This window comes from Lysinibacillus sp. BPa_S21 (genome assembly GCF_023337795.1).
GTDB lineage: Bacteria > Bacillota > Bacilli > Bacillales_A > Planococcaceae > Lysinibacillus.
Genome location: NZ_JALIRS010000005.1, coordinates 1 through 230,686, shown reverse-complemented (window position 1 = coordinate 230,686; position 230,686 = coordinate 1). Strand labels below are relative to the sequence as shown.

The following is a 230,686-nucleotide window of genomic DNA, read 5'->3' as shown; positions in this document are numbered from 1 at the left end:
GCAAAGATGTGCATTACTCGTCCATATTTTTTGACCGTTGACGATCCATCCTCCCTCTACTTTTTCAGCACGTGTGCTAACTGAAGCGAGGTCAGATCCACTATTTGGTTCACTTAAACCGATGCCGAAGTAGCATTCACCTTTCACAATTTTCGGTAAGAAATATTCGCGCTGCTCTTCTGTTCCATATCGTAAAAGAAGTGGTCCTGTTTGGCGATCGGCAAACCAATGTGCAGCAACCGGTGCACCAACGGCTAAAAATTCCTCTGTTAAAATGTATCGATCAATGGTGCTCCTCTCCTGGCCGCCATATTGTTTAGGCCAAGTTAAGCCAATCCAGCCTTTTTGACCGATTAATTTAGAGAATTCAGGGTCATCTCCGCTTAGCCAAGAGTCACATTTAGGCGTGAAAGTTCCTTTTGCTAATTCATCCTGTAGAAACGTTCGAACATCTAAACGAAATTGCTCTTGCTCTTGTGTAAATTGCACAGTTGGTAATTGAAACATTTGATCACTCCTTTAAATTTTACCGTAATGTGGTAACCATTATTGTATATGTGTATTTTATGACCACTTTATAGCTGTAGTCAATTACTTTTTTGGAATTATTAGAAAATTTTATGAAGCGTGTAGTTGATTTCCGTTCCGACTTTTGGCGTTGTCTTCCACTGTTCTAAGGAATTTAGTAATGAGCTATGTATAAAATAAATTTTGTTGAAAAAATGGAAAAACACAGCATAAAAATGTTACTATGTAGAAAATTCTGTATTGGAGGTAGGGGATATGCAATTAGCTATCAAAACTTCCCAAAAATTAATGCAAGTTTTATCACCACAATTAGTACAGCATTTAGAAATACTGCAATATTCAACAAATGAGTTAGAACAGTATATTTATGATAAGGGGAATGAAAACCCACTATTAGTTGTTACCGATGCGTCAGTAAAGACGCAATATGAGGACATTATGCAATTAGCAAGTTATTCCGATAAAAGTTATTCTGCGAGATATAATGCACCACAACAGCATTCATTTAACGCTATTGAGATGAAGTTTGCTGTGAAAGAAAGCTATGAGCAGTTTTTGATGGAACAAGTCCCTATGCATAAAAATCTATCTTCTTTAGATTTGAAAATTTTAACGTTTTTAATTCAATCCTTAGATGAGCGTCTATTTTTAGATGTGGATTTAGCAATTGTTGCAAAGAAATGTCATACAAATGTTTTGCATGTAGAAGTACTATTGGACTTACTTCAAACTTTCGAGCCAATAGGGGTAGGGGCACGTAATTATAAGGAGTATTTACTCATTCAGGTAGACAATGATGAGCTTGCACCGAAATTAGCTTCTCGATTTATTGAAGCGGATTTAGAGCTAGTGGCTGCACAAGCTATTAAACAGTTAAGTAAAAAGTATAAAACATCTCTACATGACGTAAAGAAAACTGTCGACTATATAAAAAATTTAAAACCAGTGACGACAGGAGATAAATTCGAAACGATTCCATATGTCATGCCAGAAATCGAAGTGGAAAGACAGGGAGAGGAATGGCTGATTCAATTAAATCGTGGATATTTGCCGATTGTTACTATCGATAAGCATTATGTTGAAATGCTAAAAAACGATCCGAATTGTAAAACGTATTTTAAAGATACAATGAAAGATGCTCTGTTATTATTACAAGGAATAGAGCAGCGTGAGAAAACATTGTATGAATTAGCTAGATTGCTAGTGGAATTGCAAGAGGATTTTTTCCATAAAGGCATTGAGACATTGAAGCCTATGCGGTTAAAAGATGTAGCGGACATGTTAAATCTACATGTATCAACGATTAGTCGAGCTGTTCGTGGAAAATATATGAAAACCCCCCATGGTGTGTATGCTTTACAAACGCTATTTACAAAAGGCGTTATGAATATTTCTGGAAAAATGGATTCGATTATGTATATTAAAAAGCGACTCAAAGAGTTAATTGAAACAGAGGATAAACAAAAGCCTTTAACGGATCAGCAGCTTACAAACACGTTAAGTGCTGAGGGTATCCAAATATCCAGACGGACAGTAGCAAAGTATAGGGAAGAGATGAATATTATGAGCTCATATAATCGAGTATTTGGATAGTTTAGGTGATGTAAATAAACAGTTAATGATGTGTTTTTGCATCAAATTTTGAAAATCGCATATGAAGAGATTCGTAGATTTTCCTAACAAAGTAAATTAAAGCTCATCAGCATAGCGTGAGGTTGATTTCCGTTCCGGCTGGGCGCTTTGTTGTTGCTGTCGCTTCGCTTTCGCACAGATAAAACAATTGTTGCTGTCGCTCCGCTTTCGCTACAGAGCAGAGCTTCCTGGGGGCGTCGGGGCAACAGATGTTTTTTGCGCGAAAGCGTAGTGTTAACCAGCGACAGCAGCACGAGGTTGGTCACGAAGGCGTTATCACAGGACTGATGCCTTTAGCCTTCGTTCCCCTCCCCGTTTCACTCGCGTTGCTCGGACCAACAGATGTAAAAGGTTTTCATATGTGTGAAAGCGAAACGTCAGCAGTAGCACCGAGGTTGGTCACGAAGGCGTTATCACAGGGTGTGATGTTCTTAGCCTTCGTTCCCCTATCGCTGATCCCCGGGGAGTCGCCCAGCCTTCACTCCAATCATCTTATACATGGAATACGTATTAACTTCTTTTGGCGTCCAAACATCCTTATCCTTGCATTTTAAGACAATTTTTAGTGACAATAATCGACGTGGTAAAAATTTTGAATTTTTCTGTAATTCTGTAAGTTTGGCATCAAATTTGCTAATTAAACGGTAGACATTGAATTAGAGGAAGGGGCTAGCAGTAAATGTCTACATAACACTAAAGGGGTGGTTTAATGGGGGCTTTGCAAAAATCATTGAAAACACGGCATATTACAATGATCTCCATTGGGGGGGTTATTGGCACAGGACTCTTTGTTGGGACAGGGAAAAATATTTTAAGTACCGGTCCGGCAGCGGTAATTTCGTATGCAATTGCATGCTTACTCATAGTGCTGATCATGCAAATGGTTGGAGAAATGGCAGCAGGAGAAATTGTATTAGGAAAGAAATCAGGAGGGAATGCAGAGCTAGGCTCATTTGCTTCCTATGCAGGGAAGTATATTGGTCCATGGGCAGGGTTTACAGTAGGTTGGCTTTATTGGGCAAGCTGGGTATTTATTGTAGGATTAGAAGCAGCACTCATAGGGGGAATGCTGCATAATTGGTTTCCGATGATCCCAACATGGCTTGGAAGCGTGGGCATAACATTATTAATGACAATTGTTAACATTTATTCAGTAAAATCATTTGGTGAATTTGAATATTGGCTGTCCTTCGTTAAGGTTACTGCTATTGTTGTATTTTTAGTAGTTGGTATAGCCATGATTTTAGGAATCTGGCCAAATTATGAAACGAAGGGATTAGGTATTTTAACAGAATTCGGTGGATTTGCACCGAATGGGATTGTTCCTATTTTTACGGCCATTGTCTTTGTTATTTTCTCGATTTGTGGTGCTGAGGTTGCAGCCATCGCGGCAGCAGAGTCTGAAAATCCAGCGAAAAACATTGTCCGTGCCATTCGTAATGTTGTCTTTCGATTAGGTTTATTTTTTGTAGGTTCAGTAGCCATTATGGTTTTAATTATACCTTGGAATGATACAAAAACATTGGCAGCGCCTTATGCGAATATTTTATCAATGGCGGGGCTTCCAATTGCTGCTCAACTTATACAAATAGTCATTTTTATTTCACTAATTTCTGTTTTGAATTCTGCTCTTTATACAAGCTCGCGGATGTTACTTGAAATGTCACGGCAAGGCGATGCACCAAAAGTATTCTCGCAAATAAAAAATAGCCGAGGTGTTCCTGTTCCGGCTGTTATTGGTAGTACAGCGGTAGCGTATATTTGTGCGATGTTATACTTTATTTCACCTGAAGTTATTTTTTACTTTTTAGGGAATTGTGTTGGGGGATTAATGATTGCCGTTTATATTTTTATTGCTATTTCTCAAATTCGTTTCCGACGTTACTATGACAAAGTTTCAGTTGAGCCATTATCGATTAGAATGTGGCTATTCCCATATCTATCGTATGTCACAATTGGTATTTTAACAGTCGTTTATTTGTGCCAAGCGCTCATTGAATCTTTACGTCCACAATTCTATTTAAGTACATTAGTATTAATTGGCTCAATTGTGTTGTTTATGATTATGAGAAAGTTGTCGACAAGATCAGCAAAGCAAATAGAGGAAAAGCTAGCCTCGGAGTAGAATAACTATAAAATACAAAAAATTCGCGATATTTCTGCGAGATATCAGACCGTGAAAGAATGTAAAGGATGTTTTAAGTTCTTTTGCGACGTACAAGATGCCCCGTAGAAAGAGCGGATTTTTTTGTATTTACGGATGAAGAATGTTTAAAGTTCGAAAGGGAGTGAACTATATGTCGATAACTCAACTACATAAAGATGAGCATTTTTTTATTGTGAAAAATGGTGAGGTCATGATGAAAAGTGATATTCAAATAGAGCTGCTTGAAAAAATTATCAGTACATATAGTAAAGGAACTGAAACCTTTGAGTTAGAAGGAAATTTTATTCATGTAGTCGAAACTTCACAAGGTTGTTTATTTCATGTTAAACCATTTATGCAGTATAGCTATATTGACTTTATGAACCCATTGTCAATGAAAGTGTTAAACTCTATTTCCGACGGTGTGACAGTATGTGATCGTGATGGCAAGATTTTATTTCAAAATGATATTGATATTGAAATTGTTGGCATTGATTTAATGGGGAGATATGCAAAAGACGTAATCGCTGAAGGATTGATGAGTGATTCCATCTCGATGAAAGTAATTGAATCAAAAGAAAAAGTAACGATTTTGCAGACGTTCATTAATGGCAAATGCTTTTTAGTTTCTGGTAAGCCAATATTTGATGAGTACGGTGATTTACAATACGTAGTGGCCATTACTCGTGATATGACACAATTAAAACGGTTAGAGAAAGAAATAAAAAAATTAGAAGTTCAAAACGAGAATTTTAAAAATAAGCTACAGGTCTTACATAATAAAGAAATAACAAAAAGTAGTTTAATAGCTGTGTCTTCAGAGATGATGCAGGTTGTAAAGCGTGTTATGAGAGTCGCAGAGGTAGACTCGACTGTCTTAATTGGTGGTGAATCGGGTGTAGGGAAAGAAGAAATAACAAAGCTCATTCATGGAAATAGCAGACGTCATGATAAGCAAATACTAACAATTAACTGTAGTGCAATCCCTGAGAATTTATTAGAGTCTGAACTTTTTGGCTATGAGGCAGGAGCATTTACGGGGGCGTCAAGAGGTGGTAAGGCAGGGTTATTTGAGATTGCATCGGGTGGTACAGTGTTTTTAGATGAAATTGGAGAGATGCCCTTACAGCTGCAAGCGAAATTATTACGTGTACTCCAAGAATCAGAGGTTCAGCGTCTAGGAAGTGGAAAACCTATCCCTATCGATGTACGCATAATTGCTGCGACAAATCGAAATTTAGCAGAGATGGTGAGGCAAGGTCATTTCCGTGAGGATTTATATTATCGTTTAAATATTATACCGATTGATATTCCTCCATTAAGACAACGTCGTCAAGATATCATCCCACTAGTCAACCACTTTTTAGCCGTTGTTGAAGAAAAGTATGGCATCCATCGAACGATTGAGTCATCTGCAATGAAAATATTAGAGTCTTATGATTGGCCAGGAAATGTACGTCAACTTAAAAATATGGTGGAGCGCATTTGCTTGCTGGCAACGCAGCCAGAAATAACAGCCTATATTGTGCAACAAGAGTTAGATAGTAACCCTACTATTACACGTAGTCTAGAAAGTCCTGTAGAAATTCAAAACCATCAGGAACAAGTTGTAACGCCAAAATTTAGTGGTTCTTTAAAGGAGCAAGTAGCCTCGTTCGAAAAGCAAATTATTAAAGAAGCATTATCCAACTATCCAAGTATCAGGCAGGCTGCTAAATCACTTGGTTGTGATCAGTCAACGTTAGTACGTAAAATACAAAAATTCCAATTAACGAAACAAATTTCATATAAGGACTAGTGATGTATTTTTGCATCAAAATTTCATTCATACTCCATAAATTGTAATATCGCAATACTTGCGAATTAATACAAGAGAAATGATGAAATGCATTATTAATATGTTAATAGAAATCGAAGAAAAGAGGCATTTTCAACAAAGAAAGTGCCTCTTTTTCATTTTTGCAGTTTTGTGAAGTAACAATAAGATCCGTTTGATTTTTTCACTAATTACCAAAAGAAAGGAATGATTTTGTTGAAATGTATACCCATAATATAAGTTGATTGGAGTGGAGGCTGGGCGACTCCTTGGGGATCAGCGATAGGGGAACGAAGGCTAAGAACATCACATCCTGTGATAACGCCTTCGTGACCAACCTCGTGTTGGCCCGAGACCCTGCAGCGAAGCGAAGCGGCTCATCGGACGCCCCCAGGAAGCTCTGCTCTGCGCGAAAGCGAAGCGTCAGCGGCAATGTTTTATCTGTAGCGAAAGCAAAGCGGCAGCTACAAAGCGCCCAGCCGGAACGGAAATCAACCACACGTTTTGAAAATGTTGCAATATTTTTTCGTTAAAATAAATTTTTTTCATCAGTTGGCATGAGAATTGCTACTAAAAATATGTATGAAATTTTAAACGAAAAGAGGATGGCATTTATGACAATTCAACTAAAAGAAGAGTTAAAAACGTTAGATCAAAAACATTTTCTGCATCCAACAACGTCGATCGAGCAACAGCAAACACAAGGTCCAGCTGCCATTTTTACAGAGGGCAATGGCATTTATTTAAAAGATATAGAAGGAAATATTTACATTGATGGGATGTCTTCTTTATGGAATGTAAATATAGGGCATGGTCGTAAAGAAATTGCCGAAGTGGCAAAGGAGCAAATATCTACCTTAGCATTTAGTTCCTGCTTTGCATCCTTTAGCAATGAGCCAGCTATTCGTTTATCGACAAAAATTGCTTCATTAACGCCGGGAGACTTAAACACTGTATTCTTCACTTCAGGTGGCTCAGAGTCGAACGATACAGCGATTAAATTAGCGCGTCATTACTGGTTACTAAAAGGACAGCCAGCACGCCAAAAAATTATTTCACGTACTCATTCATACCATGGTGTAGCTATGGGGGCAACCAATGCGACAGGCTTACAGGCATTTCGTGACTTTACCAATTCACACGCCCCAGATTTCCATTATGTATACAGCGAATCCGCACGTAATTTACGTGAAACGATTGAAGCGTTAGGCCCTGAGACTGTGGCAGCATTTATTTCTGAGCCTGTACAAGGTGCTGGTGGCGTTAATATTCCGCAAAAAGACTACTTTAAAGAAGTGCGAAAAATATGTGATGAGTACGGTATTTTATTCATTGCAGATGAGGTTATTACCGGCTTTGGTCGTACAGGCAAATTCTTTGGTATGGAGCATTATGGGGTAGTGCCAGATATGATGTCATTCGCTAAAGGCGTATCAAGTGGCTATGTTCAACTTGGTGGTGTAGCGATCTCCGAAAAGCTTCATCAAGATTTATGCGAGCTTTCTAAAGGAACGTTAATGCACGGATATACTTACAGCGGTCATGCACTCGCTTGTCAAGTTGGGTTGAAAAATATAGAAATTATTGAACGTGAAAATCTCGTCGAAAATGCTGAAAAGATGGGGAATGCCCTGTTAGAGGGATTCCGAGCATTGCAAGAAAAATATAGCTTTATCGGCCGTGTCCGTACTTTAGGATTGCTCGGAGCCATTGAACTAGTGAAGAGCCGTGAGACAGGTGAATTGTTTGAGTCTCCTCTTAGTCCGATTTTTGTACAAGAAACGATGAAACGAGGGTTAATCCTTCGAACAGTCACTTATGATCAAGATACAGTTGTATTTTCTCCGCCTCTCATTCTATCAAAAGTAGAGCTAGATGAAATGCTACGTATTTTAGATGAAACATTTGAGCATATACGTAAAACAATCGTTGAAAAGCAGTAAAGGTAACATAAACAATCACTATTTGAAGGAGGAATTTGATGACAACAATCGTTAGAGAAATACGAGAACAATTTAATCCAGCGAAACCATCACAATGTGTAGGCCAAGTAGAGCTTCTGACAATTGATGAAACAAAAGACGTTATCGTTGCAGCTCAGGAAGCATTTGAAGGTTGGAAAAATACGTCTTCTGTTGCACGTGGAGAAATTTTACGCGTGACAGCAGACTTGCTTGAGAAAAATATGGATAAAGTTGCCGAAATAGCTTCGAGTGAAATGGGTAAAACGAAAAATGAAATGCTTGGAGAAGTGAAACGTGGTGCTTCCATTTTACGTTATTTTGCACAAGAAGGGATGCGGGCAAAAGGAGAAGTTTTACCTTCTGCCAATGAAGCGAAACTTTTGTACACAATGCGGGTACCGCTTGGTGTCGTTGCTGCCATAACGCCTTGGAATTTCCCTGTCGCTATTCCTATATGGAAAATTGCACCTGCATTAGTGTATGGCAATACAGTCGTTTGGAAGCCTTCTATTGAAAGCGCTTTAACCGGTAAATTAATAGGAGAATTATTTGAACAGGCAGGCTTACCGAAAAATGTGTTAAATGTCGTGCAAGGGCGCGGTTCAAAGGTGGGGCAGGTATTATTGGAGGCACCTGAAGTAAAGGCGATTACATTTACAGGGTCAAATAGTGTAGGGCAAAGCATTTTAGATACTGCTGGATCTACTAATAAAAAAATTCAGCTTGAACTAGGCGGTAAAAATGCAGCAATCATTTTAGCTGATGCCACTATACATCAGGCTGCAAAATTAACGATTGAAGGTGCGATGAAGCAAACTGGACAGCGCTGTACAGCGACTAGTCGAGTTTACATCGAGGAAGCGGTTTATGAACAAGTTGTAGAGCAGTTAATAGAAGAAGCTAAGAAAATTGAAGTTGGTGTTACGATGGGGCCTGTGTCATCTAAAGGGCAATATGATGCTATTTTATCCGCCATCGAAAAAGCAAAAGTTGATGGTGCAGAGCTTGCATTTGGCGGTGGTCCTACAAAAGGTATGGTAGAAGGATACTATATTGATCCAACAATCTTTACAAATGTAACACACGAGATGTCGATTGCCCATGAAGAGATTTTTGGACCCGTTTTAGCGGTCATCAAAGTAAAGGATTATGAAGAAGCAATCCGACTTTCAAATGATTCTAATTTTGGATTGAGTGCTTCTATTTATACAAATAACATTCCGAAAGCATTTGATTTTATTAGCCGTAGTGAAGTTGGACTTGTACAGGTTAACGATGAAACGGGTGGAGCTGAGCCACAAGCGCCGTTTGGAGGAATGAAAAACTCAAGTACTGGTGCCCGTGAACAGGGGCAGGCGGCAAAAGAGTTCTTCACAACATTTAAAACAATTACGATTAGTACCAAAAGTGAGTAAATGAAAGAAATTTAGAATAGAAAACCAAAAATAGATGTCACTTATGCCTCGGTGAAATGGCCCAGATTTTTTCAAATTGTACGCAACTACTTAAAAAATCTGGGGTTTCGCTTGAGGCATTAACTATATAAAAAAATTGGGGTTTAAATTTTATGAAAAGAAAGAAGGTAGAGCTATGGCACATAGTCGTTTAGCAATTGATGTCGGGGGAACGTTTACAGATGTATTTGTTTTTAATGAAGAGACGGGGGAAGTATTCGTCACGAAAACGTCGTCTACGCCTTCAAATCCGGAGCAAGGAATTTTAAATGGAGTAGCAAAAGCAAAACTAAATGGCAAGGATATTAAAATTTTTTCTCATGGCACAACAGTTGGAACGAATGCATTAATTGAACGCAAGCTGCCAAAAACAGCTCTTATTACGACAAAGGGCTTTAGAGATGTCATCGAAATCCGCCGTGGGACGAAAGAAGATATTTGGGATACCTACAAAGATACTGCGAGACCTTACATTCAACGACGAGATCGATTTGAAGTGACAGAACGAATAGATTATGAAGGAAATATTCTTCAGGCTATTGATGAAGATGAAATTCGGATATTAGCGAAAAAATTAAAAAGACGAGGAACAGAATCCATTGCCGTGTGTTTCATCAATTCCTATGTGAACGGGGAAAATGAGGCGAAAGTCAAAGAAATTTTAAAAGAGGAAATACCAGATGTTTATGTTTGTATTTCGAGTGAAGTGCTTCCAGAAATTTTTGAGCATGAGCGCATGAGTACTACGATTATCAATGCAGTTCTTGGGCCAATTATGAGTAACTACATTAGTAAGTTAAGTGATGAAATGCAGAAAAAGGGCTATGAAGATGAAATTTTAGTTTTACACTCTGGTGGCGGTGTCATGACATCAAGCACAGTTCCACGCTATGCTGCTAGATTGGCGAGTTCGGGGATAGCTGCTGGAGCAATTGCGAGTAAGCATATCGCAAAGTTGTGCGGGTTTGACAATGCAATCGGCTTAGATATGGGCGGTACAAGTACTGATATTTCACTGATGTATAAAGGAGATATACGAATTACAAAGGATTGGTCTATAGAATATGGCTATCCAATCGGTTTTCCGAGTATTGAAATATTAACAATAGGAGCCGGTGGAGGTAGCCTCGCTTGGCAAGATGAAGGCGGTTCTTTACGTAATGGACCACAAAGTGCAGGGGCGGTGCCAGGGCCAGCTTGCTATGGACGAGGAGGAACGGAGCCCACTAACTCCGATGCAAATTTAGTGTTAGGACGTTTAGGTGTAGATTTGTTGGATGGCACGATGCAATTAAACAAAGAGGCGGCTAGAGAGGCTGTAGGGAAAATCGCCAATGTCTTCGATCAATCAGTTGAGGAAGCGGCAAGTGCCATTATCGAAGTTGCCAATGCCAATATGAGTGATGCAGTTCGATTGATATCCGTCCGAAGAGGCTACGATCCCCGTGATTTTGCGCTTGTAGCCTTTGGTGGTGCAGGCCCATTACACGGCGCCTATTTGGCAAAAGATTTAAATATCCCAAAGGTCATTATTCCTACGCATCCAGGTGTAGCAGCGGCAATGGGATGTTTACTTGTAGATGTTCGTCATGATATTTCTAAAACATATGTGAAAAAACTAGATGAAGTAAGTGCGGAGGAACTAACACATCAATTTAGTGATCTTCGACAAGAGGCAAGAGAGTTATTGGAAGAGGAGGGGATAACAGAAAATACATCGACATTAACGAATTTTATTGATCTTCGTTATAAGGGCCAATGGCGATCTCTAGCTGTTCCCGTCTCGGATCAAATAACATCCTTAGATGCTATTTTGGAAGCATTCCATAAAGAACATGAACGAGAATTCGCATTTTCTGATAAGGAACAAACCGTAGAAATATTTGGTCTACGTGTAACGGCTATAGGCACCGTACCAAAGCCTAATTTCCCACAATATGTTTCTGAAGGCTCGTTAGAAGATGCTTTTAAAGAAACACGTCCTGTTTATTTTGAGGGGAAATATATTGAAACAAATGTATATAATCGCGATCAAATACCTGTTCACACACAATTTGCTGGTCCAGCCATTATCGATCAGCTGGATACGACGACTGTTATACCACCAGGATTTACTGCGGAAGTAGACGCCTATAAAAATATTATTATTACGGTGAACTAATACATGATAAGGAGGAATGGACAATGAGTACAACGAAATTGGAGACCAATCATAAGGTCCAACATCTGGACCCAGTAACATTTGAAGTGTTAAAAAACGGCTTTGTAAATTTAGTCGATCAAATGGCTGAACAAATGCTGCGAACATGCTACTCATTTGTTATTTATAATCGAGACTTCAGCTGTGCATTATGCGATGCACAGGGGAATACCGTTATGCAAGGAACACAAGATATTTCCGTACATGTAGGGACATTGCACTTAACGGCAAAAGCTGTCTTAGAGGACTTCGCTGATGATATTCATCCAGGTGATGTATTTTTAGTCAATGATCCTTATCGGGGAGGCACACATTTCAGTGACGTACGCGTAGTTTTACCGGTATTCCATGATGACAAACTAATTGCACTCATGCAAACAAATGGACATTGGGCAGATGTCGGTGGCTCAAATCCAGGTTCCTTTGATATTACAGCTAAGGAGCATTACGGGGAAGGTCTACGTATCCCGCCTGTCCGAATTTATAGTAAAGGTCAATATTTAACAGATGTTGTGAAGATTATTGTCATGAATATGCGTATCCCGGAGGAACGTATTGGAGATTTACGTTCTCAAGTGGAAGCGGCGAAAGTTGGAGAGAAGCAGCTCAAGGAAATGATTGATAAGTACGGTATAAATACGGTGCTAGTGGCTTTTGAGGAAGTCCAAAATTATGTAGAACGATTAATGAAAGCGAAAATTAAAGCTTTACCAAAGGGTCAATGGGAAACGGTGGATTATATCGATATGGATCCACAATTAGGGGATGGTCTCATTCCGATTCGTGTGAAAATGACCATTACGGAGGATGAAATAGCTTATGATTTAAGTGATTCACATCCTTATATTAGCTGTTTTTTAAATGCAGGCTTTGGCTCGGCACTTTCTGGTACTTATGCAGGAACTAAAACATTTTTCCCAGAGATTCCGCTGAACTCAGGGTTTTATCGTGTCGTAAAAATATTCCTCCCTGAAAACTCTGTTGTTAACGCACCTAGCCCAGTAGCTGTATCTGGTTATTGTTCAGGAGCGTTTGAAAAAATAATGAATGCCTGCTTTGAGTTATGGTCGAATATTATGCCTGAACGCGCTATCGCCTGTTCATTTAATTTAGAGTATTTATTAATAGGTGGGTATGATCAGCGGAGAGATAGTAGTGAATATTTTATGTGGTATGACTGGATGGCTGGTGGCCATGGTGGACGTATTGACCGTGATGGTGCGAATACAACTTCACCAGTTTTCGGGGTAGGGTTAAGTGTTCAACCATGTGAAGGGCAAGAGCGTTTATCGCCGGTTGTTACAACGAAGCATGAAATTATTATAGACTCCGCTGGTCCAGGTAAATACCGTGGTGGCTGTGGTGTAGAAAAGGGCGGCGTTTTAACGAATGTAAACCAAACAGTGATGTCTTATTGCTGTGATCGTTCTCGCTCGATTACATGGGGGATTATGGGCGGCTTACCTTCTATTGCACAGGGGGCTATGTTAAATCCCAACAAAGAGGATGAAAAATTTTTAGGCACGATTTTCTCCAATGTTGAGTTGAAGACAGGAGATTCCTTTACGCGTCCCTCAGCAGGAGGTGGTGGTTTAGGTGACCCATTAGCAAGAGATGTAAACGCTGTTTTAGAGGACGTGATTGATGAATATGTTTCGATTGAGCGTGCCAAAATTGATTATGGCGTAGTCATCCATGAAATTGACCGCGATATGGATGCCTTCGAAATTGATATGGCTGCTACATTAAAGGAACGCGATCATATTCGTAAAAATCGCCATCAATGGCTAGAGACAGATCCAATAGAAGTGGAGCAGATGTACAACAAAGGTGAAATTAATCAAATGGATGTTGTTCGAAAATATGGTGTCATTATGGATTATGAAACAAATAAAGCATTGCCAATCTCAACAGAGCAATACCGGGAAGCGATGAAGAAACGTTCTTTGGCCTATTGGGGATAGATATAGCGTTCTAGCATGATTTGATCAAGTGTCAATTAAAACTTTAATCATAAATAAGAGAGTAGTGTGCACTGTACATTACTCTCTCCGCTAAATAGGGTAAACAATTTTTTTGAAAAGCAATGCAAATACCATGGAAAATATTACTACATAATTTTAACAAATCTAAAGTTAAAGATTTGCCCAATCAAACATGATCAGCAAGCATATCTTATATCAAATCGGTATGGATAACGAAAAGTGGTTGAATGACAACACTGTTGGTGTAAAGTTACACTAATGGTGTTGTTTTGGTTGGATGAGCAAGTTTTGAAGGACATCGATAAAAGTGTTACTTGATTTATGCATCTCAGGAGGGAATGAAATGACATTTTTACGTTCTTTGCATATCAAAATTATAACGGCATGTATTATTGCGTATATAGTGACGGTAATTGGCATTAATCTATTCGATCTTTATCAACTAGGGATACTTGGTGGGCTTGCTATTATTGTATTTCCGATTACGGTGATTTTAGCTGGAAGACGCTTTGCTCCAGCACCATTTAATAATTTCACTACGTGGATTGTGATCATTATGATTGGTATTTGCATCTTACATTGGATGGGTCAAGATGAGAAGGAACTTATAATGTCGTTTTTCACGGCTGATTTTGTTTATATGTGGCTGCTCTATCATGACCCAGTACGAGAGTATATGGTTGCTAATGATTTTACGTTCGTTCGCTATATCGTGCGCATTGGGCTAGGGTTAGTATACGGTGTGTTGTTGGATGTACTCGTCTATTTCGTAAAAAAGATCATGAAACGATAGAAGACTGCCTTTATGGCAGTCTTCTCGCTTTAATCCAACACAGTAGTAATGCATCAGTTTGTATTAAATCTACTAAGCTTAAAGAGTGATAAATCCTGCTTACTTTTTCCATGTAGCGTTAAATCCGCTAGTACTTCACCAACGGCACTACTAAATTTAAAGCCATGACCCGAAAAACCTGCTGCAATAACAATATTTTGATGCTCAGGTAAAAAGTCAATAATGAAATTTTCGTCCGGGGTCATTGAATATTTGCAAGTTTTGCCGTATTTTAATGCTCCATGCTGTGGCATAAATCGCTGAATGAAATTTTGTAAATCAACAGAATCCTGTTCATCAAACGGACATAAAGGTTCATTTGGATTGATAGCTTCACCGCCATCGTGCCTGCCAAGCTTCAGACCAGCTCCATCAATACTAGGAAAACCATAGTACATGGAATCAGCAAATTCAAAACAATAGGCCGGGAAAATATCTTCTCGATAAAGCTGCTCATCAGCCTCAAACCATGCAAATGTTTTTCGCGTTGGTGTTACAGGAATGGCGATGTCCATTGTTTGTAGTAACTCAGTTGTCCAAGCACCAGCTGTCACAATTAAATGTTTAGCTTCATATATATTAGTTGCTGTTTGGACGCGGACAATTGCTCCAGCGTTGATGGATTGCACTTTTTCGTTTGTATGTAAGGTTGCCCCTGCCTCAAGAGCTAATTTTTTATAAGCGCTAATACAGGCTTCCACACGGAGGACACCAGCAGTAGGCTCAAAACAAGCAACAAAGTTTTTGGGTAAGGATAATCCAGGCCATTTTTCCATTGCTTCAGCCGCAGAATACTGCTCTAATGCTAAATCATAGAGTTTAGCACTTGTTTTCACATTTTGAATAAAAGGATGGGTCTCTTCACCGACATTTATAACACCTGTTTGTAAAAATAAAGCTTCACTCGTTAACGTTTCAAGCTCTCTCCATAATTCACCTGCTCTTTTGACAAAAGGTACATAGCTAGCTCCTTCACCATACGCAAAGCGAATAATTCTTGTTTCTCCATGATGACTACCTTCTTCGTGAGGAGGATTAAAGGCATCAAGCATCAAGACATTTTTTCCGGCCTTCGCTAAATGATAGCCCGCTGCCATCCCCATCGATCCTGCACCGATTACAATCACATCATAAATCATTTCAATCCCTACTTTTTTACTCTAGTATAACAAAACAAAAGCGAATAGAGTAGAATTTTCAGAAAATAATCTAGAAGATGCATAATCTTCCACCAGTAGTAGGAGTATTGTGCTTTTGAATATACGTAATTTATGAAGTGTGGCTGTTATGAAATCGAATCATTGATGATGTTAATAAAAGTATTAAAGGTCGACGAGGTATTTTGTTCATTTTTTCGTGTGCAAAGGTAGATAGGGCGTTGAACATCGACATCTTTTATAAAAACGCGCGCTACTTGCTGACGTTGAATAAAGCTAGAGGCAGCTATAGATGGAGCTAGCATCGTACCATACCCAGCTGCAATAGCGTGAATGGATTCATTGATACCGTCAAGTTGTAGTCCTACTCTTGGCGGTGGGATTTTATGAACCTTACATAAAGCGTTTAAATATTCTTTCGTAGAGCTACCATCTTCTCGAGAAACAAATGGCTGCTGCATTAATTTCGCTAATGTCACTTTCTGATCTGCCAGCGGATGACCAAATGGAACGATAAACCAATAATCGAGATTCATGAGGAATTGATAATTTATATCTGGATGATGACCATCCTCTTTTACGATAAAAGCCATATCAGCCTTGTAGTGAAGTAATTCTTCAATAACCTGCTGGGAATTAGCAGTCTTTATATGGATATTAGTTGTCGGATAGGCTTGTTTATATTTTGCGAGCCATTTTGGTAATAAAAAATGGGATGGAACATGCGTAGAAGCAATTTGCAATTCTTCATTACCTGTGTTTTTTAATTGCTCTAGTTTGTTTTCGATATCCAATTCTAAATCAAATAAGCGCTGAGCCTGTTTAAATAAAAATTCGCCATTTTGTGTTAAAGTAATTCCTCTACCTTTTGACTCTAACAGTGTTAAATCAAGTTCTTTTTCCAAATTTCTTATTTGGATAGTAACGGCGGGTTGACTAATCATCAGCGCTTGTGCTGCCTTCGAAACACTGTTGAGCTCAGCTACTTTTGTAAATAATCTAAGAGCATGTAAATTCATTATGTATTCCACCTCTTATAAAAATTTTTTATCCTTTTATATAAATTATATATTAGATTTATTAATTTTCACTCTGTATCCTTTTAATTACAATAAGTTTTTGGGGGTGGGGGCATATTGAATCGACAGCACATCGGAATTTTATTTGGTGGGGTGCTATTACTTGTAGTAGCTATGGGGATTAGCAGGTTTGCATTTACGCCAATTTTGCCATTTATGCGTAATGATGTTGGGTTTTCGTTTGAAGTTGCAGGATTTTTAGCATCAAGTAATTATATTGGCTATTTCATTGGTGCATTGTGGGCAGGATTTATCAATCGCCAAAAGAAGAACTTTTTATTGTTAAGTGTTGTCTTAAATGTCCTTTCTGTTGTTTTGATGGGAATCATTGAAATATATAGTGTTTGGCTTGTGCTTCGTCTAATTGCGGGCATTACAGGGGGACTTATTTTTGTATTAACATGTAGTATTGTTATGGATTACTTAGCGAAGCATTCACTTACACGATGGTCAGGCTATTTATTTGGAGGTATTGGACTAGGAATTGCGATTTCAGGTTTATTGGTCCCTGCTATTGAAGCACGTTTTGCTTGGCAAGGTACATGGATTGGCTTAGGGATTTTATCGGCTGTTTTTTTAGTGACGACTTATATACTTTGGAAAGGTTTGGATGTACAGGATAGTGTGAAAACTGTCAAATCCTCTAATGGAAAAATGACAAAGGGCTTCATGCCATGGTTGATTGTCGCATATGGCTTAGAGGGGTTAGGCTATATTATCACAGGTACTTTTTTAGTGGATATTATTCACAATATTCCTTCACTACAAGCCTATTCTTCCTATAGCTGGGTCATTGTTGGGGTAGCCGCTATCCCATCAGCACCTGTTTGGACTGTATTATTAGAAAAATTTTCTGCCATCAAAATTTTGTTTGTCGCGTATGTATTGCAAGTACTAGGCATCTTATTACCAGTATTTTCACAAACGGTGTGGAGCGTCCTGTTATCGTCCTTTTTATTCGGCTTAACCTTTGTAGGCATTGTGACGTTAACGACTTCCTATGCACGTCAACTATTCCCAACACAAAGCGGCCCAGTAGTATCTTTGTTAACTACGTTTTATGCTTTTGGACAAATTATCGGACCGATTATCGCGGGTCAGCTTGTGGCGGTTTATAGTAGTTATAAGGCAGCGCTTGTTTTTGCAGGAGTTATTGTATTTTTTGCCTTAATGGTCATGTTATGTGGAAGATGGATTACTGTTAAACGGCAGGCCACTTTTGACAATGCATTGCCTATCAAAACTCAATCTAGTCCTTAAATTAGAAAAGCCAGAAATCCGATTGGGGGTTTCTGGTTTGTTTTTTACTTAAAGATGGCAGCCTCTATCTACATGATATAAAAAAGGGTGTCAGCCAACGTAGAAATTGTTCGACAGCTTGGACTGATTCGCAATGAAAATTGTCATGCGAAGGTTATTGCGGGTTCGTTGTATTACATCGGAGAGGGTATATATGGAAAATTATTTTGAGCAAAACGGACATTCCAATTGAGGAAATCATGTGATGTCACAACATTTCTGTGTCGATTTATTTAATAATTCTGTTTAAAGTGTAAAAAAGCTAAAAAAATACAAAATTAGCTAATGATATGACGTCTGTCTCTTATTTATAATTAAAATAACGTTATAAAGGGAGGAATTGAAATGTGGTTAAATCAGTCATGTTTAGAGGGCGAAGTTGAAATGTGGTTAAATCAATCATGTTTAAAAATTGACACAGCATCAGTTTTGGACGAAGATTGTTCGCTTTCGGAAACTTTCTTTAAAAGAACTGCCACAGATGAGCAATGTATCGAAATGTATAAACATATGGTACAGGGGAGAATCTTTGATGGAATTGCATTGAAATTTCAACGCCAAGGTAAAATAAAAACATATCCGCCAATTAGAGGGCAAGAAGCGGCACAAGTTGGAAGCGCTTACGCATTGAATTCGAATGATTGGATTTATCCTAGTTACCGAGATATTGCGGCTTCATTTGTTCACGGGATGCCTATCGATAAGTTCTTTTGTTACACAATGGGTAAGATGGCTGGGCAGCATTTAACTGATTTATCTATTTTTCCTATTCAAATCGTTATTGGAGCGCAATTTTTACATGCGGTAGGTGGGGCATGGGCTAGTAAATATAAAGGGGAAGACAGTGTTTCGGTTGCTTATATGGGTGATGGAGGTACCTCAGAGGGCGATTTCCATGAAGCATTAAATTTTGCGGGTGTATATAAATTACCAGTGGTTTTCTTTATTCAAAACAATCAATGGGCAATTAGTAATCCAATTCATAAACAAACCGCTAGCCAATCAATCGCACAAAAGGCGTTGGCTTATGGGATTACAGGAATTAGAGTAGACGGCAATGACGTATTAGCAGTTTATGAAGCAACGAAGCTTGCTATAGAAAAAGCTAAAAATGGAGAGCCTGTGCTGATTGAAGCTGTTACATTCCGCCAGGGGCCGCATACAACTGCAGACGATCCGACGAAGTATAGAGACCAAGCTGAAGTTGAGGAATGGCTGACAAATGATCCTATAGAAAGAATGAAGAAATTTATTATTACTACTGGGCTATGGGATGAGAGGCAAGAGGAGGAGCTGTTAAATGACTGCGAAGAAATCGTTTTAAAAGCGTATGAAAAGGCACTTACAATCGAAAAGACAACGATTCCAAAAGTACTAAGAGCAACATATGAAACAATGCCTCAAAACTTAGTAAGACAATTGCAACAAAGAGGAGAGGTGTAATGATGGAGATGACAATAGTACAGGCAATCAATACATGCTTAAGCCAAGCAATGGAAAATGATGAAACAATCCTTTGTCTCGGTGAGGATATCGGAAAAAATGGAGGAGTTTTCCGTGTGACGGATGGGCTCATGGAACGTTTTGGAGAAAGGCGTGTAGTGGATACACCGATTGCTGAGTCTGCCATTATTGGAGCTGCAGTAGGTTTAGCCACTAGAGGACTTAAACCAATAGCAGAAATACAGTTTTTAGGGTTTATTTATGAGGCGATGGATCAAATGGTAGGACAGGCCGCACGCCTTCGTTCTCGAACGGAAGGCACAGTTACCGTGCCACTGGTTGTTAGAGCACCATACGGAGGAGGGATTCATGCACCTGAATTACATTCCGATAGTTTAGAAGCATTGTTCTTACACTCACCAGGTTTAAAGGTAGTCATGCCAAGTACGCCTTCCGATGCTAAAGGGTTACTCGCAGCGGCGATTAAAGATCCAGACCCAGTATTGTTCTTAGAGCCTTTGAAGCTATACCGAACGATAAAAGAGGAAGTACAAGAAGAATACTATGAAGTGCCTATTGGTAAGGCGGCAATTGTTCAAGAAGGGGAGCATGTGACCATCGTAACATATGGTCCGTGTGTCGTAACGGTTAAACAGGCAGTAGCACAATTACAAGAGCAGGGTGTGTCTGTGGAAATCATTGATTTACGAACAATCGCACCTATTGACTATGGAACCATCATTCAGTCGGTAGATAAAACTGGCAGACTAGTCGTTGTTCATGAAGCGGCAAAAACAGGCGGTGTAGGGGCGGAAATCGCAGCAGTTATTGCCGAAAACTGTATGTATGCTATGCACGCACCGATTTTACGTGTCACAGGTTATGATACACCTTTCCCTGTATCGAGCATTGAGGCAGAATGGATGCCAACTGTAACGCGCATTGTAAGTGCAGTACAAAATGTCATGAAAGAATAGGGAGGGATAGTAATGTATGATTTTTTACTCCCTGATATAGGGGAAGGTTTACATGAAGCAGAAATTGTTGGCTGGTTTGTAAAGCAAGGGCAAAAAGTAGCGATTAATGAGCCGTTAGTAGAGGTTCAAACCGATAAAGCCGTTGTAGAAATTACAGCTCCCATTACAGGAGTGATTGAGAAACTTGGAGGCGAAGAGGGAAATACCATTACGGTAGGTAGTCTGCTTTGTCAATTTAGTAAAACCTCAGATTCGTCACCACCCAAGCCAACACAGCCACTTGGAGAGAAAAAAGAGGAGAGTATACCGAAAGAGAAGATTGAATTTTCAATATTAGGAAGGGTGATGGCAGCTCCTTCAGTTAGAAAAGCAGCGCGCACTATGGGCATTAATATTGAAGAAATACAGGGCAGTGGGCCAAACGGACGGGTGTTGCGATGTGATTTAGATAGACATGCTAAACAATCATCTTCCGCGATAGCAAAAGTGCAAAATAAGTCAAAACGTATTGAAGATGAAGCTAATGAAAATAAAATCGTCCCTATTCGTGGGTTGCGCAAAGCAATCTTTGAAAATATGCAAAAAGCCGTTTCCAAGGCAGTATTATGCACCGGAATGGAAAAAATTAATGTGACGAATTTAGTGGCTTTTAGGAAAAGTGTTCAACAGCTGCCGGAAATGAAGGACAAAAAACTAACTTACTTACCTTTTTTAATCAAGGCAGTTGCGACAGCTTTACAGGAACATGAGCACTTTAATGCCAAGGTAGATGAAGACCAAAAAGCACTTGTAATTTTACCTTATATTCATATTGGTGTTGCAGTTGCTACTTCAGACGGTCTACTTGTGCCAGTGATAAAACATGCAAATAAAAAAAGCATTTTTGAAATTACAGAAGAGCTAGAAAGTTTATTGGCAAAGGTTCATTCTAGAAAAGCAACGGTTGAAGATTTAACAGGTAGTACTTTCACAATTTCTAGTACAGGAAAGGACGGGGCAATATTTGCGACGCCGATTACTAACTATCCTGAAGTAGCAATTTTGGGCTTTCATAAAATTGTGAAAGAGCCAATCGTAGTAGAAGATACGATACAAATTGGCCATTCAATGACATTGTCTTGCACATTTGATCATCGTGTTATTGATGGCGAGCCAGTAGGTGCATTTATGCGTAGTGTGGCAGGCTATTTAGAGGAACCTGTACGTTTTTTACTATAGTTCAAAGTGATAGATGCTAACTTAAGCGATTACTTTTGTCTGTGGGTGTAATATGCAAGCGTTCTATTGGCGATTCAACAATAATCGGAACGATGGGTCGGTGCAGCAATCGTCCTGATGGATCACTGTTAAACGCCAGACCACATTAGACAATTCATTGCCTATCAAAACTCAATCCAGTCTTTAAATCAGAGAAGCCAGAAATCCAGTTAGGGATTTCTGGCTTTATTTCTTTTTTCGTTAATGAAAAATATGAATGTGCGCAAGAAAGGTAACGCTATAATGCTATACTGAAATGAGTGAATAGTATGCAAGAACAGTAACGACAAACGCAGGGATCCATATACAGAATTTCAAAGTCTTCAAATTAAGAAAATAAGGAGGGGAAACATTTGCGCATATATCATGTCAGTGAGGAAAGTGATATTACAGTATTTCACCCACGATTACCGGATCGACTAGATTTAGATCCCGAAAAAGGTCTAGTATGGGCAATCAACGATACATGCTTGCCTAATTTTTTAACTCCTAGAAATTGTCCGCGAGTTTGCTACCATATTGGTGCCAATACAAATGAATGGGATAAACAAGCCTATATAACATCCGCATCATGTGAACACGTTGTCGTAATTGAAAGCAAATGGTTTGAGACGATGAAAAATACGAAGCTTTACTTATATGAGTTTGACATCTGCGAATTTACATTGCAGGATCAAAATGCTGGTTATTATACGAGTGAAACAACACAATATCCTATTGCTAAATTTGAAGTAGATAATTTATTTGAGGAACTGTTTAAACGTAAGGTTGAAATACGGGTAGTCGATAGCCTGTGGAACATCTATGATGAAATTCAAAAAACAACATTGAATTGGTCGATGTGCAGAATGCGATTTGCGCAACCAAGAAAATAATAGTCAAGCCTCGTAAACGATAATATCGCGTTTACGAGGCTTTGTTCTATTTAGACAGTAACTAATGGGGTACTCCTTATATCAATCAGCTTATTATCTTCATATGTAAATATGTATTCATAGTTTATGGTTTCATCCAGCATTTTCGGTAAGTAATATTTTAAATCTGCTATTCCTACATTTTTAGGATGGAAAATCCATGATAGATCTTTCCAATCTAAAATGCCTTCTGCAACTTTAATCGGTGTCACATACTGATAGGACTCTGGTAATTCAGCAATAAAAGCATACATACAGCCAAAGTCAGTTATTCCATCCGTCCATGTTATTTTTCCTTTGTAGGTAATATCCTGCAGTACAATGCCCGTTTCTTCCTTAATTTCTCGTAATGCACCAACTAATGGTGTTTCATCATTCTCAATCTTTCCACCTACACCATTCCAAGCCCCCATCCATTCTGGGAAATCCCTATTTAATAATAATAGTTGCTCACCCTTCTTAAGAAAACAAATTGTAAATTCAACCAAGTCTTGATCCTCCTTTATAAAAGATAGAATGCGTTCATAGAAATTAGATAATAAAATAGTAGCACAAATCCGTGAAATGGTTGTCCTACAAATAATAAAAAATGGAGTTAATCAATCAATATAACTCATTAAAAAGAGAATAGAGTAGGTCAAGGAAGTAATTTAAGTTGTAGTAAGGTTGTTGACGGAATTTTCAAATGAGCTATAGTTGTGATTATACGAAACGGATAAAAATGAGGTGCACATATGATTTTAATAAGTTCTTGCTTAGCTGGATTAAAGGTACGTTATAACGGAACAGATAGTTTAGATGATAGAATTCATCGGCTTGTGTTAGAAAATAAGGCGGTAACTGTATGCCCTGAACTTATGGGAGGTTTTTCGACGCCTCGTGAGCCCGCTGAAATTGTCGGTGGAGATGGTGAAGACGTTCTTGATGGAAAAGCGAGAGTGGTTGAAAAATCTGGCCGTGATGTTACAGATCTTTATATTAAGGGCGCATATGCAACATTACAGAAAGCACTCGAACTAGGTGCGACTAAAGTTATTTTAAAAGAGTATAGTCCTTCCTGTGGAAGTGCAATGATTTACAATGGTGATTTCAATGGTACAACATTGGTTGGCGTAGGCGTAACAACTGCATTGCTAAGAAGAAATAATATTGGTGTCTTTTCTGAGGAAGATTTTACGGATTTATTAATGCAAATTTGATAGGGAAAAATGTGATTGTCTTAGTATATAATGCTGAATAATAGTAAGTATTTTTATATAAACTCAAGATAAAAATAAAGTTTTGTTGACTTTCAATTTGAATTTTAAATGCTATAACTGAGGTAAATCATTTGGAGTGATGGGTATGAGTGAAATGGCAACACGTAGAATTCCACTTGAAAAATTTGTAGATCTCAAAGTCGATTACGCTTTTAAGCGATTATTTGGAAATGAAAATAATAAAAGTCTAACGGTTTACTTTCTGAATGCAATTTTAAATCGTACAGGTAACAATGCTATTAAAGAAGTCTCTTTTATGAGTCAAGAATTTAGTGGTGAACACAGAGATGATAAGCAATCCCGGTTAGACGTTCTAGTGAAAACTCAGGAAAATATAGCGATTAATATTGAAATTCAATTAAGCAATCAGCATGATATGGTCAAGCGGACACTATACTATTGGTCAAAAATTTACACTTCAGAGCTTAAAAAAGGTTTTGGTTATCATACATTAAGACCAACAATTACTATTAATATTTGTAATTTTAGTTTGTTTAAGCAAACCGATGCGTATCATACTTCATTCCATTTGTATGAAGATGATGGGAAATTTAGAATTGACGATGTTCTTGAAATCCACTTTATAGAAATGAATAAATTTATTAGACAATGGTTTCATAATAAACTGAACCCGTTAGATAATGAACTTGCAGGATGGTTATTGTTCCTGGGTGTGGTTGATGGAAGAAAGAAAAAAATCTATAAAGAAATCTATTTGGCATTGGAGGAGCTTGCTATGAGCGACAAAAGAATAAAAGATGCTTTAACTATTTGGCAAGAATTAAGTCAATCTCCTGAAGAATATTATGCCTATGAATCCCGTTTGAAATATATATTAGATGAGGAGGCGAAGATAGAGGACGCAAAATATTATGCGGAGAAGGACGGGGTAGTAAAAGGGATAAAGCAAGGAATTGAGCAAGGTGAGAAAAAGAAGCAGCAAGAAATAGCCTTGAAAATGTTACAGAAAAAAATAGATTTAGAAACAGTAGCTGAATTTACAGAATTAACACTAGATGAAATAAATAAATTAAAAGAACAGCTTGATTAATGACAATCCTGATATGAAAATATCGCCCCACTACCTAGGTAGATGGGGGCATTTTTGTGATTTACTAAAAAAATCCTGTTAGAGAGGTCTATCATCTTAGTTAACTTATTGAAACTTATTGAAATTTTAGATATTGGGTTCCTCAGGATAGTATAGATCCTTGCGTAAGCAGACATCCCGATGTGTGAGAGTTTCGCCTTTAAATTGAATCCAAATTTCATCATCTGCCATTACACCATGGGTTTTCCGCACGATGCCCCAACGATTATAGGCTTGCATATCAAGTGAAGCCAGTAATTCTTTTGCGTTGGCCCGAGTAGGGGGGAAGGTTCGCCATTTTAGCCAACGTTCCAGTTCTTCTAGTGTTATATGCCCCTCCATCGTTGGTGAAAATTGCTTGTTAAAATCTTCGATATAGTTAATGACATAGGGTGTGCCACCATCAGTCGGTTTTAACTCAACATGTGCAATAATGTCATCCATCCACATCACGTCAAAAGTCATGTAATCAATCAACAGCTTCACATCCTTCTTTAGAAATTTACCTCCTTTTTCGATTCGAAAGGAGGAAGAACAACATGATGATGAAGCTTGCATAGACGAAAATCCAAGCAAATTGCCAATAAAAACTGTTAGGTATTGACGTTATTGAATCTTCCGAACCCATCATTTCCAATGATAGACGCACAGGAGGAAGCAGCCAAATGAGTCCCTTGACCTGAAGAATTGTCTCTTTTAAAGTGGCGATTACGACAGAAATAATTAAGATGCCAAGTACACCCCACCAAGTATTTTGCTTGTTTTTGACAAGTTCCCTCGTAAATATAGCTGAAAGTGCAATAGCTAGTACAGCTAAACTAAAATGAGAGAGGAATCCTAGTAATTGATGTAAAAATCTTGGTTTTTCTCCAAAGGCGCCAATTAGAGTAGGGTAGATGACTGATACACAGCTTAAGAAGAAACCAATCAGTACACAAATCATAAAAATTCCTAAATTATATTGTGTTCGACTTTTAGCATGGAGTGTTGTAATTACTTTTTGCTCTTCATCTTCTGCGTGAAATAGTGTAATTGTAAACCATCCCATTAGAAAAAAGAGAATGATAGCTGTAAACGAATAACTATCTAATATTGGGTTTGGAACAAAGGAATAATTAACGACCAGACATAAAATGAAAATTGAAAAAGGCGGAACATATTGGTAGGTTCTTAAATAATTGATAAATTGATAGCGTAATAAACTAGTCATGACAGCGTCTTTTCCTCCTTAAAAATGGGTGTAAAATTGTTCCTCCTTCTGATTGATAGGGGTTAATTGTCTAATAGAGGCTTTTTTCTGTAGGAGATCCAGTAATACTTGATCTGTATCTTCTGTCTTAATAATGGTAATGACCTCATGACAACCATTATTTAAAAGACTTTGATGTTGAATTTCAAGAAAAGGTAGTAGGTTGTCCAATAATTCATCATTTGATATTTCAAAAATTAATTTGTTTTTCGGTATTTCATTTTTATGGAATGAATCAGCTTGAACGACCTTATTATTTTGGATAACAAGAACTGTATCAACAAGATGTTGCAGTAATTTTGTTTCGTGGCATGTTAAAACGATACTGAATCCTTTATCCTTTAAAATAGAGAGAGTTTCTTCTAAGTCACTTTGGGCCTTAGGATCGAGTCCTGATAACGGTTCATCTAAGATTAGCAGATCTGTGTCTTCAAGCATGGCCTGCATAATCATAACCTTTTGCTTCATACCTTTAGAAAAGTTGGCAATCCGAATGTTCCGTGCTTCCTGTAAATGAAATAATTCAAATAACTCATTTATTTTGAGCTGTAGTTGTTTTTTAGTCATACCTCGAATGCTACCCATATGAAAAAGATATTCTTCGGGCGTAAACAAAATATGTGAAGGGGTCACTTCAGGCACATAGCCAATTTTTAATGATTGTCGATGTTTCACAATAGAACCACTGTCAGCATCAACTAATTCCGCAATGATTTTTAGAAGGGTACTCTTACCTGATCCATTTTTTCCTACTAGGGCTATAATTTGATTGGCACAAATAGAAAATGTAGCGTTCTCTAAGATTTTCTTACCTCTATACTGTTTAGAGATGTCCTGTATTTCCATAATTGTTTTCATCTTTACACACCTTTGTTTTTAGGCTAGTTAACTTACAATGCAAAATATTTAACCATTAACTGTAATTTTAGTATAGATGAATAATAGTTCTTTTGCTAACAGAATATTGGTTCGATTTTTTATTTTTAGATATTTGTGTTGTGTCTTCATAACGTGGGTTGATTTCCGTTCCAGGCTACTCGCTTTCCTGTGGGCGAGCGCCGAGCCGCTTCCTCCGCTTCGCTCCGTGCAGGGTCTCGCCTGTCTCGTATTCCCACGGGAGTCGAGTAGCCTTCCACTCCAATCAGCAATAGTGTAGAACTTTTATAAAACTTCTGCATTTCAAAAGTGAACGCTATGTTACATAGATGAATATTTTTAACAGTTGCGACGATTGTAATGCCCAAAAATACATGCTAAGTGAAGTGGTTGATTGAAAGTGGAGACTAGGCGACTTCATAGGGATCTGCGATAGGGGAACGAAGGCTAAGAATATCATATCTTTTGATACCGCCTTCGTGATCAACCTCGTGTTGGCCCGAAGCCTGCAGCGCAGCGTATTTTTTCTGTGCGAAAGCGAAGCGGCAGCAACAACAAAGCGCCCAGCCGGAACGGAAATCAACCCCACGTTATGCTAATGGGTCCTAATTTATAATCAAAAGGTTCTGCCCTATTTTTTAGAGCAGAACCTTTTGATTATAATGATCGGTATTTTTTTAAACTTATAATATTTAATGTAATAAATACTAGAGCGAAGCAAGCAAGAACCGCTAAGTCTGCTAGAATTTCACTAAAGGAATAGCCTTTATACATAACCCCATTCAACGCGTCAGCGGCATAGTATAGTGGCATAATACGCCCAATATTTTGCAGCCACTCCACCATATTATCCAGTGGGAAAATACCTGAAAAGAAAATTTGCGGTATAATGACTAGCGGAATAAATTGCATCATTTGAAACTCTGATGCAGCAAAACTTGATAACAAAGCCCCTAATGATAATGAAACAAGTGCGACGACAATATTGATTAGCAGCACAAGCCAAATGGAGCCAACGTGCACGATATCAAGGACATAAACCCCGAATAGCACAATAATAGTTGTTTGAAGAAGTGCAAACAATCCATAACCAATGATATAACCAGCAACAATTTCAGAACGTTTAATCGGTGTCGCTAATAAGCGCTCCAATGTACCTGAAGTTCGTTCTTTTAACAACGCTATCCCTGTAATTAAAAAGACGAAAAAGAACACAAAGAAGCCTGTTAGCATCGGGCTAAAAATATCAAAAATAGCGGTATTTTCATCGCCATATACATAATCAGTCGTCAGCTTCATCATGGCAGATTGTTCCGGCTGTAAAACTTGAGAAAGCTTCATCTTTAAAGCTTTAGCTGTAGATGGATCATCATTTAATAATATGAGCTTCAATTGAGTGGGATGAAAAGCTAACCAGCCATCATATTTGTCATCTTTTAAACTATCAATAGAAAAATCATTTTTTTCGATCACATGAAAATCTGCCCATTCAAGTTTTTCAATGATTGATGTAGGACCATTAGATACGACTAGTGTCATGTCAGGTTCGTTACTATTGAAAACAAAATACATTAATGACAGCACTAGAAGAGGGGCAAAAAATAATAAGGCGAGTGTACGTTTATCGCGGATCATTTGCTGCATAATTCTAGTCACAATTGCGCCGATTCTCACAGTGCTTCACCTCCAGCCTTTAAAAATACTTCATCAAAATCCTTTGCCTGATAATGAGCTTTCAAATCATCAGGTGTTCCATGCGCGATAATATGGCCATTGCGTAGCATTGCCAACTGGTCACAGCGCTCCGCTTCATCCATCGCATGTGTCGTTACTAAAATTGTTTTATGCTCCTCGTTTTTTAAACGAATTAACTCCTGCCAAATCTCTTTTTTTAATACGGGATCAATCCCAACCGTTGGCTCATCTAAAATCAACAACTTTGGATTTTGGATAAGGGCAATTGCAAGGGATAATCTCCGTTTCATCCCTCCAGAATAATTCAACACCTTACTAGTTAAATCATCCGTTAAATGAACGAGGCTTGCAGCATAATTGACACGCTCCGCACGTTCTTTTTTTGGTAATCGATAAAGCTTAGCAAAAAAGTGAAGGTTCTCCTCACCGGTTAAATCCAAATACAAAGCATCTGATTGTGCCATATAGCCGATATCCGTCAGTAATTGCTTATGGGGGACTGTATAATTTAACACTTGAATATGACCATTATCGGGTTTAATCATTCCCATAATCATTTTAATTAACGTCGTTTTCCCACAGCCTGAAGGACCAAGTAAGCCAATAAGCTGTCCCTTTGGAATTTCTAAGGAAAGCGGGGCAATTACTTGTTTTTGATGAAACCTTTTTTCTATGGAGTTTAATGAAATTGCATTGATTCCCATCTATCCATCTCTCCTTTACTGAACACAGTGTTGATACTTGAAATTTTAAGGCAGTATATGGGGGATTACAATAAACAGAAAACGAAAAAGTGTTAAGTGATTTTGGGTTTCAACATTTTCGAGCAAGGTACAGACATTTAAAGATTTTTAAAATTGCCATTTTACTAAATTCAATTAATGGAAATAACTAAGAAGAGTGCCGATAAATAAGGTAACGCTGTAATAACTAGCACTATTTGACCTTATTGTGATTATTGAGGTAACTATCTAACAACATGGCTAAATACGAACAGAATAAAGTGATCATACAATGGGGGATCTAAATGTCTATTCACGATATGATGAATTTTGAAACAAAACGAGCTATAAAAAATGCATTACTTAGACAAATAGAAGAAGTAGGTTTTGAAAGAGTAACAGTAAAAAACCTAGCTATTACTGCAAACATTAATCGAGGAACTTTTTATTTACATTATAAGGATAAATATGAAGTGATGGAGGATTTACAACAGGAGCTATTAAATGAGCTAGAAAGCTATGTGAGAAATGTTCAACCTCTAGATGCCTTCTACACGATAAAAACAGGTCAGCTGTATCAACCGTTTATCGAAGTGTTTCAATGCATTAAAAACCATGCAACAGCCTTTCGAGTAATTTTAGGGGAACAGGGGAGCCCAGTCTTTAGCAAGAGGATGAAGAAAGTTTTTAGTCATCATATTTTGGACAGAATCTCTGTGATTCAAGGGGAGGGGCTTGATAAAGAATTTCAACAATATTTTGAGGCTTTTTTAACGTCCGCGATTTTAGGTGTTATTCAAGAGTGGTTAGACAGCGACGATGAGAATTTAAACGTAGAGGAGCTAGCAATGATTCATTTTCGATTATTGCGCTTCATTGGTAATTTAGCATCTTTGCAGCAATGAGAGTTTTGTAAGGAGATACCATCTATATATCCTTACAAAATGTAGAATAAAATCAGGAACTAAGAGATGCGGAGTGTTTTGACCCAAGCTCAAGTACAAGGGCTATGAGATTAAATTCCTCTATGAGCTCGATTGGTGAAGACTTACTATCAGTGGAGAAGAAAACCACCACTGATTTATAAGAGGACACTGAAAAACTACAAAAATTCATTTTTCAATATTATAAATCTGTCTTTTGTTCGATTTAGAAACTTAAAAAAGTCGATTTGCATCACATTTTTTGTGGCAAATCGACTTTTTCAGTGCCCTCGATTTATAATGAACGGTATTTTTAAAACTTAAAGTATTTAATGTAATAAAGACAAGGGCGAAGCAGGTGAGAATTACTAAATCTAGCAGACCTCATACATATTCTGCCAGTTAATTTAATCGATAATCCGCTTAAAGCTTGTAGCCCAGATGGATTGATTAAATTAAATGCATATTTAGAAAATGAACATAAGGTAATTGTCGTTCAAGATAATGGAAAGGAATGTTAAAGAAGCATCTTAATCATATAACAGAGGCATTTTACCGAGTAGACCTTTCTCGAAGTCACTCTGCTGGAGGTGCAGGACTAGGTTTAACACTTTGTAAGAAAATTACAGTTAACCACCATGCAGAGTTAACTTTTCATCAGAAATAGGGAAGGGAACAACAGCCAAATTAACTTTTACAAGTTAATAACAAGTTCATGATAGTTTGATAACCTACCGTTTATACACTTATAACTGTGATCACACTTATTAAAAATGAAAAGGGGATTGATTAAGGTGAATATGACAAAAAAAGTGAAATGAAGCGGCTTGTACTTGGAACTATAGGAGCAATTGCAGTGACTACGGCAATATTTAGTGAGATTAGCCAAAAAGTTAAGGCTGTAGAAGTGAATAAAATACAATTGGTACCTGCTAGCTACAATATTCCTTATTCAGAAGCAGCCGATAACAGCGTAAAAGTTGAAAGGTGGATTAAAGAAGGGAGCGGCTCAGGACTTGGTGCTGATTATAAACCATGGTTAAAATAGGCAGCATTGAATTTTTATCAGATTTGGAACAAAATTCTTTAAACTACTCTACTTCGTAAATTCCTACATTTCCAAAGCTCTTTCGTTGTACTTTTCAAATTTTTATGGGTTAACTCTCTCGATTTCAGAACAATTAGGAAAACTTAATTTTTTCTGAATTGACCATTTTCCTGATTTTATTCAACTTTTGTTCAATTATAAACAAAAATTGATTTTGGGATTTTTTAAATCCAATGGTATATTATGAGCGAATCTAGATAAATATAATTAAAATTACTAATTTTGGTAAAGTAGAGAAAATCATTTGATTGCGAGATGGGTTTATCATAAGGAAGATATTCCAGAAGGTATGGATATAAGTCTATTAAAGAATATCAAATGTTAGCAAAAGAAGCAGTAAAAAAATATCAATTATTATCGGGTAAAGTGACTTCTGTTGAGTATAGCGGACAAGGGTATCAAGAAAATCAACTAGGAGATAAAAAAAATACGGAAATTTCCTTCCAAGTAAGATCGGATCAAGGTGAAGTAGTTCAAATTTCTTTCTCTAGATATAATAAAGAACTACTTATGTTAGGTTATAACAGCTGGGTAAAGGAAGTTGAGCTTCAAGAAAAGCGAATAGAGCAAGAGTTACAAGTGCTTAATAAAGATGTAATTATTACAGAAGAGCAACGGTAGTATTGCCTGTAGGATTTTACGAAAATGAAAGGGAGGAATGAAGAAATTGTATCTCAAAAAAATTAGTTTTATGCTATGCATCCTATTCATTTCTATGATTACTGTACATAATGCACAAGCGAGTGGCGGGTTTGTAGATATTCCAAAACAGGATGAAGCTTATGAAGAGATTAATTATTTATGGAATTTAGGTGTTATAAATGGATATCCGGAAAAGGGTAAAACGTATTTCAAACCTAATAATAATGTAACACGTGCACAGGCGGCCAAAATGGTAGTTATTGCTTCGGGCAACAAGCCGCTGGTTGTTAATAAATCAAGCTTCTCAGATATCAAAGCTGGCACAGAGTTTTCGGGCTATGTGGAACGTGCTGTACAGCTTGGCTTCTTTAAAACGAATATAAAAGGACAATTTTTACCGAACAAACCTTTAACTCGTGATGAAATGAGTTATGTGTTAACGAAAGCATTTAAGCTTGATACAAGTGAGCATGAAAATAGCGATTCTCCTTTTGTGGACGTAGGTATTAAACATCCGTACGTTATATACGTAAATACGATTTACTCTAACGGTATCACAAAGGGCAGTAATCAAAAGTATAATCCAAACGAACAAGTGACACGTAAACAATTTGCGTTATTTGTAGCGCGTGCAAAAAATGATAAGTATCGCTTAGATGTACCTGTAAAAAGTGTGGCAGCACCTGATGTATCAAAGGTTATAGGTCGAGTAACAGTGGATAATTTAAATATTCGCAAAGAGGCCAATTCCACTTCTACGATTGTAAGCAAGCTGAAAAAGGGCGAATATGTTCAAGTGAGTAATATTAACGGTTATTGGGCACAGGTTACCTACCAAGGTCAAAATGGGTATGTCCATAAATCTTATTTAAAGTTATTAAATCAAAGTGGCAACCCATTAAAGGGACGAATTATCATCATAGATCCAGGTCATGGTGGTAAGGATCCCGGAAATACTGTTGGTTCTCTTTTTGAAAAAGATGTTGTATTCAAGGTTAGTAAACTTGTGGAGCAAAAATTGGCTGCAGCAGGTGCGAATGTATTAATGACACGTACAGAAGATGTGTATCCAACGCTACAGGATCGTGTTGATTTTACAAATGCTAGCTACGGTGAAATTTTTGTTAGTATTCATGCGAACTCAGTAAAAAATAATACTACTGCAAATGGCACTGAAACATTTTACGCGATTACAACGGGGGATTTACATAAAGAGAGTATTGATCTTGCAACATTCGTAAACAATCAAATTGTTAGTGACTTACATATGAGAAACCGAGGGGTCAAAAATAAACAATTCTATGTGATTCGAAACACGATTATTCCAGCCATATTAGTAGAGCTGGGCTTCCTAACAAATAGTGAAGACCGAGCTAAGTTATCGGATGATCAATTTATTGCGTTATTTGCGGAATCTATTTACAAGGGAATTTTGGAATATTACTCAAAAAAATAATTTGTTTAAAAAGCGATGTAGCTTTTTAAAGAAATTTGTGCCTATGGGAAACAAAATTATGAAAATAATAGCATGATGGAATTCGATAATGGAGGAATTAAACGATTGTAGGAGATCGTTTAAGTATATTTAGCAAAATTCAAATGAAATGCTTGGATACAGGAGGAGCCTCCATTGTCACAAAAGGCTTGAACCTACGTATTATTATCTTTGAACCCAAATATGTATGTACTATTTCATTTAGAAGAATTTACGGTAGTAAATAATTAAAAAACAAGAAATTGTTTCATATCGACTAAGCATCAAATAACCGACTGTTATTTGGTGCTTTATTATGTCTAATTTGTTAAACTCGGCAGGGTGTTTTGCGACTTCGGTTGTATATTTAGGATGAGTAAATTATCATCAATTCTTTAATATAGACAGTTGGATTTTACATGAGCCTATATAATTTCAATGCGGAGGTAGAAATGTCTTTTCATAAAATAATGAACTTTGAAACTAAACAAGCTATCAAACAAGCATTAATTATTTGAATCGAGAAAGTAGGTTTTGAACGAGTTACAGTTAAAAAATCTGGCTTTGACTGCAAACATCAAAAGAGGAACTTTCTATTTACATTATAAAGATAAGTTTGAAGTAATGGAGGATTTGCAGTAGGAGCTATTAAGTGAACTGGGGAGTTATGTAAAAACGTTCAACCACTAGAAGCGTTCCAAACAGTTAAAACAGGATAGATTTATCAACCATTTGTCGAGGTGTTTACATGTATTAAAGTGCATGCTAGAGCCTTTCGAATTATTTTAGGGGAGCAGGGAAGTCCAACCTTTACTAATAAAATGAAAAAATTCTTTAGTAACCATCTTTTAAAAAGTCTATCTCTCATTCGGGAGGAGGTGCTTGATCCGGAGTTCCAGCAATATTTTCAGGCTTTTTTAAGCTCTGCGATTTTAGGGGTTATACAGGAATGGATGGATAAAGGGAATGAGGAGTTAAGTGTGGAAGAAATGGTAACTATTCATTTTCGTTTAATGCGACTTTTTGGTAATTTGGTATCTTTACAGCAATGAAGCCTTTAGTAAAGAGATAGCTTCTATATCTCTTTACTAAAGAAGTAAACCTTTCAAGTTAGTTTAAACCATTGACAAATATTGTATCAAACAATAAAATATCTTTATATTGACTGACTAGTCAATCAAAAAGGAGTGGTATTGATGCCAAGAAAAGAAGAACAAAATCAGGAGCTTAGAGATGCACGGAAAGAACAAATATTACAAGCTGCATTAATAGTCTTTGCTAGGAGAGGAATGGTGGCAACAAAAATCAGTGATATTGCTAAAGAGGCTGGTTTAAGTCATGGACTTGTCTATCATTATTTTGATTCAAAAGATGAAATTTTTTCAATGCTTGTAAAAAAAGCTTCTAATAGTTCTATTGAAATTATTCAGAAAGCAATTGAGCATAAGGGTTCACCTCTTGAGAAGTTAAAGTGGATGACAGAACAAATATTAAATAACTTAATAGATTCAGAACATACACTTTTATTTTGGATTATGATACAAGCAAGTACTTCAGACGCTATCCCAAATGAAGTAAAAGAGTTGCTAACAAGGGATAATGCACTATCACCTGTAGATTGTATATTACCTTTGATTGTGGCAGGACAGGAAAAGGGGGAGATCATTTCAGCGAATCCAGTAACACTAGCTGTTACTTATTTTGCCTTTATACAAGGTTTAGCAATTAACATAATTCAATGGACTGAATGCCCTATACCTGATGCAAATATGCTTATGAAGATTTTTACAAAATAATAAAATCAAAAAAGCGAGGGGTCTGCAATTAAAATGAGTAGTAAAAAAAGTATATTTCTTCTACTATCACCATTTGTGATCATCGGATTGGGATTTATTACGGCATCAATCTTTAGCCAGTACATACAAGGGTGGGCTTGGATTCCTTTGGCGATAGTTTACTGGAGTGCAATCGGAATCTGCATTTTTTATTTTAAAGGAGATAAGCCGATTAAAAGTTGGTTAGGAAAATCTGCGGTTTCTAAGGTTTGGATTACAATATCTTTACTATTGGGAATGTTTCCACTAACTATATTTTTTATGAACTATCAATTATTTAACTCTATTCTTCTTATTGTGCTTTGGTTATTATTTGCTTTAATAAATCCTTGGTTTGAAGAACTTTATTGGCGTGGGATATTACTTGATGGACTGGCAAACTTTTTTCCTAGATGGTTAAGTATAGTATATTCAACATTATTTTTTGTGCTTAGTCATCCATTAATGTGGGGAGTATTTTCTATAGCAAGCAAATCCTATCATTTGTATATTTATTTAAGTATCGCTGGTGTTGTTTGGGCAATTACATATTTGAAAACAAAGAGCTTAAGATGGGTAATATTTTCTCATTTTATTGTAGATATCGGTAACTTAACTGTTTTAACCTTTTTAAATATTTATTTACCACCTACAATGTAGATTTAACTTCATCCTATAAATAATCGGCTTGGCTTTTAAATAAACAAGCCAAGCTAATACTACATCTTATAAATACAAATCACGTTTAACAAAAACACGAATCGCCAGCATATAGCATAGCAGCCCGATTAAAAACAATGCTCCTAGCATCCAAATAGACGAGCTATCTTGCGTCATTAATTTTTCAGGTGCAAACAATGAGTAAATCGTGAAGTACTTAAGCTTTTCTAAAGAACCGCCCATATTACTAAGTGCTTGAATTAAATAAAAAAGAATAGGAATTCCTGCACTATATGCATAAGAAGTTCTTAAATCCTTGCTACTACAGGATACTAAAAAGCAGTAACCACTTATGGCAAAATGTAAGAAAAAAAGGCCGATATTTAATGTCAAAAAAGCACTTAAATCCAGTTCATTTGGAAATAAAACTCCCGAAAATATGATGGCTATTAAAGTTGTTACCGAGAGCAGTATGAAGATACTGGCAACCAAAAAAAATGCCTGTGTGAAGACAATTTTAAAACGTGTATTCGGTGTTGCAATTAAGTATGCCATGGAACCATTATCGATATAGCCCATCATTAGTTTATTGGCCAACATAATGATGAAGACTAACGGCAGAACAAGTAATAAAAATCCATATAAATAGGTAGATAAAAATTCAATTAATGAATTGCCCATGTTACTCATACCAAATGCTGACATCAATTCTGGCATGGTTTCGGTAAGCTTATTAAGTGTATTGCTCATTTCAGGGTTATACATATAGACAATACTAATGATATAGAGCATTAATACAGCGAGTATGATACAAAAAAGTTTAACAGTAGCTCGCACTTCATGTTTTAGCAAAGTAAAGTTCATGATTCTGTACCTCCTCTTTCGTAGTAATGCATGAATATATCTTCAAGTGATTGTGAAATGATATCGAGATCATTCATTTTATAGTTTGCTAATGTATGAAGCAATGTTTGGACATTACCCTGAACTTTAATAATGGCTTTTGTTGGCCCAATCTGTTCAATGTTAAGCGGCTCTTCTAAAAAACGAGATAGCTCTTGCTCGCTTTGAAATTCTATTAAAAACTTTTTCGATTTGCGCTTTTTTAAGTCAGCAATTGTTTCCGTTGCAACAATTTTTCCAGCATTAAGGATTGCTACACGGTCACAAGTTTTTTCAATTTCTTCAATCATATGAGAGGACATGAATATGGTCGTTCCTTTTTCTTTTTCAGCTAAAATAAAATCGATAAACTTCGTTTGTATAAGAGGGTCTAATCCACTTGTCGGTTCATCAAGAATGACGATCTCAGGGTTATGCATAAATGCGCAAATGAGACCAACTTTTTGCTTCATACCCTTTGACATTTTTTTAATAAACCCAGTAGCATTTAATTCAAAGTATTGCATGAGTTCATGTGCCCTGGTTAAATCTTTTAACCCCCTCATTTGGGCAATAAATTTGATAAATTGTAGTCCTGTCATTTTATCGATAAACGCAATTTCACCAGGTAAATAGCCAACAAATTTTTGGATTTCCGCTGTAGATTTTCGACAATCTAATCCTTTTATGAAGCACTGTCCTTCTGTGGGTTGTAAGAAGCCCAGTAAATGCCGAATTGTTGTTGATTTACCTGCACCATTTGGACCTAAAAATCCGAACACTTCACCTTTTTCGATTTGTAGGTCCACATTTTGTACGCTATAAAAATCTCCAAACTTTTTCGTTAAATTATTGACCTCAATCATTGCCATACAATTCACCTCTTGAACTGTTCTTTATACTGATTATAAGACTAATTTTCAAAAAATAAATGACAATAAAAAAGAACATGAACGGCTTCTTTAAACAGACTCCTTCATGTTCTTCATCTTACTTGTAAATAGTTATTCTCCATAATAATTATTCAGTGCTACTTCTAAACGTTCTTCTAAATGCTTCGAAATATAGCTCAACACAAATTGCTCCTTTTCCATCTCAATTTGAGAGGAACGAAAAGTTTTTTTGAAAAAGCCTGCCTTATTGTCCATAGAAAATTGCTGTAATGCTTCAGTCCGTAATGTCGACACAATTTCATTTTCAATATGACGTTCACGAATTTTTTGAACAATATCCTTTACGCTACGCTCTTGCAGTTCTGAAATTTGTTTTTGTAGATGTTCATTTTCAAGTTTAAGTTCAGTTGTTTCTTTTTGAATTTCTTCCACTTGAAGATCGGATTCCGAGGATACTAATTGTATTTTTTGTGCGAGAAAGTCGTGATTGATCGTTACTTGTAAGTCTCCATGGTCTTCGTTTGGAAAAATATTAAAAAGTCCTGTTTGCACCATTTGTTGCAGAACATTTCCAAGAACATCAACTTTATTGGCTAAATCATCAGTACCCATAGTTGTGGCAGTTATTTGGTGTTTAATAAATTGCCCATAGTCGTCAATTCCTAATAAATGTTTTAAGCCTTTGACGCGGTATTCATCTTTTAGTAGCAAAATCATACGAAGTCTTAAAATGGCAGGAAGGTTCAAACGAATATTGGTGTTTGGGCTATTCGTAGCATTATCAAAAATATATTGTTCAAATGGTCTAATGTAATAGCGAAGCATCGCATCCGTTATGTCAAACCAACCTGCGACTTCTGAAGTAGAATAATAATTTGCGTGCTCAATATTTGTTAAATAACCGTCATTGTAGAGTATTTCCTCTGAAGGTGTATTTTGTATTACTGCAAACAATGGGTCATGTTGCACAATTCCGAGTACCAATTCTTTTGTATCATTTACTTTAAGCATCCTTTCACACCCCACTTTATTTTTCCCCTTATCAATTATTCTCTATATAGGTTTCTATTCAATTGGAAGCAATTGTATGACTATTTTGTGTAGTAAATAATTATTAGAAAGAATGCCCTGAAGAGAAGTATTTATGAAAAGACTGCCAACAAAAAATGACAGCAAAGCCAGGGGTTATATTACTTAAAGTGGGGTAAAGCATGTATTGAAATGCTGTTATAGTGTCATGCGGGTGGTAAAAAACTTCAAGAACTAGTCAATCGTAGAAAAGATGAAGTTGCTTTATTTAAAAAGCCCAGAAGTTGATGTAAGTAAAAAATTGAATACCTAGAAATTGATAAAGAACCAAAGAAGTTTCGCATTCTAAGCGTTTCATTGACAGTGCCTAGTTTGTTAGTTCTGGAAATACACTCTTGTATATCTCCTTTTTCAATTATTCAAAAAAAGTTTGGAATGCTATTATAATCAAAATAAAACAAATGATTATAATAAGTGAGCGAAGAATTGGATAATATTTTTTTAAATATAATCGCAAACTAATCAAAAATAAGCTTAGAGAAAGTAAAATTAAAAAAAATGGGAATAGTAATATATTGTCACTAAGTGACATATAAAAACCAAATAAAACTAAAATAATAGTGGATGGTATTTGTAATTTTTTTATTTTTTCCTCAGTCATAAAATCTTTTCACTCCTAATGTGTCATCCAATTAACTACCAGTTTAATATATTTATGGTAATTAGTAAAATTGAATATTGCTGTTAGTCAGTATACATTACTATCCATTTTGTTAATCTGGGCTCACTTTAGAGCATCTGGTTTAATTATTGTTAAACTTTTAACATATTATGCTCTTTCTTTTTAGGTACCATTTTTATTACAGCAATTATTGCCTCATCGATTTTCTCCTCAAACATCAACTTTATGATACGCACTACTCTTTCTGCTTTCTCCATAGCATACAAAATGATTATTCCACTTTTAACGTATACCAACAAAATCAATGATGTCCATGAGTCATCTCCTTCCAATTTGAGTAAACGATAAATCTCACGAATCTTCATTTGATCTAAATGCAACAAAAACTTGGACAAGTACCATTGCATAAACCTCTTATTCCCAAGCATCACACGAATAAGTACAGCTGCAGTAGTAGTCGGTGTTATATCAAGAGCGAAGGCCAGCAGACTCAATTGGTTGAAATCTTGCTGAACTATTACCAGTTGCACATTTAAATACAGCTAAATAATGTAAATTCTTAAGAAAAATTTAAGAAATCTCCTCGGAAATCTTTAAGGAATGCTCTTTATATTAAAAGTATTCAAATAATACTCATGAACGGGGAGAAAACTTATGCAATTAATAACGTTTCTTACTGAATTTATAAAACATCCAAAAACGATAGGTGCGATTTCACCTAGTTCAAAAAAATTAGCCAAAAAAATGGTCGAAACCATTTGTTTTGAAAATGCCCAGTGCATTGTTGAACTTGGTCCGGGTACTGGTTCATTTACGAAAGAATTAATAAAAAGAAAAGAGCGATCAACAAAATTAATTCTTATTGAAAATAATGAGATTTTTTATGAAAAGCTGCATGAACAATTTGAACATGAGCCGAGTATAATCGTAATACATGGATCAGCTGAGGATTTATGCAAATATATGTCAGCATTGAATATCGAAAAAATTGATTATGTCGTATCTGGGTTACCTTTTACGTCTTTGGATCCTGCTATTTCCTCACGTATTTTACGAAATGTAAAGGAATGCTTAGCAGACGGGAAATTTATTACATTCCAATATTCACTTGTTAGGAAATCCTTTATCCAAAACTATTTTGAGGATATTACACATGAAAAAGTATGGATTAACCTTCCACCTGCCTATGTGCTGAGCTGTAAACTTGGAAATGTGAGGGCTATTTAATGGGATTACAGGATCTTGTATCATATATCGAGCAATATGGTTATTTTGCTTTATTTTTTAGCTTATGGTTAGGAATCGTGGGTATGCCCCTACCTGATGAGATGATCGTTATGAGCGGCGGCTTTATGTCTTCATTAGATAAAATGAGTGTATTGAAAGCTTTTGTCATAACTTATCTTGGTGCAGTTTCAGGACTTTCTTTAGGATTCATCCTAGGTAAAGTGTTTGGCTATAAAATACTTGATAAATTGGTAAAAAAGAACAAGGCTAAATATTTATTGAAATCAAAAGAACTAATAGATAGATACGGTCATTTTGCTTTAGTTATAAGCTATTTCATACCCGTTGTGAGACATATACTTCCATACTTAGTAGGTATGAACAACATGTCGTTTAAAAAATACGCTTTGTATTACTACTCAGCAGGTTTTGTTTGGACATCGATTTACTTTACACTTGGTTTGTACTTTGGAAAGTATATTGAAAGCATTTCAATGCTGGCAACGAAATACGGTATATATCTTGGCGTTTTCGTCGGTATTGTAGGGTGTTTTTATTATTTTTATAGACGAAAATTAAAGACGGTATTGTAAGATGTTTTTATTATTTTTATATACGAAAAATAAAAAAATAGTTAAAATTAGGAACTGTAAATATTAATAGGAAATATATAGCATGAAATAGGTTGATTAGCGTAAAGCTGGATATGCACTGGAAGCGGCTCAGTCGGAACATTAATCATCCGCACGTTATGGTACTAGGTCTGATTAACATACAACCAGATCAATATACTTCAATTGGTGGGATTAGATGACGAAAGAAACAATACTTATAGTGGATGATGAAAAAGAGATTAGAAATCTTATTGCTATTTATTTGAAAAATGAAGGCTACAATGTTCTAGAAGCAAGTGATGGAGAGGAGGGCTTAAGTCTTTTAAAGAAGCATCAAGTACATTTAATTGTCCTAGATATTATGATGCCGAACGTGGATGGCATTGAAATGTGTATGAAGGTAAGGGAAATAGCTGAGATGCCCATTATTATGCTGTCAGCAAAGTCTCAGGATATGGATAAAATCACCGGATTAACATTAGGGGCAGATGATTATGTTACAAAGCCCTTTAATCCTTTAGAGTTAATTGCCCGTATAAAGTCTCAGCTTCGTAGATATATCAAAATGAATCGTTCAGATAGGATGGACGAGAATGAGATAGAAATTGGTGATATGCGAATTAGTACCGACACACATGAAGTAATCGTCAACAATGAAAAGGTTAAGCTTACGCCAAGGGAGTTTTCAATTCTTGAGCTACTTGCAAGAAATCAAGGCATTGTCATGAGCGCTGAGCAAATTTATGAAAAGGTATGGAAGGAAGAGGCTATACAGTCTGAAAACACGGTAATGGTACATATTCGGAAAATTCGAGAAAGAATTGAGACAAATCCAAGAAATCCTCAATATATTAAAACCGTATGGGGAGTAGGTTATAAAATTGAGAAAGATCATTAAGCCACCATTCCAATACTTACTAAACAAATTGAAAGTACTGATTGTAAAAGCCGTTACAAAAGTTCGAGAAAGTATCAGAATTCAACTTTTAACAACATTTATTCTTTGTGCATTTCTCGGTTTACTTGCAGCACGAGCAAGTCTGCCAATTTTGGGAAATATCAATGCAACAGCTACCATAGACTATAGTGCAGGTATGCAGCAAATAAATTTTCAAGCGCAGCATGCAGCAGATTTGGCTGTTAGTGAAAATAGTATTGAAGCTTTACAGCAAATGATTGAAGATGAAAATTTAAAGATGGACATGAAACAAAGTGCGATGAAAGTGCTAGTTACCGATGAGCGCGGAAAGGTTTTGTATAAAACAAAACAAGCGGAAGAGGAACAAATCGATTTACATAATAAGATTCGTCATGTGATGGATTTTGCAATCAACAATCCTTTCTATAATTATGATATCCCGCAGGTCGAGGATTCGAGGCAAGAATTTATTGCCTTTTATCCATTAACGCTAGAAGATAAAGATTTATATTTGTTTGTCAGTGGTATTCCAAAAGGTGTAGTTATTACAGAAACAATAGAGGGTCCAATCCCTGCATTAATTGGAATTGCATTTTTCACCTTTTCATTTTTCTATATAACAAAACGGAAAATGAAACAAATTGAGGCGTTAGCAAAGGGGGTTAAGGAAATCGCAAAAGGAGATTTAACTTATCGGATTGAGAAAAAGGGTATAGATGAAATCGCTTTATTAACAGAGAATGTCAATCATATGGCCGAAGCAATTATGACCAATATAGAAATGGAACGAAGGATTGAAAAACAAAAAAATGAATTAATTACAAATGTTTCACACGACCTTCGGACACCTCTTACCTCCATTATGGGCTATTTACGATTGTTAAGAGATGGAAGATATGACACGAAGGAGCAATATGATGAGTATGTAAAGATTGCTTTCTCAAAATCCGAACAATTAAAGAATCTGATTGAAGATTTATTTGAATATACGAAGCTAACGAATGAAAGCATTGTCCTTGGGAAGCAAGAGGTATGTATGAATGAACTTCTCGATCAGTTAATGGAGGAGTTAATTCCGCAAGCGGAGGAAAACCATCGTACATTTATTAAAAATTTCTCAGAGGAGCGGATCTTTGCAACAGTAGATTCTGAAAAAATTGTCAGGGTCTTTGAGAATTTATTAGTGAATGCCATTAAATATAGTACAGGTGACGGGGAGATTTTTGTGTCTCTTGACAGAAAAGAAATGTATGTCCAAATCTGTGTTGCGAATGAAAGTAATGAATTTACATCTGCAGAGCTAACGAGTTTATTTGAGCGATTTTATAAAAAAGATCAATCTAGAACGAGTGTAGCAGAAGGTTCAGGACTTGGACTAGCTATTGCGAAGAGCATTGTAGAACTACATGGTGGTAAAATTGACGCGAAATATAAGGATGGTATGTTGCAGTTTATCATTGAGCTGCCAGTTATGGCTTTATAAAAATAGAAAGGTAGCATTTTATCAAACAATGCTACCTTTTTTTATGGGCGAATTTGTTGCTCAATAGTGAGAATATGATTGTCATTAGAGTGGGGAAGAAGCTCTTGCAAGTGCATTAAAATATGATTGTGCTTCGTAACAATTTGAATTTCTGTATAGCGATATTGTTGTTGGACTTCTTGAACATATTCTGTAATTTTCAATAAATGAAGTGGGTCTTTTATTTCTACTTCTACAAAAAAAGGTAGTGTTAATTGATGTAAACTTAAGCAACCGCGACGAATCCAAATCGCTTCATTGACGTAATAACGGATAGGTAGTTGGCGATTGCTTGCGATAAATAAGTCCATATATGTCTCCTTTTCTTGAAAGTGTGGATAGAACCATCAAAATGATGGATAGCCGCGCCAAAAGCGTGGATAGAACCGTCAAAGTGACGGATAGAATCCCAAATTACGGATAGCCACGCCAAAATCGTGGATAGAATCATCAAAATGATGGATAGCCGCGCCAAAAGCGTGGATAGAACCGTCAAAATGACGGATAGAATTCAAAGCGACGGATAGAATAGTCAAAGTGACGGATAGCCTCGTCAAAGCGACGGATAGCCTCGTCAAAGCGACGGATAGAACCGTCAAAGTGACGGATAGAATTCAAAGCGACGGATAGAATAGTCAAAATGACGGATAGCCTCGTCAAAACGATGGATAGAACCTTCAAAGTGACGGATAAAATTCAAAGCGACGGATAGAATGGTCAAAGTGACGGATAGCCTCGTCAAAGCGACGGATAGAACCGTCAAAGCGACGGATAGAACCGTCAAAGTGACGGATAGAATTTAAAGCGATGGATAGAATAGTCAAAATGACGGATAGCCTCGTCAAAACGATGGATAGAACTGTCAAAGTGACGGATAGAATTCAAAGCGACGGATAGAATGGTCAAAGTGACGGATAGCCTCGTCAAAACGATGGATAGAACCGTCAAACGACGGATAGAACCGTTAAAGTGACGGATAGAATTCAAAGCGACGGATAGCCTCGTCAAAGCGACGGATAGTCGTATGCATCAATCGTCTCGAGAAAATATTTTAGCACAGGTGATTGTACTTCGTCATTGCGATAAATAAACCAAGTTGGAATTTGAGCTTGTTTTGTTGGTAGTATGTGCAGCGACAGTGACTGTGTATCCATATATCTTTCAGCGATTGCACGGGGTAGTAATGTTACACCTAGTCCAGCAGCAACGCAGCCAATGATTCCGTCGAGGGTGCCAAATTCCATGCGTTTTTGTGGTTGTACACCGTCTTCACGCAACCACTGCTCTAATATAGCTCTATATGAGCAGCCATGTGGAAAAGTAATAAATGTATTGTCTTCTAAATCTAGTAGGCTTTCCATTCGTTTATGCTTGTTAGATGTGATGATAACAAGCTCCTCACAAACAAATTCTTTCGCGAGGATATTTTCTTTATAAACAGGTCCTGTTACAAAAGCACCATCTAATTCATAGTTTTCTAGCCGTTCGATATTACGTTGGGATGGACTTGTCAATATTGTGATTTCCACTTGTTCATGGGCTTTATGGAAAGTTGTTAACAGCGTTGGTAGGTGTAGTGCCGCAGTCGTTTCCATTGAACCGATACGTAAAAGTCCTCTATTTTCTTCTGTATCCTGGAGTATTTCAAAAGATTTTTCATAGAGATGTAACATTTTTAATACGATGTCATAAAAATGTTCTCCCTTTGGTGTCAATCGGATGCCTCGATGTCCTCGATAAAAAAAGGTTGTATCGTACATAGCCTCAAGATTTTGAATTTTCATTGAGATGTTGGATTGTGTGTAGTTAAGCTTTGTAGCGGCCTTGGAGAAGCTACCTGTTTGCACGACTGTCCGAAAAATTAAGAGATCATTACTATTCATATGTTCCCTCCAGTCATCAGTTTATTTGATATCTATTATAACGAATTCGTGCTATTTGTGATAACTGAATTTTCGTTATAGTGAGAAGAGGGAGGGGAAAGATATGCATAAGCAAACAGTTCGATATTTAGTAGGAGGCATTTTTGCATTAGTCATTGCCATGGGCATTGGTCGCTTTTCCTATACGGTTATTTTGCCGTATATGCAAGATACTTTTGCTTTTAGTCGTGCCACAGCAGGCTTTTTAGCAACGAGTAATTATTTAGGATACTTAGTAGGGGCATTGGTGGCGGGACGCTTACAAATGGTCAATAAACGTATACCTTTTTTACAAATATCACTCGTTATTAGTATTATGGTAACAGCTATGATGGGCTTTACAGATGCCATTTTCGCATGGTATATACTTCGTTTTATATCAGGGGTTATGAGTGCCTTAATCTTTGTAATTGCTGCTAGCCTTGTGCTCGATCAGCTAGCTCGAAATGGTCAATCACATGTATCAGGTCTTTTTTATAGTGGGGTAGGTATCGGAATTGCTCTAAGTGCAGTTATTGTATCACCCATACATGCAATATTTGATTGGAATGGAACATGGATTGCTTTGGCGTTGTTTAGTGTCATATTGCTGGTATTCATCATACTTTTTATCAAGCCAATTACTCCACAACATACACAACAGAAACCAGGTCAAACAAAATCGTCCCAAAAAGTCCCACCTAAGGCATGGATGAAGTGGTTAATTATAGCTTATAGCTTAGAGGGCCTTGGCTATATAGTTACTGGGACATTTATTGTGTCCATTGCAGAAGAATCAACAAGCTTTCATGGTGATGCTTCCTATGTTTGGTTTGTTGTTGGGATAGCAGCCATTCCATCTTGCATAGTTTGCTCTAAATTGGCACAACGTTACGGCTATGTGAGAACATTATTAATTTCTATGCTTTTTCAAGGGCTAGGCATTGTTTTGCCAGCATTTGCGACAAATACGATGACACTCTATATAAGTGCTTTTATTTTTGGCGCAACCTTTATGGGCATTACAACCGTCGCGACCACTTTAGCAAGACAAATATTGCCGGTGAACAGTCACCAAATATTAGGTTATCTAACAGCTGGTTATGCTTTGGGACAAATGTTAGGTCCTTCACTTGCAGGGACATTAGCAAATTATACAAACAGTTATCAATATGCATTATTGGGTGCAACAGCTGTTGTAGTAGTTGGAGCTTTTTGTCTAATTAGTGGATTAAACTATGAAAAAGAAAAAGTCGGAGAGCTGGATGCCATAAGTGAATAGAGAAGAAAGCCTAGCTAATTGGAGCAACACTTTATCAACACGTAATAACAAGTGAATGAAAGAATTACTTTTCAAATTACGTCAATACTAGAAGTGTTATCTGGCTGTCAAAAGGGGACTTATTGATGAAGAAAATAATGCTGCCTATATTATTACTATTCTTTGCAGTTAGTTTTCGTCCAATATTTGTTCACGCTAACGGGAATCAGAAAGAAGATTTACTGAAAATTGTTAGTAGGTTTATGCCAACCGATGCCTCACTTATAAGCCCAGAAAATCCTTCTTCCACACTGCCAATTCAACTCTATGACTTTGACCACGATGGACAGAAAGAAATGATTTTTACTTTTGAAGTGAAAGCAGAAAATCAACCTTCTCAGTTTGGATTCATTGTGCTAAAAAAACACAATTCGGATTGGCGAAATATTTGGGAAACTACAGTGCAAGGGGTCAATTTGGATTTTTCGGGTCTGGTAGATATAACCGGTGATGGTACAAAGGAATATTTATTTGGTGTGACAATTGGTGCAGCAGCAGGAAGCAAACTTGAAATTTATCAATGGATTGATAACTCGTTCAAAAAGATTGCGGATATTCCTTATCATAAAATGGATTTTGTGAATGGGAAACAAAAAGTTGGTCTAGCGGTTTGGGAAATGTATATTGGCGAAAGTTATTTAGTGGATGTACTGAAATGGAATGGTACTAAGCTGGTTTATGATGAGGAGCTGTATCACAAATATTATCCAATCATCGAAAAGTTTTATCAAGAAAAAATTTCAGAAATGGATGCCTGGTTTTATTGGTATTGCCTTGCAGATGCCCAAATTAAAGCGAATAAATTTGAAGAAGCATCTAAATCTATTCAAAAGGGTATGGCATTAGCTAAAAAATCATCAATGAAAGAGGTAATTCAAGACTTTAATGATTTAACTGAAAAGCTAAAAAATAAACGAAAGCATAGGCAATAAAACAAGTATTCACCAACAGAAAAACGCACACTACTAAATAATTTAGCAATGTGCGTTTTATAGTTGGATTGTGAATAGACTTTAGTGAATATCACGCTTTTTAAAGTTCCCGCCACGAACCTCTGAAACATCAGAAATAACGACGAAGGCACCTTCATCAATATCTTTAATAATTGACACAAGTTTATTTTCTTCCATACGGTTAATGACACAGTTTAATATATCAGTAGGTTCATTGGAGAAACCGCCACGCCCTTTAGTATATGTAACACCACGTCCTAAGCGAGCTTGAATAGCATCACCAATTTCATCTGATTTTGAACTAACAACACGTACATCTTTTGATTTTTCTAAACCTACTTGAATAATATCGATAACGTTTTTCGCAATATAGTATGTTAATGCTGAGTATAATGCACTTTCTAAGCCAAAAATAAAGCTTGCCCCTAAGAAAATAAAGGCATTAATAAATAATATAATATCCCCGACTGAAAACGGAATTTTACGTGACAGCAACACGGCTAAAACCTCAGAGCCATCTAAAGCACCACCGTTACGTAAGACAATCCCAATCCCAACACCCAGTAGCATACCACCAGATAAAACAATTAATAGTGGATCATTTGGACCTAAAATTGTTTTTACATCATGCATAAGCACTGTGGAAATAGATAGAGCTGCAATCCCAGCACTACTCATCAATGCAAAAGTTTTACCTACTTGTTTGTAGCCAATCCAAATAAAAGGAATGTTTAATACAAAGAGCAGTACGCCTAATGGAATACCGAAGAGGTGTGCGCCCATAATACTAATACCTGTCACGCCACCATCAATGACATCGTTCGGAATTAATACCGCTTCTAGTCCATATGCTGCGATGATGGCACCAATAATAATCATGATAAATTTTCGTGTGTTTTCAACTGACTTTCTTCTTTTCATAAATCTTCTCCATTTCTTTACGTAAAAATCATACTTAAGGTTTTGGGATAATATTTATAGCTATTGTTTTTGTCTCATTATTGTTTGAGTCGGCCATATTATAGTATTTAATGATTAAATCGTTTAATTCATTTTCAAAGCTCATAAATTGATCAGTCGTTAATGTTAAATCAATAAATGAAAAAGTTGATAAATCTGCAAGTCTTTCTTCTTCACCAAGTGAATGTAAATAATTTTGATATTGAGATAGTAAAGTTAATTGATAGTTAGAAACATAATTTAATTTTTGTTTGACCGTTAGTTGTGTCCAGTCCTCCTTACTAAGAATTTCTGCTCCTTCATTTAATGCATAAAATTTCTCTGTAACAGAACGGACTTTTCGCTCTTTCACAATTTTTATGATACTTTCATCTACTAAAATTTGGATGTGTCGATATAAAGTAGCCTGAGGCACATCCTTTATAATAGAATTCATCTCTAAAGTGCTTAAACCTTCTTCTTTATTGTGCATGAGAGCTTGTAAAATTTTCATTCTCACAGGGTGCATTAAAACTTCTGCTTTATTCCGCATAAAACGATCCTCCTGTCTAATGGAATCAAGGGAAGCAATCAAATATTATCAATATGAGAACATTCTCAAGAAATATACTATAGTTTTTTAAAAAGGATGTACAGTGAAAAGGTAATGAAATTTTTTACAGCTTATGTTATCATTATTGATAATGATAATGAATGGGGGTTTTAGGAATGAAATTGCACTATAGTTTTGATGATTTAGGCCAACTGGATTGGGCAAGCATACTCCCAATCATTTTGCCGTTTTTATTCGTAGGATTTGTTCTAATCATTGTTGCTTTATTCGATCTATACCGGCACCGAGATACGCGAGAAAACATACTGATGTGGACAATTATTATTTTGTTCTTTAACTCAATTGGTTCTGTCCTATACTTCGTTATTGGCAGGAGGGAGGTCAATAAACGTGCGCTTAGAAATTAAAAATATTACGAAAAGGTTTAAACAAAAAACAGCCGTGAATGATTTTTCAATGGTCATTGATGCGAATGAGTGTGTCGGGTTAATTGGACCAAATGGAGCGGGGAAATCCACGTTAATTCAAATCATTGCTGACATTCTAAATGCCGACAAAGGGGAAATTCTTCTTGATGGTCAAAAGATTTCATCTATAAAAAATCAAATTGGTTACTTACCTCAGTATCCTAATTTTTTCTCATGGATGACAGCATTTGAAACATTGTCCTTTATGGGAACACTTTCTGGCATAGCAAAAAGTGAATTGCAGAAAGAAATCCCATTACTTTTAGAAAAGGTCGGTTTAGGGAAGGAAGCAAATAGTCATGTCGGCACCTTTTCAGGTGGTATGAAACAACGCCTTGGCATCGCACAGGCATTATTGCATAAGCCAGCTTTAATGATTATGGATGAACCTGTATCAGCGCTAGATCCAATAGGGCGGAGGGAAGTGTTAAATCTATTAAAAGGGATCAAAAAAGAAACGACAGTTTTAATATCAACGCATATATTGAGCGATGCGGAGGAAATTTGTGAGCGTTTTGTGATGATTAAAAACGGTCACAAAATAGAAGATGCTACAAAATCAGAGCTACTTAAGCGCCATCAAGAATCAGCTATCTTTATAATGATTCGAAAAGCAGATTATCAATGGTTAACAATGCTTGAACATTTACCATATGTGAAAAAAATCGAAAGCTGTGGAAATGGCTTCAAAATCCATGTTGAAAATTTGGAAACAGATGCTAATCGATTAATACAGCATGGATTAGATTCAAAAGTGATGTTTACTAAATTTGAAGTGGGTATTCAAGACAATCTAGAAGAAATATTTTTAGAATTGGTGGTGTAAGAGAATGAATGCTTTTATGGCATTAAGCAAGAAAGAAGTACAGCAAATGGCAAGGGAATATAAAATACTCTGGCTCCCAATCGTATTTATCTTGTTGGGACTAACTCAGCCGATCATGATGTATTATTTACCTGTCATTTTACAATCTGCGGGTGGTATTGAAGGCATAACAATTGATCCTACGATGGCAAAGCCTGTGGGACAGGAGGTACTTGCCTCAACATTAAATTCTCAGTTTGATCAGTTAGGTATTATTATTCTGGTCGTAGCTACGATGAGTATTATTCAAGGGGAAAAAGCAAATGGCATGATGGCATTTATCCTAACAAGGCCAGTATCGATATCTTCTTATTTAAATAGTAAAATCATCATCCATTATATTTTGGCCGTTATCTGTATAGCTCTTGGTTATTGGGTATCTTACGGCTATTCAGCATATTTATTTACAACTGTTCCTGTGCCTCAAGCTATGTGGGCTTTAGCATTCTATTGTGTCTGGCTGTTATTCATCATAACGTTTGTTACGATGATGAGTACATTTTTTAATAGTCCTGCATTTATCGCACTAATAAGTATCGTTAGCCTATTAATTTGCCGTTTTGTCGCTGGACTACATCCATTCATAGACATTATTAATCCTGCTAGTAATAGTATGTATGCAACAAGTATGTTAATGTCGGGCGATGTGGATTCGTGGGTTGGCATTAATATTGTCGTAACGCTACTGTTAGTTGTATTGATGATGATTACTATGCAAAGTTTCATTGCGAAAAAGAAATTTTAAATGAAAGCAGGTGGGGAAACTTGTTATCGATACAAAATTTACAGAAATCGTATGGCCAGCATGAGGTTTTAAAAGGCGTAGAGTTAAAATTAGAAAAGGGAGAAATACTGGCGTTTGTTGGTGGAAATGGTGCTGGTAAAACAACGACGTTAAATTGTATTGCTGGATTAGTCGAACAAAATTGCGGAAAAATCACGATTAATAATGTTGTGAAATCACAGTCGCTCGACTATAAAAAGCAATTTTATTTTATACCTGATACGATTCATGTATTTAAAAATATAGCTGCATATGATTGGATACTTTTCGTTCTGAAACTATATGAAAAAACTGATGATGAAAAACTACAAAAATTTATTAACGTCTTTGGTATGGAAAAAAGTATTTATAAACCTATGGGAACGTATTCTTATGGAATGCTTCATAAAATGTCGTTGATCACTGCTTTTACAATTAGCCCACCAATCCTAATTATGGATGAGCCGTTAAATGGATTAGATCCACTTGCAGTCGTTGCTTTTAAAAATTGCATGAAAGAGTACGTTGAAAAGGGTGGGACTGTTCTTTTTTCCACGCATTTATTAGATGTTGCCGAGAAAATTTGTCAATCCATCTCGTTTTTAAAAGATGGAAAGATTGTCTTACATGAGCGTGTTGAGAAATTGCTAGTCGATGGGAGCTTAGAGACTATTTTTATGGAGAAACAAGCCAATGAAGGATAATATGCAATTAATCAAATTCTTTTTAACATCTTTTTATGCAAAGCCAAAGCAGCCAGTCATTCAAGTGCTTCTTATTATTGCATTTATTTATGTAGCGGTTCAGTACTTTGTGCTTACTCTCATTGTTTATTTTATAGCGACCCCAGCGGAGTATGTATTTTACAATGTACTTCTTTCAAATGGTGTGACATATATATTGACTTCATATTTTGCTATTTCGGTAGTGTTTAGTCAAAGTGATTTTTCTATGTTGGCTCATTTACCCATTTCTACGAAGAAGGTTGTCATGTCGAAAATTATAAGTGGGGTAACTTTACCGATCATGGCGGTAAGTATTTTATCAATACCTACATTTTTCATATTCCTGATTGAGTTTAAGCTAGGTGTTGCTATAAAATCACTGGCATTTTTACTTGTTGTCGACGTTTTAATTGTATTGTTCCTTCTATTTATATTGTCCATTTTGAATCATTTTCGCAGTAGGTTTAGTAACACATCCGTATATCTACTTGTTAGGCTGACGCTTATAGTAGGTATCGGAATCAGCCCAATACTGTACTTTCTCATAAAAAATTATCATGCAATCAGCACTGTTTTAGTGAAATTAGATGTTTCAACAATATCATCCTTAAGTGCTTCAATTTCTGATTTTCTAGCAATAGGTTATCGTTTTGCCATGCAACAGTCATTGGTGGATACATTTTTGTCATTCAATACGGCAATAAGTTTACTCTTATTATTCGTACTGTGTTATGTATTGTTTAAGGGAACTATAAAAATGATTGCATCTAAGTATTATGAACATGGCATGCTTGTAAGTAGAATAGAAAAAACGACAAAAGTTTGGGGGAGAGATACTCAAAGCAGCTTGGTCAATTATTTGCAGCGTGAATATTGGATTATTCAGTCTGAACCGTACTTTAAAATGCAAGCTATTTTAGGGATGATATTAACGCCTATTTGTACAATCATTTTCTTAATTCTTGTACAGACGAATATTTTAAAGGCTGAATGGATTGTGCACAATGAATCTTTTCTATTTGTCTATATGGTTTTGTTGATGAGTTGTGTGAACAATATTAGTGGGACTCCTTATTCAAGAGAGGGGAAATACTATGCATCCAGCATGACATTGCCATTTGATCAACAAAAGATTTATTTGGCAAAAGTTATGACTTCATCATGTATCGGGACAATATCGGTTGTAATAAGCTATATTATTTATATGCTATTTGGTAGAGGCAGTTTTATATCAGTACTGCATTTACTGATTTCATTACTATTAATCATTACTTATAATATATTGTCTCCGGTATATGATAGAAGGCATCCATTACTCGAATGGTCTAATCCATCGGAGGCCATAAAATCAAATCCTACAGTATTAATAAGCCTGCTATATGGTTTACCATTATTGATTATCGTTGGGCTCCTCCATTTTAGCTTGCTTACTATTAAAATTCCTCCAGCGATGACAGCCATCATTATTTTGGTCATTGTCACTTTATGTACAATTACAGTAATCTATAAAATGTTTTTTGAAAGAAAGAACTTGAAAGGATACGTAAACAATTGAATGTAAAAATAGATCCAAAAAGTAACATTCCTTTGTATCAGCAGTTAACCCAGCAACTACTTATTGAAATAGCGACGGGAAATTTGAAAAATGGTGACTCATTGCCCTCCATTCGTGATTTAGCGGCTCAAACAAATCTCAATCTTCATACGGTTCATAAAAGCTATAAGGAGCTTCAAATGAAGGGGATAATCGATATAAAACCTAACTCAAAAGCAATTGTTAATAAGTCTGCTGAAGCAAAGAGGGCTGACCTTCAACAAATTTCTATAAAGATTGAACAAATAATGTGTGAAGCTTTTGTTTTAGGTATTAGCGAGCACCAACTACAGCAGATGTTCCAAGAAAATTTGCTTAAATATTATAGTAAGCGTTAAGAAAGAGATGGCTTCTGCAATGTACAGAAGCCATCTCTTTTTAATGAGCATGTATTTTAGTAAACTCATCCTTTGTCATTCCAAAATAGACCTCGTCATAAAAGGTACCATTTGTATAAATCATATTTCTTAAGCGGCCTTCCTCCACAAATCGTAGTTTTTTATGTAGAGCTATCGATGATGCATTAAAGGAGTAAACACAAATAGTTGCTTTCTGATAGCGAAGTTCAAAGAAATAGTGCTTTAAAATCGTTAAGATCATATCTTTTGCATACCCTTTTCCTCTATGTGAGGGAAATACCGTTATAGCATAATCAAAAGTTCCATTCTTTGCATCACATCCTGAAACCTCAATGGTCCCCACGACATTGTTCGAAGCATCCTCTGCAATCCAGTAAAAATTATCACTCTCTGTAGATGCCCCTTGTGATATTTCGTTGATCCATTCTTCAATTTGCTGATTTGTCCGAGGAAAAGCGATGGAGTCAAGGTTTTTTAGTATATCATCATCTGAATTTTCTAACATACGAATGTCTTCTGATTTGGGCGCTCTTAACAGTATTTTATCCCCGCGCCAATAGGAGACTTTCATTGAAATCATCTACCTTTCTAATTTGCATAGTTAAATTATACCATTATCGTTGTGTGGAAAAGAAAAAAGTAAGAAACCACTAAAAGAGTTCCTTACTTTTACAATGTTATAGTAAAAACACCGCTACAATGGTTGTCACCACAAGACCAATCGCCATAGGCAATAAATTTCGCCTTGCAAGTTCGAAGGGGCTAACGTTACAAATTGCAGCAGCCGGGATCAAAGCCCAAGGAATTAATGTCCCACCGCCAACAAAAATTGCTGTTATTTGCCCTAAAGCTATCAAAGTTGCAGTACTTCCACCAATAGCTTTGTCAAACAAACTACCGATGGAACCTGCTAAGGAAATACCTGAGAAGCCAGAGCCGTCTAAGCCTGTAATGGCACCAACGACCGCTAAAGTGACGACGGCAATTCCCTTTGTTAATGGAACTACCGCAGCTAGACCCACACCGAGATCATTGACGATACCATGTGAAGCGGCTGGTAAGTAGTCGTCAATAATTTGTGTGAATCCGGAATCTCCTAGATAGAAAAAAGCTGCGATAGGAATAACCGGCCCAAACACTTTAAAGCCGAATTGGAATCCTTGAATGAAATAGCTTGTTGTTTTTTCAAGCCCCTGTTTTTTATGAGCTACAACGCAAAGCAAAAGGAGTATAAAGACAGATGTGCCCCCTATTAAAGCAGTTGCATCGCCACCTTGTAATTTTAAGATAGACATGGCGATGACATCGAGTACAAAGGCTATTGGAATAAGTACTGCGAAAAATCGTTTTTGTCCGAGTGTTAGGAGGTTTTAAGGGATGACTCTTTCTACGTCTTCATTTGTGTCGTTTGTAGCATATAATTCCGCTGAGCCACGCTTCATATCACGGCGTAATAAGAAATAGGCGACTACCGTAGTCACAACGCCCATTGTCATAACAAGAGGGATACTAGCAGACATGACCTCACTTACTGGAATTCCCGCAGCATCAGCAGTTAGCTTCGGAGCTCCCTGTATAACAAAATCACTAGAAAGTGCAATTCCGTGACCAAATAAATTCATCGCCATCACTACACCCAAGACATGTATCGAAGAACCTTTTTTAAGTTGCAGGAGAAGGTTTCGATAATAATTTTGAAGTTAAAAAGGAAACAAAAAATCCCCAGTGAAATACTGGGGAGACGGTTTGTCAGGTAAATCATTTTTACTTTTCTAGATAATCTGCATGTAATGGCGGTGGCACTAACCAACCTTAAAAAAGGTCACTGAGTGAAGTGATCTTAATGAGGGAGGCTGTGACGGTCAACTAACGCCACAACCGAGTTAAGTGCGTACGATACACTCAATTTTAATGTATGCAAATTAAGGTTACCTATACATTAAAAAAGCCGCATCATCACACCCTAAAGCTCAGAAAAATGTTTGGAAGGCTGATTATGTAATAGTGGGATAGCGTTCTGCAAAACAACTTGGGGCGATGCAATGCTACAGGTTGGCTATCAAATTTGATTGAATGGTAGAAATAAGAATAGCTACTATAAATGCTCGGAGTTATGTGGGTTTAGTCATGAGCAATTTATAGCGGCTGAAGGGAATTACATATTATTAAGTATGTTTGTATCAAATTTATTTTATACGTAGGGAGAATAGATCATTTTGAATACGTGGAGCAACTTCATTTTTTATGTAGGAACTATGTTGATACATAATAATAATCCCAAAAATGTTCAGGTATAGTATTAGCTTGATTTCCAATACTAAACGTGTTTAAATATTTTGCCTTAAGAAAGGAGGCTTTTATTAGTGAGATTTCTAACATGGGGTGTAATTGGAGCCGTTATTTTGGGAGTAGCTAGAGGATTTCAAAATGGGACTCTTCAACGGTTCACAAAAAATATTTCGAATAAATTAAATCTACAGAATGCTCAACAAATGATGCAGCCAATACAACAAATGGCACAACCATTGCAGCAAATGTCTCAGCCTTTACAACAGATGAACCAAACTTCACAACAGTCGAAGCAACCTCAACAACAAGCAAACCAATCTTCACAACAAATGAATCAATCATTACAAAATACAGCCATTAACTCTTCAAGTGGTAATTCATCAAAATAATAATGTTTACAAATAAACAATTGTTATGAATGGGAGAATTCTGATGGAAACAGTTTATTCATCAGAATGTATTCATAGCAATTGACTCTACATATTTTTTTAGTATTCACTCTAAAATTTGATGGCTTTCGGTACTCCGAAATTGTGCGTCAAAATACAGGAGAAGGTTAGTCAGATAAATCATTTTTACTTTTTAGATAATCATGTAATGGCGTAGTATTTTAGCGTCAAGTTGAGCTTTTGCTGTATGGATTTGACCATACATTAATCCAATATCTTCTCTAGTTGACACACCCATGACAACAATTATCAAATCATCAAGATACCCTAGAACAGGTATAAAATCTGGGATTAAGTCTATAGGGCTAAAAGCATATGCAACTACAAGCATAGCCAAAAGCTTTGCATACCAGGTGTTCTGGGATCTTTATAAGACAGATAAAGTAGGAATAAATTTTGTTTTAATTTTTTTGCAAATACTTTTAATTTTGATATTAAACTGTTGTTCATTGAAAACCTTCCCTTTCGTTACTATGATGTATAAGTTAGCTAAGTAAAAAGGGAAATAAAAACTAATGAACAATTTAAGAATCGTGTCAGAAAGAAGGTAAGAAAATATGTTTGCAGTATATGACGACAGCACAAATGAAAAGCTATATCAAAACAAGGGCAACATCGAGTGTGTTATTTGTAAACTGTGTACTGAAGTGTTAAACATGCGTAAATACCTTCAAAATAAAAAACAAGCAACCAATAAAATTGATCACTTGTTTTTGTACAGTTGTTTGGTAAATAAAAATATTATTGAAGGGATATATAACAATACCCGTCTAATTAATGAAATCTTGAGGAATACATTCACGAACACCAGAATTTCTCAAGGAGTTAAATAAAGCTGCACTGATTCTTAAAATAACATTGTTATCAGTGCCATTTTCTAAATCATAGATTACAAAGTATGAATTATCGACTGTAAAAATACATTTGCGTTCTAATTTAAATCCAGGTGGTATAGGAGGAAGGTTAAAACGTGGTACAACTACAGGAGTATCTCCTTCATCTTTGATAAAATTGAAAGTTTGTTGGTCAATCTCATAGATATTAACTGGATCAATCTCCACACCTTTATCTGGAATTGTAATTTCATCTTCAACTAATAGGAAAAAGCGTTCGTTTCGAAAATTGAAAAGACTTCTCGCTCCAATTTCAAATGATGCCAATTTATATTCACCTCCTATTCTATATAATATTTTATTCATATAGAATTCAATTGTTTGGACAATAAGGAGGGTGAGTGGAGAATATTGAATTTTATATTTTCAATACTTGTAATAAGCCATTCCATTTCTAGATCGAAGTCTATCCTATAGGGTACTTTTGAGTAAAGTAACTATAAAAGGGTCACCAGGCTGATTGGCGGCCCTTAAATCGGAAATGTTAATACCCTGTATTCATGAAAGTAGCACCGATAATAATTAGAAGTATAAATAGTACAACAATTAAGGCAAATGATGAACCGCTACCATAACCGCCGCCGTAATAGCCGCAGTTATTAATGCCACCAACATTTCCACCATAGTATCCCATAAATAACACCTCCTTTTTACATTCTATAATATGTTGTCTGCAAAGAAGAAGATGGGGGGGTAAACCATTCAGCTATAGGCATTACAAAATATATTTTTGTGAGATAAGACCATAAAAAAAGGGTCACTTGGGATAGGAGTGACCCTTAGTAAAAAGTTACGGAGGTGTAAGGCTAAATTAGCTTTACCTTACTATTATTATGATGTGATAGCTATGTTTGTATAGTGAACTGTCTGTGAAATAGAATTAAAATAAAAAAGCCGTAGCGTTGTCACACGCTACAGTAAACTAATGAACAATATGAATAAAGAAACTAAAAAAGGGTCACTCGGATGAAAGTGACCATGAGTAACAATTGAGGGAGGCTGTGAAGGTCAACCAACACAACAACCAAATAAGGAAAAACCTTATGTTTCCCATGCTTTTGACATTAACAAAATACATTCCCCCAAAAATAAGTTATGGTTCGAGTTTTTTATTGTGAATTTTTTAATGAATATCAAAATTAAAAGGATATATAAATAACAATAATATAATAAAAAACAATACAAATTTATCGCTAAACGATAAATAATATGTTAAATTTATAAATAAGTGAGGTGCTTAATATGAATGTTAAACGAGGTTCAACAATTTTCTTAAAGGTAATTATTTTTCTGGCTGGAATTGCAGTTCTTGCTTTATGTATATTTTTAGTACCCAATATGGCTAATTTCGCATCAAGATTATATCCACATTTTTCCCTAATGAAATATCTCATTTTCATCGTGATGTATGGATCGGCTGTGGCTTTTTACTTTGCTCTCTATCAGGCTTTTAATCTTTTACGGTACATTGACTGGAACACAGCGTTCTCGGAATTATCTGTAAAGGCGTTAAAGAACATAAAGTGCTGTGCGATTATAATCAGTGGCTTGTATATATTAGGTTTGCCACTCTTCCATTTTATAGCAAAGGAAGTTGACCCTCCTATTGGAATAATGGGACTCATCATCATTTTTGCTTCGTTAATTATCGCCGTTTTTGCTGCTATCCTCCAACGACTTCTACAAGAAGCGATTAATATAAAATCAGAAAACGATTTGACGGTCTGAGGTGGATGATATGGCAATTATTATTAATATTGATGTGATGTTAGCAAAACGAAAAATGAGCGTAACGGAGCTTTCGGAAAAGGTTGGAATTACTATGGCGAATCTTTCTATTCTGAAAAATGGGAAAGCAAAAGCGGTTCGTTTTTCAACTTTAGAAGCGATATGTAGGACTTTGCACTGTCAGCCAGGTGATATTTTGGAGTGCAAAGGTGATGAAGACACTCAATAAAAACAGACAACAAATTTATTTAACCTCTTTGGGTCTTATCCTTAAGAGTTTTTTTGCTTTTCTAGAAATCATCTAATAAATTGATAAATAAAGGTAATACCCTAAATTCTAAGAAACATAACAGAAGAAGGGTAAGGTCCAACGGTGAGATGGGGACCTTTTTGATGAACTTATGTCTAAGGATTTTGGTGAAAAAATGAATCACCTTTTTTAAGGTTTTAAATGAAAGAAATGTTATGAATATAGCATTGGTTTTTTATGTATTTAAAAATATTCCTTTGTTGACGTTTGGTACGGTACGTCGTCGTCATAAATATCACAGAGATCCATTTTGCATCAGATAGTGGATAAAAAAAGCTAATGATTTCCATTAGTTTTAGCAAAGCAAACCTAGCTGTTTTGAACTGACGGTGGAGTTTAGTTGAAGAAAAGAGTATTTTTAGGTGCATATTGAAGTTAATTTTAACATAGAAATTGTTTTCGAAATAGTTGATTTGATGGTTTTATTTCAACAAGAGGTAAGTAAACAAAATAGTTAAGATAGCATCATATTTTAAGTAAATAATTTAAGAAAAACTTAAGATTCATCCTACCTTTTTCTTAATTAGTTTTACTTATAATCTTTTAAGTAAAGAAGAATAAGGGAGAAGTTAAGAATGAAAAAGTGGGGCTTTTTATTAATTTTTTCAATATGTTTGGGTGTGACAGCCTTTAAGATAGTACCGTTTTTTCAAGAGGAAAAAGGTGTAATAGGAAATGCCAATAATGAGAATGGTGTAGTGGAGGGTAAGTTTTCTTCTGGAAATATAACAAAAGTAGAAATTCCAGTAGAACAAATTTTTCAAGGAAATTTACTTTTGGTCAACAATAAGTACCCAGTTCACAATGAAAGTATAAAATCAGATGTAATCAATTTAAATGCTCGCAAAGAATTGGTAAAAGGATACAGATTGTTTAATAGCGAAACATATTTATCAGAAGATATAGCAAGGAAATTTTCGGATATGGTTCTTGATGCGGAAGAAGATGAAGTTTCTAGTTTTTTAATTACGAGTGGTTTTCGAGGATTTAAAGAGCAATCTAAACTTTATAAAGAAATGGGTTCCATTCGTGCCTTGCCAGCAGGCTACAGCGAACACAATTTAGGTTTATCGCTTGATGTGGGAAGTACCCAAGGGAAGATGGAGGTAGCACCTGAGGGAGAGTGGATTGCAGAGAACGCTTGGAAATACGGGTTTACTCTACGTTATCCAAAGGATAAAACGGACATAACGGGAATTATGAATGAACCATGGCATATCCGCTATGTCGGTTTACCGCATAGTGCGATTATGAAAGAAAAGAATTATGTTTTAGAGGAATATTTAGACTATCTAAAAGAAGAAAAACATATTTCTGCTACTATAAATGGTCAAAAATATGAGGTCATATATTATCCTGTTACAGAAAATACCACTATTAATGTGCCAGCAAATCTTCGTTTTGAGGTATCGGGCAATAATACGGATGGTGTGGTTGTGACACTATTTCCTGATAACACGTATAAACTCAGGTGAGGGTGCGGAATAAACCGAACGAAATTGATGAACGGTATTACCACACGGCCAAAATAGGGATTAAATTAAGTAAATATTAATGTTTATAGGGGATTATAATAATATAGGCAGATATCTTATAAGAAAATAAATTAGAATTTGGAGAATACTCTATGAAGATTAATGAAAGTAAAAAAACAGAACACAGCTATATTTTGTTAATTATAGGATTAGGATTTTATATTTTTATTTTATTTGCATTTTTATTTTTTAAAACAAATTCATTTCAATCTGTAAATCTTATACCGTTTTATACTATAACGGATTACTTATCTAATGGTGGTATTATTTCATTAATTAATGTACTGGGTAATATTGTTTTATTTATACCATTAGGTATCTATTTGATTTTGTTCAATCACAATAAAAGGATATTCATTAACACTTTATGGAGCGTTCTTATTAGTGTGGCAGTTGAGATCTTCCAATACTCATTTAAAGTAGGTGCTACTGACATTGATGATATAATTTTGAATGGATTAGGAGGATTCTTTGGAGTTGTTTTTTATAAAATCTTATGCAAAATTTTTAAAGATAAAGTCGAATATGCTATTGGATTAATTTCAATTATAACAGGAATCACATTCTTGATTTTGAGTATTTGTTTTTCATCAGGTGTTTTCGGTATTAAACTTCGCATTCTTTAATATTCTTATACTCTTGCTTGATAGACCTTGCTCTGCACTCTTATTTGCACATTTGTGAATGGATACACTTAAGCTAACGGAGGCTTTAGTGAAATCAGGAGTACAAAAATAATAAAACTTTATTAAAAATTTAATACTAAATAAAAAAGGTTAAACTCCATTTTGATTAATATTTTTCAGAATGAGTTTATTTAAATTAGCTATTTAAAAAATCTGGTTTCGAATCAAGCATTACTCAATAATAGAAAGGCTTAGGAGTCGTTCCTAAGCTTTTTTTGAGATTTTAAATGGAAGAAATGTTATGAATATAGAATTGATTTTATGTATTTAGAAAGATTCTTTTATTGGCGTTCGGTACACCAAGGATATGTATCAAAAGAATCTTTTTTTTTGAAAACCCTATAAAAGTGAGTACCTAATTTTTTTGTTTTATATTAATTATCTTCACTATTCCATTATTTTAAATTCCAAATGTGACTCCTGAACATTGTAAGGATCAAACGAAACAAAGTGTTCAGTAAGGGATTTCATTCTGAGGGAAGAAATTAATAAAGGTTCACTCCGCTGGAAGGTGAACCTTTATATGAAATATAAAGTACTATTGGAACTTTTGAGGTTTCTTAACTTTCATTGAAGCTACTTCTCCGCAATTCGTACAAATAGTCAAAATTAGTGGTGAACTCGAAAAATGGAGCATATCGGAGCTTAACGGGTTTTACATTTGCCATAGATCCGCCTAATTCACCTTGTGCGAAGGAATCATTACCACAAACCTTACAAACTAATTTATCATTCCCCACATTGTCACCTCATTATGAAATTTATGTAAATTATATCATAAACAAGACGTAACGTCTTTACACGCTATAGCAAACTAATGAACACTTTGAGGAAAGTATGTACTTATTGAAATAACGGAGAGCTTTACTTGGAAATTATTTAGTTGCATATGCAGCTTCTTTATTGAACTAACCGGTGCAGGTTAATTCAATAAGAATAACGTTGTAACGTAATTGTAATATTCGTAACACAAGAAATAAAAAATTGAATTCCTTGTCCCCTTCTAACAATGTACAGGGTTATTATAAACGTTTTATTAAAGGGAAGTAGGATACTATTATTTGATATAAACAATTGAAAATTAACCACCTTAGAATACGCTTAAGGCGAAAAAAACCTATTTTTAGGAGTTTGTTTACGATGCGAAATAATATATTTTTAATATTGCTTTAACAAACGATTTTGTATAATTTTGTATAATTATAAAGAGGTCAATAATTATACAAAGGGGTATGTTATGAAAGAAACTATTTATGATTATAATGATTTATTGGAAATGTTAGACTCGTTATTGAGAGAACCTACGGAATTTTGGAATAATTTTTACTCCGACCGCAATAAAGGTGTTCCTTTTTTTATAGATTCTCCCGATGAAAATTTAGTTAGTTACTTTGAAAAAAACGTTTTTAAACCAGGGAAAGTATTGGAATTGGGAAGTGGTCCTGGTCGAAATGCTATTTATTTTGCTCAAAAAGGCTGTACGATTGATGCAGTGGATTTATCCGAAGAAACACTTAAATGGGCAGAAGAACGAGCAAACTATAAAAATGTCAGTATAAACTTTATTAATGAAAATATCTTTGATTTAAATATAGAAGAAGGCACTTACGATATTGTATATGATTCAGGTTGTTTTCACCATGTTGCTCCTCATAGAAGAATGAATTACATAGATATAGTGAAAAGGGCTTTAAAACCTAATGGCTTCTTTGCAATCACCTGTTTTATTGAAGGTGGGGAGTTAGGTGGAGCAGAAATATCGGATTGGGAAGTTTATAGATTACGAAGCCTTAATGGTGGTTTAGGATATACAGAGGAAAAATTGAGGCTTATATTTAGGGACTTTAAGGAAATTGAAATAAGAAAAATGAAGGTAATAGAACAGCCAAATGTTGTTTTCGGTGTACCTGACTTTTTGACTGCTCTATTTCAAAAAAATTAATAATTCTTCTTTGTCATGCCATTTTTTATGCGACCAATTTGTGAGATTGTGAAGCATTTCACTTAAACTAACGGAGCAGATTAGTACAATACGAACTTACATTAAAATAGTAATATATATCATACTCTTTTATAAAGTGAAATAAAATAATAGTAAAAAGAAATCGGAGGGATTCTATGAAGCTTGTAGGGGAACAAATATATCTTCGACTTTACAAAATTTCTGACGCTAGCGAGTTAGCTAGCTTGCATAGTAGAAATCGCGAATTTTTTCAACGAGTTAGCCCATTACTCCCGGAAACCTTTTATACAGAGAAATATCAAAAACAACGCCTTCAACAGGCATTGGAAAAAACAGATGATGGGCAATTATATCCTTTTGGAATCTTTTTAAAAGTGACTGATAAACTTATTGGAGACATTTCATTAACTCAAATTTCAAGGGGAGACCTGCAAAGCTGTTATACGGGATTTACTTTAGATAAGGAGTATAATGGAAAGGGCTATACAACGGAAGCTCTTAAACTTGTTGTAGACTTTGCTTTTAAAGAATTAAAACTACACAGAATTGAAGCAGGAGCTATGCCTGACAACATAGCATCTATTCGTGTATTAGAAAAAGCAGGGTTTGAAAAAGAAGGTATAGCTAAAGAAAATCTGAAGATTAATGGCAAATGGACAGATCATCAAATATTGGCTATCATCAACAGCTTGGATATGTAAGCTCTTTTCACTTCATTATGTAAACGAGATTTTGGTACTTATCTAAGGTGCTGCTGAGCAGCTCTCTTTTTTTATCGAAGATTTAGTAATGTTTCACTTAAATTAACGGAGTGCTTTAGTCAAGTGGAGCAAAGTCTTTTAAGACATTGCACCTTTTACATTTAAAAGTACTTCTGATAATATTCTTTCCTTAGCCTCCCGCTTAATTGAGCGTAGATCCTAGTTGTTTCGCTTTTCTAATGCCCCATAAGACTTTGTATGACTTCTATGGGGGTTCCATTGTTCAACAAATGAGTTGCATAGCTGTGTCTAAGTTGATGTGGATGAATTTCTTTATTGATTTCAGCACGATTTGATATCCGCTTGATGATGTATCGCATTTGGGCAACACTCATTTTATGTGGCTGCCTTACTGTCACAAAGATGGCAGGATTATTGTCAGTACGGCTTTCAATATATCGTTTAAGCCATATGTCACAACGCGTATTAAAATAAACCTCCCTTTCCTTATCATCTTTTCCTCTAACGATTGCGGATTGATTGGACCAATTAATATGGTTCTTTTCTAATGCAACTATTTCTCCAATTCGGCAACCAGTAGAAAACATGAATTCGAAAATTGCTTTTTCCATTGCGGAATGACAGGATTCACGGAGGTGTTCAATTTCCCGTTCGGTTAAATACTTGGGTATCCGCTTTCCTACTTTCGGTTCTTTAATTTTGGAAGTTGGATTCTTACTTAGGTATCCTTCTTCATGAGACCAACGAAAAAATGATTTCATAAAGCGAATACGGTGTGCAAGACTGGCTGATTTTAAGTGCTTGCCGGATATAGCAAGATATTCCTTCAGTTGATTGGTGTCAAGTAATTCCATCTCTATATCCTTAAAATAACCAATTAATAGAAAAGACTGCAACCGGTAGGCTTTCAGCGTTTGTGGCGAAAAGCCCTCTATTCGTTTATTAGCTTCAAACAAAGTCCATGCTTTTGACAGTAACAATTCCATTCCCCCTAAAATAGTAATATAAAAGGGATTATTGCCAATTTAATAGAATTCTGACATAAGGAGTGATTTTACTAACGGAGCAGGTTTTTTAAGACAGGAAAGCTAAGGGTTAAATGTACGGATATCATAGACAGGCATCACTTCATTCAACATTTACATTTTGATGATTAGAAATGGAAAGACAATACAGGAGAAAATCTGTCGGCAACAAATCGAAAACGACCTTTACAAAAAAACACTCCCGAAGGAGTGCTCACCGCTTTAGTTCAAAAAGGTAAAAGCCATAGTCTGTGGAAACACCGGAATAACCCATTTGTCGGAGCATTGCGGTAATATTACCACGGTGATATGTACCGTGATTAACCACGTGCCTAACGAGATCTTTGTAATTAGCCCGCAACTCACCGAATTTAAGCGGATACTCAGATATTTCCTCTAAATCATCTTGGTGGTTCAAGATAAACTCTTCATATCGAGCCGCAATTTTAGCAAAATAAGCCTCAAAAGAGTCGAGCGTGGCATCTTTAACCTCTTCAAGTGAACTCGTCATCGCAACATAGATGTCCTCAGGACTTTCATGGGACATTATGCTGAGCCAAGTATTATCCACAGAATAGATATGTGCTAATGCATCGCCAATGGTAGGAAATACACTATTTAGTGGTTTACGGTACAGATCATCAGGAAGTTTCCTTAAATGTTCAAAAACTCTTTTATTAGCCCAAACATGGTAACGAAATAGTTCAAGCGTATCTTTCATTATATACCTCCTGGATCCTGATGTTTTTTCCAATAGTATGGTGTTCCATACATCAAAATGAATCCTTTAACTATTATGCACGATAAAATGGATCTTTCAACCATTATGCACGAACGTTCTTTCAGACGAATTCCATGACCATCCTTCTGTCGCTAACGTAGTGCTTTACTTGAAAATCATTGAGTTGCATAATGCAGCTCTTTTTTTCTTTATTGAACTAACGAGGCAGTTTAGTGCAACAAGGAGTACCTTCAAAATTATAGGGATTTACAACGCTAAGTTATGACCAAACGACGCTTTGGGAAAGTTAATACTTAGCAAAAATTTCAATAAAATATATATGTTATTATAGGTGTGCCAGAAATTTATAATAGTCTACGTCTTGTAAAATTTACTAAATAGAAAGGGAGAATGGATTATGATTATTAAAGTCGGATTTGATTATGAAGATGATATAGAGTATATGATTTGTCCTGCAAAAGTAGGGAGAAATATTAATCGATTACAAGAGGAATTTTGGGATTGGCTATTTGATAGAAAGAACCAACATCCTTATTGGTTTGAAGAAGAGGAAGATGGAACTGTTACATATGGTGTTTTTTATCGAACAGATGCTTTTGTTTATTGGTTAAACAAGGTGAGATTTAATAAAGGCAAGAATGTAGCAAGGTTAATAGAAGTTCCAAAGACACTATCTAAAAAAACAATTTGGTTTTAAGGGTGGTGTAGTGTAGTAAAAATTTATAGAGTATGCAGTTTCATTCAAAATAAACGTTCCCAAATAAAAGTTTGGAAACACCAAAAAGGCACGAATGTTGTTAAATCAACGTTCGTGCCTCTTTACGAGAACTATTGTTTATACAGCTTTTTATGCAAAGCTATATAAACATAGCTACGATAGGACTTTTCGAGATTTTTCATAGTGTGTTATCTGAATAAAAACCTGTATATAGAGACAATTTATTAAGCTGTATACCAGCATTTTTTTATCGTTTCTATACTTCAATTACAGGGGCTATAGTTGAAAAACAATTTTCCACAATCGGGCGCGATTGCGGAAGAAGCGTCGCTGTTCTTATTAAACTAACGGGGGCTTTAATGGAGCAACGAAAAAAGCCTAATTATATTCATAGTGCAAAATAACTCCTAAAGTAACACCATTACAGGATCCCGGCCCCTAACTCTTTGGAAATTGTGAAGAAATGTACTTAAACTCCCATGAAAGAACTTAATCATTTTTCATTTTCTGTGGTGTAGCGCTGGCTCTTGCGCTACATGGATGGCTAACCAGGCAGGTTAGTTGAAGAAGAAGGGATATTTATAAGAATGTTGAAGTAGTACTATAAATATCGTTCATCTAAGAAGAATTTATCTATATTATTTAATAACAGGTAATGCCTAATTGATAAGGGGGAGAAATATGAGGAACAAAATGATTATGTTGATTTCTATGCTATTTTTAATGACACTTGTCGGTTGTAACAATATTGATAAGAAAGAAACACGTGAGGTAAGTTCTACTTTTTCATTGCCCATTACTTTGGGTGATGGGACTGAAGGAGAGTATTTGTTGATTGGCGAAGAAGGGAAAGTTGGTTTTTTGGTTGGTACGGGTAAAAAAGGTGAGGTAGTAGAAGAAAAGATTATTGCTAATAAAGTAAATAAGTATATGTGGTATTTTTGGGGAGATAAAGATAGTATCAGTGGTAATTTTAAAGTAGTTGGAACTGACAATGAAGGGAAAGAACATCCCGTGTTGGTATCTGGCGATGATACAGTATGGCAATATTCCAATACTTCCATTAGCCCTAATAATGGTGCCGATTCCCATATCCCATCGAATATGATGTTCCCTACAAGTGGATTATGGAAATTAGAAATATATTTTAATGAGAAATTATTTGGGGAAATTGTTATAAACGTCGAAGAAAGTTAAAATTATATTCAACTAATAGGTGATTTAATGAAATAAGGAGTACAAAAATAATCAAACAATATAAAAAATCTAATACTAAATAAAAAAGGTTAAACTCAATTTTGATTAATATTTTTCAGAATGGAGTTTGTTTAATTAGCTATTAAAAAAATCTGATTTCAAGCATTACTCAACCTCAAAAAAGCTTAGGAGTTGTTTTCCTAAGCTTTTTTGAGGTTGTAACTGAAAGAAAAGTTATGAATATTGCATTGGTTTTATGTATTCAAAAAGTTTCCTTTGTAGGCGTTCGCTACACCGAGTGCTGGTAATCCTGCACGAAGAGCAACTGGTAGTAAAACCGCCCCTTACAGTGCAACAGCCGGGGATGGCCAAAAAAACCAAGAGATGCACATCATTAACAGACCAATCGTCCAAAAAGCTAATGCAGGTGTTTTATGATTTTTGTAAAAGGAGCAATCATGACCTCATTAATACCCGAAGTCATCATGACCCGACTCATGGCTACGATAATAGAAATAATGAGAATAGTTGACAACAGCTCAGTGATGACATAAATAAAACTGTTAAAAACACTGCTAATGGACGAAGTTAAATCGCCTGTAGTAACAATTGCTAACATGAAAATGCCTAGTACACAAATGAGGGTGGTATCGCGACGTTTAACCATAAAGCCAATGATCAGGACAATAAAAATAACGTAAATCCAATGGAGAGCTGTGAATTCAATCCCCATACGTTTCCCCCTCAATTCGAAATCTGATTCTATAGAATATGAAGAGGGAAAAAGTTGGTGATGGTTTTGAAAAATTTCGCTTTAATCAGTAGTGAAAATAAAAACACAGGTTTTTATTACATTACTTAAGTTAATGATGAACATGTTATAGCATTCTTTTGAAACTCGTAGTTTCCGAATCTATACTGGATTTCAATAATTAGGTATAATTGCAATGAAGTATTGCATTTTGGAGGTATAAATGGCATTTAAATTAAGTTTTGAAAATAAAGTGAAAAATAATGATGTACAAACAATGATAGGGTTTCTACTCATTTTTTACTTTGTATGGACAATTAAAGAATTATGGTTAATCGAATACATCTATTCGTTCGGTGAAATAATCTCTCCTTTATTAGAGGCATTGGTTAAAAGTTTCGTTTGGATTGTTCCAACTTCGTTATACATAAAATATTATTTACATACTAATCCATTTGACTACTTAAAAATGAACGTAAATGTTAAGAAAGGTTTATTTTGGGGAGTAATTCTTTCACTGTTAGTTGGCTTATATTTTACTTCGGAAACTTATATAATTAATCAGCAATCATTTCAATTTTCATTATCCTTTGACGATTACCTTAATGGTATTCTTATGGCAGGGCTTGCCGAAGAAATTGTTTTTAGGGGATTGATTTTACAAGAGATTAATAAAAAAATGACTTTTTGGAAAGCAAATATTTTAACAGCTTTATTATTTTTAGTGGTTCACTATCCAATTTGGATTTACGATGAAAAAATCTTTCATTTTGGGTCGCATTTATATGTTCTTTTTCTCGGCTTACTCTTTGGGTTTGTGTACAAAAAGACCGGGTCAATATGGTCGGTTATTATATTGCACGCACTTCACAACTTTTTCGTAACCATTATTTAATGAATAAAACAGGTAATAAATTTAATTCACGTAAATGGACCCTTCTAAAAGTAAGTGAAGACGCTTCTTTTAATTGAGGGGCTTTAGTTAAATGTTTGATTGAATAAATATATGATCCACTCAAATAGTCAATTATTTGAGTGGATCTGTTTGTTTTTTTATTTATTTGCAGTAGTTTCTATGTGACGAAACGATAGATTTATTAAAACCCTTTACGCAACCAGGTTGTGGCAAGATCAATTGCTCCGCGTGCAGCTTCAGTATTAGCTAAGGCGTTGAGCATCACGAAATCGTGAATGATACCTTGGAAACGTACTGCAGTGACTGGAACGCCAGCTTCATGAAGTTTATTGGCAGTAGCGCCAACAATAATTAAAAGAACAAATAGAACTACAATTAGTTTTTTTTGATGGCGTTCATATGATCACTTCTAAATCGAAGTTACCAAGTATGAAAGCTTTATTATGGATAAAAAATATTTCCAAAAACATTTAGTTTATTCAAAGCGTACATTTTCAGAAATTTCTTTCATCTTAGACCAATCCAAAATTTCTATCGCATCATCTTCTCGACTGATAATTCCTTTTTCTGTCCAGTCTTTTAGGATACGATTTATATGTCTTTTTGTAGTACCAATTAATGAGGCAACATCATCTAAAGAATTTGTTTTTATGTATTGATTTACATGTGTTGGGGATTCGACAGTACATAAATAAGCTGCTAAACGTACATTTACTGGGGAAAGCGCATTAACTCTAGATGAAATTGTGCAAGTTAGGAGCTTATATGCTAACTCTTTCAATAATAATTGATTAAATTTACTATCAATTTTTAAATGAGTTTCGTACACTTCTAATGGAATAATTAAAACCTCACATGGCTCTACGGCGATGCAGTTTGATACAACTAAACAATCTGTAAATATTTCAATATCGCCCATAATCGATGGTTGTTGGCAGTACCTTAATAGTAACTCTTTACCAGTCACTTCTAAACTAGATACCATATACCTTCCTGAAAGTAAAAAATAAATTCCGTCTATTTGATCTCCAGCTTTTAGAATATATTCATTTGGTTGAAAAGGACGTACGATAAGGGATGAAGTTAGATCTTGTGTAAAAGTGTAGTCATAAATAGATTTAAATAGGCTTTGATTCATTTTTTCCTCCGAGACATCTGTCCTGTATTAATATTATTCATTTTAATATAGTTATAGTTAATTAATAAAGAGGTAGGGATTCAAATGAACTTTGTATTCGATTTAGATGGAACACTTTGCTTTGATGGTAAAAGTATTGATAAAGAAATTATTGAAGCACTTCAAGAATTAAAATTAGCAGGGCATCAAGTGATTTTTGCCTCAGCAAGACCTATTCGTGACTTAGTACCTATCATACCAAAGGATTTTCATGAAGGGCTATTGGTCGGAGGAAATGGTACATTTACATATGATAATGGACGAATAAAAGTGAAACATTTTGAACAACAACTTTTAGATAAACTCATTACACTGATTCATCAACATCAGTTAAAATATTTAGCAGATGGTCAGTGGGATTACTCCTATACTGGTGATATTACGCATCCTATTTATCACAATATCGATAAAAATAATTCAACAAATATTCCTTTGGAACAATTATTACCAGTATGCAAATTAGTTTTATTCCAAGCGAATGAGGAAGTGTTAAAAGAGCTTCAATCAATCTCAGTCGTAGTCACACACTACAAAACTGAGGATGCTGTCGACATTAGCCCTTTAGGAATTAATAAAGTTAGGGGACTACGTATGCTGAACATTCAACAGTTTGTTGCTTTTGGGAACGATAGCAACGACCAATGTTTGTTTGAAAAAGCTGTGCATAGTGTATGCGTGGGGAGTAATGATGTGAAAAGTTATGCGAATGAAAATATTGAACGTTTAGATGTAGCGAAGAAGATTCGTGAACTAATGAGTAAATATGATTAAAATAATAAAAATATCGTTTTATGTTATAAAATATTTTCTGATTCCTTTTTAGAATATAAGGGTTTATAAAAGTAATAGAAAATTTGAAAGGCTTAGGAGCTATTCCTAAGCCTTTTTGAATGCTTTCGTGAAAGAAAGAATTTTTTTATTACAGTAAAAAAGGTTACAAAAAACCCCAAGTGTAATACTGTAGAGACGGTTTATCAGTAAATCAGTGTATTTTCTGGATAAAGAGAAGCCAAAGAGGGATGTTTGATCTTGTCAATATTGAAACGACTGTCTTTAGTCTAATTCAAGCTGGTACTATGTTAGAAGTTTATTCTAACAGTTCTTTCTTTCATTCATATGAATCTTGTAGAGAACTAATTAAATATTTTCCAATTAATAAATAATTATGATATTATTTTAAGAAACAGTTTATTAAAAGCGGGGGATATATTTTAATATGAAAGTACTTGTAGTAGATGATTCCAAGTTTTCTCAAAAAACAACGATCCAAACATTAAAATCTATTTACCCGGATGCTGTCTATGAAACAGCAAATGATGGGGTTGAATGTATTGAAGTATTTGCAACCTTTCTCCCTGATTTTGTATTTATGGATTTATTAATGCCTAAGATGAGTGGACAAGAGGCAATTATACAATTACTAGAGAAATACCCAACGGCTAAAATTATCGTGCTTTCAGCTGATGTGCAATTGGCGGTTCGTGATGAGGTTTTATCTGCTGGAGCGTTAGCGTTTATTAATAAACCAATAAATGTTGCGAAGCTGAAGGAAATTGAATTATTGATAAAAGGGTGATTTAGTTGTTGACAACTACACAAGAGGATATTCTGAAAGAGTTGTATAATGTATTTGTGGGCGAGGCAGCTAACTTATTATCAGAAATTCTTCAAAAAAGAATTTTTTTGTCAGTTCCAGAGATAAAGTTACTAGGGTTACATGAATTAAAGTCTGGCGAGCAAGAAGTGCTGAATCCTGTCATAAATGGTACAGTACTATCTACCTCTTTAAGGTTTGGTAATGTCTTTTCTGGTAGAGCAGATTTTATTTTTCCAGCAGAGCAAATTAAATATTTGACTGCACTTTGCTTAGGGGAAGAGTATACAGAAGAGAATGAAGAGCTTTCATTTAATGATGAGGATTTTGATGTTGTAAAGGAAATAGGTAATATTATTCTAAATTCCATTATGGGCGGTATGGGAAGCCTGATGGAGATGAAGCTTGAGTATGATGTGCCGCAGGTGATTTTACATAATGCAGGAGAGTTTTATAAAACACTTACGAGCTCAGGGGATAGCAATGTATTATTACTTTATGTAAGTTTTGATATAGACAACTCGAAGGTGCTAGGCATCATTTTAATTAAGTTTTCATTAGAATCAATCGAATTTTTAATTCGAAAAGTGGATGAGATTAGTAGGGATTTGGATGAATGATTTATATATAGCGATCGTTAATCAGCTAGATAATGGCATTATATTATTGGATGAAAAATTGAACATTCAATTATGGAATAAATGGTTAGTCAAGTACACAGGTAAAAGTGAAGAAGAGGTTAAAGGGTTACCTATAACAACAGTTGTTCCACGCTTGGATAAAAAGATTTATGCCTATATGTTTGAAAAGGCTTTGCTAGATGAACAAAAAAGCTTTTGTTCAGCAGCAATGCATCAATATTTTGTTGAAAGAAAGTGTGCGAAGATGAAGCCGCCTCGTCAAAATATATTAATTCAACATATACAAGTAGAGCATACATCGTATTTAATGATAGAAGTATATGATGTATCGAATCACTTTAAGCGCATTCAAAACTTAAATAAGCATATAAAAAGTTCAGTTGATTTTTCCAAAAGCTTGGAGCACTTTGTTTATTATGATAGTTTAACGAATTTACCGAATCGAAAATTTGTATTGGACCGTTTGGAGCGTTTAATCGAAGAAGAGGCTAAGCTATTTTCGCTATTTTTCATAGATTTGAATGGCTTTAAAGCTGTAAATGACCAATATGGACATCTACAGGGGGATTTATTACTTCAAATGTTTGCAGAACGGTGCAAACATTTTACTCAAAAGCAGGAAGTCTTTGCACGACTTGGCGGAGATGAATTCGTGTTATTAGTTGAACATATGACCACTGCCAATGCGGTGGAACAGTATAAAGCCAAAATACATGAGTTATTACGAGAGCCGTTTATCATTGAGGAACATCAAATTGTCATTTCAGCAAGTATTGGCTGTGCATGTTTTCCACAAGATGGGACTACAGCGAGGCAATTATTAAGTGTTGCGGATTATCAAATGTATCTTCAAAAAGCAAAGAAATAACATTAATGAATATTGCCGAACTTCATTTTGGTGTAAAGCGGCACAAATTGACCTGTTTTTAGGGAACTCTCCCACTTTCGTAGTAAAATTGTAGCGATTTGATATAAAAATAGTATAAAGTGTTGGAGTAATCAAATAAATGGCACTCTTGTTTTGGATATAAGTATTGTACCAAAACAAGAGTGTTTTTTGTTTTGCTTGAGATCAGGGTTACGAAAAAAAGGGGAAAAGGTTGAATGATATAAGTATTTAAAATTCTATAATAGTTATCTAATTAATGAATGTGATAAAAATATAGGAAAATTACACAGAAATGTCACAAAAATAATAAAAATAGCAGTACATTTAGAAGATACTATTCCGATATTCAATAGTATCTAAGGCCATTTACGATAGATCCATTGGAATAAAAAGAATATAATCCTCTTTCTTTAGAAAGTAAAAGCTCTATTAAATCGGATGTTATTTGAATGGTAATTTCGAATAATATTAGGGATAAATATTATTGTAATAGAGCATTAAGAGATAGTAACAGGAGGAACAAAATGAGGGATTTTTTCGAAGATCAGTACAGATATATTGATCAGCAACTAATAAACTTAGTCAGTGAAATTAGTGAATATAAAGGGATGTTGACAGCTTATAAAGAGCAAAGGCCGGATATATTCACTAGCCTTGAAAACGCTATACCCCTACAATACATAAAAAACTATATTTCGGTTTATAAGGATATAAAAGTTTCAAATAAGCGATTAAAAGAACTTATTTTAGATGATAGGATACCCCAATCAATTTCGGAAGATGCGATATATTGTTATTATGAAACATTGACACTTGTACATAAAAAATCCTGTACTTTTTCTATAAGTCCAGAAACTATACAAGAATTGCATTTTCAATTAATTCATTATCATACCTCTGATAGTGCAAAATGGCGCCAAAAACCGTTTTCCATTCCAGAAATACCTGAAATCCCCGAAAATGGGATGCACACGATTTGTTATCATCCTCTTCCATCAGAAAATATTCCACAGGCTGTAGAACAATTATGCAACCAGTACAATTTATTAATCCGCAAAAAAGAGTTACCTACACTTATATTGATAGCTCGTTTTATATTGAATCTTTATTGCATAATCCCTTTTAATCAAGGTAATGGTAGATTAACACTAATGTTCATGCAATTACTTTTAGTAAAAAGCGGACATACATTTGTAAAATATGTATGTTTAGATGAATATATAAAAAAAAGAGAAATAGAATACTATGAAGCCATTTTTAAATCTTCGGTGCATTGGTATTGTAATGGGCATAATATTAACTTCTGGTTAAAAGAGTTCTTAATGATTATATTAGAGGCTTATAAAGATTTACATAGCAGAGTACTAGATTCAATATGTAAACAAACGAAGGTAGATCGAATTCAGAATTTCATTCATAATCAACAACAACCTTTTACAAAAGATTGTATTCGAAGCATTTATCCAGATATAGCCGAAAGCACAATTAGTAAAGCATTAACTGATTTGCAATTATTAGGTGAAATTAAACTTATTTCAAAAGGGAGAAATGCGCGCTGGATGAAAGTCCAATCTTAGTCTATACCTTTTCAGGTCGGGCTAAAAGTTTATACTAAACCTGCTGATGAATAAAAGAGCGAGAAGTTAGCCCCTTCTCGCTTGCTTTGCGTACCGAAACTTGTACAATAAAACGTTGAAGAAAACCCATTTAGCAACGATTTCTTGCATGATTGCGACATTTAACTATAAAACTTACAATAAGTGAGGCACAGATAGCGTGATTTATAATAGCAAATCTGATACGACCTGAATAATCAGTAAGAAAAAAATGATTGGTAATAAAATTTGAATCCATCTTGTTTTGATGTAAGGAATGACCTTTAAACCTAAGAACGAGCCAACAATAGAGCCAATTGAAACAGGAATGGCGATTCCCCAATTAACAATGCCCGTAAAGTAGTAAAAGAAAAAGGCACCTGTACAACTTGAAAACGTAATAATTCTTGTTAACTCAACTGCTTTTATATAGGTATATTGCTTTTTTAGATGATAGGTTACATTCATTAGAGCTGAGCCTGGTCCAAAACCACCGTCATATATTGAGACTGCAAACGGAATGAGTTTATTAATTGGTTGTTCATCTGTTTCTTTTATATCCTTTACCATAAATTTATTACTGCAAAGTACGATGAAAAATGAGAAAATTAAGAATATACAAGCTGCAATATTCATGATTTGTTCTGATAATCGAGTGGCTAAATATGCGCCAAATACACCACCAAAACTAGCAATCATCATTAAAGATGTGAATTTTTTTAACGATAAATGTCCTTTAATTACAAATGATACGACATTTGATAGAGCAGAAATTCCTGTCGCAAATTTATTAACTGCTACAGTTGTATGTACCGGAATGCCAATAAGTAACATGGCAGGCAACAAGATAAAACCTGCAGCGCCGAAAAGAACACCAATGATTGCTGCAAGTAAGCCAATTGTTAATAAGATAAATCCATTTATCGAAAACCATTCCTGTAGTAAAATTTCCATCAAATCACCTCTAAACTTAAATTACAGCTAAATAATACATAAAACAAATATATAATAATTGCTTATTCATAAATTTAATTTATGGATAGAAAGGTGTGAATAAAATGAATTTGCATGCGTTAAGGATTTTTACGAATGTAGCAAAACATGGGGGAATTACCGCAGCAGCCAATAAAATGCTGCTTAGTCAACCAGCTGTCACAATTCAAATACGGAAATTAGAGAGCGAAATAGGGACAAAATTGATTGAAGGAAAAGGACGAGGCATTCAATTAACCCCTGAGGGGAAGTTTTTGTATGAGCAAGGAATGCGTTTATTTTATTTAGAAGCACAAATTGATGAAAAGCTCGGAAAATTTTTAGCGAAAGAAGAAAAATTACATATTGCTTCTTCCTATATACCAATAAACTATATACTCCCGCCTATGATCGCAGCGTATAAGCTTGCTAATCCTCACATTGAATTTTTCGTGTCATTAGGCAATGTAAAATCTGTGGAAGAGCAAGTTCTGAGCTATGAAGTAGATCTTGGTTTTGTCGTGCAAAATAAAATGGGTCACCCTGATTTACAGTTTGAAAAAATACTAGATATCCCGTTTTGGTTTGTAGTTCACCCATTGCATTCTTTGGCAAATCAAACTGTCTCCATTTATGAATTATCGAATGAGGACTTTATTTATCGGGAACGTGGTAGCTCGACACTTGATTTATTGGAGGCCGTTTTTTATACGTTTAACAGTCCATTACCTAAATTAGGACTTCAAATGCAGGGCTTACATGAATCGATTAAAGTAGTGGAAGCAGGGTACGGTATGACTTTAGCACCGTCCTACAGTGTCACTGAAAGTATAACAAATGGGAAACTAGCTCGGGTGTATGTAGAACATGCAGATATTCAGCAAAGTTTATTTATATGTACACGCAAATCAGATATAGAAGAACATCCATTTATTCAGTATTTAAAAGATTATTTAAATGCTATAAATCCTCCAATTTAAAAGAAATAGAACCAAAATCGGGAACAAGCATTGGAATTTTTCATAGAATTTTTTTTTATTTCCATTCTTTGTAATAATAATATATAGTAATTGTACTCAAACACAGTGAGTAATTTAATTCTTTATTAGGAGGGTATTATGGGCAGATTAGTTCATTTTGAAATTCATGTAAGTGATATGGAACGAGCAAAGGAATTTTATGGAGAGGTATTCGGATGGTCATTTCAAGATTGGAGTGATTATGCAGGTATGCCTTACTTTGGTGCAGTGACTGGTAATGAAGAAGAACCTGGAGTAAATGGCGCTTTAATGCAACGTCAAGGTGCTTCTCCGGAACCAAATCAAGCTGTAAATGGATTTGCATGTACAATGGGTGTGGAAAATTATGATGTAACGGAAGCAAAAATTCTTGAGCATGGTGGCACGGTTGCAATGCCAAAATATGCTCTACCGGGAATGGCTTGGCAAGGATACTATATTGATACTGAGGGTAATCTATTCGGTATTCATCAACCAGACAAAAATGCAAAATAAAGTTCACGATAGGTAAAAAATATGCAGTCTTAGGAGCGGCAATTTTAAAAGCCTGACTAAGACTGCGAGAAGCTGTTTAACTGAAAATTAAACAGCTTTATTTATTATCACTCCGAGTTGGTTCTTCTCCGGGCTTAATAACCCTATATACGCTGATGCTCCGCAATTGTTTTTAAAAAACAGTCCATCGAGTTTGTCATATATGCATCTTTTCGTCGTATAAAGACGGTTGAAATTGTACCGTATTTTTTAGGAATTGGATGACAATAAACCTTGCCTGTAGTAGAAAGGTGTTCAGCAACTGATTGTGGTACAAGTGTCACGCCAAGACCGATGGCAACACTGTTTAAAATTGTCTCTAATATATTAAATTCCATGATTCTTTTTGGTAGTAAACCTTCATCTTGAAGCCAAAGTTCTAGCTTGGAACGATAGCCGCAACCTTTATTAGAAACAAGGATTGGTGTAGTCATAAATTCCTCTATACGAAAGGATTTGTTTTGTGAGATGAGAACGAGATTTTCAGTATATACATCATATTGTTCTAAAACTGGATGTTTAATGGGTCCAGTTATAAAAGCCCCATCTAATTGGTGATCTGCTACTTCTTTAATGAGTTCCTCAGTTAAACCTGCTTTCAGCGTTAAATCGACATTTGGATACCCTTTATAGTAAGAAGCTAGAATGGTTGGCAATATACTCACTGTTTCGACTGTACCGATTTTTAATGTACCAGTCGGCGTATCACTATCTAAAAATACTTGTTTCATTTCTTCAACATCTTGCAAAATCTTATTAACGTATGTAAGCATTTTGCGCCCTTCTGGATTCAAGGTCATCCCCTTTTTATGACGATAAAAAAGTGGCGTTTTGAGCTCCTTTTCTAATAGTTTAATGCGTGCAGTTACATTGGATTGTACATAATTTAATTCTTTTGCAGCATGGCTAACGCTTTGGTGATTTGCGACGCTTTTGAAAATCTGTAAATCTCGTAGTTCCATCGAGCACTCCCCCTTAAAAACTATCATTATAAATGATAGTTAATATCACTTTCAATCATTTTACGTGATGTATTTTCTTTTTTATAATTCTCATTGTGAATTTCATAGTAGTTATATAGAAACGAGGAAAAACAGTGAGAAAAAGTCAAATAATAATAGGCATGATGGCTTGTTTAATTGCAAGTATGTCATGGGGAGCCATGTTCCCAGTAGCAGATCATGCACTTGAATATATAAATCCGCTCTATTTTTCAACTATTCGATATGGCGCGGTATCGATTGTATTAGTCATTTTATTATGGATGAAGGAAGGTAAAAAAGCGTTTCGATTAGAAGGGAAAGGTAAACTACTCGTCTTTTTTGGGATCATGGCGTTTACTGTTTACAATGTGCTTGTTTTTCTAGGCCAGATGTTAATGGGGGAATCGGGTGTTATGGTAGCGTCGATTATGGAGGCACTCATGCCGATGATTTCGATCGCTATTCTATGGGGGTATAAACAAGTGAAACCGAAGAAGTATATGATTAATAGTATGATCATTGCTTTTATTGGCGCTATTTTTGTTATTACAAAAGGCGATATGAGTTTCTTTCTTACTCTGAAACACAATCTAGTTTCGCTAGCATTCGTTTTAATAGGTGTTGTCGGATGGGTGGTATATACAATGGGCGGTCAAACATTTAAAGATTGGTCTACTCTCCGCTACTCTACATTAACATGTGTTTTTGGTACAGCTGTCACAGGTATCATTACAATGATTACTACGATGCAAGGATATGTATCAGTCCCAAGTTCGGAAACGATTTTTGCGATAAAATATGATTTATTGTTTATGATGATACTGCCAGGTATTGTAGCATTGCTTAGTTGGAATTATGGTGTAAAAATCCTATCATCTATTAATGGCATTCTATTTATTAATTTCGTTCCAATTACTACATTTGTGATTATGATGTTACAAGGATATAACATAACAATCTTTGATATAGTAGGAACGCTACTTGTTATTTCGGCTCTTATTTGGAATAACATATGTCAGCGCAGAGAAGAAAACATGAATACGCAGGTTGTGCAATAATTGTTGCTAAAATAATTTGTAATAAAGGCATCCAATCTGGCGAAGCATTTTATTTTTTGGCTTAACAATATTGTAGATCGCCATGTAAGGACTTAAATTAAGGGTTTCTTGATTTAAATCATCAGGGGCATCACCTGCACAATTCTTTTAAAGGAAAGCGTGACTATAATAATAGTAGGATACATTGCGTTGTTTGTAGAAGCATCGCTCGCTCGCGGAAAGCGAGCGGAATGCTTCGGAAAACAACAAAAGATGTAAATTGCAATTTAATTCAAATAAAAGTTGCGAATTGGAGGAATGACATTTCGTCCATTGTCTAATTCTGTTCTTAACTCTTCTTATATTATCTCGTAATTTGCCATGTATGGACTTAAATTAAGGGTTTCTTGATTTAAATCATCAGGGGCATTTACCTGCACAATTCTTTTAAAGGAAAGCGTGATTAAAATAATAGTAGGATACATTGCGTTGTTTGTAGAAGCATCGCTCGACTCCTGCGGGAAAGCGAGACAGACGAGACCCCGCACGAAGCGAAGCGTAGGAGGAGGCTCGACGCTCGCCCGCGGAAAGCGAGCGAAATGCTTCGGAAAACAACAGTAGGGTCACAGTGGCAAATGAAAAAAGCGAGGTATTCAACGATTTCATCTTGAATACCCTGTGAAGTGAGAAGATCTGGACTTTTTCAGTGCCCTCAATTTAAAACATGCTCTTTCTTTATTTCATGTAAATGTTATAAAATATTATGAATAGTGGGAAAAAATGAAATAATCAGATATGTCAAGTGGGATAGTTTTGATCATGTACGATTAATTGTCTTTAATTATATATACAAGCCAATGATGGAACTAAAAAAGGAGAGTTTAATCATACTACGTAATCTATCCAGATTTTTTTGTCATGTTGTACCCATTTTACTTTTAGTTATAGTGTTTGGAAAACGCAGGGGGGACGCATATGATGTTGGGACTTTTAGATTTAGAACGAATGACAAGTTTATCAAACGAACAGTGTGAAATTATCGTTGATATGGCTAAAAATCTTCAAATAATAGCTGATCTTTCTCAAGCAGATATTTTTATTAATTGTCTGTTGAAAGAACAGAACGCATCTTTAGTTGTAGCTGAAGCAAAGCCCACTACTATAGCATCTTTATATAAAAAAAGTATGTTATGGCTGATAGCATATGAAGAAATGGAGCCGGGTGTTTTATTTAGTTTAAAAACGGGAAAACCCATTTTTGGATCAAGAGGCATTACGGAAGAGCGCGGAATCATGCAGCAAGATATTGTTCCGATAAAAGACTCGCAAGGGGACACTATAGCCGTACTAATTAAGGAAAGAGATATTTCACATGAAGTTCAGAATGAAAAAAATATAGAACACTTTATGAAAGCAACTAATAGTGAAGACAAGCAACGTGTATTCCAAGCTATTGTCGTTCGGGAAATGCATCATCGCGTTAAAAATAATTTACAGGTTATTTCTAGTTTGCTACGGTTACAAATGCTACGCACTCAATCAGAAGAAGTAGCTGAGGTATTTCACGATAGCATATCGCGTATATCTAGTATGGCGTTAGTACATGATTATTTGGCCCATCGGGGAATTGAGGAAGCGGATATTAAACTTTTAATACAACAAATTGCAACGTTGTTAATTTCTTCGTCAGTTATTCCAGGTCAACATATTACTGTTTCGGTTGAAGGGGAATCTGTATTCTGTCCTTCAGATAAAGCGACAGCTATCGTCCTGATTGTTAATGAGTTAGTTCAAAATAGCATTAAACATGCTTTTCCATCACAAAATGTCGGAAAAATTGATATAAATTTGAGGCGACGAAAACAAATGGTTACGATTACTGTAACGGATGATGGTTGTGGAATGGGTGATTCTTTTTCTATAGGCGATATTTCTTCTTTAGGATTTCAGCTTGTCAATATGTTAGTTGAAGAGAGTATGCAAGGGGTTCTTTCATTCCCTCTGTGCGACAAAGGGACAAAAGTTTCAGTAACCTTTCCGATAATCGCTACCCAAGAAAATGAATACTAGTTGGTAAAATAGATTACGGCTTATTACCAAAGGCCCCAAATAAAGTTTAAAACAAATGGTGATATTGTTTTCAAACTATTTACAAAATATTTGCGGGTAGTGTAGAATGAACTAAAATAATATCTTAGGCAAAGGCGCCTTTCACGCCCGAAGAATATTTTCTTCAGGGATAAGTGAAAGCGCTTTTTTTCATTTGGTAGGAATCTTAACCATATAAAAGGGGTGTGAAGTAATGAAATTGTCTTGTGTGGTAAAAGGAACTCATTATTCGTTTTCGTCGGTAAGGGAGGTACTTGCTAAAGCAAGTGAAGCAAAGTCGGGGGATGTGATGGCACGTATAGCTGCGGAATCGTCGCTGGAGCGCATGGCTGCGAAAGTAGTACTTAGTGAGATGCAGCTGAAAGATATTTATGAAAATCCGGTTATTCCGTATGAGATCGATGAAGTAACACGGTTGATTTATGATGATATTAGCGACACGATTTACAAGGATATTCAAAGTTGGACGGTCGGTGAGCTGAGAAATTATATTTTGTCATCTGATACAGGTAGAGATCAGTTATTAAAGCTTTCGAGGGGACTTACAAGTGAAATGATTTCAGCAGTTGCCAAGCTGATGTCAAGCATCGATCTTGTTCTTGCTTCACAGAAAATGAAATATCAAGCACATTGCAATACGACAATCGGAGAGCCTGGCCGTTTAGCATTTCGTTGTCAGCCCAATCATCCAAATGATGTTCCAGAAGGAATTTTGTATTCAATAAAGGAAGGGTTGTCCTATGGGGCAGGTGATGCAGTTATTGGTATCAATCCGAATGTGGATACGATTGAATCCGTCAAAAAGCTGTTGACCCTTTCACATGAATTTATTGAGAAATGGCAAATTCCAACACAAAATTGTGTTTTAGCCCATATAACAACACAAATGGAAGCATTAAAGCAGGGGGCGCCTATCGCGCTTATGTTTCAAAGTTTAGCAGGTACACAAAAAGGAAATGAGGCATTCGGTATATCTAAAAAAATTCTTGATGAGGGCTATGAGATGATGGCTCGATATGGTACATCTGCAGGTCCGAACTTTATGTATTTTGAAACAGGACAAGGTTCGGAAGTATCTTTAAATGCTGCCTATGGGGTAGATATGCAAACGCTTGAATCAAGAAGTTATGGTTTTGCACGACACTGGAAGCCATTCATGGTGAATACCGTTTCTGGCTTTATTGGACCGGAAACACTTTATGATGGGCGCCAATTAATTAGAGCGGATCTTGAAGATGGATTTATGGGGAAATTGCATGGCTTGCCAATGGGGATGGCTCCAACTTACACAAATCATATGGATGCCGATCAAAATGATCAGGAAGTTTCTGGTATCATAACAGCAGTTGCAGGAGCGAATTTTTACATGGGGGTACCGGGCGGAGATGATGTCATGCTGAATTATCAAGATACAAGCTATCACGATGATGCTAGTTTGCGTGAGATGCTTGGCTTACGACCGCTTCGAGAATTTGAAAAATGGTTGGAGAAAATGGGACTAATGGAAAATGGAAGGCTGACAAAACGTGCAGGCGATTTATCAATTTTTGATTGAGGAGGGTGGGGCAAAATGGATATTCAAGAAATTGTTCAACGAGTAGTAGAAGAAGTGAAGAAAAACATGAATTCGCCAAAAACTATTACCAATCAAAATAAAGAAGAACCTATATTATTTCCAGAGGATCGTATAAAAGGGGTAGATAAGCCACACAATGCTGCATCTATTGAACGAGCACAAAGTATTACACCCGCTCGTATTGGTATTGGTCGATCTGGAACCCGTATGTTAACGACAAGCTATTTACAATTTTTAATTGATCATGCAGCTGCACAGGATGCTGTATTAAGAGATGTAAGTGATGATTTTCTTCAGCGTATGGGTTTGCATAAGCTTGAGACGAAAGCTAGTGATATGAAATCTTACTTAATGGATTTAGATGCTGGTCGAAAGTTATCCGATGCATCTATTCAATATCTTGAGAACAACGGGGATAAAGGCAAAGATGTTCAAATTATAGTTTGTGATGGATTGAGTTCCTCTGCTGTAGAGGCCAATGTAGTGGATTTACTGCCTGCTTTAATACAAGGGTTAAAATTAAAAAATATAAGTGTCGCAAAGCCGTTTTTTATTAAGAGAGGGCGTGTATGGGTGCAAGACGAAGTAGCTGAAATTGTTAATTGTAACCTTGTCATTTCATTGATTGGTGAAAGGCCCGGTCTAAATACAGATGAAAGCTTGAGTGCCTACATGATATATAGGCCTACTGAAAAAACAGTTGAAGCTGATCGGACGGTCATTTCAAATATCCATAAAGATGGATTGACATCCGTTGAAGCGGGTGCCTATCTATCCGATTTAATTGAACAAATGCTTCTTGCTAAGTGTACAGGAGTGTCCTTTACGCAACAAAGGAATTTGCATATGTAGTATTCTTCCGTTTCAGAAAGGTTGTGATGTACTATGAAAAAAAGGATTCTGATTGCTGAGGACGAACCAATTATTAGACTGGACTTAAAAATGATGCTTCTGAATAACGGCTTTGAGGTGGTAGGGGTAGCAGGAGATGGGGATCGTGCGATTGAACTCGCTTTTAAGTTGAAACCGGATCTTGTGTTAATGGATATAGAAATGCCAAAACTAAATGGTTTAAAAGCAAGTGAGGTGATTGGTCGTCAGCTAGATATACCCGTATTGTTGATTACGGCATACAGCCAAAAAGAAATTATAGAAAAGTCTAGGCAAGATAATATTTTAGGATATCTCATTAAACCCGTTTCTGAAGCTAACTTAATCCCAGCAATGATGATTGCGCTTCAACAAGCTAAGAGGACACAGACGATAAAACAATCTTTACAACTCACTCAAGAACAGATTCAAAAGCGAAAGATGGTTAAATAAAAAAGCGTTCTACATCAAGGGCTTTAAGTTTATAGTAATAAATGTTCAAGCTTAATCTCACTTATAATAGAAAGATTAAATCTTTCTGTTATAAGTGAGATTTTTATATTCAAAAATCCTTATATATCGCTAAATAATAAACCTCTTTTTCCTAAATTAACACAACTGTAAGTTCAGTTTAGTAGAATAATATGAAACTAATTATAATTCGCAGTCGTATAGAGTATAAGGAGCTATGGATAAGAAGATCTACATACGATAGTTAGTTTTAGCCATTTAAATGGCGGTTCGAATAGCTATCAATATTTATAAAGGGAAGTGTGTTATGCATTTTGAAGGTGCAATGTTAGAATATCGTTTGCAAAAAGAGAAAGACATATTTGAACCAATCTATTATTATACTAATATTGATTTACCACAAATTTTAACTAGACGAGAATGTGAATTTTTTATTAAAGAAGGGAAGACTTATCAACAACTGTCTTCTGCTATTGAGGATGGATTATTTGTAATTTATGTGAAATTGTATGAAGAAACTCCAATGGACATGAATGAACCCTTTAATGAAGGTATTAAACTAGAATTTCGTGAATTAAATGCCTATAAAAATCATCCGCTTATAACATTTGAATATATGGCGAATCATTTAGATATTTTAAGTATTATCGGCAGTATATATACATATATCGAGGACAAGGAATGGGAGCGGGACTCAGCTGAAATTGATGAAGACCGAGGCGTATATGTTTTATATGTTAAGCCAACAGGATATACGCTTGTAACATAGGGAGAGGATTTTTAGAATGAATAAGACAAAGAAAATGATGACAGGTGCATTAGCAGCTGCGGCTTTAGTAACACTGTCAGCTTGTGGGGACGAAAGGGGATATGAAGAGCCAACTGGAACGGATTGCGATGATTGGGATTGGGATAGTGAGACGGGTACGTATTATTGCGATGATAGTCATTCAACACATGCCGGGGGTTACTATTATGGAGGAAATTATTATAAATCAAAAAATTCGTTACAAGAAAGTGCTGATTACAAAAGTTATGCATCGAATTACAAATCAGGTATAGGTAGTGGTTCAAAAGGCGGTTTTGGAGGGTAAAGATGAACAAATTCCGTGAGGATCGGCAACAGTTTTTTAGCCAGATAAAAGATTTTTGGCATGATATATATGGTATGGAATATGCCCTCTTTGATATTAAGAAAGAAAGTGCTGAAACGATCCAGAAGATCCGTCAAGCAACCGACGAGATTGGTCATATTTTTTATAAGTCTGCTGCTTTGTTGCGTATGGTAGATGATGACACACTTTTGGGGCTTGGATTTCCCACTGAAACTCACTCTTTCATCCGTTTACAAACACTTCCAGTAGAAAGTGTCATCGCTCGTTTAGATTTAGTAGTGACAGAGGAACAAGTAAAAGTGCTTGAAATAAACGCAGATACACCTACGTTTATAAAAGAAACTTTTTTTGTGAATGGGAAAGTGTGTAAACAGTTTGAGATGGAAAATCCAAACGACGGATACGAAGATCAATTAAAACAAGCAATTTTGAAAGCTGTAACGTCGTCGCTTCATTCGAGGGGAAGGAATGGAGCTAACAATATTGTTTTCGCTGCACACTCGGAGCATGAAGAAGATAAACTGACAACGATGTATTTAAAAGAACTCACTGGATTAAAAAGTCAGTATATGGACTTTCAACAATTACAACTTTTAGATAAGCCGATTTTAGAAAATGAAGAAGTTGTCTTACCACAAGGTCTGTATGATATATACGGAGAAAAAATCGATGTTTTATATAGACAAACGTATCCAATTGAACATTTAATATATGATGAAGATCCCTTGACGAAAGAAAAAGTAGGTCAATCGTTAATGAAGCTAGTTAAACAACAAGACTTAGCCATTGTAAATCCTCCTTCTGCTTTTTTACTACAATCGAAGGCAATAATGGCGCTTATTTGGGGGCTACACGAGGAACAGCATTCTTTTTATACACGTGAAGAACATAACGCGATACATAAATATTTTTTACCAACATATCTAGATCCAGATGTGTTTTTACAACAGGGACAAAGTTTTGTAAAAAAGCCTGCATTTGGCCGTGAAGGAGATACTGTCGAGATTTTTTCAAATACAGGTAAAAAAATTGCGGAAGATATTCATAAAACCTATAAAGATGAACTTCCTGTATATCAACAGTTTATAGAGCTACCTCAAACTACTATTCAAACAGAACGAGGCACCAAACGAGTACATTATATGTATGGTTGCTTTTATATAAATGGTAAGGCAAGTGCAATGGGCATTCGCGCAGGGGGACAAATTACAGATAACGAATCTTATTTTTTACCAATAGGTTATTAGAAAATTTTTAAGAGATTGGATCAAACTAAAGTTATCATAAAAGGAGTGTTTAAAGGAATGGGATTTTTCTCATTAGATAGTTTTTTAAATTTTTTATTATATATAGGAACCGGATTTATTCTCATTTTGATTGGTATTGTTGCATTTGCTTGTACAACAAAATTTTCAGAGTGGAAATTAATTAAAGAAGGAAATTTAGCGGTTGCATTAAAGCTATGGGGAAAAGTGATTGGATTAGGCATCACCTTATATACAGTGTGGTCTTCAAGTGTTCATATACTAGATGCATTTATTTGGGGGTTAATCGGAATTGCCACACAAATAGTTGTGTATTTGATTATTGAATACGTGTTAACACCAAAAACAAGCTTGGCGAAAAAAGTTGAAGAAGGAAATACTGCAGTGGGCTTCAGCTTATTTGCTGTGGGCATTACGGTAGGATTAATTATAGCAGGAAGTTTGTCATATTAAGTATTTAATAAATTTATAATAATACATTAAAAAGAGCATGTTTTTTATTAATGAAAAGACATGCTCTTTCTTTGTTTGAAGGTATCAGCCGGACAATGAGCAAGCAAAAAACGATATGCTAGCCATATATAGTTTTCATTAGAATCTCTATAAGAGTATTAAATATTGCGTAACTAATGATTACGTGGGATGTTCTCAAAGTCTACAAATGACGATAAGAACATCCCATTTTTTATTGATATAATTTTTGCACTTCCATTTTACCTCTTCACATTATCGTGTCGTTTCTTTATTTTTGTAATACATACTTGACTAAAAAATACAAAAAAACTAAATTAGTGCAACTTTTTCTATTTGTAAAACGAGGATAGATTGAAAGGTGGGAAGAGATGGACATTGAACAGCTTTATTTACGCTATATAAACGATATCTATCGGTATCTATATTCCTTATGCAAAAACCAAACATTAGCAGAGGATTTAACGCAAGATACTTTTTATAAAGCACACATTACATTACTTTCTAATACAGTCCAAGATATTAAGCCATGGTTATTTAAAGTAGCTTATTATACACATATCGATTACATAAGAAAAGAGCGCCGTGTGGACCTAACAAATAATCTTGAACAATCGACATGTATAACACCTGAAACCATTGCGGTAAATGAAGAATCCTTTCATTCGTTAATTTCTTTACTTGATCAATTATCGCCTTATGAAAAGCAGGCAATTATGTTGTGTGATGTGCATGACTGTACTTATGAGCAGGCGTCAAATATTTTAGATTTAAAAATAAATACGCTCAAAAGTCATTTATTACGTGGACGAAAAAAGATGAGAGCCTTAATAGAAAAGGAGAGACAACAATATGGATGATTATGAAAAATTAATAGCTAGCTCCAAAGCAGAAATTGCAAATATAAAAGATCAAAGTAAATATCAAAAAGCAATTAAAAGAACAATTTTCACGTCGAAATCGAAGCTGATTTTTGCAACTTTAACGGTGATATTATTGATTGCGCCAATTAGTTATATGTTGACATTAATGTATTACGCCTTTGGTACAAAATCTACAACATTAATGGATGTGGCAAGTCAAACGCTTTACGTTACAGAACCTAATACATCACTGGAAGAAATAGAGTTTGATATGTCCTTTTCGCCATTTTCAATGAAGCTTGCTTTTGATCAATACAAGCGTATAGGAGAGGAAGACTATAAAGCGAACACTTATGATTTACGTTTTTTCCTTGGTAGCTTATCTAAAAAAGAAGTGACAACATCTCTAGAAAGAGTAGCACCAAAACATCCAACAGAAACGAATCCTTGGTTAATACATCCTAAAAACAGGAATTCGGAACTGGATACGGGTCGAGAATGGAGGATCCTTGGCGGCTTACCTGATGAAACTGTTGTGGAAGCTTATATTTCTTTTAATGATCTTATGACAGTTAAAGAAGCTAAAGATACAATGCCTAATGTCGATGTTGTGTGGGCTGCTGTCGATACCGGTATTGATAAAACCAATTTAAGTAAAGATGGTAAAGTTGTTTCACCAATTGGCTATCCTGTGCAACCTGATAATTCCACTTGGTCACCATTTCGAGATGCAACGTCAAATGAAGAAGTGTTTAAAGCTATTTTGAAAACTATGGAAAAGCACGAAGAACTTGCGACAGCGGTTTCTAGCGCAAAAAATTTAGCATTGCCGGAGCGTATTGCTTACATGAATAAACATGGCATAAAGACTTATGGGGTTGTTGTAACAGGACCGAAAAAGGAAGTCCTTGCATTAGAAAAACTGGATATTGTACGGTCATTAAAAGTAGGTGAGGTGAAATTATGGAACTGGTCACGTTAAAACGATTTGAAAAAGGATTCGTCACAGCTGGATGGTTTGGGGTGATTGGTGGCTTATGTCTACTTTTATTACTTAATATTACGCTATTAACGAATATTGATTTAACGAATAATAACTTTTATTTGTTAATGTATCTGACAGCGCCTTTAAGCGTCATTGCTTTATTTTCTAAAAAAAGTCGCTCATTAGGGCTATGGGGATTAAGTGTTGTCTTATTTATCATGATATTTACAGGAATTATTTTCATCATAGGATGGATAGTAGTTCCGTTTCCTTAAAAAAACTTTCCAACAGCATGAAGTACAACTATAAATCTATGACAACATAAAAAAGTAGCATTTTACACAATCTAAAATGCTACTTGGAGAAAGTAAAACTATGCTGTTTTCTTTTGTCTGGATATAGGAACAGAACGATTTAAAATACTATTGGCTATCATTCCAATCATAATAATGATCATACCGATTAAAGATACTCCAACAGGCCAAGAACCATTTAATAAAAGGATTTCACCAAGAACAGTAAATATCATTGTTCCAGCTTGTGTTGCCTCCACTGCCCCTAATAAAGAAAGGTTATTTTTTGCTAAGTCAGTAGCGAAGAAAAATGTCATTGTGGCGATAACACCTGAACATAATGCCAATAGGAAACCTTGCATGATTTGCCCAGATGTTGGTATGCCAGTTGTAGTCCAACCATAAATCGCTAAAATAATACTGATAGGAAGGCTACCAATGGCCATGCCTAACACGCGTTGAAATGTATCTAGGCGACCAGCAACGACCTCCATCATTTTTCGATTACCGAATGGATATAAGAATGCAGCGATGACTACAGGGAGGAAGCCAGATAAAAATTGAGAAACAGTAATATCTCCAGCTTCTGTCAATTGCATACAAATGACACCCGTTAAAATAAATAAGGAAACAAGTAAGCTTCGCATTGGAATTTTACCGCGAACTCGTTTAACGCCTGACTTCGTCTCCAGTGTAATAAAAAATAACGGAGATAATAACAAACCCGCTAAAATGGTTATTTGCCATGTACCTGCTACGAGCCATGCAGGACTAAATACAGCAGCATAGCTTAATAAGGAATAAAATCCAACACCGGCTAATGTACCGTAACCAATCCATGCCAAAGGATGTTTACGCATTTCTACCCATAGCGGGCGAAGGTTTTTGCGAAATAGGACGATAAAGAATAAAATGGGTAAAGCGAATAAAAATCGGAAGGAAGCAGTCCAAGCCCAGCTTGTACCTGATACGTTCATAATTCGGTTTATAATAAATGTAGCTGAAAAAAACGCAGATGATAAAATACCTAATAAGATAGCGCGCATTTCGTTCGCTCCTTTCTGAATATATATATATATATATATCATAATATATTTATTTTATTAAAAAGTAAAGTATAGTATATCAAAGGTGGGGTTCATATGAAAGAACAAGAGGATATGCAAACAAAAGAAGTAATTCTGCAAGTTGGTCAACTGTTACGACAAATACGAAATGAACAGAAACTAAGTTTAGAAGAGTTAGCGAAAATAACGGGTGTTAGTAAATTAACGCTAGGAAAAATTGAGAGAGGAGAAACGAATCCTACATTAGGTGTCATTTGGAAGATTACAAAAGGATTATCTATTCCGTTGTCACGGCTAATGGCTATAGAAGATATAGTAAATGTTGTACGCTGTGGGGAAGGATTTACTATTGAAGAAAATCAAATGTGGCGATTAGAGACTATATTTCGTTACAAAAAAGAAACAGGATTGGAAATGCATCGTGCTTGTTTGCAACCGAATAGTATATATGAGGCAGAACCTCATCATGAAGGAGCTATCGAATATGTAACAGTGATGAAAGGGGAAATTTCGATTCAAGTTGGACAAGAAATATATGCATTAAACGAATTTGATTCTATTCAATTTGAAGCAAATCGAAAGCATAGCTATGAAAACACAGGAGATGAAGTTGCAGTCCTCCATTTAACAATGAAATACTTATCTTGAAATAAGTAATCACGCTAGTCTATGCGGAGGGCTTGAAACCAAGCTGGAGATCGAAGGCGGTATTGGCGGAGCAAACAGTGGACAAAAATCAATCGTTCTAGTTGACGGTGGTGTAACTTTATATTTATGAAAAATCCCGAATATGGAATGTTAATTCGGGATTTTTTTTCTTATCTTGTCTTTTTAATTTATCTTAAAATCTTCTAAGCTGGGAGTAGAATCAAATACTTGTTTTATGGTCATCAAAATGATTTAGCCACGGTATCCAATTACGCTTAAAACTAGCAATCTATTGTATAGCACGTAAAGTGGCTAACACGGTTTTAGTTAAGATATTGGTACCGATTTCAAGGGCATCTGTATTAAAGCTCATATATGGATGATGGAGACCTGGAGCTAGGTTGCAGCCTAGGCCAATCATCGTTGCTTTTAATTCTGGTTTCTTGATAGTGTAAAAATGAAAATCGTCTCCACCAGAGGTGATGAGCGCAGGCATAATATTTTGTTCGCCAATGACTTCAGCAATGCCTTTATGTGCAAATTGAATAGCTTGCTCGTTTTGAACAGCAGCAGGCATGGCTGTCACGATGTCATAATGAATGGTTGCACCCGTGGTTGTACGTACACCGTTTATGATTTGTTTAAATTTTTGTACCAGATCCTGCATAGCTTCATTCGTTTGTGCACGTAAATCTAGTCCAAATTGTCCATTCCCAGGGATGATATTACGACTGTCGCCTCCAGCTCGAATATAGGTCATTTTGATGGAATGTGGTATTTGTGGATCCATGCGAATTTGATTTAAATGTTCATTAATCATCGTCATAGCATCTATAGCATTGACTGTTAAATGAGGGCGTGCTCCATGACTATCGTCTCCTTTTACCTGTCCATCGATCATTTGCCCTGCGCCATGTATAATAACCGGTGACGCTACACCTAATGGGATCTCTTGGATTGGTCGCAAGTGGATGCCATATAGATATTCCACATCCCGTATAACACCTTTCTCAATCATTTTTAAAGCGCCATTGCCTTTTTCTTCTGCTGGTTGAAAAATGAGACGTAGCGTGCCTTTGAAATTTTCATGCTGCATACATTTTGCCACACCGATAACCATGCTCATATGGGCATCGTGACCACATGAGTGATTTGCTTTAAAACGGCCATCGACTTCCTGCCATAGTGCATCAATATCTGCACGGACCGCTACTATAGGCTGGCCTTGGCCAAGGTCTGCATAAAGCCCTGTACAATCATTAAAAGTAGTCACCTTATAGCCTAGCTCATTAAGAACGTCTTTCAAATATTGTGTTGTATTCACCTCTTGCCAGCTTACTTCTGCAATTTCATGTAAGTAACGAAAATGTTGTAATAGTTCTTGCTTAATTTTCATGATGTAATCCCTCATTCCAAAATAGGTCTTTATAAGTAGTCTCATATTGTTGCTTTTGTCTTTCATATTGCTCTGGATAGTCCTGAATCATTTGATTCAAGATTGTATTCAATAACGAGGAAATGACAGGACCAGAGTCAATGGTAGACATATGGGACATCTTAGTAACAAAGGTAGAATCAGCAATTTGAGTTATGGGAGCTATATCTGAATCTGTAATACCCACCACATAAACGCCACGTTCCTTTAATTCTTGCGTAATTTCAAGTGTATGTTTCATATAACGATTAAAAGAAAAGGTAACAACGACACTATTCTCATCTAAGTTATTAATGTAAGAAAAATCATCCATATATAAATTTAAAATCCGACTATTTCCTCTTATTGTATTTAATGTGAAGCTAAACCAATGTGCAAAACCATAAGAGGCTCCACTCCCTAATACAACAATCTCCCTTGCAAGAGCAATCCGCTTAACCACCGTTTTAAAAACTTCGGGGTCTATATTTTCAGCCGTTTTTTTTATATTGATTTGATCACGAATCATAACTTCTTCTATGCCTGTATGATTCGTTTGTTCTGTAAATGTTTGCGACAAGCTCATTAATGAATTTTTTAAATCAAAAATAGAATCCTGTACTTCATTTTGTAGGTCAGTAAAACTCCCATAATTGAGGGCATAAACAAATCGAATCACGCTCGTTTCACTGACTCCAATCATATTGGCGATTTTCGTCGCGGAATTTGAAGCAAAAAGTTTCGGGTTTTCTTTTAAAAATAATGCAACACGTTTTAATGTAGGGGATAAATCATCAAATTTTTCTTGGATTTTAGTTTCATATGCGTACAAGTTGATACCTCCGTTGAGTTTGAAGGAAACTCTTTTTTTTCTTAATAAAATAAGTGTTTACTTTATTATATCATATTCACAATAAATTTTATTTTCAATATTTTCTGAAAAAATAATTGAATTTTTAAAAAATATTTGTTAGCTTAATATATGTTGAAGTATTCGCTTTAAATTATTTGCAAATAAAGCAAATACTTTTAGATTGAAAATCACAAAGTTGTGGGGGGATCGACATGAAAAAAGCGAATTGGCTATTTTTAATGATTGTGGGTGTGCTTTTCGTCTTAGCAGCATGTTCTTCAGATGATAGTGCTGGTGGTAAAGGAGCAAAAAGTAATAAAGATTATTCAGAATTACAGATAGCTTATAATGCTCAGCCGCCAACATTAGATCCATTGATGACAACTGCGGTAGCTACACGTGATGTCGCTCGTAATATCTATGAATCGTTAGTGACACTAGATAAAGATTCGAAGGTTGTGCCAATGTTGGCGGAATCAGTGGAAGAAAGTGAAGATGGTAAAGTTATTACATTTAAATTGAGACAAGGTGTTAAATTCCATAATGATGATGATGTTACAGCCGAAGATGTTGTAGCATCTATGCACCGCTGGATGACAACAACAGGTTTGGGAAAAACTTATTTTGCGGATGCAACATTTGAAAAAGTGGATGATACTACCGTGCGATTAGTCACGCCTAAGCGACTATTTATTGCGCTCCATTTGTTGGCAGATCCAAGTCAAATCGCCATTATTACAACGGAAGAAGCAAATGCTTCAACGACAGCTGAGGGTTTAACAGAATTTATTGGGACAGGTCCATATAAATTCGTAGAGTGGAAAAATGACCAATATATTCATTTGGAAAAATTTAATGACTATGTAGCTGTGGATAGTCCTGCGAGTGGATTGTCAGGGAAAAAAGAGGCGCATTATGAAAATATTTATTTTAATATTGTAAGCGATGCTTCAACGCGCTTTGCTGGCATTCAAACAGGGGAATATCAAGTAGCCAATGCGATCCCATTCGATAATGTGGCGCAATTAAAAACGTCTGATACTGTTAAAACTTCTATCAATCATAATGGCTTTAATGCGGTTGTATTTAACAAGCGAGCAGGATTATTTGCCAAAAAGGAAGCGCGTCAAGCTGTAAATGCTGCGCTTGATCAAGAAGCAATTTTGAGGGCGGCGTTTTCGAGCCCAGAATTTTATGAATTAGAACATAATTTAATGATTAAAGATCAAACAGACTGGTATACAGATGCAGGTAGTGATCAATACAATCAAAAGGATACTGAAAAGGCAAAGGCTCTACTAAAACAAGCTGGCTATAATGGGGAAGAAATCGTTATTTTATCAACACGCGATTATGAAGACCATTACAATGCAGCCGTTGTAGTTCAACAACAATTAGAAAGTCTTGGCATGAAAGTGAAGCTTGATATTTATGATTGGCCAACTGTTCAGCAGCGACGTACAGATGAAAAGGCATATGATATTTTCATTACTGGTTTTCCAACAGAGCCTGTACCTAATAAATATGTGTTCTTGGATTCCAAAGGAGAATGGGCAGGTTGGACAAATAGCCCTAAAATTGATGATTTATTAGGTAAAATTGCAGGTGCTGCAACACAGGAAGAAGCGACAGGTTATTACAGTGACTTAATGGTTGAAGTATATGATTATGTACCAATTATTAAATTTGGGAACAAAACGACAGTAACAGCATACGATGCGTCCGTTGAGGGCGATGATTTCTTGCAAGGGATCATTTTATGGAATTTGAAGTAATTTCATTAGGGGGGAAGAGCTTGTGTTGAACTTTATATTGAAACGAATACTGTCACTTATACCTGTACTATTTGTTGTATCAGTTGTCGTCTTTTTATTAGTTCATATAACGCCTGGTGATCCAGCTTCAGTTATGCTAGGTCCTGAAGCCTCTCCTCAGGAGGTGGCTAAGCTTCAGGAGGAGCTTGGCCTCAACCGTCCTATTTTGGAACAATATGTGACTTGGGTAGGAGATATTTTTAAGGGCGATTTAGGAACATCACTGTTTATGAAACAACCCGTATTAACAGCTTTTTTGGAGCATTTAGGTCCAACGTTTTCATTGGCTATTATGGCTCAATTGTTTGCTATTGTACTAGCTATTCCACTTGGCGTGCTTTCAGCTAAGTTCAGAGGATCTTTATTAGATCAAACATTTATGGGCGTTTCACTTGTTGGAATATCAGTTCCAAGCTTTTTACTAGGATTATTTTTAATTTTATTATTTGGAGTGGAGTTACGCTGGTTGCCTGTTGCAGGCTATAAACCGGTAGCAGCGGGTTTAGATGTACATATCCGCTATTTAATTTTACCCGCCATTGCATTAGGTTCAATGCAGGCTGCGCTTATTGCCCGTATGACAAGATCTTCGATGCTAGATGTTTTATCAGCCAATTTCATTAAGACAGCACGTGCAAAAGGGGTAAAGGAATTTATCATTACAATAAAACATTCATTACGAAATGCATTTATTCCAATCTTAACGATTATCGGTCAAACTTTTGGAACTTTAGTAGCCGGTGCAGCTGTCGTTGAAACAGTATTCAATATTCCAGGTATTGGTCAATTGATTATTAACTCAGTGGAAAGACGTGACTTTGAAGTAATTCAAGGAGTTGTTTTGTTAATCGCCGTTAGCTATGTAACTATCAATTTAGTTATTGATCTACTATATGGGATTGTTGATCCACGCTTACGAGTTGGGAAGAGATAGGGGGGAGTAAATTGAGTCAAGAACATTTTATGAATGATCTGTCAATCATTAAGAAGCAGATGAAGCAAAGACAGCGAACGCTATTTAGGAAGAAGTTTTTTAGCAACAAATTGGCTTTGACAGGCACCATTATTATGTCCGTGATAATGATGTTTGCAATTTTGACCCCGTTTATCGTCTCGACTTCGCCATATACATTAGATACGGCGAATCGATTATTACCACCAAGTGCTGAACACTTTTTTGGCACAGATAACTACGGTCGGGATTTATTTAGTCGTGTTATGTATGGAGCGCGTGTTTCATTAGTCATTGGCTTTTCTGTCGCATTGTTAACTTCTATTTTCGGGACAATTATTGGATTATACGCAGCTTATTTTAAAAAGCTTGATAGTTTATTGATGCGAACTTCTGACGGTCTTATGGCATTTCCAGCCATCCTACTAGCGATTGCGATTATGGCATCACTTGGTGCAAATTTGATCAATGTAATTATTGCTTTAACGATTGTATTTACGCCACTCGTTGCAAGAACTATTCGCTCCTCTGCTTTAATCGTGAAGGAGCAAACATATGTGGAGGCATTGCGGGCACAGGGGGCAAATAGCACGCGTATCATCTGGTCGAATATTTTCCCGAATGTCATTTCACCATTAATTGTTCAAGCTACTTTTATTTTTGCAGATGCCATTATTGTAGAGGCTGCACTTAGCTTTTTAGGAGCCGGGATTCCTGCACCTGAACCGAGTTGGGGCAACTTATTATATGATGGCAAAACGGTTATTTTCAATGCATGGTGGATGACAATATTTCCAGGTATTGCAATTATGTTAACAGTTTTAGGACTAAATCTATTTGGTGATGGATTGCGAGACTTGCTAGATCCGCATAATAAATCGAAGAAGTAGTAAGGGGGTGTTAATACGATGACAGATACTTTACTTGAAATTGAGCATTTAAAAGTTCATTTTGATACAGAGGAAAAGAAAGTAACAGCGGTCGATGACGTTTCTTTCTCTGTTAAAAAAGGGCAAATCGTTGGTGTGGTGGGGGAATCTGGCTGTGGTAAAAGTGTTACAGCAGAGTCTATTTTACGACTTCTCGATGAAAAGCATACGAAGTATGAAGGTGAAATTCGTCTTGAAGGTCAAAATTTATTAGCGAAATCCGCAAAAGAGATGCGAGAAATTCGTGGTAATGATATTGCTATGATTTTTCAGGATCCAATGAGTTCATTAAATCCAGTTTACACGGTAGGAGATCAAATTATGGAGGCTCTCCTTCTTCATCAAAATGTTTCAAAAGAACAGGCGCGTGCGAAAGCGATTGACATGCTGAAATTGACTGGTATTCCAGCACCGGAGAAACGGGTTGATGAGTTTCCACATCAACTCTCAGGGGGAATGCGTCAACGGGTCATGATAGCGATGGCACTTAGCTGTCAGCCAGCACTTTTAATTGCTGATGAACCTACAACAGCTTTAGATGTGACAACGCAATCACAAATTTTAGACTTAATAAAAGACTTAAAAGAGCAATTTAATATGGGGACAATCATGATTACACATGATCTAGGAGTTGTGGCTGAAGTTTGTGAAAAAGTGGTTGTTATGTATTTAGGACAAGTCATTGAAGAAAGTGATGTATTATCGATTTTTGATCAGCCTCTTCATCCGTATACACAAGGCTTATTAAAATCAATTCCTACTATAGAAGGAAATCGTGAGGAAAAGCTATATGTGATTGAAGGAAAGGTGCCGACATTAAATCAAATTCCTGCAGGTTGTCGTTTTGCTCCACGCTGTGAATTCCAGACAGAAGAATGCCGCACATCTATACCAAAGCTTGAAAGCTACGGAGAGCGTAAAGTCCGGTGCTGGCACTTTGAAGAAATTCAAGGAAAGCGGGAGGCGACAATGTATGGATAACAAAGAAACGATTTTACAAATAAAGAACTTAAAAACCTACTTTCCTGTAAATGGTGGCGTTGGGCGAGAAAAAAGATATGTCAAAGCAGTAAATAATGTGTCCTTTGAGCTTACTAAAGGAGAGACATATAGCTTAGTTGGAGAATCTGGTTGCGGAAAAAGTACCACAGGGCGTTCTATTTTGCGACTCATTGAACCTACAGATGGCGAAATAATTTACCAAGGCCAGACAATTAATAAGCTAAACCAAAAAGAAATGCTGCAAATTCGACGTGGTTTACAAATGGTGTTTCAAGATCCTTATTCATCGTTAAATCCACGTAAACGTATCGGGACAATACTAGAAGAAACCTTGAAAATACACCATATTGGCACAAAGCAAGAGCGTACGCAAAGAGTGATGGATATTTTAAATAAAGTAGGGTTCCAAAATGAACATTATTTTCGATTTCCACATGAATTTTCAGGCGGGCAGCGTCAGCGTATAGGATTAGCACGTGCGCTCATCATGAATCCGGATATTATTATCTGTGATGAACCTGTATCAGCTTTAGATGTATCCATTCAATCACAAGTGCTGAATTTATTAGAGGATTTACAAAAAGAATTTAATTTAACATTATTGTTTATTTCACATGACTTAAGTGTTGTACGCCATATTTCCAACCGAATTGGCGTAATGTACTTAGGAAAGCTAGTAGAAGAAACAACGACAGATGAAATTTTTAGCAATCCGATGCATCCTTACACGAAAGCACTATTATCGGCAATTCCTGTACCTAATCCACGAATTAAACGTGAAAAGATTAAGTTGCAAGGTGAAATCCCTTCTCCTTTGAATCCACCGTCAGGCTGTGTTTTCCAGACGAGATGCCCTTTTGCAATGGAAAAATGCAGGACGGTGGAGCCAGAGTTGGTCGAACATTCACCCGACCATAAGACGGCCTGCCATTTATATTACAAATAGGGGAGTGTTGAGAAATGAAAATTGAAAAAATAATAGTCCGTAAAATGAAAATGACTATGAAATCACCATTTGAAACAAGTTTTATGACGCAGCAAGAACGTATTTTCTTAATTATTGAAGCGTATGGTGAGAAGCATGTTGGTTATGGAGAATGTGTAGTTAGTGCCTATCCTTATTATGGAGAAGAAACAGCTTCAACGGCATTCTCTATTATTGATGAATTTTTAATACCACTTGTTATTGGTCAGGAATTTAACCACCCAGATGAGGTAAATAAGAAATTTGCCCGTGTGCGACGTAATAATATGGCAAAATCTGCTGTGGAAGCGGCTATTTGGGATTTATATGCAAAAGAGCAGGGCATACCTTTAGCACAAGCACTTGGCGGAGAGAAAAAAGAAATTACAGTTGGCATTAGCATAGGCATTGAAGATGATACGAATTCGTTGCTGGAAAGCATTGAAGGTTATTTAAAACAAGGATTTAAAAAAATTAAAATTAAAATAAAGCCCGGAAAAGATATTGAAGTACTGCGAGTAATCCGTGAGCGCTTTGGTGATATTCCTTTAATGGCAGATGCCAATTCTGCCTACTCATTAGAAGATCTACCATTATTTAAAGAGATGGATCAATTAAACTTATTGATGATTGAGCAACCGCTTGAGCATGATGATATTGTCGATCATCGAAAATTACAAAGCGAACTCAATACACCGATTTGTTTAGATGAAAGTATTCATTCATATGATGATGCTAGACGTGCAATTGAACTTGGTAGCTGCAAAGTGATTAATATAAAGGTAGGGCGTGTTGGAGGCTTATCTGAGGCTAAAAAGATTCATGATTTATGTCAGCAGCATCAGATCCCGGTATGGTGTGGGGGAATGCTAGAATCAGGGATTGGTCGTGCTCATAATATTGCGATTACAACACTGCCGAACTTTATAATACCTGGTGATACAGCTCCTTCTGCCCGTTATTGGCATGAGGACATTGTCGAGCCAGAAATCGTCATGGATGACCAAGGACATATCCAAGTTTCCGACTTACCTGGTATTGGGTATAATGTAGTGCAAGATAAATTAGAAAAATACACGCTAGAAAAATTTATTTATGAAGCATAACAAAGGCCACCCAGCTATAAATATGGGTGGCTTTAGTAGATCTAAAAATAGTAAGGGTTTTATGAGCAAAAGTTTTTGTTACAATCACTTAATTCTAATCGGAATCCAAACTTGTTATTAATAAAAGGTGCTAATCAGTGCCCCTATTAGTCTGTAGTAATAGAGGCGCTGTTTTTTATAATTTGAATTTTTTAAGTTCTACAGACAATGTGTTTGTCATGTCTTGAAGTTCTGAAACCTTTTCACTAATTTTTTCGAATGATCCTAGCTGTTCTTGTGTAGATGCGGATATTTCTTCTGTTCCTGCTGCGGTTTCTTCCGTAATAGCGGAGATGTTTTCAATGGCACTGTTCATCTGCTGGCTCATTGCGCTAGTTTGCTCCATATCCCTCGTAAGGTGCTGTAACTGATCATTAATGTCTAAAACATGTGTGGCAATCGCCTCAAATGACTTTTCTGTATCGGTCATCGATTGTAATTGTTCTTTTGAAAGCTGATGTCCACGGTCAGCGGTAGAAAGGATGAGCGTAATGCCATCATGTATATGCGTCACCATCGAGGAGATTAAAGTAGTAGCTTTTTCTGTTTCATGAGATAGTTTTTTGACTTCCTTTGCTACGACGGCAAATCCTTTTCCGGCTTCTCCTGCACGTGCCGCTTCGATGGCAGCATTTAATGCTAGGAGGTTTGTTTGATCCGCAATAGCGTGGACTGCATTCGCGGCACCTTCAATTTCTGTTGTGAATTGAGAGAATTGCGTAACAGCCTCTTTGATACTAATCGAAGTGGATGAAACATCATTCGCGATAGAGGATTGCTTTTCTAATGAGCTACGACCATTTTGAACTGCAGTAAGTGCCTGGTTGCCGTTTATGGCAGATTGTTCACTCGCCCGTTGAACAGTCGTAAATTGATCTGCCATGGTATTCATAAGGATAGCAGTTGACTGGATATCCTCTGAAATTGTTAGGCTTCCCTTTGCTAATTCATCCGTTGATGTAGCAATCTGTTTATTGCCGTCGTTTACCGTTTCAATATAACTTGTGACATCTCTTGTAAATAGACCAACATTTTTACCTACATGATCAATAGATTGTACGGTGCTTTTTAAGCTAACAATCATTTTGGAAAAGTTCTCAGTCAGTTGATCCACTTCATTTCTACTATTTTTCTTATAGGATAGGGAAGAGGTGTCAATTGTCAAAATCCCTGCAGCCACCGATTGTGCAAAATCCACGATTCGATTAATCGGGGTTGTAATTCTTTTCGTTGCGACATACGAAAAGATGATAGTAGCAATAATTAAAAGGATACTGCCTATGATTGTTGTCGTGGTAATAAAAGAAATCTTTTGCTCTGCCAAATCATTCGTTTCTTTATACCATTCATTTGTTTCTTTTTTTAGTAGATACATGTCGTTTAAGATTCCGGATATTCTGATTGCTTGTTTTTTTATCTCAGGTCGATTGTGGGCAAGAAACCCCGCTTCTGTAGCTTTTGCTAACTCATCGTATTTACCCTCGATTTTTTTGATGATTGCCTTATGATCAGCTACTGTTGCAATCGTTGAGAGTTTGTCTACATTTACTTTCGTTTCTTTTAAAGTGGAGAGAGCTTCATTTTTATTGGCCTCACTATTTAAATAAGTGTAATTATTTAGTGATTGGCTCGCAATAACTAAACTTTGCTCAAGTTCTTTTACTGCTAGTAATAGTTCTGTATCATCTTGTGCAGTTGTTTGAATATCCAATGTTTGAACGATAATAAAACCAATCATAGCCATTGCGAGGACAATAGGTATAAGTATGTTCATAAATAATTTTTTTCGTAGTGTCACTGGCTATTCCCCTTTTCTGCAGTAACTTTTATTTTACCTGAAACAATATCTTCTTTTGCTCGTTCAATGGCAGTCTGTTGCTCAGGTGTAAGTTTAATAACACGTATATCCGCAAGTCCGACCCCGTTATCAGCTAAACCGAATGAAAATGATTTGTCGGAAATTTTCCCGTCTTCAACTAATGTTTTAGCCAATGTAAAAACAGCTTGGTCGACATTCTTTAACATGGATGTTACGACAGTCTTTTCTGCTATGTAAAATTGATCTGTATCAACTCCGGCCGCATATTTGCCCATTTCCTCTGCTTTCTTTATGGCACCGAAGCCTGTGAATCCCGCTGCATGATAAATAAAATCTACGCCGTTCTTTATGTAACGTTCTGCGATGGCGGCACCTGCCTTGGCATCATCAAATGAGCCAGAGTATTCACTAACGATTTCAATATTTGGATTAAAATATTTAGCGCCTTCAATAAAGCCGTTTTCAAAATGATGGATAACCGGAATATTTACACCACCAATAAATCCTATTTTTCCAGTTTTACTCGTCATTGCAGCAACCATTCCAAGTAAAAAGCTACCTTCCTGTTCTTTAAAGGTTATGGAAGTAATATTTGCAACATCTGATTGTCCATCAATAAGGACAAATTGCTGATCTGGATATTTCTTCGCCGTCTTTTCCAAAGCTTCCTGTGCAGAGAAGCCAAGACCAATAATGACGTTATACTTTTCTGTGACAAGTTCCTCTAGCTTCTGTTCGTAATTGCCATCAGGTGCCTCTTTATAATCAAACAAAATACCTAACTCATCTCGTGCTTTCTCAAGCCCTTTAAAAGCTGAGTCATTAAACGATTCATCACCAAGCCCTGCATCTGAGAGTAAGATGCCAATTTTATAGTCATCCTTCGCCTTTTCTTGCGGAGAAATTGTACAGCCTGCTAATAACAAAGCTATTAGACAAAAGCCAATCAAGAATTTTTTCAAAATGAGTACCTCCAATTATTATCGGTAAATAGTTATTATATGTCAGATGTCAGACGATATTTTTGTTTTACCATTAAATACTATCAGATTTTTTACAATTTACTACAGGGAAATCGGTTCAAATCATTCTCGATATTTTCTAAGCACTGAGTATTTAGTTTGTTTTGAAGTGGATTTTCTCTATGTATATAGTGAAAAAGGTAGGGGGATATTGTGAAAAACTTATATATTTTGCAAAATTAACCCTTTTCTTTGTCAATTAAAATAGCCCTACAAACATCTAAAGAGTTTGCGATGATTAAACTGCACCAAATAATTTTAAAATATTTTCGATTATATTTTACATAACCGCCTTTTAGCTAATGAATTTACGTAATTATCAGAATTAACACTGAGTTCTGATTTTGGTTATTATGAAAGTTAGCATAAAATGTTAATAACCATTAATCACTACGCTTGCAAGCAGTCTTGAAAATTACCCGCGGCAGGGTAATATCCGCGCGAAGAGGAAGAATACCCGCGGCATGGTAATATCGGCGCGAAGGGGATACCCGCGGAAGCAGGGTAAATACCCGCGGAAGCAAGGTGAATACCCGCGGAAGCAAGGTAAATACCCGCGGAAGCAGGGTGAATACCCGCGAAAGCAAGGTGAATACCCGCGGAGCAGGGTAAATACCCGCGAAAGCAAGTTGAATACCCGCGGAGCAGGGTAAATACCCGCGGCAGGGTAATATCCGCGGAAGCAAGGTGAATACCCGCGGAAGCAGGGTGAATACCCGCGGAAGCAAGGTAAATACCCGCGGAAGCAGGGTGAATACCGCGGCAAGGTAATACCCGAGGAAGCAAGGTGAATACCCGCGGAAGCAAGGTGAATACCCGAGGAAGCAAGGTGAATACCCGAGGAAGCAAGGTGAATACCCGCGGAAGCAAGGTGAATACCCGCGGAAGCAAGGTGAATACCCGCGGAAGCAAGGTGAATACCCGCGGAAGCAAGGTAAATACCCGCGGAAGCAAGGTAAATACCCGCGGAAGCAAGGTAAATACCCGCGGAAGCAGGGTGAATACCCGCGGAAGCAAGGTAAATACCCGCGGAAGCAGGGTGAATACCGCGGCAAGGTAATACCCGCGGAAGCAAGGTGAATACCCGCGGAGCAGGGTAAAACCGCGGCAGGGGTAATATCCGCGCGAAGAGGAAGAATACCCGCGGAAGCAGGGTAAATACCGCGGCAGGGTAATACCCGCGCGAAAAGGGTCATTTGGTGTGAAGTAGAATTGAAGGTAAATAAAACAAAGAAAAATTTGTTCTAACTTTTTCATTTTAGCTTACACTTACTATAGGACGAACTTAGTGTTGAACAAGGGAGGAAATGTCATAGCGAAAAAAATGGGAATTGTCGCGCTACTTATATTCGGTGTTTATGTGCTGTGTATGTATTGGTATATATTCCATAGCGGTGGTGGAACAATACCGCGAGCGATGCAGGGGACAGCTGCAGATCCAGTGATGTTTATGTCTGAAAAAGAACTATACTTAAGCGGTGAATATTCTAAAATACGGAACTTCCTTTTCTTTGTTGCTACACCTTTGGAATGGTTAATCTATTTCATGATTTTAATTATGGGCGTATCGCGTTATTTCGAAAAGGTAGCGACGTCACAAGCAAAATGGAAGCTGTTACAAAATGCAAGCTACTTATTTTTATTATCACTTTTACTATATGTTGTACTATTTCCACTCGATTATTATCGTTACAATTTAAGCAAAACTTATGGGATTAGTACACAAGCATTCTCCTCATGGATGCGAGATGGCATTCTTGATTTTTGGGTTAACTTTGGCATGAGTTTAATTATCGTGTCGGTCCTTTATTGGCTCATAAAAAAAAGTGCCAAAAGATGGTGGTTATATGCATGGATTCTAACGATTCCCTTTACAATATTTGTAATGTTTATTCAACCTGTAGTTATTGATCCTTTATATAATGATTTTTATCCGCTAAAAAATAAAGAGCTAGAGGAAAAAATTCTATCTCTTGCTACACAGGCAAATATACCAGCAGAGCACGTATATGAAGTTAATATGGCACAAAAAACAAATGCTTTAAATGCCTATGTCACGGGGATAGGTAGTAATTCGAGAATTGTGCTGTGGGATACAACGTTAAATCGTTTAACGGATAATGAAATACTCTTTATTATGGCACATGAAATGGGACACTATGTTGAAAAGCATATTTATTTTGGTATTGCTGGCTATCTTCTGTTGACGTTGCTAGGGTTATGGCTAACTGCAAAAGGTTTGAGGTGGTTGATTCGACGTCATGGACATGTATTAAACATTAAAAATGTTGGTGATATAGGTTCTTATCCTTTGTTTTTGCTCCTAACATCTGTTTTATTATTTGCGTCGAGCCCTCTGTCAAATTATGTTTCGAGGTATCAGGAAACGAGAGCTGATCAATATGCGATTTCACTAACGGGTGATCGGGAATCTGCCATTACTGCATTCCAGAAGCTAACGATTTCTGGATTGAGTGAGGTAAATCCACAGTTACTCGTAAAGTGGTTCCGTTATACGCATCCGCCAATGCTTGAACGTATTTATAAGGTAGCGGAGAAGGCTGAAGAGCATAAAGAGGAGCCGGTAAAAGAAGTGCCGATAAAAGAGGAGCAGAAAAAAGAACATCAGAAGAAATAAATGTCGGTGTTTTAACTGTAATAGTGCGTTTTTTGAATGAATAAGTTGGGTATTCTAAGGGAAAGTAGTTCAAAACTCGTACGTTCATGATAGGGGAATTGTTATGCGTAATATTGTTGTTATTACACTGTCATCGATAGTAGTCGCCTTTGCCTACAATTTTTTGTTAATTCCACATGAGATTTTAAGTGGGGGATTAAGCGGGATTGCTATCATGCTTGGGATTGTTACACCCTTGAATACAGGGGTTTTAAATTTACTATTGAATTTGCCGCTGCTTATTTTAGGAGTTCTAAAGCTAGGGAAGCGATTTATTGGATATACCATTCTTTCAGTAGTTGTCTTGTCAGTAAGTTTGTATATTATCCCCATTCATAAAGCTACACAAGATCCAATTCTTGCCTCATTATTCGGTGGGGTTATTGTGGGCTTAGGGATGGGTATGATTTTTCGTGCGGCAGGTTCCTCTGGAGGTTTTGATATTATAGCGATGCTGCTAAGTCGCAAACGTGATTTTCCACTGGGTACATTAATCTCAGCGATGAATGGGGTCGTTGTAGCTATCTCCGGATTTGTTTTTAGCTGGGATGCGGCATTACTGACGCTCGTATCGATTTATGCTACAGGAAAGGTAGTCGACACCATTCATACGAGTAATATTAAATTGACACTGATGATTATTACGAGCAAGGGCGAGGAAGTAAAACAGCAGCTACTGGAAAAGCTTCATCGAGGTGTAACCATTATGGATGCGAAGGGAGCTTATTCAGGCGAAGGGCGAAAAGTTTTAATTACCGTCATTACACGCTATCAGCTTGCTGAAGTTAAAGGTATGATCAAGGAAACAGATCCTAAATCATTTGTTAATATATTGCAAACTACTGAGGTCATCGGTATGTTTGATCGAGGCATAAAGTGAATAATATGTTTTGCCTGACGCTCCTACTCGCTAATTTGTCAGGTAATTCAAAATAAATATTCATTTATTTTGCACACGTTTATGATTATACTTAAAATAATCGAACGTGTGTTTTTTATGATTTTAGAGGAAAGGGGTTACATAATGAACAAAGAAACAATTCACTCTTATTGCTTAAAGCTTCATGGAACAACGCATGATTACAAAGAAGAATGGCAAGCAGATCGCTATCATATTGGGGGTAAAATGTATGGGATGATGGGCGGAGATGCTACAGGAAGACCGGTACTTACAGTAAAATGCGAACCTAAGCGAGCGGAAGAGCTGAGAGAAGCTTATGAAAGCATTATTCCAGGCTATTATATGAATAAAACACATTGGAATTCAATCTATATGGATGTAGATGATGTACCTATGGATGTAGTTGAAAAGTTAATCCAACACTCTTATGAGTTAGTGTTTGGAAAGCTAACAAAAAAAGCTCAGCAGGAAATTCTGAAATGAAGTGAGAGAACAAGCAGGAGAAATAGGGGATGCCAGCGAAGAAAAACTAAGGTGAAAGAGAAAACTGCTCAGGATAATCAAAGAATTGATCGGGTGCGAGTGAAAAGTGCTCGGGTTGCTCAAAGAACTGCTCAGGTGCAGGAGAAAAGTGCTCGGGTAGGTCAAAGAACTGCTCAGGTGCCAGGTGAAAGTGCTCGGGTAGGTCAAAGAACTGCTCAGGTGCAGGAGAAAAGTGCTCAGGCCAGCCAAAGAACTGCTCAGATCCAACTGGTATTTGCTCTACTAACGAAAAGAAATACCTGCAAGTAGTGATTCCCCATGCGAAACAACAAATATATGAAATTAAAAAAGAATCTGCAAGTTTCTCAAAGCTTAAAATCTCGGAGAAAACAGATTCTTTTTTGTGTTACCTAGTTATAGCCACGTTCACCAAATGGCTGAAGCTTGTCGAGCCATTTTTGTTCCAGCTTTTCTAGCTCTTTTTTGGGATCGAAATAGCCTTCTTCTTTTTTCTTCAAATATTCCACAACTTCAATATCAAAAGCATCATTGCCGAAGGTGTTGTAATCAGCTTGTAGTTCTTTATTCGTATGTGTATTTGTTTTTAACATAAATTGAAAACCGTTTAAGCGTTTTAAATTATTGAAGCTGCCAACAAACACTTTACCATTTTGTTTATTAGTCATGGTGAAAACACCAGCTTCGATTTTTATTTCTTTATACATTTCCTTTAATTCTTTTTTATGGTCCATTGCTAACCCTGCTTTCTTATTTTTTTATCCAGTACGCACTGCCATCCTCTTTTCGATCCATGAAGCCGTATTCGATTAAATAGCGACGTATTTGCACATAGTCCTCATATATCGGTTGGATTATTTCGTTTAATTCCTTTTCGGAATACTGTTTTGTTTCATCGAAAAGCTTTGTGATGGCACGGAGTATGACAATTTTATGTTTTTCACGCTTTGGGAATCGGACAAGCTCTTTGTCCAAACCATTTGGAAAGTACTTTTCGAGTAATTGCTGTTCTTCAGAAATCGTAATATTATAGCGATCATCGACCATCGTTGCCGTTTTGTGAATAGGTACAAAGCTGTCTTCCTTTTGATTTTGTTCTTTTAAAAGCTCCATCATTGCAAGAAACGTTTTCGCTTGTCGTTCCTTTTCTTTCAGTGCAAAACGATGGTGACGTATCGTTGCTGCACTACCAATTTCCAGCTCTTCTTTAATGTCTTGATCGCTTTTTCCTTCATAAAATAAGCGTAAAATATGACTTTGATGATCAGTTAGTCCTGTCATTTTTTTATGAAGGCCATTTAAATAATGAAATACAGATCGATGGACAGCGGTCATATGATGTTGCATAAATTTTTCTGCCTCGTAGAGAACACCTTCATGTGGATAAATAATACCCTTTTCAATTTTTTCTCCGCAAAGCAAACAAGTGAAGTGTGTTGCGTCATCATTGTAGCCTTTTTTTATGTCATGGATCGAAGCCTGCCAAAATAATTCATGTACATCCATTGGAAATCCTCCTAAAAAACAAACGAATATTTATTTTGTTTGCTTATTTATTATTAAAATAACAAATTGTTTGGATAAAATCAATAAAAACACATCGTTTTATAAACGATGTGCGAAAGTGTTTATTTATTTTTCTTTTTAAAAATAATAATCGATACGATGGCTAGCACAATAATTGTGACGACAATAATGATCATGCTTGTTGAGGTACTTAGTATGTTTCCATGAAGGTCATAGACAATGCCATACACTTTTTTGTATTCTTCTACCTGTGAAGCAGGCGCACCTTCGAAAACCTTGGAAATTGAGCTCTCCATAAACGCATTGCGTAATAGTAAAGTTGTGTGGCTAATAGGAAAATACATAATAATATTTTGAGCAAAGCTTGGAAGGGCACCAACAGGTACATAAACACCACATAAGAAACCGAGTGCTGTACCAATGATTGTACTGAGCGTTGAAAATGAATGTTCGCTATTGGCAAGTAACACAAGGAAGAGATTAAAAACACTGGCAAGTAACACAGATAAAACTAGTATGCCGACTACTTTCAAGAAATCCCCAAAGCTAAGTAGCTGACCGCCAGTTGATGCGATAAAAATTTCGCAGCCAATAAGGGCGATAAAGGAAAAGATACAGCCAATGATAAATGAATTTAATACATAGCTAAATTGGATGGTTGCCCGTGAGATGGGTGCTGTTAAAAAATCAGCTTGCGCTTTTGATTCAAGGTCCCTAACAGCAATGCCATATGCAGCAAGCGTAGTGGTAACGGCGATCATAGAGAGTAAACCAGCGACAATCCATTCATTGACCATTGTGACCAATTCTGGAGTTGTTTTTATCATTTCCTCAATGGCATTAATTTGTGATTTTTGAAGAAATACTGCGTAAAGGACAATGACAATAATGACAGAAAGCAGCGAGTAGAAGACTTGTGTTTTATTACGTCTGAAAACCTTGTTATTTCGTTTGACTAAGCTAAATAATGCTTCCATTAAGCTGCACCTCCCTCGGCCATAATATGAAGAAAGACATCATCCATCGTACCTTTGATGACTTCAAACGAAGCAATAAGCGGCTCCGCTTTTTTTAAGAGCGTTAAAGCATGAAGTGTCGAGTCGACTCGGATAGAGAAAATACCTAGTTTTTCTGTATAGGAAATAGCATTTTTCTCGAGCCACTGTATCCCGTCAGAACTATTATGAAAAACAATTGCCATTGAATCATAGGCGTATTTGGTTTTAAGTTCATCAGGTGTCCCTTCAGCAACAATTTCTCCTTCTTTTAAGACGATGACTTGATGAGCAACTGCCGCTTCCTCCATATAATGCGTTGTTAAAAAAACAGTCATATTTGTTTCAAGCTGAAGCTGCTTTATGGCTTGCCAAACGAATTGACGTGTTTGTGGATCAAGCCCAGTTGTCGGTTCATCTAAAAACAATATTTTTGGTCGATGGATAAGGGCTCGAGCAATATCAGCGCGCCTTTTTTGACCACCTGATAAAGTGCCATATTTGCGATTTTCTATATCAGCTAAATGAAGATATGTTGAAACAAATTGATAATTATCGGCCAATTGCTTTTTCGATAAGCCATATGTTTTACCACGATGTAGTATATTTTCCTGCACCGTTAATCGTGCATCAAGTAAACTTTGCTGGAATACGACACCAATGGATTTTCGAATTTCCCCATTGTCATTGCTTGCATCAAGTGTATAGCCATTAATATTTACTGTACCGCTTGATTTTTTTAATAATGTACAGAGTATTTCAATGGTCGTTGATTTCCCCGCACCATTCGCACCTAAAAAGGCGAAGAGGGAGCCATGTTCAACCGTGAACGAAATCCCCTTGACGGCCTGTTGTTCACCATATTGCTTACATAGATTTTCAACTTGTATAGCAAAGGTCATATTGTTTATTCCTTTCTTTTTTGAATTTCTTGATTGATTTTTGCAATATCACTTTTTTGAAGTACATAAATAATGCACCAAGCGATAATGAAAATAATAGCTTCACTTATAAAAATGTACGTAATGCTTGAATGTTCAAACCAACGTCCGAAATAGCCTGCAATCATGACACACAACGTAACCGCAATTACATGAAGAATAAATTGAGCGATAAAAGGTAATCGTTCAATATCATAGATAATGGACAGTAGACCTATTACAGCCCCTAGTATGGCAGCAATGATAATTTGCTCAAGTAATTCAGGCCCTGATACCACCGCGTTATTAGATATGACACTTAATGTTACTAAGGCGTAGGAAGAGCTTAGTGATATGAGTAAACCGATTGTCATCATACGTATAAATTTTTTCATATTAGGAGTCCCTCCCAATTCCTAAGTGTTGTTTTAGTTCTTTTAAATATTTGCGGCTAACATGGACGGACACATCGTTTTCTAAAATTAATTCTGTTGTTCCGATTTTACCCATTTGAATAGAGGCAATTTTGTTAATGTTAACGAGTGTTGATTTGCTGACTCGAGCGAAGTCTTTCGCTAATTGTGCTTCTAGCTCATATAATTTACGCTTCGTTTCGAATTCTTGTTCTTCCGTTTGCAAAAAGACTTTTGCACCCTCTGCGTAAATGGAGTAAATATCCGAAATTTTTAGCATATGAATTTCCTGCTGAAAATAGCCATCTAACATCGTTGTTTGTGAAGTTTGTAGCTGCTTCATCAGTCGTTCAATTTGCTCGTTGTATTCCTTTGCATGTATATGAACCTCAGTTTCTTCTAATGTACTATTGATTGTTAAATGAATTTTCATTGGAGGCCTCCTTTACATATCCCCGCTATGGAGAAACACTGAATCAGGTAATAATAATGTAGCATAGAAAATTTTGGCTTGGAGAAAATCTTGGATAAGAGGTTAAAATTTGCAGATAACAGGTTTAAATTTAACGATATATGACCTTGCGAAAAAGTGGTGAAGTAGAAAAATAGGCAGGTTCACGGCATAATAGAATGATACAGTCACGAGGGGTTGCTTCTATGTTTATTTTTGACAAGCACATGTTGATCACATTATGTATTGGTTTAACAGGTGCGATTTTATTTAATGTATTACATATTCCAATGCCGTGGTTACTTGGCGCTATAGCTGCGGTGCTAATTGTTCAGTTATCGACAAAGGTACAATTGAAATGGCCTAGATATTTTCGTAATTTTGGTTTAATCGTTGCGGGGTATTCCATTGGTTTTGCGTTTACACCAGAAGCGGTGCAGGATATTAAACAATTTTTAGGAAGTATGATTGTTTTAAACGTTTTATTTATTGTATTGTTTTTTGCTATTAGTTATTTAGTAGCAAAACGCACGGATTTAGATTTTGCGACTGCGTTGACATGTTGTGTACCCGGTGGCATGTCCCAAGTTGTTGCCTTTGCCGAGGAGCAAGAGAATATGGATATGGTCGTGATTACGTTTTTCCAAATTTTACGGGTTCTTTTGATAGTCGGCTTTGTGCCATTAATGGTGTCAGGCGCAGGGGGAACTAACTTAGTTGTCAATGGAGCGTATTCATGGAGCCTAGTAGGATTACTTGCTGTGTGTGGCGTAGCCGGTTGGCTAGCACAAAAGGCAAAAATTCCGACAGGCTATATGCTTGGCCCAGTGTTTTTATTGATGGGCATAAATATGATAGGAATTGATGTACCGAAATTGCCATTATCACTACTGCATATTGCACAGCTGATGATTGGCATTTACATCGGACTTTTATTGAAAAAAGAGGACTTACATTTATCGAAGAAGCATGTGTTTTACGCATTTGTATCGGCGGGTATCTTTGTTGGCGCAGCTTATGGCTTAACATTTGTCATGACGAGTTTTTACAGCCTTGATTTTCGAACGGGTTTTTTAAGTATCGTACCAGGTGGGCTTGATCAAATGGGGATTATCGCTGCTTCGGTTCATGCAAAGGTTACAATCGTTACCGCATTTCAGCTATTCCGAGTGCTGATCGTATCCGTTTTCCTCGTACCGTTTGTGAAGATGTTCGTGAAAAAAGTGAAAATCTAGAGGCTGATATGCTGAGAAAATACCAATTCTGTTAAATGGATATAGAGGATCAAAAGGTGGCCTTTTATCAAATTTATCTATTCAAATACAAAGTCCGGGGAATGTTACTGTTCGTAAATTTCCCCGGACTTTTTTGTAGTTAGGTCTTTGCCATCTTCTAAAACAATATCTTTTCTACTTAGGAACGTTCTTTAGAATTAGTAGAAGTTTTCAGCAAGGAAGGCACTGTCCAATAAGTACCCATGCGCCACAACCATTCAAATGGACCAAATTTAAAGAATTTTGCCCAGATCTTACTAAATAGTAATTGGAAAATGTATATACCTACGCAAATCCAAAGAGATTGGATGAGATGAATATTTTCCATAAGGTGAAAGGCATTACCGATTATTAAGATTAGCGCTGTTTGTCCTAAATAATTTGTTAATGCCATACGGCCGTAGTCCTTTAATGGTGAAAGTAAGACCTGGAAAAAAGGAAGTTGCAGTAAAAGCATTAATAAACCTACGTAAAAAGCCGAAACAAATGGGCTAAATTGAAGCCCGATAAGTGGAAATTGTTCAACATTTGTCACATGTTTTGTATATTCGTCTTCTGTGATATTGTCAAAGTCCACCATTCCGTCTGGGACATAGTGCCATTGATACAGCAATCCTCCTATACTAATAACGAACATAATAACTGTGAAAATTAATATATTTTTACGATTGTCGTTGATTTTTTCAAAAATCCGATACTGCCCAGCAGCTAATCCTAGTAAAATTAAAGGGAACGGCATTGCAATTTTTATGCCAAAATAAGCGGTTACCCCTAGTAGTATAAGCCCGATAGTTAAGTTTATTTCTTTACGAACTTTGTAAAATGGTAATGCGATTAGCCCAAATATTGCATAGAGGGTTAATGCTTCTCCAGGTTGGAAATAAAAGTGGATAAGTCCTATTAGCAATAAAATAATCATTCTTCTAATAAATAATTGATTTGCATGTTCATTTTTAGCTATTGCACGGGAAATAAAAATATAAAAACCTACACCAAATAAAAATGAAAAAATGGTGAAAAACTTACCTTCCACAAAAAGTGTTAAAAATCTATCATATGAAACATCTACAGATGTATTTGGTAGATTAATCCGCAGTAATCCTGGAATATTCACTAAAATAATTCCTAATAAAGCAAATCCTCTGAGATAATCTAGTGTATCAATTCGTTTGTTTAATTCAATTGGTTGCATTTTCTCACTCCTCATTGACAAAGTATACGGAAGTTGTCCATAAAGTAGTAACGATGAATGTTACGCCAATCTTACAAAATCGTCATATAACATCAATGATTTCCTGGAAAATGAGTGATTAATTTTTGTGGTTATGGCTGCATGAATATAACCGGTACCATCTTCTTTATGACGTTAAAATCCTAAGGTTCGGTTCGCTTCGGTTTTGGACCGAGGGAGACACACAATCTAACAATTAGAGACTTTACCCTTAGGGAAAATTACATAATGATCAATGATTTTATAATTACATTAAACTGGCCGTACTAAATTGTATGATTGAAAAAGATATATCTAAATGGCAACTACACCTTTGCATTACAAAGTAGTTAGAGTTGTATAAAATCTATTTTTGATAGTAATTTAAGTTAGCCACTTTATTTTCTCTTCACAATTTCTCATCAGATGATATTATATAATTTTCTCCATAGTAGCTTAAATACCACCAAAACTTCTTAATGGAGGAATACTGATACGGCAAAAGAAAGCAACAGAATTCAAGAAAATGAAGAGGTACAAGCTGAAGTAACTGTTTCGGTTAAATACCAGGGAAAAACATTCACCAATATCAAGTTGCTGTAAATAGGAGGGCAAGTAAATTGAGTAATCTCACACGTTTTCGTACACAAATTCTAATAAAAGAGGCGTTTATAGAGTTATTAAAAGAAAGACCATTTTCATCTATCACAATTAACCATATTTGTGATAAAGCAATGATTCATAGAAGCACTTTTTATCGTTATTATGATGATAAATTTGAACTCTTTCATGATGCTACAAACTCCATAGCGATAGATCTATTTAAACAAATGCAAGGTTATGATTTGGAACGTACATTATTTGAAGAAGTGATTGACTATATAGATGCTAATCGCGCACTATTCTTAAACATTACCATTAAAAATAATAACCATGAACTATATGACAAGTTGATTCAATTAGGTGCAGAAATTTTACTTGAAAACTCGAAAAAAAATAACGATTTACTTTCCAATAAAATTCGAAATTCTAAGTACCCTATTGTATTATGTGATTTTTATTGTAGTGGATACTTTGAGATTGTTAAAAGGTGGATTAACAATGACTATCCTTATTCAAAAGAAGAACTTCTTTATATCGCCAAGAATTTACAGATAAATGAACCATTTTAAGACAAACGTCTCATTTTGATACAAATATTCATTTTTACTCGTCGATTTCCTCCAATGCCTATGCTAGATTTATGTGCATAGATAAGGGAGGAGTAATGTATGAATAAAATTTTTGATAAGATTGGTCACTACATCCTAAAGAATTCAAAGATAAATATTATTTTTATAGCATGTTTAACAATCTTTTTTGCGTTTGGTGTAACAAAACTTGAGATGAAGATGGGAAACGATGTATTTATAAGTAACACATCAGATGTTTATAAATATACAGCTACGTATCAAAAGCATTTTGGTGGAGATGGTTTATACGTAGTATTGAGTGGGAATAGTGATCAATTACTTTCACAACAAACTAATAAAGCAATTATTGAGTTTACAAAAAAAGCACAAGAAATCGAGGATCTTACAGGATCCACTAATTATGTAGGATTGTTAAATGAAATGCTGTCATCCACTTCTCCTCCTCTTTCAATGTTTGGTACAAATGAAGCGAATAAAGAGCTTGAAACTGCCTTGAAAAATGCCATTCCAGATGAAAAAATGAAAGACATCAATAATGATGTGAATAATAGCTTAACTGATGAGCAACATGAGAAAATTGCGGTATTTACCCAACAACAACTTTCTGATGAACAGCTTCAAAAGATGCAAAAACAAATGTCTGCTCTTGGTCATATGCCTTCAACTGATGAACAAGGGCAATTAACGCAGGCTATTTTAACTAACAAGCAAAATGATGACATTACAAATTACACGCAGTCAATCTTAACGCAGCAACAAAAAGATAATGTGCAAAAAGCTATCATTAAAGCGCTGCCAAATGTTCAAAATATGAATGATGATTTACTGCATAAAATCGTCTTTTCTAACAAAGGGAAAGTTCCAGATCAACTCGAACAACTTATCCCTGGAAATGGGAAACATGTTGTCATTCAGTTGCATACGTCAAATAATACAGAAATGTCTACTTATGTACGTGTAAATAAAGAGTTAAAAAAACTCATAGAAAATACGAATTTCAATCCGAACTTATCCGTCAAAGTAGCAGGGATGCCAGCTATACTAGGTGATATACAGGAAGAAGTCATTGTAACTTTAGGCATCATGCTTGGTTTAGCTATAGTGTTGATGATTATTGTCCTATTTTTTGTATTCCCTGTAAGACGCCGAATTATCTCCTTAGCTTTCGTTTTAATTGGGCTACTATGGACATTTGGTTTCATGGGATGGACTGGAATTCCTATTACACTAGCAACTATGGCTACATTGCCAATTATTATTGGTCTTGGCACTGACTTTGGTGTTCAATTCCATAATAGGTACGAGGAAGAATTTAGGAATAATCAATTTGACGCAAAAATAGCCACAATAAACGCAGTTCGTCACATAGGGCCTGGTGTAGGGATTGCTGTTTTTATAATGGCCTTAAGCTTCCTCACAATGTTCTTATCGAAAGCACCGATGATGCAACAATTTGGTTTAACTTTAGCTATTGGTGTTTTATTCTGTTATGTTGTTGAATTAATCATGATGTTCTCAACATTCTATATGCTGGACAGTAAAAAATCGGCTAATGATTTTAAAAGTACTACAGATAAAAATACGTTGATATCACGTTTTTTAAATAAATATGCTACTGTGGCTATGAAACTTGCTATCCCGATCCTCATTGTTTCGGTTACGCTATCTGGTCTTGGATTTATGGCAGAAAAATCTATACCGACTGAAACAGATTTAACAAAAATGATTCCACAAAATATGGAGACATTAAAAAATACAAAACAGTTACAAAAGATAGTCGGTTCTACAACATATATTACTTATTTAGTGGAAGCAAAGGATGTCACGGAACCAAAGGTGATGTCTTGGATGCTAACTGAAAGTGAAAAGGTAGAAAACAACTATAAAGATGTTAGTGATGTCATATCACTTCCTACTGTTATTTTACAAATCAATGGTAAAGGTGATTTACCAAACTCTGCTTCGCAAGTAATGAATGACCTAGAAAATGTACCAAACTCACTAAGAGAAACTGTTATTAGTGATAATAAGAAATATGCAACCATTCAATTTCAAATAAATCCGGATCTTTCTTCAGTTGAACAATTGAAATTAATGGATAAAATAACGAATGATATGCAAGTAATAGACGGTGTAAACATAAATCCTGCGGGTGCACAAGTTATGATGCTTTATGGTATTGATAACATAGGTGCAAATAGTGAACTGATGATTGGTGCGGGGCTCTTCATTATTTTCCTTTCTTTACTTTTTGTCTATCGCCGAGTTAAGCATGCTCTTTATCCGTTGATACCAATTATTTTAGTATTAGGCTTTTCGCCTGGGGCTTTAAAAATGCTCGATATTTCATACAATCCGCTAACAACGGCGCTTAGCTGTCTTGTACTAGGGATTGGAACAGAGTTTACCATTCTGATTATGGAAAGGTTCCGTGAAGAAGAGGAGAAGGGATTATCTGCGCAAGAAGCGATTCGTGTTTCTCTTTCAAAAGTTGGGCAGGCGATTACTGCTTCTGGAATGACAGTTATTGTTGGCTTCTCGACATTAATCTTTGTTAACTTTTCTATTTTACGAGAATTTGGTATTACAACCGTTATAGATACAGCACTTTCCTTATTTTGTGCATTAACGATATTACCAGTATTAATTGTTCTATTTCGAAAACGTAATCAATAAAAACCACATGAAAAAGCGTTATCTTTCTTAATGATTTAAGAAAAATAACGCTTTTTTTAAGTGAGATGCTGAAGATGGACAAGTCTTGAAAATGTTATATGATGAAGGGATTGATTTCAATTTAGAGCATAATATTGTTTTTTTATTGCGTGTCCAAGTGAAATAGACACAATTTATATAATAAAATCACAGCGAGAGGAAAAGTGTACAATCAATATGCGTAACATAATGAAGTTATTGGGGAGAATGCCTGGTTGGAATGGAAATGCAATCACTTCGTTCTAAGTATTCCAGAATTTGTGAAACTGATTACTTATTGTAACGTCTTTAATATCAAAGCGTGAAGGGAGAAGAACATTGTTTAAATATGTGATACAACTGATTCTTGGTTTCTTGACTTTATTGATGTCAACAGCTATTTCTTGGTATGAGGGAAGTGAGATCATAGACAATTCACTGGAATGGAAATATTCCACACCGTTTTCTCGATTATTTAATATTGAGATAGTCAATGGACAGGATATTAGCCAGCTCGATTACTTTGTCTATGCGGCTAAATTTCAACCATTTTTCCCAATGATTATGACAGTAAGTGTTATTTACATTTTTACTGTACTAATTTTTTTCATTTATCAACTAAATCGTCTGTTAGCCATTATCTTGTCAGGAGTTATAAGTTGTGTATTTATGGCTATTAGCGGTATACTTTTCAATTCTTCAACTGTTGGAGGAAACGTATTCTTTTGGATGACAGTTGGCAGTGTATTAATTTTTTTCGGTATTACGATAGGCTTATGGTACAAGAAAAAAATACAATGTTTAAATTACTGTCATCATCATTAATTATTGCAACATAAAGCTTGCGAATCCTAGTACATAAGTATTTGTACAAGGATTCGTTTTTTTATAAAAGCAGTTTTCGAAAAGGTTGTTGCTAGTCAACTAACGAAGCAGGATAGTTTAACAATAATTAGTAATATGTGGTAACCTTGTTTAGGGGGATTTTAATTGTTAATGTTTTTGCAAATTATTTTATCAGTAACAGTTATTTCACTTGCAGGATATGGATTGATTACTGAAGATTTTAAGTTTCAACCATATATGATGTTGTTTTTAGGTTTAATGATGTTGGTAATGGGATTAAGAGAATTTCAAAAGGGACAAAAAGGTTACGGCTGGCTAAGTATAGTTGTATTTATATTTATTATATTTGTAGCAATCAAAAGCTTCTTATTAAAGTAACGGGGACTTGAGTTGAACAATTGTGTTGCTTGAGCAGCCTCATTTCTTATTCGACTAACGGACCAGATTAGTTGAATAAGGGAAAATTACATATATAAATCAAGGGAATATATTGTTACAGGCTTTACTTCAAGATGGGATTCCATAGAGATCCCATCTTTTTCTTAGGTTGATTTCAAAAAGAATTGTTGTTACTCAATTAATAGTCAGAATAGTTAAATGAATATTATGGTTAATTATGGTAAAATTAAGCTAGGGGGGATTGTGGAAAATTAAATTTTGATATTATATTTCTTGATTTTAATATCACCTAACGTTGTTTTCTTTATGTAGTTTAGAAAAGGAATATTAAACCTTATTGTATCGGGCATCATCTCCAGTGATTGGTTTTTCAAATGGTACTTTATTTCTTCAGTTTTTACGATTGGAGTTCTGGGGGAATAGGAAAAGGTTATTGGAAATGATAAAGAATTAAGTTATTTTCTTGTTAAACTAACGGAGTGCGTTAATTAGAGAACATTGAGTTACAGCATCGTTAAATTAAGGGAATTTTGTTAAGGTACGTTAATAAAATAAATCATAAACATCAGGGGGGGTTAGCTTTGTTTGCTACAGTTCTATTTATCTATTTGCCTATTTCCATTTCATTACTAAGTATTTTGGGGTTGTTTTGGGCAATCAAGAACAAGAGAAAGGTATATGTTCCTCCGTTAATTCTTGTAAATCTAAGTATCATAACGCATTTTGTTGGCTTGAAACTAATTAGGGGATTTGAAGGAATGGGAGTAAGTATGCTAGGGGCAATTATACTGGGAATATGCCTTATAATCTTAGTTTTAATATTAATTACAGATTCAATTAATAAAAGAAAACCGCAAAGTTCTATTTGATTGATTAAATATATTCTTATTAAACTAACTGGGTACTTTACTTGAAGATCATTGAGTTACAGGCTGTTTGAAGCGGGTAGGGGTACGAAGGCTAAAAGCATTATGTCCCCCTTCGTAATCAACCTCATTTCCGCCAGGCGCCACTAAGAAAGCAAACAGTCGGAACGAAAATTTGGTGTCCGTATAGAAAAAATGTGAAAGAATGTAATTTGCCCTTTTCAAAATTAACTGAATTATGGTAATATAAATCCAATGACAATGAACGGAGGTGAAAAGGAATGACTAAAAACGCTACGAAAACATGTGTAAAAGTGGATACAGCGATGTATTTTGCACGTGTGATTACTTTCGATTTTGCGAGCAACGGGATAGGTCTGTCCATTTTTAAGCAAAATCAATTATCAAACGTAGCGAATTAACCATTCTTTTTCACGGACTAATGAGGAAAAGACTGCTTGTTAATCGAGCAGTCTTTTTTGTGTCTAAAGATGTTTTTCGTACGTTTCATTGGAGGAAAAAACGATGCAAATTAAGGCTGAACAAATACAAAAAATTATTGGTGGAAATGTTATATTTGAAGGGCTTCAATTAGAAGTAAATACATCGGAGCACGTTGCTATTGTTGGTGTGAATGGTAGTGGGAAAACAACTTTATTACAGTTATTATCTGGTTTGGATACACCAGATAAGGGACGAATCATTAAAAGTAAGGAAGCGTCGATTGGTTATTTACATCAAATTCCACAATATCCTATGTTCTCAGTGAAGGAAGTGCTGGAGGAAGCATTTGCGGAAATTTATGCATTAAAGTCAAAAATGACAAAGCTAGAACAGGAAATGCAGGTAGAGGTTACAGATAAGGTACTTCAGCAATATGGCCATGTGCAAGAACAATTTATGCTGCAAGGTGGCTATGAAATAGATGCACAATTAGCGATGATTGCAAATGGTCTAGGGATCAGCCCGTTGCTTGAGCAGCCTTTTAGTAGCTTAAGTGGTGGGGAGAAAACGAAGGTGATGCTTGGGCAAATCCTTTTAAGTAACCCTTCTATTTTGCTATTAGATGAACCGACGAACCATTTAGATATGCAGGCAATAGAATGGCTTGAAAATTACGTTCGAAACTTTGCTGGAATTGTTATTGTCGTATCTCATGATCGTCATTTTATGAATCAAATGGCTCAAAAAATAATTGAAATTGAAGAGGGAGAGGCATTTACGTATGTTGGCAATTACGATGCATTTGTCGAACAAAAGGAAGCTAAGCTTGAGCAGCAATTTGCCCAATACGAAGAACAGCAAAAGAAAATAAAAAAAATGCAGGAAACAATAAAGCGCTTAAAGCAATGGGCAAATGAAGCGAATCCGCCAAATGCTGGCATGCATCGACGTGCTAAAAGTATGGAAAAAGCACTAGCTCGTATAGAGCGTGTAAAGAAGCCTTCAACGAAAAAACAAATGAATTTAGCCTTAATAATGGCGGAACGTAGTGGTAAAGAGGTTGTGCAAATGAAGGGTATAAGCCATGCATTTGAGAAACCATTATTTAAGGAAAGTAATTTAGCGGTTTATTTTGGAGAAAGACTTGCGATTGTTGGTGGCAATGGCAGTGGAAAATCAACATTATTAAAAATGATGTTAGGGGAAGTTAAACCAAATGAAGGTGTATGTCATGTCGGCAGTAGTGTGAAAATTGGCTATTTATCGCAGCAATTTGAGCATAAAAATCCTACTATTCGTTTAATAGATGCCTTTCGCGAGAGCGTCTCTGTGTCAGAGGCTGAGGCACGTCATATTCTTGCTAAGTTTTTATTTTATGGCTATGACGTCTTTAAAAAAGTAAAGGATTTAAGTGGCGGCGAAAAGATGCGTTTGCGTTTAGCGCAATTAATGCATGAGGATATTAATTTATTAATATTGGATGAGCCAACCAACCATTTAGATATTGAAGCGAGAGAGGTATTAGAGGATACATTGGAGTCCTTTGAAGGAACCATTATTGGCGTCTCACATGACCGTTATTTTTTGCAAAAGATTTTTACAAAAGTTGCATGGATTGAGCATGAAACGATTCAAGTATTTGAAGGTGATTATGAATGGGCAAGGAAAAAACGCTTAGAGGTAGTAAAAGAACCAGTCATAAAAGAAGTACCTGAAAAGTCCTATACTGCTAAAAAGGAAATACCAATTGAAGAACAAATTGAAAAGCTTGAAATGAAATTAAAAGAGCCCACACTTGCCAAGGAGCAACGTCAAAAGCTTGAACAGCAGGTAGAGGATTTATTTGAAAAATGGATGGGGGGAGGAACAGAGCATGCTTAACATTGAGCATATCATGCAGCTAGATATAAATTATATTAAAAGTTTTAGTAGGATGGAAACGTGGCATGAAGGGGTATTATTTTATAATCAGGAAATGCCGACTTATTACGACGCCAATCATGCACATATTTGGAAGAAGATTGCTGAGCCAGATATGTTTTTACAGGAAATTAAGAATTTCTATCAATCAAAATCCCTCATTCCAAGATTGTATTTATACAACTTGGAGGATAATCAGTCATGTATAGAAGCATTAGAGATTCATGGCTTTCGATATGAAAGTTTTACTGATGATGTACAGCTTTGGAATGGTGAACACTCGCAATTACCACATAATCCAGCCATACAAATTGAACGCGTAACAGATGCTAATATGGAGGATGCGTTAGCCGTTGAAATGAGCATTTCGACATTTGGAGAGCCTGCATTAATCAAAAAAGCCTTTGAGGAAACATATCATTCCCCGCATTTTACGTATTATTTATTAAGATTGGATGGCGAAGTTTGCTGTACTGCTAATATTTTTGTCTCGGGAAATCAAGGGAGAGTGGAGAGTGTCGCAACAATTGAAAGCCATCGGGGTAGAGGTTTGATTGGATATATTCTGCAGCATATTCAGCAAGAGTCCGTAAAGCAGGGGTTAAAATTTCTTTGGATTTTGCCTATCAATGAACAGGTTGCCAAGGTCTATGACAAGGCAAATTTCAAATCAGTAGGAACAATAGAATCCATTCATGCTTTTACTGAAGGAAAAAGTATCAATCAAATACGACAAGGTTCCTAATTGGGATGAAAGATAAAAAATTCCGCATACCCAAGAGGGAAAACAATCAAAATTTTTAGGGTAAAAAGATTTTGATTGTTTTCATCGTAGCGTATAGTGTAAGAGGAAGGTTTTGGTGAAAAAGTGATGAAATCTTTTATTTGATTATGTAACTTCCTGAACCGTATCGACTACTCGGAATTTTTTATTTTAATGTTCAAAAGAAGGATTTTTAATCTTTAAAAGTGTTTTACTTGAAAAAATAACGTATTCGATTTATTGTCTTTAGAGATACTTGTTTAATGGACTTGGAGGATATGAAATGCACGGAATTTATATACGCTATAATGTCTCAGAAGAAACCCCAGCAGCACAATGGCCAAAAAAAATGGATGCATTTGCGTATGTTCAACGAGGAAAGCCACAACAAGACAATGACAACTTGCTGTCGATGGAAGAGCTAAAAAGCCATGCAATTCGCTATATTAAAAGCTTAAAAGACAATGCAAGTGATCATTTAGTAGAGCAACGCAATGGTGAGATTGAGCACTTTGATCGACGTTATATGGAATCCTTAAAACTAAAGGAAAGCATCGATTCACAGCTTATTAATCTAGAAGAAATTCGTTTACTTTTACAGTTAATGAATGTATTAAATTTATCACATGGTTTCGGAGAAAATGCTGGTAAGCTACTACGTCAAATTACCCCATATGCAAAAGAGGTAGAGCACCCAACATTCAAAACAACACGTGTTGAGCGACATTTTTATTCAGAATTAATTGAACAAATTGAAGCAGTTTATACGCGAATTATGCGTCACCACAACCCATCAACGACTGAAATGCAGCAGTCAGAAAAGCTATGGACAGCAGTTTGTGAGCAAGCTATTGAAAAGGTAGAATTGCGAATTGAACGCTTGTCTTCAATCAAATTAAAACATGAGAAAAATTTACTAGAGTTTAGTCAATTAAAAAAGCAAAATATCGAGGCAAAAGAACGCTTAGATGTTGCTGTCAATGATCTGGATGCTATTTTAAATGTACTAGAATCTTAAAGGCATTGTTAATGCCTATATAATACGGTTTGAGGTGGGGTTAGCTATGAGCTAGCCCCATTTTTAGCCCCATTTCCAATAGCACGGTCAAATATGTCGATAATCTTATCTTCCATTTCTTTCAATACATGCCCGTATGTTGTATGGATTATTTCTGGCGTATTCCCTAAACGTTCGGCAATGGCTTTCACAGGAATATCATTATTCATCAAAATTGTAGCATGTGTGTGCCGTAAACCGTGTATAGTGGTAGCTGGTAACCCAACTGCTGCTAAAATACGGTTAAAAGTGGCATTTAATCCTGTAGAAGCAAAAGGTTCGATAGTATTAGGTGATATAAAAATAAAGGAATTATCTTTCGTAATATCGTCATGTAATTTCCGACCATGCGACAGCAACAGTGCTTTAACAGCTGTTCGATAACTCTTCAACTGCTGCAAAACAACTTCATCTATTTTTATGGTACGCTCACTATTCTTTGTTTTCGTGGAGTCCACACCGTTACTACCTCTATGACGCTCAATGGTAATCGTTTGATTGGTAAAGTCGATATTCCTCCATTGAAGCCCCAATGCCTCACCTTTACGCATACCCGTATAAGCAATCGTCAAAAATAAACTGTAATAGGCAATATCTTCGTGTTGCCTGATATGATTTAGTAATAAACTTAACTGCTCAGGTGTAAGATAATTTTTATCTGCTTCTTTTCCTCTTAGAGAAGGCAAGACAGTTCCATGGAATTTATTCCGTGTTAGGATTTCTTCTTCTACCGCTGCATTGATAGCAATTTTAAATAAATCGTGAAGTAATCTGACCGTGCTAGGTTTATATTTCTTTTCTAATTCATTAATGTAATGTTTTTGATAGATCGCTTTTGTTAGTTGTTGTAGTTTAAAATGACCGATTAATGGCTTCATTTGTATACGAATAGCCATTTCGCGTTGTTTCTGTGAAGCAATTTTCCATTTTTTTTGATTAGTTTCATACCACATATCTAGCCATTGTCCGACAGTTAGGTTATCATTTTCTATATGTTTAGTTTCACCTCGCAGCGTTGAAGCCTTCAATTCCAGTAGGGATTTCAATGCTGCTTTTTCTGTTTTAAAACCACTTTTCTTTTTCTCTTTCCGTTTTCCGGTAGCATCATAATACTTATGTCGAAACAACCATAATTTTTCTTTATTCGCATTGAAATAGTGATATATTTCAGGTTCTTTTGCTGATTTATATAACTTCACCTTGTCCATTCCTTTCAAGCTTGGCGAGCATGTGTACAGGAATAGGTGAGTAAAATAAAAGTGTCTGGATGATTAAAAGCGTTTTAATGCCTGTAAAGGCGATTTGGTGACTTCGGATAGAAAGGGGATGCTATTATTTGACAACACTAATCAAACTCATACCTTGAAAGAATGAACCGTATCTATTTATCATTATTTATCTTGTTAGTGAAGAAATCATCTAAATAAGCTGTTATAAGTTTTTTGTCGTTATCCGATATTGGGTTCTTCTTATAAAAAATATTAGGCTTATTTATAAAATCGTTTAGTTCTGATTCACCATAAATGTTTTCTTTTTCGGTGTTGATATTATGTTTCATTATAATCTGCTGTAATGAAACTAGGAAATCTTGTAATTTGTCTATGTGGATATATTTAGAATCCAATTTTTCCGTAATAGTCATAATATTGAACGCCTTATTAAATGCTTCTTCTATGTCTTCGTGTTCATATTTAGCATATTCATCAGGTGAATTAGAAAAATAGTCCTGAAAAAACTCCGACTTATCATATCCTTTTAATTCTCTGTAATCAATAACGTCACCAGGATCCATATTCAAAATTAAATTAATTGATTCGAAAATGTCTTTTCTTAAAAATGGTAGGAAATATCCCTTAATATTAGTTAGTTTTGTAAGTAAATGTTTTATTCTATTTTTAAGACCATTTTTCGAGGTAATCACATTATAAACATCCTCATCAATATATTTAGCAAGATACATAAGATGTTCATAATCGACACTATAATAATTTGCTAATTTTTCAAGCACATCTGGATTTGGCTTTCTTTCTTTTTTTGTTCTAGGGTCATACCCTTTTTCTAAGGTATCTAAATAGGTATGACTAATACCACATTTTTCAGCAACTTCTCTTAATGATCTTTCTCCTCTTAACCCCTTTAGGTAATAACCTAGTTCATTGTTCATTAAATAGATCACCTTTTTCATAAGTTAATTTCTTTGATTGTATATCATGGTTGACATCATTGTAAAGTGGGGTTTATAATAAAAATCAAGGAGGTGTAAATCATGATTAACAATATTCTTAAATATGTAAGAGAAGAAAGAGGAATGTCTAAATCTGAATTGTCAAGACGGTCAGGAATTAGCAGAATCACCATAACAAAAATTGAAGCAAATAATACTAATCCTAAAGCGACAACTATCAGTTCCATTTGCAAGGTATTAAATAAAAACCCTTCGGAAATTTTTTTTACACAAGATGTAAATCATGAATTACAAAACTGGGAGGAGCGCGACTTTAATGATTCCCGCACAGGTACAAGTAGATATTGATGAAAAGGCAATCAGAAATTATATCCAGCAGCAATTAGACGAATGTATTCGAGAAAAAATTTTATTTATCGATATTGAGGGATTAGTTAAAATCACTAATTTTAGTAAACGATTTTTAGAAGATGCAGTATTAAGTGATTCGAGAGTTAAAATGCATCAACGTCAAAAATCTAGAAAACGTTTCTGGTTTTATGAACCGACAATTGAAGCAATAAAAGAAATTGTGAACGAATGGTAATCAGATCTGCTTTGGCGAGCATGTGTATAGGAATAAGTGATTTTTCATGTGTAAAACTCAAGGTGGTGAAATAGATGAATGAAGAATATTTAATTGGACGTATAACTGTGTATTTTGGCATTGATATTGTTTCCTTAGTGCACAAAGTACATGGCCGTTTTTCGTACATGGATTTAGTAGAAGGTGATTATATCGAAGTAAAAGAGGATGACAAATTCAAGGTTATTACTATTAAAGATATATTAGATAAAATTGTTGGACACGATTCAAGTCAGGTATGGAATCGTGGTTCATCAATTTATGAAGGTGCTCAAGTTAGGGTGAAGCTAGACCCTCAAGGAAACAAACGAGCAGTTTTAACGGAAAAAAGTCTAAAAATAAATAAAGTAATGTTTGCCCTTAAACAAGGATTCATAACTCATGAGCAAGCTACACAAGCATTTTTGCAGCTTGAATTAGAAAATGATGAATAAAAGAGCACCTGCACAGTTTAAGCAACATAGGCATTGACAAGGTGGTGGTGACGATGTCTGATAATTTCTTTTTTCCAGTTTTCACTGGTCTACTCGAGCCAGAACATGTCGAAAAAATTGGTTCTGCTTTATGGGAGTTTTTGTGGTTAATATCTAAAGTTACAAAAGAAGTTGTCGAGAATGATGAAACTATCGGCATTGTTCTTGGCGGTAGACCTGTTAAAAATATTGAAATGTCCGAATCGTTAGGTTACAGTTTGGCGAAAGTTGAACGGAATATTTCAACTTTAAAAAAACACGGGTATATAACCACAAAACGAACACCCTATGGAAATATTTTTAAAGTGAAAAACTCAAAGAAATTCTATAAAAATAGAACCCTCAAAAATGACGGTTCTGATTGGAGAGAACCCTCAGATTTGGAGAGAGAACCCTCAAATTTGATGGAGAGAACCCTCAGATTTGAGGGATGTAATAAAGATATAAAAGATATAAAAGAAATAAATACTACTCGTCAATCAAAAAAATATGACGAGGACAACACCTATTTCAAAATGGCAATTTACTTTCATGAGAAAGTTTCTACAGTTGCAAATGAAGCTGGAATATCTCATTTAATCAAAAAGTCTAATATGCAAACTTGGGCTGATGATATGCGTAAATTAATCGAGCTTGATGGAGTAGATAAACATCTAGCGAAGAAAGTAATGGATTGGGTAACAGAAGACTCATTTTGGAAAACAAATGTACTATCAGCCAAAAAGCTTCGTGAGAGATTTATGGAATTAGCTATAAAAATGAATACTGATAAAAAACCATCTCAACCAAAACAAAAACCGCAATATGATCCGAGAGATAAAGAAATAGCATTCCAACGATGGATACAAGACGGAAATGATCCAGATAATTTTGATTGGAGTGATTGAAATATAGGTTATCTAAAGTAAGAAGCGAGGATGATACAAATGGAACTATTAAAACACTTAACTATAGCAGAGAAAGTGAAAATTCGTAAAGCTGTTGTAAAAGAATTGGCGCGATATCGAATTTCTAAATTTACAGTAGAGAATCCAGATAATGATAATCTTGCCTTTCACCAAATGATTGAACGAGCTATTGAGAGATTACCAACACCAGAACGCTTTCTAATTGAAGCAAGGTATTTGTCAGCTAATAGTGAATACTTGACAGATTATCATGTCTACAATTTAAAGTTTGATCCACCAATAAGTTCAGTGACTTACACAAAGATTAGAGATACAGCTATGATAAAGATTTCATTGTTTTTAAATCTTGATACAGGTGTGAAAATTGAAGATTTAATTCAAACAAACTATCCGGCTATGTTTAGTTGAAAGGAGGGTGTGCTGCATGAATCAAACTATTATTTCAGAAGCTTTCGGTGAACAATTGGCACTTATTACAGCTAACACACCTTATGCAATTGAAAGTGATTCAGATACTTTTGTTTCAGAACTAGAACATAAAGTAAGGAAGTATATGTATTCATTGTGGATGGATGCCCAGGCCAATAAACTAGCAAACTATTTGGAGAAAAGACAAGCAGCACACTTTGCTCAGCTGTATGAATTTAGTTATGGCGTGTCTATGTATGATAATGATCAATCTCTTTCGAGTAGGGCGGATATTCTATCATTTATGATTATTGACGAGAAAGCATCATATAAGAAACGCTTAGAACGCATACGACTTCAATACAAGCGTTTCGAGGAGATATGCGAACTAATTAGCGTGGAAGATAGAAAGTTGTTTATACGTTATTTTGAGCATTCTCAGAAGGTAGATTATGAAACCTTAAGGAAAGCTGTCATAAATAATCTAACATTAATTGGTGAACGTTATTAGCATGATGAAAAAATGAAAGAGGAACACACTCGTGATTCTCTCAATACTTAAAAGATAATGAGGTGAACTTATGAAAGAACTAAGATGCACCAAATGCGGAAAGCTATTACTTAAAGCGAATAAAGAGTATGAAGTAAGTACAAGTGATTGCGATTTAGAAGTACAATGCACACGCTGTAAAGCAATCAATCATTACAAAGTTAAATAATATTAGAGACTCTCGAAGTCCAGTAGCTGCACAGTGGTGTGTATGTTATTGGATTTTTTATTTTCTATTAAAAATATTATTTTGGAGAGTACCCCCCGGGTATTTGGTGGAAAATCGTTAAATTCCTGTACACCGACTGCCCCCATTTGCTCTAAAAAAATTCCCTAAATGAAAATTTTTAAGGAGGTGAGGAAATTGAATAAACTAGCAAGTTTAAAAAGTATCACATTAAAGGGGTATGTGAATTTAGTCGGCAGACCAAGTGAGGTGCTGCATAGCGAGGAATATGGGGATTTTATTGAAATTATTCTACCAGGTGCATTTGAAAAAGCTTTATTGTTGGCTGAAGATGTGGACTTGGTATTTAATCACAGGGAGTCGCGGAAAATGGGATCCATAAAACAAGGAAATGTTGAATTGTATGAAGATAATTTAGGATTGCGTATTAAATGTACAATAACAGATCAACTAGTTATTAAACAGGCCGAAAATGGCGAACTAAGGGGGTGGTCTTTTGAATTCAAGCCTTATAGACAGCATTGGATCACGGGAAACGACGGTATTAAAAGAAGATTTATTAGGGATTTATCTTTAAAGTCTGTGTCTCTTGCAGGGATGGGACAGACTCCAGCTTACAACGATACATCAGTTGAAATTAGTACTACACATTATAATTCGCTAGATATTATTGGGGAGAAATGGAATTTCTAAAATTGAAAGGGATGAAAGCAATATGAATTTAGAACAATTAAACTCTAAAACTATTAACAAAATTAATTTATACATCGAAAATAAGAAAAAATTAGCACTTAAACTTAACGAAAAGCGTAATGAAGTTAATGATTTACAGGTGGAATATGAACTTGAAGAACAGGCATACCTCGCTAATTTAAATGAGGGCGCTCTTAGTCGAATGAAAGAAATAAAACATGACATTTCTGGATTAGAAATCGAAATTAGAGGAATAAAAGTCATATTAGATAAAAACAGCAAAGCGAAATTTACTTTATCGGATGATGATCGACAAGAGTTATCCAAATCGTTTTCAAAAGTAAGTGAAAAAAGAGACAAACTTTTTAATGATTTTTTGAAGAAAAAAGGTGAAGTAATTGCAGCATATAACAAACTCAAAGAAGAGCATGAAGATGTTAATGATTTATTTTTAGACATTATTACTCTAGTGGAAGATAATCTGGAAAGAGCAGAATATCGTCAAACAAAAGCAGCACTTTCAAATATTCAAAATGGGGACATCATCCAAGAAGTGAAGGATATGTTTGAACAGTGTTCCACAATTAAATCCAATCCTGACTGGATCTTATAGATGTAATAATTACATTTTGGAAGGTGGTGTAAAACATGAAATTAAGAGCGTTGCAAAGTTTTAGTGGTGCTATGGGTAGTTTCCATAAGGGACAAGTTTTTGAGATTCAAGACCTTAATTTTGCCCAGAATCTAATCAGTTCTGGTTATGCGGTAGAGGTTGAGTATTGTCCATCTTGTGGAAGTACCATAGATAAATAGTTAATCTACCCAAAATAAAAGTACAAGATAAAAAACACTTACTTCGGTAGGTGTTTTTATTTTCTTATCGAAAAATCTAACTTATTTTCATTCATTGTTTTACTTTTCCAATAGTGACATATTATACAGTTTGTTTTAAGATAAAAGTGGAGATTTATTACAACAAATATGTATGATTAATGTGCTATTAGGGGGTGCGATAATTGTTTTTACCTACAATTTATTGGCAAGACGGTAAGAGAACAAAACAATATCTAGAAATGTTAGTTGATGATTTAATGACAGAGTACAATGTAACACAACAAACTAGTAATCAAGGCTCAATGGAGTTAGGCGGGAACGCTGGTAAAATACTAGCAAAATACCGTAGAGACAATGGCAGTCAGCATCAAATTGAGGGTCAGATTAAAAAGTCAGATGCTGCCCTATTTAAAGATTTATACACTATTTTAGATAGTCAAAATATGATTCAAACGTTAGTTGGCTTTGATGATGATATTTGGAATCAATTGAAGATGGGTGAGTTTTTGCTGATCACAGGAGAATTTAAACAATCTCCAGCCGAATTAGTTTTATCCTCCATGTTTGATGTTGTTGAACAATTTAAAGGATTTTTTGAAGTGGCTAGCACTCAAGACCAGATTCAAAAAATAGAATTAGCATCAAACATTTTTAAATATAAGAAAGTCACTATGCTAATAGAACCTTATATTGAAGGGGATCATAAATTCTTTACATCGTTAGACTCAAATAATTTCGTTGAAGATAAGTATGATCTTGAGGGTGAGTTTACTATCTTAGCGAAAATAAAAAGGGTATATCAACCACATCAAAAAGTAGATTTAATGAAATTATTACCTGGTAAGTTAAGTATGAAGAAGGAGCAATTACTGACGATTCTCCCTACTCTAGATAATGAAAATTTATCTTTTGATGTTGGTGAAATTAATGAAGAGTCATTTGAAATAAAAGGTCCTGCAATTGAATTAACTCCAATAGCAATCTATCAAGAATAATTATCTTAAAGATATCAGATATACATTAAATACTTGTACAGACAAATGTAAATAATACGTAAGAAGTCACATATCAACAAGGTGTGGCTTTTTATTATATACGATTGTTGTGGGTTATATAGAAAAAATGTTAATGACTTACATATTTCTGTAGAGCATAATAGAGTATAGGAAGGTGATAATATATGGGGAATCCATTAAAACAATTAGCGCGGGATACTGTAATACTAAAAAAACAAAATGGTAAGGTTTACTCTGACATTAAGGCAAATGTACAAAAGAACAAAATATTCATTCATGATAATACCTTACCAATTGAAGAAGGGGATCGTTTAGTACGAACGCTTTCTAATGGACTCGAAGAAAGTTATATCGTTGTAGACAGAGGGTATTACGAGAAATTTCATTCTATAGATGCCCACTACCAATGTGATGTCCAAAAAGAATCGTCTATGCAATATAAAGAATGGGCTTCAAGCATAACAAATCACTTTTATGGAGCTAACTCAAGGGTAAATATAGGATCTACAGATAATTCTTCAAATATTGTTAACATAAATAAGGATAATATATTTGATGAATTAAGGGCAGTTATTAATGAAAATATTTTATCTAAAAGTGATTCGATAATTCTTTTAGATTTAGTAAATAACATGGAAGAAACAAGAGGAACTCCATCTTTTATTGATAAATATAAAAATTTTATGGAATCTGCAGCAAATCATATGTCAGTGTTTTCACCATTACTCCCTGCTTTGGCACAAGTACTGGCTTAGTGGTTTGTAGGTAATATTTTATTTTCTAAAGCTTACTTAATTAAGTAGGCTTTTTATTATGCATTGTGTAGGACAATAATTTCCTTTCCTCAGGGAGGGAAATATAAAGAACTGAGAGTTTCTAGCTTTAAGGACTGTGTTCGTAGGGGCATTTAGTAGACTGTAGAGCGTTAAGTAATAAGACGACTAAATTATAAACTGTGAAGGATAAAGCGCGTCGAGGGCGTTCTGTGCCGTTTTACAACTGGTTAAATGAACGTTCGTTCAGAAATGTGTAATAGATCTAATATTGATAATTGAATGAATTAAAAAACAGCACTTCAGTTTTGTATAACAATGAAAATATTATTAATGTTACAATAGTTAGTAATAAAAGGGGGATTGTGGAATGAGTGCGGAGATGGACACAATTTACGACAAACATATTGCTGAGGAAAAACTAAAGCAAGGTACAAAGTATGAAAAACTTGCAGCAATAGTTTTTAAAATACTAAACCAAAATGATGTTGTTGTTCATGATTTAACACTTCGTGGAGATGGTAAGAAAACAGGACATCAAATAGATGTTACAGTTCAAAATGTAGGATCAAAAGTATTAAAGCGAATTCTAATTGAATGTAAGGACTATGATTCAAAAGTTGGTATAAGCATAGTAAGAGATTTCTTTGGAGCTGTTTCACAAATTAAACCTGATACAGCTTTCGTTGTTACTACTGAAGGATATACAAGGGGTGCAAGAACTTTTGCAGAAGATGAAGGCATAAAATTAGCTATCCTTAGAGGATTCAAAGAAGATGATTGGGAAGGTAGAATAAAAACAATCCATATAGAAATAACAGCAACCTTTATGAATCAACCTAAATTAACTTGGGTAGCAGCCAATGAACAAGAAAGAGAAAATTTTTTAGCCAAGGTTAATCCTGAAGAAATTAATACAACTCAAAATACAAGTACAAGAGAAACATACTTTTATGATCGAGCGGGGAATCCTCAAGAGAATCTACAAACGGTTTTAGAGCCAATATTCAATAGTCTACCTAGGAATCCGGATTCTCCAACTATGGGTCGTCATGAATTCGATGATATTAAATATGTTAGCATGGCAGGGGTATTTCTAGGAGTCAAAGGGTTTGATTATGAATTTACAAGCAGTCAAAGTGTAATGAATAGCGTCGTTGATCATGGGAGAAAAATAGCCTTATTGGTATTTAAAGTTCTTGATGATGAATTCGACAAAATTATTTTTGACCAAGACTTAGATAAATGGACTTTTAATGATAATGGTGAAGTGATTTCAAAGTAATTAGTTATAAACTAATAAAGAGTTTTGTTAAATAATAGCATATAAAAAGACCACTCATTGGTCTTTGATTTGTGATATTTTACCTTTCTATTATGATAGATGATAAGGGAGATGTAGAAAATGGAAGAATGGATGGAAAACTTGTATAAAAGTGCTTATGAAAAAAGTTTTGAGATAAGAACAGGAAGTGAAAAAGGATTAATTCTCTATTTTAAAAAAATGTTCTTAGATTTATGTAACCCTATACTAAATATTAACCCTATTTTTGTTTCGGCAATACCAAATGATTTACCGTCACAATATCGAATCGGTAAAAAAGCTATTAAAATTGAAACTATAGGAAATGAACTTGTATTTAAAAATGATGATGAGCTTGAAAATATTTTATTAAAAGTTCAATTTGAAGATGAAAAAGCTTATGTATTTGATATTATGCGCCGTCAATTAGTAGAAGAAGATTTGAAATTGTTGTTAAAAAATAGTTTTGAAGATAGTTTTTAATAATTTATGATTTAGTCACATCTAACCAGGTGTGGCTTTTTATAATGACAAAAACCAAGGTACTAGTAGCCCTGGTCTTTTCTCGTTTTTCAAGTATTAATTTAATACACAGGTTTTTTACTAAAATTTTTCTGAAATAAACTGTCCAATTGTTAATAGTGAACTAATCGAACCTAATGAGTTTAATAAGAAACTATGAAGTAATTTAGCCTTACCTTTATCTTTAGTTTGAATAGCCGTTTGTAATTCCTGTGCGTTGTAATTTGCTTGCTGCTTTTCATATGGACTAATTGAACTGTTTTCTATAATTTTGAATAGTTCTTCAAAAACTTCACTGAGAGAGTCGTTAACAGTTATAATTTTGTTTTGTTTTACATTATCACCTAAAAGATTAACATTGTCTCCAAATGATGAATCTGTAATATTTCCAAATTTTTTTGACATTAAATTTACCTCCTTGTTTCCTTGTAAAAGAAATACATTTTCAACCTCAAATACAGACTTTTTATTCTGGGAATTATCCCCTATTATTTTCTTTTCTATATCGGAAGGCATTAGGTCTGTGTATTCTTTCAAATCTATATGGAATTTTGATTCAATAAAAGAAATCGAGTGTGTTTCTAATAAGTTCATGTAGTTAGCTACATCTAAAAAATCATGATCTCTAAAGCAATTATTATAATAAAAAGTCATATCGGCTGTATCTGAAATGGTCCATTCTTCTTCGTTATATACCAAATTTTCTCTAGTTAAATGTTCAAAAAATAAACTTACATTATTTTCTTGTTTGTAATCTTCTTCAATTTCCCCGGCCCAATTTAATATTCCGTATAGTGCATGCTCGTGTAGTGGAGATAAATCTCTTTCGAAGTGATCTCGACTCCATAATTCAATATTCCTAGCGGCAGAATCACATGTTTCTTTTTTAGTGTAGTATACTGTTTCTGGAAATAAATCAGAAAAATCATCTCCTGAATCTCTTTTAACTATGAAATAGTGTTTAATAATCGATGCAAGAGTATCTCTAGCTACTGCTTTTACATCTGGTTTTACATCATGATATATTGGTAACATTCCATGCTCCTCTCAAACCTAATCTATTATATTTAATTTATATTATAGTTTCTTCCAACTCCTATTTTAGGGAATTATGTAATGGAAGTACATATAAAATAGACAATTGTAATTAGTTATCGATTTTCCACATTGTATTAAATGTCTCAACGCATTGTCCTACCGTTGAATTGCTGAAAACCATTGTGGGAGTAAGCATGAATTGGTGAAATTTGAAATTTAATCATTTATTCTTTTAATCTTTTAAAACATGCTCTTAATAATTAATATATTATAATCAAGCAGCTACAGAAATGTGGTTGCTTTTTATATTGGCCAAAAGAAAAACACTTTCAGCTGCATGATGAGCCGAGAGTGTTTTTTTGTTGTGTGGATGTTAAATTTTATCGTCGTTCTCCAAAATAAAGTTTATTTCGTATTTTATACCCAACACTTCACAATATTTTTTTAAATCATCCTCACTTAAATTATCTTTCGCTAACTTACTGTGTAAATTTTGGCGAGTAGTGCCTAATAAATCCGCAAATTCTTTTACTGTCATATCCTTGCGTTTAAGAATAACTTTCAATTTTTCTGTTGCAGTTAACATTTATAATTCCCCTTTCTATCTCAATGAGAGTATAACAAATGTTGGACAAAAGAAAAATAAAATATAGATTAGTAAAATTAATATTTGACAAAAGTAAAGTTTTTGTTTTACTATATTGTCAAAGAACAGCAAAACAAAAGACCAACAAAGGTTAGTCGGTGAATGGACAAGAAATATCTGACATTCAGAAAGGGGGGATATCAATGTGTGGACGTGGCCAATCAAAAACAACCCAACAACGTAATGAGTACATTCAAATGAAGATGAAACAACACGATGCAATTAAAGATGTCCGTAGGTATCAGAATCGGTTGAAGTGGATTATGAGATATCATCGTCTACTTACAGAATTAGAAGTAAAACAGATGCGTGAAATTTTACGTAAGGTATTTAAGTAGAGGAATACCGGTGATAGAAAGTGAGGTGAGAACAATGGCAGCGTTTGAATATTTAGCACAATATGAAACATTCAATTCAGTAAAGGAAATGGATCAGCACGTAGAGCAACATATCCAGCGACATTTCTACAATTTAACAGAATCAGAACGTGCCATTGTTTATAAGCTTGCTAGTCACAGCTTAGAGTATCCAGGGGCATGTCACTTAAAGGCTGCAACTATTGCTACATCATTGGAGATCAGTACAAAGACGGTTTATCGTACTATTTCAAAGCTCGAATCACTAGGGATTATTAAGAAACAGATCACAACGAAGGAAAAAGGCGGTCGTGGTGCAAACATCTATATTATTTTGTCGTATCAATTAGAAGAGTGTGGAAGCACTGACAAACCTTTTGAGCGAGAGACGGTTCAAAGTGAGTTTGTTCCATTACAAGAAGCTTTTAACCAAGCTAATACAGAAAAAGAGGCATGCAAAGAGTTTATGAAAGATTATCAGGTGATGCTGTATGAATTTATGCATTCATTACCTATTCCAGATAACTTTAAGGATGATCTGCATAAAGTGGTGCTAGCATCTAATGTAAGTAACATTCAGGAATTTATATTGGCCAAAAACATCATTTTTAAAATGGCTAACGATATTAAAGAAGGGGTGCTGACGGTTACTAAATCATTACGTGCCATATTCGTAGGGGCTCATAAGAAGGCATTGCAACGTAAAGATAAGCATCCAACAACAAACACCTCATATATGAAGAAAAAGCCTGAAAACGTACGTCCAGTACCTTTCTACAATTGGCTATCAGAACGTAATGGGCCAACATACATATTTTAATAAGAAAGGAAGTGAATGCGAATGAAAGTAACGGTTAAAGAATGGCGTATCATGTCTGATCGTAACAAACAATTACTTTTAAATGCAGTCGCAACTAAATAAAACATAGACGAAAAAGGAGAATGAAAACATGCAGCAACAAACACAACACTTATTAGAAACAGTAGTACTCGAAAATAGTAACGATGCTGTGGGGTTATCTGTACAAATGATTCAATTAAAAACTGTACAGAACGCAATTGCACAATTAATGGTCGAAATTGATGAAATAACGGAAAAAGGTTGGCATGAGGATCCTGGCATGGCGTATTTATCCATCTTAAAAATTCAAGATACTGTGCGTTTAATTGATATGGCTTTCTTTCCGTTATTCAAAGAAATATCAGAAGAAGTCAATGCCATTAACATGCATGCACAAGAATTGTATGAAACAGTAATTAAAAATGAGGCTCAACAAGAAGCAACATTGTCAAATTGTTAATTAGATCAAGGGCATCCACATAGGGTGGGTGCTTATTATGCTAAAAGGATGTCTTTAATCATCATTAGTTTGATGTATTCAAATAATCATGTAAAGTCTTCATATTAAATGACTTGAAATTTCCACGAAAATGAAAAATCCAATATAATTAAATAATAGAATATAGTAGAGTATCATTAGAAAAATAAGGAGAATATCATGAATAATTTTATAGAATTATTGAAAGTAGCAAAAAATCCGAAATATTTAGCACTGACATTAATGATTTTAACATTGGGCGGCAGTATTAATTTTTTCTATAAGTTTGTAAAGCTAGAGTCGTTTCAAATGATTATTGAAATAATAATGTCAAACTGGCTTTATATACTTTATGCTGTTGTTTTTACATTAGCTAATATCTTTGTTCTGCTATATTCAGATAAAAAATCTCAAGAAAAAATAGATGAATATAATAGTCAAGAAGAATCCCATATAGTTAACGTTGACAATTTAATAAGTGGTCATATAAAAATTAGCCAAAAATATTATGTTGGAAGAGAATTACTTATAAAATTAAATAACATTTCTAATGAAAAAATTTTAAAGATGAATGGCTTTATTTCCCTGTATAAGGGACAGGTGAGAGTAAAGAAACTTCAATTTGATATTAACATGCTTAAAGCTGGATATTCTGAATGTATTTATCAATCTGTTAATGAGGTAGAAATACTCAGATTTGAAGATTTTGATATCTATATAAATGAGATGGTAACTGAAAATGAGTCAATTAGTGAAATACATAAGATGGGTCCGAGATTTGCAAGAATCCCCTTTGTCTTGAATTATGATAAGTATTATGACAAAAAACTTTTTGGAATTAAAACAAGGTTTAACTTGGTTTGGATTAAAGAAAAAACACGAAAAGTTTATCTATATATAAGGTTCAAATACAGTAAAAAAAATTATGGAAAGCAAAAGCAATCTGAAATAATAATATCTTTTATTGGAAGAGGCTGTTTGTTTATAGTTGTTTACACCACTTTATTTTTGGTTTTCCTTATAACTGTTTTTGTAATGATAAAGATACTTTATATGTTTTGGGATTTGGTACCACTCTTTTGGGATCTTATTAAAGAGGATATAAACAATTGATTTTTATTCTAGTGATTTATGCGAAAGTTTTTTGTGCTAAAAAAAAGGACTGGTGTATTATTCCCAATCCACTCACACATTCCTGTACACACGCTCGCCGTATTTTATTAGCCCCAAACTAGCCCCACTTAGCCCCAAAACAATTCAATTGTATGCATTATTTTGCTTATTGTTAAATTACACAAATATCACAAAAGTATTGATATAACAATGTTTATAGATGTTTTTAGATATTACATGCATTCAATCCACATTAAATGTACTAGAATCCTAAAGGCTTTGTTAATGCCTATATAAAAGTGGGGTTAGCGATGAACTAGCCCCATTTTCAAGCGTGTAAAAAAATATGTAGTCACAAGCTTACACCAAATAACTCAAAGTAGACTAAGTTAAAAACTAAATCGAAAAGACATACTTCAATTGCCAAAAGGTCCTGTACCCCTAAAGTTAGGGTCAAAAATCTAACTTTAGGGGTCACTACCAAATGACAATAGGAGGTATGTCTTTTTTTTTTTTGCAGAAAGCTGCCTGTTTTATAGTACTCTAGAGCCCCGAAGTCATACAGATTGTCCCGGTTTTTATACCAGTTGGACCGTTGAACCCTGGAATTGTATCGATTACTGTATTTGTTGCTATATCTATGACAGACACAGTATTGTCAAGCTGATTTGTAACATAAGCAAGTGTTCCATCTGGCAAGATGGTTACTTGGTCAGGAGATAATCCTACAGGGATTGTAGCAATGACCGTATTTGTTGCTGTATTAATGACAGATACAGTATTAGAACCTTTATTGACAATGTAAACAAGTGTTCCATCTGGTGTAATGGCTGTTCCAACAGGTCCTATTCCAACCGGTATTGTCGCAACTACCGTATTTGTTGCTACATTAATGACAGATACAGTGTTACTACTTTCATTCGTAACGTAAGCAAATTGTCCGTTCGGTGTGAAAACGATTGATCTAGGGCGAATTCCTACAGGGATTGTAGCAACCACCGTATTTGTTGCTGTATTAATGACCGATACGGCATTTGAGTTTTCGTCTGCAACATAAGCAAATGCACCATTTGGAGTAAACGCTATACCTTGAGGTTGGAGCCCTACTGGAATAGTAGCGATTACGGTATTTGTAGCTGTACTTATGACAGATACCGTATTATCTCCAATTCCAGGTCCATGATTTGATACATAAGCAAGTGTTCCATCTGGTGAAATCGCTACACCAAGAGGATTAGCTCCTACTGGAATGGTAGCGACTACTGTATTTGTTGTAGTATCAAAAACTGTTACATTATTCGAGAAGAAAGCTGGAACATAGCCAAATGCACCATTTGGAGTAATTGCCACTTCTAGAGGAGCCGTTCCTACTGGAATGGTAGCGACTATCGTATTTGTCGCTGTATCAATGACTGATACCCTATTATCAGGAGTAGCTAGCTGACCAGCGTCTGTCACATACACTAAATAATGACAAACTGGGATTGGTGGTACAGGAATAAATGGTGGCTTACATTTACAACGACAACAAGGATGGCAACAATGACATCGGCAACTTGGATTTGATTTAAACTTGAACTTGAACCTTATTAAATTATTATTTTCTTTCTTCACAATGCACACCCTTCCTATAATATTTTGAAACTAATACATTGATACTATATGCAAATAGAATTATGTTGCTTATACGTTTTACCTGAAACAAGTTCTGAATTGTATAGGGTGGTTGTTGATATTTGATATTATTTCCAAGCATTGTTTGATTTCTAACTATAGTGTTTGTGGGTGATTCATGTCAAAACCTGTCCCTGACTCAATTTGCTAAGGAACTGTACCAAAGCGAAGCTACAAAGCTTTCGGTTGGAAAGGAAATTAATGTTGATAGGGATACATGTATGAGCGGTAAGCCACATGCAAGATGTCCTAAATTGCTATTATCTTTTTGGTATAATCTGGTTCGGTTTCCGGAGGACATTGATACTATAAGAGATTAACTATTTCAAAATCTAGCGACAGAAAATTGAGAAAACGCTAAAGATTACGAAACTTTTTGTGGGCTGCATCCGTATAGTAGGTAATACATTGAAAAGGGGTGAACAACTTGACGCTATTTGGCTATTCACTCGAGCACATCTTTTTAGTGGGATTAATATTTGGGGGGCTTGCTACTCTTTTATTCACGCTTTTTAGTGATGCTGTCGAGGGCATTGGAGAGGGGCTACCGATTTTTAATCCAAGTGTCATTCTATCTTTCATTACATTGATGTCAGCAACAGGGTTTATATTAGAGAAATTAGCCTTCTTCCCTAGCGTTTGGAATATTGTTGCTGCTTGTATCATCGGAGCTATTTTAAGTGCCCTATTTTATTTATTTGTTCTTGTTCCACTACGATCGGCCGATGTTTCTTTAGCTTATACGGAAGAATCGCTTGGTGGCCAGCTAGGAAAGGTTATTGTCCCAATCCCGACAGATGGTTTTGGAGAGGTAGTTATTGAAACGACTAGCGGTATGATATCGAAGCGAGCGACAGGTTATGACAATGAGGCTATCGATTACGATTCGACGGTACTTGTTGTAGAAGTAAAGGAAGGAACACTGTTTGTGAGATCTTATGATAAAAAATTTATCTAAAGGAGCGATATTTATATGTCAACGGAAATTTTAATTGTTATAGGAATTGTAGCATTTGTTTTAATCGCACTAGTTGGACTGTATGTGACGAAGTATCGTACAGCTGGTCCTGATGAAGCATTGATTGTGACAGGTAGCTATCTTGGCTCAAAAAATGTACATAAAGATGAGTCAGGAAATCGGATAAAAATTATACGTGGTGGCGGTACATTCGTATTCCCAATTTTCCAGCAAGCACAGCCATTAAGCTTATTGTCAAGTAAGCTTGATGTAACAACACCTGAAGTATATACGGAACAAGGTGTGCCGGTTATGGCCGATGGTACAGCAATCATTAAAATTGGTGGCTCCATATCTGAAATTGCAACGGCAGCAGAGCAATTTTTAGGGAAGCAAAAGGATGAGCGTGAAAATGAGGCACGCGAAGTATTAGAAGGTCATTTACGTTCCATTTTAGGTTCGATGACGGTTGAGGAAATTTATAAAAATCGTGATAAGTTCTCTCAGGAAGTGCAACGTGTTGCATCTCAGGATTTGGCGAAGATGGGTCTGACAATCGTTTCCTTTACGATTAAAGATGTCCGCGATAAAAACGGCTACTTAGAATCGCTTGGTAAGCCACGTATTGCACAGGTTAAACGTGATGCGGATATTGCAACTGCAGATGCTGAAAAGGAAACACGTATTAAGCGTGCTGAAGCATCGAAAGAAGCTCAAAAGGCTGAGCTTGAACGCGCGACAGAAATTGCAGAAGCTGAAAAAGAAAATCAATTAAAGGTAGCAGAATTCCGTCGTGAGCAAGACATCGCTAAGGCCCGTGCTGACCAAGCATATGAACTTGAAACGGCTCGTGCGAAGCAGGAAGTGACTGAACAAGAAATGCAAATTCGCATTATTGAACGTCAAAAGCAAATTGAGTTAGAAGAAAAAGAGATTTTACGTCGTGAGAAGCAATACGATTCAGAAGTTAAGAAAAAGGCTGATGCGGATCGTTACGCTGTTGAGCAAAATGCAGTGGCTGCCAAAATGCGTGAACTAGCGCAGGCAGATGCGGAGAAATACCGTATCGAATCATTAGCGCAGGCTGAAGCAGAGAAAATTCGTTTGGACGGTCTTGCGAAAGCGGATGCAGAGCGTGCAAAAGGGGAAACAGATGCTGATATTATTCGCCTTCGCGGTCTAGCAGAAGCCGAGGCAAAACGTAAAATTGCGGAAGCCTTTGAATACTACGGTCAAGCAGCTGTCCTTGATATGATTGTACGTATGATGCCAGAATATGCGAAAGAGCTTGCGAGTCCACTTGGCAATATTGATAAGATTACTGTTGTTGATACTGGAAGTGGGGAAGGAAGCGGCGGTGCCAATAAAGTAACTGCCTACGCAACTAACTTAATGTCAACGTTACAGGAATCATTAAAGGAAACTTCGGGGATTGACGTTAAAGAACTAATTGAAAGCTATGCAGGGAAACATACATTGCGCCCTGAGTTAGAGCAAATAGCAGTAGGCTTAGGAAAGCAAGTGCCAGCTACTACTAATGAAACACAAGACGAAATAAAAGAAACAGTTGAACAAAAGTAAAAAAAGAAGCCGCCTGATATTTCTGATATCGGGCGGCTGTTTTTAGAAGCTTCTATTTTTTCTTGATTTGATACCATTCATTAGCGAGTATACCGTAAGCAACATGGTCGACATAATGATCATAAAGCCATTCTGCTGCACGAATCGTTTCTTCTTTTGTAAAGCCAAGTCGCTCAGGGATTGCACAGCTTTTGGTATTACCCACAGCAGCACGAATTTCGACCTTATTGAGCTGTAAATCCTCAAAAGCATATTGTAACAATGCCTGTACTGTCTTTGTCATAATACCATGTCCTTGGGCTCCTTCACTAAGCCAATAGCCAATCGCTGCAATTTTATTGCTATGATTGATCGTATTAAAGCCAGCAATACCGACTATTTCATTTCGAAAAATGATGGCAAGAGAGAGGCTGCTTTTAGCTTCGTGTCCTTTTAGACAGCCTTCTATATATGTTGTTGTATCTGCTACTTCTTTTGTGAAGTCCAGCCAAGGCAACCATTCACGTAAATGTGCTCGTGATGCATCTGTTAAGGCAAAAATAGCATTAGCATCTTCTAATTCGATAGTACGTAAGGATAATTCAGGGTTAATAGGAATGTGCAATGTACTTCACCTCTTTATTATTTTAAGGCATCATGCATAAAGCCTTTCATTTCATGACTGAGAACTGTTAACTCCTCGATAATTTCACTGAAATCTTGAACTAGCTGGGCCTGTTCGTTTGTTGCATCATTAATTTGCCCCATATTTTGCTTAAGGTTTTCAAGGTTTCTATTGATATTTCGTAGGGATGCTTCAATGTTTTCAGTAGCGCTAGATGTTTCAAAAGAGAGCTTTCTAACTTCTTGCGCCACGATGTTAAAGCCAGCGCCATGCTGCCCCGCGCGAGCAGCCTCGATAGATGCATTTAAGCCAAGTAAATTTGTTTGGCGAGAAATGTTCTTTATTAAATCTGTTACGTCATTTGTTTTCTCTGAATCTTCAAGGGCGTGCTGTGCTTGTTTGTTAATTTCCTCACTCGTTGCTGCTAATTCCTCTGAATGAGAAGCAATCGTATGTACTTTATCCTGTAGGCTATTTACTATGTGATCCATTGTGCTCATATAATCCTCGAGTTTAAGCTCATTGTCGATTGGCAATCCAAAAGCTAGAGCACCTACAACTTTACCATTTTCACGGATTGGGAACGAAAATGCATTGATAGCAACTCCGTATATATCCTCTGGTATAACGACATCAGCGTTTTTCCCATTAAAGGCAATGAAAACATTTTGGTCATTAGCATTTACTTTTTGTCCATCTAGATAGCCTGAATCTACACGTTTTCCAGCTAAGTATTTTACAACTGTTTCACTTTCCTTCTCGACGACAGCCACGATGGCTTCTTCCTTTAATGCAAGGTGGATATAGGGTGCTGAAAGGGCTAAAGCTTCAATAATCTTCATAAAAATTCCTCCAAATCTATGCATTGAAAATAGTTTAGTCATCGGAGCTTATTTACCAATGATTGCTAGATGATTACTTTCACTGTAACACAATATTTGCCAACTCAAAATAGATAAAAACTAAGTTTTTATGAAGAATATATGGCTTTAGTCACGTGTAGAGTGTCAAATGAAATTATGCACAAAAGAAAAAACTAGAGATAAATTTGTCTATTTTTTGACAAACAATCGTGAGTTTTGAAGATTATTGTATTAGAATAATAGTAACATTGGAAGTACGTTAAGGAGAGAGACAAATGGATTACATTCAAAAAGGGACTAAGGCGTTTTATAAAGCAAATTGGGCTTTATTTTTAGCGGGTTTTATTACCTTCGCTAATTTATATGTGACACAGCCTTTATTACCAACCTATGCTAAGGAGTTTCATGTATCGCCTGCAATTGCGAGTTTAACGCTTTCTGTAACAACCTTTGCGTTATCTGTCAGTATGATTATTGTTGGCTCATTGTCGGAGGCGTGGGGCAGGAAATCCTTGATGACCATTTCTATTTTTTCGGCATCTATTATTACGCTTGCACTTGCCTTTTCTCCTAATTTTGAAACGATATTAGTGTTGCGTGTTATACAGGGCGTTGTTTTTGCGGGATTACCAGCCATTGCGATGGCTTATTTAGGGGAGGAAATGAATCCATCTAGTTTAGGTATTGCAATGGGCTTATACATAAGTGGAAATTCGGTAGGTGGACTAAGTGGTCGAGTTATTATAGGTACATTAACGGATGTTTACAATTGGCAAGTAGGGATGGTTGTACTAGGTATTATCAGTCTTATAATTAGTCTATTATTTATTTGGATGCTCCCTAACTCCAAGCATTTTACAGCACGTCCTTTACAGATTAAAGCCTTGGCAACATCTCTTTGGCAACATCTAAAGGATCCATCCATGCTTTGTCTCTTTGGCATTAGCTTTGTATTAATGGGCAGCTTTGTAACTCTTTATAACTACATTGGCTTCAAATTAATGGAACCACCTTATAATTTAAGTGCAACGATTGTTGGGTGGATTTTTGTGATTTACTTAGTAGGTACTTTTAGCTCCGCTTGGTTCGGGAGTCTGGCTGATCAATACGGTCGTCAAAAGATGCTGTTATTGTCCATTACAATCATGTTTGCAGGGGCAATTATTACATTAAATGGGTTACTTACTTTAAAAATTTTAGGGATTATCATTTTTACATTTGGCTTCTTTGCAGCACACTCGATTGCTAGTGGCTGGGTTAGTAAACGAGCCACTCATGATAAAGCACAAGCCTCTTCTCTCTATTTATTTTTCTATTATTTTGGTTCAAGCGTTGGAGGAACGGTTGGAGGGGTATTCTGGATGCATTATGGCTGGGGAGGCGTTATTGGTATGATTGCAGTATTTTTAGTCGTTGCATGTTTATTATCATTTTTATTAAAGGGGATTATTGCTAAACAACGCATTGCAGCGGGGTAAAAGCAATCTTGTTCGCATCCTTAAGAGGTCGTTTATTGAGGCACAGTTTTATCAACTTTCATAAAAATGATTTGTCGTAAACTATCTGATAATATAATGTGGAGGTAATTATCAAGAGGAGTTGAAAAAGTATGTTCGCACGTAATAAAGGATTTTCTTTTGTCTTCGCTTTGTTAGCGGTAGTTTTAATTTTGACAGGTTGTAAGGCCTCTAAAGAAAGTGAAAAAAATGAGGATTATTCATCAAAAGTGAAGGAAAATCCAATTGTGACGATTACGATGAACAATGATAAAAAAATCGTCATCGAATTAGAACCTTCTACAGCGCCAAATACGGTAGCTAATTTTATTTCCTTAGCTAAAAAAGGTTTTTATGATGGTCTTATTTTCCATCGAGTTATCCCTGATTTTATGATTCAAGGTGGAGATCCTTCAGGTAATGGTACAGGTGGGCCAGACTATTCGATAGAAGGTGAATTTTCGAAAAATGGTTTTAAAAATGATTTGAAGCATGAACGTGGCGTCATTTCGATGGCCCGTTCAGACGATCCAAATTCTGCTGGTTCTCAATTTTTCATTATGGTAAAGGAAGCATCACATCTTGATGGCGATTATGCTGCCTTCGGAAAAGTGATCGAGGGGATGGAAACAGTAGATGCTATCGCTGCTGCTGAACGTGATAGTGCAGATAAACCATTAAAAGATCAGCAAATGAAAAAGGTAGAAGTCGATACAAAGGGCTTTGATTATCCAGCCCCAAAGGTACTTAAATAACAGAATATGAAACAAAGAAGCATGAAAGATCATTTAATGATCCTCCATGCTTCTTTCTATTAACCCATAATATTGTAGCCAGCGTCGATGTAAATCGTTTCGCCTGTTACACCACGTGATAGGTGAGAAAGCATCACGATTGTCATATCTGCCACTTCATCTTGTTGAACATTACGTTTTAATGGAGCTGTTTCTTCGATTTTGTGTAAAATTGTATTGAAGGAAGGCACTCCTTTTGCAGCAAGTGTACGAATCGCTCCAGCTGAAATAGCATTAACACGAATATTATCTTTACCAACATCTGCAGCAAGATAGCGCATAGATGCCTCTAATGCTGCTTTCGCTACACCCATTACATTGTAGCCATCTAGCACACGCTCTGCTCCTAAGTAACTCATTGTTACGATAGAACCGCCCTCAGTCATATAAGGATGTGCAGCCTTTGCTGCCGAAATTAAGGAATAGGCGCTAGTATCTTGTGCAAATGCATAGCCGTCACGAGTTGTTTCTAAGAATCGATTGTGTAAGTCTTCTGCATTGGCGAAGGCTACTGAGTGCACGATTCCGTGGATAATGCCTACTTTTGTACCGATTTCATCGAAAGCTGCTTTTGTACTTTCGTCGCTGTTGACATCGCATTGTACGATAAGTGAATCAGATTGTCCGATATTTTCTAATTGCTTTTGTAATTTTTTTAATGAACGTTCTTGACGATATGTGAAAATAACATTTGCGCCTACGTCAAATAATCGTTTTGCGATACCCCATGCAATACTTCGATCGTTTGCCACGCCCATTACGACAATATTCTTATCTTTTAATTGTAATAAATTATCCATCATCTATAAGAACCCCTTTATGAAATAATATCTGTTATTAGTACCAACTACTAAAATCTTATCATACATAAAAAATGGTTGCAATAACAAGATGAAAAGAATGACCAACTTTAGGTTGGAAAGTACAAAAAAATTCATCTCTGCTATGTTAGAGACGAATCTGGTGGGGTTATTTACATTTTTGCTGCAAGATTATTTAATGGATTAATATGGTATAAGCAAGAATCTATACGAATCTATTAAACTAAATTATGGATCATCACCAAAACGTATGGTTGATTTCCGTTCCGACTGGGCGCTTTGTAGCTGCTGCTTTGCTTTCGCTACAGAAAACATTTGTAGCTGCCGCTTTGCTTTCGCTACAGAAAACATTTGTAGCTGCCGCTTTGCTTTCGCTACAGAAAACATTTGTAGCTGTCGCTTCGCTTTCGCACAGATAAAACATTGCCGCTGCCGCTTCGCTTTCGCGCAGAGCAGAGCTTCCTGGGGGCGTCGGGGCAACACGATGTTGGTCATGAAGGCGTTATCACAGGACGTGATGCCTTTAGCCTTCGTTCCCTTCCCGCTTCACTCGCTTTGCTCGCTCCAGAGTCTCGGGCCAACAGATGTCTTTTGCGCGAAAGCGAAGCGGCAGCAGCACCGAGGTTGGTCATGAAGGCGTTATCACAGGACGTGATGCCTTTAGCCTTCGTTCCCTTCCCGCTTCACTCGCTTTGCTCGCTCCAGAGTCTCGGGCCAACAGATGTCTTTTGCGCGAAAGCGAAGCGGCAGCAGCACCGAGGTTGGTCACGAAGGCGTTATCACAGGATGTGATGGTTTTAGCCTTCGTTCCCCTATCGCTAATCCCCAAGGAGTCGCCCAGTCTCCACTCCAATCAACTTTTTTCATAGTATACGTTTTAACAAAAGTCATCCACAACTTTTGATGATGAGCCCAAATTATATTTATCCTAGGGGTATTAACCATGTAATCTAATTTGGGCGTTTGTAACGAGGGGAAAAAATAAAGGCACCCAGTTATGGATGCCTTTAAAGATACTAAAACTATTCGAATTTTAATGAGTCGCCATCGAAAGTCTCATCCGCCACTTTGATTGAGTCAGTTGGGCATCCTTCGAAAGCGTCTTGCATGTCTTCTAGTAGATCTTCTGGAACTTCAGCAGTTCCCATGTTATCATCTAAAATAACGAAGGCAATACCTTCATCATCATAATCATAAATATCTGGTGCTGCGGCTCCGCAAGCGCCACAAGCGATGCATGTATCTTTATCAACTATTGTGAATTTAGCCATTTTTCATTCTCTCCTTTTACATGTTCCTATAAAGCTTCATACTCATTTTAAAGATGTTTATCTTACATTTCAACATAAATACTATTAAATTGGAGGAATTTGCGTCTATGTTTCATCAAATTTTATTGCAAATCTTTCAAAAACTAAATAACGAACGAACGATTTCTGCAGCTTATCATGTATTAAGAGGAAAGCGTTCTGGTCAGACTATACAAGACATAGGCCTATTTCAGTTACATAATTATTTCGGTCTTTTACCTAAATTGCCTAGAAAGACATTTGATGAAGCCGTTTCTACGTTTTTGCAGTATAGTTGGTTAATAATGCAAGAATCTGGTCACTATTCCATGAAAAAGCTAGGTTTACAACGAGCGGATCAGACTTCTGATTTTTTATTTGACGGATGGCACTATAGGGGAAATGAGCATGTGTTTTTTGCTAGGTTCTCTTTAATTGTCCAAAGTTTGTCCTATCAAAGCGCAGGAGTTCGTACTTTTTCTCCCATTAGTAGGGATACAGCTATTCAGTCTTGGGTCCGCACTTTTTTAGTAGAGCATAACTATCAAGATGGACATATACAGCAGCGATTATTGGAGGAATGTGAACGCGTGCTCGCTGTGTTACCCTTATCAGAGGCCAATAAACAGCTCGTTCTCTATCGACTGAGTGGTCATAGTTTACCGGGCTGGACTTGGCAGCAGCTTGCGAGTGAACGTAAGGAAACCGTTTTAGATTGTCAATTGGCGTTTATAGAATTGCTACATACGTTATTAAATGAAGTTCATCAGACAAATGATTACCCGTTACTTGGTGAAGTTGCGGAAGGATTAAGAGTAAAAGCATTACTAACTGATTCAGCGCAACAAACAGCACATTTATATGAGCAGGGCTATTCAATTGAACAGATTGTGCAAATAAGGAAACTAAAACAAAGTACAATAGAGGATCATTTGGTGGAATTAGCCATGAATGAACCGAACTTTTCGATTGGTCCATTCGTCTCTTATGAAGAAGCGGAAAAAGTTTGGCAGGCATCGAAACACTATCAAACTAAAAAATTGAAAACATTGCATGAAGTAGTTGAAGGTATGAGTTATTTCCAGCTAAGGCTTGTCCTTGCGAAAGGAGAAGTGTAGATGGAACTTGAACAAACGTTAGCAAAGTATTTTGGCTATACAACATTTCGTCCAGGCCAAAAAGAGGTCATCGAAGCAATTTTTGAAGAAAAAGATGTTATTGCTCTATTACCAACAGGAATGGGAAAATCACTTTGTTATCAGCTACCAGGATATATCTTGCAGAAACCAGTTTTAATTGTTTCTCCTTTGCTGTCTCTAATGCAGGATCAGGTTGAGGAGCTAAAACGCTTTGGTGAAAAGAGGGTAGTTGCCTTAAATTCATTTTTAACCGTAAGTGAAAAACGATATGTTTTACATTTTTTAGAGCAGTATCGTTTTATTTTTACGTCACCAGAGATGCTTTTACAGCAACAAGTTCAAGACAAGCTTTCACAAATGCAGCTAGGTCTTATCGTAGTGGATGAGGCACATTGTATTTCTCAGTGGGGCTTTGATTTTCGACCAGATTATTTACGAATTGGACAATGGTTTTCACAAGTAAATCGTCCACCAGTTTTAGCGTTATCAGCGACAGCGACGAATAAAGTAGTCAATGATATTCGAGATACATTGTCGCTAGATACACCATTTGAGTTTTTGTACAATGTGGATCGGCCGAATATTCATCTTGGGCGTGTCGTATTTGAGGATAAGGCAGATAAAGTTCACTGGATTTTGCAGCATGTTAAAGAGACGGCAGGACCGGGTATATTATATATGTCCTCGCGGAAACGTGCTGAACAATATAGTGAAGCGCTTATACAGGCTGGTATACGAACAGCAGCTTATCATGCAGGTTATGGTGCTGAGGACCGCCAGTTTATACAGCAACAGTTTATTGATGGGGAACTCGACTGGATTGTGGCCACGAATGCTTTTGGTATGGGCATCAATAAGCCAGATATTCGTCAGGTCATCCACGAAACGATGCCTGCTAATGTAGAAAATTATATGCAGGAACTTGGCCGTGCAGGTCGTGACGGTCAACCGGCTCTCGCAATTTTACTTTATAGTGATGGTGACGAAGAACTTGCGAAATTTGTTGTAACAGGCGATTTGCCAACAGCTGGGCATGTGGATCGTTATCAGGAACTACTAAATCAACAAGTGCATCCTTCACAAATGTTGAAAAATGGAGAGTTAAGTGAGACCGCTTTTCGTGTCCTTGATTACTGGCTGCAACAAGAAACGATGGAACAAGTTAAAGTGCGTTTAAATCATTTGGCACTGGAAAAATATCGTGCTGTCGATAAAATGTATAAAATGACTCAGACAAAAGACTGTATCCGCAAACAGCTAGTCGGGTATTTTGGGCAAAAATTGCTGAAAAAACCAGAAAACTGTTGTGAAAATTGTGGAATCCATTATGATGAAATCAATAAGGTACGCTTGAAGGAAGAGAAGAAAATAGAAATGATTCCATGGGAAAGTCGCCTAAAGCAACTCTTATTGGGTTGTTAGAGGTTCATCCACCGAAAGAGTTTTCATTGATTAGTTGATTAGCGTGGGAAAACTGAGGAGTTACTAGGGAAAAGTACTGACAAATGAAGTGTTTTCAAAAGAACGAAGTCTTTCGTTCTGAAGCAGCTCATCGATTACCCCAGAAAACAACCAGTTGGAATAGCAATCAACCCCACGTTATGGTGATGTGTCCTTTTTAGACTATAACTTACGGTCATTTACTTTTTTCGCAAAATTCGTCATAATAGAATCATAGAAAGCGTAGTAAGGTTGGAGGAACGGCGAATGAGTAAAGAAGATTATCGCGATAAAATCGAAGAACATCGTCAATCTTTTGAAGAAGAACAAAAAGAACAGGAAGCTTTATCTAGAGTTTCAAGAATGAAGAAAAATGGAAATGACAATAAAAAGTCCAAAAAAACAAAACGAAAACCGCCATTAATGACGATTCTCTTTGTCATTTTTATCTTAATTCCATTATCGATATTAGTTTATTTTTTAAATTTCTATGAACCTGGAACAACAATGGAAGATGCTGAAAAAAAATCTTCGGAGCAAATGGTAGAAATTGATAAGTCAGGGAATAAAGATAAGGTACCTGTGTCAGTTGACAAAAAGAAAGAAGACGATAAAGCAGACAAAACAAAGGAAAAATCTAAAAAAAATGCTGAGAAATTAGCAGCTGAGCAGAAGGCTTCTGAGGAAGCGAAAAAGGCAGAAGCAGCCAAGAAAGCAGAAGAAGCCAAGAAGGCCGAAGAAGCTAGAAAGGCCGAGGAAGCTAAAAAAGCTGAGCAAGCTAGAATAGCGCAAGCAGAAGCGAATAAAAAAGCGCAAGAGGCTAGAAATGCAGAACAAGCACGAAAGGCCGAGGAAGCGCGAAAAGCTGAGCAAGCACGCAAAGCTGAAGAAGCTCGTAAAGCAGAAGAAGCCAAACAAGCGGCAAAAGCGAGTTCCCATACTGTAAAAGCAAATGAAAATCTATATCGGATTGCATTGAACCACTACGGCGATGGCAGCGAAGCAACACTAGCGAAAATTCGTGCAGCAAACGGTATGTCTTCTAATACTGTACAGGTTGGGCAAGTAATTAAGTTACCGTAAGAAAAGCTTGTGTCATTCTTTGGTAATGATGTTTTTCTAGTATAAAATAAAGGACAAACGTCAACACCAAATATGGTCGAGGCGTACGTCTGATTTAGTGAAAAGGCGATTCTTCATTAGTATGAATCGCCTTTTTACTTTCGTAAGGAGATGTGAGGGAATGATTTATATTGGACTATTTATTTTAGTAGTCATCGCGTTCCTGCTTTATATGTTGAAGGTGGCACATGAAAATAATGTTTTACATCATCAATTGTTATTAAAGGGTGAACAGGAAAAGATCCGACTTTTTTTTATTTCGGATACACATTTACGCAGCATTAACCGCCAGATGATTGAGCAGTTAGATGGTCATTTTGATGCTGTTATTATCGGTGGAGATTTTGCTGATGGACGCACACCTATTCAACGTATTCATGACAACCTAAAATTATTAACTCCTCTAGGACCAACTTATTTTGTATGGGGTAATAATGACAGAGAAGTCGGTGAAGAGCGATTAAGAAATATTTTACAGGAACATGGTGTTCAAATTATCGCCAATGATGCTGTATTACTACCTAAAAAAAACCGTTTTTGGCTAAATGCAATTGAAGATACATCTACAAGGAAATATAGCTTTGATGAAGCGTTCGCAAAGGTAGGAGAGAAGGACTTAGTTGTTTTCATCTCACATAATCCAGGTGTTTTTGCAAGAGTCCGTGCGAAATATAGAGCAGATTTAATGATTGGTGGCCATTTACACGGTGGTCAAATTAGACTGGGTCCATATGGTGTGCATCCTAACGGCTCTTATCGGGAGCGTGAGGGTGTGATGACCTTAGTGAGTAATGGCTATGGTACAACATTATTACCTTTCCGACTTGGTGCGAGACCACAATGTCATATTATAGACATTGAAATTTCGGATAAATAAACAACCAAAACGCGGTAGAAGGCGTATAATGGAAGCGAGTCCGATTATTAAAAGTAAAGTATTAGCAAAATGCTGATTCAAAGTTGATAGGAGTGTCAAGAAATGCAGCAAGTAGATGCAATTATTGTTGGAGGAGGCCCATGTGGTTTAGCGGCAGCAATAGCCTTGCAAAATATTGGATTAAAGCCAATTGTCATTGAAAAAGGAAATATCGTAAATGCGATTTACAATTACCCTACACATCAAACTTTTTTTAGTACGAGTGAACGACTGGCTATAGGTGATGTGCCTTTTATTATTGAAGGTCGTAAACCGAAACGAAATCAAGCCCTAGTTTATTATCGAGAAGTTGTGCGATTAAATGATATTCAAGTAAACCGCTTCGAGAAAGTAAATAGCGTTGTAAAAAATGGAGCATTGTTTACAGTAACGACAGATAAAGAAGTCTATACAACACCTTATGTTGTGATTGCAACGGGTTACTATGACCATCCAAATTATTTAAACATCCCAGGTGAGAAATTACCGAAAGTATTCCATTACTTTAAAGAGGGGCATGAATTTTTTGATACTGATGTTCTTGTAATAGGTGGGAAAAATTCGGCAGTGGATGCGGCACTTGAATTGAATAAGGCTGGTGCTCGCGTTACGGTTGTCTATCGTGGGAGTGAGTATTCACCTAGCATCAAGCCATGGGTTTTACCAGAATTTGAAGGAGTAGTACGAAATGAAGAAGTCCAAATGCATTTCAATACAAATATATTGGAAATCCGTGAGCATGAGGCCGTAATCGAAATTGATGGTAGTAAGAAAACGATAAAAAATGATTTTGTTTTTGCAATGACAGGCTATCATCCAGATCATTCTTTTATTCGTGCAATGGGTGTTTCTATTGATTATGAAACGGGTCGTCCATTCTTTAATGCAGAAACGATGGAAACGAATGTAGAAGGATTATTCATTGCAGGAGTGATTGCAGCAGGGAATAATGCCAATGAAATATTTATTGAAAATGGCCGTTTCCATGGCGATTGTATTGCAAAGACAATTGCGGAAAGAGGAAAATAGCAAGAGGAGCTGTATAGGCATGTTGCTTATACAGCTTTTTTCTGGAAAGAAGAGTCAAAGTGGCGGATAGAGAGCGGAGCGACGGATGGAAGAGCCGAAGTGACGGAAAGAAGAGCTAGAACGACGGATGGAAGAGTTAAAGTGATGGAAAGAAGAGCCGAAGTGACGGATAAAGAGCGATGCGACGGAAAGAAGGGCCAGAGCGACGGATGAAAGAGTCAAAGTGACGGAAAAAAGAGCCAGAGCGACGGATGGAAGAGTCGAAGTGACGGATAAAGAGCGGAGCGACGGATGGAAGAGTCAAAGTGACGGAAAGAAGAGCCAGAGCGACGGATGGAAGAGTCGAAGTGAAGGATGAAAGAGTCAAAGTGGCGGATAGAGAGCGGAGCGATGGATGAAAGAGCCGAAGTGACGGAAAGAAGAGCTGAAGTGACGAAAAGAAAATCATATGTCTCATCCGACGCTCAAAATGAAAGACCCGCCCGGAACGGAAATTAACCTTACGTTAGGATAATCAGACATAATTTCTCTAATCGAAGCTGATAAAAAGGTGTGAAAGAAATGCTTGGTTTTTATTGGGTACTAAGTTACATGACAGGAAACTTTATGACGGCTTATGTCGTTGGAAAAGTTTATGGTGTTAATTTACAGGAAGAAAGAAGTAAAAACTTAGGGGCTAGAAATGCTGGTAGTGTGATTGGGAAAGATGCTTTTCTATGGACTTTTTTAGGGGATTCTTTAAAAGGTGCGCTCATTGTTGGTGCAGGGCGTTTTATGCATTTCGAAGAATGGGAAATTATTTTAGGCGCTAGTTTGTGCATCCTTGGTCATCTGTTTCCGTTTTGGTTAAAGTTTAATGGGGGAAAAGGGGTAGCAACTTTTATAGGTGTGGGTCTGGCATTATCCCCGAGCTTATTTTTAATGATGGTTGTAGGGACAGCTATTACACTAAGTATCACTAGAAGTTTAACACTTAGTATGCTAGGTGGCTTTCTATTATATGTTGGAGCGATTATGTATACAGATAAATTATCTTTATATATTCCGTTACTAGTAGCAATTATTTTTATGCTTATGAAGCATATGTCAAATATTAAAGAGTCATTAGAGAGAAGGAAGTGAAGAAATGTATTGGTGCAAAATTGCGCATACAGAAGCAGAGTTTGAGGAGATTGCGCGATTAAATTACGAAACCTTTGTCGAAGAAATTCCGCAGCATAAACCAAACTCCGAAAGAAAAAAAGTAGATCGTTTTCATCATGAGAATACATATATTGTTGTTTATAAAGGAATAGAACTTATAGGTATGCTGGCATTTAGAGATCAAAGGCCGTTTTCAATTGATGAAAAGATAGGAAAGGTTGAGCAGTATTTATCAAAAGAGATTGGAACTAAGCTATGTGAAGTTAGATTGCTTGCCGTTAAGAAGGCATATCGAACAGGAAGAGTATTGCTGAAATTGACTCAGGCCCTAACTGCTTTTGCATATGAAAAAGGTTATTCGGCAGCTGTTATTTCAGGTACTACCCGTGAAGAGAAACTATATAAGCAAATGGGGTTTACCCAATTTGCGCCTGCTACAGGGACAGAGGATGCTTTATTTTTACCAATGGTATTAACGAGACAGCAGTTTGAAAGGTCTTTGCAGCAAAGACTGGCGAAGGAGTGTCATACATTTTATCCTGGCCCGGTGAAACAGTGCGAACCAATTATGTTTTCTGAGCTTTCTCATCGTTCATTAGGCTTTCAATCATTACTTGAACAAATGAGAAATAAGTTACTTCAACTATCTGGAGCGGAGCATGTAGCTACCATTGTGGGAACTGGAACATTGGCGAATGAAGTTATGCTTGGGCAATTAAAGGCTCAACAATTAGGACGTGGACTACTATTAACAAATGGTGAATTCGGAGAGCGTCTTCGAAAGCAAGCAGAGAGATGGGCATTGGATTTTGATGTAATGGAGCAAGATTGGGGAAGACCGTTTGATTCAAATAAGTTAGACGCTTATTTACAAAAAAGAACGTATCAATGGCTTCTTGTCGTACATGGGGAAACATCGACTGGTACTTGTAATGATATAAAGGAAATTGTACAGCTTACTAAGCGATATAATATAAAGCTTTGCATGGATTGCATCAGTTCCTTTGGAGCAATGCCATTTTCTTTAAAAGATTGTTATTTAGCGACTGCGGTGAGTGGAAAAGCTATTGGTGCACTTAGTGGCTTGGCTTTTGTTTTTTCGCAAAATCTGGTGAAATCTTCTTCAACATTACCTGCGTATTTAGATTTAGGGAATTACCAGCAAGGATCGATTCCGTTTACATTACCAGCCGTACTTGTTGCAAATGTGACTACAGCTTTACAGGCATATCCAGAAAGATATGGTCAGCTACAACAACGTTTTGAAACATTGCTGCAGCTACCATTTATGGACTATCAAGTTTCAACTAGACAGTATCCGATGCTAATCACGTTACAACTGCCTGAGGCTTTGGCAAATCTACAGAGAGATTTAAATTTAAATGGTTATTATGTTCATGCGGATAGCCAATACTTACGTCAAAGAAATTTCATACAGCTATCTGTTATTCAGCCAGATTTTGAGATCGCAATCAAGCATTTACAGATAATCTTGAAATATTATAAGCAAATTATTGATGCATAACCTTAAGTGACTAATGAATACATTAGCCTTACATGAAAAATTCCTTTAAATCTAGAGGAGTACCGACTTTGTTGAGCCCAATTAATAATTTTAAACGCGCTTTTTGACCATTAATACCAGTGGCAAATATAGCGCCTAAGTCTTCGAGCATTTTGCCTCCGCCAACATAGCCGTAAACACCTTCTGCGATCCCATTAAAACAACGGGATACAAGTATAACAGGAATACCGCGCTCTATAAGACTTTCAATACCTTTAACAACTGATGGAGGGACGTTACCTTGTCCTAGACCTTCTAACACAACGCCATCATATTTACATGCGAGTACTACATCAAGTAAGTCAACTTCCATACCAGCATAGACTTTCAGCATGGCTACTCGTTTTGATAATCCATCAACATCTACATATTGACGGCGGATAGGGGCATGATGAAATAATATTCTAGATTTTGTAATAAGTCCGATTGGGCCATATTGAGGTGACTGGAAGGTGTTTACTGAACTAGTGCTTGTTTTTGTCGTGTTAACAGCAAGGTGGACCTCGTCATTCATAACAACAAGCACACCTTTTTCACGCGCTTCATCATCCACAGCTACACGGACGGCTTCTACTAAATTATAAACCCCGTCTGCACCAAGTTCGTTTGAGGAACGCATTGCACCTGTTAATACAATAGGAATTGATAAATCAGTTGTTAACTCTAAAAAATAAGCTGTTTCCTCTAATGTATCAGTACCATGGGTGATGACAACGCCATCTATTTTTTCCTCTGCAACCTTTTCAATAATAAGGTTTCGTAATGCAAGCATTTCTTTTTGAGTAATATGCGGTGATGGGAGATTAAAAGCCTCCATTTCCATAATTGTTGCCAGTGCATCAAGTTTGCTGCTCTCTTGCATTAGAGGATTTTCCTTGTTTGGCATAACGGCACCTTCATCACTCATCGCCATAGAAATGGTTCCACCTGTATGAATTAATAAAATTGTTTTTTTCATAAAAATATTATCTCCTTTTAAAAAGTTTTATGTCATATCATGGTATAATAATAGCAGTTTATCTTCGTATAACAGATATTTTTTTGTCGAAAACGAAAGTTTGATGTCACAGAAGTTTTCCACCTGAGATATTCGGAAATATATTATTATAGAAGTGTCCAATAATTGGTACAAAGAGATAAACTTAGCATAGAAAATTATACATCCTAAGAAAATGCCAACGATATGTGCTGACGTTTCGCTTACGTGCGAGAAAAGATTGTTGGATTAAGGCAGTAGAAGGATGTCACGAATTTTAAAATCTTAACATAATATTGTCAAGGTGAAAATGATTTTTGAAAGGAGCCGGCATCATGATCATTTTATTATCAGCTGCCATTGCTCCCGGTCTAGCGCTTTTTAGTTACTTTTATTTGCGCAATCAGATGGCAACGGAGCCAAGAAGAACCTTACTTCAAACGTTTTTGTATGGTGCATTTTTAACGTTCCCGATCTTGTTCTTACAATATGTACTAACGGAGGAAGGGGTCTTTCGATATCTTTATCTACAAGATGTAGTTTTTTCTAGTGTAGTTGAAGAGTTTTTTAAATGGTTTGTTCTTTTAATCGCAATCTACAATCATGTAGAATTCGATGATCCTTATGATGGCATACTATATGGTGCAAGTATATCTCTTGGTTTTGCTACGATAGAAAATGTGCTTTATTTATTTTCTTTCGGTTTGGATACTGCATTTATGCGTGCCTTATTACCTGTATCAAGTCATGCTTTGTTCGGAGTTGTAATGGGCTATTATTATGGACGTGCCAAGTTTTCAAAGCTTGCAAAGACGAAAGAAATGATTGCTATGGCGTTTTGTGCACCGGTAGTATTACACATTTTATATAACACAATTTTATCGTTTAAAGGCTATTGGGTCTATTTAATGATCCCTTTTATGCTATTTTTGTGGTGGTTTGGGCTACGAAAAGTAAAGCTTGCTCATTATCACCTTGTACAACATTTGCATATGCATAAAAAAATATAAAGCGTAGAAATCTAAAAAAGATTTCTGCGCTTTTTATTTTGTAGCGAAAGCAAAGAGTCAGCTACAGAAACCTTCAACCTCTATAGGTGTGAGATGAAAGGAGTTTACAGAGGATGTTAGCCTTTAAATCATCGCATCCTTGCGATAACAGCTAACTGACCTGCATCGGTAAAAACAAACGCCACGTCCTGTGGCATTACCGAAATGACCGACATCGTGTTGGCCCTCGTGCAGCATAAGCACAAAGCCGATTCTGGACGCAATTTTGCCGAGGTAAAATTGATATGTATAAAATGAGTCGTTTGTTTCAAGCTATGAAAAAAGGAGTGATGATAGTGCGTTTAGTAAGCATGATTTTTGCTTTGATGTTGGGGATTAGTATATTCGCTATTCCGCAAAATGACGCCATTGCATTTACCGAGCAACAAATTTCTCGGGGTGCTTATGGGGATGATGTAATTGAGCTTCAGGCAAGGCTACAATACTTAGGATTTTATAAAAGTAAAATTGATGGCAAATTTGGCTATAACACATATTGGGCTTTACGAAATTTCCAAGAGAAATATGGTTTACCCGTGGATGGAATAGCCGGTGCTAAAACGAAAAAAACGTTATCAGGTTATTCAGATTATGATGAAGGATGGGTAAAAGCCCAATTAAATGCAGGCAATCAATTTACCTATTATGGCGGCATGCCACTTGAACAGCAAGTGAAAACAAACACAGGCGGCGGTGGTGGCGGAGGTAAAAGTAGTGGAAGTAGTAATAATAATGGAACTAAAACTCAAGTACCTCCAAAGTATACTGACAGAGATGTACAACTAATGGCGAATGCGGTTTTTGGTGAAGCTAGGGGAGAGCCTTATGAAGGTCAAGTGGCTGTAGCGGCTGTTATTTTAAATCGTTTGGAAAGTCCTGAATTCCCTAACACTATTTCAGGTATTATCTTCCAACCGTTAGCATTTACTGCGGTGGCAGATGGACAAATTTGGCTTGAACCAAATGAACGTGCAAAAGAAGCAGTTCTTGATGCTATGAATGGATGGGATCCTTCAGAAAATGCACTTTATTATTTTAACCCGAAAACAGCTACAAGTAAGTGGATTTGGTCAAGACCTCAAATAAAACGAATTGGAGAACACATTTTCTGTTCATAAGAAAGGAGGAAAAAAATGAGAACGATGCTCGTTATACTCACTGCAGCAGTTATTGGTTTAGGAGCATATAGCATTAATATGCACGGAAAAAATACAAGTTTACAACGTACTGTACTCGCTCAGTACACAGATAACTTAACAGATGCATCTGAAAAATTATCGCATCTACAAAGAGCTGTTTCACAATCGCTATTGTTTCGGGATGACAACGCCATTCACAATGAGTTAGATTCTGTTTGGCGACTAAGCTCTGACGTTCGATCTTCTATGTCGAATATTCCTATCGGACAGGAAATGTCAAACGACTGGTTAAGCTACTTAGGGCGTTTAGGGGATGAGGCAAAGAAAACGTCTAAAACAGGTGATTACCAAGCTTGGCGAGAAAAAATGCCACAAGTCTCTACAAATTTACAAGCCCTATCAGATGAATGGTCAGCAGCAACAGTAGATTTTTATAAAAACAACGGTAAGATGGATGTCTGGTTAAGACAAGTTGATACTAAAAACCCAAATACAACTTTTGATCATGTACAAAAGACATTAAAGGATTACAGCGAAAAAGACTTCCCACTTACATTGAGTGAATCGGATTGGCAGAAAAAAATAGAACTTAAAGCATTACAAGATTCAGTTATTACTGAAAAAGAAGCATTGGAAAAAGTAAAACAATTATTCCCTATCATAAAAGATGCAACATTTACTGTTACGAAAAGTAGCGATACTGCACCATATCCGTTCTATCACATCCAATTCCACCAAGATATTCGTTTAGGATATGTCGATCTAACAGAAAAAGGCGGGCATTTAATATCCTATTTAGTAGAACGTCCAGTAGATGAAGCAAGATTATCACAAGATGAAATTATGAAAAAAGCTGAAGAATATGTAAAACGACTTGGCATGAATGATGTTGCATTTGTGGAATCACGTGAAAACCATCAAGCATGGCATGTGACATTTGCACGTGTTCACCCTGGCGATAATGCATTAATTTATGCAGATGGGGTGCAATTAAAGCTTGCTAAGGACACAGGCGAGTTACTTGGTGCAAATGCGATGGAATATATTCAAGCTGAGACGATTAAACCACAAACTGCAAAACCAATTGATTGGCAAACTTTCTTCGATGACGATGTGAAAGTACAAGAAGTAAAAAATATTTATACTGATAACGGACAATTTGAACAACGTCTTTGCTATGAAGTCATCGCAGTCCGTGATAAAAACACGCAAGAAACATTTAGAATTGTTATTGATGCTGAAAACCATAACGTTTTAAAGGTGGAATATTTAACTTAATATAAGAAGAAACTACCAATTTATCTAGCCAAAATGGGCATCTCGTGCGATAATAAATCTATATTTGTGTTCGGGGAGATGCTCATGGAAATAAAAATTGGTACGCAATTAGAACTTGAACCAGCTTATACGGAGCGTGTTGAAAAATTCCGCTGTAAAGTTGTAGAACAAAAAGAAAATATTCTTTACATCGATTACCCAATAAATGTTGCTACAAAGAAAACAGCTTTTTTAATAGATGGTTCTGAGTTTAGAGCGACTTTTCGCACGGAGGATAAGCAATCATTTGCTTTCAATACTGAAGTAATCGGACGTAAAGCTGGTAATATACCTATGATTATGTTGCATTGTCCAAAGGCAGATGACTTTATCAAAATTCAACGTCGTGAATATGTACGTGTGGAAACGCCTGTGGATGTCGCTGTTCAATTTAAGGATTTCAAATATCAGCTTGTAACATCGGACATTAGCGCAGGTGGTTTGGCAGTTATGTTGAACGGGACAGTTGCTTTTCAAGAAGGCAATGCGGTTCAGTTAACAATCGTTTTACCATTTGCCAATGGGGATGTAAAATACGTGGTCACGGATGCGATGGTTGTTCGTATATTTGAAAAAGATGACAAAAAAATGGCAACTATTCAATTAACTGATACTGATGATGTAGACCAACAGCATATTGTTCGTTTTTGCTTCGAACGTCAGTTAGTGAATCGTCGTAAAGAAATAAATCCTTTTGATGCTTGATACTTCTTTTACGGGTGTCCAAACACGCACCGAAATAATTGGGACTGATCGACCAACATCATGTTGGTCTAGCACATCTGGCAGATGCCTTCCCAACTGATTGGAAGATGCCATGGAATTTTGCGGGGAGTTTACACACCTTTAAATCGAGTAGTAATTTTCATTTGAGAAAGCCCTCTGCTTAAAGAGGGCTTTTTTATGATACAATATGGTGTGAAAGAAAGTAGGGGAAACTATGAAGAAAAATATTCAAATTGCAATCGATGGACCGGCTGGTGCTGGGAAAAGCACCATCGCGAAAATTGTTGCAGAGGCACTTGGATTTACTTATATCGACACAGGTGCTATGTATCGTGCTGTGACGTATAAAGCAATGCAACAAAACATACATTTAGATGATGAGACTAAATTAGCAGAAATGCTAGCATCTACCACAATTGAATTAAAGCCTTCTTCTGAGGGACAACTAGTCTTTTTAGAAGGGAAGAACGTGTCGGCAGAAATTCGATCTAATGAGGTAACTTCATCTGTTTCACAAGTAGCGGCACACGCTAAAGTACGTGAACTATTAGTAGCTCAGCAACAAAAGCTTGCGGCTAATGGTAGTGTTGTTATGGACGGGCGCGATATTGCTACGCATGTATTAAAGGATGCAGAACTAAAAATCTTTATGTCTGCAACTGTAGAAGAGAGAGCAAGACGTCGTTTTATGGACAATCAAAAACGAGGAATTGAATCGTCCATTGAAAAACTGCAAGAAGAAATTGCCCTGCGCGATAAAATGGATAGCGAGCGTGAAGCATCGCCACTAATTCAAGCTGAAGATGCCATCTTTTTAGACACAACAGCATTATCAATTGATGAAGCAGCACAGGCCATTTTAAAATTAGCGCAAGAAAAAATGGTATAAATCCGAAAATTTCAGACATTTTTTGAATTTAAAGGATTTATTTTTGTCTTTGTCTTCAATTTCGAATAAAATAGTAAGGGAAGATGCGAAGGAGGGTTACATATGTCTGAAGAAATGAACTATGCAGAACAAACATTTAACGAAGGTGATATCGTCAAAGGTATTGCTGAGCAAGTTGATGAAAAAGCGGTAACTGTTTCAATTCCAGGTGCACCGTATGATGGTATTGTGCCTATCAGTGAATTATCAAGCTTACACATTGAAAAAGCGTCTGACGTAATCTCTGTTGGAGATGAGTTGGAGTTGATGATTACAAAAGTTGAAGAAGAAAACTATGTATTATCAAAACGGAAAGTAGATGCTTTAAAAGCATGGGATTCACTTGAACAACAATTCAACGCTGAGGAAGTTTTTGAAGCTGAAGTAAAAGATATTGTTAAAGGTGGTCTTGTCGTTGATTTAGGAGTACGTGGCTTCGTTCCAGCATCCCTAGTAGAAGACTACTTTGTTGATGATTTTGAAGACTATAAAGGCAAATCACTTAGCTTTAAAATTGTTGAACTTGATAAAGAAAAAAATCGCTTAATTTTATCACATCGTGCTGTAGTGGAAGCTGAAAAAGCTTCTCAAAAGAAAGATGTGATTAACCATATTAAAACGGGTGATGTTTTAGATGGTAAAGTACAGCGTATCGCATCATTTGGTGCATTTATTGACCTTGGTGGTATTGATGGCCTTGTGCATATTTCGCAGGTGTCTCATGAGCATGTAAGTGATGTGAGCGAGGTTTTATCAGAGGGACAAGAGGTGAAGGTTAAAGTCCTTTCTGTAGACCCTGAAAATGAGCGTATTTCGCTATCCATTAAGGAAACGATTCCTGGTCCTTGGTCGCATATCGAAGAGCGTGCAGCTAAAGGTACAGTGCTAGATGGAAAAGTAAAACGTCTAACTTCATTTGGAGCATTTGTGGAAGTTTTCCCAGGTGTAGAAGGTTTAGTGCATATTTCGCAAATCGCGCATAAGCATATTAACACGCCGCACGAAGCTCTAAAAGAAGGGCAAGAGGTACAGGTAAAAGTACTTGACGTAAATGCTGAAGATGGCCGCTTAGCATTAAGCATTAAGGATTTACTTGAAAATCCTGAGGCTGAGGAAGTAGTTGACTATGAATTACCTGAAGAAAACACAGGTTTCTCATTCGGTGATGTTATTGGCGATAAACTGAAAAATTTTAAATAGACTAGACAAGCGAGGATACAGTTTGTGTCCTCGCTTTTTTATGGATTGAAGAAGAGTGTTAAAAGCGACGGATAGTGGAAAAAATCAAATAGAAGTGACGAAATGATATAAAAATTTCCAAGTGGATGGATAGAACAGTACATAGCGCGCTCCTTAATGGATATGATATGATATAATGGCATTTTTCGTGTATAATAGCGAAAGACAAGAAGTTGGAAGGATGAAGTACAGATGACGAAACCAGTAGTAGCCATCGTAGGTCGTCCGAACGTAGGTAAGTCGACGATTTTTAATCGTATCGTTGGAGAACGTGTATCGATTGTGGAAGATATTCCAGGCGTTACACGCGACCGTATTTATAGTTCGGCAGAGTGGTTAGCACATGATTTTAATATTATTGATACAGGCGGTATTGAGATTGGGGACGAGCCGTTTTTAGAGCAAATTCGTCAACAAGCAGAGATTGCCATTGATGAGGCGGACGTTATTATTTTTATGACAAATGGTCGTGAAGGTGTAACAGCTGCCGATGAGCAAGTAGCAAAAATTTTATACAAAACAAAAAAACCGGTCGTTTTAGCAGTGAATAAAATTGATAACCCGGACATGCGCGAGATGATTTATGATTTCTATGCGCTTGGCTTTGGTGAGCCTTGGCCAATTTCTGGTTCTCACGGTTTAGGCTTAGGGGATTTATTGGATGAATGTGCAAAGCATTTCCCTAAGGAGGATGAAGATCAATATGGTGACGAGGTCATTAAATTCTCGTTAATTGGTCGTCCAAATGTGGGGAAATCTTCGTTAGTAAATGCATTTTTAGGCCAAGACCGTGTTATTGTTAGTAATATCGCAGGTACTACTCGAGATGCGATTGACACGCCTTATGAGTATGATGATCAGGAATATGTCATTATTGATACTGCAGGTATGCGTAAAAAAGGGAAAGTGTACGAAACGACAGAGAAATATTCTGTATTGCGTGCGCTACGTGCAATCGAACGCTCTGATGTTGTTTTAGTCGTTCTAAACGCAGAAGAAGGCATCCAAGAGCAGGATAAAAAAATTGCGGGTTATGCACATGAAGCAGGAAAAGCGATTGTTATTGTAGTGAATAAATGGGATGCAATTGAAAAAGATGAAAAAACAATGAACGTCTTTACACAACAAATTCGTGAGCATTTCTTATTCTTAGACTACGCACCAATTATTTTTGTTTCAGCCAATACAAAGCAACGTGTTCATCAAATTTTACCGATTATACAGCGCGTAAGTGAAAACCATGCCATGCGAATTCAATCATCTATCCTTAATGAGGTTATTGAGGATGCTGTGGCACGTAACCCAGCACCAGCTGATAAAGGTCGTCGTCTTCGCATCTACTATGCTACTCAAGTTGCGATACAGCCACCGACGTTTGTGGTGTTTGTCAATGAACCAGAGCTAATGCATTTCTCTTATGAACGATTTTTAGAAAATCGAATTCGAGAAACATTTGATTTTGAAGGAACGCCAATTCGTTTAATTTCCCGTGCTCGTGCTTAGGAAAAATATACACATACAATACGCCAGCCCGACTATAATTGTTGGGTGGCGTCTTTTTACAAGAGAGGAAAGTATAATTTTCCAAATGTCTACTAGAAGATTGCTTTGAAAGGTTTTCTTATGTAAGCTTTTCTCTAGCGTTTTTTTCTTAACAAGGGAGGATTTTGAATGGAAAAGATTTGTGTGTTAGGGGCAGGTTCGTGGGGTACAGCGCTCGCGATGGTACTTGCAGAAAATGGACATGATACACTTTTATGGACTCATCGAACTGATCAAGCAGACGAAATTAACAACTTGCATACGAATAAGAAGTATTTACCTGAAACGGTACTACCGGCAAATTTGTATGCAACAAGTGATATTGCTGAGGCAGTTGCTCATTCGGAGACAATTGTCGTAGCCGTGCCTACAAAGGCTATTCGAGAAGTATGTGAAAAAATGATAGCATTACTCGATAAAAAAGTACTGTTTGTTCATGTATCGAAAGGGATTGAGCCCGATACATTAAAACGAATTTCAGAAATTTTAGAAGAAAGTTTACCAGCTGAATTTGTTGAAGAAATTGTAGTCCTTTCAGGCCCAAGTCATGCAGAGGAAGTTGTTTTACACCACCCGACAACTGTTACAGCCGCTTGTGCAAGCATTGAAGCCGCAGAAAAAGTTCAGGATTTATTTATGAATCAATTTTTCCGTGTTTATACAAGCAAAGATGTGATCGGCGTAGAAATAGGCGGGGCATTAAAAAACGTAATCGCATTAGCTGCAGGTATTTCAGACGGCTTAAATTATGGTGATAATGCCAAAGCGGCACTTATTACGCGAGGATTGGCTGAGATTTCACGTCTTGGTGTTAAAATGGGTGGGAATCCATTTACATTCTCTGGACTTACAGGCATGGGGGACTTAATTGTAACATGTACAAGTGTGCACTCTCGAAACTGGCGTGCAGGTAATTTACTGGGACAAGGAATGAAACTGCCAGAGGTATTAGACCAAATGGGCATGGTTGTTGAAGGGGTACGCACAACAAAAGCTGCCTATCAATTAGCGGAGAAAAATGAGGTTGCTATGCCTATAACAACGGAGCTTTATAGTGTTTTATTTAGTGATGTTGAACCGAAAGTAGCGGTTGATGCATTAATGATGCGTATGAAAAAGCGTGAAATCGATGACATGATATACTAAAATTAATGGAACATACCGGATCTATTTGATTAGATTTGTCATAGAATGGACATAAATAGGGTATCTCAGTTGATAACTGAGATGCCTTATTGCGTTTTCAGTTGAATAAGCAATAGCGGATTGTCAATTTAACAACTTTCAGAAGAAGTTCCTTACCTCTATGGTTGCTGGTATGATGCGGAATGAAGTTACTTTTCAGCGGGAGCCGAAATAGAGGAGAATACCACGTCCTGTAGCAATTTATCTGTGCGAAAGCGAAGCGATAGCAATACAAGACTGACCAACATCACGTTGGCCTAAAGCCTTTGGCGAATTGTGCCGAGGCATAATAGATTGCTAGTTACTGGACAACTATTTCATTTTAACGAATGCACATAGTATAATATAGTTTGATTGTTTTGTGATGTCGAAGAAAGGTGGTTGTCTTGAATGGGTCCGTTAGCACATTTGCCAGCGCTTGATATAATGTGGGTATCATTTTATTGTATCGGCTTTTTGATTGTATCTGTTGGTTTAATCTTCTTAGCTCGTCATAAGATTTCGAACGTTTTTTTACGTACAATTGTAAATTTAATGGCATACATACTGTTTGGGCTAGGCACATTTTTAATGGTACTAATTATTGCCACATGGCCATGATAAAAAATGATGAGGTGAAAGTGACGTGAAAAAACTAAGTGCTTTTCTTTTGGTAATTGTAACCGCGGTACTTTTAGTAGGTTGTGCATATCCAGAAGACGAAAAAAGGGCAAAATTAGTGCCTGATGCTGATCAATTAGCTGCGGTTCAGCGTGCGGTTGATGAATACCGAGAAGCAACTGGTGGACTAGTTCCTATTAAAAATAGCGAGCTAGATACAGATATATATATAAAATATTTAATTGATTTTGAAAAACTAATGCCAAAATATCTCGCGCAAATTCCTGGAAATGCCTATGAAAAGGGTGGAATATTCCAGTATATTATTTGGGATCCAGAGAAAGAAGCTAAAGTAAAATTGGTGGACTTAAATGCTGCAGAGCGAATTCGTGAAATAAATATTCGTAAACTTTCTACTCAGTATTTGCCTATAAAGGATGCAACTTCCGATAATGTATACCAAATTGATTTTGAAAAATTAGGCTATAAAAACGATGTTACTGTGAAAAGCCCTTATTCTGGTGCTGAATTACCAATATTTATGACAGGCGATGGCGAAATGCATGTCGACTATTCTATTGATTTAGGTCAACTACTAAAAGAAGACAAGCCAGATGTGAAGCCAGGAGATGATATTCGACTCCTACTTGTCGATAAATATCCAGTAGTACCGGCTTATTCTATACCGTATACAGTAGATGAAAAAGGTGAGCCAATTTATTTTATGGACGAATATAATAGTGATGCAAAAAAAGCTAGAGAAAAAGCTAAGGAAAAAGCAATTCAAGAGTCTGAATCCAAAACTAAAAAAGAGTAGTCAATAAAGCTCCTTACATTTGTGAGGAGCTTTTCATATTTATCTATTCGCTCGCATATAGTGAAAAAGCGTAGATAAAGGAGGCAGAAACCTTGAGTGAAGCAGTATTTAGAGAAATTGCAGAGCGCACAAATGGCGATGTTTATATTGGTGTTGTCGGTCCAGTACGTGTAGGTAAATCAACATTTGTAAAAAAGGTTATGGAATCGGTCGTGTTACCAAATATTGTGGACGAAACAGAAAGAATGCGTGCGCAAGACGAGTTGCCACAAAGCTCGCCGGGGCCAGTCATTATGACTGCTGAGCCGAAGTTTGTGCCTGCACAAGCAACACGTATTGCGGTTGGTGACGATGAAATGACGTTCCAAATTCGTTTAGCAGACTGCGTTGGTTATATCATTGAAGGGACAAAAGGCTATGAGGATGAAAATGGGCCAAAATATGTGCACACACCTTGGCATACAGAGCCTATCCCTTTCCAAGAAGCGGCGAAAATAGGCACAGATAAAGTAATTCGTGATCATGCCAATATTGGAATTGTTGTAACGACAGATGGCACGGTAAATGGTATAAGCCGTCGTGCGGCAGAGAAGGCTGAAGAAGAAATTGTAGAACAATTAATGGATATTGGAAAACCATTCGTTATTGTATTGAATTGCCAAATGCCGGCACGAGAAGAAACGGTACAGCTTCGAAATGAGCTATTTGAGCGATATAATGTTCCAGTTATTGCTACTTCTATTGATCAAATGCGAGCATCTGATATTCAGTATATTTTGCAAGAAGCATTATTTGAATTTCCAATTCGGACAATAGAAGTGGAAAAACCAGATTGGTTAGATGTTTTAGATGCATCACACCCATTGAACGTTGCATTAATCGATTCGATGGAAGAAGTGCTATCATCTATTATGAAAATTAGAGATGTACAGCAAGCGTCAGATGCCTTTAAAGCCATTGATTTTATTGACCAGAGTGAAGTGGTACATGTGGATGCTGGTATTGGGACCGCCGTCATCCGAGTGTCATTACAAAGTGAGCTTTATAAGTCAGTTTGCAATGAATGGCTAGATGAGCCGATTGAGACGAAGCGAGATTGGCTACTCTTTATTAAAGAGGCAGCGGAAGCAAAAGAAGCGCAAAAACGCTTTAAAACTGCTATTAGTGAAGCAGATTCGAACGGTTACGGTGTGACATTGCCGATGATGCAGGAGTTTGAGCCAACAGCACCAGAGCTCATTAAACAAAATAATTTTTATGGTGTTCGTATGAAGGCAAAAGCGCCATCATATCATATCATTCGAGTAGATATGGAATCAGAATTCGCGCCACTAATTGGCTCTGAATTCCATAGTCAACAATTACTTAAGGATTTAAATCATGCTTATTTACATGATCGTGAAGCTTTATGGAATACACAACTTTTTGGAACGCCGCTACATGAAGTGTTAAAAGAAGGGATACGCTACAAAATGGATGCTGTACCATCTACAGCCAAAAAACGTATGCGACAAACAATTGAACGTATGGTGAACGAGGGTGACAGAGGATTAGTTACATTTATTTTGTAGTGAAAAAATGAAAAATAAAGCACAAAAAATTACCACAGGACTTTTCGTTTTTATGCGAAAAGTCCTGTTATTTTTGTTTTTTGGGTGAAAAACGCATTTTTTGGTTATAATCATGTATGAATACAGTTGCGTAGCGGTTTTCTATGTGTTACTCTTTTTACAGAATTGGTTCATGACCCTTTGAGAGGAGGTGAATGGTGTGAATAAAACAGAATTAGTAAACTCTGTTGCTGAAGCTGCAGGTCTTTCAAAAAAAGACGCTTCTAAAGCAGTTGAAGCTGTATTTGATACAATTCAAGATGCTCTTGCAAAGGGTGACAAAGTACAATTAATTGGTTTTGGTAACTTTGAAGTACGTGAACGTGCGGCTCGTAAAGGTCGTAACCCACAAACTGGTAAAGAAATCGAAATCGCTGCTAGCAAGGTACCTGCTTTCAAACCAGGTAAAGCGCTTAAAGATGCTGTAAAATAATACACGTCTAGTAGTTACATAGAGCAGTCTTCATGTAAATGAACATGAAGGCTGCTCTTTTTAACTTTTTCAGTTGTTGTAACGAAAGTGAAACGACAGTTACCAATATTTTGGCGGCGCAATTATGCTGAGATATAATGGATCTTCACTACGAAAAGTTGCGCAGATAGCTATATAAGTTAGTCGTACATAGAAAGATGCTATAAACGAAAGTATATGGAATGTAATATCATATGCACATATAAAGGCCATCACTAAAAATTGCGCTATATTTTGTTGATTGAATGAGCAAGGACCTCACCAGCTGGAACGGAAATCAACCATACGAAATAATGTGAGCCACGAATTTAAATATAAGCTCCTAATTAGAAAGCAATAAGTGGCTATTTTGCTCATAAAGAGTTGAATTTCTTTTGATTCAAGTAAGTCGTTTTGCGCTTACCTTTTGGATATGCTACGATGCTTAAGGAAATGTGTAATGTATTGATACGCAGGAGGGTTTTTACGGATGTCGAATGTTGATTTATTGAAAATAGAAGAAGCAGTAAAAATGATTTTAGAGGCGGTAGGCGAAGATGTAAATCGTGAAGGTTTACTCGATACGCCGAAACGTGTAGCAAAAATGTATGCAGAAATGTTTAGTGGCTTACACGAAGATGCAAAAGATTATTTTAAAACCGTGTTTCATGAAGACCATGAGGAATTAGTACTTGTGAAGGACATTCCGTTTTATTCGATGTGTGAGCATCATTTAGTGCCTTTTTACGGGAAAGCTCATGTTGCTTACATACCAAACGATGGCATTGTTGCTGGACTAAGTAAATTAGGACGTGCAGTAGAAACCATTGCACGTCGTCCGCAATTGCAGGAACGTATTACTTCTTCTGTAGCGGAGACAATTATGGAAATGCTCTCTCCTAAAGGTGTTTATGTAGTCATTGAGGCGGAGCATATGTGCATGACTATGCGAGGACTTAAGAAACCAGGTTCTAAAACTGTGACATCGGTGGCGCGTGGTATTTACTTAGAAGATGAAGTAAAACGTAGAGAAGTTTTATCATTTATTCAAATGTCTTAAATTGTATGTCTAATTATGTTATGATGGACTAAGAATTTTTCGGATTTAAGGAGTGTACAGACAATGGCACAAGATTATATTGTTATTCAAGCTGAGGAAGATGGCGTGCACGTAATCGGTTTAACACGAGGTACAGATACAAAGTTCCATCATTCTGAAAAATTAGATGCAGGTGAAGTTATGATTGCTCAATTTACCGAACATACATCTGCCATGAAAATTCGTGGGAAAGCACAGATTCATACAGCTCATGGTGTTATAAATAGCGAAGCAAAGAAGTAGTGTGAGAAATTACTTTACAAAAGTGCTTTATGTCTATGCAAATTAGTGATGGCACATATAAATCGATTAGATGTGTAAAACTTAGTAATGTTTTCACTCCGATTTTAACTTCTTTCAGCCAGTGTTTTTGTAGCCAGCTACAAATGTCTTCCACCTTTCTAGGCGTTGAGATGAATGCTGAAAGAAGTTAAAGCCTCCGGACGCAATTATGCCGAGGCATAATTGATAGGCAGTTGGATTTTTCCGTTTTTTAACGGGGAAGCTCTACTGCCTATCATGATGAATAAAGCAAAAATTTTTTATTCCGAATCGTCGCGTATGCTATAATGACACAGTAAGCAAGCGTTAGGTCATGAAGTGACTAACGTATTTGAAATTGAAATGGAGTAAGGTCTATGAATGCAACATACATTCAAAATTCAATTGCACAACTAAAAACAGAGATTTTCATGGATGTTCGTCATAGAACTTTGCAAAAATACACAGGGTTGCCTGTGCTCGATGAAAATCAATTATTTTACTTGTTAGTGCCCTTTTTAAATGGGGAAGAGTGGCAGCAAGAGGAAAGAGAAGCTGCAATTACTGTTGGAATTGTGTACGCAGCCTTAGCGGCGCACGACCATATTAAAGAATTAAACGCCACATCCAAAGAACAGCAGCTAACCGTTTTAGCTGGAGACTTTTATAGTGGCCGTTATTATGAGATTTTAGCGATGTCGGGAAATGTCGCATTGATCCGAAGCTTGTCGCAAGGTATTGTGGCACGTTGTGAACACCAAATTAAAGTATATGAGGCAGAAAAGCGATCAATCGAACAATGGTTTGCCTCAATAACTAACATTGAATCAGGACTAATCTCAAAATTTTTCGAGCTCTATTCGTTTAGTAATTATATTCCAATTATGGATAAGAGCTTATTAATCTTGCGTTTAGAAAGAGAATTGGCGACCTATCAACGTGGGCAAGTATCTTTAATGAGTAAGGTTCTTGAAGAAAGTGCAAGGTATGCTGGAGCGACCTATAGCAACGTCATACAGGACAAAATTGTGCAATTAAAAACAGAGCTGTTACAGGTGATAGAAGAAGCATCGTTTTTACAAAGTGATGTTAAACAAGCTCTGCAAGCACGTGTAGAGGCATCCATTGCTTCTACTAATGGATAAGAGAGGTTTTTCAAAATGGCTAAAACGAAAGAAGAGCACGTGCACGAAGTATTTGAAAGTATTTCGGAAAACTATGACAAAATGAATGGTGTTATTAGTTTCCAAATGCATGTTGGCTGGCGCAATGATACGATGAAGCACATGGCAGTAAAACCTGGAGCGAAGGCACTAGATGTATGCTGTGGTACGGCAGATTGGACAATTGCATTAGCCGAGGCAGTTGGTGAAGGCGGAGAAGTAAAGGGGCTAGACTTCAGTAAAAACATGCTAAAGGTTGGCGAGGAAAAGGTAAAGCCTTACCCACAAATTGAACTAATACATGGAAATGCGATGGAGTTACCTTTCCCAGACAATACATTTGATTATATAACAATTGGTTTTGGACTGCGCAATGTACCGGATTATTTACAAGTTTTAAAGGAAATGAATCGTGTTGTAAAACCAGGGGGAATGGTTGTTTGTTTAGAAACATCTCAATCTGAAATTCCAGGCTATCGACAATTATTCCGTTTTTATTTTAAATATATAATGCCGATATTTGGTAAAATATTTGCAAAAAGCTATAAAGAATATTCTTGGCTACAGGAATCAGCAAATGATTTCCCAGGTATGAAGAAGTTAGCGGCAATGTTTGAGCAGGCAGGTTTAGAAAAAGTAACGTATAAAGCATACAGTGGCGGTGCTGCGGCAATGCATATGGGCTTTAAAAAAGTACGTTAATGGGGGAAGGTTTTCACACGTGGAAAAGATGAAGTTAAAACTACTCTATTCCGATTTGAAATCAGATATCGAAATCATTGAACAAGAATTAGAAAAGGCTGTGAACTCTTCTTCATGTTTGATCAATGATGCTTCTCTCCATTTATTGCAAGCTGGTGGCAAACGGATACGACCAATTTTTGTGTTGCTTGGCGCGAAATTTGGCGAATATGACATCGAAAAGATGAAAGATGTAGCCGTGCCAGTAGAGCTTATTCATATGGCATCACTTGTGCATGATGATGTAATTGATGATTCCAATATGCGAAGAGGACGCCCGACTGTCAAATCACAATGGAATAATAGAGTTGCAATGTACACGGGCGATTTTATTTTTGCGCGTGCACTTGAATATATTACAAAGCTTGAAGACCCATTAGTTCATCAAATTTTAGCACGTACAATGGTGGAAATTTGTAACGGTGAAGTCATTCAAATCGAAGATAAATTTAGATTAGATCAAGGATTAAAGGATTATTTTAGACGCATCAAACGAAAAACGGCCTTACTGATTTCTTCTAGTTGTGAACTTGGTGCAGTGGCAGCAGGTGTCGATCCCAAGACAGTGAGACATTTGAAACGCTTCGGCTATTTTGTGGGCATGAGTTTCCAAATTATCGATGATGTTTTAGATATTATGGCAACAGATAAAGAATTAGGGAAGCCAGCAGGTAGTGATTTACTACAAGGTAATATTACATTACCGATTCTTATGTTAAAAGATGATCCTAACATGCAACCTTACTTGGTAAAAGTATTTGCAGGTACGTTGACGGAAAGAGAACGTCAAAATATGCTGCAGTATGTGCGTAAATCCGACGCGATTGAGCAAGCTAATAAAATGAGTGATAAATATTTGAAAAAGGCTTTGCAAGAGATAGATGCATTACCAAAACATCCTGTCAAGAAAAAACTACGTGATGTCGCTCTATTTATGGGCAAACGTAAATTCTAGCTTTTTGTTGTACAAAGGCTCATTTTTTGTTAATATTTATCGGTAGGTGTAAAACCTGTTATACGAATTTAAGGAGTGTTTTAAACATGGCAATCGAAAAAACTTTTTTAATGGTTAAGCCTGATGGCGTAGAACGTCAAGTAGTAGGAGATATCGTAGATCGTTTTGAACGTCGCGGTTTTGTATTGAAAGGTGCTAAATTAATGGTAATTCCAACAGAATTAGCAGAAAAGCACTATGCTGAGCATGCTGAGCGTCCATTCTTTGGTGAATTAGTTGATTTCATCACTTCTGGTCCTGTATTCGCTATGGTATGGGAAGGCGAAAACGTAATCAAACTTGCTCGTACAATGATGGGAGCAACTAAACCTGAAGAATCTAACCCAGGTACAATCCGTGGTGACTATGCAACAACTGTTTCTCACAACATCATTCACGGTTCTGATTCACTTGCTTCTGCTGAGCGTGAAATCGGCCTATTCTTCGGTGAAGATTTAGTTTAATTTCTTTCAGCTAAATAGAGTAGTGAAAATAACTACGAGAACTAAATAAAAAAATCATCTATTTTCCGATGTAACTTTTACCTTCTAACAAAAAATGTTAGGAGGTTTTTTGTTTGTCTAAATCATTTAATAAAGTTAATTCAAACATTGATTTAGATTTATTTACTATCAAACGAAAAATTAATAACCCAATAGAAAATTGATTCTTTTTAGATATGGATAGCCGAAATATAAAAATTGAACATGCTTTAAATGTTGTTATTACAAAATTCGGGATTTTGCAAATAACTATTTGTAAACAATGTATAAAATTATAAAGCAGCTAAAACTATTGCCATGTATATTCTCTTTGTGAAGTAGTACATTGTTTTATATTGTAGAATAGAGGTGAGCAAAGTATTTGGTATATTATGTACATTTAAAAACGTTAAATTTTATTCAATATGAAAATAACTAAATATATAAGATGGTGATTTGAATGAAGAACAGTATCCCCAAACCTATTACCAACATGGTCTTATTGTTACTTTTTCTTGTTGTTTTATGGTTTGTAGGTAATGTTAGCCAGCTATTATCTAGTAAAGAAAATACTGAAAGTGAAATTGGCTATATAGTAATGCATGAAGGAATAGTCTATTTTATTCAAGGAAAGGACGTTCAACAATCAGATATAGAGAATTTCTCTAGCGAAAATCTCATGTACTCAAATAAATTTGAATCAGTTTCAATTTTAAATAATGATTTGAAACTGTCTATGAAAGGAATTAAAAGTGGAGATAAAGTGAGGATTTGGTATTCTGAAATTTTGGAGTCAAATCCAGCAAAAATCAAAGTTATTCGTATAGAAAAACTGTGACCAAAAGTCTATAATTCCAAATTACGCCTTAAAGACATCTTGCAGTTTGGAATAGGACATTCGATTAAAACTATTTTTAAGGGGGTTAAAATATGTGGCTTTATGTAGATGATTTACGAGATATTCCAAAAGGGTTTGTCGGTGCTAGAACATTTGAAGAAGCTGTAAAATATCTTTTAACAGGCAACGTAAAATTAATAAGTTTAGATCATGATTTAGGATGTGATGAAAACGAAGTAGAGTTGAAAAATGGATATGATTTAGTTAAATGGATTTGCAATGAAGGTATTAGTATTAACACGGTATATATACATACTGACAATCCTGTTGGGCGTGAAAATATGTACGAAACATTAAAAGGAGCGGTTCGACACAACATTATTCAGATTGAAAAGCTATATCATTATCCTAAAGTTCCGAATAAATATACTGTAAGTAAAAAGTGATAATACCTACAGTAGTGATAATTTCTCTTGTACTTTATTCTCCGCTATCGTACATCTCTATATAAAAAGTGACCTGTATAAACCATTGTCAAAATAGTCTTGGGTAAAATGTGTATTGAGATAAGTAGTTAGGTGCTTACTGAGAGTTCATGTAAGTACCTTTTTCTATGGGTAGCAAATGAAAAGAGCTACGAATTAATTAGTAATATAGTACAATGAGGGTAAATAAATATTCCGATATATAGGAGAATGACAATGCCTGTTTATAATAAGTTAGTACGGGATAAAATTTTAGAGATTATTGAAGCGGATGGATTAAAGTATAATGCAAGGGTTTTAGAACCACCGGAGCTTCTAGTAGAGGTAAAGGCAAAAATGATTGAAGAAGCAAAAGAGTTTCATGGGGCAGCTAACGTTCAGGAGAGTGTTGAAGAATTAGCGGATATTTTAGAATTAGTACATACAGCTATCAGTGCGTTAGGTGTAAGTTATGAAGAACTAGAAGCGATTCGTGAGCAGAAGATGGCTAAACGTGGTGGGTTTGATAAGGTGATTTATTTAATTGATGTAGAGGATAAATAACCTATTTTCAATGATGAATAATTACTTATTTGTGAGTTTATGCTGAGCGTGAAATTGGCTTATTCTTCGGTGAAGATTTAGTTTAATACGCAAAATAGATAGCCTAAGCAATTTCAATTTAATTTGAGATTGCTTTTTTTAATGCTCAGGATTTTTAGGGACAGGTAGAAGCCTGGCACTATTGTTAAATACTTCATAGTCATGTAAAATTGAAGATGTAATATTCTGACTATTAGGACTTTGGATAGCGTAATAGTCATGAATATATTTCATAACATCTAAATAAATTGGATGATAGGAAAAGAGAGAGATGCCAGAGCAAAGGGGTTTTTTTATGAGAGAAGTGGTAATTGTATCAGCTGTTCGTACAGCAGTTGGCAGGAGTAAAGGGGCGTTAAGTAACGTTCGAGCAGATGACTTAGCGGCAGATGTACTGCACGAAGTGGTACAACGAGCAGGCATACAAAAGGATCAGGTAGAGGATGTTATTTTTGGCTGTGTAACGCAAACTGCTGAACAGGGAGCAAATATAGCTCGTACCGCATTATTAATGGCAGGCTTTCCGGAAAGTGTTCCAGGAGTGACAATCGATCGTCAATGTGGCTCGAGTCAGCAGGCTGTGCACTTTGCAGCACAAGCGATTTTAGCAGGCGATATGGACATTGTGATTGCTGGTGGCGTTGAGAGTATGACGAGGGTACCAATGGGGTCTAACATGAAGGGTGCCCACGCGGGGGAACGTTTACAAGATAACTATACAATTATACATCAAGGGGTATCCGCAGAGAAAATAGCGGAAAAGTGGCGTTTGTCCAAGGATCAGCTAAATAACTATGCTTACAACAGTCATAGACGAGCATTAGCTGCAATAGAGGCGGGCCGTTTTCAAAAAGAAATATTGCCTGTCCAAGTTACGCAAGAAGACGGCGCAGTGACAACGTTTTCTGTTGATGAAGGACCTCGGGCAGAAACAACAGTTGATAAATTAAATGGGCTTAAAACCATTTTTAAGGAAGATGGTGTGATTACAGCCGGTAATGCAAGTCAAATGAGTGATGGTGCCTCAGCGGTAGTGATAATGTCTTTAGAAAAGGCCCAGGAGCTTGGCATCCAACCACTTGCTAAAATTGTTACTAGGGTAGTCGTTGGCTCAGATCCGACGTTAATGCTAACTGGTCCGATTGAGGCAACTAGACAAGTACTAGAACGTTCAGGTCTTACGATAGAGGACATTGATACGTATGAAGTGAATGAAGCTTTTGCGCCAGTACCACTTGTTTGGTTGCATGAAATTGGAGCAGATCCAAATAGATTAAATCCAGATGGAGGAGCAATTGCTTTGGGGCATCCATTAGGAGCGACAGGTACAAAGCTGTTAACAACGATGCTGTACCGAATGGAACGTGAAAATTTGCGTTATGGCTTACTTGCAATTTGTGAAGGTATGGGGATGGCAAATGCCACGATTATTGAAAAAATGTAAAAGGGGTTGTGTTTGATGAATGAAGTAATAGCAGTTGTTACTGGGGGAGCCTCTGGTTTAGGAGAGGCGACTGTTCGTAAAATTGTTGCAGAGGGTGGCAAAGCAGTCATTTTTGATCTTAATGACGAGCGAGGACATGCACTAGTAGAGGAGTTAGGGGAGAATGTCCAATATGCACGTGTTGATGTTACAAAAGAAGCGGATGTAGCGGCAGGGCTTGAGCAAGCAATAGCGAAATTTGGGTTCATTAACGTCACAGTGAATTGTGCAGGAATTGCTGATGCCAGTAAAGTACTTTCAAAGCGCGGTGTACATGCCCTTAATTTATTTGAAAAGGTGATTTCTGTGAATTTGATTGGTACTTTCAATGTTATTCGCCTTGCAGCTGAGAAGATGCAACTTAATGAGCCGAACGAGGATGGTCAGCGTGGCGTTATTATTAATACTGCATCTGTGGCAGCGTTTGATGGGCAAATAGGACAAGCGGCATATAGTGCGTCAAAAGGAGGTGTAGCGGCAATGACATTGCCGATTGCAAGAGAGCTTGCTGAAATTGGTGTACGTGTTATGACGATTGCCCCAGGGTTAGTAGAAACACCAATGTTTGCATCGCTACCAGAGCCGGCAAGAACCGCACTTGCCCAGATGACTCCATTCCCTAAACGGCTTGGGAAACCAGCTGAATATGCGCTACTGGTCGAAAGTATTATCAAAAATGGCTTATTAAATGGTGAAGTAATCCGCTTGGACGGCGCCATTCGTATGCAGCCGAAGTAAGGGTAAAACGAAGGTGTGTACTAGATTTACACAGAGCTAAGAGAATGAGCGAAAGCTAAGGTGATCTTCCAGTGATTACGACTCGTGAAGCTCTGAAGTTAAAAGGTCCTTGTCTGCGGATATCGAGCCGAAAAACGAGCTTGTTTCGTATGTGATTTTTAGTAGTAGCAGTCAGCCTTGGACGATTCAAAATTTTTATAAACAAAGGGGAGTGTTGTTATGCACATGATGGATACGCCTTTATTATTAACAAGTTTTTTGGATCGAGCAGAACGATTTTTTCATGCGAAAAAAATATATTCGCGGACAAGCCCTACAACAATTCACGAGTTTACATATAAAGAATATGTAAAACGCACTCGTAAACTAGCGGATGCTCTTACTAAGCTGGGGATGCAGAGGGGGATGAAGGTAGGTACCTTCGCTTGGAATCATCACCGCCATTTAGAAGCATATTTTGCAGTACCATGTGCGGGAGCTGTATTGCATATGATAAATATTCGATTAGCACCTGAGCATATCGCTTATGTTATTAATCACGCAGAAGATGAAATTTTACTAATTGATGATAACTTAGTTCCACTCATTGCACCGATTGTCTCACAATTAAAATCGGTTAAGCATTTTATCGTCATGGGGGATGCGGTCGAACTAGAAAACATGCCATTACCGAATGCTCTTTCTTATGAGGCGTTACTTGAAGAGGCGAAAGATGATTTTAGATTTCCAGATGATCTAGATGAAAATATACCTGCTGGCATGTGCTATACAAGTGCAACTACAGGAATGCCAAAGGGTGTAGTGTATACGCATCGTAGCATTGTCCTCCATACTATGGCTGCGGGACTCTCTGATAGTATTGCAATAGGTGAGACTGATGTTTTACTTCCTGTTGTACCAATGTTCCACGCGAATGCGTGGGGATTTCCGTTCGCTGGTGTATTATTTGGTGCTACACAGGTGCTTCCAGGGCCAATGTTTACACCACAGCTTCTCCTTGATTTATTTGAAAAATATAAGGTAACGTTGACTGCAGGAGTACCTACAATTTGGCTTGGGGTATTACAGGAGCAACGCAAAAATCCACGTGATCTGTCTTCAATGCGGTTGATAGTATGTGGTGGTTCAGCATCGCCGCTCGGTCTAGTTCGTGGCTTCGAGGGGGACCTTAAAATTCCTTACATGACGGGCTATGGTATGACTGAGACATCGCCACTTGTTAGCGTATCGACGTATTTAACACATATGCAAGATTATACGATGGATGAAAAAATGGATGTTCGTATTACACAGGGAATAACAGTGCCGCTCATTGAAACACGCGTAGTTAATGAAAACGGAGAAGTCCCTTGGGATGGCAAAACTATGGGCGAATTGACAATTAGGGGCCCGTGGATTGCTGCAGAGTATTATAACGATGAACGAACAAAGGAAGCCTTTAAAGATGGCTGGCTTTACACTGGTGATATTGCAGTAATGACAGTAGATGGTTATATCAAAATCACAGATCGTACAAAGGATTTAATTAAAAGCGGTGGAGAATGGATTTCTTCCGTAGAGCTTGAAAATGCTTTGATGTCACACCCTAAAGTGTTTGAGGCTGCTGTTATAGCAATTCCTCACGAGAAATGGATTGAACGACCACTAGCGTGCGTTGTACCAAAGCCTGAATTCCAAGATTCCATTACGAAAGCAGAGCTACTAGATGATTTACGATCGCAATTCCATAAAACATGGATTCCTGATGACGTTGTATTTTTAAATGAGATACCGAAAACTTCTGTAGGAAAATTCATGAAGGTAAAATTGCGAGAAGATTTAAAGGAATATCGAGTAGAGGTTTAGGGGACTAGAAAATGGAGGTGGTAACTAACTACCTTCATTTTTTATGCGAAAAAATGGAATCGGTGGGACCCTTTCCATGAACGTGGTCCATATAATTTTTTCTTACAAACAATACTAATTAAGAATAGATTTTAGTATGGACTTAACTTTTTGGTTTTATCGCTAAAAGTTAGGCGTAATATTAGTTAAAACGTATGCATGTTATAAGTTGATCTTCGTTACGACTGGGCGACTCCTTGGGGATAAGCGATAGGGGAACGAAGGCTAAAACCATCACATCCTGTGATAACGCCTTCGTGACCAACATCCTGTTGGCCCGAGACCCTGGAGCGCAGCGAAGCGGCTCATCGGACGCCCCCAGGAAAGCGCCCAGTCGGAACGGAAATCAACCTTTTGCATGATAAGAATCGAATGTGCAGTAAATGATATTTTGGTGAAGAACCAACAGAATCAATGGAATATTTTTGCCGAAATAATGAAAGAATGATAAGAAAAATGAAACTATTTTTTCCATTTCACCGTATAATCATTATTAATGAAAGGATGTGGACGTATTGTCAATTGCGATAGTTGCAATAATTGGAGGAATAGTTATTGCTTTAGCAGGTATTTTTACAGATACACATACAAAAAAACAAAAAATTAAATTAAAGGCTATAGAGAAGGAAGTAGAGTTAGAGAAGCTAAGATTAGAAACGTATACGATGGAAACAGAAAAATTACGTCTAGAATTAGAACAATCCAAAGTGTTATTATTAGAGGAAAAGCAAAACTCAACTAAGTAACTTGGATTACATGTGAAAGGCTATTTCAGGAATGGCACTTTTCCGCTATAATGGAAATACGACGCTAGAGGGGAAGAAGACTGCATGTCTGATTATGAACAGTTTATAGAAGGTATAAAGCGCAAAACAGGAATAGATTTAGCGCTATATAAAGAAGCGCAAATGAAAAGACGATTAACATCTCTGTATGAGAAAAAGGGATATCGTCATTTTGTGGACTTTCTAAAGGCACTTGAACAAGATCGTGACTTAATGAATGAGTTTTTAGATCGCATGACTATCAATGTTTCTGAATTTTATCGTAATGGGAAGCGTTGGGAAGTTTTGCAGAAAAAAATATTTCCGAAATTACTGCAATCTAATAAACGTTTGAAAATTTGGAGTGCTGCTTGTTCAACGGGTGAAGAACCTTATTCTTTAGTCATGGTATTATCGCAATTAGTGCCATTATCCCAAATTCAAATCATTGCTACTGATTTAGATGAAAATGTCATTCAAAAGGCGAAATTGGGTGTGTATCCAGAGCGCTCCTTAGCAGAAGTGCCGAGTGATATTAAAGCTAAGTATTTTGAGCAAGAAGGTTCTTTTTATAGGGTCAAAGATGAGATTAAACGTTGTGTGACTTTTAAGAAGCATAATTTACTTAAGGACCATTACGATTCTAATTATGATTTAATTGTTTGCCGCAATGTGATGATTTATTTCACTGAAGAAGCGAAAGATCAGATTTATACTAATTTTAGCAAAGCATTGCGGAAAGATGGAATTTTATTTGTTGGATCAACAGAGCAAATTTTTAATCCATCTCGTTATGAGTTTGAAGTTGAGGATACATTTTTCTATAGAAGGAACTAGTTAATAATATGAGAAAAGCATTCGTACAGTAGACAATATGAATGTCATGTACATAATTTTTTAGGCTTTAGACATAGATGAATCGTACGCTTTTCGCTTTGCCATAAGCAAAAGCGTATTTTTTATTAGTTAGATTGATGAAGATTAATAATTAATGAAGATCTTTTTCTATGTAAATCGTTCAGAATATTCTAATTTGAAAATGAATTTGCTGGAACAGTTCGGAATTTGCGAATGATTTAAAATGAGTCTTAAAAGACAATTGCAAAAGGACTGTTTTTTTAGAGAATATATGTTATAGTGAAAAATACATACTTTAGCGAGTTGAAGGGAGAAAGTGTTTATGCGTTACTTAACAGCCGGAGAGTCACATGGACCTCAATTAACAACAATTATAGAGGGCTTACCGTCGCTCTTACCAATTACAGTAGAAAAAATTAACCATGATTTAAAACGTCGTCAAGGAGGGCATGGGCGCGGTCGCCGTATGCAAATCGAAACGGATACAGTGGAAATAGTCGCTGGTGTTCGTCATGGCCAAACACTTGGTTCTCCCGTAGCACTCGTTGTTACAAATGATGACTGGAAGCACTGGACAAAGATTATGGGAGCAGAACCGTTAGCGGAAGATGTGAATCCTGAAGAGATTAAACGTCAAATTTCACGTCCACGTCCTGGACATGCAGATTTGGTAGGTGGCATGAAATACGGACACCGTGATTTACGAAATGTATTAGAGCGTTCCTCTGCGCGTGAGACAACTGTTCGTGTAGCAGTGGGTTCAGTTGCAAAAGCGTTATTAAATGAATTAGGCATTTCTATAGTGGCACATGTAACAGAAATCGTTGGTATTAAGGCAGACACTTCCTTAGTGGAAGGAAAATCTGTTGATGAAATTCGTGCCATTGTAGAGTCAGATCCTTGCTATTGTGTTGACCCAGAGGCATCTGCAAAAATGGTGGAGGCAATTGATGAAGCAAAAAAAGCGGGTGACTCAATTGGTGGCGTTGTCGAAGTCATCGTTGAAGGAGTACCAGCTGGTGTAGGTTCATATACTCATTATGACCGTAAGTTAGATTCGAAATTAGCCGCTGCTATGTTATCTATCAATGCATTTAAAGGTGTTGAGTTTGGAATTGGTTTTGAAATGGCACGGCGTAAAGGCTCTGAAGTACATGATGAAATCATTTGGTCAGAGGAAGAAGGCTATACACGTGCAACAAATCGACTTGGTGGTTTAGAAGGTGGAATGTCTACTGGAATGCCTATTGTCGTAAGAGGTGTCATGAAACCAATCCCTACATTATATAAACCGTTGCAAAGTGTTGATATTGAATCGAAAGAGCCATTTAAAGCTAGTGTAGAGCGCTCGGATAGCTGTGCGGTACCAGCAGCATCAGTTGTTGCTGAGCACGTTATTGCCTGGGAAATAGCGAATGCAATAATGGAACAATTCCATAGCGATCAATTACCTCAACTCAAAGCTCAAATCGACGAACATCGTCGTTATACAAAGGAGTTCTAATTTATGCGAGTACCAGTAGCGACGAGATCACATCAATATGAGGTTATCCTTGGTCATAATTTTTTAGCTGAAGCAGTAAAAGTATTTGATGCTAAGCTTCAAAAAGCTGATAAGCTCATTGTTTTTACGGATGCTAATGTGTGGGCGGCGCAAGGCGATTATTTTAAGGCGAATTTCCCTTATCATTTTGAGATTTTCATCTTACCAGGTGGTGAGGCATGTAAAACCTTTGAACAATACTATGCGGCACAAACATTTTTACTTGAACAAAAATGCTCACGCAAATCTTTTATTTTTGCATTTGGTGGGGGAGCTGTAGGTGATTTAACAGGCTTTGTTGCAGCCACTTATATGCGTGGAGTACCGTTTATTCAAATCCCAACGACGATTTTAGCACATGACTCAGCAGTAGGCGGTAAAACAGCTATTAACCATCCACTAGGTAAAAATATGATTGGTGCGTTTTATCAGCCCGAGGGAGTTATTTACGATACTGTATTTATCGAGAGCTTATCTGAACGCGAAGTACGTTCAGGAACAGCAGAAGTGATCAAGCATGCGATGATTTCTAATGCAGCGTGGTTAGAGGAATTAATGGCTGCAGAAACAGTTATTCATTTCACTACAGAAGAATTAGCGGAGCAACTTAGAAAAGGAATTGAAGTAAAAGCGCAAATCGTAGCAGAGGATGAAACGGAGCAATCTGTGCGGAAATTTTTAAATTTAGGTCATACTTATGGGCATGCCATTGAAGCTGCAGCTGGTTATGGAAAAGTGGCACATGGCGAGGCTGTCATGATTGGGCTTGTTTATTGTTTATTATTAAGTGAACGATACGGTGAATTAGACCGTAACTTCACGTCAGCATTTTTACAATTTGCAGTGAAGAATGGTTATCCATTTGAAGCTGTGAAAGAATATTCCTTTGAACAGTTAACAGAGTATTTAATGAAAGATAAAAAAGCGGAATATGGTATTTTACAATTTGTGTTGTTGGATAAAATTGGTAAGCCTTTCGTGCGACCAATTGATTTAGCAGAGTGCAGAGAAGTAGATGCTGAATTCCGACAGCTATTAGCGGAGGTGCTTGTATGATTCGTGGACTAAGAGGAGCAATTACAATTGAATCTGACAAGCCAGAGCTTGTATGGGATGAAACAGCAAGATTAGTGCGTGAAGTAGTAGCAGCTAATCATGTAGAAGTTGATGATATTGCTTCCATACTAATATCCACAACACCTGATATTACGTCAGCATTTCCGGCACGTGCTGTACGATTAATGGACGGGTGGCAATATGTACCTGTCATGTGTACGCATGAAATGGACGTGCCGAACGCATTGCCACTTTGTATTCGTGTATTAATACATGCGAATGTGGAAGTGGCACAAAAGGATGTTAAACACTTGTATCTCAATGATGCAGTTAAATTAAGACCAGATTTAGCCCAAGCTAAATAATAGAGGAGATGTTTGAGATGAAATGGAAACAACAATTGGACGGTATGCAAGCATATAAGCCTGGTAAACCAATTGAAGAAGTACAACGTGAATATGGTTTACAAGAAGTCGTAAAACTAGCATCTAATGAAAACCCATTTGGGTGCTCACCTAAGGTAACTGCTTATTTACAAAATAATTCTGTAAATCATGCGATCTATCCAGACGGTTATGCACAAAATTTACGTACAGCTGTTGCAAATCATCTAGGTGTCAAAGAAACACAGCTTCTTTTTGGTAACGGATCTGACGATATTATTGCGATTATTACTCGTGCATTGTTGTATCCAGGTGTCAATACAGTGATGGCAGACCCATCCTTCTCTCAATACTGGCACAATGCTGAAATAGAAGGCGCGGAGGTACGTAAAGTTCCTTGTGTCGAAGGTGCACATAATCTCAATGCTATGATAGCAGCAATTGATGACAACACTTCGATCGTTTGGGTTTGTAGTCCAAATAATCCAACAGGTGTTGTGATACCTGATGTTGAATTGCGTGCATTTTTAGCTAAGGTACCAAGAGATGTGTTAGTAGTTTTAGATGAAGCATATATCGAATACGTAACGCACCCTGGCCATAAAGATACTCTACCTTTAATTGACGAGTTTCCCAATGTACTATTAATGCGTACATTCTCAAAAGCATATGGTCTCGCTTCTTTCCGTGTGGGTTATGCAATTGCGCAACCAGACGTAATTGCTAAACTCGATCCAGTTAGAGCGCCATTTAATAATACAATTTTAAGTCAAGCAGTTGCGACAATCGCTTTAAGCGATAAAGAATATATTAAAGCTTGCCGTGAAGCAAATGAAAAAGGTAAAAAACAATATATTGAATTTTGCGAAAAACATAATCTAAAATACTTCCCTTCTGATACGAACTTTATTTTCTTTAATACGAATGCTGATAGTGATGTAGTTTTCAATGAGCTGATGAAACGAGGCTTTATAATCCGTAGCGGAAATGCGTTAGGATTACCTGGGTTTATCCGTGTGACAATCGGAACTGAGGCTCAAAATGAAGCACTGTTAAGTCACCTTGAAGACGTCCTTAAAGAGCAAGGAGTTTTTGCATGACACGTAACGTGCTCGTAATTGGGCTAGGCCTAATTGGTGGCTCGATTGCCTTAGCATTACAAAAAGCGCCAGAAACAAAAATTATTGGCTATGATATGGAGCCGAAAACACGTGAACATGCGAAAGAGTTAAATATTGTTCATGATATTGTGACAGATCCAAAAGAAGCAGCAGCTGACGCGGATGTTATCATTTTTGGAACACCCGTCAATGCAACACTTGAATGGATGGAACAATTAAAAACATGGCCGTTAAAAAATAAAGTAATCGTAACAGATACAGGTAGTACAAAGAAGATGATTATGCAAAAGGCTGGGGAACTACGTGAGTTAGGCATTACCTTTATTGGAGGACATCCAATGGCTGGCTCACATAAAAGCGGTGTTTTAGCTGCAAAGGCTCACCTTTTTGAAAATGCCTATTATATGTTAACACCGCTTGCTGGTGAAGAAATTGTCAATATGGCACAGCTTGAAAGTCTATTAAAATTTACACATGCAAAGGTTGTTAGTGTATCAGCTCGAGAGCATGATCATATGACAGCTGTAGTTAGTCACTTCCCACATGTTGTGGCAGCTTCTCTTGTGCATCAGTTGGGCGGAGAAAATGGGGAGTACCCAATGACACGTTCGCTTGCAGCTGGGGGCTTCCGTGATGTAACGCGTATTGCGTCATCCAATCCGATTTTATGGCGAGATATAACATTACAAAATCGAGATGAGCTTATTGCACAGCTAGAAGGCTGGGAAAAGGAAATGGGTCGGGTTAAGGAGCTGCTTTTAAATGGTGGCTCAGAGGACATTGAACAATACTTTGCGATGGCCAAAGAGCTAAGGGATGAATTACCGATAAGTGCAGGAGCCATGTTCACATCATTTGATTTATATGTTGACGTTCCTGACTATCCGGGGGTTATTTCTGAAGTGACAGGTTTACTTGCAGACGAAGCGATTAGTATTACGAATTTACGTATCGTAGAGTCGCGGGAAGACGTTTTCGGGATTCTTGTTATTAGTTTACAAAGTGAAAGTGACCGTGAACGTGCAGCAGCGTGTATACAAAAACGTGCTAATTATGAAACCTATATTTCATAGATAGTTTAAAAGAAAGCGTCGGAATTGCGGCGCTTTCTATCTTCATATTGGAGGGAAGAACGATGAGTGAAAAAATATTACAATATGATAAACCTTCTTTACAAGGGACTTTAACGATTCCAGGTGATAAATCTGTATCTCACCGTTCTGTAATGTTTGGAGCGATTGCAACGGGTAAAACGACAGTTGAAGGCTTTTTATTAGGTGAGGATTGTTTGAGTACAATTGATTGCTTCCGAAAGCTCGGTGTAAAAATTGACGTTGAAGGAACAAATGTATCCATTGACAGTCCAGGCATTGAGGGGTGGCAAGAGCCTACAGAGGTACTATACACAGGTAACTCTGGTACGACGACACGTTTAATGCTAGGGATTTTAGCTGGATCTAATGTACATTCAGTAATGACGGGGGATGCATCTATTGGAAAACGACCGATGCGCCGTGTTATTGATCCGTTACGTCAAATGGGTGCACACATTACTGGAAGGGCAGATGGACAATATACGCCATTAGCTATCCAAGGTACAGCATTACAAGCTATTGACTACCATATGCCAGTTGCGAGTGCACAGGTGAAGTCAGCTATTTTACTGGCAGGTTTACGCGCTAAAGGTACTACAATTGTGCGAGAAAATGAAGTATCTCGAGATCATACGGAGAGAATGCTACGCCAATTTGGTGCACAGGTTGATGAGGTGAGTGGTGTTATATCATTAAAAGGAGGGCAAACTTTAACAGGGACACATGTGTCTGTGCCAGGTGATATTTCATCTGCTGCCTTTTTCTTAGTAGCAGGAGCAATTTGTGAAAATAGTAAAGTAACGCTAGAAAATGTCGGAGTTAATCCAACGCGAGATGGTATCATCGAAGTGCTTCAGAGTATGGGGGCAGCTATAACAGTTCTGCCGAATGAAGATAACCAATCAGAGCCGACAGCAACAATTACAATTGAAACGTCAGCATTAAAGGGAACTACAATTGAAGGAGATATTATTCCTCGTCTTATCGATGAAATCCCAATCCTTGCTTTATTAGCAACGCAGGCGAACGGTAAAACGATTATTAAGGATGCCGAGGAGTTAAAAGTGAAGGAAACAGACCGGATAACAGCTGTAGTGGATGAATTGAAAAAACTAGGTGCTACAATTGAAGCGACTGAGGATGGAATGATCATTGAAGGACCAACGCCATTACGTAGTGCAAGCATTAAAACTTATGGTGACCATCGCATAGGAATGATGGGCGCTGTGGCAGCATTAATAGCAGATGGTGCTGTCACTTTAGATGACGCAGAATGTATTGCGGTTTCTTATCCATCGTTTTTCGAACATATAGAGGAAGTAAAATAAAGTAAAGTAAAGTCGATACTTGACTCTCCAAGTCATTTGGGGAGTTTTTTCTTGTTTCGAAAGAAAATGTTATGTAGCATAAAGGTATTAATGAAAGAATAGGTGAATGACTGTGAACAATGCGATGACTGAAATGATGCAAGCTCTTGAACAAGGGGACTTAGCACTAATTGAACAGCTACTGGAATCATTTTTAACAAAGGAGCTACCTGAGGAAATTTATACGCTAGCCGAAGTATTTATGCAATATGGATATATGAAGGAAGCTGACCGTGTACTGGAGCATTTACAATTTTTATTCCCAGAAGAGGCACAGTTAAAAATTGATCGTGCAAACGTATTAATGGAACTGGGTGATGAAGATGAAGCGTTAGATTTTTTATTAGAAGTAGAGGAGACATCTCCAGAATATCCGCAAGCATTATTAGTATTAGCGGATTATTATCAAATGCAAGGGTTATTTGAAGTAGCAGAAATGCGCATCAACGAGGCGCTATCTATATTACCAGAAGAGCCATTATTACAGTTTGCTAAAGCGGAGCTTTTATTTGAAACTGGTCGTTTTTTAGAGGCTGCGAGACTATATGAAGAATTATATGAACAACAAATAGAATTTGCTGGGGTTAGTCTTGTTGAGCGACTTGCTGAGGTGTACCGCGCAGGAGCTGCCTATGAAACGGCCTTAGATTACTATTTAAAAGCACTGGATGATGAAGTAAAGCCAGATGTTTTATTTGGTGCAGCGTATTCAGCCTTCCAATCACAAAAATATGAAATGGCCATTAAACAATTAGAGGAATTAAAAGAATTAGACCCTGATTATTTTTCTGCTTATTTATTGCTTGCTGAAAGCTACGCCATGACGGAGGACAATAAAAAAGCTTACGCTGCTATTCTCGAAGGATTAAAGCGTGATGAATATGATAAGTCTTTATATTTATTCGCAGGTAAAATGGCTTTAAAAACGGGTTTGCCAGCTGAGGGTGAACAGCATCTGCGTGAAGCTATTGCTTTAGATCCTGAATACATGGAGGCAGTATTAGCTTTAATCTCTGTGTTGGCACAGCAAGAGCGTCATGAGGATGTTATTGAATTATTTGAAACGTTGCAAAAAAATGATTTTGAATGGAGCACGTTATACCCGTTTGCAGCGCATGCATATGAAAATTTAGAATTGTACGACCGTGCATACGAATTTTACCGTTTGGCATATAATGATTTTAAGGAAGACGCAGCATTTTTGGGGAAATATGTTTATTTCTTATTAGAGGAAGGCAAGCGTTCAGAAGCTAAAGAAGTACTCGGTCAATTAATAACTATTCAGCCAGGTGAACTTGAGTGGCAAGAGAAGTTAGAAACCTTAGAATTTGAGTAAAGGAGGGAGTGGGTATGACTGCTTCTGTATCAGTTGTCGATAAAAAAGCATTTGTTAGATGGTTTTTAAAAAATTATCAATTGAAACGTCGTGAGTGTGTATGGATTCTGAATTACTTATTAAGCAACGATGAGCTATTAAAACGGATTCGATTTGTTGAAGAAGCTCACTATTGCCCTAGAGCAATGGTAATGTCAACTGTTGACTCAACAGGTGTGCCGTTTCGTTTTTACAAAGGCAATGTAATGACAGCAGATGCTGAGAAATCCTTCCATGATTTACGTTTGCATGAGCATGAAGATATGTATATCCAATTGAATTTTCCAAATATACCACCAAGTGCACAATACTTAGCAGTTCTTGAAGAAAACCCTTATATGCCAGAAGCACTGATAGTTAGTGAAAAAGACCGTTTACTGGCAGAAGAGCTGCTTTCCAACAGCTTACTCGTATTCCAAGAAGAAAAATTACTCGCGCAAATTGATGAAGCTCTCGATCAGGGAGATGAAGAGCGGTTTTATGAATTGTCAAATTTGTTACAAGCTTTAAAGGAAACGGCTAATTTACGATAGTTAAAAGTAAAAATTGAATGTCCTTTATCTACCTCAATATGATAACATAGCAAGTGAATGATTGTTTTCACTTTTTATTGGTTATCCTATTGAAGAGTGGAGAAGGGCATTTTTTTATTTGTAGCGATAGCTACGATGAAGGCGAAATTGATTTATGCAACTAGAGGAGGTTTGTAAAGATGTATTTTAATGCAAGCGATGTGACATCGTTTATGGCACAGAAGGAATTTATCGATACAGCTATTGTTCCGCTCGTATCCGTCGATTTAACTCCTGAAAAAATGAAACAAAGTGGTACAGAAGCAGATTTTTTGTTATCGCTTACATCTTTTATAGAACAACAGTTTAAAGGTCGTTTATTACTGATGCCACCATTTTCGAGTAGTGCAACATTAAAAAACGAAGATCTGCCGAAGCAATTAGAGGCACAATTACATAATGCTGGTTTTAAGCATGTGTTCTTCATTACTTGTGACCATTTTTGGACAAATATTGGAGAGGAAGTAAATGTTATTTGGCTACCAGCAATTCCGTTAGAAAGTATGGATAGAGGCGTGAAGAACTCCATTCTCGAAGATCAATTGCGACAAGTGATTCCGATGCTTTCGACCAAATGGGCACAGATTTAACAATTTGTTTCAATAAATGTTCACATTCTCCAGCTTTCCACAGAATGCTATATTGACCAAGCTATGGAGTTGATATATCATAGATATGTCCTAGTATTACTATTTGTAAAAGACTGTCCGTTGGACTGACCTTTAAGTTAGAGGGGGGAAAAAAATGAGTAATAATCGAGTTTCACGTCGTCAATTCCTAAGTTATACACTTACTGGTGTAGGTGGCTTTATGGCGGCGGGTATGCTGATGCCAATGCTTCGTTTTGCAATAGACCCAGTACTACAAAGTCATGCAGGTGGGAACTTTATAAAAACAGAGCATAAAATCGCTGATATTACTGAAAAACCTGTTAAAGTTGACTTAAAATTTGAACAAGTTGATGCATGGTACAAATCAGAAGTAACAAACGTAGCATGGGTTTTCAAACAAGGCGATCAAATCGTTGCATTATCTCCTGTTTGTAAGCATTTAGGATGTATGGTGGATTGGGGATCAGATTCAACACACCCAGATCAATTCTTCTGTTCTTGTCATGGTGGACGCTACGAGAAGAATGGTAACAACGTAAAAGGAACACCACCGTTAGGTCCGTTGGATGAATATGAAGTAAAAGAAGAAGACGGTTACTTATCGCTTGGTCCAATTCGTGCAAATACTCTAGTTAAGTAAGGGGGTACAAAAAAGTGCTAAATAAAATTTATGATTGGGTCGATGAACGCTTAGATATTACACCGATTTGGCGTGATATTGCCGACCACGAAGTGCCAGAGCACGTGAACCCTGCACATCATTTTTCAGCATTCGTTTACTGTTTTGGTGGATTAACATTCTTCATCACAGTGATTCAAATACTATCAGGTATGTTTTTAACAATGTATTACGTACCAGATGTAGTAAATGCTTGGAAATCAGTTTATTATTTACAAAACGAAGTAGCATTTGGTGAAATCGTACGCGGTATGCACCACTGGGGAGCTTCATTAGTAATCGTAATGATGTTCTTACATACTCTTCGTGTATTCTTTACAGGTTCTTATAAGAAACCTCGTGAATTAAACTGGATGGTTGGTGTAGGTATTTTCGGTGTAATGATGGGTCTAGGTTTTACAGGATACTTATTGCCTTGGGATATGAAAGCATTATTCGCTACAAAAGTAGGTATCCAAATTGCTGCATCTGTACCGTTTATCGGTGAATGGATTAAAATCTTATTAGCGGGTGACTCAACTATTCTTGGTGCTCAAACGTTAACACGATTCTTTGCGATTCATGTATTCTTCTTACCTGCAGTATTGTTTGCATTACTTGCAGCACACTTTATCATGATTCGTCGTCAAGGAATTTCAGGGCCGTTGTAATAGTTCTTGACGGTTCGATGATTTTTTAAAGGAGGGGACAAAATGCATCGCGGAAAAGGAATGAAATTTGTTGGTGATTCACGTATTAAAGCGAATCACAAAATGCCGAACGTTCCAAAGGATTATTCCGAATATCCAGGTAAGACGGAAGCTTTCTGGCCGAACTTCTTACTAAAAGAATGGATGGTTGGTGCTGTATTTTTAATTGCTTATTTAATATTAACAGTTGCACATCCATCACCACTTGAAGGACCAGCTGATCCAACAAGAGCGTACATTCCATTACCGGACTGGTACTTCTTATTCTTGTATCAATTATTAAAATATTCATTTGCTTCAGGTCCATATAATGTTATTGGAACTGTTGTTATTCCAGGTCTTGCATTTGGAGCGCTATTATTAATGCCATTTTTAGATAAAAGTCCAGAACGTCGTCCATCTAAACGTCCGTTACCAACAGCGTTTATGTTATTGACTCTGGCAGCTATGTTTTACTTAACATGGGAAGCAGTTGCTAACCATGACTGGGAAGCTCAAAAAGCAATGGGTGCAATTGTAGAAGAAGTTGACGTTACTATTGATGAAACACTACCAGGTTATAAAATTTGGAGTGGTGAAGCAGGTGACTCAGCTAAATCTTGTATCGGCTGTCATGCGGCTGACTTAAAAGGTGGACCAGCTGCTCCAAAGTTACTTGGTAATACTTTAACGGCTGATGAAGTTGAAGATATTATGCATAATGGTCGTGGCAACATGCCACCTGGCCAATTCCAAGGTACAGATGAAGAAGCGAAGCAATTAGCAGAATTTATTGCGAGCTTAAAAGAAGAGAAATAAGTATGTTTAAAAGAGTCAGGAAACTGGCTCTTTTTTTCTTCTAGTATATTAATGTGACTATTATACCTTCAAAAAAGTTCCCGCAAAATATATTTTACTTCTATAATATTCATATAGGATATACATACAATTTAAGATATTCGAAAGTGAAGAGGCAGTTACCAATGCAATAGCCTAACATTTGCTATAGTCTACTTTTAAGGGAGGCTCATCAATAAAAGGTAGGATGACATTGGTTAAAATGAAGCTAAGTTGAATGGAGTGGAGACTTGGCGACACCTTGGGGAACAGCGATAGGGGAACGAAGGCTAAGAGCATCAGTCGGAACGGAAATCAACGTACGTTTTGGATGGAGGCAAAAAATACTGCCAATATTCAATGTTGAAAGATTGTGGCCTATTAAAAACAATTTTATACATAATAACAGTTAAAAAAGGCATCTTAGTAAAGACAGAACTTAAAGGAGTTTTAATTATGCAAATTACACGTGCAAACATCTGGTATCTCCTTACCCATAAGTCATTTTTAATACTATTACTTATTATCAATCTATTAGGAACTATTTACGGTTATTATTGGTATGGAGGGCAGCTTGCCATCACGAAACCAATTTTTTATATTTTTGTACCGGATAGCCCGACAGCTAGCTTATTCTTTTGTTTTGTATTGTTAGCTTGGATTATGGGTAAAAGATGGCCGCTAATGGAAGTGCTAGCACTGATTACATTAGTGAAGTATGGAATCTGGGCCGATGTGATGAATATTTGGACGCTGATTGAAACTGGATCTATTGGTAGGCAAGGATGGATGCTTGTGGGCTCGCATTTTGCAATGGCTGTCCAAGCTATTCTGTATCTTGGCAAATATGTTTTTTCATATTGGCATATTGCCGTTGCGGCCGTATGGACATTGCATAATGATGTCATTGATTATGTATTTGGTCAAATGCCGATGTATCGTGATTTAGCGGATTACACGAGCTATATTGGATACTTTACTTTTTGGTTATCAATTATATGCATTTTTCTAGCCATCTTTTCAATTAAGTGGCGCAAATATTTGCCGAATTAGGTAAATGAATATAGAATTATAGTATCGAGGTAGAAAGGGGTTAGAAAATTGTCAACAGGTATGTATATTGTTTATTTTGCAATAATAATGCTACTGCCGCTTTACGCTCAGATGAAAGTAAAGGGTACGTATAATAAATTTGCAAATGAACGTACAATGAAGGGACAAACGGGTGCAGAGGTAGCGCGTGCGATTTTAGATGCGAACGGCTTATATGATGTACGAGTTGTTCCAACACAAGGTGTGTTGTCTGATCATTATAATCCGGCAACAAAAACAGTTGCTTTATCAGAAAGTAACTTCTACGAGGCGAGTATTGCTGGCGCTGCAGTTGCTGCCCACGAGGTTGGCCATGCCATCCAGCATAAAGAAGCTTATTCAATGCTAACTTTACGTAGTAAGCTAGTGCCAGTCGCAAATATTTCATCAAATATGTCTTGGATATTTGTCATGATTGGTATTTTTGCAACGAACCCAAAATTTTTACTTTTAGGGATCGTATTATTAGCAGCAGGTGTGGTATTCCAATTAGTAACGTTACCTGTAGAGTTTGATGCATCTAAGCGTGCATTAGTACAAATGAACTCTTTAGGGATTATTACAAATGAAGAAGAGCGTCCTGCACGAAAAGTGTTAAGTGCTGCCGCATTAACATATGTTGCCGCAGCAGCAGTAGCAGTATTAGAATTACTACGTTTAGTATTAATCTTTACAAATATGCGAAATGACGACTAATAAAAAACTTGTTGTAGTGGGAATTCACTATAGCAAGTTTTTTAATCCGTTAAGCCTTCTAGTTAATCAAGGTGGATAACATGATGAATCAACACAAACGCACCTCGTTTGATAATTTATATGTAGAAAAAGCCTGCTCTCCTCGAAAAAGTAACATGTTTTCGAGGAGAGCAGGCTGATTGATCATGTTAATGGAGTGGTTGTTTTTGCTCGTCCAGCGTGAAACCTTCTCCTGCAACATCGCGTACTTCGATGATAGATACAAAAGCATGAGGATCAATCTCATGGACAATAGATTTTAAGCGTACAACCTCATTGCGGCCAATAACACAATAAATAACTTCTTTTTGTTGCTTCGTAAAATGGCCATGACCTTCAAGTATAGTAATGCCGCGTTCCATTCTTACTGCAATCATCTCTGCAATGGCGCTAGATTCTTCAGATATAATAAGTGCCCCACGTGCTGCATATGCTCCTTCTTGGACAAAATCAATGACACGTGCACCAACGAATACCGCAACAAGGGTATACATCATAGAGCGTGCATCTAAAAACGTTAGCCAAGATAGTGTAATGACAATTGCATCAAAGATGAACATTGTTTTACCCATACTCCAACCAAAATATTTATGACCAAGACGTGCTAAAATATCTACTCCGCCTGTAGTACCACCGAAGCGAAAGACGATACCGAGCCCTAGTCCAACAAAAACCCCTGCAAAAAGAGCAACAAGTAACAAATCGTCTTCTAAATGAATCGTAAATTGATACTTTTGGAAAACTTTAAGGAAGACGGAGACAGATAAAGTTCCAACAAGCGTATAAATAAATGATTTTTTTCCAAGTAAACGATACCCAATTATAAACATAGGAATGTTTAATAGTAAATTCATGATGGCGGGGTCCCAGCCTAGTGTAAAATAAAGTATGAGAGTAATCCCACTTAGGCCCCCTTCACCAAGTTGGTTTTGCATGTTGAAGTGGACAAATCCGAAGCTAAAAATTGCAGCTCCGAGCATTATTGCGACGATATTGCTGATTTTGATCTGTTTTAGCATATGACCTCCTGAAGTCTCAATCAATGAAGTAGTGCTATCTATTATCTGACATTTTATTGTTTTTGACAACAATGGTGTAAATTTTATACGATGGTAAGTAGGAGTGTGATTTAGATGACTGAACAAGTGACAATGCAAGCTTTACAGCAGCGTGTGGATGATTATATTGGACAATTTAAGGAAGGCTATTTCCCGCCATTCGAGTTATTGGCACGTCTAACCGAGGAGCTTGGTGAATTATCTCGCGAGGTACAAGACGTTTACGGGCAAAAGAAGAAAAAGAGTACAGAGGAAGCAAACAGCATCGAAGAAGAATTAGGAGACTTTTTCTTTGTTTTAGTTTGTTTTGCAAATGCACAAGGCATAAAATTAGATGAAGCACTTTTACGCGTTATACATAAATTTGAAACAAGGGATAAAGATCGCTGGACTAGAAAGGATGGGGAATAATGTCAATTCGTGTAGCAATTGCAGGACCAAGGGGAAAAATGGGGGCTGAGGCTGTACATACGGTCATGAAGCATGACAAAATGGAATTAGTAGCTGTGCTAGATTATAAAGAAGTAGGAAAAACATTAGCTGATTTGGAGATGTTTCCATCAAGTTATACGGCTCCAATCTTTACAGATATGTCTGACCTTATAGAGGCAACTGCACCAGACGTATTAGTAGATTTAACAAGCCCACATGCAGTATACAAACATACTAAAGAGGCCTTAAGACTAAATGTACGACCTGTAATTGGTACAACGGGCTTTACAGATGAACAATTAGAGGAATTATCAGCAATTGCTAAAGAAAAAGAACTAGGCTGTATTATTGCTCCAAACTTTGCGATAGGAGCAATCCTGATGATGAAATTTGCAAAGGAAGCAGCAAAATATTTACCTGATGTTGAAATTATTGAAATGCACCACGATCAAAAGCTAGATGCTCCTTCAGGAACAGCTGTTAAAACAGCACAATTGATCCAAGAGGTGCGAACACAAAAGATGCAAGGACATCCAGAGGAAAAAGAAACGCTTGAGGGGGCACGTGGGGCAGAATTTGATGGCATGCGTATTCACTCAGTTCGTTTACCAGGTTTAGTGGCACACCAGCAAGTGTTATTTGGAGGAGACGGACAGCTATTAACAATTCGTCATGACTCGTTAAACCGTAATTCTTTTATGTCGGGTGTAGCATTTTGCGTAGAAGAAGTCATGAAAATGGATCAACTTGTATATGGTTTAGAAAACATCATCTAAAGATTGGGATGGAAGCATTATGAAAATCGCATTAATTGCACATGATCGTAAAAAAGATAATTTAGTACAGTTTGCTATTGCTTACCAAGATATTTTAAATGAGCATACTTTGTTCGCTACAGGTACGACAGGACAGCGTGTTATAGAAGCTACAGGCTTAGAGGTAACACGTTTTCGTTCAGGACCACTTGGTGGCGATCAACAAATTGGCGCAATGATTGCCAATAATGATATGGACATGGTCATTTTTTTCCGTGATCCGTTAACAGCACAACCACATGAGCCAGATGTTTCTGCACTTATTCGTCTTTGTGATGTTTACCAAGTGCCACTGGCCACGAATATGGGAACAGCAGAAATATTACTAAAAGGCCTACAAGAAGGCTTTGTGGATTGGAGACTGATTCAAGAAAGACGAAATTAATAAAAGACGTGATTTAGAAAGGATGATAATCGAATGAAAAAGCTGAAAATTGGCATTACCTGTTATCCAACAGTTGGAGGCTCTGGTGTTATTGCAACAGAATTAGGAAAAATGCTTGCAGAGAGAGGACACGAGATTCATTTCATCACCTCAAGCGTACCATTTCGATTGAATAAAATTTATCCGACCGTCTTTTTCCATGAAGTAGAAGTTAATAATTATTCAGTATTTCAATATTCGCCATATGATATAGCATTAGCGAGTAAAATGGCGGACGTGATTAAGGATGAAGGACTAGATGTGCTTCATGTACATTATGCAATACCACATGCTGTCTGTGCTGTTTTAGCACGTGAAATGAGTGGTCGGGACATTGGGATTGTCACAACGTTACATGGTACTGATATATCGGTACTTGGGCAGGATTCCACCCTTTCACAGGCCATTAAGTATGGCATAGACAAATCTGATATCGTAACAACAGTGTCAGAGGCATTAAAGCAACAAACCTATGAGCTTATTGATACAGTAAAGCCGATTAACACGATTTATAACTTTGTAGATGAACGCGAATACTTCCCACGCAGTCAAGGAAAACTAAAGGAACAATTCGGAATTCAAGAAGACGAAAAAGTTATAATTCACGTATCTAACTTCCGGAAAATAAAAAATCTACCACATATTATAGATTCCTTTATGAAGATTCGCGCAAACATGAAGGTAAAACTGTTGCTTGTAGGAGATGGACCAGAAAAGCATCGTGTAATGGACCAAGTAAAGGAAAGTCCTTACATGAATGATGTTCTATTTTTAGGGAAGCAAGAAAATCTGGCTGAATTGTATGCGATCAGTGATCTTAAATTATTACTATCACAACAAGAATCGTTTGGGCTAGTTTTACTTGAGGCAATGGCTTGTGGTGTACCTTGTATTGGATCAGCTGTAGGCGGTATTCCAGAAGTCATTGAACATGGTGTAGATGGCTATATAGTGGAATTAGGTGATACGGACGCTGTGGCAGAGTATGCCGTGGACTTATTGAATGATAGTGAGAAATTACAACGTTTCCGAGAAGCAGCTATCCGTGCTGTTGATGAAAAATTCCATTCATCTAAAATTGTAGAACAATATGAAAAATTGTATGAAAAGGTTGCGGAAAGAAATCATGCAAAACAATAAAGAATGGCAAGCAGCCTATTCAGTTATTGAACAACTAGAAAGCGCTGGCTTTGAAGCAGTAATCGTCGGTGGTGCGGTACGAGATGCCATACTCGGTCGCCCTGCCCATGATGTAGATGTTGCGACAAATGCTATGCCCGACGAAGTAAAATCTGTCTTTCATCACACAGTAGATATCGGGATTCAGCATGGGACGGTTCTTGTAATCGTGCCAGCTGGATCGGTGGAGGTAACGACATATCGCACAGATGGAGAATATACGGATCACCGTAGACCAGAGGAAGTGCAATTTGTACGTTCGCTAAAAGAAGATTTACAGCGCCGTGACTTTACGATGAATGCCATTGCGATGCGTCGCGATGGCGCTTTTGTTGATTTTTACGGAGGACGCCAAGATATTGAAGCTGGTATTGTTCGAGCTGTTGGTGACGCACAGAAACGCTTTTCTGAAGATGCTTTACGAATGTTGCGCGCCGTCCGTTTTTCTGCACAGCTCGGATTTCAAATTGAATCAGAAACCTTGAAAGCAATGCGGGACAAGGCCGATAATATTTCTTGGATTGCAAGGGAACGCATCAAGGCAGAGCTCGATAAGCTGTGGGTAGGGAAATATGTTTTTAATGGTATAAGAAAGCTGGAAGAAAGTAATTTAGTGAATTATTTGAATGGTACTTTCCAAGAGGATGACTGGTATGCATTTAATACCCAGGATAAGCAATTAGGCTGGGCATATTTTGCGGTCTTACAGGGTGAGCATTGGCGAGAAGTGTTAGGTGAATATCGTTTATCGAATAAGGAGATGGCGTTTGTAAAAGCTGTGATAGAAGCTTTAAAAGCTTTAATAAACGGCTGGACAAACATGGATTACTTTTTGTATACAGAACAGGAGCTGGAAGCTGCTTGTTATTTTGCGGAGCTGAGACAGCTTGACGTTCAAATGCCACAACAAAGTATTCAGGAAATACAGACAAAACTCCCTATTAGGCACAAGCGAGAGCTAGTTGTAAACGGTACAGATTTATTAAAGTGGTCTGGCAAAAAGGGTGGACCGTGGGTAAAAGAAGCATTGCAGGCGATGCTTGAAGCGGTTGTCAATGGTGAGCTTCAAAATGACCAACAACAGATCAAGAATTGGATAGAACATGATTATTTCAAACAAATGTAATTAACAAGAGAAACCCCGAAAGTCTTAAATCATCAAGGCTTAGGGCGTTTTTCTTTTTATTTGATTTGTTACTAACTAGGTTTAGTTAATTTTTTTGAGGTAATAGAGCAAATTTTAGAGATACATTTAATAATCAAAAAAATATCGATTTAAAGTAGTTTTTGCACATAAATAAAAAAAGCAGCAAAAGCTACTCTCTTTTAATCATTATCACGTATGGACTAGAAAAACAGTTTCATCGCATTAATCCATATCCCTCAAATACAATGTGTCCTTTCTATAAGCAGGACAATATGTTTTTATGTTGTTAGCCATAAATAAACAGCTCCTTAAACTATGCTACTTCGTCAATTTCCTCCATTTTCAACGCTCATTCAAATTTTTTAGGTGTTAACTCCCATAATTTTTGGGCAATTAAGAAAACTTCGATTTTCCCGAATTCACTATTTTCCTGATTTTATCAATTTTTGTTCAATTTTAAACAAAAGTTGATTTTGAAATTATGTATATTGAATGGTATGGTAATAGCATACTTTGGTAAATAAACAAAGATTCTTAATCTTCGCAAAAAAACAGTGAAAAATTATAGTTCAAAAGGAAACAATAAAGTTTTATTACTAAAAAGAAATCGATATCCCTTAGGGATAATACCCTGTCAGTGATAGTAATAACATTTACAATAGATTGTTAAAGTAATAAATAAGACTATTGTTTTCAATAATATCAGAAAGGGTGTTGAGAATTTACGTAAAACCTTATATTAAAGAAGTTACAAATAAAAAGGTTGCAGAACAATTAGCTATTGCACATGTAATGAACTAATTGGCTAAAAAACTTTTAAAGCTTAAAATAGGCAAAAAAACGAGTGAATGTAATGCAGGTAACCTACTTTATAAGTTCATTCGTTTTTATTGTAAGAGTGAAAAATATGAATATAGATAAGAAGGTACTGGCTATGAATAAATATATTAAAATTTTTACAATTACTAAGGGGGGGTGAAATAGTGAAAGTAACAAAAATTTTTAGCATTATTACAATTTTGTTTATTACTATTTTTGCATTCGGAAGTTTAAAGGCATCAGCCGCAAGTTTGGATTTATCAGAGCAACAAAAACTGAAATATTACAAGCAGTATAAGGAAATTGTAGAAGAAATCAATTCAGGAAATCCAAATGCAACATTGGAACTTGTACCTTTTGAAGAATATAAATCTGAAGATTATGTTGAACTATCAGAATTTAAAAAATATGCAACGGAAAGAGCTAGTGTAAATTTTGTTGATACATCAGAGTCAGAAAGTGGTATTCAACCCCGTAGTATAGCATATGGTACAAAGACTAAAAGTGTAAATTCTAATGGGGCAATAGCGACTATTACTGTTAAAGGTTCTTTTGAAACTCAATATGAAAGTTATTATCAACGACAAATGTTTACTAGAATTAACTCAATTACTTCCTCAACTTCTATTGGATCTTGGAGTCAAACGGATTATATTCCAAGTTTAATTGATGGTGGACGTACGTATTCAATTTTAGTAGGAGGTAAATTAACTATAAATAGTCTTACTTCTAACCATAATGTTTCTGTTCAATTTTATTGTGATTCAAAGGGTTCGATTAGTTAAAAATAGAATTTAACTAAAAAAGAGTAGCATTTTGCTGCTCTTTTTAATATTATCTGTGGATGTTACAGAGTGAACATATTAAGAAACGAGGATTGCGTAAATATTTAGAGGAATTAGAAGTTGAAAACTTTATTCGATAATGAATTGGATTTATAAAACTAATTTTTAAAATATCGAGTCAACACGTTGATTAGTTACGTTTCAAAACCAATTATAAAGTTTAGAAAACTTATATACATAGCTGAAATTCATGTAAGATGTAGTAGGAAATATCAAATGAAATTAACATTGATTTTTAAACGAGGAGCCGTTCTCAAAAATGAATGAGACGGCTCCTTATTATTAAATTAAGCTCTTTGTTTGTTTCTATAATTTATTTGCTTATCACCAAAAATTGGAGATGACATTTGTTAAAAAGCATACCATGTGCTAAGTTGATTGTAGTGGATGCTGGGCGACTCCTTGGGGATCAACGATAGGGGAACGAAGGCTTAAGTAAAATAGTTAAAATTAACGAATAAATAGTGTCTATAAGTATTTGAGGATAGAATGTGGTCAATTGTCATAATTTACAGTATGATTAATATAATTCAGATTGATAATGAACAACAAAAATTACTAATAACTAATAGCAGAGTTTACTAAAGGATTGATTAGCATGAGTATATCTATGAAGGATGAAATTTTAAAAAGAATATTAGCTGCTAATGGTGAAGCGGTTTCGGGTCAGGAGCTAGCAGATGCCCTTGGAGTATCACGTACAGCTGTGTGGAAGCATATGCAGTCACTACAAGAGGAAGGCTATACATTTGAAACTGTAAAGAAAAAGGGCTATGTACTGACGGGTGTGCCAAATAGCTTAAGTCCAACACAAATTGAACTATTTTTAAATACAGAACATTTTGGACGTGAAATTCATTATTTTGATGTTGTAGATTCAACACAAATAATCGCCCATAAGCTTGCACAAGAAGGCGCTCCTCATGGCACGATTATAATCGGGGAGGAGCAAACTGCTGGTCGTGGTCGTATGGCACGTCCATGGGAATCAGTAAATGGCACAGGGGTTTGGATGACTATAATAGTTAGACCGGATGTTACTCCGCAGCAAGCTTCATCATATACGCTTGTTGTAGCCGTTGCGGTTACGATGGCGATAAAAACATTATATAAACAAATTGAACCAGCCATTAAATGGCCAAATGATTTGCTCATTAACGGTAAAAAATGTACAGGGATATTAACAGAGATGCAGGCTGAGGCAGACCGTGTACAAGCACTACTAGTTGGCATAGGTCTTAATGCAAATCAGGTCGAATCAGATTTCTCCCCAGAAATTGCTGATATAGCTACATCTTTACGTTTAGAAGCGGGTGAGGAAATTAATCGTGCGGCCCTTGTTGCGTCCATTTTACAATACTTAGAACAATTCACGGAATTATACGTGAAGGAGGGCTTTGCTAGCATTAAAAAGCTATGGGAACAAATGTCATGTACGATTGGACAACGGATTGAAGTAACAACTTTACGTGGACGCTTTGAAGGCATTGCCAGTGGGATTACAGATGAAGGTGTACTACAGCTAACAGAGGATAATGGCACAGTCCGGACAATTTATGCTGGAGATATAAAAATTTTATAGAAACACAAATGACAAGCATACTAAAGAACGTATATTTTCGAATAATATACGTTCTTTTATATTTATTTTTCTCGTTTGTAGTCTTGTCTAAAGAAAATAAGAGAAAGTATTAGTAAAATACTTAGAAAGTTTCAATTTCCCTATACAGGTTCTTATAAAAATCGTGTTTACCACTTATCCGAAAATTTAGTGGACTATATGAAGCCATTTTTCCGCTCTTCCTAGGGATTTCGTATGGATGAATACCCCTTGCTCCGCGGGTATTTACCCTTGCTTCGCGGGTATTTGCCCTTGATGGCAAATAAAGGAAACAGATAAAGAGATTGTTCCCGCTATAGTTTTCATTTCAAGCCCCTCCAATGATAAATAGCTCTCTACTTTATTTTTTCTTTAACCTGATCAATATCATTCCATACATAAATAAGCTCTTCTACTATTTTTCCGCCAATTTTAATTTCGGTGTTATTGACGTATTGTGCTCCATAATATTCATAGAAATCACGTGTTTTATTTTCTGCTAATACTTCAACAAATACTTTTTCGTATCCTTTTTGATTAAAATAGACGAATATTTCTTTGAGTAGTTGCTTCCCGACTCCCTTTCCTTGATATTCTTCTAAAAGATAGATAGAGGTTAAATCGGTTGCATTCGGTACTGAATTAGTTTTTCGTGTGCCACCAGTTACAAAGCCGATTATTTCACCTTGTTCGTTTTCAGCCACCAGTACATAATTCGTAGCATCTGAAATATTCTTCTTCCATAGCTCCGTTCGCTGCTCGTAAGATAAATTATTCAAAAAATCATCTGGAAGAATGCCTTTATAAGTTGTTCGCCAACTGTCAACATGTACTTTTCCGATACCTTGAGCATCTTCAATGTTTGCTTTTCTAATTTTCATATTGATCACCTCAATAATCGTATTTTTTTCTCCAAGATAACAGGGCGTAACTGACTTGAATTACCTCAGATTCTGTCTTAACTTACTACTCTGATGAAAATTCCTTACTAAAAACATTCATTCATATGGGTATTGAAATATTATATAATAAATAGAAAATTCTTACTATTGGTCAAAAGAAGGAACTTAATCTTATAAAAATCATACTAAAAAGGCAGAATTACAAAATTGTAATTCTGCCTTATAAGTGAAGAAAATTGTATCTTAGTATACTTCCTTTATTTCAACGTTAACTGTAAGTCACCATATGAAAGATTTACTTTAAGCTGGTTATCACCGTTAAAAGATTGCGATACCTTGCTATTTTGATCCTTCTTATCAACTATAAGATCCCCGAAGTCAGTTTGTAATTCATAGCCAAGTTCACTTTTTTTATTTTGTAAGTGAAGTATAGCATCACCAAAGTTAGATGTAATAGTGGATGAACCATTTAATGTTCCATCAATGATAATATCACCATGCTCACTTTCGGCGACGAATCCATTACTTGAAAATTGTTGTAGCTTCATATCACCAAATGATTGTGTAATCTCTGTTTTCTCACCAGCAGTGTCTTTAATTATAATGTCTCCAAAATCTTCAATGAGATTTAACTCCTGATAATGCAAACCACGAATGATTGTATCCCCAAAATTACTATCGAGGACAACGTTTTTCAATTTTACATCTGAAGGAACATAGATTTTGATGGAAGGAGTTCTGAAGTTACCAAATCCGAATTCAAAACCTTTCTTCTTCTTAGCCTTTGTTTCAACAGTTAATGTATGATCTTTTATACTGTACGTCACATCATCTTCTTCAACAACATTTGTTTCTAATGTAAAACGATCACTAGCAATAATTTCAACATCTCCATAGGTATTGATCACTTTGAGGTTAGTGAAATCATCTAGTTTGTAGGTATTATTGATTAGTGTATTATTCTGTGGCAATTGGATGCCTTCATCAGTTAGCACAAAACTCCATTTCCCACCGGAGAAATAACCAACTAGGGCTAATAGTATGCCGAAAGCAATCATAGTAATGGCGATATGGGTATGTCGAGACGTCATTAATATCCCACCTTCCGTTTCTTCGTCATTTTATGGAATAGTTTACCTAACGCTTCAACACAAACAACAACGATTGTTTTGATTAAACGAGCAACGATTGGGAAAAGCAGGATGCCAAGACCCGTAACAATAAAGCCAACACCCATAAAGAGTATCGCTGTCTGCCAGTGCTGAGTTAAAATGAAGAAGCCCGAAATAAGTGCAACAATTCCACCGAAAAAGATACCAAGCATAGTTGCGATAATCGCAATAATAACACTGAATATTACTGCTCCAAATGAAAAAATAAGTGCTATAGCAACTACAAGTAACGGTAATGAAAGTGGGGCAGATAAGATTGCTAGAATGATAAGCCAAATCGCAGAAACATTCTTCTTAGTTGAAGTTGAAGTTACTTCTAAATCCTTTAATGCATAGTCCGCCATTATTTGTGATGCAACATGAGAAGGGGAGCCAAGTTGTTGAATGACCCGCTGTTCGTTTTCTTCTCCTGCTTCATCGAAATATTCCTCATAATAGGCAAGCGCAGCATCAATCTCATGCGCTGGAAGGCGTTGTAATTTCCCCCGTAGCTTCTTCAAAAAGCTTGCTCTATTCATCATATTTCCCTCCTAAAAGTACACAATCAACCATTTCTTTATACTTTTGCCATTCTTTTAATAGTTCCAGCAATCGTATTCGACCTTGATCAGTAATTTGGTAATAGCGTCTATTCCTGCCTTGGTAGGGCTGATCGTAAGTTGTTAAGCAATCTGCTTTTTGTAAACGACGTAATACTGGGTACAGCGTAGATTCTGATATATCCATCACAGATTGTATTTGCTGTGTTAATGAGTAGCCGTAAGCATCCTCTTTATCGACGATGGCGAGTACACAAGCGTCAAGCAAAGCTGAGCCAAGCTGAAATGTCATCTTTCCTCACCTCACAATGATTTACCATACAAGATTTTATATTATACGTCGTATAGTATGGTGGAAGTATATTACATATCACATTTAATTGTCAAATTTTTTTAAGTGAAAAATAAAAATGATAGTGGTGTCACTTTTTGTTGACAATAAAAGGAATATTGATTACGATAAAAATGACAACTGTGTCATTTTAAATGTTCGGAGGTAGAAAATATGCCAAAGGTAAGCCATGAATATGTACAGGAAAAGAAAAACAGCATTTTAGAAGCAGCTATAACAGTATGTAAAGTGAAGCCACTCTACGACATTACGATGAGGGATATTATTAAAGCGTCAGGGGTAAGTCAAGGTGGGATTTATCGTTATTATTCAGACCTGGATGAAATACTTGTTGATGTTATTAATCAAGTAAATACTAACGCAGACTATAAACATATGATCGATGGAATTACAGATACGAGTAATTCTCCCACAAAAACAATCATTAAATTATTTAATTTTCTTGGAGAATACATGAAGGAAAACGTATCAACAGTCGGAAAAATTCAATTTGAGCTTACGATTTTATTTGCTAACAATCCAGAAAGAGAAAAGAAAATTTTATCGAGCATTTATGAGAATGAAAGTGGGCAATATTTGATGCAACAAGTTTTTCATTCAATCCAAAAGGGGATTTCTTCAGGATACTTTAAGCCTGAAGTGTCGATAGAGGATTTATCTACCTTTATGATGACATCCATTGATGGCATTGTGAGAGACGTTGTCTTGCAAAAATGTTACGGGATGTTCTCAAATGATCAAGTGCAGTTTGATGAGATTCGATTGATGAATACACTTTGCAAATCCGTATTATTACTATTGGGTACGAAAGAAGGGGAGGATTAAAGTTGGGAGTAGAGATAAGAAGATTTCTATTTTATACCTTAGCTACGTCTTGGATCATATGGGGCAGTTTAGCCTTATTAACACAGGTAAATATTTTGAAGTTTGGCAATGCAATATCAATGCTATTATTTATTCTCGGCGGCATTACTCCTGCAATTTGTGAGATTTGGTTGAAAAAGAAATATTCGACTAAAGAAGAGTTCAAATCATTTATCTTTAATGTGAAAAATCCTAAGCATCCTGTCTCTTGGTACATACTTGCAATCGGATTGGCATTTGCGGCTTGTTTTTTACCAACGTTATGGGGCGGGGCAACTATGGAGAATCCAATGTATCTGGCGTTACTAGAATTGCCAATCATGATTATTGGCGGAGGATTGGAGGAAATTGGCTGGCGTGGTTTTTTACAGCCCACATTACAAAAAAGGTGGTCTCCTTTCACCAGTACAATAATTGTGGGCGTTATTTGGGCAATCTGGCATCTGCCATTATGGTTTGTTATTGGATCCAATCAAATGAACATGAACTTCCTTTGGTTTTCTCTAACAGCTTTAGCGCTTTCCTTTTTATTAACAATCATTTACCTCTCCACTAAAAGTATTTTTATATGTATTATTTTCCACACTTTCATTAATTCATTTTGGAATGTCTTTGTACCAGTGACAAATGTAATGTCTGGTTTATTCACATTTTTATTTGCCCTGTTCCTATTTACAGTGTTTGAAGTGTATCGAAAATCAAACTTTCAGAAACAAACGGTTTGAAATTGGAAATCTTTATTGATCGTAATTATTAGAAAATAATATTTGAAGATTACTAGGAAAATCTGTTATAGTATGTGCTGAAGGGCAGTATCCTTTTGTGAACGGCACCTTCAAAACGCAAGAACAATTTACAAAAATATCTGCCTTGATCTTTTAATGACAGGGACGGAAGAAAACAAGCGTTCAAAAATATAACTTAATTTAATGGAACGGCAATTCATTTGATTACCTCCCTTTATTAAGTTATGGCCTCTACTCAACAACGAGAGGTGATTTTTGGTGACGAACGAAACACTACCCTTCTGTCCATTTTAGGAACAGTGGGGTTTTTCTGTTTTCTTCCCTTAAAAAGGAGGACTACATGATGAAAACAACTTCAGATTTTTTAAAGATGAAGGGAGCGGGTGAGAAAATCGTTATGCTCACTGCATACGATTATCCAGCTGCAAAATTTGCTGAAGAAGCAGGCGTCGACATGATTCTAGTGGGAGATTCACTAGGTATGGTCGTTCTAGGTTATGATTCTACAATGCCGGTAACAGTAGCCGATATGGTTCATCATGCAAAAGCAGTGCGCCGTGGGGCGAAGGATACGTTTGTTGTTGTGGATATGCCATTTGGTTCATACCACGGTGATGTAAACGAGACGTTGAAAACGGCAGTATCCATGATGCAAGAAACAGGAGCAGATGCGCTAAAGTTAGAGGGAGCAGACGATGTTCTACCAGCAATTCGTAAATTAACGTCAGCTGGCATTCCGGTGGTAGCCCATTTAGGTTTACTACCTCAATCAGCAGGAGTGCTCGGTGGCTACAAAGTTCAGGGTAAAACAGCTGAACAGGCAACGAAACTCATAGAAGATGCAAAAAAATGTCAAGAGGCTGGAGCATGTGCAGTCGTCTTAGAATGTATTCCGCATCAGTTAACAGAGATGGTATCCGCTAATCTCATTATTCCAACAATCGGCATTGGAGCTGGTGTTGAGGCTGATGGACAAGTATTAGTTTATCATGACATGTTAAGCTACGGTTCACATCATGTACCAAAATTTGTGGAACAGTTTGCTAATATGGGGCAAGAAGCAAGCCGTGGAATTGCTAGTTACGTAGAAGCGGTAAAGACAGGTACATTCCCGACGCCAAAGCATTCCTTCACGATGAAAGAGGAAGCATTGGATCAGTTATATGGGGGCGTAAAGTAATGAAAGTCGTAACTACTATCCAAGCATTAACCGTAGAAATCCAAGCAGCTAAGGAAGCTCAAAAAACAATTGGACTTGTTCCAACAATGGGGTATTTACATGAGGGCCATTTAACGCTAGCAAAAACAGCTTGGGCTGAAAATGATTTAGTCGTGATGAGCATATTTGTCAATCCAACACAATTTGGACCAGATGAAGACTTTGAAAGCTACCCTCGTGATTTGCCAAGGGATACTGCTTTAGCAGAGTCTGCCGGTGTAGATATTGTTTTCGCACCGAGTGTTGAAGAAATGTATCCGCATAATGGTGGTATTCGTATTCATGCGGGTGAACAGGCAACCATTCTTTGTGGGGCAAGCCGACCAGGACATTTTGATGGCGTTTTACAAGTCGTTGCAAAATTATTTCACCTAGCACAGCCGACACGAGCATATTTCGGACAAAAAGATGCACAGCAGGTTGCAATTATTGCGACGATGGTACGAGATTTTAATTTCCCTTTGGACATGCGTGTAGTACCCATTGTACGTGAGGAAGACGGTTTAGCGAAATCCTCTCGTAATGTGTATTTAAGTGAAGCGGAGCGTCTTGAGGCACCAGCCATTAATGAAGCGCTACAGCTTGCTCGTGATAGCTTTTTATCGAATAGGGATGCGGCGAATGCACTTGCTAAAGCAAAGGCACATATCGCGGCACGTACACACGGTCGTATAGACTATATTGAACTTTTAGCGTATCCAGATTTAACACCCGTAATTGCTGAGACGGAGCAAGTGCTTTTAGCTGCAGCCGTCTATATTGGTAAAACGCGTTTAATTGATAATTGTATCTTTAATGTGAAAGAAGGATTGTAAAATGTTACGAATGATGATGAACAGTAAAATCCACCGTGCTACAGTGACACAAGCAGATTTAAATTATGTTGGTTCTATTACAATTGATGAGGATATTTTAGATGCAGTAGGGATGCTACCAAACGAAAAAGTGCATATCGTCAATAATAACAATGGCGCACGCTTTGAAACTTATATTATTGCAGGGGAACGTGGATCAGGCGTTATTTGTGTGAACGGAGCAGCAGCTCGCCTAGTACAACGTGGAGATATTGTGATTATTATTTCTTACGTGTATGTAGATAACAAAGAGGCAAAAGATCATAAGCCAACAGTAGCTATTATGGGCGAGAGTAATACAATTAAAGAGATGATATCGTATGAGCCAGAGGCAACAGTAATGTAGTTGGCTGAGACGAAGGTGAAGATTTAACCTAAAATTTAAAAATTTCACATCATAAAGCGCGAGAAAGCAATGTTTCTAAAAATTGATTTCTCGCGCTTTTTTTGTGAAAAGAGATGAGCCAAGGGCAATCGCAGATAAAGTAGCGAAATCGCTGATAAAAGTTTGACAATCGCTGATAAAGTAGAAGAAATCGCTGATAAAAGTTCAACAATCGCTGATAAATTTCTCGATATAACGCTGATAAAAGATTTCTACCATTGATTGCTCCCGCTATATAAAGTTATGCCTAGTTTTGTCCTGATCTCTTGTTTTTGTGTGTGATCTAAAAGGTGAAGGGATGCCGCTGAGCCAAATATATGATAAAATTCATCTATCTAATGTGAACTGTGAGTTGAGATGTATGATGGAAAGTCAAAAATATGCAATTGTTGATTTAGAGACGACTGGTCATTCACCGGCAAATGGGGACCGAATGATTCAAATCGCAATTGTTATTATGAAGGATTGGAAAATTGAGCGCACCTTTACGAAGTTTATTTATCCTGGTAAAGCGATTCCAACTTTCATTCAGGATTTAACGCATATTACGGATGAGGATGTAAAGGATGCCTTGCCGTTTGAGGCACATGCCGACTACATATATGAACTGCTTGCTGACTGTGTATTTGTCGCGCATAATGCGGATTTTGACTTATCCTTTTTACAAGCAGAGTTCAAGCGTGCGGGTTTACCGAAATGGCAGGGTAAAAAAATGGACACGGTTGAGCTTGCCAAAATATTGTTCCCTATGTCACTCAGCTTTAAGCTAGGTGATTTAGCGGCAGATTTAAATATAGAGCTGGCAAATGCACATCGAGCGGATGACGATGCCCGTGCAACGGCTGAGCTATTTAAACGTTGCTGGAAGGAGCTACTCAGTCTCCCTCAGCTAACTCTTGAACAAATGCATAAACGTTCATTCAGATTGAAATCAAATTTATCCCAGCTTTTCTTTGAAGCTCTTCAAATTAAACGTCAGCATGTAACTACTACTGAGAATGTCTCCTACTATCGCAATTTAGCTATTTGTGATGGACGAAAAAAGCATACAAATTATGCGGAGGTTGTTTCATATCCACAAACAGCAGCTGACAAAACAGCATTAATGACAAAGGCGATGCCGAATTTTGAGCAACGACCTGCCCAATTCGAGATGATGGATACGATTTGGCAAGCGCTCAATGACAAAAAGGAGTGCGTTATAGAGGCCTCAACAGGTATTGGTAAAACAGCAGGCTACCTACTCCCTGCGATTTTGTATGCTCGATCTGTCGATAAAAAAATTGCGATTAGCACCTATACGTCGCATTTGCAAGAGCAACTTGTTGAGGAAGAGCTACCGAAGATTGAAAAAATCCTTGGTACTAAAGTAAATATTGCTGTTCTTAAGGGGATGCAGCATTATATTGACGTTTCACGATTTGAGCAATGTATGGCTTATGCTGATGAAACTTATGATGATACATTTACGATTTTGCAGATTCTCGTTTGGTTGACTAAAACCGAGACAGGTGTGCTAAGTGAGCTCAATGTATCAGGTGGTGGACAACTATTTTTAGAGAAAATCCGCAAAATACCTGATGAAAAACCTTTAAAGGGCTTTGATTTCTATGAGCAAGCATTAAAAAATAGTGAATTTGCAGATTGCATAGTAACCAATCATTCTATGGTACTTAGTGATTTAGTACGTCAAACGCCGATTTTTACACAAATTGACGGATGGATTATTGACGAAGCACATCAATTTATACAATCTGCCATGCAGCAGGACGAAATTGTTTTCTCCTATACGCAGTGGAAGTACATTTTCGGTCAAATAGGAACGATGGAGGAAACTGCTTTGTTCCAGCAATTTAGTCAAGCTGCTAAGAAAAAACAACGTGTTTCTATGCAGAACTTGCAGCGTCTAGATGCACAATTCATACGCTTACAACGGACATTCGACGAAACCATTCAACGAGCTGTTCAGAAAATGCAGCAACAAATGAAAAGGAAACAAGCTAGTAGTAAATGCACTTTGTTTTTAGAGGATGTATCGCTAGCAAAAGAACCGCTTTTACAAGTAAGTAAGCTCACACAGCAGTGGCTTGATCTTGCGACAGAAGCCGGTCTGGCCTTTGAAAATAATATTGAACAATTAGATAAAAATGAGCGCTATCTTTTATCGGAATGGCATTATTGGATCCGTGAAATGAAGGTGAAAATCGCTGAATGGGAGGAAATTTTCCTTTCGCCACAGGATGATCATTCAGTATGGCTAGAATTTGATATACGGAGCGTTCCTGGTAGCTTGCACGTTTTTAAAAAACCTGTTAATGTCACGCCGATCATTGAAAAGGTACTTGACCCTCTTCGTAAGCAGGCAAGTATAGTATGGACTTCTGGTACGTTAACTGTGCCAGGTAATGAGTGTTTTGTGACGCGACAACTTGGTATTTCTGATAGTGTGCAAGTAAGAAAACTCCAAGCACCACCATCCTATTATGCAGGAGCGAAGGCATTTATTGTCACAGATATGCCTGACATTCAGCATGTGTCACAGGATGAATATATTGAAGCGGTCGCCCAAGCGATTACACGTACAGTGCGAATGACGGAAGGACGTTGTTTTGTCCTATTTACCGCTCAGGACATGCTTCGCAAAACCGTGGAGCTTATTCAAGACAGTGAACTCCTTGATGACTATATGCTCTTTGCACAAGGTGTGACGGGTGGTAGCCGTATGCGAATCCTGAAATCATTCCAAAAATTTAGCCACGCCGTTCTTTTTGGTACAAACAGCTTCTGGGAGGGCGTAGACGTTCCGGGTGATGCACTTGCGTCGGTTATCGTTGTGCGTCTGCCGTTCTCCTCACCTGAAGAGCCTGTATTTAAGGCGCGGGCAAAACATATTACTGCACAAGGTCGCAATTCTTTTAATGAGCTATCACTGCCAGAAGCCATCATGCGTTTTAAACAAGGCTTTGGTCGTTTAATCCGTTCTTCACAGGATAAAGGAGCCTTTATCGTTTTAGACCGCCGCATTTCAACAAAGTCGTACGGTAAGGAATTTATCAAGGCGTTACCACCAATTGACGTAAAGAAATTGCAACTACCTGAGTTGTTAAAGGAACTTAATAATTGGCAGAAATAGTTGGAACCCCTTTTAGCAGTGTTGCTAGAAGGGGTATTTCGTATTTTGCCTAGCAACTTGGACAGATGAGCTTGTACGACAAAGAAAAGTATAATAATTTCCGAATCCTATATAAGGATGAATATACAAGTGTGACGATCCTTTAGGACGGCAAGAGTCTGGGTTTACCACTTGATACGAATGAAATCAGGATTGATGGTGTCTCGTATGACCTAACCTAAAGTCCATGCTAATATAAATACTATAAAGATTTAAACTGAAAGAAGTTGATTTTATGACTAAATACAATTACTTTACATATGCCATTATGAATACCATTATATTTTTGCCGTATTTCCTCTTTACCATTATTGGGAATACTTATCATACTATTTTGAACGGTTGGTTTCCGCTTATTATTTTTTATGCTTTCCAAAATACAGGTACCTTTCTTATTAACTCTTTCGGAAAAAAGGTAAACACCCGTGAATTATTGTTAGGTTTTCTTATCCTCGCAATTGTCGGAGCAATATGCGGAGCTTTAGCACCATTTTCAACAATTTGGATTGAATTATCCGCTCTTTTTATGGGGATTGCAGTGAGTATTTTGTTACCACTCTACACAACAACCAAATATCATGAAAAGCATTTTTATAGAACTACTATGAAATCAAAGCATTATTTATTCGCGTTACTAACTATTATCATAATCGTTCCTTTGACTTTGTTTACTGCTAACTCTAATCATCCAAGTTTAGCCTTTGTAATTTATGGAGTTGCTCTTTCAATATGTTATATTTCATTAAGACGTATGCCGAAATACCCGATTGCTAAATCGCATTCTTTCCATTTTTCATCATCATCATTTATATTATTTATTCTATTTACATTATTACTTTTTGTTATAAAAGCTACCCGTGAAACGAATTTTCAAATTCTTACCGTACTTTTAATTGTTAGTATCCTGATAACAATGACGGTTCTTACTTTAATGATTATAAAATCAAAAATTCATCTTCAATTACCGAGGTTTATTTACTTTTTTTCATTTATCCAAGGTATGATCGTTAATTTTTATCTACTATATGGTACATTTTTTGCATTATCGCAAAAAAGTAGTACTTACGCGATTTACAATATTTACATGCCATATGGATTAGGCATTATATTGTCATTGTTTATAGGAAATAAAATCATAAGTTATTTTAAACAATGTCATCCATTGTCCGTAATCAATATCGCTTTTGTTTTAGGAGTTTTATTCACTGTGATACCGTGGACCATCTCAATTGGTGGGTTCCTCATAGGTTTCTTTTCATCACTACAGGCTGTAAAATTAAATCGCTTTGCTTATGATGCAACCGATTCATTTAAAGATTCTAGTCTTCTTTTACGTAGTAGTTGGGCTAAACTAGGAAGTATTATCAATCAGATGTGCTTCTTTTTCTTCATATTATTAAATAGTTTTATCAATCATATACCACTCAATGAAGTGTTCTTAGCGCTCAGTGGAAAGACATTTTACTATAAGAATCAAATCTATACTGATTTAAAAACAACTGCCATTTTAATCATTACCATAATTGGATGTCTCTTATTGTTTGGATCATGGAAATTAAAACGAACACACAAAAACATAAATTAATATTAAAGAAAGCTAAGAATCGAAAAATACAAATCCCCCTTAATAGACTTGTTAAGGGGGATAAATATATTACTTAGCATGAGGAGTAAATGTGTGTTTTTTCTAGTTTTACATGGTTTTATGACCTTTCTTCTTAAAGCCGGGTAATAACAGTGGCATCAAAACATTCAACACAATTTCTGCCGCGTTCTTTTGCTTGATATAATGCTTTATCACATCTTGATAATAATGTATTTCGTGTATCACCGTCTACGTAGTTAGTAACACCGAAGCTACTAGTTTTATGCTGCACTACAGGGAATGGATGATTTTCTAATTGTTGACGAAGTTCTTCAGCAAGCCTTACAGCATCATCTAATGTAGTTTGAGGGCAAATAACTAAAAATTCCTCGCCTCCCCATCTTCCAACTGTATCCTGCTCACGAATCGTGTTTTGCAATATCTCTGCTACATTCATTAATACTAAGTCTCCTACTTGATGGCCGAACTTATCATTTACTTCTTTAAAATAATCAATATCTAGTAGAATAATAGAGAACGGAGCCTTATGATGCTGAGCATGTTCAAATGCTTCTTCCAATACATCATCTAACCTTACGCGATTTGGAATTTGTGTTAGGCGATCTGTATTTGCTAATTTTTCAAGCTTAATTTTTGCTCTTTCTAGTTCTTGTGTTCGTTCTTTTACTTTATGTTCGAGCGTTTCATTGAGCATTTGTTGCATTTCTTGATGTTCTTTTTTAATAATATTGATTTTATCGCCTAATGCTAATGACAAAAAGATAGATTCAAAAATAGCAGCAATTGCAGGAACTTCCTCAAATATGACGGGATGGAATGGAATTAAACTTAAAAAGGCCAACGCTTGTATAATGATTGACCCAAGTAGAACAGTCCAACCTACCATATAAAATCTAGCCATTTTCTGACCTTTTAACAACACAACTATTCCAGATATCCAAAGGAAAATAAAGACAACTACAGCGAAAATAATTGTAAAATTATTTGTAATCATAACATTAGGGACAATGAATGAAGCAATTAATGAAAGTATAGTTATCCATAATAGAAGCTTTCCGAAATTGTGGAATCGGGGTACATATTTTTTAAGTTCTAGAAACTCTTTGCAAAATAGAATCATAAACAAAAGTAATATATTTCCGCTTATTGCAGATGATTTTATAAAGTACCATTTAGGCAAAAGTTGCCCTACTAGCTCAATATCTAAAGAATTCAATGAAGCTTGATAAAGGATAAAACTAAACATATACAAAACATAGTAAAAGTAAGCCTTGTCTTTTAATGAAAAAAATAAAAATAAATTGTAAATTAATAATGCTGTTAAGAACCCATAAAAAATTCCTGTTAAATATTTATAGTCAATAATCTTATTGATAAAGCTATCCGTTGTAAAAAGATAAGAAATTAAATTTAATGGTAATTCACCGTCTAACTTTATATAAATTTCTTGAACAGATGGATCTTGGATGTCAAATAAATTAGAGCGGTAATGAATGTTTTGATCGTCAATGTTTGAAATTCCTCTATGTTGAACACTATAGGAGCCATCTTTTTTCACTAAATACATTTCGATGCTATCAAGTTTGTCTGTTACCTCCAACCAGTAAGACTCCTGTTTATCCTTTAATATTTTTTCGGCATCTAATCGTAGCCAAATCGTATCCTGCGTATGCCAAAAGAATAAATAATTTTCTTTACTATCGACAAAGGAATTATCGTATGTACCACTTAATAAATCTTCTATCTTAATTTTTTTTGACGGGTCACGAAAAATATCATAATGCTGTCCCAATATAATAGGGTCCGATAGTTCCGCGGCATGACTTGGTAAGCTGAATTGCGTAAAAGTAAATATAAATACGATAAAAAAATAAAATACTAGGTTAGTTTTTATTATTTTATTTTTCAACATTTATTCTTTCTCCTATCCTAATCCCTAACCTTTAGTTCCTAGTAAGGATGCTAATTAAAGGTAAAATAAGGTGCTCTAAAAAGAGTTTTTCCCGTGGTAACAAGCAGTTATTTATTCTGTGGGTGGGAGATTAGCTGCTCGTAAAGGTACGATTGGTAAAGACGAATAATCAGTGGATGGATGAAGAAATCTCAACTGATTAAAATTAAACTATATGTAAATATATCACAACTATAATAGGTTTAGGATTTTTATGAATTGCAAATAATAAAAATTAAATCGAAACCAAAAGCATGAAAATTTGAATAGTAAGGGAATTAAGTAAGGATGAAATATTTATCCCTATTTACAGGTGAGGACCACTAACTTCTTTCAGCAAATGCCGATATTCGGAGGCATCATTGATAAATTGGTTTATGACCTTCGATTTTCTAACGTTCCCTTTATTTGTAACATTACTTAGCCTAGGCATGCCTTTTGTATAAATAAGCGGTTATTGCTAAAAATAAGACCGTCAAAATGGGTGATTTAATAACAATCAGTATTTGTCATTTTACCACTTGTTATGACAAATTTTTTGCAATATCGACGCTTTTCATACATGTGAAGAAGGAACTTCAAGTGTATAACTGGCTTCGTATTGACAAACAAAGGAGGTGTAAACATGAGCGTAGTTTATAGAATCGCTTTAGTGTTAGTGATCATCGGGGCCATCAACTGGGGACTCATTGGATTCTTTAGATTTGATTTAGTTGCCTATTTGTTTGGTGGACAAACAGCGGTACTTTCTCGATGGATTTATGCATTTGTTGGGTTAGCAGGACTAATATCCATGCCAATTCTTGTTAAGCGATTTGAAGAGGATGAAGATTTAAACGTGGATCACAATGAAGATTTTGATTCTCATACACGCATAGACAGAAATCCAAGTTATGGTATGGAGTTTGGTGATGAGGTGGATTTTACCGCATTAAAAACAACAAATGAGTTAAAAGAAAAGAAAAAGGATTCACATAGCAAAAATAAAAATAAGCACAAAAATAAAAAGTAACCGCTAGGGCACTGAAAAAGTCCTATCTTCTCACTTAGCGAGGTATTCAAGATTAAACCGTTGAATACCTCGCTTTTTTCATTTGGCACAGTGACTCTACTGTTGTTTTCCGAAGCATTCCACTCGCATTCCGCGGGCGAGCGCAGAGCCTCCTCCTACGCTTCACTTCGTGCGGGGTCTCGTCTGTCTCGCTTTCTCGCAGGAGTCGAGCAATGCTTCTCCAAACAACGCAATGTATCATGTCACGCTTTCCTTTAAAAGAATTGTGCAAGTGATGCACCTGATGATTTCAAATCAAGAAAGTCTGTCTTATTAGTCGTTACTACTTGGAATGCGAAGGATCAAATCATTGTCCGTTACTGATTTGTTAACCAAGTTATTGGTGTGTCAAAACATCTTCAATCAAAAATGCGATATAGAGATTTGTTTTTGTAAATGGGTTACTTAAGTCCATATCTAAAAGCGATTCAATTTTTTTTATTTTATAAAGTACTGTGTTGCGATGAATAAATTGACGTTCACTAATCTTGCGAGTGCTTCCATTTTCTTCGAGGAAAATGCGTAAAAATTGTACATAATCAGTGTTATGCAATTCATCATAGCGATGAAGCTGACCTAAGATGTCTTGGCTATAGGATTTGATTAATGATTGATTTTGTACGGCCATGATAATTTTGTAGGCACCAATTTCTTTATATTTATATAGGAAACGATTGTTATGGAGTTTTGCTAATTGGATTACTGTTAATGACTCATCATAGCTCTTGCGCACATTTTCAAGCTCTTTATGAAAATTTCCTTTACCAATGATAATATCTAAGTAACCATTTTTTTGCGTAATTTTGTCGTAAATTTCTTCAACAATTTTTGAGAAGGGAGTAGTTGGTGTATTGATTTGTGCTCTGTCGATTAAAAAGATGAGGTGATTTTTATGCTTTAGTTTTAAGAAGCGTTTATATCTATTTTGAAAGGCAAATTGGATCATGACCTCGTAACGGTCAATATTAGCTTGTGCACCATTTGTTGTACATGTAATGATGGCTAGCTCCCTACCTTGTGGAAAGCCTAGTAGTGTTAGTTGATCTTTAATATAGTTGGCGTTTTGCTTGTAGTGAAAAAGTAAGTTGAAAAGAACCTTTTCTTCAATAGAAAGCTCTTGATGGTGATTGGAAATAAATTGAAACGTGGTTTTTAATAAATCTGCTATGCGATAATTCCATGGCATGTTAAAAATAGGGAAGTCATGTTCGTTGGCAAAGGATATAACTGAATCAGGTATGCTTTGAATATATGGACCAGTATTAATGATAAAACCTGCTACCTTTTTAGAGAAAGCAAGTTTCACAAGCTGTTCTAAGGAATCTTTTTCTAAAGATAAATTAATACCTGTAGTCACGACTAATTCATTAGGTCTACAAAACATAATTAAATCGATGCTTTCTACTACGTTAATCCCTGTAACTCTTCGACACGCTCCGTTATGTCCAGCTATTAATGTTAGCATTGGGAATTGAACTCCCTCTACAATTTTGCGAATTGTCCCCATTTTTTCCCCCCTTATTATGAACATAACTTACCATATATTATGTGCAGATGCACATATTTTTTTAGTTTACTATCTATATCTCATAATTTTTATCTTTTATAGAATGTGTATAACTACTGTGAAAGAGAGGACTTGCATATGTATAAGTGTAATAGTAGACGATTGCAAGAGTTAATTGAACAATTTAGTCAATTTGGAGCGACCGAAAATGGTGGCGTAACTCGTTTGTCTCTTTCGAATGAGGATGTATTAGCAAGAAACTACTTTTGTGAGTGTTGTGAAGAATTAGGGATGGATATCAAAGTCGATGATATGGGCAATATTTATGCCACGCTACCTGGGAAAAAGGATGCTCCTCCAATTGTGATGGGGTCGCATTTAGATTCTGTTGAAAAGGGTGGGAAATTTGATGGTGTTTTAGGCGTTTTAACAGCTATAGAGGCCATTAGAACGTTAAAGGAAAATGACATCGAGCTAGATATCCCTATAATGATTGTGAATTTTACAAATGAAGAAGGTGCTCGTTTTGATCCAGCAATGATGAGCTCTGGTGTCATCTCAGCAAAATTTGAAAAAGAAAAAATGCTACAATCTGTCGACAAAAATGGTACTAGTTTTAAAGAGGCACTGCAAGCGAGTGGGTATGAGGGAGATCAGGAAAATCGTTTAAGGGAAGCACTTGCATATATCGAATTGCATATCGAACAAGGGCCTGTTCTAGAGGCGAAGCAATTGGAAATAGGAGTTGTCGAAGGTGTATTAGGCATGGTTTGCTATGAAATCGCGGTTTCAGGGCAGTCCAATCATGCTGGAACGACACCCATGACAATGCGTCAAGATCCGATGATCGTAACGTCAAAAATCATTTCGTATTTACATGAAGAGCTCGGAAAAATTGATGAACAGCTAGTGTTTACCTTTGGTCGAATGAATGTATCTCCAAATATTCATACGGTTATACCGAACAATGTGACTTTTACGATAGATTCACGTCATCAAAAACCAGAGATTATGCAAAAGGTTGAGGACATACTGAATAATCTCCCAGCAGAGGATATGGGCTGTAGCATTAAGCCAGTTAAACTATGGGGCAGAGATACAGTCCATTTTGATACTCAAATTTGTAATGAAGTGGAAAATGCTTGTCAGAGCTTTGGCTATACTGCTCATCGAATGTTTAGCGGGGCAGGGCATGACGCGCAATATATGGCAAGCATTGTGCCATCAGCGATGATTTTCGTACCAAGTATTAATGGGAAAAGTCATTGCGAGGAAGAGGAAACAACATTTGAGGATTGCGCGAAAGGAGCAGATGTGTTGCTTGAAACAGTATTGACATTACAAACAAAGTTCAGTATGGGAGAGACTTACACGTTGCATTAAGGTAAGATTGACAAAAATTATCACGATTGAGCATTCTCCATTATTTTAAGAAGGGTGAGGGGCAGAATGAAAAAAATTATTAAAGGTGGACGAGTAGCGACAGCTGCAGATGTTTTTGAGGCAGATATTTTAATTGAAAACGGAAAAATTGTTCAAATTGGCAAAGATTTATCTGAGGTGGGCGCAGAAATTATTGATGCTACTGGTAAGATTGTCATGCCAGGTGGGATTGATCCGCACACACATTTAGATATGCCATTTAACAATACGGTAACCGATGATGATTGGAAATCTGGTACTATTGCAGCGGCTTTCGGTGGAACAACTACTATTTTGGACTTCTGCTTAACGGCTGGCGAAGAAAAACTTTCAGCTGCCGTTGAAAAGTGGCATGACAAGGCGAAGGGGAAATCAGCGATCGATTATGGATTCCACTTAATGATTGGGGATTTAACGCATGAAACAGAAGCTGAATTGCCACAAATCTTAGAACAAGAGGGCATTACTTCTGTAAAGGTATTTATGGCTTATGCGAAAGAATTTCAAGCAACTGACCGCACCCTTTTTAAAGCTTTTAAAATAGCGAAAGACCTCGGTGCTGTTGTTATGGTGCACTGTGAAAATGGTTCTGTTATTGATGAGCTTGTGGAAGAAGCGCGACGTGCAGGTCATAAAGAGCCGATTTATCATGCGCTTACTCGACCGGCTGAATTAGAAGGAGAAGCGACAAAACGGGCGATCGAGTTAGCCCATATTGCTGGAGCTACTCTTTATGTTGTGCATGTCACTTGTAAAGAGGCGGTAGATGAGATCATTGCCGCACGTGAAAAAGGCTATGACGTCTATGGTGAAACATGTCCACCATATTTAACTTTGGATCAATCTGCTTTAGCACAACCGGGTTTTGAGGGTGCAAAATATGTTTGGTCCCCACCACTTCGCCCTAAATACCATCAGGATCATTTATGGAATGCTTTAAAAGCAAAACAACTACAAACAATCGGATCTGATCAGTGCTCATTTAGTTTTAAGGGGAAAAAGCAGTTAGGATTAAATGATTTCTCTAAAATTCCTAATGGTGGGCCTTTTATCGAAGATCGCTTCAGTATTTTATATTCAGAAGGCGTAGCAAAAGGAAAAATTTCTATCAATGAGTTTGTCGATATGATTTCCACAAGTGCAGCCAAAATATTTGGCTTATTCCCACAAAAAGGAACGATTGCAATTGGTTCTGATGCCGATATCGTTATCTTTGATCCAGAGGTAAAACGAGAAATTTCTGCTAAAACACATCATATGAACGTAGATTATAATCCGTATGAGGGATGGGAAGTAACTGGGGAGCCAGTAAGTGTACTTGTACGTGGAGAATATGTCATTAAAAATAAAGAATTTGTTGGGGTATTGGGTAGTGGGCAATATATCAAACGTACATTAAAAACTACGGCTGCAGAAGCACTAAACATTTAGCACAGGCTGTAATACTCCCATGAAAGTACGACTTGTTCAATTAATAATCAGTGAGGGATGAAGAAAAAACCACTGATTAAAGTTTCACTTTTAACCGATTGCTTTGAATGGAGAACAGAGCAATCGGTTTCGTAATATCTTAATTCAGCTATAGAAGATAATCTACCGTGAAATGAACGTTTAATGTAGCTCTTTTTCATAATTAATAAGGCTCATCACTATGTATATAGGTTGATTGGCGTGAAGGCCTGCGACTCCTTTGTGACCAACCTCGAGTTGGCCCGACATGCGCCCAGCAGGAGCGGAAATCAACCACAAGTGATGGTGACGAGTCATGAAAAAATGAACATGAGGGGGATGTGGAAATGGCTCCGAATCAAGAAAATACAATGTCCGAACAGTTAACACGTAATTTTTTAGAGTTGACTAGTCGGATGACGAAGAATGAAGCAATTGAGGAATCCAATCGTTGTCTTTATTGTTACGATGCACCGTGTATTAAAGCTTGTCCAACGAGTATTCAAATCCCGAATTTCATAAAAAAAATTGCTTCTGGTAATATGAAGGGCTCTGCTACGACTATATTAGAAGCAAATCCAATTGGTGCAAGCTGTGCAAGGGTTTGTCCAACGGAGGAACTATGTGAAGGGGCGTGTGTGTTAAATTCCTCAACAAAGCCAATTAAAATCGGAGAGTTACAGCGCTATGCAACAGATTGGGCAATGGCAACGAACGCTCAGCTATTTAAGCAAGGGCAAAGCAATGGACAGAAGGTAGCGATAATTGGCGCAGGTCCTGCTGGTTTATCCGCTGCACGTGAATTAAGTCGATTTGGTTATCAGGTCACGATTTATGAAGCTGAATCGAAAGCGGGTGGCTTAGGGAGCTATGGAATTGTGTCATTCCGTTTACCGAATGAAGTCGTTGATTGGGAAATTGAACAGATCGAAAAGCTTGGTGTGGAAATCAAAACAAACACAACTGTGGGTGTTGATATTTCTGCCGAAGAAATTTTGGAGCAATATGACAGTGTTATTTTAGCAGTCGGTATGGGATCTGTGCCAAATTTAGGCATTGAAGGTGAAGATTTAGTCGGTGTGCATGATGCAATAGAGTTTGTCAGAAAGACAAAAATGGGACCGCTTACAAAAGATATTGTTGGGAAGCGAGTGGCTGTCATTGGTGCAGGAAATACCGCGATTGATGGTGCTACATGTGCAATCCGTTTAGGTGCTGATAATGTTCAAATTCTTTATAGAAGAACGCAAAAAGAAATGACTGCGTACAAATTTGAATATGAATTTGCCAAGCAGGATGGTGTGGAGTTTAAGTGGCTAACAGCACCGAAAAAAATTATCGGTAATGAGTCAGGTGAGGTCGTAGGTATAGAATGTGTGAAAATGAAGCTCGGTGAAGTAGGTGCTGATGGCCGACAAAGACCTGAGGAAATGAAGGGATCTAATTTTATTATTGAAGTGGATGCTGTTATTAAGGCAATCGGGCAAACACGTTTTGTGTCATTAATTGAAGCTTTTGGCTTACAGCATACAAATGGCGTTGTCGATATTGATGAAACGACAATGCAAACTTCAAATGACAAAGTATTTGCATGTGGAGATGTCGTCTTCGGAAATGGCCAGGGCGAGGCGATGGTTGTCACAGCTGTACAGCAAGGAAAAGACGCAGCATACAAGATCCACCAACGTTTAAGAAAACCTAGTGAGATTGCATAAGGGAGGAACTACTATGGCAGACTTACGCATTGACTTAGCGGGCATTAAATCGCCGAATCCATTTTGGCTTGCATCAGCACCACCGACGAATTCAGGTTACCAAGTACAACGCGCATTTGAAGCAGGGTGGGGTGGTGCTGTGTGGAAAACATTGGGGGATCCGATTTTAAATGTTTCTTCACGCTTTGCAGCTGTTAGCTTTAACGGCCAAAGAGTAGCTGGCTTCAATAATATTGAATTAATTACGGATCGTCCATTAGAGGTAAATTTACAAGAAATTTATGAAACGAAAAAAAGGTTTCCAGATCACGCAATCATCGCTTCCTTAATGGTGGAGCCAAAGCAAGAAAAGTGGCATGAGATTGTTAAACGAGTAGAAGATGTGGGGGTTGATGGTCTTGAGCTGAACTTTGGTTGTCCACATGGGATGGCAGAACGAGGAATGGGCTCTGCCTCTGGTCAAGTACCTGAATTGGTGGAAAAGCAAACGTACTGGGTGAAAGAGGCAGCGAAAACACCTGTAATCGTGAAGTTAACACCAAACATTACCGACATTACGGTAACAGCAGAAGCAGCCACAAGAGGTGGAGCAGATGCCATTAGTATGATTAATACAATAAACAGCTTAGCCGGTGTCGACTTAGATACATGGAATACAGTACCTCATGTAGCAGGAAAGGGTGCACATGGTGGCTATTGTGGTCCAGCCGTGAAACCAATTGCACTCAATATGGTTGCAGAATGTGCTCGTAATCCATTAATCAATGTTCCAATCTCGGGTATTGGTGGTATTTCCAACTGGCAAGATGCGGCAGAGTTTATATTAATGGGCGCTACTGGCGTGCAAGTTTGTACAGCGGCGATGCATCATGGCTTTAGTATTGTTGAGGATATGATCGATGGACTCAATAACTATTTAGATGAAAAAGGTATTGCCTCTGTCATGGATTTAGTAGGTCGTTCTGTTTCCAGATATTCTAATTGGGGCGACTTGGATTTAAATTATAAGATCGTGGCTGAAATTAATAACGATGTTTGCATTAACTGTAACAAATGCCATATTGCATGTGAGGATACATCCCATCAATGTATTGATTTATATACAGAAGATGGTCGCCCAATGTTGAAAGTTCGAGAAGAGGACTGTGTAGGCTGTAATTTATGTTCAATTGTTTGTCCAGTAGATGGTGCTATTACAATGGTTGAACGTCAATCTACAGTGCCACCAATGACTTGGAATGAACGTCAATCTCTGATTAGTAGTCTATCTAAGTAAACAAAACTTTTAAATAAACTGAAATTCCACCTTCCTTCAGCATTTTCGTTGAAGGGAGGAATGACCCCATGTAAGTTGTCACGAAAATTGGAAAAAAAGGAGAGATTATATGGAACGTGAAGGGAATTATTTAAAATCCCCAGATTTACTTCCAGTGACACATCAACAAAGAAATATTGGAACATTTGGTTTTGCAGTAATTTGGATAGGTATGGCAATTGTATTAGCGGCTTTTGCAATCGGTGGCTCAGCCATCATAAGCTTACCATTGCCAATGGTGATTTTAGCAACGTTGATTGGCTCGTGTTTAATTGGTGTGTTGATGACGTTAATTGGTGATATAGGCATTGAACATGGGTTATCATTCCCCGTCTACATGCGTGCTCCGTTCGGTACATTTGGCACACATATTCCGTCACTTGTTCGTGGTGTAACGGCTGCCTGTTGGTTTGGTTTAAACACGTATTTTGGAGCATTAGCTATAAACGGTATTTTAAATTTACTTTTTAGTTTTGATAATTGGTTTATCTGTTTCATTGTCTTTGCAGCACTTCAGTTATTTAATACATCACTCGGGATTAAATCTATTGAACGCTTTGCAGATTTGGCAGCGCCGGTTATCATTTTAATTTCATGCTGGATGTATTATACACTGGCAGATACTGCGGTAGCTCAAGGGAAGAATATTTGGACGTGGGTGGAAGCACCAACAACAGGATTTACAGCCTTCACTGCATTTATGGTAGTGATTATGGCGAATATGGGATTTTGGGCGACGCTAGCAGCCGATATGCCCTCACTTTCTCGCTTCTTTAAAGCACCAAAAAATGAACGAAATTGGTTCAAACGCAACAAAACACAACTTGTTGGCTCATTAATCGTCATGCCGATTACAAATACGTTCATTGTAACAATTGGTGCTGTGTGCTATATGGCCGTTGCCTCTGCAGATCCTATCAATGCATTACAGCAAAGTGCAAGTGGCTTTATTTTAGGGATTTTACTATTAATGATTGTATTAGCTCAATGGTCAACTAACACCTCTGCAAATGTGATCCCAGCGGCAACAATTTTCTCAAATCTCGGTGGTCCGAAAGTGCCGTTTTGGGTTGGGGTTGTTATTGCAGGAATCATTGGTATTCTAGCACAGCCTTGGAGCTTATTTGATGTGTTAGTCAATGCACTTTTGATTATCGGGGGTATTTTAACAGCAATTGTTGGGATATTATTTGCTGATTATTATTTAATTCGTAAACGTCGTGTGCACGTAAAAGCACTTTATGAATTAAAGGGTCAGTATAAGTATTTGAATGGCTTTAACTTAGCTGGCTTAATCGCTTGGATTATCGGTGGAGTAATGGCAAATATATTTTCCACGTATTCTTCATTAGTAGGATTCTTGGTGGGGGCATTTGTATATTATGTACTAGCGAAGTATTGGTGGTTCAAAAAATACCCTCAAGCTGAGCTAGAAGATCCAAGTGATGCAAAATATTTGGGAATTACAGCTGGACACAATTTGGATGAACTATTTGGACAGCAACAAGCGCCTGCTCCAATTGTTGTCCCCGATGAAGATGAAATCGCTGAACAACCAGATCCGCTGTTAAAAGGTGCAGAATAAAAATTAAACACCAAGGTGAGGTGATTGCATGTCAGAACATCAAAAAAGCACAGAGGAAATCAAAAAAGTGGATCATTATTTAGATAGCGGCTATAAAATCCAATATGTTTATGAAAATTTAAGTGGAATGTTTGTAGAATTTGCCCGTCAAGAAGAAGTGATCCTGCTACAAATTCTAACAGCAGATGCACGCAAATATTTCTCCGCAAAGCTTCAAGAACAGACGTTATTGCAATAACAAAGGTAACTCTATTTCATTTAATGAAATAGAGTTTTTTTATGGAATATGTTGCTGATAACGGCTATCCAACTGTAATGACAGCCAAAGATGTGGATAGAGTCGTCAAAGTGACGTATAGAACGGTCAAAATCGTGGATAGAACAGTCGAAGTGATGGATAGACTCCAAAGTGACGGAAAGAACCCTCAAAGTGACGGATAGAATCGACTAAGCGACGGATGGAACCACCGAAGTGACGGATAGAATCGTCAAAGCGACGGATAGAATCCAAGTGACGGATAGAATCGTCAAAGCGACGGATAGAGCCGCCGAAGTGACGGATAGAATCGTCAAAGCGACGGATAGAATCCGAAGTGACGGATAGCTGT

The 230,686-nt window shown here is 36.5% G+C and carries 230 protein-coding genes and 6 pseudogenes (1 of these 236 cut by a window edge); 174 read left to right on the top strand and 62 right to left on the bottom strand.

Translation table 11 applies throughout. The features are described from left to right. Window positions 1-507, bottom strand: partial view of an acyl-CoA dehydrogenase family protein gene (locus MOK21_RS12655; protein ID WP_249074339.1) — the beginning only. It extends 648 nt beyond the left edge of the window; the window shows 507 of its 1,155 coding nt (coding positions 1-507); its start codon is at window positions 505-507; the stop codon falls past the left edge of the window. Between the two features lie 276 nt (window positions 508-783). Between MOK21_RS12655 and rpoN the strand changes: the two genes are divergently transcribed. The 8 genes from rpoN (at window position 784) to MOK21_RS12615 (ending at window position 14,518) form a co-directional block, all read left to right on the top strand. Continuing rightward, window positions 784-2,121 (top strand): RNA polymerase factor sigma-54, encoded by a 1,338-nt coding sequence (gene rpoN, locus MOK21_RS12650; RefSeq protein WP_249074338.1) that lies wholly within the window; start codon window positions 784-786, stop codon window positions 2,119-2,121. A gap of 748 nt (window positions 2,122-2,869) precedes the next feature. Continuing rightward, window positions 2,870-4,285, top strand: coding sequence for an amino acid permease (locus MOK21_RS12645; RefSeq protein WP_249074337.1), 1,416 nt, complete (start codon window positions 2,870-2,872; stop codon window positions 4,283-4,285). Between the two features lie 172 nt (window positions 4,286-4,457). Continuing rightward, on the top strand, window positions 4,458-6,104 hold the full coding sequence (locus MOK21_RS12640) for a sigma-54 interaction domain-containing protein (protein ID WP_249074336.1): 1,647 nt from the start codon (window positions 4,458-4,460) through the stop codon (window positions 6,102-6,104). 632 nt (window positions 6,105-6,736) lie between these two features. Then, complete coding sequence (locus MOK21_RS12635) at window positions 6,737-8,065, top strand: aminotransferase family protein (protein ID WP_249074335.1); 1,329 nt, start codon at window positions 6,737-6,739, stop codon at window positions 8,063-8,065. 38 nt (window positions 8,066-8,103) lie between these two features. Then, the gene (locus tag MOK21_RS12630; protein WP_249074334.1) at window positions 8,104-9,501 is read left to right on the top strand and encodes an aldehyde dehydrogenase family protein; all 1,398 of its coding nucleotides are present in this window, start codon (window positions 8,104-8,106) and stop codon (window positions 9,499-9,501) included. A 175-nt stretch (window positions 9,502-9,676) separates the two neighbouring features. After that, on the top strand, window positions 9,677-11,701 hold the full coding sequence (locus MOK21_RS12625; protein WP_249074333.1) for a hydantoinase/oxoprolinase family protein: 2,025 nt from the start codon (window positions 9,677-9,679) through the stop codon (window positions 11,699-11,701). 23 nt (window positions 11,702-11,724) lie between these two features. Then, window positions 11,725-13,704 carry a hydantoinase B/oxoprolinase family protein gene (locus tag MOK21_RS12620; protein ID WP_249074332.1) on the top strand — a complete coding sequence of 660 codons (1,980 nt, stop codon included), beginning with the start codon at window positions 11,725-11,727 and terminating at the stop codon, window positions 13,702-13,704. Window positions 13,705-14,068: 364 nt separating this feature from the next. Continuing rightward, window positions 14,069-14,518 (top strand): hypothetical protein, encoded by a 450-nt coding sequence (locus MOK21_RS12615; RefSeq protein WP_249074331.1) that lies wholly within the window; start codon window positions 14,069-14,071, stop codon window positions 14,516-14,518. Window positions 14,519-14,571: 53 nt separating this feature from the next. Here the strand turns inward: MOK21_RS12615 and solA are convergent, their stop codons facing one another. Both solA and MOK21_RS12605 read right to left on the bottom strand, forming a co-directional pair. Then, on the bottom strand, window positions 14,572-15,696 hold the full coding sequence (solA, locus tag MOK21_RS12610; RefSeq protein WP_249074329.1) for an N-methyl-L-tryptophan oxidase: 1,125 nt from the start codon (window positions 15,694-15,696) through the stop codon (window positions 14,572-14,574). 146 nt (window positions 15,697-15,842) lie between these two features. Beyond that, on the bottom strand, window positions 15,843-16,733 hold the full coding sequence (locus MOK21_RS12605) for a LysR family transcriptional regulator (protein ID WP_249074328.1): 891 nt from the start codon (window positions 16,731-16,733) through the stop codon (window positions 15,843-15,845). A gap of 117 nt (window positions 16,734-16,850) precedes the next feature. Here MOK21_RS12605 and MOK21_RS12600 point away from each other — a divergent pair, with 117 nt between their 5' ends. The 5 genes from MOK21_RS12600 (at window position 16,851) to MOK21_RS12580 (ending at window position 22,644) form a co-directional block, all read left to right on the top strand. Beyond that, window positions 16,851-18,053: a YbfB/YjiJ family MFS transporter gene (locus tag MOK21_RS12600; protein ID WP_249074327.1), complete on the top strand. Its 1,203-nt coding sequence runs from the start codon at window positions 16,851-16,853 to the stop codon at window positions 18,051-18,053. Between the two features lie 384 nt (window positions 18,054-18,437). After that, window positions 18,438-19,535: a pyruvate dehydrogenase (acetyl-transferring) E1 component subunit alpha gene (gene pdhA / locus MOK21_RS12595; RefSeq protein WP_249074326.1), complete on the top strand. Its 1,098-nt coding sequence runs from the start codon at window positions 18,438-18,440 to the stop codon at window positions 19,533-19,535. Then, window positions 19,535-20,512, top strand: coding sequence for an alpha-ketoacid dehydrogenase subunit beta (locus tag MOK21_RS12590; RefSeq protein ID WP_249074325.1), 978 nt, complete (start codon window positions 19,535-19,537; stop codon window positions 20,510-20,512). The genes pdhA and MOK21_RS12590 overlap by 1 nt, the downstream gene beginning before the upstream one ends. A gap of 12 nt (window positions 20,513-20,524) precedes the next feature. After that, window positions 20,525-21,730, top strand: a complete 1,206-nt coding sequence (locus MOK21_RS12585; RefSeq protein ID WP_249074324.1) for a dihydrolipoamide acetyltransferase family protein — start codon at window positions 20,525-20,527, stop codon at window positions 21,728-21,730. Window positions 21,731-22,122: 392 nt separating this feature from the next. After that, a complete protein-coding gene (locus MOK21_RS12580; protein ID WP_249074323.1) occupies window positions 22,123-22,644 on the top strand; it encodes a DUF6886 family protein in 522 nt (173 codons plus the stop codon). Between the two features lie 50 nt (window positions 22,645-22,694). On the opposite strand, the gene MOK21_RS12575 is transcribed toward MOK21_RS12580, so the two are convergent. Continuing rightward, a complete protein-coding gene (locus tag MOK21_RS12575; protein WP_249074321.1) occupies window positions 22,695-23,171 on the bottom strand; it encodes an NUDIX hydrolase in 477 nt (158 codons plus the stop codon). A gap of 246 nt (window positions 23,172-23,417) precedes the next feature. Between MOK21_RS12575 and MOK21_RS12570 the strand changes: the two genes are divergently transcribed. Together MOK21_RS12570 and MOK21_RS12565 are read left to right on the top strand one after the other, a co-directional pair. Beyond that, a complete protein-coding gene (locus tag MOK21_RS12570) occupies window positions 23,418-23,882 on the top strand; it encodes a 2-thiouracil desulfurase family protein (protein ID WP_249074320.1) in 465 nt (154 codons plus the stop codon). A gap of 145 nt (window positions 23,883-24,027) precedes the next feature. After that, entirely contained in the window at window positions 24,028-24,993 is a 966-nt protein-coding gene (locus MOK21_RS12565; protein ID WP_249074319.1) for an Rpn family recombination-promoting nuclease/putative transposase, read from the top strand. 126 nt (window positions 24,994-25,119) lie between these two features. On the opposite strand, the gene MOK21_RS12560 is transcribed toward MOK21_RS12565, so the two are convergent. The 5 genes from MOK21_RS12560 to MOK21_RS12540 form a co-directional block, all read right to left on the bottom strand. Continuing rightward, complete coding sequence (locus tag MOK21_RS12560) at window positions 25,120-25,518, bottom strand: hypothetical protein (protein WP_249074448.1); 399 nt, start codon at window positions 25,516-25,518, stop codon at window positions 25,120-25,122. Window positions 25,519-25,534: 16 nt separating this feature from the next. After that, window positions 25,535-26,242 (bottom strand): ABC transporter permease, encoded by a 708-nt coding sequence (locus MOK21_RS12555; RefSeq protein ID WP_249074318.1) that lies wholly within the window; start codon window positions 26,240-26,242, stop codon window positions 25,535-25,537. Between the two features lie 18 nt (window positions 26,243-26,260). Further along, window positions 26,261-27,127: an ABC transporter ATP-binding protein gene (locus MOK21_RS12550; protein ID WP_483869393.1), complete on the bottom strand. Its 867-nt coding sequence runs from the start codon at window positions 27,125-27,127 to the stop codon at window positions 26,261-26,263. A gap of 687 nt (window positions 27,128-27,814) precedes the next feature. Next, window positions 27,815-28,831 (bottom strand): ABC transporter permease, encoded by a 1,017-nt coding sequence (locus MOK21_RS12545; RefSeq protein ID WP_249074316.1) that lies wholly within the window; start codon window positions 28,829-28,831, stop codon window positions 27,815-27,817. Then, window positions 28,828-29,556, bottom strand: a complete 729-nt coding sequence (locus MOK21_RS12540; protein ID WP_249074315.1) for an ABC transporter ATP-binding protein — start codon at window positions 29,554-29,556, stop codon at window positions 28,828-28,830. Before MOK21_RS12540 ends, MOK21_RS12545 begins: the two co-directional genes overlap by 4 nt. A 323-nt stretch (window positions 29,557-29,879) precedes the next feature. Between MOK21_RS12540 and MOK21_RS12535 the strand changes: the two genes are divergently transcribed. The 8 genes from MOK21_RS12535 (at window position 29,880) to MOK21_RS12500 (ending at window position 36,195) form a co-directional block, all read left to right on the top strand. Further along, window positions 29,880-30,479, top strand: a complete 600-nt coding sequence (locus MOK21_RS12535) for a TetR/AcrR family transcriptional regulator (RefSeq protein WP_249074314.1) — start codon at window positions 29,880-29,882, stop codon at window positions 30,477-30,479. A gap of 532 nt (window positions 30,480-31,011) precedes the next feature. After that, window positions 31,012-31,164, top strand: coding sequence for an ATP-binding protein (locus MOK21_RS12530; RefSeq protein WP_249074312.1), 153 nt, complete (start codon window positions 31,012-31,014; stop codon window positions 31,162-31,164). 189 nt (window positions 31,165-31,353) lie between these two features. Further along, complete coding sequence (locus MOK21_RS12525; protein WP_249074311.1) at window positions 31,354-31,545, top strand: hypothetical protein; 192 nt, start codon at window positions 31,354-31,356, stop codon at window positions 31,543-31,545. 378 nt (window positions 31,546-31,923) lie between these two features. After that, window positions 31,924-32,226 (top strand): hypothetical protein, encoded by a 303-nt coding sequence (locus MOK21_RS12520; protein WP_249074310.1) that lies wholly within the window; start codon window positions 31,924-31,926, stop codon window positions 32,224-32,226. Between the two features lie 46 nt (window positions 32,227-32,272). Then, window positions 32,273-33,703, top strand: coding sequence for an N-acetylmuramoyl-L-alanine amidase (locus tag MOK21_RS12515; RefSeq protein ID WP_249074309.1), 1,431 nt, complete (start codon window positions 32,273-32,275; stop codon window positions 33,701-33,703). Between the two features lie 737 nt (window positions 33,704-34,440). Further along, on the top strand, window positions 34,441-34,773 hold the full coding sequence (locus tag MOK21_RS12510; RefSeq protein ID WP_308221928.1) for a TetR-like C-terminal domain-containing protein: 333 nt from the start codon (window positions 34,441-34,443) through the stop codon (window positions 34,771-34,773). Between the two features lie 144 nt (window positions 34,774-34,917). Beyond that, complete coding sequence (locus tag MOK21_RS12505; protein ID WP_249074307.1) at window positions 34,918-35,517, top strand: TetR/AcrR family transcriptional regulator; 600 nt, start codon at window positions 34,918-34,920, stop codon at window positions 35,515-35,517. 33 nt (window positions 35,518-35,550) lie between these two features. Beyond that, window positions 35,551-36,195 carry a CPBP family intramembrane glutamic endopeptidase gene (locus MOK21_RS12500; RefSeq protein ID WP_249074306.1) on the top strand — a complete coding sequence of 215 codons (645 nt, stop codon included), beginning with the start codon at window positions 35,551-35,553 and terminating at the stop codon, window positions 36,193-36,195. 66 nt (window positions 36,196-36,261) lie between these two features. Here the strand turns inward: MOK21_RS12500 and MOK21_RS12495 are convergent, their stop codons facing one another. The 4 genes from MOK21_RS12495 to MOK21_RS12480 form a co-directional block, all read right to left on the bottom strand. After that, window positions 36,262-37,059, bottom strand: coding sequence for an ABC transporter permease subunit (locus MOK21_RS12495; protein WP_249074305.1), 798 nt, complete (start codon window positions 37,057-37,059; stop codon window positions 36,262-36,264). Beyond that, window positions 37,056-37,943, bottom strand: coding sequence for an ABC transporter ATP-binding protein (locus MOK21_RS12490; protein WP_249074447.1), 888 nt, complete (start codon window positions 37,941-37,943; stop codon window positions 37,056-37,058). Before MOK21_RS12490 ends, MOK21_RS12495 begins: the two co-directional genes overlap by 4 nt. A gap of 138 nt (window positions 37,944-38,081) precedes the next feature. Continuing rightward, a complete protein-coding gene (locus tag MOK21_RS12485; RefSeq protein WP_249074304.1) occupies window positions 38,082-38,981 on the bottom strand; it encodes a hypothetical protein in 900 nt (299 codons plus the stop codon). A gap of 831 nt (window positions 38,982-39,812) precedes the next feature. Then, a complete protein-coding gene (locus tag MOK21_RS12480) occupies window positions 39,813-40,211 on the bottom strand; it encodes a hypothetical protein (protein ID WP_249074302.1) in 399 nt (132 codons plus the stop codon). Window positions 40,212-40,335: 124 nt separating this feature from the next. Between MOK21_RS12480 and MOK21_RS12475 the strand changes: the two genes are divergently transcribed. The 4 genes from MOK21_RS12475 (at window position 40,336) to MOK21_RS12460 (ending at window position 43,924) form a co-directional block, all read left to right on the top strand. After that, window positions 40,336-40,908, top strand: a complete 573-nt coding sequence (locus MOK21_RS12475; RefSeq protein WP_249074300.1) for a class I SAM-dependent methyltransferase — start codon at window positions 40,336-40,338, stop codon at window positions 40,906-40,908. Further along, window positions 40,908-41,501: a DedA family protein gene (locus MOK21_RS12470; RefSeq protein WP_249074299.1), complete on the top strand. Its 594-nt coding sequence runs from the start codon at window positions 40,908-40,910 to the stop codon at window positions 41,499-41,501. The genes MOK21_RS12475 and MOK21_RS12470 overlap by 1 nt, the downstream gene beginning before the upstream one ends. A gap of 217 nt (window positions 41,502-41,718) precedes the next feature. Continuing rightward, window positions 41,719-42,420, top strand: coding sequence for a response regulator transcription factor (locus MOK21_RS12465; protein WP_249074298.1), 702 nt, complete (start codon window positions 41,719-41,721; stop codon window positions 42,418-42,420). After that, a complete protein-coding gene (locus tag MOK21_RS12460) occupies window positions 42,404-43,924 on the top strand; it encodes a sensor histidine kinase (RefSeq protein ID WP_249074297.1) in 1,521 nt (506 codons plus the stop codon). The genes MOK21_RS12465 and MOK21_RS12460 overlap by 17 nt, the downstream gene beginning before the upstream one ends. 41 nt (window positions 43,925-43,965) lie before the next feature. Here MOK21_RS12460 and MOK21_RS12455 read toward each other — a convergent pair whose 3' ends face one another. From MOK21_RS12455 to MOK21_RS12440, 4 genes are all read right to left on the bottom strand, one after another. Then, window positions 43,966-44,274 carry a hypothetical protein gene (locus MOK21_RS12455; RefSeq protein ID WP_249074296.1) on the bottom strand — a complete coding sequence of 103 codons (309 nt, stop codon included), beginning with the start codon at window positions 44,272-44,274 and terminating at the stop codon, window positions 43,966-43,968. Window positions 44,275-44,455: 181 nt separating this feature from the next. After that, window positions 44,456-44,602 carry a hypothetical protein gene (locus MOK21_RS12450; protein ID WP_249074295.1) on the bottom strand — a complete coding sequence of 49 codons (147 nt, stop codon included), beginning with the start codon at window positions 44,600-44,602 and terminating at the stop codon, window positions 44,456-44,458. A gap of 38 nt (window positions 44,603-44,640) precedes the next feature. Then, complete coding sequence (locus tag MOK21_RS12445) at window positions 44,641-44,787, bottom strand: hypothetical protein (RefSeq protein WP_249074294.1); 147 nt, start codon at window positions 44,785-44,787, stop codon at window positions 44,641-44,643. 180 nt (window positions 44,788-44,967) lie between these two features. After that, on the bottom strand, window positions 44,968-45,846 hold the full coding sequence (locus tag MOK21_RS12440) for a LysR family transcriptional regulator (protein ID WP_249074293.1): 879 nt from the start codon (window positions 45,844-45,846) through the stop codon (window positions 44,968-44,970). 103 nt (window positions 45,847-45,949) lie between these two features. On the opposite strand from MOK21_RS12440, the gene MOK21_RS12435 reads away from it, so the two are divergent. Beyond that, entirely contained in the window at window positions 45,950-47,146 is a 1,197-nt protein-coding gene (locus MOK21_RS12435) for a YbfB/YjiJ family MFS transporter (RefSeq protein WP_249074292.1), read from the top strand. 125 nt (window positions 47,147-47,271) lie between these two features. Continuing rightward, complete coding sequence (locus MOK21_RS12430; protein WP_249074290.1) at window positions 47,272-48,117, top strand: hypothetical protein; 846 nt, start codon at window positions 47,272-47,274, stop codon at window positions 48,115-48,117. An 81-nt stretch (window positions 48,118-48,198) separates the two neighbouring features. Here MOK21_RS12430 and MOK21_RS12425 read toward each other — a convergent pair whose 3' ends face one another. Beyond that, window positions 48,199-49,059 carry a YitT family protein gene (locus MOK21_RS12425; RefSeq protein ID WP_249074289.1) on the bottom strand — a complete coding sequence of 287 codons (861 nt, stop codon included), beginning with the start codon at window positions 49,057-49,059 and terminating at the stop codon, window positions 48,199-48,201. Window positions 49,060-49,093: 34 nt separating this feature from the next. Next, window positions 49,094-49,630: a helix-turn-helix domain-containing protein gene (locus MOK21_RS12420; RefSeq protein ID WP_249074287.1), complete on the bottom strand. Its 537-nt coding sequence runs from the start codon at window positions 49,628-49,630 to the stop codon at window positions 49,094-49,096. Window positions 49,631-49,806: 176 nt separating this feature from the next. Here MOK21_RS12420 and MOK21_RS12415 point away from each other — a divergent pair, with 176 nt between their 5' ends. The 6 genes from MOK21_RS12415 to MOK21_RS12390 are packed head-to-tail and all read left to right on the top strand — an operon-like array spanning window position 49,807 to window position 54,403. After that, complete coding sequence (locus tag MOK21_RS12415; protein ID WP_249074286.1) at window positions 49,807-50,058, top strand: PLD nuclease N-terminal domain-containing protein; 252 nt, start codon at window positions 49,807-49,809, stop codon at window positions 50,056-50,058. Continuing rightward, the gene (locus tag MOK21_RS12410) at window positions 50,042-50,944 is read left to right on the top strand and encodes an ABC transporter ATP-binding protein (RefSeq protein WP_249074285.1); all 903 of its coding nucleotides are present in this window, start codon (window positions 50,042-50,044) and stop codon (window positions 50,942-50,944) included. Before MOK21_RS12415 ends, MOK21_RS12410 begins: the two co-directional genes overlap by 17 nt. A gap of 4 nt (window positions 50,945-50,948) precedes the next feature. After that, window positions 50,949-51,728, top strand: coding sequence for an ABC transporter permease (locus MOK21_RS12405; protein WP_249074284.1), 780 nt, complete (start codon window positions 50,949-50,951; stop codon window positions 51,726-51,728). A 20-nt stretch (window positions 51,729-51,748) separates the two neighbouring features. Next, entirely contained in the window at window positions 51,749-52,450 is a 702-nt protein-coding gene (locus tag MOK21_RS12400; RefSeq protein ID WP_249074283.1) for an ABC transporter ATP-binding protein, read from the top strand. Then, on the top strand, window positions 52,440-54,026 hold the full coding sequence (locus tag MOK21_RS12395; RefSeq protein WP_249074282.1) for a hypothetical protein: 1,587 nt from the start codon (window positions 52,440-52,442) through the stop codon (window positions 54,024-54,026). Before MOK21_RS12400 ends, MOK21_RS12395 begins: the two co-directional genes overlap by 11 nt. Next, window positions 54,023-54,403 carry a GntR family transcriptional regulator gene (locus MOK21_RS12390; protein ID WP_249074281.1) on the top strand — a complete coding sequence of 127 codons (381 nt, stop codon included), beginning with the start codon at window positions 54,023-54,025 and terminating at the stop codon, window positions 54,401-54,403. The genes MOK21_RS12395 and MOK21_RS12390 overlap by 4 nt, the downstream gene beginning before the upstream one ends. Window positions 54,404-54,443: 40 nt before the next feature. Here the strand turns inward: MOK21_RS12390 and MOK21_RS12385 are convergent, their stop codons facing one another. Continuing rightward, window positions 54,444-54,995, bottom strand: coding sequence for a GNAT family N-acetyltransferase (locus MOK21_RS12385; RefSeq protein ID WP_249074280.1), 552 nt, complete (start codon window positions 54,993-54,995; stop codon window positions 54,444-54,446). Window positions 54,996-55,101: 106 nt separating this feature from the next. Beyond that, window positions 55,102-56,067, bottom strand: a pseudogene (locus tag MOK21_RS12380) (hypothetical protein); the annotation flags it as partial. A 720-nt stretch (window positions 56,068-56,787) separates the two neighbouring features. Here MOK21_RS12380 and MOK21_RS12375 point away from each other — a divergent pair. Continuing rightward, a complete protein-coding gene (locus MOK21_RS12375) occupies window positions 56,788-57,102 on the top strand; it encodes a hypothetical protein (RefSeq protein ID WP_249074279.1) in 315 nt (104 codons plus the stop codon). 193 nt (window positions 57,103-57,295) lie between these two features. Here the strand turns inward: MOK21_RS12375 and MOK21_RS23995 are convergent. From MOK21_RS23995 to MOK21_RS12360, 3 genes and pseudogenes are all read right to left on the bottom strand, one after another. After that, window positions 57,296-57,612, bottom strand: a pseudogene (locus tag MOK21_RS23995) (YkvA family protein). A 320-nt stretch (window positions 57,613-57,932) separates the two neighbouring features. Beyond that, entirely contained in the window at window positions 57,933-58,322 is a 390-nt protein-coding gene (locus MOK21_RS12365) for a spore coat protein (RefSeq protein WP_249074278.1), read from the bottom strand. Window positions 58,323-58,539: 217 nt separating this feature from the next. Next, window positions 58,540-58,689: a YjcZ family sporulation protein gene (locus MOK21_RS12360; RefSeq protein ID WP_249074276.1), complete on the bottom strand. Its 150-nt coding sequence runs from the start codon at window positions 58,687-58,689 to the stop codon at window positions 58,540-58,542. A 608-nt stretch (window positions 58,690-59,297) separates the two neighbouring features. On the opposite strand from MOK21_RS12360, the gene MOK21_RS12355 reads away from it, so the two are divergent. From MOK21_RS12355 to MOK21_RS12330, 6 genes are all read left to right on the top strand, one after another. Beyond that, window positions 59,298-59,783: a DUF2975 domain-containing protein gene (locus MOK21_RS12355; protein ID WP_249074275.1), complete on the top strand. Its 486-nt coding sequence runs from the start codon at window positions 59,298-59,300 to the stop codon at window positions 59,781-59,783. Window positions 59,784-59,793: 10 nt separating this feature from the next. After that, window positions 59,794-60,012, top strand: coding sequence for a helix-turn-helix domain-containing protein (locus MOK21_RS12350; protein ID WP_249074273.1), 219 nt, complete (start codon window positions 59,794-59,796; stop codon window positions 60,010-60,012). A 656-nt stretch (window positions 60,013-60,668) separates the two neighbouring features. Beyond that, window positions 60,669-61,568: a VanY-A/VanY-F/VanY-M family D-Ala-D-Ala carboxypeptidase gene (gene vanY, locus MOK21_RS12345; RefSeq protein WP_249074271.1), complete on the top strand. Its 900-nt coding sequence runs from the start codon at window positions 60,669-60,671 to the stop codon at window positions 61,566-61,568. 152 nt (window positions 61,569-61,720) lie between these two features. Then, window positions 61,721-62,254 (top strand): VanZ family protein, encoded by a 534-nt coding sequence (locus tag MOK21_RS12340; RefSeq protein WP_249074269.1) that lies wholly within the window; start codon window positions 61,721-61,723, stop codon window positions 62,252-62,254. Window positions 62,255-63,551: 1,297 nt separating this feature from the next. Beyond that, entirely contained in the window at window positions 63,552-64,256 is a 705-nt protein-coding gene (locus MOK21_RS12335; protein WP_249074268.1) for a class I SAM-dependent methyltransferase, read from the top strand. Window positions 64,257-64,432: 176 nt separating this feature from the next. Continuing rightward, window positions 64,433-64,978 (top strand): GNAT family N-acetyltransferase, encoded by a 546-nt coding sequence (locus tag MOK21_RS12330; protein ID WP_249074267.1) that lies wholly within the window; start codon window positions 64,433-64,435, stop codon window positions 64,976-64,978. A 161-nt stretch (window positions 64,979-65,139) separates the two neighbouring features. On the opposite strand, the pseudogene MOK21_RS12325 reads toward MOK21_RS12330, so the two are convergent. Next, window positions 65,140-65,979 (bottom strand): annotated as a pseudogene (locus MOK21_RS12325) (tyrosine-type recombinase/integrase). Between the two features lie 259 nt (window positions 65,980-66,238). Continuing rightward, window positions 66,239-66,745 carry a DinB family protein gene (locus tag MOK21_RS12320; protein ID WP_249074266.1) on the bottom strand — a complete coding sequence of 169 codons (507 nt, stop codon included), beginning with the start codon at window positions 66,743-66,745 and terminating at the stop codon, window positions 66,239-66,241. A 418-nt stretch (window positions 66,746-67,163) separates the two neighbouring features. Here MOK21_RS12320 and MOK21_RS12315 point away from each other — a divergent pair, with 418 nt between their 5' ends. Beyond that, window positions 67,164-67,463, top strand: a complete 300-nt coding sequence (locus tag MOK21_RS12315; RefSeq protein WP_249074265.1) for a hypothetical protein — start codon at window positions 67,164-67,166, stop codon at window positions 67,461-67,463. 702 nt (window positions 67,464-68,165) lie between these two features. Continuing rightward, window positions 68,166-68,681, top strand: coding sequence for a DUF4871 domain-containing protein (locus MOK21_RS12310; RefSeq protein ID WP_249074264.1), 516 nt, complete (start codon window positions 68,166-68,168; stop codon window positions 68,679-68,681). A 281-nt stretch (window positions 68,682-68,962) separates the two neighbouring features. Here MOK21_RS12310 and MOK21_RS12305 read toward each other — a convergent pair. Further along, window positions 68,963-69,414, bottom strand: a pseudogene (locus tag MOK21_RS12305) (hypothetical protein); the annotation flags it as partial. 241 nt (window positions 69,415-69,655) lie between these two features. Here MOK21_RS12305 and MOK21_RS12300 point away from each other — a divergent pair. After that, window positions 69,656-70,327: a CPBP family intramembrane glutamic endopeptidase gene (locus MOK21_RS12300; RefSeq protein ID WP_249074263.1), complete on the top strand. Its 672-nt coding sequence runs from the start codon at window positions 69,656-69,658 to the stop codon at window positions 70,325-70,327. A 202-nt stretch (window positions 70,328-70,529) separates the two neighbouring features. On the opposite strand, the pseudogene MOK21_RS12295 reads toward MOK21_RS12300, so the two are convergent. Continuing rightward, a pseudogene (locus MOK21_RS12295) lies at window positions 70,530-70,727 on the bottom strand (YjcZ family sporulation protein); the annotation flags it as partial. 96 nt (window positions 70,728-70,823) lie between these two features. Then, window positions 70,824-71,486, bottom strand: a complete 663-nt coding sequence (locus MOK21_RS12290; protein ID WP_249074261.1) for a Crp/Fnr family transcriptional regulator — start codon at window positions 71,484-71,486, stop codon at window positions 70,824-70,826. Window positions 71,487-71,570: 84 nt separating this feature from the next. Here MOK21_RS12290 and MOK21_RS12285 point away from each other — a divergent pair, with 84 nt between their 5' ends. The 5 genes from MOK21_RS12285 to MOK21_RS12265 all read left to right on the top strand — a co-directional run bounded on the left by MOK21_RS12285 (window position 71,571) and on the right by MOK21_RS12265 (window position 76,226). Then, window positions 71,571-72,296 (top strand): HAD-IIB family hydrolase, encoded by a 726-nt coding sequence (locus MOK21_RS12285; RefSeq protein WP_249074260.1) that lies wholly within the window; start codon window positions 71,571-71,573, stop codon window positions 72,294-72,296. A gap of 445 nt (window positions 72,297-72,741) precedes the next feature. Further along, complete coding sequence (locus MOK21_RS12280) at window positions 72,742-73,101, top strand: response regulator (protein WP_249074259.1); 360 nt, start codon at window positions 72,742-72,744, stop codon at window positions 73,099-73,101. Between the two features lie 8 nt (window positions 73,102-73,109). After that, window positions 73,110-73,739, top strand: coding sequence for a hypothetical protein (locus tag MOK21_RS12275; RefSeq protein WP_249074258.1), 630 nt, complete (start codon window positions 73,110-73,112; stop codon window positions 73,737-73,739). Next, window positions 73,732-74,628 (top strand): sensor domain-containing diguanylate cyclase, encoded by an 897-nt coding sequence (locus MOK21_RS12270; RefSeq protein WP_249074257.1) that lies wholly within the window; start codon window positions 73,732-73,734, stop codon window positions 74,626-74,628. Before MOK21_RS12275 ends, MOK21_RS12270 begins: the two co-directional genes overlap by 8 nt. A gap of 545 nt (window positions 74,629-75,173) precedes the next feature. Continuing rightward, entirely contained in the window at window positions 75,174-76,226 is a 1,053-nt protein-coding gene (locus tag MOK21_RS12265) for a Fic family protein (RefSeq protein WP_249074255.1), read from the top strand. 204 nt (window positions 76,227-76,430) lie between these two features. Here MOK21_RS12265 and MOK21_RS12260 read toward each other — a convergent pair whose 3' ends face one another. Next, window positions 76,431-77,198, bottom strand: coding sequence for a sulfite exporter TauE/SafE family protein (locus MOK21_RS12260; RefSeq protein WP_249074254.1), 768 nt, complete (start codon window positions 77,196-77,198; stop codon window positions 76,431-76,433). 104 nt (window positions 77,199-77,302) lie between these two features. On the opposite strand from MOK21_RS12260, the gene MOK21_RS12255 reads away from it, so the two are divergent. Together MOK21_RS12255 and MOK21_RS12250 are read left to right on the top strand one after the other, a co-directional pair. Then, window positions 77,303-78,196, top strand: a complete 894-nt coding sequence (locus MOK21_RS12255; RefSeq protein WP_249074253.1) for a LysR family transcriptional regulator — start codon at window positions 77,303-77,305, stop codon at window positions 78,194-78,196. A 138-nt stretch (window positions 78,197-78,334) separates the two neighbouring features. Then, window positions 78,335-78,730, top strand: a complete 396-nt coding sequence (locus MOK21_RS12250) for a VOC family protein (RefSeq protein WP_249074252.1) — start codon at window positions 78,335-78,337, stop codon at window positions 78,728-78,730. Between the two features lie 143 nt (window positions 78,731-78,873). Here the strand turns inward: MOK21_RS12250 and MOK21_RS12245 are convergent, their stop codons facing one another. Further along, window positions 78,874-79,731: a LysR family transcriptional regulator gene (locus tag MOK21_RS12245; RefSeq protein WP_249074251.1), complete on the bottom strand. Its 858-nt coding sequence runs from the start codon at window positions 79,729-79,731 to the stop codon at window positions 78,874-78,876. A gap of 134 nt (window positions 79,732-79,865) precedes the next feature. Here MOK21_RS12245 and MOK21_RS12240 point away from each other — a divergent pair, with 134 nt between their 5' ends. The 12 genes from MOK21_RS12240 (at window position 79,866) to MOK21_RS12185 (ending at window position 90,789) form a co-directional block, all read left to right on the top strand. Next, the gene (locus tag MOK21_RS12240) at window positions 79,866-80,810 is read left to right on the top strand and encodes a DMT family transporter (RefSeq protein ID WP_249074250.1); all 945 of its coding nucleotides are present in this window, start codon (window positions 79,866-79,868) and stop codon (window positions 80,808-80,810) included. A gap of 954 nt (window positions 80,811-81,764) precedes the next feature. Next, window positions 81,765-82,859: a sensor histidine kinase gene (locus MOK21_RS12235; RefSeq protein ID WP_249074249.1), complete on the top strand. Its 1,095-nt coding sequence runs from the start codon at window positions 81,765-81,767 to the stop codon at window positions 82,857-82,859. Between the two features lie 232 nt (window positions 82,860-83,091). Next, window positions 83,092-84,453, top strand: coding sequence for an ethanolamine ammonia-lyase subunit EutB (locus MOK21_RS12230; RefSeq protein WP_249074248.1), 1,362 nt, complete (start codon window positions 83,092-83,094; stop codon window positions 84,451-84,453). Between the two features lie 15 nt (window positions 84,454-84,468). Further along, window positions 84,469-85,326 (top strand): ethanolamine ammonia-lyase subunit EutC, encoded by an 858-nt coding sequence (eutC, locus tag MOK21_RS12225; protein ID WP_249074247.1) that lies wholly within the window; start codon window positions 84,469-84,471, stop codon window positions 85,324-85,326. Between the two features lie 33 nt (window positions 85,327-85,359). Further along, window positions 85,360-85,797: a response regulator gene (locus MOK21_RS12220; RefSeq protein ID WP_249074246.1), complete on the top strand. Its 438-nt coding sequence runs from the start codon at window positions 85,360-85,362 to the stop codon at window positions 85,795-85,797. A 325-nt stretch (window positions 85,798-86,122) separates the two neighbouring features. Further along, window positions 86,123-86,584, top strand: coding sequence for a hypothetical protein (locus MOK21_RS12215; RefSeq protein ID WP_249074245.1), 462 nt, complete (start codon window positions 86,123-86,125; stop codon window positions 86,582-86,584). A 16-nt stretch (window positions 86,585-86,600) separates the two neighbouring features. Next, window positions 86,601-86,909 carry a hypothetical protein gene (locus MOK21_RS12210; protein WP_249074244.1) on the top strand — a complete coding sequence of 103 codons (309 nt, stop codon included), beginning with the start codon at window positions 86,601-86,603 and terminating at the stop codon, window positions 86,907-86,909. A gap of 2 nt (window positions 86,910-86,911) precedes the next feature. Beyond that, entirely contained in the window at window positions 86,912-88,177 is a 1,266-nt protein-coding gene (locus MOK21_RS12205) for a glutathionylspermidine synthase family protein (protein ID WP_249074243.1), read from the top strand. A 57-nt stretch (window positions 88,178-88,234) separates the two neighbouring features. After that, entirely contained in the window at window positions 88,235-88,648 is a 414-nt protein-coding gene (locus MOK21_RS12200) for a DUF350 domain-containing protein (protein ID WP_249074242.1), read from the top strand. A gap of 389 nt (window positions 88,649-89,037) precedes the next feature. Next, window positions 89,038-89,526, top strand: a complete 489-nt coding sequence (locus MOK21_RS12195) for a sigma-70 family RNA polymerase sigma factor (protein ID WP_249074241.1) — start codon at window positions 89,038-89,040, stop codon at window positions 89,524-89,526. Continuing rightward, on the top strand, window positions 89,519-90,511 hold the full coding sequence (locus MOK21_RS12190) for an anti-sigma factor (RefSeq protein WP_249074240.1): 993 nt from the start codon (window positions 89,519-89,521) through the stop codon (window positions 90,509-90,511). Before MOK21_RS12195 ends, MOK21_RS12190 begins: the two co-directional genes overlap by 8 nt. Further along, a complete protein-coding gene (locus MOK21_RS12185) occupies window positions 90,493-90,789 on the top strand; it encodes a hypothetical protein (protein WP_249074239.1) in 297 nt (98 codons plus the stop codon). The genes MOK21_RS12190 and MOK21_RS12185 overlap by 19 nt, the downstream gene beginning before the upstream one ends. A 98-nt stretch (window positions 90,790-90,887) precedes the next feature. On the opposite strand, the gene MOK21_RS12180 is transcribed toward MOK21_RS12185, so the two are convergent. Continuing rightward, complete coding sequence (locus MOK21_RS12180) at window positions 90,888-91,853, bottom strand: DMT family transporter (RefSeq protein WP_249074238.1); 966 nt, start codon at window positions 91,851-91,853, stop codon at window positions 90,888-90,890. 96 nt (window positions 91,854-91,949) lie between these two features. Between MOK21_RS12180 and MOK21_RS12175 the strand changes: the two genes are divergently transcribed. Further along, entirely contained in the window at window positions 91,950-92,522 is a 573-nt protein-coding gene (locus MOK21_RS12175; protein WP_249074237.1) for a helix-turn-helix domain-containing protein, read from the top strand. A 289-nt stretch (window positions 92,523-92,811) separates the two neighbouring features. On the opposite strand, the gene MOK21_RS12170 is transcribed toward MOK21_RS12175, so the two are convergent. Together MOK21_RS12170 and MOK21_RS12165 are read right to left on the bottom strand one after the other, a co-directional pair. Continuing rightward, window positions 92,812-93,918, bottom strand: a complete 1,107-nt coding sequence (locus MOK21_RS12170; RefSeq protein WP_249074236.1) for a M20 peptidase aminoacylase family protein — start codon at window positions 93,916-93,918, stop codon at window positions 92,812-92,814. After that, window positions 93,908-94,768: a MurR/RpiR family transcriptional regulator gene (locus MOK21_RS12165; RefSeq protein ID WP_249074235.1), complete on the bottom strand. Its 861-nt coding sequence runs from the start codon at window positions 94,766-94,768 to the stop codon at window positions 93,908-93,910. Before MOK21_RS12165 ends, MOK21_RS12170 begins: the two co-directional genes overlap by 11 nt. A 233-nt stretch (window positions 94,769-95,001) precedes the next feature. Here MOK21_RS12165 and MOK21_RS12160 point away from each other — a divergent pair, with 233 nt between their 5' ends. From MOK21_RS12160 to menC, 6 genes are read left to right on the top strand one after another with little or no spacing between them, the layout of a single operon-like run. Continuing rightward, window positions 95,002-96,564: an ABC transporter substrate-binding protein gene (locus MOK21_RS12160; protein WP_249074234.1), complete on the top strand. Its 1,563-nt coding sequence runs from the start codon at window positions 95,002-95,004 to the stop codon at window positions 96,562-96,564. Between the two features lie 22 nt (window positions 96,565-96,586). Then, entirely contained in the window at window positions 96,587-97,537 is a 951-nt protein-coding gene (locus MOK21_RS12155; RefSeq protein ID WP_249074233.1) for an ABC transporter permease, read from the top strand. Window positions 97,538-97,548: 11 nt separating this feature from the next. Further along, complete coding sequence (locus MOK21_RS12150) at window positions 97,549-98,445, top strand: ABC transporter permease (protein WP_374110155.1); 897 nt, start codon at window positions 97,549-97,551, stop codon at window positions 98,443-98,445. An 18-nt stretch (window positions 98,446-98,463) separates the two neighbouring features. Then, window positions 98,464-99,465, top strand: a complete 1,002-nt coding sequence (locus MOK21_RS12145; RefSeq protein ID WP_249074232.1) for an ABC transporter ATP-binding protein — start codon at window positions 98,464-98,466, stop codon at window positions 99,463-99,465. Further along, window positions 99,458-100,432, top strand: coding sequence for an ABC transporter ATP-binding protein (locus tag MOK21_RS12140; protein WP_249074231.1), 975 nt, complete (start codon window positions 99,458-99,460; stop codon window positions 100,430-100,432). Before MOK21_RS12145 ends, MOK21_RS12140 begins: the two co-directional genes overlap by 8 nt. Window positions 100,433-100,446: 14 nt before the next feature. Continuing rightward, on the top strand, window positions 100,447-101,556 hold the full coding sequence (gene menC / locus MOK21_RS12135; protein WP_249074230.1) for an o-succinylbenzoate synthase: 1,110 nt from the start codon (window positions 100,447-100,449) through the stop codon (window positions 101,554-101,556). A 175-nt stretch (window positions 101,557-101,731) separates the two neighbouring features. Here menC and MOK21_RS12130 read toward each other — a convergent pair whose 3' ends face one another. Together MOK21_RS12130 and MOK21_RS12125 are read right to left on the bottom strand one after the other, a co-directional pair. Continuing rightward, a complete protein-coding gene (locus MOK21_RS12130) occupies window positions 101,732-103,393 on the bottom strand; it encodes a methyl-accepting chemotaxis protein (protein ID WP_249074229.1) in 1,662 nt (553 codons plus the stop codon). Next, window positions 103,390-104,376, bottom strand: a complete 987-nt coding sequence (locus MOK21_RS12125; protein ID WP_249074228.1) for a BMP family lipoprotein — start codon at window positions 104,374-104,376, stop codon at window positions 103,390-103,392. Before MOK21_RS12125 ends, MOK21_RS12130 begins: the two co-directional genes overlap by 4 nt. Before the next feature lie 1,372 nt (window positions 104,377-105,748). On the opposite strand from MOK21_RS12125, the gene MOK21_RS12120 reads away from it, so the two are divergent. From MOK21_RS12120 to MOK21_RS12105, 4 genes are all read left to right on the top strand, one after another. Then, window positions 105,749-107,074, top strand: a complete 1,326-nt coding sequence (locus MOK21_RS12120; protein ID WP_308221927.1) for a M48 family metallopeptidase — start codon at window positions 105,749-105,751, stop codon at window positions 107,072-107,074. Window positions 107,075-107,177: 103 nt separating this feature from the next. Next, on the top strand, window positions 107,178-107,993 hold the full coding sequence (locus MOK21_RS12115; protein ID WP_249074227.1) for a YitT family protein: 816 nt from the start codon (window positions 107,178-107,180) through the stop codon (window positions 107,991-107,993). Window positions 107,994-108,137: 144 nt separating this feature from the next. Beyond that, a complete protein-coding gene (locus MOK21_RS12110) occupies window positions 108,138-108,497 on the top strand; it encodes an MmcQ/YjbR family DNA-binding protein (RefSeq protein WP_249074226.1) in 360 nt (119 codons plus the stop codon). Between the two features lie 51 nt (window positions 108,498-108,548). After that, window positions 108,549-108,806 carry a hypothetical protein gene (locus MOK21_RS12105; protein ID WP_249074225.1) on the top strand — a complete coding sequence of 86 codons (258 nt, stop codon included), beginning with the start codon at window positions 108,549-108,551 and terminating at the stop codon, window positions 108,804-108,806. Window positions 108,807-108,907: 101 nt separating this feature from the next. Here MOK21_RS12105 and MOK21_RS12100 read toward each other — a convergent pair whose 3' ends face one another. The 6 genes from MOK21_RS12100 to MOK21_RS12075 form a co-directional block, all read right to left on the bottom strand. Continuing rightward, window positions 108,908-109,249 carry a GIY-YIG nuclease family protein gene (locus MOK21_RS12100; protein ID WP_249074224.1) on the bottom strand — a complete coding sequence of 114 codons (342 nt, stop codon included), beginning with the start codon at window positions 109,247-109,249 and terminating at the stop codon, window positions 108,908-108,910. A gap of 16 nt (window positions 109,250-109,265) precedes the next feature. After that, window positions 109,266-110,021, bottom strand: a complete 756-nt coding sequence (locus MOK21_RS12095; RefSeq protein WP_249074223.1) for a DUF2087 domain-containing protein — start codon at window positions 110,019-110,021, stop codon at window positions 109,266-109,268. Between the two features lie 122 nt (window positions 110,022-110,143). Then, complete coding sequence (locus MOK21_RS12090; RefSeq protein ID WP_249074222.1) at window positions 110,144-111,019, bottom strand: ABC transporter permease; 876 nt, start codon at window positions 111,017-111,019, stop codon at window positions 110,144-110,146. Then, window positions 111,019-111,939: an ABC transporter ATP-binding protein gene (locus tag MOK21_RS12085; protein WP_249074221.1), complete on the bottom strand. Its 921-nt coding sequence runs from the start codon at window positions 111,937-111,939 to the stop codon at window positions 111,019-111,021. Before MOK21_RS12085 ends, MOK21_RS12090 begins: the two co-directional genes overlap by 1 nt. Before the next feature lie 5 nt (window positions 111,940-111,944). Continuing rightward, window positions 111,945-112,352, bottom strand: a complete 408-nt coding sequence (locus MOK21_RS12080; protein WP_249074220.1) for a DUF3021 domain-containing protein — start codon at window positions 112,350-112,352, stop codon at window positions 111,945-111,947. A 1-nt stretch (window position 112,353) separates the two neighbouring features. Next, window positions 112,354-112,803, bottom strand: a complete 450-nt coding sequence (locus MOK21_RS12075; protein WP_248718428.1) for a LytTR family DNA-binding domain-containing protein — start codon at window positions 112,801-112,803, stop codon at window positions 112,354-112,356. A 224-nt stretch (window positions 112,804-113,027) separates the two neighbouring features. On the opposite strand from MOK21_RS12075, the gene MOK21_RS12070 reads away from it, so the two are divergent. Continuing rightward, on the top strand, window positions 113,028-114,056 hold the full coding sequence (locus tag MOK21_RS12070; RefSeq protein ID WP_249074219.1) for an AbrB family transcriptional regulator: 1,029 nt from the start codon (window positions 113,028-113,030) through the stop codon (window positions 114,054-114,056). A gap of 178 nt (window positions 114,057-114,234) precedes the next feature. Here MOK21_RS12070 and MOK21_RS12065 read toward each other — a convergent pair whose 3' ends face one another. Continuing rightward, a complete protein-coding gene (locus MOK21_RS12065; RefSeq protein ID WP_249074218.1) occupies window positions 114,235-115,287 on the bottom strand; it encodes a DUF418 domain-containing protein in 1,053 nt (350 codons plus the stop codon). A gap of 638 nt (window positions 115,288-115,925) precedes the next feature. Between MOK21_RS12065 and MOK21_RS12060 the strand changes: the two genes are divergently transcribed. The 8 genes from MOK21_RS12060 (at window position 115,926) to MOK21_RS12025 (ending at window position 125,448) form a co-directional block, all read left to right on the top strand. Then, the gene (locus MOK21_RS12060; RefSeq protein WP_249074217.1) at window positions 115,926-116,477 is read left to right on the top strand and encodes a TetR/AcrR family transcriptional regulator; all 552 of its coding nucleotides are present in this window, start codon (window positions 115,926-115,928) and stop codon (window positions 116,475-116,477) included. 99 nt (window positions 116,478-116,576) lie between these two features. Next, window positions 116,577-119,174 carry a hydrophobe/amphiphile efflux-3 (HAE3) family transporter gene (locus tag MOK21_RS12055; RefSeq protein WP_249074216.1) on the top strand — a complete coding sequence of 866 codons (2,598 nt, stop codon included), beginning with the start codon at window positions 116,577-116,579 and terminating at the stop codon, window positions 119,172-119,174. Window positions 119,175-119,543: 369 nt separating this feature from the next. Beyond that, on the top strand, window positions 119,544-120,017 hold the full coding sequence (locus tag MOK21_RS12050) for a YjdJ family protein (RefSeq protein ID WP_249074215.1): 474 nt from the start codon (window positions 119,544-119,546) through the stop codon (window positions 120,015-120,017). A 165-nt stretch (window positions 120,018-120,182) separates the two neighbouring features. Then, the gene (locus MOK21_RS12045; RefSeq protein ID WP_249074213.1) at window positions 120,183-120,416 is read left to right on the top strand and encodes a DUF3953 domain-containing protein; all 234 of its coding nucleotides are present in this window, start codon (window positions 120,183-120,185) and stop codon (window positions 120,414-120,416) included. A 1,168-nt stretch (window positions 120,417-121,584) separates the two neighbouring features. Next, window positions 121,585-121,725: an RAxF-45 family protein gene (locus MOK21_RS12040; RefSeq protein WP_249074211.1), complete on the top strand. Its 141-nt coding sequence runs from the start codon at window positions 121,585-121,587 to the stop codon at window positions 121,723-121,725. A 103-nt stretch (window positions 121,726-121,828) separates the two neighbouring features. After that, entirely contained in the window at window positions 121,829-123,628 is a 1,800-nt protein-coding gene (gene abc-f / locus MOK21_RS12035; protein WP_249074210.1) for a ribosomal protection-like ABC-F family protein, read from the top strand. Continuing rightward, window positions 123,621-124,412 carry a GNAT family N-acetyltransferase gene (locus MOK21_RS12030; RefSeq protein WP_249074209.1) on the top strand — a complete coding sequence of 264 codons (792 nt, stop codon included), beginning with the start codon at window positions 123,621-123,623 and terminating at the stop codon, window positions 124,410-124,412. The genes abc-f and MOK21_RS12030 overlap by 8 nt, the downstream gene beginning before the upstream one ends. A 301-nt stretch (window positions 124,413-124,713) precedes the next feature. Beyond that, the gene (locus tag MOK21_RS12025; RefSeq protein ID WP_249074208.1) at window positions 124,714-125,448 is read left to right on the top strand and encodes a hypothetical protein; all 735 of its coding nucleotides are present in this window, start codon (window positions 124,714-124,716) and stop codon (window positions 125,446-125,448) included. A gap of 44 nt (window positions 125,449-125,492) precedes the next feature. On the opposite strand, the gene MOK21_RS12020 is transcribed toward MOK21_RS12025, so the two are convergent. Together MOK21_RS12020 and MOK21_RS12015 are read right to left on the bottom strand one after the other, a co-directional pair. Next, window positions 125,493-126,686: a site-specific integrase gene (locus tag MOK21_RS12020; RefSeq protein WP_483869392.1), complete on the bottom strand. Its 1,194-nt coding sequence runs from the start codon at window positions 126,684-126,686 to the stop codon at window positions 125,493-125,495. Window positions 126,687-126,868: 182 nt separating this feature from the next. Beyond that, window positions 126,869-127,651: a helix-turn-helix domain-containing protein gene (locus MOK21_RS12015; protein ID WP_249074205.1), complete on the bottom strand. Its 783-nt coding sequence runs from the start codon at window positions 127,649-127,651 to the stop codon at window positions 126,869-126,871. A 102-nt stretch (window positions 127,652-127,753) separates the two neighbouring features. Between MOK21_RS12015 and MOK21_RS12010 the strand changes: the two genes are divergently transcribed. From MOK21_RS12010 to MOK21_RS11950, 14 genes are all read left to right on the top strand, one after another. Next, window positions 127,754-128,020 (top strand): helix-turn-helix transcriptional regulator, encoded by a 267-nt coding sequence (locus MOK21_RS12010; protein ID WP_249074204.1) that lies wholly within the window; start codon window positions 127,754-127,756, stop codon window positions 128,018-128,020. Continuing rightward, window positions 127,989-128,258: a hypothetical protein gene (locus MOK21_RS12005; RefSeq protein WP_249074202.1), complete on the top strand. Its 270-nt coding sequence runs from the start codon at window positions 127,989-127,991 to the stop codon at window positions 128,256-128,258. The genes MOK21_RS12010 and MOK21_RS12005 overlap by 32 nt, the downstream gene beginning before the upstream one ends. A gap of 74 nt (window positions 128,259-128,332) precedes the next feature. Further along, window positions 128,333-128,731, top strand: coding sequence for a hypothetical protein (locus MOK21_RS12000; protein ID WP_249074201.1), 399 nt, complete (start codon window positions 128,333-128,335; stop codon window positions 128,729-128,731). 53 nt (window positions 128,732-128,784) lie between these two features. Continuing rightward, window positions 128,785-129,657 (top strand): hypothetical protein, encoded by an 873-nt coding sequence (locus MOK21_RS11995; protein ID WP_249074200.1) that lies wholly within the window; start codon window positions 128,785-128,787, stop codon window positions 129,655-129,657. Window positions 129,658-129,696: 39 nt separating this feature from the next. Next, on the top strand, window positions 129,697-130,086 hold the full coding sequence (locus tag MOK21_RS11990; RefSeq protein WP_249074199.1) for a hypothetical protein: 390 nt from the start codon (window positions 129,697-129,699) through the stop codon (window positions 130,084-130,086). 16 nt (window positions 130,087-130,102) lie between these two features. Further along, entirely contained in the window at window positions 130,103-130,597 is a 495-nt protein-coding gene (locus MOK21_RS11985) for a hypothetical protein (RefSeq protein WP_249074197.1), read from the top strand. Between the two features lie 70 nt (window positions 130,598-130,667). Beyond that, on the top strand, window positions 130,668-130,805 hold the full coding sequence (locus MOK21_RS23990; protein ID WP_140423013.1) for a Com family DNA-binding transcriptional regulator: 138 nt from the start codon (window positions 130,668-130,670) through the stop codon (window positions 130,803-130,805). A 195-nt stretch (window positions 130,806-131,000) separates the two neighbouring features. After that, window positions 131,001-131,516 carry an HK97 family phage prohead protease gene (locus MOK21_RS11980; RefSeq protein ID WP_249074195.1) on the top strand — a complete coding sequence of 172 codons (516 nt, stop codon included), beginning with the start codon at window positions 131,001-131,003 and terminating at the stop codon, window positions 131,514-131,516. 22 nt (window positions 131,517-131,538) lie between these two features. After that, window positions 131,539-132,129 (top strand): hypothetical protein, encoded by a 591-nt coding sequence (locus MOK21_RS11975; RefSeq protein ID WP_249074193.1) that lies wholly within the window; start codon window positions 131,539-131,541, stop codon window positions 132,127-132,129. A gap of 35 nt (window positions 132,130-132,164) precedes the next feature. After that, window positions 132,165-132,329 carry a TFIIB-type zinc ribbon-containing protein gene (locus MOK21_RS11970; protein WP_249074191.1) on the top strand — a complete coding sequence of 55 codons (165 nt, stop codon included), beginning with the start codon at window positions 132,165-132,167 and terminating at the stop codon, window positions 132,327-132,329. Window positions 132,330-132,532: 203 nt separating this feature from the next. Next, window positions 132,533-133,345, top strand: a complete 813-nt coding sequence (locus MOK21_RS11965) for a DUF6414 family protein (protein WP_249074190.1) — start codon at window positions 132,533-132,535, stop codon at window positions 133,343-133,345. Between the two features lie 185 nt (window positions 133,346-133,530). Next, window positions 133,531-134,121, top strand: coding sequence for a hypothetical protein (locus MOK21_RS11960; RefSeq protein ID WP_249074189.1), 591 nt, complete (start codon window positions 133,531-133,533; stop codon window positions 134,119-134,121). A 388-nt stretch (window positions 134,122-134,509) separates the two neighbouring features. Further along, window positions 134,510-135,424, top strand: a complete 915-nt coding sequence (locus MOK21_RS11955) for a restriction endonuclease (protein WP_249074187.1) — start codon at window positions 134,510-134,512, stop codon at window positions 135,422-135,424. A gap of 120 nt (window positions 135,425-135,544) precedes the next feature. Then, complete coding sequence (locus MOK21_RS11950) at window positions 135,545-135,925, top strand: hypothetical protein (protein ID WP_249074186.1); 381 nt, start codon at window positions 135,545-135,547, stop codon at window positions 135,923-135,925. A gap of 120 nt (window positions 135,926-136,045) precedes the next feature. On the opposite strand, the gene MOK21_RS11945 is transcribed toward MOK21_RS11950, so the two are convergent. Both MOK21_RS11945 and MOK21_RS11940 read right to left on the bottom strand, forming a co-directional pair. Then, window positions 136,046-136,999, bottom strand: coding sequence for a hypothetical protein (locus tag MOK21_RS11945; RefSeq protein WP_249074184.1), 954 nt, complete (start codon window positions 136,997-136,999; stop codon window positions 136,046-136,048). Window positions 137,000-137,375: 376 nt separating this feature from the next. Beyond that, window positions 137,376-137,588 (bottom strand): helix-turn-helix domain-containing protein, encoded by a 213-nt coding sequence (locus MOK21_RS11940; protein WP_249074182.1) that lies wholly within the window; start codon window positions 137,586-137,588, stop codon window positions 137,376-137,378. A gap of 203 nt (window positions 137,589-137,791) precedes the next feature. On the opposite strand from MOK21_RS11940, the gene MOK21_RS11935 reads away from it, so the two are divergent. The 4 genes from MOK21_RS11935 (at window position 137,792) to MOK21_RS11920 (ending at window position 140,436) form a co-directional block, all read left to right on the top strand. After that, a complete protein-coding gene (locus tag MOK21_RS11935; protein WP_249074180.1) occupies window positions 137,792-137,986 on the top strand; it encodes a hypothetical protein in 195 nt (64 codons plus the stop codon). Window positions 137,987-137,996: 10 nt separating this feature from the next. Then, complete coding sequence (locus MOK21_RS11930) at window positions 137,997-138,824, top strand: helix-turn-helix domain-containing protein (protein WP_249074179.1); 828 nt, start codon at window positions 137,997-137,999, stop codon at window positions 138,822-138,824. Window positions 138,825-138,954: 130 nt separating this feature from the next. Continuing rightward, on the top strand, window positions 138,955-139,305 hold the full coding sequence (locus MOK21_RS11925; RefSeq protein WP_249074178.1) for a hypothetical protein: 351 nt from the start codon (window positions 138,955-138,957) through the stop codon (window positions 139,303-139,305). 198 nt (window positions 139,306-139,503) lie between these two features. Beyond that, entirely contained in the window at window positions 139,504-140,436 is a 933-nt protein-coding gene (locus MOK21_RS11920; RefSeq protein WP_249074177.1) for a hypothetical protein, read from the top strand. 543 nt (window positions 140,437-140,979) lie between these two features. On the opposite strand, the pseudogene MOK21_RS11915 reads toward MOK21_RS11920, so the two are convergent. Continuing rightward, a pseudogene (locus MOK21_RS11915) lies at window positions 140,980-141,969 on the bottom strand (beta-propeller fold lactonase family protein); the annotation flags it as partial. Window positions 141,970-142,537: 568 nt separating this feature from the next. Here MOK21_RS11915 and MOK21_RS11910 point away from each other — a divergent pair. Both MOK21_RS11910 and MOK21_RS11905 read left to right on the top strand, forming a co-directional pair. Continuing rightward, window positions 142,538-143,068: an NfeD family membrane protein gene (locus tag MOK21_RS11910; protein WP_249074176.1), complete on the top strand. Its 531-nt coding sequence runs from the start codon at window positions 142,538-142,540 to the stop codon at window positions 143,066-143,068. Window positions 143,069-143,083: 15 nt separating this feature from the next. Beyond that, the gene (locus tag MOK21_RS11905) at window positions 143,084-144,649 is read left to right on the top strand and encodes a flotillin lipid rafts scaffold protein FloT (RefSeq protein ID WP_249074175.1); all 1,566 of its coding nucleotides are present in this window, start codon (window positions 143,084-143,086) and stop codon (window positions 144,647-144,649) included. A 52-nt stretch (window positions 144,650-144,701) separates the two neighbouring features. Here MOK21_RS11905 and MOK21_RS11900 read toward each other — a convergent pair whose 3' ends face one another. Continuing rightward, window positions 144,702-145,253 (bottom strand): GNAT family N-acetyltransferase, encoded by a 552-nt coding sequence (locus MOK21_RS11900; RefSeq protein ID WP_249074174.1) that lies wholly within the window; start codon window positions 145,251-145,253, stop codon window positions 144,702-144,704. 17 nt (window positions 145,254-145,270) lie between these two features. Next, entirely contained in the window at window positions 145,271-146,095 is an 825-nt protein-coding gene (locus MOK21_RS11895; protein WP_249074173.1) for a methyl-accepting chemotaxis protein, read from the bottom strand. Between the two features lie 296 nt (window positions 146,096-146,391). Here MOK21_RS11895 and MOK21_RS11890 point away from each other — a divergent pair, with 296 nt between their 5' ends. Both MOK21_RS11890 and MOK21_RS11885 read left to right on the top strand, forming a co-directional pair. Continuing rightward, on the top strand, window positions 146,392-147,594 hold the full coding sequence (locus tag MOK21_RS11890; protein ID WP_249074172.1) for an MFS transporter: 1,203 nt from the start codon (window positions 146,392-146,394) through the stop codon (window positions 147,592-147,594). 131 nt (window positions 147,595-147,725) lie between these two features. Beyond that, a complete protein-coding gene (locus tag MOK21_RS11885; RefSeq protein ID WP_249074171.1) occupies window positions 147,726-148,367 on the top strand; it encodes a peptidylprolyl isomerase in 642 nt (213 codons plus the stop codon). 59 nt (window positions 148,368-148,426) lie between these two features. On the opposite strand, the gene MOK21_RS11880 is transcribed toward MOK21_RS11885, so the two are convergent. The 3 genes from MOK21_RS11880 to MOK21_RS11870 all read right to left on the bottom strand — a co-directional run bounded on the left by MOK21_RS11880 (window position 148,427) and on the right by MOK21_RS11870 (window position 150,498). Further along, on the bottom strand, window positions 148,427-149,209 hold the full coding sequence (locus tag MOK21_RS11880; RefSeq protein ID WP_249074170.1) for an enoyl-ACP reductase FabI: 783 nt from the start codon (window positions 149,207-149,209) through the stop codon (window positions 148,427-148,429). A 246-nt stretch (window positions 149,210-149,455) separates the two neighbouring features. Further along, entirely contained in the window at window positions 149,456-149,722 is a 267-nt protein-coding gene (locus tag MOK21_RS11875) for a hypothetical protein (RefSeq protein ID WP_249074169.1), read from the bottom strand. Window positions 149,723-150,249: 527 nt separating this feature from the next. Further along, complete coding sequence (locus MOK21_RS11870; protein ID WP_053482601.1) at window positions 150,250-150,498, bottom strand: ferredoxin; 249 nt, start codon at window positions 150,496-150,498, stop codon at window positions 150,250-150,252. Between the two features lie 107 nt (window positions 150,499-150,605). Between MOK21_RS11870 and MOK21_RS11865 the strand changes: the two genes are divergently transcribed. The 7 genes from MOK21_RS11865 to MOK21_RS11835 all read left to right on the top strand — a co-directional run bounded on the left by MOK21_RS11865 (window position 150,606) and on the right by MOK21_RS11835 (window position 158,830). Next, window positions 150,606-151,634: a YpbB family protein gene (locus MOK21_RS11865; RefSeq protein WP_249074168.1), complete on the top strand. Its 1,029-nt coding sequence runs from the start codon at window positions 150,606-150,608 to the stop codon at window positions 151,632-151,634. Continuing rightward, the gene (locus MOK21_RS11860; RefSeq protein WP_249074167.1) at window positions 151,635-153,077 is read left to right on the top strand and encodes a RecQ family ATP-dependent DNA helicase; all 1,443 of its coding nucleotides are present in this window, start codon (window positions 151,635-151,637) and stop codon (window positions 153,075-153,077) included. A gap of 285 nt (window positions 153,078-153,362) precedes the next feature. After that, on the top strand, window positions 153,363-154,178 hold the full coding sequence (locus tag MOK21_RS11855) for a LysM peptidoglycan-binding domain-containing protein (protein ID WP_249074166.1): 816 nt from the start codon (window positions 153,363-153,365) through the stop codon (window positions 154,176-154,178). Between the two features lie 160 nt (window positions 154,179-154,338). After that, window positions 154,339-155,094: a metallophosphoesterase gene (locus MOK21_RS11850; protein WP_249074165.1), complete on the top strand. Its 756-nt coding sequence runs from the start codon at window positions 154,339-154,341 to the stop codon at window positions 155,092-155,094. A 102-nt stretch (window positions 155,095-155,196) separates the two neighbouring features. After that, complete coding sequence (locus tag MOK21_RS11845) at window positions 155,197-156,162, top strand: YpdA family putative bacillithiol disulfide reductase (protein WP_249074164.1); 966 nt, start codon at window positions 155,197-155,199, stop codon at window positions 156,160-156,162. Between the two features lie 561 nt (window positions 156,163-156,723). Further along, window positions 156,724-157,284 carry a glycerol-3-phosphate acyltransferase gene (locus tag MOK21_RS11840; RefSeq protein ID WP_249074163.1) on the top strand — a complete coding sequence of 187 codons (561 nt, stop codon included), beginning with the start codon at window positions 156,724-156,726 and terminating at the stop codon, window positions 157,282-157,284. Window positions 157,285-157,288: 4 nt separating this feature from the next. After that, window positions 157,289-158,830, top strand: coding sequence for an aminotransferase class V-fold PLP-dependent enzyme (locus tag MOK21_RS11835; protein WP_249074162.1), 1,542 nt, complete (start codon window positions 157,289-157,291; stop codon window positions 158,828-158,830). 28 nt (window positions 158,831-158,858) lie between these two features. Here the strand turns inward: MOK21_RS11835 and MOK21_RS11830 are convergent, their stop codons facing one another. After that, window positions 158,859-159,827: an asparaginase gene (locus MOK21_RS11830; protein WP_249074161.1), complete on the bottom strand. Its 969-nt coding sequence runs from the start codon at window positions 159,825-159,827 to the stop codon at window positions 158,859-158,861. Between the two features lie 353 nt (window positions 159,828-160,180). Between MOK21_RS11830 and prsW the strand changes: the two genes are divergently transcribed. From prsW to MOK21_RS11630, 40 genes are all read left to right on the top strand, one after another. Beyond that, window positions 160,181-160,855, top strand: a complete 675-nt coding sequence (gene prsW, locus MOK21_RS11825; protein ID WP_249074160.1) for a glutamic-type intramembrane protease PrsW — start codon at window positions 160,181-160,183, stop codon at window positions 160,853-160,855. A gap of 335 nt (window positions 160,856-161,190) precedes the next feature. After that, complete coding sequence (gene sleB, locus MOK21_RS11820) at window positions 161,191-162,012, top strand: spore cortex-lytic enzyme (RefSeq protein WP_249074159.1); 822 nt, start codon at window positions 161,191-161,193, stop codon at window positions 162,010-162,012. Window positions 162,013-162,027: 15 nt separating this feature from the next. Beyond that, complete coding sequence (locus MOK21_RS11815) at window positions 162,028-163,311, top strand: PepSY1/2 domain-containing protein (RefSeq protein ID WP_249074158.1); 1,284 nt, start codon at window positions 162,028-162,030, stop codon at window positions 163,309-163,311. Window positions 163,312-163,395: 84 nt separating this feature from the next. Then, window positions 163,396-164,055 carry a flagellar brake protein gene (locus MOK21_RS11810; protein WP_249074157.1) on the top strand — a complete coding sequence of 220 codons (660 nt, stop codon included), beginning with the start codon at window positions 163,396-163,398 and terminating at the stop codon, window positions 164,053-164,055. 235 nt (window positions 164,056-164,290) lie between these two features. Further along, window positions 164,291-164,965 carry a (d)CMP kinase gene (gene cmk, locus MOK21_RS11805; RefSeq protein WP_249074156.1) on the top strand — a complete coding sequence of 225 codons (675 nt, stop codon included), beginning with the start codon at window positions 164,291-164,293 and terminating at the stop codon, window positions 164,963-164,965. A 102-nt stretch (window positions 164,966-165,067) separates the two neighbouring features. Continuing rightward, window positions 165,068-166,204, top strand: a complete 1,137-nt coding sequence (rpsA, locus tag MOK21_RS11800) for a 30S ribosomal protein S1 (RefSeq protein WP_249074155.1) — start codon at window positions 165,068-165,070, stop codon at window positions 166,202-166,204. Window positions 166,205-166,435: 231 nt separating this feature from the next. Then, window positions 166,436-167,746 carry a ribosome biogenesis GTPase Der gene (der, locus tag MOK21_RS11795; RefSeq protein WP_249074154.1) on the top strand — a complete coding sequence of 437 codons (1,311 nt, stop codon included), beginning with the start codon at window positions 166,436-166,438 and terminating at the stop codon, window positions 167,744-167,746. A gap of 168 nt (window positions 167,747-167,914) precedes the next feature. Further along, window positions 167,915-168,931: an NAD(P)H-dependent glycerol-3-phosphate dehydrogenase gene (locus MOK21_RS11790; protein WP_249074153.1), complete on the top strand. Its 1,017-nt coding sequence runs from the start codon at window positions 167,915-167,917 to the stop codon at window positions 168,929-168,931. Between the two features lie 429 nt (window positions 168,932-169,360). Continuing rightward, window positions 169,361-169,570 (top strand): DUF2768 domain-containing protein, encoded by a 210-nt coding sequence (locus MOK21_RS11785; protein WP_249074152.1) that lies wholly within the window; start codon window positions 169,361-169,363, stop codon window positions 169,568-169,570. Between the two features lie 25 nt (window positions 169,571-169,595). After that, window positions 169,596-170,387, top strand: coding sequence for a hypothetical protein (locus MOK21_RS11780; RefSeq protein WP_249074151.1), 792 nt, complete (start codon window positions 169,596-169,598; stop codon window positions 170,385-170,387). A 92-nt stretch (window positions 170,388-170,479) separates the two neighbouring features. Beyond that, window positions 170,480-171,958 (top strand): stage IV sporulation protein A, encoded by a 1,479-nt coding sequence (spoIVA, locus tag MOK21_RS11775; RefSeq protein WP_249074150.1) that lies wholly within the window; start codon window positions 170,480-170,482, stop codon window positions 171,956-171,958. A gap of 199 nt (window positions 171,959-172,157) precedes the next feature. Further along, window positions 172,158-172,430, top strand: a complete 273-nt coding sequence (locus tag MOK21_RS11770; protein ID WP_004232618.1) for an HU family DNA-binding protein — start codon at window positions 172,158-172,160, stop codon at window positions 172,428-172,430. Between the two features lie 508 nt (window positions 172,431-172,938). Next, window positions 172,939-173,508 carry a GTP cyclohydrolase I FolE gene (gene folE, locus MOK21_RS11765; RefSeq protein WP_249074149.1) on the top strand — a complete coding sequence of 190 codons (570 nt, stop codon included), beginning with the start codon at window positions 172,939-172,941 and terminating at the stop codon, window positions 173,506-173,508. Window positions 173,509-173,571: 63 nt separating this feature from the next. Beyond that, window positions 173,572-173,790 (top strand): trp RNA-binding attenuation protein MtrB, encoded by a 219-nt coding sequence (mtrB, locus tag MOK21_RS11760; protein WP_049666799.1) that lies wholly within the window; start codon window positions 173,572-173,574, stop codon window positions 173,788-173,790. A 395-nt stretch (window positions 173,791-174,185) separates the two neighbouring features. Next, a complete protein-coding gene (locus MOK21_RS11755) occupies window positions 174,186-174,953 on the top strand; it encodes a heptaprenyl diphosphate synthase component 1 (protein ID WP_249074148.1) in 768 nt (255 codons plus the stop codon). Window positions 174,954-174,968: 15 nt separating this feature from the next. Continuing rightward, a complete protein-coding gene (locus tag MOK21_RS11750; RefSeq protein ID WP_249074147.1) occupies window positions 174,969-175,673 on the top strand; it encodes a demethylmenaquinone methyltransferase in 705 nt (234 codons plus the stop codon). A 19-nt stretch (window positions 175,674-175,692) separates the two neighbouring features. Continuing rightward, window positions 175,693-176,667: a heptaprenyl diphosphate synthase component II gene (hepT, locus tag MOK21_RS11745; RefSeq protein WP_249074146.1), complete on the top strand. Its 975-nt coding sequence runs from the start codon at window positions 175,693-175,695 to the stop codon at window positions 176,665-176,667. Window positions 176,668-176,753: 86 nt separating this feature from the next. After that, window positions 176,754-177,170 carry a nucleoside-diphosphate kinase gene (gene ndk / locus MOK21_RS11740; RefSeq protein WP_132359254.1) on the top strand — a complete coding sequence of 139 codons (417 nt, stop codon included), beginning with the start codon at window positions 176,754-176,756 and terminating at the stop codon, window positions 177,168-177,170. Between the two features lie 478 nt (window positions 177,171-177,648). Then, the gene (locus MOK21_RS11735) at window positions 177,649-178,026 is read left to right on the top strand and encodes a DUF3221 domain-containing protein (RefSeq protein WP_249074145.1); all 378 of its coding nucleotides are present in this window, start codon (window positions 177,649-177,651) and stop codon (window positions 178,024-178,026) included. A 92-nt stretch (window positions 178,027-178,118) separates the two neighbouring features. After that, the gene (locus MOK21_RS11730) at window positions 178,119-178,472 is read left to right on the top strand and encodes a cyclic-phosphate processing receiver domain-containing protein (RefSeq protein WP_249074144.1); all 354 of its coding nucleotides are present in this window, start codon (window positions 178,119-178,121) and stop codon (window positions 178,470-178,472) included. Window positions 178,473-178,727: 255 nt separating this feature from the next. Then, a complete protein-coding gene (locus MOK21_RS11725) occupies window positions 178,728-179,054 on the top strand; it encodes a nucleoside triphosphate pyrophosphohydrolase (RefSeq protein WP_249074143.1) in 327 nt (108 codons plus the stop codon). 334 nt (window positions 179,055-179,388) lie between these two features. Continuing rightward, window positions 179,389-180,537 (top strand): thiolase family protein, encoded by a 1,149-nt coding sequence (locus tag MOK21_RS11720; RefSeq protein ID WP_249074142.1) that lies wholly within the window; start codon window positions 179,389-179,391, stop codon window positions 180,535-180,537. A 15-nt stretch (window positions 180,538-180,552) separates the two neighbouring features. Beyond that, window positions 180,553-181,314, top strand: coding sequence for a 3-hydroxyacyl-CoA dehydrogenase (locus MOK21_RS11715; protein WP_249074141.1), 762 nt, complete (start codon window positions 180,553-180,555; stop codon window positions 181,312-181,314). 219 nt (window positions 181,315-181,533) lie between these two features. Further along, window positions 181,534-183,159, top strand: a complete 1,626-nt coding sequence (locus tag MOK21_RS11710; protein ID WP_249074140.1) for a long-chain fatty acid--CoA ligase — start codon at window positions 181,534-181,536, stop codon at window positions 183,157-183,159. Between the two features lie 554 nt (window positions 183,160-183,713). Continuing rightward, window positions 183,714-183,944, top strand: a complete 231-nt coding sequence (locus MOK21_RS11705; RefSeq protein ID WP_249074139.1) for a hypothetical protein — start codon at window positions 183,714-183,716, stop codon at window positions 183,942-183,944. An 84-nt stretch (window positions 183,945-184,028) separates the two neighbouring features. Continuing rightward, a complete protein-coding gene (locus tag MOK21_RS11700) occupies window positions 184,029-184,799 on the top strand; it encodes a CheR family methyltransferase (RefSeq protein WP_249074138.1) in 771 nt (256 codons plus the stop codon). A 343-nt stretch (window positions 184,800-185,142) separates the two neighbouring features. After that, complete coding sequence (aroC, locus tag MOK21_RS11695; RefSeq protein WP_249074137.1) at window positions 185,143-186,324, top strand: chorismate synthase; 1,182 nt, start codon at window positions 185,143-185,145, stop codon at window positions 186,322-186,324. A gap of 3 nt (window positions 186,325-186,327) precedes the next feature. Beyond that, the gene (aroB, locus tag MOK21_RS11690) at window positions 186,328-187,419 is read left to right on the top strand and encodes a 3-dehydroquinate synthase (RefSeq protein ID WP_249074136.1); all 1,092 of its coding nucleotides are present in this window, start codon (window positions 186,328-186,330) and stop codon (window positions 187,417-187,419) included. Continuing rightward, the gene (aroH, locus tag MOK21_RS11685) at window positions 187,416-187,784 is read left to right on the top strand and encodes a chorismate mutase (RefSeq protein WP_249074135.1); all 369 of its coding nucleotides are present in this window, start codon (window positions 187,416-187,418) and stop codon (window positions 187,782-187,784) included. Before aroB ends, aroH begins: the two co-directional genes overlap by 4 nt. Before the next feature lie 17 nt (window positions 187,785-187,801). Next, window positions 187,802-188,902: a histidinol-phosphate transaminase gene (gene hisC, locus MOK21_RS11680; protein WP_249074134.1), complete on the top strand. Its 1,101-nt coding sequence runs from the start codon at window positions 187,802-187,804 to the stop codon at window positions 188,900-188,902. Continuing rightward, window positions 188,899-189,996, top strand: coding sequence for a prephenate dehydrogenase (locus MOK21_RS11675; RefSeq protein ID WP_249074133.1), 1,098 nt, complete (start codon window positions 188,899-188,901; stop codon window positions 189,994-189,996). The genes hisC and MOK21_RS11675 overlap by 4 nt, the downstream gene beginning before the upstream one ends. Before the next feature lie 62 nt (window positions 189,997-190,058). Then, window positions 190,059-191,345 carry a 3-phosphoshikimate 1-carboxyvinyltransferase gene (gene aroA, locus MOK21_RS11670; protein ID WP_249074132.1) on the top strand — a complete coding sequence of 429 codons (1,287 nt, stop codon included), beginning with the start codon at window positions 190,059-190,061 and terminating at the stop codon, window positions 191,343-191,345. 106 nt (window positions 191,346-191,451) lie between these two features. Continuing rightward, window positions 191,452-192,720: a tetratricopeptide repeat protein gene (locus MOK21_RS11665; protein WP_249074131.1), complete on the top strand. Its 1,269-nt coding sequence runs from the start codon at window positions 191,452-191,454 to the stop codon at window positions 192,718-192,720. Window positions 192,721-192,734: 14 nt separating this feature from the next. Beyond that, window positions 192,735-193,292, top strand: a complete 558-nt coding sequence (locus MOK21_RS11660) for a ReoY family proteolytic degradation factor (protein WP_249074130.1) — start codon at window positions 192,735-192,737, stop codon at window positions 193,290-193,292. 179 nt (window positions 193,293-193,471) lie between these two features. After that, window positions 193,472-193,921, top strand: a complete 450-nt coding sequence (locus MOK21_RS11655; RefSeq protein WP_249074129.1) for a DUF2487 family protein — start codon at window positions 193,472-193,474, stop codon at window positions 193,919-193,921. A gap of 154 nt (window positions 193,922-194,075) precedes the next feature. Beyond that, window positions 194,076-194,582, top strand: coding sequence for a Rieske (2Fe-2S) protein (locus tag MOK21_RS11650; protein ID WP_249074128.1), 507 nt, complete (start codon window positions 194,076-194,078; stop codon window positions 194,580-194,582). 14 nt (window positions 194,583-194,596) lie between these two features. After that, a complete protein-coding gene (gene qcrB, locus MOK21_RS11645; RefSeq protein WP_053482547.1) occupies window positions 194,597-195,271 on the top strand; it encodes a menaquinol-cytochrome c reductase cytochrome b subunit in 675 nt (224 codons plus the stop codon). A 42-nt stretch (window positions 195,272-195,313) separates the two neighbouring features. Beyond that, window positions 195,314-196,108, top strand: coding sequence for a menaquinol-cytochrome c reductase cytochrome b/c subunit (locus MOK21_RS11640; protein ID WP_249074127.1), 795 nt, complete (start codon window positions 195,314-195,316; stop codon window positions 196,106-196,108). Window positions 196,109-196,582: 474 nt separating this feature from the next. After that, window positions 196,583-197,179, top strand: a complete 597-nt coding sequence (gene lhaT, locus MOK21_RS11635; protein ID WP_249074126.1) for a lipoprotein heptaprenylglyceryl N-acetyltransferase LhaT — start codon at window positions 196,583-196,585, stop codon at window positions 197,177-197,179. Window positions 197,180-197,239: 60 nt separating this feature from the next. After that, the gene (locus MOK21_RS11630; RefSeq protein WP_249074444.1) at window positions 197,240-197,914 is read left to right on the top strand and encodes a zinc metallopeptidase; all 675 of its coding nucleotides are present in this window, start codon (window positions 197,240-197,242) and stop codon (window positions 197,912-197,914) included. 188 nt (window positions 197,915-198,102) lie between these two features. Here the strand turns inward: MOK21_RS11630 and MOK21_RS11625 are convergent, their stop codons facing one another. Next, the gene (locus MOK21_RS11625; RefSeq protein WP_249074125.1) at window positions 198,103-198,972 is read right to left on the bottom strand and encodes a YitT family protein; all 870 of its coding nucleotides are present in this window, start codon (window positions 198,970-198,972) and stop codon (window positions 198,103-198,105) included. A 114-nt stretch (window positions 198,973-199,086) separates the two neighbouring features. Here MOK21_RS11625 and MOK21_RS11620 point away from each other — a divergent pair, with 114 nt between their 5' ends. The 7 genes from MOK21_RS11620 (at window position 199,087) to MOK21_RS11590 (ending at window position 206,254) form a co-directional block, all read left to right on the top strand. Then, window positions 199,087-199,422 (top strand): nucleotide pyrophosphohydrolase, encoded by a 336-nt coding sequence (locus tag MOK21_RS11620; protein ID WP_132359220.1) that lies wholly within the window; start codon window positions 199,087-199,089, stop codon window positions 199,420-199,422. Beyond that, a complete protein-coding gene (dapB, locus tag MOK21_RS11615; RefSeq protein ID WP_249074124.1) occupies window positions 199,422-200,219 on the top strand; it encodes a 4-hydroxy-tetrahydrodipicolinate reductase in 798 nt (265 codons plus the stop codon). Before MOK21_RS11620 ends, dapB begins: the two co-directional genes overlap by 1 nt. 19 nt (window positions 200,220-200,238) lie before the next feature. Continuing rightward, complete coding sequence (mgsA, locus tag MOK21_RS11610) at window positions 200,239-200,643, top strand: methylglyoxal synthase (RefSeq protein ID WP_100544579.1); 405 nt, start codon at window positions 200,239-200,241, stop codon at window positions 200,641-200,643. Window positions 200,644-200,676: 33 nt separating this feature from the next. Beyond that, window positions 200,677-201,822 carry an N-acetyl-alpha-D-glucosaminyl L-malate synthase BshA gene (gene bshA, locus MOK21_RS11605; protein WP_249074123.1) on the top strand — a complete coding sequence of 382 codons (1,146 nt, stop codon included), beginning with the start codon at window positions 200,677-200,679 and terminating at the stop codon, window positions 201,820-201,822. Next, window positions 201,809-202,987 carry a CCA tRNA nucleotidyltransferase gene (locus tag MOK21_RS11600; protein WP_249074122.1) on the top strand — a complete coding sequence of 393 codons (1,179 nt, stop codon included), beginning with the start codon at window positions 201,809-201,811 and terminating at the stop codon, window positions 202,985-202,987. Before bshA ends, MOK21_RS11600 begins: the two co-directional genes overlap by 14 nt. A gap of 1,004 nt (window positions 202,988-203,991) precedes the next feature. After that, window positions 203,992-204,612 (top strand): hypothetical protein, encoded by a 621-nt coding sequence (locus tag MOK21_RS11595; RefSeq protein ID WP_249074121.1) that lies wholly within the window; start codon window positions 203,992-203,994, stop codon window positions 204,610-204,612. A 658-nt stretch (window positions 204,613-205,270) separates the two neighbouring features. Further along, the gene (locus MOK21_RS11590; RefSeq protein WP_249074120.1) at window positions 205,271-206,254 is read left to right on the top strand and encodes a biotin--[acetyl-CoA-carboxylase] ligase; all 984 of its coding nucleotides are present in this window, start codon (window positions 205,271-205,273) and stop codon (window positions 206,252-206,254) included. A gap of 374 nt (window positions 206,255-206,628) precedes the next feature. Here MOK21_RS11590 and MOK21_RS11585 read toward each other — a convergent pair whose 3' ends face one another. From MOK21_RS11585 to MOK21_RS11570, 4 genes are all read right to left on the bottom strand, one after another. Continuing rightward, entirely contained in the window at window positions 206,629-207,153 is a 525-nt protein-coding gene (locus tag MOK21_RS11585; protein ID WP_249074119.1) for a GNAT family N-acetyltransferase, read from the bottom strand. Window positions 207,154-207,431: 278 nt separating this feature from the next. Further along, window positions 207,432-208,265, bottom strand: coding sequence for a DUF4097 family beta strand repeat-containing protein (locus tag MOK21_RS11580; protein WP_249074118.1), 834 nt, complete (start codon window positions 208,263-208,265; stop codon window positions 207,432-207,434). Further along, entirely contained in the window at window positions 208,265-208,864 is a 600-nt protein-coding gene (locus MOK21_RS11575) for a DUF1700 domain-containing protein (protein ID WP_249074117.1), read from the bottom strand. The genes MOK21_RS11580 and MOK21_RS11575 overlap by 1 nt, the downstream gene beginning before the upstream one ends. Continuing rightward, window positions 208,857-209,177 carry a PadR family transcriptional regulator gene (locus MOK21_RS11570; RefSeq protein ID WP_249074116.1) on the bottom strand — a complete coding sequence of 107 codons (321 nt, stop codon included), beginning with the start codon at window positions 209,175-209,177 and terminating at the stop codon, window positions 208,857-208,859. The genes MOK21_RS11575 and MOK21_RS11570 overlap by 8 nt, the downstream gene beginning before the upstream one ends. 213 nt (window positions 209,178-209,390) lie before the next feature. Between MOK21_RS11570 and MOK21_RS11565 the strand changes: the two genes are divergently transcribed. From MOK21_RS11565 to MOK21_RS11535, 7 genes are all read left to right on the top strand, one after another. After that, on the top strand, window positions 209,391-210,062 hold the full coding sequence (locus MOK21_RS11565) for a TetR/AcrR family transcriptional regulator (protein ID WP_249074115.1): 672 nt from the start codon (window positions 209,391-209,393) through the stop codon (window positions 210,060-210,062). 2 nt (window positions 210,063-210,064) lie between these two features. Continuing rightward, on the top strand, window positions 210,065-210,826 hold the full coding sequence (locus tag MOK21_RS11560) for a CPBP family intramembrane glutamic endopeptidase (RefSeq protein ID WP_249074114.1): 762 nt from the start codon (window positions 210,065-210,067) through the stop codon (window positions 210,824-210,826). A gap of 364 nt (window positions 210,827-211,190) precedes the next feature. Further along, the gene (gene panB / locus MOK21_RS11555) at window positions 211,191-212,027 is read left to right on the top strand and encodes a 3-methyl-2-oxobutanoate hydroxymethyltransferase (RefSeq protein ID WP_249074113.1); all 837 of its coding nucleotides are present in this window, start codon (window positions 211,191-211,193) and stop codon (window positions 212,025-212,027) included. Then, window positions 212,027-212,881, top strand: coding sequence for a pantoate--beta-alanine ligase (gene panC, locus MOK21_RS11550; RefSeq protein ID WP_249074112.1), 855 nt, complete (start codon window positions 212,027-212,029; stop codon window positions 212,879-212,881). The genes panB and panC overlap by 1 nt, the downstream gene beginning before the upstream one ends. Window position 212,882: 1 nt before the next feature. Continuing rightward, window positions 212,883-213,266, top strand: coding sequence for an aspartate 1-decarboxylase (gene panD, locus MOK21_RS11545; RefSeq protein WP_249074111.1), 384 nt, complete (start codon window positions 212,883-212,885; stop codon window positions 213,264-213,266). A gap of 400 nt (window positions 213,267-213,666) precedes the next feature. After that, window positions 213,667-216,438: an ATP-dependent DNA helicase DinG gene (dinG, locus tag MOK21_RS11540; RefSeq protein WP_249074110.1), complete on the top strand. Its 2,772-nt coding sequence runs from the start codon at window positions 213,667-213,669 to the stop codon at window positions 216,436-216,438. A gap of 274 nt (window positions 216,439-216,712) precedes the next feature. Next, window positions 216,713-218,062 carry a hypothetical protein gene (locus tag MOK21_RS11535; RefSeq protein ID WP_249074109.1) on the top strand — a complete coding sequence of 450 codons (1,350 nt, stop codon included), beginning with the start codon at window positions 216,713-216,715 and terminating at the stop codon, window positions 218,060-218,062. 133 nt (window positions 218,063-218,195) lie between these two features. Here MOK21_RS11535 and MOK21_RS11530 read toward each other — a convergent pair whose 3' ends face one another. After that, the gene (locus tag MOK21_RS11530) at window positions 218,196-219,995 is read right to left on the bottom strand and encodes a sensor domain-containing diguanylate cyclase (protein ID WP_249074108.1); all 1,800 of its coding nucleotides are present in this window, start codon (window positions 219,993-219,995) and stop codon (window positions 218,196-218,198) included. Window positions 219,996-220,659: 664 nt separating this feature from the next. Here MOK21_RS11530 and MOK21_RS11525 point away from each other — a divergent pair. Then, window positions 220,660-221,046 (top strand): DUF378 domain-containing protein, encoded by a 387-nt coding sequence (locus MOK21_RS11525; RefSeq protein ID WP_249074107.1) that lies wholly within the window; start codon window positions 220,660-220,662, stop codon window positions 221,044-221,046. Between the two features lie 376 nt (window positions 221,047-221,422). On the opposite strand, the gene MOK21_RS11520 is transcribed toward MOK21_RS11525, so the two are convergent. Beyond that, complete coding sequence (locus MOK21_RS11520; RefSeq protein ID WP_249074106.1) at window positions 221,423-222,592, bottom strand: PucR family transcriptional regulator; 1,170 nt, start codon at window positions 222,590-222,592, stop codon at window positions 221,423-221,425. Between the two features lie 138 nt (window positions 222,593-222,730). Between MOK21_RS11520 and MOK21_RS11515 the strand changes: the two genes are divergently transcribed. From MOK21_RS11515 to MOK21_RS11490, 6 genes are all read left to right on the top strand, one after another. Next, window positions 222,731-223,975 (top strand): Zn-dependent hydrolase, encoded by a 1,245-nt coding sequence (locus tag MOK21_RS11515; protein WP_249074105.1) that lies wholly within the window; start codon window positions 222,731-222,733, stop codon window positions 223,973-223,975. Window positions 223,976-224,041: 66 nt separating this feature from the next. Further along, window positions 224,042-225,445, top strand: a complete 1,404-nt coding sequence (gene hydA, locus MOK21_RS11510) for a dihydropyrimidinase (RefSeq protein WP_249074104.1) — start codon at window positions 224,042-224,044, stop codon at window positions 225,443-225,445. 365 nt (window positions 225,446-225,810) lie between these two features. After that, window positions 225,811-227,178 carry an NAD(P)-dependent oxidoreductase gene (locus tag MOK21_RS11505; RefSeq protein WP_249074103.1) on the top strand — a complete coding sequence of 456 codons (1,368 nt, stop codon included), beginning with the start codon at window positions 225,811-225,813 and terminating at the stop codon, window positions 227,176-227,178. Between the two features lie 13 nt (window positions 227,179-227,191). Beyond that, entirely contained in the window at window positions 227,192-228,454 is a 1,263-nt protein-coding gene (preA, locus tag MOK21_RS11500) for an NAD-dependent dihydropyrimidine dehydrogenase subunit PreA (protein ID WP_249074102.1), read from the top strand. A 109-nt stretch (window positions 228,455-228,563) separates the two neighbouring features. Continuing rightward, window positions 228,564-230,078: an NCS1 family transporter gene (locus MOK21_RS11495; RefSeq protein WP_249074101.1), complete on the top strand. Its 1,515-nt coding sequence runs from the start codon at window positions 228,564-228,566 to the stop codon at window positions 230,076-230,078. A 28-nt stretch (window positions 230,079-230,106) separates the two neighbouring features. Further along, window positions 230,107-230,316, top strand: coding sequence for a hypothetical protein (locus tag MOK21_RS11490; RefSeq protein ID WP_249074100.1), 210 nt, complete (start codon window positions 230,107-230,109; stop codon window positions 230,314-230,316). Window positions 230,317-230,442: 126 nt separating this feature from the next. On the opposite strand, the gene MOK21_RS11485 is transcribed toward MOK21_RS11490, so the two are convergent. Next, on the bottom strand, window positions 230,443-230,686 hold a 244-nt coding region (locus MOK21_RS11485), incomplete at its 5' end, for a hypothetical protein (protein ID WP_249074099.1).

Bases quoted from the DNA above. Each gene is read 5' to 3' on its own strand.
- rpoN (WP_249074338.1), top strand. From the start codon at position 784: ATGCAATTAGCTATCAAAACTTCCCAAAAATTAATGCAAGTTTTATCA.
- MOK21_RS12645 (WP_249074337.1), top strand. From the start codon at position 2,870: ATGGGGGCTTTGCAAAAATCATTGAAAACACGGCATATTACAATGATC.
- MOK21_RS12640 (WP_249074336.1), top strand. From the start codon at position 4,458: ATGTCGATAACTCAACTACATAAAGATGAGCATTTTTTTATTGTGAAA.
- MOK21_RS12635 (WP_249074335.1), top strand. From the start codon at position 6,737: ATGACAATTCAACTAAAAGAAGAGTTAAAAACGTTAGATCAAAAACAT.
- MOK21_RS12630 (WP_249074334.1), top strand. From the start codon at position 8,104: ATGACAACAATCGTTAGAGAAATACGAGAACAATTTAATCCAGCGAAA.
- MOK21_RS12625 (WP_249074333.1), top strand. From the start codon at position 9,677: ATGGCACATAGTCGTTTAGCAATTGATGTCGGGGGAACGTTTACAGAT.
- MOK21_RS12620 (WP_249074332.1), top strand. From the start codon at position 11,725: ATGAGTACAACGAAATTGGAGACCAATCATAAGGTCCAACATCTGGAC.
- MOK21_RS12615 (WP_249074331.1), top strand. From the start codon at position 14,069: ATGACATTTTTACGTTCTTTGCATATCAAAATTATAACGGCATGTATT.
- solA (WP_249074329.1), bottom strand. From the start codon at position 15,696: ATGATTTATGATGTGATTGTAATCGGTGCAGGATCGATGGGGATGGCA.
- MOK21_RS12605 (WP_249074328.1), bottom strand. From the start codon at position 16,733: ATGAATTTACATGCTCTTAGATTATTTACAAAAGTAGCTGAGCTCAAC.
- pdhA (WP_249074326.1), top strand. From the start codon at position 18,438: ATGTGGTTAAATCAGTCATGTTTAGAGGGCGAAGTTGAAATGTGGTTA.
- MOK21_RS12590 (WP_249074325.1), top strand. From the start codon at position 19,535: ATGATGGAGATGACAATAGTACAGGCAATCAATACATGCTTAAGCCAA.
- MOK21_RS12585 (WP_249074324.1), top strand. From the start codon at position 20,525: ATGTATGATTTTTTACTCCCTGATATAGGGGAAGGTTTACATGAAGCA.
- MOK21_RS12570 (WP_249074320.1), top strand. From the start codon at position 23,418: ATGATTTTAATAAGTTCTTGCTTAGCTGGATTAAAGGTACGTTATAAC.
- MOK21_RS12565 (WP_249074319.1), top strand. From the start codon at position 24,028: ATGAGTGAAATGGCAACACGTAGAATTCCACTTGAAAAATTTGTAGAT.
- MOK21_RS12555 (WP_249074318.1), bottom strand. From the start codon at position 26,242: ATGACTAGTTTATTACGCTATCAATTTATCAATTATTTAAGAACCTAC.
- MOK21_RS12550 (WP_483869393.1), bottom strand. From the start codon at position 27,127: ATGGAAATACAGGACATCTCTAAACAGTATAGAGGTAAGAAAATCTTA.
- MOK21_RS12540 (WP_249074315.1), bottom strand. From the start codon at position 29,556: ATGGGAATCAATGCAATTTCATTAAACTCCATAGAAAAAAGGTTTCAT.
- MOK21_RS12535 (WP_249074314.1), top strand. From the start codon at position 29,880: ATGTCTATTCACGATATGATGAATTTTGAAACAAAACGAGCTATAAAA.
- MOK21_RS12530 (WP_249074312.1), top strand. From the start codon at position 31,012: ATGTTAAAGAAGCATCTTAATCATATAACAGAGGCATTTTACCGAGTA.
- MOK21_RS12520 (WP_249074310.1), top strand. From the start codon at position 31,924: ATGTTAGCAAAAGAAGCAGTAAAAAAATATCAATTATTATCGGGTAAA.
- MOK21_RS12505 (WP_249074307.1), top strand. From the start codon at position 34,918: ATGCCAAGAAAAGAAGAACAAAATCAGGAGCTTAGAGATGCACGGAAA.
- MOK21_RS12500 (WP_249074306.1), top strand. From the start codon at position 35,551: ATGAGTAGTAAAAAAAGTATATTTCTTCTACTATCACCATTTGTGATC.
- MOK21_RS12495 (WP_249074305.1), bottom strand. From the start codon at position 37,059: ATGAACTTTACTTTGCTAAAACATGAAGTGCGAGCTACTGTTAAACTT.
- MOK21_RS12490 (WP_249074447.1), bottom strand. From the start codon at position 37,943: ATGATTGAGGTCAATAATTTAACGAAAAAGTTTGGAGATTTTTATAGC.
- MOK21_RS12485 (WP_249074304.1), bottom strand. From the start codon at position 38,981: ATGCTTAAAGTAAATGATACAAAAGAATTGGTACTCGGAATTGTGCAA.
- MOK21_RS12475 (WP_249074300.1), top strand. From the start codon at position 40,336: ATGCAATTAATAACGTTTCTTACTGAATTTATAAAACATCCAAAAACG.
- MOK21_RS12470 (WP_249074299.1), top strand. From the start codon at position 40,908: ATGGGATTACAGGATCTTGTATCATATATCGAGCAATATGGTTATTTT.
- MOK21_RS12465 (WP_249074298.1), top strand. From the start codon at position 41,719: ATGACGAAAGAAACAATACTTATAGTGGATGATGAAAAAGAGATTAGA.
- MOK21_RS12455 (WP_249074296.1), bottom strand. From the start codon at position 44,274: ATGGACTTATTTATCGCAAGCAATCGCCAACTACCTATCCGTTATTAC.
- MOK21_RS12440 (WP_249074293.1), bottom strand. From the start codon at position 45,846: ATGAATAGTAATGATCTCTTAATTTTTCGGACAGTCGTGCAAACAGGT.
- MOK21_RS12435 (WP_249074292.1), top strand. From the start codon at position 45,950: ATGCATAAGCAAACAGTTCGATATTTAGTAGGAGGCATTTTTGCATTA.
- MOK21_RS12430 (WP_249074290.1), top strand. From the start codon at position 47,272: ATGAAGAAAATAATGCTGCCTATATTATTACTATTCTTTGCAGTTAGT.
- MOK21_RS12425 (WP_249074289.1), bottom strand. From the start codon at position 49,059: ATGAAAAGAAGAAAGTCAGTTGAAAACACACGAAAATTTATCATGATT.
- MOK21_RS12420 (WP_249074287.1), bottom strand. From the start codon at position 49,630: ATGCGGAATAAAGCAGAAGTTTTAATGCACCCTGTGAGAATGAAAATT.
- MOK21_RS12415 (WP_249074286.1), top strand. From the start codon at position 49,807: ATGAAATTGCACTATAGTTTTGATGATTTAGGCCAACTGGATTGGGCA.
- MOK21_RS12405 (WP_249074284.1), top strand. From the start codon at position 50,949: ATGAATGCTTTTATGGCATTAAGCAAGAAAGAAGTACAGCAAATGGCA.
- MOK21_RS12395 (WP_249074282.1), top strand. From the start codon at position 52,440: ATGAAGGATAATATGCAATTAATCAAATTCTTTTTAACATCTTTTTAT.
- MOK21_RS12385 (WP_249074280.1), bottom strand. From the start codon at position 54,995: ATGAAAGTCTCCTATTGGCGCGGGGATAAAATACTGTTAAGAGCGCCC.
- MOK21_RS12360 (WP_249074276.1), bottom strand. From the start codon at position 58,689: ATGGGATACTATGGTGGAAATGTTGGTGGCATTAATAACTGCGGCTAT.
- MOK21_RS12355 (WP_249074275.1), top strand. From the start codon at position 59,298: ATGAATGTTAAACGAGGTTCAACAATTTTCTTAAAGGTAATTATTTTT.
- MOK21_RS12350 (WP_249074273.1), top strand. From the start codon at position 59,794: ATGGCAATTATTATTAATATTGATGTGATGTTAGCAAAACGAAAAATG.
- vanY (WP_249074271.1), top strand. From the start codon at position 60,669: ATGAAAAAGTGGGGCTTTTTATTAATTTTTTCAATATGTTTGGGTGTG.
- MOK21_RS12340 (WP_249074269.1), top strand. From the start codon at position 61,721: ATGAAGATTAATGAAAGTAAAAAAACAGAACACAGCTATATTTTGTTA.
- MOK21_RS12335 (WP_249074268.1), top strand. From the start codon at position 63,552: ATGAAAGAAACTATTTATGATTATAATGATTTATTGGAAATGTTAGAC.
- MOK21_RS12330 (WP_249074267.1), top strand. From the start codon at position 64,433: ATGAAGCTTGTAGGGGAACAAATATATCTTCGACTTTACAAAATTTCT.
- MOK21_RS12320 (WP_249074266.1), bottom strand. From the start codon at position 66,745: ATGAAAGATACGCTTGAACTATTTCGTTACCATGTTTGGGCTAATAAA.
- MOK21_RS12315 (WP_249074265.1), top strand. From the start codon at position 67,164: ATGATTATTAAAGTCGGATTTGATTATGAAGATGATATAGAGTATATG.
- MOK21_RS12310 (WP_249074264.1), top strand. From the start codon at position 68,166: ATGAGGAACAAAATGATTATGTTGATTTCTATGCTATTTTTAATGACA.
- MOK21_RS12300 (WP_249074263.1), top strand. From the start codon at position 69,656: ATGGCATTTAAATTAAGTTTTGAAAATAAAGTGAAAAATAATGATGTA.
- MOK21_RS12290 (WP_249074261.1), bottom strand. From the start codon at position 71,486: ATGAATCAAAGCCTATTTAAATCTATTTATGACTACACTTTTACACAA.
- MOK21_RS12285 (WP_249074260.1), top strand. From the start codon at position 71,571: ATGAACTTTGTATTCGATTTAGATGGAACACTTTGCTTTGATGGTAAA.
- MOK21_RS12280 (WP_249074259.1), top strand. From the start codon at position 72,742: ATGAAAGTACTTGTAGTAGATGATTCCAAGTTTTCTCAAAAAACAACG.
- MOK21_RS12270 (WP_249074257.1), top strand. From the start codon at position 73,732: ATGAATGATTTATATATAGCGATCGTTAATCAGCTAGATAATGGCATT.
- MOK21_RS12265 (WP_249074255.1), top strand. From the start codon at position 75,174: ATGAGGGATTTTTTCGAAGATCAGTACAGATATATTGATCAGCAACTA.
- MOK21_RS12260 (WP_249074254.1), bottom strand. From the start codon at position 77,198: ATGGAAATTTTACTACAGGAATGGTTTTCGATAAATGGATTTATCTTA.
- MOK21_RS12255 (WP_249074253.1), top strand. From the start codon at position 77,303: ATGAATTTGCATGCGTTAAGGATTTTTACGAATGTAGCAAAACATGGG.
- MOK21_RS12250 (WP_249074252.1), top strand. From the start codon at position 78,335: ATGGGCAGATTAGTTCATTTTGAAATTCATGTAAGTGATATGGAACGA.
- MOK21_RS12245 (WP_249074251.1), bottom strand. From the start codon at position 79,731: ATGGAACTACGAGATTTACAGATTTTCAAAAGCGTCGCAAATCACCAA.
- MOK21_RS12235 (WP_249074249.1), top strand. From the start codon at position 81,765: ATGATGTTGGGACTTTTAGATTTAGAACGAATGACAAGTTTATCAAAC.
- MOK21_RS12230 (WP_249074248.1), top strand. From the start codon at position 83,092: ATGAAATTGTCTTGTGTGGTAAAAGGAACTCATTATTCGTTTTCGTCG.
- eutC (WP_249074247.1), top strand. From the start codon at position 84,469: ATGGATATTCAAGAAATTGTTCAACGAGTAGTAGAAGAAGTGAAGAAA.
- MOK21_RS12220 (WP_249074246.1), top strand. From the start codon at position 85,360: ATGAAAAAAAGGATTCTGATTGCTGAGGACGAACCAATTATTAGACTG.
- MOK21_RS12215 (WP_249074245.1), top strand. From the start codon at position 86,123: ATGCATTTTGAAGGTGCAATGTTAGAATATCGTTTGCAAAAAGAGAAA.
- MOK21_RS12210 (WP_249074244.1), top strand. From the start codon at position 86,601: ATGAATAAGACAAAGAAAATGATGACAGGTGCATTAGCAGCTGCGGCT.
- MOK21_RS12205 (WP_249074243.1), top strand. From the start codon at position 86,912: ATGAACAAATTCCGTGAGGATCGGCAACAGTTTTTTAGCCAGATAAAA.
- MOK21_RS12200 (WP_249074242.1), top strand. From the start codon at position 88,235: ATGGGATTTTTCTCATTAGATAGTTTTTTAAATTTTTTATTATATATA.
- MOK21_RS12195 (WP_249074241.1), top strand. From the start codon at position 89,038: ATGGACATTGAACAGCTTTATTTACGCTATATAAACGATATCTATCGG.
- MOK21_RS12190 (WP_249074240.1), top strand. From the start codon at position 89,519: ATGGATGATTATGAAAAATTAATAGCTAGCTCCAAAGCAGAAATTGCA.
- MOK21_RS12185 (WP_249074239.1), top strand. From the start codon at position 90,493: ATGGAACTGGTCACGTTAAAACGATTTGAAAAAGGATTCGTCACAGCT.
- MOK21_RS12180 (WP_249074238.1), bottom strand. From the start codon at position 91,853: ATGCGCGCTATCTTATTAGGTATTTTATCATCTGCGTTTTTTTCAGCT.
- MOK21_RS12175 (WP_249074237.1), top strand. From the start codon at position 91,950: ATGAAAGAACAAGAGGATATGCAAACAAAAGAAGTAATTCTGCAAGTT.
- MOK21_RS12170 (WP_249074236.1), bottom strand. From the start codon at position 93,918: ATGAAAATTAAGCAAGAACTATTACAACATTTTCGTTACTTACATGAA.
- MOK21_RS12160 (WP_249074234.1), top strand. From the start codon at position 95,002: ATGAAAAAAGCGAATTGGCTATTTTTAATGATTGTGGGTGTGCTTTTC.
- MOK21_RS12145 (WP_249074232.1), top strand. From the start codon at position 98,464: ATGACAGATACTTTACTTGAAATTGAGCATTTAAAAGTTCATTTTGAT.
- MOK21_RS12140 (WP_249074231.1), top strand. From the start codon at position 99,458: ATGGATAACAAAGAAACGATTTTACAAATAAAGAACTTAAAAACCTAC.
- menC (WP_249074230.1), top strand. From the start codon at position 100,447: ATGAAAATTGAAAAAATAATAGTCCGTAAAATGAAAATGACTATGAAA.
- MOK21_RS12115 (WP_249074227.1), top strand. From the start codon at position 107,178: ATGCGTAATATTGTTGTTATTACACTGTCATCGATAGTAGTCGCCTTT.
- MOK21_RS12110 (WP_249074226.1), top strand. From the start codon at position 108,138: ATGAACAAAGAAACAATTCACTCTTATTGCTTAAAGCTTCATGGAACA.
- MOK21_RS12100 (WP_249074224.1), bottom strand. From the start codon at position 109,249: ATGGACCATAAAAAAGAATTAAAGGAAATGTATAAAGAAATAAAAATC.
- MOK21_RS12095 (WP_249074223.1), bottom strand. From the start codon at position 110,021: ATGGATGTACATGAATTATTTTGGCAGGCTTCGATCCATGACATAAAA.
- MOK21_RS12090 (WP_249074222.1), bottom strand. From the start codon at position 111,019: ATGGAAGCATTATTTAGCTTAGTCAAACGAAATAACAAGGTTTTCAGA.
- MOK21_RS12085 (WP_249074221.1), bottom strand. From the start codon at position 111,939: ATGACCTTTGCTATACAAGTTGAAAATCTATGTAAGCAATATGGTGAA.
- MOK21_RS12080 (WP_249074220.1), bottom strand. From the start codon at position 112,352: ATGAAAAAATTTATACGTATGATGACAATCGGTTTACTCATATCACTA.
- MOK21_RS12075 (WP_248718428.1), bottom strand. From the start codon at position 112,803: ATGAAAATTCATTTAACAATCAATAGTACATTAGAAGAAACTGAGGTT.
- MOK21_RS12070 (WP_249074219.1), top strand. From the start codon at position 113,028: ATGTTTATTTTTGACAAGCACATGTTGATCACATTATGTATTGGTTTA.
- MOK21_RS12065 (WP_249074218.1), bottom strand. From the start codon at position 115,287: ATGCAACCAATTGAATTAAACAAACGAATTGATACACTAGATTATCTC.
- MOK21_RS12055 (WP_249074216.1), top strand. From the start codon at position 116,577: ATGAATAAAATTTTTGATAAGATTGGTCACTACATCCTAAAGAATTCA.
- MOK21_RS12040 (WP_249074211.1), top strand. From the start codon at position 121,585: ATGACTAAAAACGCTACGAAAACATGTGTAAAAGTGGATACAGCGATG.
- abc-f (WP_249074210.1), top strand. From the start codon at position 121,829: ATGCAAATTAAGGCTGAACAAATACAAAAAATTATTGGTGGAAATGTT.
- MOK21_RS12030 (WP_249074209.1), top strand. From the start codon at position 123,621: ATGCTTAACATTGAGCATATCATGCAGCTAGATATAAATTATATTAAA.
- MOK21_RS12025 (WP_249074208.1), top strand. From the start codon at position 124,714: ATGCACGGAATTTATATACGCTATAATGTCTCAGAAGAAACCCCAGCA.
- MOK21_RS12015 (WP_249074205.1), bottom strand. From the start codon at position 127,651: ATGAACAATGAACTAGGTTATTACCTAAAGGGGTTAAGAGGAGAAAGA.
- MOK21_RS12010 (WP_249074204.1), top strand. From the start codon at position 127,754: ATGATTAACAATATTCTTAAATATGTAAGAGAAGAAAGAGGAATGTCT.
- MOK21_RS12005 (WP_249074202.1), top strand. From the start codon at position 127,989: ATGATTCCCGCACAGGTACAAGTAGATATTGATGAAAAGGCAATCAGA.
- MOK21_RS12000 (WP_249074201.1), top strand. From the start codon at position 128,333: ATGAATGAAGAATATTTAATTGGACGTATAACTGTGTATTTTGGCATT.
- MOK21_RS11995 (WP_249074200.1), top strand. From the start codon at position 128,785: ATGTCTGATAATTTCTTTTTTCCAGTTTTCACTGGTCTACTCGAGCCA.
- MOK21_RS11990 (WP_249074199.1), top strand. From the start codon at position 129,697: ATGGAACTATTAAAACACTTAACTATAGCAGAGAAAGTGAAAATTCGT.
- MOK21_RS11985 (WP_249074197.1), top strand. From the start codon at position 130,103: ATGAATCAAACTATTATTTCAGAAGCTTTCGGTGAACAATTGGCACTT.
- MOK21_RS23990 (WP_140423013.1), top strand. From the start codon at position 130,668: ATGAAAGAACTAAGATGCACCAAATGCGGAAAGCTATTACTTAAAGCG.
- MOK21_RS11975 (WP_249074193.1), top strand. From the start codon at position 131,539: ATGAATTTAGAACAATTAAACTCTAAAACTATTAACAAAATTAATTTA.
- MOK21_RS11970 (WP_249074191.1), top strand. From the start codon at position 132,165: ATGAAATTAAGAGCGTTGCAAAGTTTTAGTGGTGCTATGGGTAGTTTC.
- MOK21_RS11960 (WP_249074189.1), top strand. From the start codon at position 133,531: ATGGGGAATCCATTAAAACAATTAGCGCGGGATACTGTAATACTAAAA.
- MOK21_RS11955 (WP_249074187.1), top strand. From the start codon at position 134,510: ATGAGTGCGGAGATGGACACAATTTACGACAAACATATTGCTGAGGAA.
- MOK21_RS11950 (WP_249074186.1), top strand. From the start codon at position 135,545: ATGGAAGAATGGATGGAAAACTTGTATAAAAGTGCTTATGAAAAAAGT.
- MOK21_RS11945 (WP_249074184.1), bottom strand. From the start codon at position 136,999: ATGTTACCAATATATCATGATGTAAAACCAGATGTAAAAGCAGTAGCT.
- MOK21_RS11940 (WP_249074182.1), bottom strand. From the start codon at position 137,588: ATGTTAACTGCAACAGAAAAATTGAAAGTTATTCTTAAACGCAAGGAT.
- MOK21_RS11935 (WP_249074180.1), top strand. From the start codon at position 137,792: ATGTGTGGACGTGGCCAATCAAAAACAACCCAACAACGTAATGAGTAC.
- MOK21_RS11925 (WP_249074178.1), top strand. From the start codon at position 138,955: ATGCAGCAACAAACACAACACTTATTAGAAACAGTAGTACTCGAAAAT.
- MOK21_RS11920 (WP_249074177.1), top strand. From the start codon at position 139,504: ATGAATAATTTTATAGAATTATTGAAAGTAGCAAAAAATCCGAAATAT.
- MOK21_RS11905 (WP_249074175.1), top strand. From the start codon at position 143,084: ATGTCAACGGAAATTTTAATTGTTATAGGAATTGTAGCATTTGTTTTA.
- MOK21_RS11895 (WP_249074173.1), bottom strand. From the start codon at position 146,095: ATGAAGATTATTGAAGCTTTAGCCCTTTCAGCACCCTATATCCACCTT.
- MOK21_RS11890 (WP_249074172.1), top strand. From the start codon at position 146,392: ATGGATTACATTCAAAAAGGGACTAAGGCGTTTTATAAAGCAAATTGG.
- MOK21_RS11885 (WP_249074171.1), top strand. From the start codon at position 147,726: ATGTTCGCACGTAATAAAGGATTTTCTTTTGTCTTCGCTTTGTTAGCG.
- MOK21_RS11880 (WP_249074170.1), bottom strand. From the start codon at position 149,209: ATGATGGATAATTTATTACAATTAAAAGATAAGAATATTGTCGTAATG.
- MOK21_RS11875 (WP_249074169.1), bottom strand. From the start codon at position 149,722: ATGACCAACATCGTGTTGCCCCGACGCCCCCAGGAAGCTCTGCTCTGC.
- MOK21_RS11870 (WP_053482601.1), bottom strand. From the start codon at position 150,498: ATGGCTAAATTCACAATAGTTGATAAAGATACATGCATCGCTTGTGGC.
- MOK21_RS11865 (WP_249074168.1), top strand. From the start codon at position 150,606: ATGTTTCATCAAATTTTATTGCAAATCTTTCAAAAACTAAATAACGAA.
- MOK21_RS11860 (WP_249074167.1), top strand. From the start codon at position 151,635: ATGGAACTTGAACAAACGTTAGCAAAGTATTTTGGCTATACAACATTT.
- MOK21_RS11855 (WP_249074166.1), top strand. From the start codon at position 153,363: ATGAGTAAAGAAGATTATCGCGATAAAATCGAAGAACATCGTCAATCT.
- MOK21_RS11850 (WP_249074165.1), top strand. From the start codon at position 154,339: ATGATTTATATTGGACTATTTATTTTAGTAGTCATCGCGTTCCTGCTT.
- MOK21_RS11845 (WP_249074164.1), top strand. From the start codon at position 155,197: ATGCAGCAAGTAGATGCAATTATTGTTGGAGGAGGCCCATGTGGTTTA.
- MOK21_RS11840 (WP_249074163.1), top strand. From the start codon at position 156,724: ATGCTTGGTTTTTATTGGGTACTAAGTTACATGACAGGAAACTTTATG.
- MOK21_RS11835 (WP_249074162.1), top strand. From the start codon at position 157,289: ATGTATTGGTGCAAAATTGCGCATACAGAAGCAGAGTTTGAGGAGATT.
- MOK21_RS11830 (WP_249074161.1), bottom strand. From the start codon at position 159,827: ATGAAAAAAACAATTTTATTAATTCATACAGGTGGAACCATTTCTATG.
- prsW (WP_249074160.1), top strand. From the start codon at position 160,181: ATGATCATTTTATTATCAGCTGCCATTGCTCCCGGTCTAGCGCTTTTT.
- MOK21_RS11815 (WP_249074158.1), top strand. From the start codon at position 162,028: ATGAGAACGATGCTCGTTATACTCACTGCAGCAGTTATTGGTTTAGGA.
- MOK21_RS11810 (WP_249074157.1), top strand. From the start codon at position 163,396: ATGGAAATAAAAATTGGTACGCAATTAGAACTTGAACCAGCTTATACG.
- cmk (WP_249074156.1), top strand. From the start codon at position 164,291: ATGAAGAAAAATATTCAAATTGCAATCGATGGACCGGCTGGTGCTGGG.
- rpsA (WP_249074155.1), top strand. From the start codon at position 165,068: ATGTCTGAAGAAATGAACTATGCAGAACAAACATTTAACGAAGGTGAT.
- der (WP_249074154.1), top strand. From the start codon at position 166,436: ATGACGAAACCAGTAGTAGCCATCGTAGGTCGTCCGAACGTAGGTAAG.
- MOK21_RS11790 (WP_249074153.1), top strand. From the start codon at position 167,915: ATGGAAAAGATTTGTGTGTTAGGGGCAGGTTCGTGGGGTACAGCGCTC.
- MOK21_RS11785 (WP_249074152.1), top strand. From the start codon at position 169,361: ATGGGTCCGTTAGCACATTTGCCAGCGCTTGATATAATGTGGGTATCA.
- folE (WP_249074149.1), top strand. From the start codon at position 172,939: ATGTCGAATGTTGATTTATTGAAAATAGAAGAAGCAGTAAAAATGATT.
- mtrB (WP_049666799.1), top strand. From the start codon at position 173,572: ATGGCACAAGATTATATTGTTATTCAAGCTGAGGAAGATGGCGTGCAC.
- MOK21_RS11755 (WP_249074148.1), top strand. From the start codon at position 174,186: ATGAATGCAACATACATTCAAAATTCAATTGCACAACTAAAAACAGAG.
- MOK21_RS11750 (WP_249074147.1), top strand. From the start codon at position 174,969: ATGGCTAAAACGAAAGAAGAGCACGTGCACGAAGTATTTGAAAGTATT.
- ndk (WP_132359254.1), top strand. From the start codon at position 176,754: ATGGCAATCGAAAAAACTTTTTTAATGGTTAAGCCTGATGGCGTAGAA.
- MOK21_RS11735 (WP_249074145.1), top strand. From the start codon at position 177,649: ATGAAGAACAGTATCCCCAAACCTATTACCAACATGGTCTTATTGTTA.
- MOK21_RS11730 (WP_249074144.1), top strand. From the start codon at position 178,119: ATGTGGCTTTATGTAGATGATTTACGAGATATTCCAAAAGGGTTTGTC.
- MOK21_RS11725 (WP_249074143.1), top strand. From the start codon at position 178,728: ATGCCTGTTTATAATAAGTTAGTACGGGATAAAATTTTAGAGATTATT.
- MOK21_RS11720 (WP_249074142.1), top strand. From the start codon at position 179,389: ATGAGAGAAGTGGTAATTGTATCAGCTGTTCGTACAGCAGTTGGCAGG.
- MOK21_RS11715 (WP_249074141.1), top strand. From the start codon at position 180,553: ATGAATGAAGTAATAGCAGTTGTTACTGGGGGAGCCTCTGGTTTAGGA.
- MOK21_RS11710 (WP_249074140.1), top strand. From the start codon at position 181,534: ATGCACATGATGGATACGCCTTTATTATTAACAAGTTTTTTGGATCGA.
- MOK21_RS11700 (WP_249074138.1), top strand. From the start codon at position 184,029: ATGTCTGATTATGAACAGTTTATAGAAGGTATAAAGCGCAAAACAGGA.
- aroC (WP_249074137.1), top strand. From the start codon at position 185,143: ATGCGTTACTTAACAGCCGGAGAGTCACATGGACCTCAATTAACAACA.
- aroB (WP_249074136.1), top strand. From the start codon at position 186,328: ATGCGAGTACCAGTAGCGACGAGATCACATCAATATGAGGTTATCCTT.
- aroH (WP_249074135.1), top strand. From the start codon at position 187,416: ATGATTCGTGGACTAAGAGGAGCAATTACAATTGAATCTGACAAGCCA.
- hisC (WP_249074134.1), top strand. From the start codon at position 187,802: ATGAAATGGAAACAACAATTGGACGGTATGCAAGCATATAAGCCTGGT.
- MOK21_RS11675 (WP_249074133.1), top strand. From the start codon at position 188,899: ATGACACGTAACGTGCTCGTAATTGGGCTAGGCCTAATTGGTGGCTCG.
- aroA (WP_249074132.1), top strand. From the start codon at position 190,059: ATGAGTGAAAAAATATTACAATATGATAAACCTTCTTTACAAGGGACT.
- MOK21_RS11665 (WP_249074131.1), top strand. From the start codon at position 191,452: ATGACTGTGAACAATGCGATGACTGAAATGATGCAAGCTCTTGAACAA.
- MOK21_RS11660 (WP_249074130.1), top strand. From the start codon at position 192,735: ATGACTGCTTCTGTATCAGTTGTCGATAAAAAAGCATTTGTTAGATGG.
- MOK21_RS11655 (WP_249074129.1), top strand. From the start codon at position 193,472: ATGTATTTTAATGCAAGCGATGTGACATCGTTTATGGCACAGAAGGAA.
- MOK21_RS11650 (WP_249074128.1), top strand. From the start codon at position 194,076: ATGAGTAATAATCGAGTTTCACGTCGTCAATTCCTAAGTTATACACTT.
- MOK21_RS11640 (WP_249074127.1), top strand. From the start codon at position 195,314: ATGCATCGCGGAAAAGGAATGAAATTTGTTGGTGATTCACGTATTAAA.
- lhaT (WP_249074126.1), top strand. From the start codon at position 196,583: ATGCAAATTACACGTGCAAACATCTGGTATCTCCTTACCCATAAGTCA.
- MOK21_RS11630 (WP_249074444.1), top strand. From the start codon at position 197,240: ATGTATATTGTTTATTTTGCAATAATAATGCTACTGCCGCTTTACGCT.
- MOK21_RS11625 (WP_249074125.1), bottom strand. From the start codon at position 198,972: ATGCTAAAACAGATCAAAATCAGCAATATCGTCGCAATAATGCTCGGA.
- MOK21_RS11620 (WP_132359220.1), top strand. From the start codon at position 199,087: ATGACTGAACAAGTGACAATGCAAGCTTTACAGCAGCGTGTGGATGAT.
- dapB (WP_249074124.1), top strand. From the start codon at position 199,422: ATGTCAATTCGTGTAGCAATTGCAGGACCAAGGGGAAAAATGGGGGCT.
- mgsA (WP_100544579.1), top strand. From the start codon at position 200,239: ATGAAAATCGCATTAATTGCACATGATCGTAAAAAAGATAATTTAGTA.
- bshA (WP_249074123.1), top strand. From the start codon at position 200,677: ATGAAAAAGCTGAAAATTGGCATTACCTGTTATCCAACAGTTGGAGGC.
- MOK21_RS11600 (WP_249074122.1), top strand. From the start codon at position 201,809: ATGCAAAACAATAAAGAATGGCAAGCAGCCTATTCAGTTATTGAACAA.
- MOK21_RS11590 (WP_249074120.1), top strand. From the start codon at position 205,271: ATGAGTATATCTATGAAGGATGAAATTTTAAAAAGAATATTAGCTGCT.
- MOK21_RS11585 (WP_249074119.1), bottom strand. From the start codon at position 207,153: ATGAAAATTAGAAAAGCAAACATTGAAGATGCTCAAGGTATCGGAAAA.
- MOK21_RS11580 (WP_249074118.1), bottom strand. From the start codon at position 208,265: ATGACGTCTCGACATACCCATATCGCCATTACTATGATTGCTTTCGGC.
- MOK21_RS11575 (WP_249074117.1), bottom strand. From the start codon at position 208,864: ATGAATAGAGCAAGCTTTTTGAAGAAGCTACGGGGGAAATTACAACGC.
- MOK21_RS11570 (WP_249074116.1), bottom strand. From the start codon at position 209,177: ATGACATTTCAGCTTGGCTCAGCTTTGCTTGACGCTTGTGTACTCGCC.
- MOK21_RS11565 (WP_249074115.1), top strand. From the start codon at position 209,391: ATGCCAAAGGTAAGCCATGAATATGTACAGGAAAAGAAAAACAGCATT.
- panB (WP_249074113.1), top strand. From the start codon at position 211,191: ATGAAAACAACTTCAGATTTTTTAAAGATGAAGGGAGCGGGTGAGAAA.
- panC (WP_249074112.1), top strand. From the start codon at position 212,027: ATGAAAGTCGTAACTACTATCCAAGCATTAACCGTAGAAATCCAAGCA.
- panD (WP_249074111.1), top strand. From the start codon at position 212,883: ATGTTACGAATGATGATGAACAGTAAAATCCACCGTGCTACAGTGACA.
- dinG (WP_249074110.1), top strand. From the start codon at position 213,667: ATGATGGAAAGTCAAAAATATGCAATTGTTGATTTAGAGACGACTGGT.
- MOK21_RS11535 (WP_249074109.1), top strand. From the start codon at position 216,713: ATGACTAAATACAATTACTTTACATATGCCATTATGAATACCATTATA.
- MOK21_RS11530 (WP_249074108.1), bottom strand. From the start codon at position 219,995: ATGTTGAAAAATAAAATAATAAAAACTAACCTAGTATTTTATTTTTTT.
- MOK21_RS11525 (WP_249074107.1), top strand. From the start codon at position 220,660: ATGAGCGTAGTTTATAGAATCGCTTTAGTGTTAGTGATCATCGGGGCC.
- MOK21_RS11520 (WP_249074106.1), bottom strand. From the start codon at position 222,592: ATGGGGACAATTCGCAAAATTGTAGAGGGAGTTCAATTCCCAATGCTA.
- MOK21_RS11515 (WP_249074105.1), top strand. From the start codon at position 222,731: ATGTATAAGTGTAATAGTAGACGATTGCAAGAGTTAATTGAACAATTT.
- hydA (WP_249074104.1), top strand. From the start codon at position 224,042: ATGAAAAAAATTATTAAAGGTGGACGAGTAGCGACAGCTGCAGATGTT.
- MOK21_RS11505 (WP_249074103.1), top strand. From the start codon at position 225,811: ATGGCTCCGAATCAAGAAAATACAATGTCCGAACAGTTAACACGTAAT.
- preA (WP_249074102.1), top strand. From the start codon at position 227,192: ATGGCAGACTTACGCATTGACTTAGCGGGCATTAAATCGCCGAATCCA.
- MOK21_RS11495 (WP_249074101.1), top strand. From the start codon at position 228,564: ATGGAACGTGAAGGGAATTATTTAAAATCCCCAGATTTACTTCCAGTG.
- MOK21_RS11490 (WP_249074100.1), top strand. From the start codon at position 230,107: ATGTCAGAACATCAAAAAAGCACAGAGGAAATCAAAAAAGTGGATCAT.